Raw genomic sequence first — 230,686 nt, 5'->3', positions numbered from 1 at the left:
GGGCGACCGGTGTCCGGCCACAACACCGGCTCCCGGACCAGCTCCACCGCTCCGGCCGACCAGTCCACGTGCGAGGACGGAGCGTCGACATGCAGGGTGCGCGGCACGACACCATGCCGCATCGCCATGATCGACTTGATCATCCCCGCGACACCGGCCGCAGCCTGCGTATGGCCCAGGTTCGACTTCACCGACCCCAGCAACAGCGGCCGTTCACGATCCTGACCGTACGTCGCCAGCAGCGCCTGCGCCTCGATCGGATCACCGAGCGTCGTACCCGTACCGTGCCCCTCGACCACGTCGACGTCCTGCGCGTTGAGTCCCGCCGAGGCCAGGGCCTGCCGGATCACGCGCTGCTGCGACGGCCCGTTCGGCGCGGTCAAACCATTGGAGGCACCGTCCTGATTCACCGCACTACCGCGCACGACCGCCAGAATCCGATGCCCGTTCCGCACCGCATCCGACCGCCGCTCCAGCAACAGCACACCCACACCCTCGGCCCAGCCGACCCCGTCAGCCGCATCCGAGAACGGCTTACAGCGCCCATCCGGCGAAAGCCCACCCTGCCGGGAGAACTCCACGAACGTCGTCGGCGTCGACATCACCGTCACACCGCCGGCCAGCGCCAGCGAGCACTCACCACCACGCAACGCCTGCGCAGCCAGATGCACCGCCACCAACGACGACGAACACGCCGTATCAACGGACACCGCCGGCCCCTCGAAGCCCAGCGCATAGGCCACCCGCCCGGACGCGATACTCGGCGCGCTGCCGTTGCCCCGGAAGGCCTCGTGCTCCTCCCCCGGCAGCAGCTCCCGGTAGTCGTTGTACATGACGCCCGCGAACACGCCGGTCCGGCTGCCGCGCAGTGACGTGGCGTCGATGCCGGCCCGCTCGATCGCCTCCCACGCGGACTCCAACAACAGCCGCTGCTGCGCGTCCGTCGCCAACGCCTCCCGCGGACTCATCCCGAAGAACTCCGCGTCGAAGTCCCCGGCGTCGTACAGGAATCCGCCCTGACGGGTCGAGGAGGTGCCCGGGTTCTCGTGGTCGGGGTGGTAGAGCCGGTCCAGGTCCCAGCCGCGGTCGGACGGGAAGTCCCCCACCGCGTCCACACCCTCACTCACCAGCCGCCACAGGTCCTCCGGGGACGAGACTCCACCCGGGAACCGGCACGCCATCCCGACGACCACCACCGGATCGTCGGCGAGGATCGTCGGGGATGGCGTTGTCTGTGTCCTGGTCCCCGTGGTGGTGTCCGGGAAGAGGTCCGACAGCAGGTGTTCGGCCAGTGCCCTTGGTGTGGGGTGGTCGAAGATCAGGGTGGCGGGCAGGCGCAGGCCGGTCGCCGTGGTGAGGGCGTTGCGCAGTTCGACGGCGGTCAGTGAGTCGAAGCCCAGGTCCCGGAAGGCCCGGCCGGGTTCGACGCGTCGGGCGTCCTGGTGGCCGAGGACGGTGGCCACCTGCTCGCGGACGACGTCGAGCACCGCGGTCCTGCGGTCGCCGGGGTCCTGCGGGGCCAGCCGTTCCGCGAGGCCGACCGGGGTGACGGAGGCCGTCCGCGGCGACGTGCGGCGGGCCGTGGAACGTACCAGCCCGCTCAGGAGTGCGGGGACGTCGTCGCGGGCGCGCAGGGCGGCGCGGTCGATGCGCAGGGGCAGGACGGTGGCGTGGCCCGTACTCGGGGCGGCGTCCAGGAGCGCCAGGCCCTCCTCGGGGGTGAGGAAGGGGAAGCCGGAGCGGGCGAGGCGTGCGCGGTCGACGTCGGTGAGGTCGCCGGTCATGGTGCTGCCCGCGACGTCCCAGGGGCCCCAGGCGAGGGAGAGCGCGGGCAGGCCGAGGGTGTGGCGGTGGGCGGCGAGGGCGTCGAGGAAGGCGTTGGCCGCCGCGTAGTTGCCCTGGCCGGCGCCGCCGAGGGTGCCGGCGGCGGAGGAGAACAGGACGAACGTGCCGGCGTCGGGGGCGAGTTCGTGCAGGTGCCAGGCGGCGTCGGCCTTCGGGCGCAGGACGGACTCGACGCGCTCGGGGGTGAGGGCGCCGATGACGCCGTCGTCGACGGTGCCCGCGGCGTGCACGACGGCCGTGAGGTGCTCGCCGTCGAGCAGTGCGGCGAGCGCGTCGCGGTCACCCGTGTCGCAGGCGACGACGCGGACTCGGGCGCCGAGGTCGGTCAGGTCGGCGGTGAGCCGGTCTGCGCCGGGGGCGTCGGGGCCCCGGCGGGAGACGAGCAGGAGGTCGCGGGCGCCGTGCCGGGTGACGAGGTGGCGGGCCACCACGGCGCCGAGGCCGCCGGTCGCGCCGGTGACGAGGACGGTGCCGGAGACGTCCCAGGCGGGCGGCTGCTGGGCGGCGCGCAGGGCCCGGACGAGCCGGGCGGCCCGCAGGCCCGCCGCGTCGGCGCGCACTTCGGGTTCGGGCGTGGTCAGGGCGCGGTGCAGCAGGTCGCCGTCGGCGGGGCCGTCGAGGTGGAGGACGGTGATGCGGCCGGGATTCTCGGTCTGGGCCGTGCGCAGCAGGCCGCGAGCGGCGGCGGCCGGGAGGTCGCCGGTGGCGGGGGTGGCCACGACCAGGCGGGAGTCGGTGCTGCGGGCGTCCGCCAGCCATGCCTGGACCAGGCACAGGGCGCGCACGGCGGCGGAGGCCGGGCCCTGCGCGGGGCCGGAGGCGATGCGAGTGAGGACGACGGAGGGGACGGTGTCGAGTGCGGCGAGGTCGGGGGCGATGGTGACCCTGGCCGCCGTGGTGCGCAGGGCGTCGGCGAGGTCGTCGGTGTCGGGGCCGATGACGGCGACGGTGAGGTCGTGGGCGGCGCTCTCCCCGAGGAGTTGCCAGTCGACGGTGAACAGGGCGTCGGGTGCGGCGCTCGTCGTCGCGGGGGCGGGGCGGGCGACCAGCGCGTCCACCGTCAGGACCGGGTGGCCGGCGGGGTCGGCGGCCGTCACGGTGACCGTGTCGTCGGCGATGCGGGCGATGCGGGTACGCAGGGCCTTGGCGCCGGTGGCGTGCAGGCGTACGCCCTCCCAGGAGAAGGGCAGGCCGCCCTCGCTGAGGGTGCCGAGGTCGCCGTGGGTGGCGGCGTGCTGGGCGGCGTCGGCGAGGGCCGGGTGGAGGAGGAAGGCGGTGGCGTCGGGGTGTGCCGGGGCGGGCAGCTCGGCCTCGGTGAACAGTTCGGTGCCGCGTCGCCAGGCGGCTCGCAGGCCGCGGAAGACGGGCCCGAAGTCGAAGCCGAGCGCGGACAGGTCGTCGTAGCAGTCGGTGAGGTCGATCGGGTGGGCGCCGGGCGGGGGCCATGCCGTCTCGGGTGGCGCGGCGGCGGGCGTGTGCGGGGCGGTGTCGAGGCGTCCCGTGGCGTGGACGGTCCAGGGGGTGCCGGGGTCCGCGGTGTCGGGGCGGGAGTGGACGCCGACGGTGCGGCGGCCGTCGGCCCCCAAAGGCCCGACGCGGACCTGGAGTTGGACGGCCTCGCGTTCGGCGATCTCCAGGGGGGCGGTGAGGGTGAGGTCGTGGACGCGGTCGCAGCCGACCTCGTCGCCGGCCCGCAGGGCGAGTTCCAGGAAGGCCGTTCCGGGCAGCAGCACCCTGCCGTGGACGACGTGGTCGGTGAGCCACGGCTGCCGGGCGGGGGTCAGCCGGCCGGTGAGGACGGCTCCCTCGCCGTCGGCCAGGTCGACGGTGGCGGCGAGCAGGGGGTGGCCGGACGGGGTGAGGCCGAGGCCGGCGGCGTCGCGGGCGCGGCCGGTTCCGGTGGGCCAGTAGGGCTGCCGTTCGAAGGGGGTGGTGGGCAGGTCGACGCGGCGGGCCCCGGTGTCCCGGTAGAGGGCGGCCCAGTCGACGGTCGCGGCGGCGCTGGCGGTGTGCAGCCTGGCGAGGCCGGTGATCAGGGCGAGTTCCTCGCCGCGGCCGGCGCGCAGGACCGGTGCGGCGACGGTCTCGGGGTCGGAGAGCGTCTCGTCGACGAGCGGGCTGAGCACACCGTCGGGGCCCAGTTCCAGGTGGGCGCGTACGCCCTGGCCGGCGAGGGCGCGTACGGCGTCGGCGAACCGTACGGTGGCGACGGCGTGCCGCATCCAGTGCTCGGGGTCGCGCAGTTCGCGGGCGGTGGCGGTGCGGCCGGTGACGGTCGAGACGACCGGCAGCCGCGGCTCGTCGAAGGTGAGCCGGGCGACGACGGCACGGAAGTCGTCGAGGACGGGCGTCATCAGCGGTGAGTGGAAGGCGTGCGAGACGGCGAGCCGGTGGGTGCGGTGCCCGGCGTCGCGGAGCCGCTCGGCGGCGGCGAGTACGGCCTGCTCGGCGCCGGACAGGACGACGGAGGCCGGGCCGTTGACAGCGGCGAGGGCGACGTCGGCGCCGAGCAGCGGGAGCACGGCGTCCTCGGAGGCCGCGACGGCGACCATCGCGCCGCCCTCGGGCAGCGCCTGCATGAGGCGGCCCCGGGCGGTGACGAGGGTGCAGGCGTCCTCGGCGGAGAGCACGCCCGCGACATGGGCGGCGGTGATCTCGCCGACGGAGTGCCCGGCGACGAATCCGGGCCGCACGCCCAGTGATGCGGTGAGCCGGTACAGGGCGGTCTCGACGGCGAAGAGGGCGGGCTGGGCGTGTTCGGTGCGGTTGAGGGTGGCCTCGTCGTCGCCCCACATGACGTCCCGGAGCGCGGGGGCGAGGTGGCCGAGGACCTCGTCGAGCGCCTCGGCGAAGACGGGGAAGCGGTCGTACAGCTCGCGGCCCATGCCGAGACGTTGGCTGCCCTGCCCGGTGAACAGGACCGCGAGGCCGCCCTCGGCTGCGGTGCCACGGGCCAGTTCGCGCGGGCCGTCCTGGTGCGGCAGCAGTACGGAGCGGTGTTCCAGGTGTCCGCGGCCGGTGGCGAGGGAGTGGCCGACGTCCAGCGGGGGCAGGCCGCGGGCGGCGGCCGTGACGCGGGCGAGCTGGGTGTCGAGGGCGGTGGCGGTGCGGGCGGACACCGGCCAGGGCGTCAGGGCCGGGGCGCGGGGGGCGTCCGGTTCGTCGGTGTGCGGGGCCTGTTCGAGGATGACGTGGGCGTTGGTGCCGCTGATGCCGAAGGAGGAGACACCGGCGCGGCGCACACCGGTCCGCGGCCAGGGCGTGTTGGCGGTGAGCAGCCGGACCGCGCCGGCCGTCCAGTCGACGTCGGGTGTGGGGTCCTCGGCGCGCAGGCTGCGCGGGAGCAGGCCGGCGCGCAGGGCCATGACGGTCTTGATGACGCCGGCGACTCCGGCGGCGCCCTGGGTGTGGCCGATGTTGGACTTCACCGAGCCCAGCAGCAGCGGCCGTTCACGGTTCTGCCCGTAGGCGGCGAGGAGGGCCTGCGCCTCGATGGGGTCGCCCAGGGTGGTGCCCGTGCCGTGCGCCTCGACGGCGTCGATCTGGTCGGGGGTGAGGCCGGCGTTGTCGAGGGCGGCGCGGATGACGCGCTGCTGCGCGGGTCCGTTGGGGGCGCTGATGCCGTTGGAGGCGCCGTCCTGGTTGAGGGCGGTGCCGCGGATCACGGCGAGGACGGGGTGGCCGCCCCGCTGGGCGTCGCTGAGGCGTTCCAGTACGAGGACGCCGGCGCCCTCGCTCCAGCCGACGCCGTCGGCGGCGGCGGAGAACGGCTTGCAGCGGCCGTCGGCGGCGAGGCCGCCCTGCGCGGTGAAGGAGACGAAGGTGCCCGGGGTGCACATCACGGTGGCGCCGCCGGCGAGGGCGAGGGTGGACTCGCCGGTGCGCAGCGACTGCACGGCCCAGTGCAGGGCGACCAGGGAGGAGGAGCAGCCGGTGTCGACGGTGACGGCGGGCCCCTCCAGGCCGAGGACGTAGGAGAGGCGCCCGGAGATCACACCGGCGGCGTGGCCGGTGGTGGCGTAGACGTCCATGTTCTCGCGGGCTTCGGCGACGACCTTGCCGTAGTCCTGGATGGTGGTGCCGGCGAAGACTCCGGTGCGGCTGCCGCGCAGTGCGGTGGGGGCGATACCGGCGCGTTCGAGGGCCTCCCAGGCGGTCTCCAGGAGGAGCCGCTGCTGGGGGTCCATGGCGAGGGCCTCGCGGGGCGAGATCCCGAAGAACGCGGGGTCGAACTCGGTCATCGCGTCGAGGAAGCCGCCTTCTTGGGCGCGGCTGCGGCCGGCGCCGTCGCCGGTGAGGCGGGCGAGGTCCCAGCCCCGGTCGGCGGGGAAGGGGCCGATGGCGTCCCGTCCGTCGACGACCAGCTGCCACAGGTCCTCCGGGGAGGCGACGCCGCCGGGGTAGCGGCAGCCCATGCCGACGACGGCGATCGGTTCCACGGACGCCGAGATCAGCTGCTGGTTGTGCCGCCGCAGCCGCTCGTTCTCCTTCAGGGAGGTCCGCAGCGCCTCGACGTAGGGGTTGGGTGTGTTCAAGGCGGGCTCTCTCAGGTTTCGGGCGGGGCGTCAGTCCGAGGTGCTCTCGGCCGCGAGCCGCAGCAGGCTCTCGCCGTCGAGGGCGTCCAGGTCGCTTCCGCCCGCGGGGGCGGCGGTGATCTCCGGGTCGCCGTCGGCGAGTTGCAGGATCAGGTCCAGCAGGCCGGCCTTGCGCAGCCGGGCGGGCGGGACCGCGGCGAGCGCGGCGCGGACGGCGGCGTCCGGGTCGGCGTCGGTGGCGGCGGGCGCGTCGGGGAAGAGTTCGGTGCGCAGGTGGGCGGCGACGGCCGTGGCGTTGGGGTGGTCGAAGACGAGGGAGGCGGGCAGGGCGAGGCCGGTGACCGCCTTGAGCCGGTTGCGCAGGTCGACGGCGCTGACGGAGTCGAAGCCGAGGTCGCGCAGGGCGCGCTCGGCGGGTACGGCGTCGGCGCCGGTGTGGCCGAGGGTGGCGGCGGCCTCGGTGCGGACGATGTTCAGCAGCAGGCGGCCGCGTTCGACGTCGGGGAGGTCGGCGAGCCGGTCGCGCAGGGTAGGGCCGCCGCCGGGCTCGGGGTCGTCGGTGGCGGGCGGCTCGGCGGAGCGCGCGAGTGCGGCAAGCAGCGGGCTGGGCCGGGCGGCGGTGAAGACGGGCAGGAAGACGGCCCAGTCCGTGTCCGTGACCGTCATGCCGGTGAGGTCCTCGTCGAGGGCGCGTTGCAGGGCGGCGAGCGCGGTGTCGGGGTCCATGGGGTGGACGCCGCGGCGGGCGAGTTCGGCGGCGAGGCCGGGTTCGGTGGCCATGCCGGTCTCGCCCCAGGCGCCCCAGGCGAGGGAGGTGGCGGGCAGGCCGGTGGCGCGGCGGTGGGCGGCGAGCGCGTCGAGGTGGGCGTTGGCGGCGGCGTAGGCGGGCTGTCCTGCGCTGCCCCAGGAGGCGGCGCCCGAGGAGAACAGCACGAAGGCGTCCAGGTCGCGGTCCGCGGTGAGTTCGTGCAGGTGGCGGGCGCCGAGCAGCTTGGCGCCGAGCAGCCCCTGGAGGGTGTCCGGGGTGAGGGCGGTGGTCTCGCTGTCGCCGTCGGAGACGCCGGCCGCGTGGATGACGGTGGTGAGCGGCCGGTCGGCGGGCAGGGCGTCGAGGTGGGCGGCGAGCGCCGCGCGGTCGGCGGTGTCGCAGGCGGCGACGGTGACGCGGGCGCCGCGCTCGGTGAGCTGTTTGGCGAGGGTGTCGGCGCCGGGGGCGTCGGGTCCGCGCCGGCTGAGCAGGAGGACGTGGGCGGCGCCCCGGGAGACGGCCCAGTGGGCGAGGCGGCTGCCGAGGGCGCCGGTGCCGCCGGTGATCAGGGCGGTGCCGCCGGTGCGCCACGGGCGCGCCGCGGCCGGCTCCCCGGCGGGGACGAGACGGCGGGCGTGGGCGCCGGAGGGGCGCAGGGCCAGCTGGTCCTCGCTCGCGTCGGCGGTGAGCAGCCCGGCGAGCAGTGCGGCGGTGCGGGTGTCGACGGTGTCCGGCAGGTCGGCCAGACCGCCCCACAGGGCGGGCTGTTCGAGGGCGGCGACCCGGCCGAGTCCCCAAAGGGCGCCCTGGACCGGGTGGCGGACGAGGTCGCCCGGCAGGGCGGCGACGGCCTCGCGGGTCAGGCACCACAGCCGGGTGCCGGCGGGCCGGTCGGCGAGGGCCTGGAGCAGGGCGACGGTCGCGGTGAGACCGGCGGGTACGGCCGGGTGGCGGGCGTCGGCGGGCTCCTCGGCGAGACCGAGCAGGGAGACGACGACGGGCGGCTCGCCGGACAGGGCCGCGGCGAACGCGGCACGGTCGGCGGTGGCGGGGTCGACGTCGAGGCGGGTGGTGCGGGGGCCGAGGGCGTCGAGGACGGCGGTCACCCAGGGGTCGGCGGTGTGCGTGGCCGGGACGACGACGAGGCGGTCGGCCGGCGCCGCCGGGGCGGTCGCGGGCAGTGGCTGCCAGGCATCGCGGTAGCTCCAGGACGCGGCGAGGGTGCGGCGCCGGGCGCGCTGCCGCCAGTCGGCGAGGGCGGGCAGGACGGCTGCCAGTTCGGGCTCGCCGGCTCCGGTCTCGGCGGCGAGCCGGGCGGTGTCGGCGTCGTCGACCAGGTCCCAGAAGGCGCTGTCCTCGCCCGCGCCGGCCGGCACGGGGGCGGCTGCGGGGGTGGGCCAGTACCGGCGGCGCTGGAAGGGGTATGTGGGCAGTTCGACCGGCGGTGCGGTGCGGGCGGTGGCGGGGTAGCAGGGCCGCCAGTCGACGGGCAGGCCCGCCGCCCAGCCGGCCGCCGCCGACAGCAGGAACGTACGGGCGTCGCCCCCCTGACGGCGCACGGAGCCCAGGACGACCGTGTCCTCGGCGCCGGCCGCCTCGCAGGTCTCGCCGATCGCGCCGGCCAGCACCGGGTGCGGGCTGCTCTCGACGAACACCCGGTGCCCGGCCGCCAGCAGCGCGCGGGTGGCCGCCTCCATGCGCACGGTCTGCCGCAGGTTGCGGTACCAGTAGCCGGCGTCCAGGGCGGTGGTGTCGAGCCGGCCGCCGGTGACGGTGGAGTAGAACGGGACGCGGGCCGGGCGCGGACTCAACGGGCCCAGGGCGGTGAGGAGTTGGTTCTTGACCGCCTCGGTCTGGGGGCCGTGCCCGGCGATGTCGGACTTGACGTCCTTGGTGCGCAGGTTCATGCCCGCGCACAGCTCGCGCAGTTCGTCCAGGGCGCCGTTCTCGCCGGAGACGACGACCGTGGACGGGCCGTTGAGCACGGCCACGCCGACCCGTCCGGGCCACGCCTGAAGCAGGGGTTCGACCTGGTCGACGGGGGCGAACACCGTCATCAGCCCGCCCAGTCCGCCGAGTTCGAGCATGGTCCGCCCACGCAGCGCCACCAGCCGGGCCGCCTCCTCCAGGGTGAACGCGCCCGCCACGTGGGCGGCGGCGATCTCACCCTGGGAGTGGCCGACGACGGCGCCGGGTTCGACGCCGAGGGAGCGCCACAGGGCGGCCAGCGCGACCATCGTGGAGAACAGGGCGGGCTGCACGACGTCGGCCCTGTGCAGCACCTCCGGGTCGTCGCCCACGCCGCGCAGCAGGTCCACGGGCGACCAGTCGACGTAAGGCGCGAGGGCGTCGGCGCAGTCGTCGACGGTGGCGCGGAACACCCGTGAGGTGTCGTACAGTTCGCGGCCCATGCCCCACCACTGGGAGCCCTGTCCGGGGAACACGAACACCGGTCCGGTGGCGGTGTCGGCGCCGGTGCCGCGTACGACGGCCGGGTCGGGGGTGCCGGTGGCCAGCGCGTCGAGCGAGTCGAGGAGCCGGTCGCGGTCGTCGCCGAGGACGACCGCGCGGTGCGGGTGCGCGGCCCGGGTGACGGCGAGCGACCAGCCGGCCGCCGCGGGGTCCGGCTCCGGGCGGGTGCGCAGGAACGCGGCGACGCGGGCGGCCTGTTCGGCCAGTGCCGGAGCGGTGCGGGCGGACAGCGGCAGCGGCACGTCCGCGGTGGCGACCGGCGGTTCGACGTCCGGGGCCGGCTTCGCGGCGGGCTGCGGGGGCGCCTGTTCCAGTACGACGTGGGCGTTGGTGCCGCTGATGCCGAACGCGGACACGGCGGCCCGGCGGATGCGCCCGGTGTCGGGCCAGTCCTGCGCGGACCGCAGCAGCCGTACGGCGCCCGTGGTCCAGTCGACGCGGGTGGAGGGCGTGTCGGCGTGCAGGGTGCGCGGGAGGGTGCCGTGTTCGAGGGCCAGGACCGTCTTGATGACGCCGACCGCTCCGGCGGCGGCCTGCGTGTGGCCGATGTTGGACTTCACCGACCCCAGCAGCAGGGGGAGGGTGCGGTTCTGGCCGTAGGTGGCGAGGAGGGCGTCGGCCTCGATGGGGTCGCCGAGCCGGGTGCCGGTGCCGTGCGCCTCGACGGCGTCCACGTCGGCGGTGGTGAGCCCGGCGTCGGCCAGGGCCTCGCGGATGACGCGCTGCTGGGCGGGCCCGTTGGGGGCGGTGAGCCCGTTGGAGGCGCCGTCCTGGTTGACGGCCGACCCGCGGATCACGGCCCGGATCGGGTGGCCCAGGCGGCGGGCGTCGCTGAGGCGTTCGACGACGAGCAGGGCGACGCCCTCGGAGTAGCCGGTGCCGTCGGCGTCCTCGGAGAAGGCCTTGGAGCGGCCGTCGCGGGCGATGGCGCCGAGGCGCTGGATCCGGGCGAAGCTCGCCGAGTCGGTCATCACGGTGACCCCGCCGGCGAGGGCGAGCGCGCACTCCCCGGCGCGGACCGCGCGCACCGCCTGGTGCAGGGCGACCAGCGAGGAGGAGCAGGCGGTGTCGACGGTGACCGCCGGGCCGTTCAGGCCCAGGGTGTAGGAGACGCGGCCGGACATCGCGCTGGCGGCGAGGCCGGTGGCGGCGTGGCTCTCGGTGCGCTCGGCGGCGCCGCTGACGACGTGGGCGTAGTCCTGCCCGTTGCTGCCGACGAAGACGCCGGTGCGGGTGCCGCGCAGGGTGTGCGGGTCGATGCCGGCGCGCTCGACGGCCTCCCAGGCGGTCTCCAGGAGCAGCCGCTGCTGGGGGTCCATGGTGACCGCCTCGCGCGGGGAGATCCCGAAGAAGGCCGCGTCGAAGTCGTGGGCGTCGTACAGGAATCCGCCTTCGAGGCGGCCGCCGTCCGCGAACTCGGTCAGGTCCCAGCCGCGGTCGGCGGGGAACGGCCCGATGGCGTCCCGTTCCTCGGCGAGCAGTTCCCACAGGAGTTGCGGGGAGTCGGCGCCGCCGGGCAGCCGGCACGCCATGCCGACGATCACGACCGGGTCGTCGGCGTCGCCCCCGGCCTCGGCGTGCGCGAGGGGCGCGGTGTCCTTGCCGGTGCCGGTGAGGGCGGTCAGCAGGTGCTCGGCGAGGCCGCGTGGCGTGGGGTGGTCGAAGACGACTCCGGCGGTCAGCGGCAGACCGGTCGCGGCGACGAGCCGGTTGCGCAGTTCGACGGCGGTGAGCGAGTCGAACCCGGAGGCCCTGAAGGCCCGGTCGGGCGGTACGTCGGCGGCGCGGCGATGTCCGAGGGCGGCGGCCGCGGCGGTGCGCACGGCGTCCAGGACGAGCGGGGCGTGCTCGGCGGGCGGGGCCGTGCGCAGCCGGTCGGCCAGCGGCGTCGCCGGCCCGGTCGCGGGCGCCGGTACGGCGGGGTGGTCGTCGAGGACCGGGGTGCGGCGCGGCCCGGCGCGCAGGGCGGTCGCCAGTGGTGCGAGGTCGGCCACCAGGAGGGCCGGGTGGGGCTCGGCGGTGGCCTCCAGCAGGGCGGTGAGGGCGAGTTCGGGGTCGAGGCCGCCGAGGCCGGAGCGCCGGCCGTGCGCGTCGTCGAGTCCGGCGGCCATGCCGGCGCCGCGCCAGGCCGCCCAGGCGATCGACACGGCGGGCAGCCCTTCGGCCCGGCGGCGGGCGGCGAGCGCGTCGAGCACGGTGTTGGCCGCGGCGTAGTTGGCCTGGCCCGGGTTGCCGAGGGTGCCGGACACGGAGGAGAACAGCACGAACGCCGAGAGGTCGTGGTCCCGGGTCAGTGCGTCGAGGTGGAGCGCCCCGGTGGTCTTGGCGCGGTACACCTCCGCGAACCGGTCGGGGGTGAGACGGTCCAGGACGCCGTCGTCGAGGACGCCGGCGGTGTGCACGACGGCGGTCAGCGGCCGGTCGGCGGGGAGCGCTGCGAGCAGGGCGGCGAGCGCGTCGCGGTCGGCGACGTCGCAGGCGGCGACGTCCGCCTCGCAGCCGGCCTCGGCCAGTTCGCCGCGCAGTCCGTCCGCGCCCGGCGCGTCGGGTCCGCGGCGGGAGACCAGCAGCAGGCGTTCGGCGCCCTCGCGGGCCAGCCGGCGGGCGACCTGCGCGCCGAGGCCGCCGGTGCCGCCCGTGACCAGGGTGGTGCCGGCGGGACGCCAGCCTTCGGGCACTCCCCCGGCCGCCTCGGTTTCGCGTCGAGGCGCGGGCACGAGTCGGCGTACGAGGGCTCCGGTGGGGCGTACGGCCACCTCGTCCTCGCCCGCGGGGGCCGTGAGGGCGGCCAGCGCGGTGGCGACGGTGTGCGGGGCGGGGTCGTCGGCGGGCAGGTCGAGCAGACCGCCCCAGCGGTCGGGGATCTCGCGGGCGGCGACCCGGCCGAGCCCCAGGACGGCCGCCCGGGCGAGCCCTTGGGCCCGGTCGCCCGCTACGGCGGCCACCGCGTCGCGGGTCACGCACCACACCGGTGCCGTCAGCCCCGCGTCGCCGGTCGCCTGAACAACCGTCAGCGCGTCCAGGAGCCCGGCGGGAACGTCCGCCGCGTCGGTGTCCCCGAGCGCGGTCAGGCACAGCACGCCCGCCAGGTCGCCGTCGCCCGCCGCGTCCCGCATCAGTGCGGCGAGCGTGGCGCGGTCGGTGCCCGCGGGACACCGGACCGGCACGGCGGCCGTGCCGAGGGCGTCGGTCAGCGCGCGGGCCCAGGGGTCGTCGTGGTCCGGCAGCACCAGCAGCCGGCGGCCCGTCACCGCGCCCTCCGGCGGGAAGGCGTACGGCTGCCAGTGCTCGCGGTGGCGCAGGGCGTCCAGGGCGGCCCGGCTGCGGTGCCGGGAGCGCCAGGACAGCAGCGCGGGCACGACGGAGCGGACGGCGTCCTCGGGGACGCCGAGGCGGCCGGCGAGCGCGGCCGGTTCGGTGCGGCCGAGTGCCGCCCACACATCGGTGCCGTCGGTGTCGCGGCCTGCGTGGCGCAGGGGGAAACGGCCGCGGCGGAACGGGTAGGTGGGCAGGTCGACCCGCTCGGCGCCGGTCCCGGCGAACAGGGCCGCCCAGTCGACCGGGACTCCGTGGACGTACAGCCGCGACAGGGCGGTGACGGCGGAGTGCTCCTCGTCCGGGCCGCCGTGCAGGAAGGGGGTGACGACCGAGCCCGGCGGCAGGGTCTCCTGGGCGAGGGCGGCGAGGACGCCGCCGGGGCCCAGCTCCAGCCAGGCGCCGACACCGAGGTCCGCGAGGGCGCGTACACCGTCGGAGAACCGGACTGCCTCCCGGACGTGCCGGACCCAGTAGTCCGGCGTGTCCGGGGCGACGAGGTCTCCGGTGAGGTTCGACACGAGCGGGATGCGCGGCTCGTGGAAGCGCAGATCCGAGATCGCCGCGCGGAAGTCGTCGAGCATCGGGTCCATCAGCGGCGAGTGGAAGGCGTGCGAGACCCGCAGGCGCGCGGTGCGGTGCCCGGCTCCGGCCAGGCGGTCCGCGACGGCCAGCACCGCCTCCTCGGCGCCGGAGAGCACCACGGAGCGCGGGCCGTTGACCGCGCCGAGGACGACACCGTCCGTGAGCAGCGGGCGGACGTCGTCCGCACCGGCGGCCACGGCGACCATCGCGCCGCCGGACGGCAGGTCCTGCATCAGGCGGGCCCGGGCGGACACCAGCTCGCAGGCGTCGCCCAGGGACAGCACGCCGGCGACGTGGGCGGCGACGATCTCGCCGACCGAGTGCCCCATGACGTACTCGGGCCGTACGCCCATGGAGACGACGAGCCGGTACAGGGCGACCTCGATCGCGAACAGCGCGGGCTGGGCGAACTCCGTGCGGTGTAGGGTCGACGGGTCCTCGCCCCACATCGCCGGCCGCACGCGCGGGTCCAGCCCGTCGAGGACCTCGTCGAGAGCGGCGGCGAACACCGGGAAACGCGCGGCGAGTTCGCGTCCCATGCCCAGGCGCTGGCTGCCCTGTCCGGAGAACAGCACCGCGACGGACGGCTCGTCGCCGGCGACCCCCTCGGCGAGCGGTGGCGCGCCGTCGGCGGAGCCGAGCAGCACCGCCCGGTGTTCGAACGCGGACCGGCCGGTGGCCAGCGAATGGCCCACGTCGAGCGGATCGTGGCCCGCGGCCCGCGCGCGGACGCGGGCCACCTGGTCCGCGAGGGCCGGGGCGCTGCGGGCGGACACCGGCCAGGGCACCGCCCCGACCGGCGACAGGCTCTCCTCGGCCCCGGGCGACGGCTCGGGGGCCTCCTCCAGGACGACGTGGGCGTTGGTGCCGCTGATGCCGAACGCGGACACCGCGGCCCGCCGGGGTCTTCCGGTGCGCGGCCAGTCGACGGGCTCCCGGAGCAGTTCGACGCGGCCGGCCGTCCACTCGACGGCAGCGGTGGGCTCGTCCGCGTGCAGGGTGCGCGGCAGTCTGCCGTGCCGCATCGCCAGCACCGTCTTGATGACGCCGGCGACGCCCGCGGCGGCCTGGGTGTGCCCGATGTTGGACTTCAACGAGCCGAGCAGCAGCGGCCGTTCGCGGTCCTGGCCGTAGGTCGCGAGCAGCGCGGACGCCTCCACGGGGTCGCCGAGCCGGGTGCCGGTGCCGTGCGCCTCGACGGCGTCCACGTCGGCCGGGGTGAGTCCGGCGGTGGCCAGCGCCTGCCGGATGACCTGCTGCTGAGCGCGGCCGCTGGGGGCGGTGAGGCCGTTGGAGGCGCCGTCGGAGTTGACGGCCGTGCCCTGTACGAGGGCCAGGACGGGGTGCCCGTGGCGGCGGGCGTCGGACAGCCGCTCCACGACGAGGACGGCGACGCCCTCGGACCAGCCGGTGCCGTCGGCGTCCGCGGCGAACGCCTTGCAGCGGCCGTCGGGGGCGAGGCCGCCCTGCCGGCCGAACTCGGTGAAGAGCGCCGGGTCGGACATCACCGTGACTCCGCCGACGACGGCCAGTTCGGCCTCGCCGCCGCGCAGCGCCCGGACGGCGGTGTGCAGGGCGACGAGTGAGGAGGAGCAGGCGGTGTCGACGGTGAGGGCCGGGCCTTCGAGGCCGAGGACGTAGGCGAGACGGCCGGAGAGCACGCTGGAGGCGGTGCCGGTCATGCCGTGGCCCGCGCCGTCGCCCGGTCCGGGGCGTCCGGAGTCCCACTGGTAGGTGCCCGCGTACACGCCCGTGCGGCTGCCGCGCAGGGAACGCGGGTCGATGCCGGCGTGCTCCAGGGCCTCCCAGGCGACTTCGAGGAACAGCCGCTGCTGCGGGTCCATCGCTTCGGCCTCGCGGGGTGAGATGCCGAAGAACTCCGCGTCGAAGGCGTCGGCGCCGGTGAGGAAGCCGCCGCCGCGCGCGCCGCTCTCGGCGAGCAGCGCGCTCAGGTCCCAGCCGCGGTCCGGGGGGAATCCGGTGACGGCGTCCCCTCCGCTGTCCACCAGCCGCCACAGGTCGTCGGGCGAGGTGACGTCCCCGGGCAGGCGGCAGCCCATGCCGACGACGGCGACGGGCTCGTCGGCGACGGCTGCGGGCGCGCGGTCCGTCTCCAGTTCCTCGATGCGCCGGTGGGCACGGCGCAGCTCCGCCGTGACGCGTCGGAGGTAGTCGACGACGGTGTCCTGCTGCTCTTCCTGCACGGGATGTCCCATCGCGTCGGCGGGCGTTCGTGGCCTGCGGTGAGGGGGTGGGCGCCGGTCAGCGGACCGGGAACTCCTTGTCGATCGGGAACTCCTGGTCGATGAGGTCCAGGAGCCGGTCGACGGGCGCGGCGGCGATGTCGGCGGCGTCCGTCGTGCGGCCGGTGCCGTGGGTCTCACGGGTGTCGTTCACGCGGCGTTCCCGTCCGGGGCCGAGGTCGGCCAGCAGGGCCCGGAGACGGTGTACCGCCCGGCGCCTGGCGGGGTGGTCCGCGGGCAGTCCGCGCAGCGCCTGTTCGAAGCCGGCGGGCCAGTCGGGCAGAGTGCCGGGCGTCTCGTCGAGGTGCTCGGCGAGCCGGGCGGCGAGCGCGGCCGGGGTGGGCTGGTCGTAGAACAGCGTGGTGGGCAGGTCCAGGCCGGTGGCGCGGCCGAGCCGGACCCGCAGCTCGGTCTCGGCGTAGGAGTCGAGGCCCAGGGAGCGCAGGGCGAGGCGGGGTTCGACGCGGCCGGGGTCGGCGTGCCCGAGTGCGGCGGCGGCCTCGGTGCGCACCAGGGTGAGCAGGGCGCGCACGCGGCGGGGCCCGGTGAGGGCCCGCAGGGCGGCCGGTTCGGCGGCGGGCCGGGAGCCGGCCGGGGCGGGAGCGGGCGAGGCCGTGCCGGCCGGGGAGGGCCAGTGGCGTTCGCGCTGGAAGGGGTAGGTGGGCAGGTCGGTGCGGTGGGCGCCGGTGCCGGTGAACAGGGCCGCCCAGTGCACGTCGCTGCCGGTGACGTGGAGCCGGGCGAGCGCGGTGAGCAGGGCCGACTCGGGGTCGGTGCCGGTGCGCTGGGCGGCGACGGTCACCACGCCGGTCCAGGCGAGCAGTTCGACGGTGCTCGCGGTGAGCGTGGCGTCGGTGCCCACCTCGAGGAAGGTGTGGACGCCCGCGTCCCGCAGGGCGGTGACGGCGTCGGCGAACCGTACGGTGTCGCTCACGTGGCCGATCCAGTGGGCGGGCGAGGCCAGGTCGGCGCCGGTGGCCGGCTTGCCGGTGAGGGTGGACACGAGCGGGACGCGCAGGGTGCGCGCCTCCAGACCGGCCAGGTCGCGTCGGTAGTCGTCGAGGGCGGCGGCCACGAGCGGGGAGTGCAGTCCGTGCGGGCCGGGCAGCACGGTGGTGGCGTGTCCCCGGGCGGCCAGGGTGTCGGCGATCCGGGCGACTTCGGCCGCCGCGCCGGAGAGCACGATCCGGTCCTGGCCGTCCACGGCGGCGACGGCGACGTGCGTGGTGAGCAGCGGTGCCACCTCGGCCTCGGTGGCGCGTACGGCGACGGTGGCGGCGGGCGCGAGCCGCTCGGCCAGCCGGACCCGGGCGGTGACGACACGACAGGCCTCGGTGAGGGACAGCGCGCCCGCGGCATGGGCGGCGGCCACCTCGCCGACGCCGTGCCCGGCGACGTGGTCGGGGGTCCGGCCGAGGGACTCCAGAAGCCGGTACAGGGCGATCTCGTGGGCGAACAGCAGGGGTTCGGCAGTGCCGGGGGTGTCGTGCTCGGCCCAGTCGGCCGGGAGGCCGGGCAGCAGCTGGTCGAAGGTGTCGCGTACGGCCACGAAGGCGCGCGCGAACACCGGGAACCGTTCGGCGAGCGCCCGGGTCCGGGCGGCGTGCGGCCCGCCGGATCCGGCGAACAGGACGGCCGACCGGCCGGGTTCGGCGACGCAGCGCGCGGCGGTGGGCGTGCCGTCGGCGGAGGCCAGCAGGACGGTGCGGTGCGGCAGCGTGGCGGCCCGGCCGGTGGCCAGCGAGAGGCCGATGTCGGCCCGGGCCCGGTCGTCGGCGGGGTCGAGGCGGCGCAGCCGGGCGACGGCCGCGTCCAGGGCGTTCGCGGACCGGGCGGAGACCACCCAGGGCACGATGTGCGGGACGCTGCCGGGCTCCGGGGCCGGATCGGGTGCGGGCGGTGCCTGTTCGAGCACGAGGTGGGCGTTGCTGCCGCCGATGCCGAAGGAGGAGACGGCCGCGCGGCGGGGCCGTCCGGTGGCGGGCCAGTCGGTGGTCTCGCGCAGCAGCCGCGCCGAGCCGGCCTCCCAGTCGACGGCCGGGGTGGGCTCGGACAGGTGCGGGGTGGCGGGCAGGACGCCGTGCCGCAGCGCGAGGACGGTCTTGATGACGCCGGCGATTCCGGCGGCGGCCTGCGCGTGCCCGACGTTGGCCTTCACGGAGCCGATGAGCAGCGGGTGTTCGCGCTCGCGGCCGTAGGTCGCAAGGAGTGCCTCGGCCTCGACGGGGTCGCCGACGCGGGTTCCGGTGCCGTGCGCCTCCACGGCGTCGATGTCGCCGGGTCCGAGCCCGGCGTCCTGGAGGGCCAGGGCGATCAGCTCGCGCTGGGCGGTGCCGCTCGGCGCGGTCAGCCGGTCGGTGGCGCCGTCGGCGTTGACGGCGGTGCCGCGGATCACGGCGAGCACGGGGCGCCCGCCGCGCCGGGCGTCCGAGAGGCGTTCCAGTACGACGACTCCGGCGCCCTCGGCCCAGGCGGTGCCGTCGGCGTCGGCGGAGAACGGCTTGCAGCGGCCGTCGGGGGCGAGGCCGCCCTGCCGGGCGTACCCGACGAGGCTGCGCGGGGTGGCGAGGACGTTGGCCCCGCCGGCCAGGGCGAGCGTGCACTCCCCGGCGCGCAGGGCGCGGACCGCGCAGTGCAGGGCGGTCAGCGAGGAGGAGGACGCGGTGTCGAGGGTCAGCGCGGGACCGCGCAGTCCGAGGACGTGGGCGAGCCGGCCGGAGGCGACGCCGGGTGCGGTGCCGGTGACGGCGCCCGCGGTGGCGTCCTCGGCGGAGCGCGCGGTGACCAGGGCGTAGTCCTCGCCGCTGACGCCGACGTAGACGCCGGTGCGGGTGCCGTGCAGCGACAGCGGGTCGATGCCGGCCCGTTCCACGGCCTCCCAGGCGGTCTCCAGGAGCAGCCGCTGCTGCGGGTCGGTCGCGACGGCCTCGCGGGGCGAGAGCCCGAAGAAGCCGGCGTCGAAGTCGGCGACGCCGTCGAGGAATCCGCCGCGCCGGGGCACGGCGGCACGGTCCGGCCCGTCGAGGGCGTCCGGGTCCCAGCCCCGGTCGGCGGGCAGCGGGCCGATGGCGTCGCGACCGGCGAGGAGCAGGTCCCACAGCTCCCCGGGGTCGGTGATCCCGCCGGGCAGCCGGCAGGCCATGGCGACGATCGCGACCGGCTCGGCGGCGACCGGGTGGTCGTGCAGGTCGAGGAACTCCAGTCCGGACAGGATGGTCATGCCGCACCGCCTCCGATGGTTCATGCACTCGACGAGACTGTTGTGGAAGGTAGGCCGGGGCGGTCTCGGTTTTCCTTAGACCTGCCCCGGCGGCCCCGCCGGGGCAGGTCCGGGTCAGTGCCCCTCGGACTCCAGGGTCCGCAGCCACTCCTCCATGAGCCGGGCGGTCTCGTGGGACCGGTCGGCGATCAGGCTCTGGTGGGTGGCGTCGATCATGCGGGTGGTGTGGGCGGGCACGGGCGGGGCCTCGTCGCCGCGGTGGACGGCGGGCATGGAGGCCGTGCAGCGGATCAGCAGGCTCGGCACTCCGGTCTTGTAGCGCTCCGCGCCGCCGGTGGTCATCCGCAGGAACCACTGGGCCATCGCCGACAGCCGGGCGCTGTCGAGCTTCACGGCGGGCTTGTCCATGTCGGCGAGGTAGTTCTCGTGGAAGAGGTCCCAGTCGACGCCCTCCCCGGCCTTGTACTCCAGGCTGAGCGTGTCGAGCAGGATCAGGCCCTCGGGCCGGATGCCCCAGGTCTCCTCCAGGACGCCCGCCGCGCGGTAGGCGAAGGTGCCGCCCATGGAGTAGCCGACGAGGACGAACGGCTCGCCCTCGCTGGCCAGCAGGGCGCTCTCGGCGATGAGCCGTACCGCGGCCTCGCTGTCGGCGGGCAGTGCCTCGCCCTCGGCGAAGCCGAGCAGGGGCAGCGCGCTGACGTGCCGACTGCCGCGGAACGGGGCCGCCATACGGGCGTACTGGTGCACGCCGCCGGTGGCGCCGGGCGCGCTGACGCAGATCAGCCGGGGCAGCGCGGCTCCCTCGGCGAGGGTGACGGGCTGCGGCAGTTCCGGTACCTCGGCTGTGAGTTCGACCTGCGGGCGGGTCGCGGCGACCGCCATCAGCAGCCGCATGGCCTGAAGGGTCTTGCCGTTCCTGACGGTGTCGAAGAACAGGTTGACGACCGAGTCGGGGGCGCTCTCGCGGGCGTTCGCGGTGAGCGTCGCGGGGCCGGCCGCCGCGCGGTTGCCGAGCGCGGCGACCTGGCCCTGGAGCCATTGGGCGAGCCGGGCGGGGGTGCGGTGGTCGAAGACGGCGGACGTCGGCACCCGCAGTCCGAGGGCCTCGCCGAGCTGGTTGCGCAGTTCCAGGGCGATGAGCGAGTCGAAGCCGAGGGTGAGGAACTCGCGGTCCGGGTCCAGGGGCCCGTCCTCGCGCCGGCCGAGGAGCACGGCGGAGGTCTCCACGATGAGGTCGGTCAGCGCCTTGTGCTGCCCCGCGGAGTCGAGTCGGGCGAGCCGGTCGCGGAGTGTGGCGAAGGACCGGGTCGCGGTGGCGGCGGTGCGCCGGCCGCCCCGCAGCAGGCCGCGCAGCAGGGGCGGTACGTCGCCTCCGGTGTGGGTCCGGTCGATCCGCAGCGGCACGAGGTGGGCGTCGTCGCGGGTGAGCGCCGCGTCGAACAGGGCCAGCCCGAGTTCGAGGCCGAGCGGCGGCGTCCCGGACCGTTCCATGCGCTGCAGGTCGGTCTCGGTCAGCCCCGCGGTCATGCCGGTGCGCCGGGCCCAGAATCCCCAGGACAGGGAGGTGGCGGGCAGGCCCTGGGCGCGGCGGTGGACGGCGAGGGCGTCGAGGTAGGCGTTGGCGGCGGAGTAGCCGGCCTGCGCCTGGCTGCCGAGGACGCCGGAGACCGAGGAGTACAGGACGAACGCGTCGAGGTCCAGGTCGCGGGTGGCCCGGTGCAGATGCCAGGCGCCGTCGGCCTTGGGCCGCAGGACGGCGGAGGCCCGCTCCGGGGTGAGCGAGGGCAGCACACCGTCGTCGAGGGCGCCGGCGGTGTGCACGACGGCGGTCAGCGGATGCTCGGCGGGCACCGCGGCGAGCAGCGCGTCCACGGCGCCCGCGTCGGCCACGTCGCAGGCCGTGACGGTCACCGAGGCGCCGGCGGCGGTGAGTTCGGCGCGCAGGGTGTCGGCGCCGGGCGCGGCCTCGCCGCCCCGGGAAGCCAGCAGCAGCCGGCGTACACTGTGCCGGGTGACCAGGTGCCGGGCGAGTTCGCCGCCGAGGCCGCCGGTGCCGCCGGTGATGAGGACGGTGCCGTCCGGGTTCCAGTCGGCGACACCGCCGGTGCGGCCGGCCGGCTCGGTCCGGGCGAGCCTGGGCACGCGCGGCCGGCCCGCGCGGAGCGCCCACTGCTCCTCCTCGGCCACGAGCACGGTGGGCAGGGCCGTGGCGGAGGTCTCCGCCTCGTCGAGGTCGACCAGGACGAAGCGGCCCGGGTTCTCCGACTGGGCGGAGCGGACCAGGCCCCACACGGCGGCGGCGGCCGGGTCGGGCAGGTCACCGCCGTCGGGCGCGACGGCGCCGCGGGTGACGAGCAGCAGCCGCGAGCGGTCGAGCCGTTCGTCGGCGAGCCACTCCTGGAGCAGCGTCAGAGTCCGCGAGACGGTGTCGTGCACGGCGTCGGGTCCTTCGCCACCGGTGACGCAGACGAGGAAGCCGTGCGGGACGGGCCCGTTGTCGCCGTCCTCGCCGATGGCGGCGGCGAAGGTCTCGGCGTAGGCGACCACGCTCTCACCGGCGAGGGCCAGGGCCTGGCCGAGTCCGTGGGCGTCGTCACCGACGACGGCCCAGCGGGCGCCCGCGGGTGCGGTCAGGCCGGCCGGCGCCGGTTCCCAGGCGAGGTGCAGCAGCGCCTCGCGCGGGTCGTCGGCTGGGGTGGTGGCGCTCTGGTCGGTGCCGGCGCGCAGGGTGAGGGTGCCGACGGTGACGACGGGGTCGCCCTCGACGTCCGTGGCGGTGATGGTGAGGGTGTCGGGTCCGGTGCGGACGATGCGGGCGCGCAGCACGGTGGCGCCGGACGCGTGCAGGCTGACGTCCTGCCAGCTGAACGGCAGCGTCCGCTCGTGGTTCTCCGCGCCGGCGTGGACACCGGCGTGCAGGACGGCGTCCAGGAGCGCCGGGTGCAGCCCGAACCCCTGGGTGCCGCCGGCCGGTTCGGGCAGGACGACCTCGGCGTAGGCGTCGTCGTCGAGCCGCCACACGCCGCGCAGTCCCTGGAAGGCGGGCCCGTAGTCGAGCCCGGCGCGGGCGTAGCGGCGGTAGATGTCGCTCACGTCGATCTCGGTGGCGCCGGCCGGCGGCCACTCGGTGGTGCCGAGCGGGTCCGGGGTGACGGGATCGCCGGAGAGGACGCCCGTGGCGTGCAGTTGCCAGGGCGCGTCGCCGCGGGCCGGCCGGGAGTGGAACCGTATGCCGCGCCGGCCCTCCTCGTCCGCCGCGCCGACCCGGACCTGCACCTGTACGGAGCCGCGTTCGGGCAGGACCAGCGGGGCGGCGACGGTGAGTTCGTCGACCCGGCCGCAGTCGGCGGCGTCGGCCGCGCGGACGGCGAGTTCGAGGAACCCGGTGCCGGGGAAGAACACGGCGCCGGACACCCGGTGCTGGCCGAGCCAGGGCTGCGCGGACAGGGACAGGGTGCCGGTGAGGACCAGGTCCCCGGAGTCGGCGACGGTGACGGCGGCGCCGAGCAGCGGGTGCCCGGTCGCGTCGAGTCCGGCGCCCGACACGTCGGTGGTCGTCGCCCCGGCCGTGGGCCAGTACCGCTGCCGCTGGAAGGCGTACGTGGGCAGGTCGACCGCCTTGGCCCGGTCGAGTCCTGCGACCGCCGTCCAGTCCACGGGGACGCCGCGTACGAAGGCCTCGGCTAGGGAGACGAGCAGCCGGTCCGTGCCGTCCTCGCCGCGCCGCAGCGTTCCGACGGCGACGGCGCGGGCACCGGCCGACTCCGCGCAGGACTGGACGGCGCCGGTGAGCACGGGATGCGGTGAGCACTCCACGAACCGCGTGCAGCCCTGGTCGAGCAGCGCCCGCACGGCGTCGGAGAACCGCACCGTCCGGCGCAGACTGCGGTACCAGTACTCGCCGTCGGTCGCGGCGGTGTCCAGGCGCTGACCGGTGACGGTGGACAGCAGCGGGATCCGCGGGGCGCGGGGGGTGAGGGGCGCGAGGTCGGTGAGCAGGTCGGCGTGCAGGTCCGTCACATGGGCGGAGTGCGAGGCGTAGTCGACGGCGATGCGCTTGACGCGGACCCCTTCGGCGGTGAGCCGGCCGAAGAACTCGTCGAGGGACTCGGCGTCGCCGCTGACGACGACGGCGTCGGGCGCGTTGACCGCGGCGAGGGACAGCCGGCCGTCCCAGGCGGCGATGAGGGGTTCGACGTCGGCGGCGGGCAGCGGGACCGCGATCATGCCGCCGCGTCCGGCGAGCCGGCGCGCGATGGCCCGGCTGCGCAGGGCCACGACGCGGGCCCCGTCGGTCAGGGACAGGGCCCCGGCGACGACTGCCGCGGCGATCTCGCCCTGGGAGTGTCCGACGACCGCGTCCGGCACGACACCGTGCGCCTCCCAGACGGCGGCGAGCGCGACCATGACCGCCCAGGTGGCCGGCTGGACGACGTCCACGCGCTCGAGTGCGGGGGCGCCCTCGGTGCCGCGCAGGACGTCGACGAGGGACCAGTCGGTGAACTCGGCGAGGGCGGCGGCGCATTCGGCGATCCGCGCGGCGAACACCGGGGACTCCTCCAGCAGCCGGGCTCCCATGCCGGCCCACTGGGCGCCCTGCCCGGGGAAGACGAGCACGGTACGGCCCTCGCTCTCGGCGGTGCCCCGCACCACACCGGCGGCCGGCGCGTCGCCCTCGGCGAGCGCGTCGAGTCCGGCGAGAAGGGCGTCACGTCCGGCGCCGACGACGACGGCGCGGTGCTCGAAGACGGCCCGGGTGGTGGCGAGGGAGTACGCGGTGTCGGCGAGGTCGGCCGGGTCTGCGGAACCCGGGGTGAGATCGGCGACGAGCGCGGCGGCCTGCCCGCGCAACGCGGCGGGAGTGCGGGCGGACAGGACGAAGGGCAGCGGCCGCTCGCCCGGCGCGGCAGGAGCTTCTTCTCCCGTCGTCGACGCGCCGGAACCGGCCTGTTCGAGGACGACGTGCGCGTTGGTGCCGCTGATGCCGAACGAGGAGACGCCCACCCGGCGGGGCCGACCCGTGGCGGGCCAGGGGACGGCCCGGTCCAGCAGGGACACGGGGCCGCTCGACCAGTCGACGTGCGAGGACGGCGTCTCGACGTGCAGGGTGGGCGGCAGGGTGCCGTGCCGCAGCGCCATGACGGTCTTGATGACGCCGGCGACTCCGGCGGCGGCCTGGGTGTGGCCGATGTTGGACTTCACCGACCCGAGCAACAGCGGCCGTTCGCGTTCGGGGGTGCCGAAGACCGCCATCAGGGCCTCGGCCTCGATGGGGTCGCCGAGCGTGGTGCCGGTGCCGTGGGCCTCGACGGCGTCGATGTCCGCCGGGGTGAGTCCGGCGGTGGCCAGGGCCTGCCGGATGACACGCTGCTGTGAGGGGCCGTTGGGGGCACTGAGCCCGTTGGAGGCACCGTCCTGGTTGACGGCGGAGCCGCGCACCACGGCGAGGACGCGGTGGCCGTGGCGTTCGGCGTCGGACAGCCGCTCGACGACGAGGACGCCGGCCCCTTCGGACCAGCCGGTGCCGTCGGCGGCGTCGGAGAACGCCTTGCAGCGGCCGTCGCCGGACAGACCGCCCATGGCGGTGAAGCCGGAGAAGCTGGAGGAGCTGGTCATCACGGTGACACCGCCGGCCAGGGCGAGTTCGCACTCGCCGCCGCGCAGCGCCTGCGCCGCCAGATGCAGCGACACCAGCGACGAGGAACACGCCGTGTCGATCGTGGCGGCCGGGCCCTCCAGGCCGAACACGTAGGCGATACGGCCGGACATGACGCTGGCCGCGAGGCCGGTGCCGAGGTGGGTCTCCATGTTCTCGGCGGACCGTGCGACGAGTTCGGCGTAGTCCTGGCCGTTGGTGCCGACGAACACGCCGGTGCGGCTGCCCCGCAGTGTGTGCGGGTCGATGCCGGCGCGTTCGAAGGCCTCCCAGGTGGTCTCCAGCAGGACGCGCTGCTGCGGGTCCATCGCGAGGGCCTCGCGCGGGCTGATGCCGAAGAACTCGGGGTCGAAGTCGGCGACGTCGCGCAGGAATCCGCCCTCGGCGGTGGCGCTGTGCCCGCGCCCCGAGCCGGCCAGGACGTCGAGGTCCCAGCCCCGGTCGGCCGGGAACGGTCCGATGGCGTCCCGGCCGCCGGCGACCAGGTCCCACAGGTCCTCCGGGGAGCGCACGTCACCGGGGAAGCGGCAGGCCATGCCGACGATCGCGAGGGGTTCGTCGGCGGCTGCCCGGGCCACGGGCAGGGGCGCGGACGCGGCCGGCTCGCCGAGCAGTGTGTCTAGGAGGTGCTCGGCGAGGGTCCGGGGCCTCGGGTGGTCGAAGAGCAGGCCGGCCGGGAGCGGCAGGCCGGTGACGCGGGCCAGCCGGGTGCGCAGTTCCATCGAGGTCAGCGAGTCGAAGCCGAGGTCCTGGAACGGTTTGTCCGGCCGGATCGCGGCGGGGTCGGGGTGGGCGAGGACGGCGGCGGCCTGGGTGCGCACCAGGTCGAGCAGCAGCGGCAGCCGCTCCCCGGGGGCCGTCGCGTGCACCCGGTCCCGGAGCGCACGGCGGGCCTCCGCTCCCGCCGAACGGGAGGTGCGGGCGGTGCGCAGGGCCTCCTGACCGGCGGGGAGCGCGGCCAGCGCGGGCGAGGGGCGGAGGCTGAACAGCGCCTGGAGGAACGGCGGGTGCTGGAGGTCGGCGACCACGGTGACGGGGTGTGGTTCGGCGACGAGTTCGGCGAGCGCGGTGAGCGCCGCGGCGGGGTCGAGCAGTGTCGCCCCGGAGGTTCGTTCCGTGTCCTGGAGTCCGGCGGCCATGCCACCGCCGCCCCAGGCACCCCAGGCGACGGAGGTGGCGGGCAGTCCCTCGGCCCGCCGTCGCTGCGCGAGCGCGTCGAGCACGGTGTTCGCGGCGGCATAGTTGCCCTGCCCCGGGTTGCCGACCGCACCGGCCACCGACGAGAACAGCACGAACGCCGACAGGTCGAACTCTCGCGTCAACTCGTCCAGCAGCAGGGCCGGTTGGACCTTCGACCGGAAGACGTCGGTGAACCTGTCGGGAGTCAGCCCGTCCAGTACGGCGTCGTCGAGCACACCGGCGGCGTGCACCACGGCGGTCAGCGGCACGTCCGCCGGGACCGCCTCCACAACCGCAGAGAGCTCGCCATGGTCGGCCGTGTCGCACGCGGCGATCGTGACCCGCGCACCGAGCCCGGTCAGCTCGGCCTCCAACTCCTCAGCCCCGGGCGCCTGTCGGCCCCGACGGCTGAGCAGCAGCAGATGCTCAGCCCCCTGCCGCGCAGCCCACCGGGCCACATGACCACCCAACGCACCCGTACCACCGGTGATCAACACCGTTCCGGACGGCTCCCACACCGGCGCCCGCTCCACACCCGGCACCGGCACGAAACGTCGGCCGAAGGCACCGGCGCCCCGCACGGCGACCTCGTCCTCCTCGCCGGCGCCGCTCAACAGCCCGGTGAACCGGCGCAGCGCGGCCTCGTCCGGCTCCCCGGGGAGGTCGATCAGACCGCCCCAGCGGTCGGGGTACTCCAGCGCGGCGACCCGCCCCAGACCCCACAGCGCGGCCTGTGCGGGATCGACGGGGCCGTCTCCGGGCCCGGTGCTGACGGCGCGGCTGGTCACGGCCCACACGGGCGCGGCGAGTCCGGCGTCGTCGAGGGCCTGGAGGAGCAGGGCCGTCGCGGGCGCCCCGGCAGGAACCTCGCCGGACAGCGTGGTGGTGTCGGCGGCCAGCAGCGAGACGACCCGGGTGACCTGCGGCGCGGAGGCATCTTCGGGGACGAACTGCCGCAGTCGCGCCGTGAGTTCGGCGCGGTCGGCGGCGTCCAGGACAAGCGTGGCGGTGTCGGCGCCGAGCGCGTCGACGACGGCGAGGGCCCAGGGTGCGACAGCCCCCTCCGCGGGCAGGATCGCGAGCCGGATGCCGTCCCGGCGGCCGGTTGCCGTGGCGGTCAGCGGCTGCCAGGTCTCACGGTGCCGCCAGGAGTCGACGGTCGTACGCACCAGGCTGCGGCTACGCCACGAGGACAGCGCGGGGACGATCGCGTCGAGCGCGTCCGGCGTCACGTCGAGCCGCCCGGCCAGAGCCTGGACGTCCGCACGCTCCACGGCGGCCCAGAACTCCGCGTCCACGCCCGAGCCCTGCGGTGCCGGCTCGGCGGCCTCGGGCCAGTAACGAGCCCGCTGGAAGGGGTAGGTGGGCAGGTCGACGCGGCGGGCGCCGGTGTCCGCGAACAGCGCGGGCCAGTCCACCGGGACACTGGAGACGTACAGCCTGGCCAGCGCCGTCACGGCCGCCGTCTCCTCGTCCCGGTCGCGCCGCAGCAGCGGCACGGCGTCCTCGACCAGAGGCGTCAGGACGGCGTCCGGACCGACCTCCAGGAAGTGCCGCACACCCGCGCCGGCCAGGACATCCAGACCGTCGGCGAACCGCACGGTCTCCCGGACGTGCCGCACCCAGTGATCGACGGAACGTCCGTCACCACCGGGCAGATTGGACACGAACCGCACGCTGGGCTCCCCGAAGACAACCCCGGCGAGGGCAGCGCGGAAGTCGTCCAGCATCGGGTCCATCAACGGCGAGTGAAAGGCGTGACTCACCGAGAGCCGCGACTGCCGCCGCTCCCCCAACCCCGCCAGCACCCGCCCCACACCGTCCTCGGTACCCGAAAGCACCACAGCACGCGGCCCGTTGACCGCCGCCAACGCCACATCGGCACCGAGCAGCCCACGCACCTCGTCCTCGGCCGCCTCCACAGCGACCATCGCCCCACCCTCGGGCAACGCCTCCATCAACCGCGCCCGCGCCGACACCAGCACACACGCATCCGCCAAGGACAACACCCCAGCCACATGCGCCGCCGCGATCTCACCCACCGAGTGACCGGCCACGTACTTGGGCCTGACGCCGAGCGACTCGACGAGCCGGTACAGGGCGACCTCGACGGCGAACAGCGCCCGCTGGGCGACACCCGTGCGCTCCAACGCGTCCGCATCGTCGCCCCACATCACCTCCCGCACGCCGTCACCGAGTTCGTCGAGTACGGCGTTCAGGGCGTCGGCGAACACCGGGAAGCGGTCGTACAACTCCCGTCCCATGCCGAGCCGTTGGGCACCCTGACCGGAGAACAGCACGGCGAGGGGGCCGGGGTCGGCGACCGATCGTGCGGCCTCGGTGAGTCCGTCCGCGGTGGCGAGCAGGACGGCCCGGTGAGGGAAGGCGTCGCGGCCGACGGCCAGGGAGTGGCCGACGTCCACGGCCTCGCGGCCCTCGGCGTGGGCGCGGATCCGGTCGAGCTGGGCGTCCAGCGCGCTCTCGCCGGTGGCGGTGACGGGCCACGGCACCGCGCGCGGGGTGACGGTCACCGGCTCCGGCTCCGCGGGCTGCGGCTCCGGGGCCTGTTCGAGGACGACGTGGGCGTTGGTGCCGCTGATGCCGAAGGAGGACACTCCGACGCGGCGCGGGCGACCGGTGCCGGGCCATTCGGTGTTGGCGGTGGCGAGTTCGACGGCGCCCGTGGTCCAGTCGACGTGCGACGAGGGCACGTCGGCGTGCAGGGTGCGGGGCACGATGCCGTGGCGTAGGGCCATGACGGTCTTGATGAGTCCGGCGGCGCCGGCCGCGGCCTGGGTGTGCCCGATGTTGGACTTCACCGAGCCCAGCAGCAGCGGCCGTTGACGATCCTGACCGTAGGTCGCGAGCAGGGCCTGCGCCTCGATGGGATCACCCAGCCGCGTCCCCGTGCCGTGCGCCTCCACCACGTCCACGTCGGCGGCCGACAGCCCGGCCGACGCCAGCGCCTGCCGGATCACCCGCTGCTGCGAAGGCCCGTTCGGCGCCGTCAAACCATTCGACGCACCGTCCTGATTGACCGCGGAGCCCTTCACGACGGCGAGGACCGGATGCCCGTGCCGCACGGCGTCAGACAGCCTTTCGAGTACGACCACGCCGACACCCTCGGACCAGCCGGTGCCGTCGGCGTCGTCGGAGAACGCCTTGCAGCGGCCGTCCTCGGCGAGGCCGCCGTGGTGGCGGAAGCCCGCGAAGGCGGCGGACGTGGTCATCACGGTGACACCGCCGGCCAGCGCCAGGGAGCACTCGCCGCTGCGCAGCGCCTGCGCCGCCAGATGCAGCGAGACCAGGGAGGACGAGCAGGCCGTGTCGACGGTGACCGCCGGGCCTTCGAGGCCGAAGACGTAAGCGAGGCGCCCGGAGATCACGCTGGCCGCGAGCATGACACCGCGGCCCTCCATGTCCTTGGCGCGGGCGAGGAGGTGGTGGTAGTCGACGGCGTTGCTGCCGACGAACACGCCGGTGCGGCTGCCCCGCAACGAGCCCGGGGCGATGCCGGCCCGTTCGAACGCCTCCCAGCCGGTCTCCAGCAGCAGCCGCTGCTGCGGGTCCATGGCGACGGCCTCGCGCGGGCTGATCCCGAAGAACTCGGGGTCGAAGTCGGCGGCGTCGTGCAGGAAGCCGCCCTCGCCCTGGATCTCCCAGCCACGGTCGGTCGGGAAGGCGGAGATCGCGTCGGTACCGGAGGCGACCAGGTCCCACAGCTGCTCGGGGGTCTGGACCCCGCCCGGGAAACGGCAGGCCATGCCGACCACGACGACCGGGTCCTCGGCGGTGTCGGCGGGCTCGGCGGCGGGCAGCGGGCCGTCCGACTCGTCCTGGCTGCCGAGGAGTTCGGCGACGAGGTGCTCGGCGAGGGTGCGGGGCCGGGTGAAGTCGAAGAGCAGGCTGGCGGGGAGGGCGAGGCCGGTGGCGCGGGCGAGCTGGTTGCGCAGCTCCATCGACGTCAGGGAGTCGAAGCCGATGTCGTGGAAGGCGCGTTCGGCGTCCACGGACTCCGCCGCGGCGTGGCCGAGGACGCCGGCGGCGTGCGTGCGGACCAGTTCGAAGAGGAGCGGGACACGCTCGTCCTCGGGGGCGGCGTACATCTTGCGGCGCAGGACGGAGGCGGCGGAGCGGGTGTCGTCGCGGAGCCTGCGGGCCTCGGCGCGGGCCTCCTCGGCGGCGGGCAGGGCACTGAGGGCGGCGCAGGGCCGGATGCTGAACAGCATCCGCAGGGTGTCCCGCTGCTGGAGGTCGGCGACGACGGTCACGGGTGCGGTGCCGGCCGCGAGTTCGGCGAGCACGCCGAGGGCGAGCCCGGGTTCCAGGGCGGTGGTGCCGGTCTCGCGCAGTGCCTCGGTCATCCCGGCGGCCATGCCGCCGCCGTCCCAGGCACCCCAGGCGACCGAGGTGGCGGGCAGCCCCTCGGCCCGCCGCCGCTGCGCGAGCGCGTCGAGCACGGTGTTCGCGGCGGCATAGTTGCCCTGCCCCGGGTTGCCGACCGCACCGGCCACCGACGAGAACAGCACGAACGCCGACAGGTCGTGCTCCCGGGTCAGTTCGTCCAGCAGCAGCGCGGGATTGACCTTGGCGCGGAACACGGCGCCGAAGCGCTGCGGGGTGAGCCCGTTGAGCACGGCGTCGTCCAGGACGCCGGCGGCGTGCACCACGGCGGTGAGCGGCGCATCGGCCGGGATCGCCTCCAGAGCCGCCGAGAGCTCGGCGCGGACGGCCGTGTCGCACGCGGCGATCGTCACCCGCGCACCGAGCCCGGTCAGCTCGGCCTCCAACTCCTCAGCCCCCGGCGCCTGCCGGCCCCGACGGCTGAGCAGCAGCAGATGCTCAGCCCCCTGCCGCGCAGCCCACCGGGCCACATGACCACCCAACGCACCCGTACCACCGGTGATCAACACCGTGCCGGACGGCTCCCACACCGGCGCCTGCTCGATGCCCGGCGCCGCGACAAGTCGACGGCCGAAGACGCCCGTGCTCCGCACGGCGACCTCGTCCTCCTCGCCGGCGCCGCTCAACAGCCCGGCGAACCGGCGCAGCGCGGCCTCGTCCGGCTCCCCGGGCAGGTCGATCAGACCGCCCCAGCGGTCGGGGTACTCCAGCGCCGCGACCCGCCCCAGACCCCACAGCGCGGCCTGCAGGGGCCGTACCGTCTCCTGGGGCGAGACGGCGACCGCACCGCGGGTGGCGGCCCAGATCCGGGTGCGGATCCCGGCGTCGTCCATCGCCTGCAGCAGTACGGCGGTGTCGACGAGGCCGACCGGGACGCTGGTCCAGCGGGTGGCGTCGGTGCCGGCGAGCAGGGAGAGGACGCCCGTGAAGCGGGTGCCGTCGGCGGTGAGCCGGGACAGTTCCCCGGCGAGTTCGCCTCGCGCGGGCCGCTTGCCCAGTCTGATGGACACGGTGTCGGGGCCGAGCGCGGCGGACACGGCGTCCAGCCAGGCGCCGTCGGTGTCGGGCCCGTCGAGGGGCAGGACGACCAGCCAGGTGCCGGACGGTCCGGCCGGAGGCGTGGTCCGCAACGGCTGCCAGGTCTCGCGGAAGCGCAGCGCGTCGGACAGCGAGCGGGCGCGGCGCTTGCTGCGCCAGGCGGACAGCGCGGGGACGACGCCGCCGAGCGCCTCGGCGCCGATGTCCAGGCGTGCGGCGAGCGCCGCCAGGTCCTCGCGTTCGACGGCGGACCAGAAGTCGGCGTCCACGCCGTCGCCGTGACCGTTCCCGGACGGGAGCACCGCGTCGGCGGGTTCGGGCCAGTAGCGCTCGTGCTGGAAGGGGTAGGTGGGCAGGTCGACGCGGCGGGCGCCGGTGCCCGCGAACAGCGCGGGCCAGTCCACCGGGACGCCGTCGGCGTACAGCCTGGCCAGCGCCGTCACGGCCGCCGTCTCCTCGTCCCGGTCCCGCCGCAGCAGCGGCACGGCGTCCTCGACCAAAGGCGTCAGGACGGCATCCGGACCGACCTCCAGGAAGTGCCGCACACCCTCGCCGGCCAGGACATCCAGACCGTCGGCGAACCGCACGGTCTCCCGGACGTGCCGCACCCAGTGATCGACGGAACGTCCGTCACCACCGGGCAGATTGGACACGAACCGCACGCTGGGCTCCCCGAAGACAACCCCGGCGAGGGCAGCGCGGAAGTCGTCCAGCATCGGGTCCATCAACGGCGAGTGGAACGCATGGCTCACCGAGAGCCGCGACTGCCGCCGCTCCCCCAACCCCGCCAGCACCCGCCCCACACCGTCCTCGGTACCCGAAAGCACCACAGCACGCGGCCCGTTCACCGCAGCCAACGACACATCGGCACCGAGCAGCCCGCGCACCTCGTCCTCGGCCGCCTCCACAGCGACCATCGCCCCACCCTCGGGCAGCCCCTCCATCAACCGCGCCCGCGCCGACACCAGCACACACGCATCCGCCAACGACAACACCCCAGCCACATGAGCGGCCGCGATCTCACCCACCGAGTGACCGGCCACGTAGTCGGGGGTCACTCCGAGCGACTCGACAAGGCGGTACAGGGCGACCTCGACGGCGAACAGGGCTGGCTGGGCAACGCCCGTGCGCTCCAACGCGGCCTGGTCGTCGCCCCACATCACCTCCCGCACGGCGGACGGCAGTTCGGCCAGCACCTCGTCCAGGGCCTGCGCGAACACCGGGAAGCGGTCATACAACTCCCGTCCCATGCCGAGCCGTTGGGCACCCTGACCGGAGAACAGCACGGCGAGCGGCCCCTTCCGGGCCTCGCCCCGGGCCACTTCGAGGGGCTGTCCTCCCGTCGCGAGCAGCACCGCGCGGTGCTCGAAGGCCGAGCGTGCGGTGGCCAGCGAGTGGCCGACGTCCAGGGCCGGACGGCCGTCCGCGTGTGCGCGGATCCGGTGGAGCTGGTCGTCGAGCGCGGCCTCGGTGCGAGCGGACACGGGCCAGGGCACGACCGCGGGGGTGACCGTGGCCGGCTCCGGGTCGGCGGTGGTGGCCGGGGTGTGCTGCTCGACGATGACGTGGGCGTTGGTGCCGCTGATGCCGAAGGACGAGATGCCGACGCGGCGCGGGTGGCCGGTGTCGGGCCATTCGGTCGCGGCGGTGAGGAGTTCGACGGCGCCCTCGGTCCAGTCGACGTGGCTGGAGGGGCGGCCGACGTGCAGGGTGGGCGGCAGGACGCCGTGCCCGAGGGACATGACGGCCTTGATGAGTCCCGCGGCGCCGGCCGCGGCCTGGGTGTGCCCGATGTTGGACTTCACCGAGCCCAGCAGCAGCGGCCGTTGACGATCCTGACCGTAGGTCGCGAGCAGGGCCTGCGCCTCGATGGGATCGCCGAGCCGCGTCCCGGTGCCGTGCGCCTCGACCGCGTCCACTTCGCCGGCCGACAGCCCGGCCGACGCCAGCGCCTGCCGGATCACCCGCTGCTGCGAAGGCCCGTTCGGCGCCGTCAAACCGTTCGACGCACCGTCCTGATTGACCGCGGAGCCCTTCACGACGGCGAGGATGCGGCGGCCGTTGCGCAGCGCGTCCGAGAGCTTCTCCAGTACGACGACGCCGATGCCCTCCGACCAGGTGGTGCCGTCGGCGTCGTCGGAGAAGGCCTTGCAGCGGCCGTCGGCCGCGAGGCCGCCTTGCACGTCGAAGCCCGCGAACGCGGCCGGCGTCGTCATCACGGTGACACCGCCGGCCAGCGCCAGGGAGCACTCGCCGCCGCGCAGCGCCTGCGCCGCCAGGTGCAGCGACACCAGCGACGAGGAACACGCCGTGTCGACGGTGACCGCCGGGCCGACCAGCCCGAGGACGTAGGCGACGCGGCCGGATATCACGCTGGCGGCGAGGCCGGTGCCGGCGTGTCCTGAGAGGTCCTCCTTCGCGGTGTGCACGAGGCGGACGTAGTCCTGGCCGTTGGTGCCGACGAAGACGCCCGTCTGGCTGCCGCGCAGCGCGACCGGGTCGATGCCGGACCGTTCGAACGCCTCCCACGACGTCTCGAGCAGCAGCCGCTGCTGCGGGTCCATCGCGAGCGCCTCACGCGGGCTGATGCCGAAGAAGCCCGCGTCGAAGCCGTCGGCGTCGTCGAGGAAGCCGCCGCGGCCCTGGAGGTCCCAGCCGCGGTCGGCGGGGAACGCGGAGATGGCGTCGGTGCCGGAGGCGACCAGGTCCCACAGCTGCTCGGGGGTGCGGACGCCGCCGGGGAAACGGCAGGCCATGCCGACCACCGCGACGGGCTCGTGGCGTCCCGACTCGGCCTCGTCGAGACGCCGCCGGGTCTCGTGCAGGTCAGCGGTGACGTACCTGAGGTACTCGACGAGTTTTGCTTCGTCCGGCATGGTCAATGCCCTTTCCTCGGTGAGACCGGTGGGGAGATACGACCGGTTCAGCGGTCGGTGGGTCGTCCGATCTCGCTGTCGATGAAGGCGATGAGGTCCTCGGGGCTCGCGGCGCCGATGCGCTCGCGCACGTCGTCGTTCGCGCCCTGCCGTTCGCCGCCGTCGTCGGTGATCCGGGCGAGCAGGGCCCGCAGCCGGGCGGCGGTGCCGGTCCGGGCTGCCGGGTCCAGGCCGTCCCCGGCGAGCGCGCCGGCCAGGGCTGCGTCCAGGCGGTCGAGTTCGGTGTGCAGGGCGCCGGCCGCCGGTGCGCGGCCCCGGCCGAGCCGCTCGGCGAGATGGTCGGCGACGGCCTGCGGGGTCGGGTGGTCGAAGACGAGGGTGGCGGGCATGCGCAGCCCGGTGACGGCGGCGAGCCGGTTGCGCAGCTCCACGGAGGTCAGGGAGTCGAAGCCGAGCCGGGAGAACTCCTCCCCGGCACCGATCCGTTCGGGGGTGTCGTGGCCGAGCACGCTCGCGGCCTCGGCGCGCACCAGGTCGGTGAGGTGCCGGGTGCGTTCCTGCGGGCGCAGTCCGTCGAGGCGGGCGGTGAGTTCGGCGGCGCGGTTGCGGCCGGCGGCGGTACGGCGCCCGCCGATCAGTCCCCGCAGGACGGGCGGCACGGGTCCGGGGAAGGGCAGCGCGGCGCCGGCGCGGGCGGCGGTGCGCATCAGGACCGGGCGTGCGTCGTCGCGGGCGGTGGCGGCGTCGAACAGGGCGAGGCCCAGTTCGGGTTCGAGGGGCGGGGTGCCGGAGCGGTTCATGCGCCGGATGTGGTCCTCGCCGAGCCCGCCGGTCATGCCGGAGGCGTGCGCCCAGGGGCCCCAGGCCAGCGAGTGGCCGGGGCGTCCGGTGGCCGCGCGGTGCTGGGCGAGGGCGTCGAGGAAGGCGTTGGCGGCGGCGTAGTTGGCCTGGCCGGGGCTGCCGACGACACCGGCGGTGGAGGAGTACGTGACGAACGCGTCGAGGTCGAGGTCGAGGGTGGCCCGGTGCAGATGCCAGGCCGCGTCGGCCTTGGGCCGCAGCACGGCGTCGAAGCGGTCCGGGCTCTGGGCGTCCAGGACACCGTCGTCGAGGAGACCGGCGGTGTGGACGACGGCGGTGAGGGGGTGCTCGGCGGGCACGCCGGCGACGAGCGCGGCCACGTCGTCCGGGTCGCCGACGTCGGCGGCCGCCAGGGTGACCCGGGCGCCCAGCCCCTCGAGTTCGGCGCGCAGCTCCGCCGCTCCCGGGGCGTCGGGGCCGCGGCGGCCGGCGAGCAGCAGGTGCCGTATGCCGTGGGTGGTGACCAGGTGCCGGGCGAGGATGCGGGCCAGGCCGCCGGTGCCGCCGGTGATCAGGACGGTGCCGTCGGCGCGCCAGCGCGCCGGGCCGGCCTCGGGTGTGGTGGACGCGTCGGGCACGCGGGCGAGCCGCGCCACGCGCACCCGTCCGTCGCGCACCATGAACTGCTCCTCGTCCGTGTCCGGCAGGGCGGGCAGCACGGCCGTGGAGGTCGTGCCGCCGTCGACGTCGACGAGAAGGAACCGGCCGGGGTGCTCCATCTGCGCGGACCGCACCAGGCCCCAGACCGCCGCGGCGGCCGGGTCGGTGACCTCCGCGCCGTGCGGTGCGACCGCGCCCCGGGTGACGAACACCATGCGGGTGCGGGCGAACCGGTCCTCGGCGAGGAACTCCTGCATCAGCGTCAGCGCGCGGTGCGTCAGCTCGTGGACCGCTCCGACGGTGTCGTCGAGGCGGCCCGTGAGCGGGACGGCGATCGTCCGCACCTGCGCGTCGTCACCTTCTCGCAGTTCGGCTAGGGACTTCACTGGTACTCCGGGCGCGTCCGGGCCGACGGCGGGGTCGGTGTCGCCGAGGACGTTCCAGTGGGCGTCGGCGGCGGCGGCCGGGACGGGGCGCTCCTCCCAGTCCAGGTGGAACAGGGAGGTGCGCAGGTCGGGTCCGGCGGCGGGGGCGTCGGCCCGGCGCTCCGCGGGGCGCAGGGCGACGGTTCGGGCGGTGAGCACGGGTGCGCCGGAGGGGTCGGCGGCGACGAGGTCGCGGGTGTCGCCGCTGCCGGTCAGGCGGATCCGCAGCTCGGTGGCCGACACGGCGTGCAGGGACACCTGGCCCCAGCGGACGGGGAGCAGCCGCTCGGGTTCCGTCTGCTCGGTCCCGGTGACGAGGTGCGCGGCGTGAGTTGCGGCGTCGAGGAGTACGGGGTGCAGTCCGAACCCGGCGTGTTCGCCGGTCTCCTTGGGCAGGGCGACCTCGGCGTACAGGTGGTCGCCGTGCCGCCATGCTGCGCGCAGGGCGCGGGCGGCGGGGCCGTGCTCGACACCGGCGGCGGCGAGCCGGTCGTACAGGTCGTCCACGGCGAGTTCGGTGGCCTCGGGCGGGGGCCACTGGCCCGCGGCGAACCGGGTGAGGTCGGGTGTCGGGGCGGGTGCCCCGGGGGCGAGCCGGCCGCGGGCGTGCTCGGTCCAGGGGGCGTCCGGTTCGTGCGCGGGCCGGGCGTGGCACCACAGGGGCCGGCCGCCGTCGTCGTCGGCGGGGGCGCCGATGCGGAGCTGGAGCTGGAGGGCGCCCTGCGCGGGCACGGTCACCGGCTCGGTGAGGGTGAGGTCGGTGATGTGCGGGGCGTCGACACGGTCGCCCGCGCGGACGGCGGCCTCCACGAGGGCGGCGCCGGGCAGCCGGACCGCGCCGTCCACGGCACTGCCGTCGAGCCACGGGTGCAGGGTGCGCGAGAGGGTGCCGGTGAGCACCAGCTCCCCCGCCCCGGCGACCGGGAGTGCGGCACCGAGCAGGGGGTGATCGGTGGCAGCGAGCCCCAGTCCCGTGGCATCCGCCGAGCGCAGGGACGCGGTGGGCCACAGCCGGCGCCGCTGGAAGGGATAGGTCGGCAGGCCGGGCAGGCGGCGGGCGCCCGTGCCGGTGTACAGGGCGGTCCAGTCGACGGTGACGCCCTCGACGTGCAGGGCGGCGAGCGCGCTCACCGCCGACGCCTCCTCGGGGCGGTCGCGGCGCAGCAGCGGGACGGCGACGGCGGCCTCGGGGGCGAGGTCGGCGACGAGGGAGGTGAGGCCGCCGTCCGGGCCGATCTCGAGGAACGCGTCGGCGCCCTGGGCCGCGAGGGTGCCGACGGCGTCGGCGAAGCGGACCGTCTCGCGCAGGTGCCGTACCCAGTACTCGGGCGAGGCGAGGTCGTCGCCGGCCGACGCCCCGGTGACCGCGGAGACGAACGGGACGGCGGGCCGGTGGTGGGTCAGGGTGGCGGCGACGGACCGGAACTCGGCGAGTATCGGGTCCATCAGCGGGGAGTGGAAGGCGTGGGACACCTCCAGCGGGCGGGTGCGGCGGTCGCCGAGCCGGGCGAGGACGGCCTCGACGGCGGACTCGGTACCGGACAGCACCAGCGCCGAGGGGCCGTTGACGGCACCGACGGACACCTGGCCGGTGAGGAGGGGCCGTACCTCGTCCTCGGTCGCGGCGACGGCCACCATGACGCCACCGGACGGCAGTTCGCCCATCAGGCGGGCGCGGGCGGTGACCAGGGCGCAGGCGTCGTCCAGGGTCAGGATGCCCGCGACATGGGCGGCGGCGATCTCGCCGACCGAGTGCCCGGTGACGTACCGCGGTGTGACGCCCAGGGAGGTGACGAGGCGGTACTGGGCGACCTGGAGGGCGAACAGGGCGGGCTGCGCGTTCTCGGTGCGGCGCAGCTCCTCGGGGTCGTCGCCCCAGACGATGTCCCGCAGGCCGGGCGGGAGATGGGTGAGCGTCTCGTCGAAGGCGTCGGCGAAGACCGGGAAGCGGTCGTACAACTGGCGGCCCATGCCCGGCCGTTGGGTGCCCTGCCCGGAGAACACCAGGGCCGGGGTGCGCTCGGCTGCGGTGCCCTTGACGGTCTCGCCGTCGGGAAGGAGCAGCGCGCGGTGGGTGAAGTGCGTACGGGCGGCGAGGGAGCGGCCGACGTCGCGCGGGTCGTGGTCGCGCGCCCAGTCGGTGAGCGCGGCGAGGTGGGCGTCCAGCGCCTCTTCGGTACGGGCGGACACCGGCCAGGGGGTGACGGCGGGGGTCAGCGCGGCGGGCTCCGGCCGCGTCTCGGGTGCGCCCTCCAGGATCACGTGCGCGTTGGTGCCGCTGATCCCGAACGCGGAGACGGCGATGCGCGGCGGCCGGCCCGTCTCGGGCCACTCGGTGGTGTCCTGGAGCAGGGACAGCGCACCGGAGGACCAGTCGATACGGCTGGAGGGCGTGTCGGCGTGCACGGTGCGCGGCAGCCTGCCGTGCCGCAGCGCGAGCACGGATTTGATGACGCCGGCGACTCCGGCGGCGGCCTGGGTGTGGCCGATGTTGGTCTTCACCGACCCGAGCAGCAGCGGCCGTTCGCGGCCCTGGCCGTAGGTGGCGAGCAGCGCCTGGGCCTCGATCGGGTCGCCGAGCCGGGTCCCGGTGCCGTGCGCCTCGACGGCGTCCACGTCGGCCGGGGTGAGCCGGGCACCGGCGAGGGCCTGGCGGATGACGCGCTGCTGGGAGGGGCCGTTGGGGGCGCTGAGCCCGTTGGAGGCGCCGTCCTGGTTGACCGCCGATCCCCGCAGCACGGCGAGGACCTCGTGCCCCTTGCGCACGGCGTCCGACAGGCGCTCCACGACCAGCATGCCGATGCCCTCGGACCACACGGTGCCGTCGGCGTCGTCGGAGAACGCCTTGCACTGTCCGTCCTCGGCGAGGCCGCCCTGGATGCTGAAGCCGACGAAGCTGACCGAGGTGGTCATCAGGGTGACGCCGCCGGCCAGGGCGAGTTCGCACTCGCCGCCGCGCAGTGCCTGGGCGGCGAGGTGCAGGGAGACGAGGGAGGAGGAGCAGGCCGTGTCCACGGTCATGGCCGGGCCCTCCAGGCCGAACACGTACGCCAGCCGGCCGGAGATCACGCTGGCGGCGAGCCCGGTGCCGAGGTGGCCGCCGATGTCCTCGCGGGCGCGGGTGGCGAGATGGACGTAGTCCTGGCCGTTGGTGCCGACGAAGACGCCGGTGCGGGTGCCGCGCAGGGCGTCGGGGTCGAGTCCGGCGCGTTCGAACGCCTCCCACGAGGTCTCGAGCAGGAGCCGCTGCTGCGGGTCCATCGCGAGTGCCTCGCGGGGGCTGATGCCGAAGAAGGCGGGGTCGAAGTCGGCGGCGTCGTAGAGGAATCCACCGCGGGTGGTGGCGCTGCTGCCGGGGCCGGTGCCGTGCAGGGTGTCGAGGTCCCAGCCGCGGTCGTCCGGGAACGGGCCGGTGCCGTCGCGGCCGGCGAGCATCAGCTCCCAGAACTCCTCGGGGGTGCTGACGCCGCCGGGAAAGCGGCAGGCCATGCCGACGATCGCCAGCGGCTCGTCCTGGGCCGGGCGCACGGCCGGCTCGGCGGGCCGGCCGGCGGCGCCGTCGTCGTCGAGCAGTTCGGCCAGCAGGTGGGCGGCGAGCCGGCGCGGGCTCGGGTAGTCGTAGACCAGGGTGGCGGGCAGCTGGAGTCCGGTGCCGGCGGACAGGCGCCTGCCGAGTTCCACGGCGGTGAGCGAGTCCATGCCCAGCCGGCCGAACTCGTGGTCGGGGTCGATCTCGTCGCGGTCGCGGTGGCCGAGCACGACGGCCGTCTCGGCGCGCACCAGCCCCAGGAGGTGCCGTTTGCGCTCCTCCGGGCCGAGGGCGGCGAGCCCGTCGAGGGCGGCGGGAGTGGCGGGTTCGGTGCTGGTTTCGGGTGCGGTGAGGGGGCCGCCGTCGGGCCAGTACCGTTGCCGCTGGAAGGGGTAGGTGGGCAGTTGGACACGGCGGGCCCCGGTGCCGGCGCCGAGGGCGCGCCAGTCGACGGGGACGCCGGCGGTGTGCAGGGTGGCGAGCGCGCCGATCACGGTCTCCACCTCGCCCCGGTCGCGGCGCAACATCGGGGCGGCGACGGTGTCGCGCGGGCCGCCGGAGAGGATGAGGCCGCTGAGCACGCCTGCCGGGCCGGCCTCCAGGAAGGCCCCGGCGCCGGCGGTGCGCAGGGCGTCCACCGCGTCGGCGAACCGCACGGTCTCCCGGGCGTGCCGCACCCAGTACTCGGCCGAGCACAGCTCCTGCGGTGCGGCGACGCGGCCGGTGAGTGCCGACGCCACGGTGATGCGGGGCGTGCGGAACTCCAGTGCGGCGAGGGCCCGTCGGAAGTCGTCCAGCATCGGCTCCATGAGCGGGGAGTGGAAGGCGTGGCTCACGGCGAGGCGGGTGTGCCGTCGCTCGCCGAGGGCCGCCACGACGGCGGTGACCTCGTCCTCGGTGCCGGAGACGACGACGGCGGCGGGGCCGTTGACGGCTGCCAGGGACACGCCGTCGGTGAGCAGCGGCCGTATCTCGTCCTCGGTCGCCTCGACCGCGACCATGACACCGCCGGCCGGCAGCCCGGCCATCAGCCGTCCTCGGGCGGCCACCAGCGCGCAGGCCTCGGCGAGGGACAGGACTCCCGCCACATGGGCGGCGGCCACCTCGCCGACCGAGTGCCCGGTGACGTGGGCCGTGGTGACGCCCCACGACTCCAGCAGCCGGAACAGCGCGACCTCCACGGCGAACACGGCGCACTGCGCGAGGTCGGTGCGGTTCAGCAGCGCCTCGTCCGTGCCCCACATCGCGTCCCGTACGGCCGTGTCGAAGTGGCCGAGGACGTCGTCGAGAGCGGCTGCGAACTCGGGGAAACGCGCGTGCAGTTCGCGGCCCATGCCGAGGCGCTGGCTGCCCTGGCCGGGGAAGACGACCGCGAGGGGGCGGTCGGCGGCCAGGCCGCGGGCGAGTTCGGTGGTGCCGTCGGGGTGCAGGACGGCCCGGTGTTCGAGCGCGGCGCGACCGGCCAGGGTCCAGGCCACGTCACGGGCGTCGAGCCCTTCGGCGGCCGACCGGATCCGCTCGATCTGCGCGTCGAGGGCGGCCTCGGTGCGGGCGGAGACGACCCACGGCAGCGGCGCGTCGGCCGGGGCGCGGTCCGGCTGCGCCGCGGCGGGCGGCTGTTCGAGCAGGACGTGTGCGTTGGTGCCGCTGATGCCGAACGAGGACACCCCGGCCCGGCGGGGCCGTCCGGTGTCCGGCCAGGGGAGGTTCTCGGTGAGCAGCCGTACGGCCCCGCTCGACCAGTCGACGTGCCGGGACGGCGGGTCGGCGTGCAGGGTGCGCGGCAGGACGCCGTGCCGCATCGCCATCACGGTCTTGATGAGTCCGGCGGCGCCGGCGGCGGCCTGGGTGTGACCGAGGTTGGACTTCACGGAGCCGAGCAGCAGCGGCCGTTCACGGTCCTGGCCGTAGGTGGCGAGCAGGGCATGGGCCTCGATCGGGTCGCCCAGTGAGGTGCCGGTGCCGTGCGCCTCGACGGCGTCCACGTCGGCCGGGGTGAGCCGGGCACCGGCGAGGGCCTGGCGGATGACCTGCTGCTGGGCGGGGCCGTTGGGCGCGGTGAGTCCGTTGGAGGCGCCGTCCTGGTTGACCGCCGAACCCCGCACCACGGCGAGGACCTCGTGCCCGTTGCGCACGGCGTCCGACAGCCGCTCGACGACGAGGACGGCGACGCCCTCGGACCAGCCGGTCCCGTCGGCGCCGTCACCGAAGGCCTTGCAGCGGCCGTCCGTGGCGAGCCCGCCCATCCGGGAGAACCCGGCGAACCCCACCGGCGTGGACATCACGGTCACCGCTCCGACGAGGGCGAGCCCGCACTCGCCGCCGCGCAGCGCCTGCCCGGCGAGGTGCAGGGCGACGAGGGAGGAGGAGCAGGCGGTGTCGACGGTCAGGGCCGGGCCCTGAAGGCCGAAGACGTAGGCCAGCCTGCCGGACGCGACGCTCGTGTTGAGGCCGGTGGTGGCGTGGGCCTCGACGTCCACGGAGGACTGCATGACGAGGGTGCCGTAGTCCTGGCCGCTGAGGCCGACGAAGACTCCGGTGCGGCTGCCGCGCAGGCTGTGCGGGTCGAGGTCGGCCCGTTCCAGGGCCTCCCAGGCGGTCTCCAGGAGCAGCCTTTGCTGCGGGTCGGTCGCGACGGCCTCGCGCGGGGAGATCTCGAAGAACGCGGCGTCGAACCGGCTCGCGCCGCGCAGGAATCCGCCGGCCACACCGTCGGCCGAGGCGACGCCGGTGTGCTTCTCCCAGCCCCGGTCGTCGGGCATGCCGGAGATGGCGTCGCCGCCGCCCGCCACGAACTCCCACAGCTCCTCCGGGGAGCTGATGCCGCCGGGGTAGCGGCAGGCCATGCCGACGATGGCCAGGGGCTCGTCCGCGGCGGCGGTGCTCGGCGCCGGGGCGGCACCGACGACACCTTCCTCGACGAGTTCGCCGAGCAGGTGGCCGGCCAGGCGGCGCGGGGTGGGGTAGTCGAAGACGAGCGTGGCGGGCAGTTGGAGGCCGGTGGCGCCGGCCAGCCGGTTGCGCAGTTCGATCGCGGTGAGCGAGTCCACGCCGAGCCTGCGGAACTCGTGGTCGGCGTCGACGGCCTCGCTGGTGCCGTGGCCGAGCACGCCGGCGGCCTCGGCGCGGACCAGTTCGACGAGGTGGCGGCGCCGCTCGTCGGCGGGCAGCGCGGTGAGCCGGTCGACGAGCGCGCCGCGCGTGACGGTCGCGCCGCCCGCGGTGCGCCGTCCGGGCCGGACCAGGCCGCGCAGCAGCGCGGGCACGGGGAGGCCCGGGGGCAGGGGTGCCCCGCCGACGGGCAGCGGCGCGAGGGCGGCCGCGTCGGTGGCGAGCGCTGCGTCGAAGAGGGCCAGTCCCTGTTCGGCGGTGAGCGGCGGCAGCCCGAGGGCGGAGATGCGCCGCTGGTCGCGGTCGGCCAGCGCAGCGGTCATGCCGCCGCCGTCCTGCGCCCAGCCGGGCCAGCGCAGCGCCAGCGCGGGCAGCCCGTGGGCCCTGCGGTGCTCGGCGAGCGCGTCGAGGAAGGCGTTGGCCGCGGCGTAGTTGGCCTGGCCGGGGCTGCCCATCAGGCCGGCGGTGGAGGAGTAGAGCACGAACGCGGACAGGTCCAGGTCGCGGGTCTGCTCGTGCAGGTGCCAGGCCGCGTCGGCCTTGGGGCGCAGCACGGTGTCGAGCCGGTCCGGGGTGAGGGTGTCCAGTACGCCGTCGTCGAGGACGCCGGCCGTGTGGACGACGGCCGTCAGCGGGTGCGCGGCGGGCACGGTGTCCAGCAGGGCGCGTACGGCGCCCGGCTCGGTGAGGTCGCAGGCCACGACCGTCACCTCGGCTCCGTGCTCCGTGAGTTCCGCGCACAGTTCGCGGGCGCCGGGCGCGTCGGGTCCGCGGCGGCCGGCGAGCAGCAGACGCCGTGTGCCGTGGTGGGTGACGAGGTGGCGGGCGAGGAGGCTGCCGAGGCCGCCGGTGCCACCGGTGATCAGGACCGTGCCGTCCGGATCCGGGGCGGGCGGCAGGGTGAGCGCGAGTTTGCCGGTGTGCCGGGCGAGGCTCATGAAGCGGAACGCCTCGGCCGCCCGCCGCACGTCCCAGGTCCGCACCGGCAGGGGGCGCAGGGCGCCGTCGGCGAACAGTGCGGTGAGTGCCGTGAGCATCCGCCGGATGCCGTCGGGCTCGACCCAGCCCAGGTCGAACGGCTCGTAGCGAATGCCGTCGGGGAGGGAGCCGGCCTCGCGGAGGTCGGTCTTGCCCATCTCCAGGAACCGGCCGCCCGGTCCGAGCAGCCGCAGCGAGGCGTCGACGAATTCGCCGGACAGCGCGTTGAGGACGACGTCGAGGCCCCCCTGCCCCGCTGTCGCCGCGAACCGGTCGGCGAAGCCGGTGTCGCGCGAGGAGGCGATGTGGTCGTCCGCCACGCCGAGTTCGCGCAGCACGGGCCACTTCGGCTCACTGGCGGTGGCGAACACCTCCGCGCCGAGATGCCGGGCGAGCTGGATCGCCGCCATGCCGACGCCACCGGCGCCCGCGTGCACGAGCACCTTCTCGCCGGGGCGCAGTGCGGCGAGGTCGACGAGGGCGCGGTAGGCGGTGAGGAACACCAGCGGCACCGAACCGGCCGTCTCCCAGGACCAGTCGGCGGGGACGGCCGTCAACTGCCGTTCGTCGACGACGACGTCGGGTGCGAAGCCTCCGGCGACCATGCCCATGACCCGGTCGCCCGGCCGCCACAGCCCGGCCTCGGGACCCGTCTCCACGACCACGCCGGCCGCCTCGGAACCCAGGAGGCCGGCCTCGCCGGGGTACATGCCGAGCGCGCTGAGCACGTCCCGGAAGTTGATGCCCGCCGCCCGGACGGCGACCCGCACCTGACGACCCGTCAACTGAGCGTGTTCGCGGGGCGCTAGCGCGAGCCCGTCCAGGCTTCCCCGCTCGGTCACGTCCAGCCGCCAGGACCCGCTGGCGGGCGGGACGAGCGCGGCACCGCTCCCGCGCGCGAGCCGTGCGACCCGCAGCTCCCCGGCGCGCAGGACGGCCTGCGGTTCGTCGGCGTCGAACAGGGCGGGCAGGGCGGGCAGCAGCGCGGCGGACTCCTCGTCTGTGTCCACCAGCAGCAGCCGGCCCGGGTTCTCGGCCTGCGCGGACCGGACGAGCCCCCACACGGCGGCGGCGCCCAGGTCCGTCACGTCCTCGGCGTCGGTCGCGGGGACGGCGCCCCGCGTCACCAGCAGCAGGCGCGAGCGGCGGAACCGGTCGTCGGCGAGGAACTCCCGCAGCAGGTCGAGGACTTGACCGGTGGCGGCGCGGGCCGCCTCGACGCCCTCGCCGGGCCCGGTGACGGACACGACGAGATGGCGCGGCGCCCGCTCGTCCGGCAGGGCCGCCGGCGCCGGGACCTGTACGGCGCCGTCCAGGTGGGCGGCGAGCCCGAACGGGTCCTCGCCGACGAGGGCCCAGCCGCCCGGCGCCGGGTCGGACACCTCGCGGGCCTCCCAGTCCAGACGGAACAGCGATCCGGCCGGGTCGGGCAGGGCCGGGGCGGAGGAGTCCGGGGCGGCACGCAGGGTGAGGCCGGCGACCGAGACGACGGGCGCTCCGAGGGCGTCGGCGGCGTCGACCACGACGGTGTCCGCTCCGGTGCGCCGCAGCCGGGCCCGCAGCAGTCCGGCGCCCGAGGCGTGCAGGGTCACATCACGCCACTCGAACGGCAGGAGGCGTTCGGCGTCGTGGTCCAGGGCCGCCGCGTGCAGGACGGAGTCCAGCAGGCCGGGGTGGACTCCGTAGGCGTCCGTGTCGCGGACCGAGGCGTTCAGGGCGATCTCAGCGAACAGTTCCTCGCCGCGCCGCCACAGGGCGCGCAGCCCGCGGAAGGCGGGGCCGTACACCAGGCCGGCGGCGGCGTAGCGGTCGTAGCGCTCCGTGATGTCGACGGGCTGTGCGTCGCGCGGCGGCCACTCGACGGCGTCGAAGGGGGCGGGCTCGGCGGCGTCGGGGGCGAGCGATCCGGTGGCGTGCGGCGTCCAAGGGGCATCGGGCCGGTCGGCGGGGCGGGCGTGGAAGGTCAGCTCGCGGCGGCCGGTCCCGTCGGGTCCGCCGACCTTCAGCTGCACCTGTACGGCGCCCTCCTCGGGCAGCACGAGCGGCACCGCGAGGGTCAGTTCGGCGACCCGGGAGCAGCCGACGTGGTCCCCGGCGCGGACGGCCAGCTCCAGGAAGCCGGTGCCCGGGAAGAAGATCATGCCGCCGACGCGGTGGTCGGCCAGCCAGGGCTGTACGGCGGTGGAGAGCACGCCGGTGAGCAGGAGGTCGTCGGAGCCGGCGACGACCATCGCGGCGCCGAGCAGCGGGTGTCCGACCGCTTCGAGTCCCGCGCCGGACACTTCCAGGGCCCGGGCGCCGCCGGCCGGCCAGTACCGCTCGCGCTGGAACGCGTACGTCGGCAGGTCCACGCGGCGGGCGCCGGTACCGGCGAAGAACGCGGCCCAGTCGACGCTCACGCCGTGCACGTGCAGCGCCGCGAGGCCGGTGACGAGCGCGCTCTCCTCGCCCCGGTCCCGGCGCAACAGGGGCTGCACGACGGCCCGTTCGGGCAGGCAGGCGCGGGCGGCGGCGGACAGGACGGCGTCCGGGCCGACCTCCAGGAAGGCCGTCGCCCCGGCTTCGGCGAGGGCGCCGACGCCGTCGGCGAAGCGCACGGTCTCGCGGACGTGCCGCACCCAGTACTCCGCCGAGCACAGCTCGGCCGGCTCGGCGATCCGGCCGGTCAGCCCCGACACCACGGCGAGCTGCGGGGCGTTCCAGGTCAGCCCCGCGGCGACCCGGCGGAAGTCGTCGAGGACCGGGTCCATCAGCGGCGAGTGGAAGGCGTGGCTCACCGCGAGCCGGGTCCGCCGCCGCTCCCCCAGCGCCGCCAGCACCCGCTCCACCTCCTCCTCGGAGCCCGAGAGCACCAGGGAACGCGGCCCGTTGACCGCGGCCACCGCCACGCCGGCCGTCAGCAGCGGCCGTACCTCGTCCTCGCCCGCCTCGACGGCGACCATCACGCCGCCCTCCGGGAGGGCCGCCATCAGCCGGCCCCGCGCCTCCACCAGCGCGCACGCGTCCGCGAGGGACAGCACGCCCGCGGCGTGCGCGGCGGCGATCTCCCCGACCGAGTGCCCGGCGACGAACTCGGCGCGCACGCCCCAGGACTCCAGCAGCCGGTACAGCGCGACCTCTACGGCGAACAGCGCGGCCTGCGTGTGGTCCGTGCGGTCGAGCAGCGCGGAGTCCGTGCCCCACATCGCCGCCCGCGGTCCGGACTCGAAGCAGGCCAGCACCTCGTCCAGGGCGGCGGCGAACACCGGGAACCGGTCGTGCAGTTCACGGCCCATCCCGAGCCGCTGGCTGCCCTGGCCGGAGAACAGCAGGGCGAGCTTGGGCCGGCCCGTGAGGCGTCCGTGGAGCGTGCCGGGGCCGGTGGGGCCGGCGGTGAAGGGGGCGCTGTCGTCCGCGTCGGCGACCACGGCCGTGCGGTGGTCGAGGGCGGCGCGGGTGACGGCCAGGGAGTAGGCGACGTCGAGGGGACGCGGGCCGGCGTCGGCCAGATGGTCGCGCAGCCGCTGCGCCTGGTCGCGCAGGGCGGCCGGGGTGGCGGCGGACAGCAGCCAGGGCAGCGCGCCCGGCGTGCGTTCGGGTGCCGTCGGCGCGGGTGCGGCGGCGGGCGGGGCCTGTTCGAGGATGACGTGGGTGTTGGTGCCGGTCACGCCGAAGGAGGAGACGCCGGCGCGGCGCGGCCGGCCGGTGTCGGGCCAGGGCCGGTCGGTGGCGAGGACCTCGACCGCGCCGGACGTCCAGTCGACGAGGCGGGTGGGGGTGTCGGCGTGCAGGGTGCGCGGGGCGACGCCGTGCCGGATCGCCATGACGGTCTTGATGACGCCGGCGACACCGGAGGCGGCCTGGGCGTGGCCGAAGTTGGACTTCACCGAGCCGAGCAGCAGGGGCCGTTCGCGGTCCTGGCCGTAGGTGGCGAGCAGGCTCTGGGCCTCGATGGGGTCGCCGAGCGGGGTGCCGGTGCCATGTGCCTCGACGACGTCGATGTCGGCGGGGGTGAGGCGGGCGGCGGCGAGCGCGGCGCGGATGACCCGCTGCTGGGAGGGGCCGTTCGGGGCGGTGAAGCCGTTGGAGGCGCCGTCCTGGTTGACGGCGGAGCCCCGCACGACCGCGAGGACCTCGTGCCCGAGGCGTTCGGCGTCGGAGAGCCGCTCCAGCAGCAGCACTCCGGCGCCCTCGGCCCAGCCGGTGCCGTCGGCGCCGTCGCCGAAGGCCTTGCAGCGGCCGTCGCGGGCCAGTCCGCCCTGCCGGCTGAACTCGACGAGCGGTCCCGGCGTCGCCATCACGTTGACGCCGCCGGCCAGGGCCAGGCCGCTCTCGCCGGCGCGCAGCGACTGGCAGGCCAGGTGCAGGGCGACCAGGGACGAGGAGCAGGCCGTGTCGACGGTGAGCGCGGGCCCCTCCAGGCCGAGGGTGTAGGAGAGCCGCCCCGACAGGGCGCCCGCCCCGATGCCGCTGCCGATCTCGCCGTCGGCATCGGCCAGGGAGCGCAGCACGAGATGGGCGTAGTCCTGGCCGTTGGTGCCCATGAACACGCCGGTGCGGCTGTCGCGCAACAGCGTGGCGTCGAGACCGCCGCGTTCGATCGCCTCCCAGGTGATCTCCAGCAGCAGCCGCTGCTGGGGGTCCATGCGCTGTGCCTCGCGCGGGGAGATGCCGAAGAAGGCGGCGTCGAAGTCGGCGACGCCGTCGAGGAAGCCGCCACGGGTGCTGAGTTCGTGGCCGTGCTCGTCGACGCCGGCGGTGCGCAGCGCGGTGAGGTCCCAGCCGCGGTCGGCGGGCAGCGCGGCCACGGCGTCGGTGCCGTCGGCGACGAGCCGCCACAGGTCCTCGGCGCTGCGCACGCCGCCGGGGTAGCGGCAGCCGATGCCGATGACGGCGACGGGTTCCGCGGCGGCGGCGACCAGCTGCCGGTTCTTCCTGCGCAGGCGGTCGACGTCCTTCATGGCGGCCCGCAGGGCGTGGACGACCTGCTCGCTGGGCGTCGTGGTCATGGCTGGCTCCGTCACTCGGCGGACTCGTCGGTCGGGTCGTACGAGTCGTGGGGTTCGGTGGGGTCGTCGGGGCCGGCTCCGTGGCCCTGGAGTGCGGCGCGAACGAGGTCGTCGAGCGCCATGGCGTCGATGTCGGCGTCGGGTTCGGGGGCCGCCGGGGGCGCGGTGGGCCCGTGGTCGGCGGCCAGGGCGAGGAGTTCGTCGAGCAGTCCGGTCTCGCGCAGCCGGTCCAGGGGCAGTCGGGCGAGCGCCGCGCGGATGCCGGCGTCCTCGTCGGTCGCGTCGGACGCGGTGGGTGCCAGGCGTTCCGTCAGGTGCTGGGCGAGCGCCAGCGGGGTGGGGTGGTCGAAGACGAGGGTGGCGGCGAGGGGGAGGCCGGTGGCGGCGGTGAGCTGGTTGCGCAGCTCGACCGCGCCGAGGGAGTCGACGCCGAGGTCGCGGAAGAGGCGTTCGGCGCCGACGGCGGCCGGGTCGCGGTGGCCGAGGACGGCAGCGGCCCGCGCCAGCACCAGGTCCAGGACGGCCTCGGTGCGGCGGGCGGGGGGCAGCTCGGCGAGCCGCTCCCGCAGGGCGTCGGCCGGTTCGGCGGCCGGCTCGGCGGCGCCTTGCGGGCGGTCGTGGCCGGGCAGCCCGCGCAGGAGGGCGCGGGGGCGTCCGGCGGCGGGTCCGGCGAACGCGTCCGTGGCCAGTTGGGCGACCAGGGCGGTCGGGTGGGGTTCGGTGACGAGCCGGCACAGCATCTCGGCGGCGAGCTCCGGGTCCATGGGCTCGATGCCGACCCGCCGCATGGCCTCCTCGGCGGCGGCGCCCCCGGCCATGCCGCCGCCTCCCCACACACCCCAGGCGATGGCCGTGGCGGGCAGGCCCTCGGCGCGGCGCCGTTCGGCGAGCGCGTCCAGGACGGCGTTGGCGGCGGCGTAGTTGGCCTGGCCGGGGTTGCCGACGAGGGCGGTCGCCGAGGAGAACAGGGCGAACACCTCGAGGTCGCTGTCCCGGGTGAGTTCGTCGAGGAGCAGCGCGGAGGCCGCCTTCGCGCCAAGGACGGTGGCGAACCGCTCGGGGGTGAGCCGGTCCAGGACGCCGTCGTCGACGACGCCGGCGGTGTGCACGACGGCGGTCAGCGGGAGGTCGTCCGGGACGGCGGCGAGCAGTGCGGCGAGCTGCTCGCGGTCGGCGACGTCGCACGCGGCGAGCGTGACGCGGGCGCCGAGGCCGGTCAGTTCGTCGCGCAGCGCGGCGGCCCCCGGCGCGTCGGGGCCCCGGCGTCCGGCGAGTACGAGGTGCGGGGCGCCGGCCTTGGCGAGGCGCCGTGCGACATGGGCGGCCAGGGCGCCGGTGCCGCCGGTGATCAGGGTGGTGCCGGAGGGCTGCCAGGCGGCGTCCGGGTCCCGGCCGTCGCCGGGTGCCGGGACGATACGGCCGGCGAAGACGGTGCCGGCGCGGACGGCGACCTGGTCCTCGCCGTCCTGCCCGGTGAGCACGGCGGCGAGGGCGCCGAGTTCGCGGGCGTCGGGCACGCCGGCCGGCAGGTCGACGAGGCCGCCCCAGCGGTCCGGGTACTCCAGCGCGGCGACCCGGCCCAGGCCCCAGACGGCGGCCTGCTCGGGTGCGGGCGCCGCGTCCGCAGCGCCGACCGACACCGCGCCGCGGGTGACGCACCACAGAGGCGCGGTCAGACCCGCGTCGCCTAGCGCCTGCACTAGGGCGGCGGTGCCGGCGGGTGACCCGTCGTCCTCCAGGGCCAACAGGGACAGCACGCCGGTGTATCCGCTGCCGTGGGTCCGTACGAGGGCGGCGAGTTCGGCGCGGTCCGTTGTCTCGGCGCGCAGCCGGACGACCGGTGTGCCGAGCCCGTCCAGCACCGCGTCCGTCCAGGCGTCGTGGGCGCGTGACGCGGGCAGTACGGCGAGCCAGGTGCCGGTGGCGCGGCGGGCCGTCAGGCCGGACAGCGGCTGCCACACCAGGCGGTGCCGCCAGCCGTCCATGCGGTTCTCGGTGTCGCGGCCGCGCCGCCAGTCGAGCAGCGCGGGCAGCACCTTGGCCAGGGCGTCGTCGTCGACGTCGAGCCGGGCGCCGAGGCCGGCGAAGTCCTCCTTCTCGACGGCCGTCCAGAAGTCGCCGTCCTCGCCCCGCGCGGTACGCCGTGCGGGGTGCTCGGGCCAGAACCGCTCGTGCTGGAAGGGGTACGTCGGCAGGTCGGTCCGCCGCGCCCCGGTCCCGGCGAAGTAGGCGTCCCAGTCCACGTCGAGTCCGGCGAGCCGCAGCCGGGCCACGGCACTCGCCAGCGACCGCGCCTCGGTGTGGTCACGGCGCAGCAGCGGCACGGCGAGCGCGGCCGCGGCCTCCCCCGCACCGGCCATGCCGAGCAGCACACCACCCGGTCCGACCTCCACCAGCACCGACACCTGACGCTCGCGCAGAGCTCGTACGCCGTCGGCGAACCGGACCGCTTCGCGCACGTGCCGTACCCAGTACTCGGCCGAACCGAAGTCGTCGCCGGCCCCGGCGAGGCGGCCGGTCAGGTTGGAGACGACCGGGATGGCGGGTGCCGTGACGGTGAGACCTGTGAGCTCGGCGCGGAAGGCGTCCAGCATCGGTTCCATGTGCGGGGAGTGGAAGGCGTGACTGACGCGCAGCCGGCCGGTGCGGCGCCCGAGGTCCGCGAAGTGCCCGGCGATGCGCAGGACTTCGTCCTCGTCGCCGGAGACGACCAGCGCGTCGGGGCCGTTGACGGCCGCCACCGACACCCGGTCGGTGAGCAGCGGCCGGACCTCGTCCTCGGTGGCCTGCACCGCGCTCATGGCGCCGCCCTCGGGCAGCCGGTCCATCAGGCGGGCGCGGGCGGCGACGAGCCGGCAGGCGTCGGCGAGCGGGAGGACGCCCGCGGCGTGGGCGGCGGCGATCTCCCCGACGGAGTGGCCGACGACGTAGTCCGGGGTGATCCCCCAGTACTCCAGCAGCCGGAACAGCGCGACCTCGACGGCGAACAGCGCGGGCTGTGCCGTGCCGGTGCGGTCGAGGGCCGCCTCGTCGTCGCCCCACATCACCTCCCGCACCGCCGGGTCGAAGTGGCCGAGCACCTCGTCGAGCGCGGCACGGAACGCCGGGTGGATGTCGTACAACTCCCGGCCGGTGCCCAGGCGCTGGCTGCCCTGGCCGGGGAAGAGGAAGGCCACCCGGCCGGAGCGGGGCGCGTCCGCGCGCAGCACGCCGGGAGCCTCGGCCGCGCCGGACGGGTCGGCGAGTGCGGCGAGGCCCGTCGTGAGGTCGTCGTGGCCGGTGACGGTGAGGGCGGCCCGGTGCTCGAACAGGGCGCGTCCGGTGGCCAGCGCGTACGCCAGGTCGGCGACGGCGGGAGGCGGTGCGGCGGTGACCCGGTCGAGGAGACGGCGGGCCTGGTCGCGCAGGGCGCCCGGGGTGCGGGCGGAGAGCACCACGGGCAGCGGGTGGCGTGCCTCCGTCGCGGGCGGCGTGGCGGGCACCGGGGGTGCCTGTTCCAGGACGACGTGGGCGTTGGTGCCGCTCGCGCCGAAGGAGGACACGCCCGCGCGGCGCGGGCGGCCGGTGTCCGGCCAGTCGGTGGCGTCGCTCAGCAGTCGTACGGCGCCGGAGGCCCAGTCGATGTGCGGGGACGGGGTGTCGGCGTGCAGGGTGCGCGGCAGCAGACCGGTGTGCATCGCCTGCACCATCTTGATCACGCCCGCGACGCCGGAGGCGGCCTGGGTGTGCCCGATGTTGGACTTCACCGAGCCGAGCAGCAGCGGCCGTTCGCGGCCTTGGCCGTAGGTGGCGAGCAGTGCCTGGGCCTCGATCGGGTCGCCGAGCGAGGTGCCGGTGCCGTGCGCCTCGACGGCGTCCACGCCGGCCGGGGTGAGCCCGGCGGCCGCAAGGGCGCGGCGGATGACCCGCTGCTGGGCGGGGCCGTTGGGGGCGGTGAGGCCGTTGGAGGCGCCGTCCTGGTTGATGGCGGTGCCGCGCACGACGGCGAGCACGGGGTGCCCGAGCCGTTCGGCGTCCGAGAGCCGTTCCACGACGAGCATGCCGACGCCCTCCGCCCAGCCGGTGCCGTCCGCGTCGGCGGAGAACGCCTTGCAGCGGCCGTCGGCGGACAGTGCGCCCTGTGCGGTGAACTCGACGAAGCCGACCGGTGTCGACATGACCGTCACACCGCCCGCGAGGGCGACGTCGCACTCCCCCGCCTGCAGCGCCTGCACGGCCAGGTGCAGGGCCACGAGCGAGGAGGAGCAGGCGGTGTCGACGGAGACGGTGGGCCCCTGCAGCCCCAGGGTGTAGGCGACGCGGCCGGAGAGCAGGCTGCCGGACTGCGCGGTCTCCCAGCGCCCGAGGTCGTCCGGGAGCCGGTAGTCGCCGCTGGTGCCGCCGACGAACACGCCCGCGTCGCTGCCGCGCAGTCCGGTCGGGTCGATGCCCGCCCGTTCCAGTGCCTCCCAGGCCGCTTCCAGGACGAGCCGCTGCTGCGGGTCCATGACGAGGGCCTCGTTGGGCGAGATGCCGAAGAAGCCCGGGTCGAAGTCGGCCGCGTCGGCGAGGAATCCGCCGCGCCGGGTGACGCTGCCGCCGGGTCCGCCGGAGAGCAGCCGGTCGAAGTCCCAGCCGCGGTCGAGGGGCATGTCGCCGGTGGCGTCGACTCCCGCGACGACCAGCTCCCACAGGTCCTCGGGGGACCGTACGCCACCGGGGTAGCGGCAGCTCATGCCGACGATGACGATCGGGTCGTCGGTCGCGGCGACGGGTGCGGGCGCCTCGTGGTGCTCCGACCGCCCGGTGCCGCCGAGGAGTTCGCCGAGCAGGTGGCGGGCGAGTTCGTCCGGGGTCGGGTGGTCGAACACGGCGGTGGCGGGCACCGACAGGCCGGTGGCGCGGGCCAGTTGGTCCCGCAGGTCGACGGCGGCCAGCGAGTCGAAGCCGAGGTCGCGGAAGGGCCGGTCGGGTTCGACGGCGTCGACGGCGGCCGTGCCCCGGCCATGGCCGAGGACGAGGGCGCTCTTCTCCCGGACGAGGGCGAGGAGGGTGTCGGCACGCTCGGTCGCGGGCACGGCGAGCAGGTCGGCGCGCAGGCGGGCGGCCGGGGTGTCGCCGGGCTCGGCGTCGGCCGCGGCGGCCAGCGCGTCGCGGGCCTCGGGCAGCGCGGCGAACAGCGCGGTGGGGGCGCCGCTCGCGGTGTGCGCGGGGGCGAACGTCGTCCAGTCGACGCCGGCCGCGGTGACGGCGGGCAGGCCGAGGCCGACGGCCCGGTCGAGGGCGGCGAGCGCGGTGTCCGGGTCGAGGGCCGGGATGCCCGTGAGCCTCAAGTGCCCGGCGAGGGACGGTTCGACGGTCCCGGCCCAGGCGTTCCAGGCGATCGCCACGGTGGCACGGCCCTGCTCCCGTCCCCGCTCGGCAAGGGCCTCCAGAGCGGCACCGACGGCGGCCTCCGCACTCCGGCCACGGACACCCCACGTGGCGGCGACCGACCCGAACAGCACGAAGGCGTCCAGGTCGCGGCCGGCGAGGAGGTCGTCGAGGGCGAGTACGCCGGCGAGTGCGTGGTCGAGGGCCTCGGCCGTCAGCCCGGTGGCACCCGGACCGTCGGCGGTGATCGCCTGAGGTTCCTCGGCATGGACCACTGCCGTCAGCCCCGTCGCGTCCGGGCCGTCGAGCAGCGCCGCCAGGGCCGTGCGGTCGGTGGTGTCGCAGGTGTGGACCGTGACGGGGGCCGGGGTGCCGGTGGTGTCGGCGAGGACGCGGGCGGCGTTGTCCTCGGCGGGGGCGCGGCCGACGAGCAGGACGCGGTCGGCGCCGGTGAGGGCGGCCCGGCGGGCCACCGCCCTGCCCATGGGGCCGGTGCCGACGACGAGCACGGTGCCGCGCGGCGTCCAGCCGGCACCGCCGGTGCCGGGGCGGGCGCGGACGATGCGCCGGGCCCGCACCCCGTCGGCGCGCAGGGCCAGTTCGCGTTCGGCGGACGCCGAACCGGCGTGGGCGAGGAGGGCGCCGAGCCGCTCGTCGGGGGCGGTGTCCAGGTCGAGCAGTCCGCCCCACCGGCCGGCGCTGTCCAGGGCGGCGACGCGTCCGGCGCCCCAGGCCGCCGCGGAGGACAGGTCCGCGGCGGGGTCGGCCGGGCCGGTCCTGACGCCCTGGTGGGTGACGCACCACAGCGGTTCGGCGATGCCCGCCCTCTCCAGCCGGAGCAGCAGTCCGTCCGGGCCGTGCGTGCGCACCGCGCCGGGCAGAGCCAGCACGCCGACCGCCTCGGCGGCGCCGTCGGTCAACGCGTCCGCGTCGACCTGCCGCAGCCGGTCGGCGCCGAGGGCCGTGACGGCGGCGTCGGCCCAGGCCTCGTCGCCGGCCCCCGTCAGGAGCAGCCAGCTCCCGCCGCCGGACGCCTCGGGCACCGGAACCGGCACCCACTCGGCCCGGTAGAGGAGTTCGTCGGCGGCCGCACGGGCCCGGCGCCCACGCCGCCACGTCGCCAGCGCGGCCGTCGCCTCGGAGCCGAGGTCGGTGCCCAGGGCGGCGGCGAGGGCCGCGGGGTCGGACGCCTCGACGGCCTGCCAGAACTCGGCCTCCACGGGATCGGTCTGGGCCACGGGCGCGGTCTCCGGCCAGTAGCGGCGGTGCTGGAAGGCGTAGGTGGGCAGATCGACGAGCCGGGCGCCGGTCCCGGTGAAGAAGCGGGCCCAGTCCACCGGGACGCCGTCGGCGTGCAGCCGGGCGAGGGCGGTCAGCGCGGCGGTCGCCTCGTCGCCGTCCCTGCGCAGCAGCGGCACGACGGGGATGTCGTCGCCGAGCTGGGACCGTACGGCTCCCGAGAGCACGGCGTCGGGTCCGGCCTCGACGATCGCACCGACGCCGGCCTCGCGCAGCGCGGCGACGCAGTCGGCGAACCGGACGGTCTCCCTGACGTGCCGCACCCAGTAGTCGGGCGTGCCCAGTTCACCGTCCGCGGCGGGGCGTCCGGTGAGGTCGGCGAGGACGGTGAGCGTCGGCGCGTGGAACTCGATGCCGTCGAGGACGGCGCGGAACGCGTCGAGCATCGGTTCCATGAGCGGCGAGTGGAAGGCGTGGCTGACCCGCAGGCGGGTGACCCGCGCGGCGTCGAGCCGGTCGAGGACGGCGTCCAGGGCGCCCCGCTCACCGGACAGCACGACCGCGTCGGGCGCGTTGACGGCGGCGACAGAGACGGCGGTGTCCACGAGCAGCGGCCGTACGTCCTCCTCGCCCGCCCGTACGGCGGCCATGGCGCCGCCGGGCGGCAGGGCGTCCATGAGCCGGGCGCGGGCGGCGACCAGGGCGCAGGCGTCGTCGAGGGTGAGGACGCCGGCGACGTGGGCGGCCGTGATCTCGCCGACGGAGTGGCCGACGACGTACTCGGGTGTGATGCCCCAGGACTCCAGGAGCCGGAACAGCGCGACCTCGACGGCGAACAGGGCGGGCTGTGCCGTGCCGGTGCGGTCGAGGCCGGCCGGGTCGTCGCCCCACATGAGTGGGCGCAGCGGGCGGCCGAGCTCCAGGTCGAGCCGGGCCAGGACGGCGTCGAGGGCGTCGGCGAACACCGGGAAGCGGGCGTGGAGTTCGCGGCCCATGCCGAGGCATTGGCCACCCTGTCCGGAGAAGACGACGGCGAGCGGGCCGCGGGTGGCGCGGGCCCGGCCCCGGGCGGCCTCGGTCACCCCGTCGGGTCCGGCGAGCAGCACGGCCCGGTGCGGGAGTGCGGCGCGCGCGGTGGCGAGGGTGAGGGCCACGTCGGCGGGGGCCGCCGCCGGATCGGCGGTGCGCAGCCGGTCGAGCTGGGCGTCGAGGGCGGCGGCGGTGCGGGCGGAGACGGTCCACGGCCAGGTGGAGTCGGTCCCGGTGCCGGCCGCTCGCGTCGTGGGCGGTTCCTCGGGGGCCTGCTCCACGATGACGTGCGCGTTGGTGCCGCTCATGCCGAACGCGGAGACTCCGGCCCGGCGCGGTGCCCGGCCCGTGGGCCAGGGCGTGGCCTCGGTGACCAGGGCGAGTCCGCCCGGCGTCCAGCCGATGTGCGGCGAGGGGTCCTCGGCGTGCAGGGTGCGCGGCAGGACGCCGTGGCGCATGGCGAGGAGCACCTTGATGACGCCGGCGACACCGGCGGCGGCCTGGGTGTGGCCGAGGTTGGACTTCACCGTGCCGAGCAGCAGGGGCTGTTCGCGGTCCCGTCCGTAGGCGGCGAGCAGCGCCTCGGCCTCGATCGGGTCGCCCAGGGTCGTGCCGGTGCCGTGCGCCTCGACGGCCTGGACGTCGGCCGCGCGGAGCCCGGCGTCGGCGAGGGCGTGGCGGATGACGCGCTGCTGGGAGGGCCCGTTGGGGGCGGTGAGGCCGTTGGAGGCGCCGTCCTGGTTGACGGCGGAGCCGCGGATCAGACCGAGTACGCGGTGGCCGCCCCGGCGGGCGTCGGAGAGCCGTTCGAGGACGAGGACTCCGACGCCCTCGGACCAGGAGGTGCCGTCGGCGGCGGCGGAGAACGCCTTGCAGCGGCCGTCGGAGGCCAGTCCGCCCTGGGCGCTGAACTCCACGAAGGCGTCCGGCGCCGACATCACGGACACGCCGCCCGCCAGGGCGAGAGAGCAGTCCCCGTCGCGCAGCGCCCGCACGGCCCAGTGCAGGGCGACGAGCGAGGCGGAGCAGGCGGTGTCGACGGTGACGGCCGGGCCCTCCAGGCCGAGGGCGTAGGACAGCCGGCCGGAGAGCACGCTGGCGGTGTTGCCGGTGGCGGCGTAGCCCTGGACGTCGGTGGTGCCGCGCCGCAGGACGGTGGCGTAGTCCTGGCCATTGGTGCCGACGAACACGCCGGTGGGGGTGGCGCGCAGTCCGGTCGGGTCGATGCCGGCGCGTTCCAGGGCCTCCCAGGAGGTCTCGAGGAGCAGGCGCTGCTGGGGGTCCATGGCGAGGGCCTCGCGCGGGGAGATGCCGAAGAAGTCGGCGTCGAAGTCGGCGACCGCGTCGAGGAATCCGCCCTCGCGGGTGGCGGAGGCACCGTCGGCGAGCGCGGCGAGGTCCCAGCCGCGGTCGTCGGGGAACGGGCCGATGGCGTCGCGTCCGTCGGCGAGCAGCCGCCACAGGTCGTCGGGGCCGGTGACGCCGCCGGGGTAGCGGCAGCCGATGCCGACGACGGCGATCGGGTCGTCGGCGACGGCGCGGGCGTGCGGCAGCACGGCCTCGGGCGTGGACTCGCCGCTGTCGCCGAGGAGTTCGCCGAGGAGGAAGTCGGCGAGGTGCTGCGGTGTCGGGTGGTCGTAGACGAGGGAGGCGGGCAGGGTCAGGCCGGTGGCGGCGGCGATGCCGTTGCGCAGTTCGAGGGTGGTCAGGGAGTCGAAGCCGAGGTCGCGGAAGGTCCAGTCGGCCTCGACGGTCCGCCGGTCGGCGTGGCCGAGGACGGCGGCGATCCGGGTGCGCAGCACGTCCAGCAGGGTGCGGCCGCGTTCGGCGGGCGGCAGCGCGGCCAGCCGGGACCGCAGATCGTCCTCGCCCGGCGCACCCGGTCCCTCGTCGGCGGCGACGGGCCCGGCGAGTTCGGTGAGCAGGGCGGCCGAGGCGGGTTGCAGGGCGGCGAGGCGCGACCAGTCGACGTCGGCGACGGTGACCGTCGTCTCGTCGTGGGCGACCGCGTCCAGCAGGGCGTCGACGCCGAGCCCGGGGTCGAGCGGGGTGAGTCCGGCGCGCCGCAGCCGGCGGTCGACGTCCTCCCCGGCGGCCATGCCCGCTCCGGCCCACGGCCCCCAGGCGATTGAGGTGGCGGGCAGGCCGTCGGCGCGGCGGCGGGCAGCTATGGCGTCGAGGCGGGCGTTGGCGGCCGCGTAGTTGGCCTGTCCGGCGGCGCCGAGGACACCGGCGGTCGAGGAGTACAGCACGAACGCGGCGAGCGGCAGCCCGCGGGTGAGCGCGTCGAGGTTCTGCGCGGCGGTGACCTTGGCGCGCAGTACGGCCGTGAAGTCGTCCGGTGTGAGGGCGTCGAGGACGCGGTCCTCGACGACGCCGGCCGTGTGCAGGACGGCGGTCAGGGGCGCGTCGGCGGGCAGGGCGGCGAGGACGGCGGCCAGCTGCTCGCGGTCGGCGGCGTCGCAGGCGGCCAGGGTGACGCGGGCGCCGAGGGCGGTGAGTTCGTCGCGCAGCTCGGTGGCGCCGGGGGCGTCGGGGCCGCGGCGGCCGAGCAGCAGCAGGTGTCCCGCGCCCTCGCGGGCGAGGCGGCGGGCGGCGTGGGCGCCGAGGGCTCCGGTGCCGCCGGTGATGAGGACGGTGCCGTGCGCGTCGGCGAGGCCGTGGGCGGGTGTCGCCGCGGTCTCGCGCCGCGGGGCCCGGACGAGCCGGCGGACGTACACACCGCTGTCCCGTACGGCGGTCTCGGCGTCCCGGCCGGCGAGGACGGCCCGCAACCGGCGCCCGGCGGCGGCGTCGAGCCGGTCGGGCAGGTCCACGAGTCCGCCGAGGCGTCCGGGGTGTTCGAGGGCGACGACCCGGCCCAGCCCCCACACGCCGGCCTGCGCCGGGTCGCGCACGGGCTCGCCCGCCCCGAGCACGGAGATGGCTCCGCGGGTCACGCACCACAGGGGCGCGTCGACCTCGGCGTCGCCGAGTGCCTGGCAGGCGATGGTGGTGAGCGCGGGGCCGTCCTCGCCCGCGAGGGCGAGCAGGGACAGGACGCCGGTGAACGGCCCGTCGAGGTCCCGGAGCCGGGCCGCGGTCCGCTCCCGGTCGGCCGCGACCGTGACGCGCACGACGGGGGTGTCGAGGGCGGTGAGAACGTCCTCGCTCCCGGTGGTGTCCGTGTTTTCGGGCAGCAGCGCCAGCCATGTTCCGGTGAGGTCGGCGGGGGCTGGCTGGGCGGGCCGCCAGACGACGTGATGGCGTACGGAGTCGAGCCGGGCCCGGTCGTGGCGGCGCCGGCGCCAGGCGGCGAGGGCGGGCGTGAGCGAACCGGCCGTCTCCGCGTCGAGGCCGAGCTGTGCGGCGAGGGCGGTGGTGTCCTCGTGTTCGACGGCGGACCAGAACGCGGCGTCGGCCGGGTCGGCTGCGGCCGCCGGTGCGGCGGTGCCGGGTTCGGGCCAGTAGCGCTGCCGCTGGAAGGCGTAGGTGGGCAGGTCGAGCGGGTGGTCGGGGACTCCGGCGGCGGTGAGGAAGGCCGCCCAGTCGACGGGGACGCCGTGCACGTGGGCGGCCGCGACGGCGGTGGTGAGCTGTGCCGCCTCGGCCCGGTCGCGGCGCGCCAGCGGTACGACGGCCGCGGCCTCGCCGAGGGAGGGGTCGTCGTCGACGACGGCTCGGGTCATGCCGCTGAGGACGGCGTCCGGGCCGATCTCCAGGAACGTCCGCACTCCGCGGCCGGTGAGGGTCGTCACGGCGTCGGCGAACCGCACGGTGTCACGCAGGTGCCGCACCCAGTGGTCGGGGGCGGCGAGTTCGTCGTCGGTGATGACGTCGCCGGTGCGGGTGGAGACCAGCGGGAGCGCGGCGGGGGCCGGCCGGATGCCGGCGGCGGCCTCGGCGAACTCGTCCAGTACGGCGTCCATGCGCGGCGAGTGGAAGGCGTGACTGACGCGCAGGCGCCGGGTGCGGTGGCCGCGTGCGGCGAGCGTGGCGGCGACGGCCTCGACGGCCTCCTCCTCGCCGGACAGGACCAGTGAGGCGGGGCCGTTGACCGCCGCGACGGCCACCCGCTCGTCGAGCAGCGGGGCGACCTCGTCCTCGGTCGCCGTCACGGACACCATCGCGCCGCCCTCGGGCAGCCCCGCCATGAGCCGGGCGCGGGCGGCCACCAGGGCGCAGGCGTCGGCCAGGTCGAGCGCTCCGGCCACGTGGGCGGCGGCGATCTCGCCGACGGAGTGGCCGGTGACGTAGTCGGGGGCGATGCCCCAGGACTCGACGAGGCGGAACAGGGCGACCTCGAAGGCGAACAGGGCGGGCTGGGTGTATCCGGTGTGGTCGAGCAGCGCGGCCTCGGGGGTGCCCTCGGGCGCGAACATCACGTCCCTCAGCGGTACGTCGCGCCCGGCGTCGAGGTGGGCGAGGACGGCGTCGAGGGCGTCGGCGAACACCGGGTGGCGGTCGTAGAGTTCACGTCCCATGCCGGGGCGCTGGCCGCCCTGTCCGGTGAAGAGGAAGGCGACCCGCCCACGTCCGGCACCGGCCCGGACCAGGGCCGGGTCGGGCTGTCCGTCGCGCAGGGCGCGCAGCCCGCGCAGCAGTTCGTCCCGGTCGTGCGCGACCACGGCGGCCCGGCGTTCGAAGGCCGACCGGTGCAGGGCGAGACCGGCGGCGAGGCGGTCGACCGGGAGAGCGGTCCGCTCCTCGGCGTGGGCGAGGAGGCGTGCGGCCTGGGCGCGCAGGGCGTCGTCGGTGCGGGCGGAGACGAGCACCGGCAGCGGGCCGTCGGGGTCCGCGCCCTGGGGGGCGCCGGCCTGTTCCGGGGCCTGTTCGAGGACGGTGTGCACATTGGTGCCGCTGATCCCGAACGAGGACACGGCGGCCCGTCGCGGCCGTCCCGTCTCCGGCCAGTCGGTGGCCCGCGTCAGCAGGCGCACCTCTCCCGCCGACCAGTCGACGTGCGAGGAGGGCGTGTCGGCGTGCAGGGTGGGCGGCAGGACGCCGTGCCGCAGCGCGGTGACCATCTTGATGACACCGGCGATCCCGGACGCGGCCTGGCTGTGCCCGATGTTGGACTTCACCGAGCCGAGCAGCAGCGGGCGTTCGCGGCCTTGGCCGTAGGTGGCGAGGAGGGCCTGTGCCTCGATCGGGTCGCCGAGGGCGGTGCCGGTGCCGTGGCCCTCCACGGCGTCCACGTCTCCGGGCTCCAGGCGGGCGCCGGCGAGTGCGGCGCGGATGACGCGCTGTTGGGCGGGCCCGTTGGGAGCGGTCAGGCCGTTGGAGGCGCCGTCCTGGTTGACGGCGGAGCCGCGGACGACGGCGAGGACGGGGTGCCCGTTGCGTACGGCGTCGGAGAGCCGTTCGACGAGGACCATGCCGACGCCCTCGGCGAGCGCCATGCCGTCGGCCCCGTCGCCGTAGGCCTTGCAGCGGCCGTCGGGGGCGAGGGCGCGCTGGCTGCTGAAGCCGATGAAGGTGTTCGGGGTGGCCATGAGGCTGACGCCGCCCGCGAGCGCGAGGTCGCTCTCGCCGCCCCGGAGCGACTGGCAGGCCAGGTGCAGCGCGGTCAGGGAGGAGGAGCAGGCGGTGTCGAGGGTGACGGCCGGGCCCTCCAGGCCGAGGAGGTAGGAGACGCGGCCGGACAGGACGCTGGTGAGGGAGCCGGTCACGGCGTGCCCGTCGGCGCTGTCGCCGTGGGCGGCCGGGTAGTCGTGGTAGCTGGCGCCGATGAACGCGCCGGTCCGGCTGCCACGGATCCGCTCGGGCACGATCCCGGCCCGTTCGAAGGCCTCCCAGGACGTCTCCAGCAGCAGGCGCTGCTGCGGGTCCATGGTGAGGGCCTCGCGGGGCGAGATGCCGAAGAACAGCGGGTCGAAGTCGGCGGCGGCGTGCAGGAATCCGCCCTGGACGGCGTAGGTGCGGCCGGGGGTGTCCGGGTCGGGGTCGTAGAGGTCCTCGACGGGCCAGCCGCGGTCGGCGGGGAAGCCGCTGATGGCGTCGGTGCCGGACATGACGAGGTCCCACAGCGCCTCGGGCGAGTCGACGCCGCCGGGGTAGCGGCAGCTCATGCCGACGATGGCGATCGGTTCGTCGGCGGCGACGGGCGCGGCGGGGCCGGCCGTGCCGGTGTCCGTGCCGGGGGCGAGGAGGGTGCGCAGGTGCGCGGCGAGCGCGGCGGGCGTCGGGTGGTCGAAGACGAGGGTGGCGGGCAGGGTGAGTCCAGTGGCGGAGGCGATCCGGTTGCGCAGGTCGACCGCGGTGATCGAGTCGAAGCCGGCATCACGGAAGGCGCGCCGCTCGGACAGGTCGTCGGTCCCGGCGAGGCCGAGCACGGCGGCGGCCTGCCCGCGCACGGTGTCCAGCAGCAGCCGGTCCCGCTCGGCGGCCGGCAGCGCGGCCAGCCGGGCGGCGAACTCCCCGTCGGCGGAGACCTGTTGCCGCTCCCCGGTCCCGACGGCCCGCCGGGTCTCGGGTACCTCGTCGAACAGCCGGGTCTCGCGGACGGACGTGAAGACGGGGTAGTAGCGGTCCCAGTCGACGTTGGCGACGGCGAGGACGGCCTCGTCGTCGTCGAGGGCGCGGCGCATCCCGGCGAGCGCGAGGTCGGCGTTCATGAACACCAGGCCGGTGCGGCGGACCTGGTCCGGGGCTACGCGGCCGACGCCGAGTTCGTTGGCCCAGATGCCCCAGTGGACGGAGGTCGCCTTCAGGCCCCGGGCCCGGCGCTCGGCGGCGATCGCGCCGAGGTGGGCGTTGCCCGCGACGTACGCGGCGTGCTGCCCGCTGCCCCACAGTCCGGCGACGGAGGAGAACAGCACGAACGCGTCGAGGTCGGTGTCGGCGAGCAGCGCGTCGAGGTTGCGGGCGCCGTCGACCTTGGCGTGCAGGACGCGGGAGAGGGCGGCGAGGTCGGTGTCGGCGAGGGTGTGCAGCTCGATGACGGCGGCGGCGTGGATCACCGTGCGCAGGGTGTGCCCGTCGGCGCGCAGCCGCTCCAGGAGCGCGGCGAGGGCGGCGCGGTCGGTGATGTCGCAGGCGGCGACCGTGACGTCGGTGCCGGATTCTGACAGCTCGGCTACGAGTTCGGGGGCGCCTGGTGCGGCTTCGCCGCGGCGGCTGACCAGGACGATGTGGTCTGCGCCTTGGGCGGATAGCCAGCGGGCTATGTGGGGGCCCAGGGTGCCGGTGCCTCCGGTGATGAGGGTGGTGCCGCGGGGGGTCCAGCCGCGGGTGGGGGTGCCGCTTTGGGTGGTCTGGCGGCTGCTGCTCCGTTGTGGCTGGTCGCGCAGTTCCCCGCGCCCCTTTGGGGCGTTCCCGGACCGGTCTCGGATGACGCGGCGGGCGAAGATGCCTGAGGTGCGCAGGGCCAGTTGGTCCTCGGCGGTGTGTGGGCCCCCCGCCAGGACGGCCGCGAGGCGGCGGGCTGCTCGCTCGTCCAGGGCTTCGGGCAGGTCCAGGGTGCCGCCCCAGAAGCGGGGGTGTTCCAGGGCCGTGGTCCAGGCGATGCCTGTTGACTGTGCCTGGACGGGGTGGGTGACTCGGTCGGCGCGGCCGGTGGCGGTGGCGCCTCGGGTCAGGAGCCACAGGGGGGCGCTCGCGTCGAGGTCGGCGAGGGCCTGGACGAGGACGACGTTGAGGGCGGTGCCCAGGGCGGCGCCGGGGTGGCCGGGGCAGTCCTGTTCGGCCGCTGCGAGCAGGGAGACGATGCCGGCGACCGGGGGCGCGTCGCCGTGGGCCGTCAGACCGGCGTCCCGAAGGACCGCCGCCGCCACCTCGCGGTCGAGGTGGGTGTCGTCGAGCACGAGCCGCACGGGTTCGGCACCGTGCGCGGCGAGCGCCGCCGAGACCTCCGTGCCGTCGTCGCCGTCGGCGGTGACCACGAGCCAGCGCCCGGCGGCCGTACCGCCCGGCACCGGCATCGGCACCCAACGCACCTTGTACCGCCAGTCGTCCAGGGTGGACTGCTCGCCGCGCCGCTTGCGCCAGGCGGTGAGGCCGGGCAGTACGGCGGCCAGCGCGTCCTCGGCGACCTCGAGGTCGCGGGCGAGCCCCGGCAGGTCGGAGTCCGCCACGGCGTTCCAGAAGGCCGCGTCCTCCGTGCCGGCCGCACCCGTGTCCGTGCCGGGCGTCACCGGTGGCACCCAGAGCCGCTGGTGCTGGAAGCGGTAGGTCGGCAGATCCACCCGGCGCCGGGTGCCCCCGCCGTACGCGGCGGTCCAGTCGACGTGCACCCCGCGCACGAACGCCTCGGCGAGCGAGGCCAGTACGCGTCGCGCGTCGTCCTCGCCGCGCCGCAGCGTGCCGCCGATGTACGCCGCGACGCCCGCCTCGTCGACGGAGCCCTGGATGCCGAGGGTGAGCACCGGGTGGGCGCTGATCTCGATGAACGCCCGGTGCTGGGAGGCCAGGAGGTGTTCGACGGCGGGCCCGAAGCGGACCGTCTGCCGCAGGTTGCGGTACCAGTAGGCGGCGTCCGTGCCGCCGTCCGACGCCGGGTCGCCGAGCCACTCCCCGGTGACCGTGGACAGCATCGGGATCCGCGGTGCGCGCGGCCGGACCGGGGCGAGCACGTCGAGGAGTTCGTCGTGCAGGTCGGTCACGTGGTCGGAGTGCGAGGCGTAGTCCACGGGGATCTTGCGTGCCCGCACGCCGTCGGAGGTGAGCTGGTCGTGGAGGGCGTCGAGCGCCTCGGGGTCACCGCAGACCACGACCGCGCCGGGCCCGTTGACGGCGGCGACGGTCAGCCGGTCCGCCCACGGCTCCAGCCGGGCGCCGGCCTCGGCGACGGGCAGCGGCACCGACATCATGCCGCCGCGTCCGGCGAGGGTGCGGCCGATGGCCTGGCTGCGCAGTGCCACGACCCGGGCGCCGTCCTCCAGGGACAGCGCCCCCGCGACGACGGCCGCGGCGATCTCGCCCTGCGAGTGCCCGATCACCGCGTCGGGACGGACACCGTGGACCTCCCACACGGCGGCAAGCGACACCATCACGGCCCAGGTGGCGGGCTGGACGACGTCCACCCGGTCGAGTCCGGGCGCGCCGGGCTCCTGACGCAGTACGGCGGTCAGCGACCAGTCGACGAACGGGTCGAGGGCGCGGGCGCAGGCGGCGACGCGCTCGGCGAACACGGGCGACAGGTCCAGCAGGCGCGCGCCCATGCCGTCCCACTGGGTGCCCTGGCCGGGGAAGACGAACACGGTACGGCCGTCCACGTCGGCCTCGCCGTGCACGACCGGCGCGGTGGGCTCCTGGGCGGCGAACGCGCCCAGCGCGGCGGCGAGTTCGGCCGCGTCGGCGCCCAGGGCGACCGCGCGGTGGTCGTGCAGCGAGCGGGTGGTGAGGAGGGCGTGGCCGGTGTCGGCCGGGTCGTCGGCGGGCCGGGCCAGGGCGTGCCCGGCGAGAGCGGTGGCCTGGTCGCGCAGGGCGGCTCGGCCGCGGGCGGACAGCACCCAGGGGAGGGCGCCGGACACGGGAGGCGCGGTGGGCAAGGAGGGTTCGGCGGCCGTCGGCTGTGCGGCCGGTGCCTCCTCCAGGACCGCGTGCGCGTTGGTGCCGCTGATGCCGAAGGAGGACACGGCGCACCGTCGCGGACGCCCGTTCGCGGGCCACTGCCGCTCCTCGTCGAGCAGCCGCAGCACTCCCGAGGACCAGTCGATGTGCCGCGAGGGCGTCTCGACGTGCAGAGTGGGCGGCAGCACGCCGTGCCGCAGCGCCAGCACCATCTTCATGACACCGGCGACACCGGCGGCGGACTGGGCGTGCCCGATGTTGGACTTCACCGAGCCGAGCCACACCGGCCGCTCCGGGTCCCGGCCCCTGCCGTACGTCGCGACCAGCGCCTGCGCCTCGATCGGGTCGCCGAGCGCGGTGCCGGTGCCGTGCGCCTCGACGGCGTCGATGTCGTCCGGGGTGACGTGCGCGTTGGCGAGGGCCTGCCGGATGACCCGCTGCTGCGAAGGCCCGTTGGGGGCGGTCAGACCGTTGGAGGCGCCGTCCTGGTTGACGGCGGAGCCACGGATCACGGCGAGGACGGGGTGCCCGTTGCCCACGGCGTCGGAGAGCCGCTCCACGAGCAGCAGTCCGACGCCCTCCCCGAGGGTCATCCCGTCGGCCTCGTCGCCGAACGCCTTGCAGCGTCCGTCGGCGGCGAGCGCCCGCTGCCTGCTGAACGCCACGAACGAGTCCGGCGTCGTCATGACCGTCGCACCGCCGGCCAGCGCGAGCGTGCTCTCGCCGCCCCGCAGCGACTGGCAGGCCAGGTGCAGGGCGACCAGGGAGGACGAGCAGGCGGTGTCGACGGTGACGGCGGGCCCTTCGAGCCCGAGGACGTACGACAGCCGTCCCGACAGCACACTCGGGCTGCTCCCGGTCACCATGTGCCCCTCGGAGCCCTCCCCGGCACCGCGCCCGTAGTCCTGGTAGCTGGAGCCGATGAACGCCCCGGTGCGGCTGGAACGCAGGGTGCCCGGGTCGATCCCGGCACGCTCGACCGCTTCCCACGCGGTCTCCAGCAGCAGCCGCTGCTGCGGGTCCATGACCAGCGCCTCGCGCGGCGAGATCCCGAAGAAGGAGGGGTCGAACTCGCCCGCCCCGTCCAGGAATCCGCCCTGTGTGGAGTACGTCGTCCCGCTGCGGTCGGCGTCCGGGTCGTACAGCCCCGAGACGTCCCATCCACGGTCGGCGGGGAACTCCCCGATCGCGTCCGTACCGGAGGAGATCAGCTCCCAGAAGGCCTCCGGGGAGTCGACGCCACCGGGGAAGCGGCAGCTCATGCCGATGATCGCGATCGGCTCGTCGGACACGTCGGCGGCGGTGGCGACGACCTCGGCCGAGCCGCCCTCGGCGAGGACTTCGCCCAGCAGATGCCGGGCCAGCGCGAGCGGCGTCGGATGGTCGTAAACCATGGTCGCCGACAGTGCCGTCCCGGCGGCCACGGTGAGCCGCTTGCGCAGCTCGACGGCCATGAGGGAGTCGAACCCGTGCTCCTGGAAGGCCCGTTCCGGCTTGACGGCGTCCGGCCCGGGATGCCCGAGCACGGCCGCCGCATGGGTACGGACCACATCGAGAACGAACGGCAGCCGGTCGTCCTCACGGGCCGCCAGCAGCCGCGTACGCAACTCGGCGGCGGCACCGGCGCGTTCCTGCCGCGCCTGGTGCGCGGCGGCCGCGATCTGCCGGGCCCCGGGCAGGGTGGTGAGGGACGCGGTGTGCCGCAGCGCGAACATGCCGTCCAGCAGCCGGTCGTCGGCGAGATCGGCGACGACGGTGTCGGGGCGGAACGTGCGGCCCCCGACGGACCGTCCGACACCGCCGGGCCGGTCCTCCGATCCCTCGACGGGCCGGCCCTCCGCCACGAGCTCGGCCATCGCCGTGAGGGCGAGGTCCGGTCGCAGGGCGGTCCCGGAGGCGTGCCGGCCGAGCCGTCCCCCGGCGGCCATGCCGGCCCCGCTCCACGCACCCCAGGCGAGGGAGGTGGCGGGCAGCCCGGCGGCGACTCGGCGGCGGGCCAGCGCGTCCAACGCGGCGTTCGCGGCGGCGTAGTTGGCCTGCCCCGGGTTGCCGACGGCACCGGCCAGGGACGAGAACAGCACGAAGGCGTCCAGTTCCCGATCGCGGGTCAGCTCGTCGAGGACCTCGGCGGCGGTCACCTTGGCCCAGAACACCGAGTCGAACCGCTCCGGCGTCAGGCTGTGCAGCACCCCGTCGTCCAGCACACCGGCCGTGTGCACGACGGCGGTGAGCGGCGCCTCGTCCGGGATCGCGGCCAGCACTTCGGCGACCCCCGCCCGATCGGAGATGTCGCAGGCAACGACGGTGACACCGACCCCGAGCCGAGTCAGCTCCTCCTCCAGAACCTCCGCACCGGGAGCCTCCGGCCCCCGCCGGCTCACCAGCACCAGCCGCTCGGCGCCGTTCCCGGCGAGCCAGCGCGCGACATGAGCACCGAGCGCACCGGTGCCGCCGGTGACCAGGACGGTCCCGGAAGGCCGCCAGCCGACAGGGTGCTCCTCAATCGACGGCGAAGGGGCAGGCGCGGCGACGAGCCGCCGCCCGTACGTCCCCGACTCCCGTACGGCGACCTGGTCCTCGCCGTCGGTGCGCGCCAGCACGCTCAGGAACCGGCTCAGCGACTGCTCGCCCAGCGCTGCCGGCAAATCAACGAGCCCACCCCACCGCTCGGGATGCTCCAGCGCGATGACACGACCGAGGCCCCACACGGCGGCGGCAGCCGGTTCCGGCAGTCCGGTCACGGCGTCGTCCGCGGCCGGCACGCTCACCGCACCGCACGTCACCGCCCACACCCGGGCGTCGAGCCCGGCTTCCTCCAGGCCCTGCACGAGGGTGGCCGTACCGGTCACGGACACCGGGACTCCGGAGTCCCGTACATCGCGGGTCGCGGCGAGCAGCGACACCACTCCCGCGACAACGACACCGTCGCCGAGCCCGGCCACGGCCTCCCGCACCCGCCGCGCGATGTCGTCCCGGTCGTCGTCCGAGGCGACCTCGACGAGCAGGCTCTCCGCCCCGAACGCCGCCACGACGGACCGCACCCAGGCGCCCTCGCCCTGCCCCTCCGGTACGACGGCCAGCCACGGCCCACCGTGACGCACTCCGACCGCCACGGCGTCCCCGAGCACCTGCCACGTCTCCCGGAACCGCAGCGCGTCCATGGCCGACCGCATCCGCCGACGGCCACGCCAGGCGGACAGCGCGGGCACCACGTCGTTCAACGCCTCGGCATCGACATGGAGTTGCGTCGCGAGACCGTCCACGTCCGCGTCATCCACGGCCGCCCAGAACTCCGCCTCGGCCGGATCGGCGGGGCCGCTGCCGACGGTGGCGGACAGCGCGGCGACGGCTCCGGACTCGGGCCAGTAGTTCTGGCGTTGGAAGGGGTAGGTGGGGGCGTCGGTGAGGCGGGCGCCGATACCGGTGAAGAGGGAGGACCAGTCGACGGTGACGCCGTGGGTGTGGAGGTGGGCGAGCGCGGTCAGGGCCGCGGTCTCTTCGGGGCGGTTCTTGCGCAGCGCCGGGACGATCAGGGCGCTCTCGGGGGCGGTTTGCTCGATCAGGGCGGACAGCACGCCGTCCGGGCCGATCTCCAGGAAGCGGTTGACGCCCTGGTCGGTGAGGGTGCGGATGCCGTCGGCGAAGCGGACGGTGTCGCGAACGTGGCGGACCCAGTAGTCGGCCGTGTCCGGGGCGAGCAGGGTGCCGGTGAGGTTCGAAACGAACGGAATACGCGGCTCGCGGAAAATCAGCTCCGCGATCGACGCACGGAACTCGTCCAGCATTGGGTCCATCAGCGGCGAGTGGAACGCGTGCGAGACCTTCAGGCGGGTCGTACGACGGCCCTTGGGCAGGGCGTCGGCGACCGCGAGAACGGCCTCCTCCACACCGGAAAGCACTACGCCACTGGGGCCGTTGACAGCTGCGATGCTGACCCCGGCGGTGAGATGCGACGTGACCTCATCCTCGGTCGCCTCGACCGCGAGCATCAGCCCGCCCTCGGGCAGCGCCTGCATCAACCGCGCCCGCGCCGACACCAGAGCACACGCGTCCGCCAGCGACAGAACGCCGGCGACATGAGCGGCGGCGATCTCACCGACGGAGTGCCCGGCCACGTACTTCGGGCTGACGCCGAGGGACGTCACCAACCGGTACAGCGCCACCTCGACCGCGAACAACGCCGGCTGGGCGAACTCCGTACGGTTCAGAGCCTCCTCGTCCTCACCCCAGATCACGTCCCGCAGAGCAGGGTCCAGCTCGGTCAGGACCTCATCCAACGCCTGTGCGAACACCGGAAAGCGGACATACAACTCCCGTCCCATCCCGATTCGTTGAGCACCCTGACCGGAGAAGACGAACGCCAGCTGACCCTCCGCCGCCACTCCTCTGGCCGCCTCGGTGACACCCTCTTCGGAGGCCAGCAGCACGGCCCGGTGTGCGAACCGCGCGCGACCACCCGCCAGCGTGTAAGCCACGTCCACCGACGGCTCGGCCGCCCGCAGCTGCTCGACCTGCGCGTCCAGCGCCTGCTCCGACCGAGCCGACACCACCAACGGCAGCACGGGCGGACACTGAGCAGTGCCAGACTCCGGTGCCTCCGCAGGCAGTTCGAGAATCACGTGGGCGTTGGTGCCGCTGAGGCCGAAGGAGGAGACACCGACACGACGCGGCTGCCCGGTCTGCGGCCACTCCACCGGCTCCCGCACCAGCTCCACCGCACCGGCCGACCAGTCCACGTGGGACGAGGGGGCATCCACGTGCAGGGTCGGTGCGACAGTGCCGTGCCGCATCGCCAGGATCGACTTGATCAGACCGGCGGCGCCTGCGGCGGCCTGGGTGTGCCCGAGGTTGGACTTCACCGAACCCAGCAGCAGGGGTCGTTCGCGATCCTGACCGTACGTCGCCAGCAGGGCCTGCGCCTCGATCGGATCACCGAGCGTCGTGCCGGTGCCGTGCGCCTCGACCACGTCGACGTCCTGGGCCGTGAGTCCCGCCGAGGCCAGCGCCTGCCGGATGACGCGCTGCTGCGAAGGCCCGTTCGGCGCGGTCAGCCCGTTCGAGGCACCGTCCTGATTGACCGCACTACCGCGCACGACCGCCAGAATCCGGTGCCCGTTCCGCACCGCATCCGACTGCCGCTCCAGCAACAGCACGCCCACACCCTCGGCCCAGCCGACCCCATCAGCCGCATCCGAGAACGCCTTGCACCGACCGTCCGGCGAAAGTCCGCCCTGCCGGGAGAACTCCACGAAGGTCGTGGGCGTCGACATCACCGTCACACCACCGGCCAACGCCAGCGAACACTCCCCCGACCGCAACGCCTGCGCAGCCAGATGCACCGCCACCAACGACGACGAACACGCCGTATCGATCGAGACGGACGGCCCTTCCAGGCCAAGGGTGTACGCGACGCGGCCGGAGACGACGCTCGGGGAGCTGGCGTTCCCCCGGAAGCCCTCGAATTCGGGGCCGGTCAGCAAGTTGGCGTAGTCGTTGTACATGACGCCCGCGAACACACCGGTCTGGCTGCCCCGCAGCGACGTCGGATCGATACCGCCCCGCTCGATCGCCTCCCACGCCGACTCCAACAACAGCCGCTGCTGCGCGTCCGTCGCCAACGCCTCGCGCGGACTCATCCCGAAGAACTCGGGATCGAAGCCGCCGACGCCGTTCAGGAAGCCGCCCTCGCGGGCGGACGAGGTGCCGCTGTGCTCAGGGTCCGGGTGGTAGAGCCGCTCCAGGTCCCAGCCCCGGTCCTCCGGGAAGCCGGACACCGCGTCGACGCCGTCGGACACCAGTCGCCACAGATCCTCCGGCGACGACACACCACCCGGGAACCGGCAGGCCATGCCCACGACCACCACCGGGTCGTCGACCGTCGCCACCGCCGATGTCACCGGGGCCGCCGCCGCACGTGATCCGAGCACCTCGTCCAGTAGGAAGCCGGCGAGAGCGCTCACGGTCGGGTAGTCGAACACCAGGGTCGCGGGCAACCGCAGTCCGGTCACCGTCTGCAGTCCGTTGCGCAGCTCGACGGCGAGAAGCGAGTCGAAGCCCAGGTCGCGGAAGGACCGCGTGTCGTCGAGGCCGGTCGGGGTCTCGTGGCCCAGCACCAGCGCCACCTGCCCGCGCACGAGGTCCAGCAGCACCTCACGCCGCTCCACCTCGTCCAGACCGGTGAGCCGCTGGAGCAGACCACCCGCCGCGACCACCCGACGCCGCGACCGCACCAACCCGCGCAGCACGGCGGGTACGTCACCGCGGTCGCGGATCGCGCGCAGGTCGAGCGGTACGGGAAGGACGACGGCCTCGTCGCAGGCCATGGCGGCGTCGAAGAGTGCCAGACCCTGCTCGCGGGTCACGGCGGGGAAGCCCGTGCGGGCGAGGCGTTCGCGGTCGGCGGCGGCGAGTCCGCCCGTCATACCGGTTCCGTCGAGGTCCCACGGGCCCCATACGAGAGAGGTGGCGGGCAGGCCGAGTGTGCGTCGGTGCTCGGCGAGGGCGTCCAGGAAAGCATTGGCCGCTGCGTAGTTGGCCTGCCCGGTGCCGCCGAAGGTACCGGCGGCCGAGGAGACGAGGACGAAGTTCCGGACGTCCGGCAGGAGTTCGTGCAGATGCCACGCGGCGTCGGCCTTCGGGGCGAGTACGCCGTGCAGACGCTCCGAGGTCAGCGCCCCCATGAGTCCGTCGTCGAGGACACCCGCGGCATGCACCACACCACCGAACGACCGCCCCGCCAGCACACCAGCCAGCGCCGCACGATCGGCTACGTCACACGCCAAAGCTTCGACATGGGCGCCCAACTCACCGAGCTGGGCTACGAGTTCTGCGGCACCCGGCGCGTCCGCGCCCCGCCGCGACAGCAGCACCAGCTCCCGGACCCCGTACGTCCGCACCAGATGCCGGGCCAGGACGGCACCAAGTCCGCCGGTGCCACCCGTCACGAGGACCGGACCGGCGTCCGCCCAAGGACCGGCCAAGTCGACGGAAGCGGCGCCAGCCCGCACGACCCTCGGCGCCTCCAACACGCCTTCATGTACGGCTGTTTCGGGCTCGTCGAGGGCGACTGCCCGGCGCAGAAGCTCGGGGGCGATCTGATCCTCGGCGGGCCAGGACACCAGTCCGACGCGTCCGGGGTGTTCGTTCTGCACCGTGCGCAGCAGGCCTCGTACGGCGCCGAGGGTCGGTTCGGGCAGACCTGTGGTGGTCACGAAGAGGCGGGCGTCGGAGTGCCGCTCCTGATCGAGCCAGTCCTGAACGAGCCCTAGAACACGGGCCGTTGTCTCGTGCACGGCAGTCACGATGTCGGCGTGCGCGGTTTCGGTGTCGGCTGAGACGAGGGCGAGGACGGCACCGGAGAACGAATCGGCGACGGAGGCGAGATCGTCGTACGCGGTGGCGTCGGCCAGCGCCTCGGCGAGCCCGACGGCTTCCGCACCGCCCACGACGGCGAGAGGGCCGCCGTAGGGCTCGGTCACGGTGACCTGGGTCCATGTGATCCGGTACAGGTCGCCGCTCGACCGGCCGGCCGAGAGACGCTCGTCGGCCGGCCTGACGACCAGCCGGTTCACCGACACCACCGGATGGCCGTCCTCGTCGGCCACGGTCACGGCGATGCTGCCGTTGCCCGTGCCGGGGCGCACGAGCCTGGCCCGCACCGTGGAGGCGCCGGTCGCGTGCAGGGAGACGCCTTCCCAGGCGAACGGAAGCAGGCTGCCGCCCGCCTCCTCGGACTCCCCTCCCACGAACGCGGCGGCGTGGAGCACGGCGTCCAGGAGAGCAGGGTGCAGCCCGAACCCGCCGGTCGGAACGTGCTCCGGCAACGCGGCCTCGACGAACACCTCGTCACCACGGCGCCATACGGCACGCAGGCCCTGGAACACCGGCCCGTACGCGAAACCGTCCTCCGCCCGCGTCTCGTAGAAGCCTTCGAGGTCCACGGGGCGCGCTTCGGCGGGCGGCCACACCGACACGTCCAGCGCCTGCGGGGCCGCACCCTCCTGCGCGGCAAGCGTGCCGGAGGCGTGCTGGGTCCAGGGCAGGTCCTCGTCGGCCGTGTCGGGGCGGGAGTGAACGCCGACGGAGCGGCGGCCGTCCTCGTCCGGAGCGCCGACGGCGATCTGAATCCGTACGGCCTCGCGCGGGCCGAGGATCAGGGGCACATCGAGGGACAGTTCCTCGACGCCACCGCATCCGACCTCGTCACCCGCGCGCAGCGCCAGGTCCAGGAAAGCGGTCGCCGGCAGCAGGACGGTGCCGTGCACTTCGTGGTCGGCGAGCCAGGTCTGCGTCCCCGCCGAGAGACGTCCGGCGAGAACCACCCCGTCGGACTCCACCAACGGTACGACCGCGCCGAGCAGGGGGTGCCCGGCGGGTCGCAGCCCCAACGCCACGGCGTCCTGGAGGGACGGGGTGACGGCCGGCCAGTAGTTCTGGCGTTGGAAGGGGTAGGTGGGGGCGTCGGTGAGGCGGGCGCCGGTACCGGTGAAGAGGACAGACCAGTCGACGGTGACGCCGTGGGTGTGGAGGCGGGCGAGCGCGGTCAGGGCCGCGGTCTCTTCGGGGCGGTTCTTGCGCAGAAGCGGAGCGACGACGGCGTCTTCGGGCGCTGTCTGCTCGATCAGGGCGGACAGCGCGCCGTCCGGGCCGATCTCCAGGAAGCGGGTGACACCGTGGTCGGTGAGGGTGCGAATGCTGTCGGCGAAGCGGACGGTGTCGCGGACGTGGCGGACCCAGTAGTCCGCCGTGTCGGGGGCAGCGAGCTCCCCGGTGAGGTTGGAGACGAGCGGGATACGCGGCTCGCGGAAAGTCAGCTCCGCGATCGACGCACGGAACTCGTCCAGCATCGGGTCCATCAGCGGCGAGTGGAACGCGTGCGAGACCTTCAGGCGGGTCGTACGACGGCCTTTGGGCAGGGCGTCGGCGACCACGAGAACGGCCTCCTCCACACCGGAAAGCACGATGCCAGTCGGGCCGTTGACCGCCGCGATGCTGACCCCGGCGGTGAGATACGGTGTGACCTCATCCTCGGCCGCCTCGACCGCGAGCATCAGCCCGCCCTCGGGCAGCGCCTGCATCAACCGCGCCCGCGCCGACACCAGAGCGCACGCATCCGCCAGCGACAGAACGCCGGCGACATGCGCGGCGGCGATCTCACCGACGGAGTGCCCGGCCACGAAGTCCGGCCGCACGTCCAGGAACTCGGCCAGACGGAACAGCGCCACCTCGACGGCGAAGAGGGACGGCTGAGCGAACTCCGTACGGCTGAGAGCCTCCTCGTCCTCGCCCCAGATCACCTCACGCAGAGCAGGGTCGAGCCCGGCCAGGACCTCATCCAACGCCTGCGCGAACACCGGGAAACGGGCATACAACTCCCGCCCCATCCCGATTCGTTGAGCACCCTGACCGGAGAAGACGAACGCCAGCTGACCCTCAGCCGCCACTCCCTTGGCCGCCTCGGTGAGGCCCTCCGCGGAGGCCAGCAGCACGGCCCGGTGCGCGAACCGCGCGCGACCACCCGCCAGCGTGTAAGCAACGTCCACCGACGGCTCAACCGCCCGCAACTGCTCGACCTGCGCATCCAGCGCCTGCTCCGACCGAGCCGACACCACCAACGGCAGCACGGGCGGACGGTGAGCAGTGCCAGACTTCGGCGCTTCCGCAGGCAGTTCGAGAATCACGTGGGCGTTGGTGCCGCTGAGGCCGAAGGAGGAGACGGCGGCTCGGCGCGGGTGGTCAGTGTCCGGCCAGGACATGGGCTCACGGACCAGCTCCACCGCTCCGGCCGACCAGTCCACGTGCGAGGACGGAGCATCCACGTGCAAGGTGCGCGGAACGGTGCCGTGCCGCATCGCCAGCACGCTCTTGATCACGCCCGCCACGCCGGCGGCAGCCTGGGTGTGGCCCAGGTTGGACTTCACCGAGCCCAGCAGCAGGGGGCGTTCCCGATCCTGACCGTAGGTGGCGAGCAGCGCCTGCGCCTCGATCGGATCACCGAGCGTCGTACCCGTACCATGCGCCTCGACTACATCGACGTCCCCGGCACGGAGCCCGGAAGCCGCCAGGGCCTGCCGGATCACCCGCTGCTGCGACGGCCCGTTCGGCGCGGTCAACCCATTGGAGGCACCGTCCTGATTCACCGCACTGCCACGCACGACCGCCAGAATCCGGTGCCCGTTCCGCACCGCATCCGACTGCCGCTCCAGCAGCAGCACGCCCACACCCTCGGCCCAGCCGACCCCGTCAGCCGCATCCGAGAACGCCTTACAGCGCCCATCCGGCGAAAGCCCACCCTGCCGGGAGAACTCCACGAACGTCGTCGGCGTCGACATCACCGTCACACCACCGGCCAACGCCAGCGAACACTCCCCCGACCGCAACGCCTGCGCAGCCAGATGCACCGCCACCAACGACGACGAACACGCCGTATCGACGGACACCGTCGGACCCTCCAGGCCCAACGCATAGGCAACACGCCCCGACGCGATACTCGGGGAACTACCGCTCCCCCGGAAGCCCTCGAACTCATCGCCGGAGAGCAGGACGCCGTAGTCGTTGTACATGACGCCGGCGAACACACCGGTCTGGCTGCCCCGCAGCGACGTCGGATCGACACCGCCCCGCTCGATCGCCTCCCACGCCGACTCCAGCAGCAACCGCTGCTGCGCGTCCGTCGCCAACGCCTCCCGCGGACTCATCCCGAAGAACTCGGGATCGAAACCGCCGACGTCGGCGAGGAAGCCGCCGGCGCGAGTGGACGACGTACCGGTGTGCTCAGGGTCCGGGTGGTAGAGCCGCTCCAGATCCCAGCCACGGTCGGCCGGGAACTCGCCCACCGCGTCCACACCGTCACTCACCAGCCGCCACAGATCCTCCGGCGACGACACACCACCCGGGTACCGGCAGGCCATGCCCACGATCACCACGGGGTCGTCGGCCACGGCCGCCACCGATGCCACCGGCATCTCCGCGCGCGACCCGACCACCTCGGCCAGCAAGTGCTCCGCGAGGACGGCGATCGTCGGATAGTCGAAGACCAGCGTCGCCGGCAGCCGCAGCCCGGTGACCGACTGCAATCCGTTACGCAATTCGACAGCCAGCAAGGAGTCGAAGCCCAGATCCCGGAACGACCGCGAATCGTCGACACTAGACGCACTCTCGTGCCCCAGCACCAGCGCCACCTGCCCCCGCACGAGGTCCAGCAGCACCTCACGCCGCTCCACCTCGTCCAGACCGGTGAGCCGCTGGAGCAGACCACCCGCCGCGACCATCCGACGCCGTGACCGCACCAACTCACGAAAGACGGGTGGTACTTCACCTGGACCACCACGCACCGCGCGCAGATCGAGCGGAACGGGCAGGATCACCGGCTCACCCGTCCGCAGGGCCGCGTCGAACAACGCCAGGCCCTGATCGACCGTGATCGCGGGGATGCCGGTACGGGCCATCCGCTGCGGGTCGGCCGTCATGCCTCCGGAGTCCTGGTCCCAGGGGCCCCAGGCGAGAGACACCGCGGGCAGACCCATCTCCCGGCGCAGGGTCACGAGGGCGTCGAGGAACGCGTTGGCCGAGGCATAGGCCGCCTGGCCGACGCTGCCGAGTACTCCGGCGACGGACGAGAAGACGACGAAGGGCGTTTCGTCGGGGAGCAGTTCGTGCAGATGCCAGGCGGCGTCGGCCTTCGGCCGCAGCACCGACTCGACACGCTCGGCCGTCAGCGTCCCCACAAGCCCGTCGTCAAGGACACCCGCCGCATGCACCACACCACCGAACGACCGCCCCGCCAGCACACCCGCCAACGCCGCACGATCACCCACATCACACGCCAACGCCTCCACATCGGCACCCAACCCACCCAGCTCAGCCACGAGTTCAGCCGCACCCGGCGCATCCGCACCCCGCCGCGACAGCAGCACCAACTCCCGCACCCCATGCACCCGCACCAGATGCCGCGCCAGCACCGCACCCAGCCCACCCGTGCCACCGGTCACCAGCACCGGACCGGACCACTCCACCCCCACACCCAGCTCACCCGACCGACCGGCACGCACCAGCCGGGGGGCCACGACGACGCCACCGTGTACAGCGACATCCACCTCGTCAGCAGCCAACGCGCGCAGCGCAGCGGCGAGTTGATCGGGCCCGGCGTCCATCCCATCCAGCGCCGCGAACCGGCCCGGGTACTCGGCCGCCACCGACCGTACGAACCCGCGCACGGCGGCGGAGACCACGGCCGAGCACTGGGTCAGCACAACCAGCCGCGCACCACGGAACCGCTCCTCGGCGACCCACGCCTGCACCAGGGTCAACACACGTGCCACGACCGCACGCGTCTGACCTGCCAGGTCGTCCGCCACCGCGTCGTCCGCAGCCCCGACCGCCGCCACGACCAGCCCCGGAACCGGCCCTTCGGCGTCGGCGGCCAGCTCGTCCAGATCCGCATAGCTCCGTACGTCGGCCACGGCATCGCGCACCACGCCGCCAAGCGCCTCGTCAGCGCCGATCAGTGCTACGGCCGGAAGGTCGGCCGACGGCTCCGGCACCTCGGTCCAGTCGACCCGGAAGAGCGCCCCGTCCGTCGCCGCGCTCGCCCCGCCGAGCTGTTCGCTCGTGACGGGCCGAACGACCAGCGCCGCCACATGGGCCACCGGACGGCCGTCCGCGTCGGCGAGATCGACGGCGACGGCATCCCGGTCCTCCCTCCGGACCAGCCGGGCCCGCACCTCGGTCGCCCCGGACGCCAGCAGCGAGACGCCCTCCCACGAGAAGGGCAGCGCGGGGTCGCCCGTTCCGCCGGCCGCGACGGCGTGCAGCGTGGCGTCGAGCAGCGCCGGGTGCAGGCCGAACCCGCCGGCGTCGGTACCGGACGGCAGCGCGACCTCGGCGAACATCTCTGCGCCTCGCCGCCAAACGCCGCGCAGCCCCTGGAAGAGCGGCCCGTAGGCGAGCCCGGCATCGGCCAGGTCGTCGTACAGCTCACCCGTCTCCACGGGTTCTGCGCCGGCCGGCGGCCACTGCGCGGCATCGGACCACTCACTGCGCAACGGCTCGTCGGAGAGGACACCGGCGGCGTGCCGCGTCCACGGAGCGTCTCCGTCCGCGTCGTCGGGACGCGCGTACACCGTCACCGCACGGCGACCGCCGTCACCGGTCTCGGACACCCGCACCTGAATCCGCACGCCGCCCGTGTCCGGGATCACGAGTGGCGTGGAGAGGGTCAGGTCGTCGAGCGTGCTGGAGCCGACCTCGTCGCCGGCCCGCACCGCCAGCTCGACGAAGGCCGTGCCCGGGACGACCACACGTCCGAAGACGACATGCTCGGCCAGCCACGGGTGCGTGGCCATCGAGAGCCGCCCGGACAGCACGACATCGTCGGAGTCCGCGAGCGAGACCGCGGCCCTGAGCAGGGGATGGTCGGCGGCGGCGAGACCTGCGGCCCGCACATCCCCCGAACCCGTGACGAATCCGCCGGCCGGCCAGTAGTTCTGGTGCTGGAAGGGATAGGTCGGGACCTCGACGAGCCGGGCGCCCGTTCCGCTGAAGAGAGCCGACCAGTCCACCGACACACCGTGCGTGAAGAGCTGCGCGAGGGCCGCGAGCGCCGCGCTCTCCTCGGTCCGGTCCTTGCGCAGCACCGGCACGACGAGCGTCTCGTCCGCGACGGACTGCCGCACCAGCGCGGACAGCACACCGTCCGGGCCGATCTCCAGGAAACGGTTGACGCCCTGCTCGGTGAGGGCGCGGATGCCGTCGGCGAAGCGGACGGTCTCGCGGACGTGACGGACCCAGTAATCCGCCGTGTCCGGAGCCACCAGAGTCCCGGTGATGTTGGAGACGAGCGGGATACGCGGCTCGCGGAAAGTCAGCTCCGCGATCGACGCACGGAACTCGTCCAGCATCGGCTCCATGAGCGGCGAGTGGAACGCATGCGAGACCCGCAGCCGCGTCGTACGACGGTCCGGCAGGGCTGCGGCGACGGCGAGGACGGCCTCCTCGGCCCCCGAGAGCACCACGGAGCACGGCCCGTTGACCGCCGCGATGGACACACCGGCAGTGAGGTGCGGGGTGACCTCATCCTCGGTCGCCTCCACGGCGAGCATCAGCCCACCCTCGGGCAGCGCCTGCATCAGCCGCGCCCGGGCCGACACCAGAGCGCACGCGTCCGCCAGTGACAGCACACCCGCGACATGCGCGGCCGCGATCTCACCGACGGAGTGCCCGGCCACGTACTTCGGGCTGACGCCGAGGGACGTCACCAACCGGTACAGCGCCACCTCGACCGCGAACAACGCCGGCTGGGTGAACTCCGTACGGTTCAGGGCCTCCTCGTCCTCACCCCAGATCACGTCCCGCAGAGCAGGGTCCAGCCCGGCCAGGACCTCATCCAACGCCTGAGCGAACACCGGGAAACGGGCATACAACTCCCGCCCCATTCCCAGTCGTTGAGCGCCCTGACCGGAGAACGCGAACGCCAGCGACCCCTCAGCCGCCACTCCCCTGGCCGCCTCGGTCACACCCTCCGAGGACGCCAGCAACACCGTCCGGTGTGCGAACCGCGCCCGACCACCCGCCAGCGTGTAAGCAACGTCCACCGACGGCTCAGCCGCCCGCAACTGCTCGACCTGCGCGTCCAGCGCCTGCTCCGACCGGGCCGACACCACCAACGGCAGCACGCCGAACTCGCCCATGCCCGGGACCGGTTCGGTGTCCGGCCCCGCCTCAAGAATGACGTGCGCATTGGTGCCACTGAGGCCGAAGGACGACACACCGACCCGGCGCGGGCGACCGGTGTCCGGCCACTCCACCGGCTCCCGGACCAGCTCCACCGCACCGGCCGACCAGTCCACGTGCGAGGACGGAGCGCCGACATGCAGGGTGCGCGGCACGACACCATGCCGCATCGCCATGATCGACTTGATCATCCCCGCGACACCGGCCGCAGCCTGCGTATGGCCCAGGTTCGACTTCACCGAACCCAGCAGCAGCGGCCGTTCACGATCCTGACCGTACGTCGCCAGCAGCGCCTGCGCCTCGATCGGGTCGCCTAGCGTCGTACCCGTACCGTGCGCCTCCACCGCATCCACATCAGCGGCCGACAACCCCGCCGAGGCCAGGGCCTGCCGGATCACGCGCTGCTGCGACGGCCCGTTCGGCGCCGTCAGACCATTCGACGCACCGTCCTGGTTCACCGCACTGCCACGCACCACGGCCAGAATCCGGTGCCCGTTCCGCACCGCATCCGACTGCCGCTCCAGCAGCAGCACACCCACACCCTCGGCCCAGCCGACCCCATCGGCCGCATCCGAGAACGCCTTGCACCGGCCATCCGGCGAAAGCCCACCCTGCCGGGAAAACTCCACGAACGTCGTGGGCGTAGACATCACCGTCACACCACCGGCCAACGCCAGCGAACACTCCCCCGACCGCAACGCCTGCGCAGCCAGATGCACCGCCACCAACGACGACGAACACGCCGTATCGACGGACACCGCCGGCCCCTCGAAGCCGAAGGTGTACGCGACTCGACCGGAGGCGATGCTCATCGCGCTGCCGTTGCCGCGCAGGCCCTCGAACTCGCGGCCGTCGAGGAGGAGTCCGTAGTCGTTGTACATGACGCCCGCGAAGACACCGGTCTGGCTGCCCCGCAGCGACGTGGCGTCGATGCCGGCCCGCTCGATCGCCTCCCACGCCGACTCCAGCAGCAACCGCTGCTGCGCGTCCGTCGCCAATGCCTCCCGCGGACTCATCCCGAAGAACTCCGCGTCAAAGCCACCGGCCTCCCGGAGGAATCCGCCGGCGCGGGTGGACGACGTACCGGTGTGCTCAGGGTCCGGGTGATAGAGCCGCTCCAGGTCCCAGCCCCGGTCCTCCGGGAAGCCGGAGACGGCGTCCCCGCCGTCGGACACAAGCCGCCACAGATCCTCCGGCGACGACACACCACCCGGGAACCGGCAGGCCATCCCGACGACCACCACCGGATCGTCGTCGGCCACAGCACCCGGCGACACGACCGGGGCCGCCACCTGCGCCCCCAGCACCTCACCCAGCAGGAAGTCCGCGAGGACGGCGACCGTCGGATAGTCGAAGACCAGCGTCGCCGGCAGCCGCAGCCCGGTGACCGACTGCAGTCCGTTGCGCAGCTCGACAGCCAGCAGCGAGTCGAAGCCCAGATCCCGGAACGACCGTGACGCATCCACGCCCAGGGCTCCCTCGTGCCCCAGGACCAGCGTCACCTGCCCCCGCACCAGATCGAGCAGCACCTCGCGCCGCTCCACCTCGTCGAGCGGCGCGAGCCGGCGGAGCAGGTCGGGTGTGCCGGTGCCGCTGCTCGCCGTGCGGCGGCGCGGTCGTACGAGTCCGCGCAGGAGTGCGGGAAGCTCGGTGCGGGCGCGTGCGGCTCGCAGGTCCAGCGGGACGGGCAGCACTGTCTCCACGCCGCATGCGAGGGCCGCGTCGAAGAGGCCCAGTCCCTCGTCGGCGGAGACCGTGCGGATGAGCGAGGACTCGCCTTGCTCCTCCGCCGGCTGTACGGCCGTCATGCCCGCGCCGTCGAGCCGCCACGGCCCCCACGCCAGGGAGACCGCGTGCCTCCCCTGGGCGCGGCGGTGGGCGGCGAGTGCGTCGAGGTAGGCGTTGGCGGCGGCGTAGGCGGTCTGGCCCACGGGGCCGAAGGTTCCGGCGGCGGACGAGACAAGGACGAAGGTCCGGACGTCGGGGAGCAGTTCGTGCAGGTGCCAGGCGGCGTCGGCCTTCGGGCGCAGGACGGACTCGACGCGCTCGGCGGTCAGCGTCCCCACAAGCCCGTCGTCGAGGACACCCGCCGCATGGACAACACCACCGAACGACCGTCCCGCCAGCACACCCGCCAACGCCGTACGATCACCCACATCACACGCCAACGCCTCCACATCGGCGCCCAACCCACCCAGCTCAGCCACGAGTTCAGCCGCACCCGGCGCATCCGCACCCCGCCGCGACAGCAGCACCAACTCCCGCACCCCGTGCACCCGCACCAGATGCCGCGCCAGCACCGCACCAAGCCCACCCGTGCCACCGGTCACCAGGACCGGACCGGACCACTCCACCCCCACGCCTGCCTCACCCGACCGACCGGCGCGCACCAGCCGAGGTACGGCCACGCGGCCGTCCACGAGGGCGGTCTCGCGTTCGCCGGAGCCGAGGGCCCGGCGGAGCAGGGTTCCGTCCACGGGTTCGTCACCAAGGACCAACAGGCTGATGTCGCCTGGGTGTTCGGACTCGGCTGCGCGCAGGAGGCCGCGGACGGCGGCGGTGGCGGGGCGGTCGTCGCGGAGGGCGACGACCAGGCGGGTGGTTCGCAGGCGCTCGTCGTGCTGCCAGTCGCGGACCAGGGCGAAGGCGCGGGTGGTGAGGGTGTGGAGTTCGGTGACCGGGTCCGTGTAGGCGGGGTCGGCCGTGAGGGGGGCGAGGACGACGTCGGGCAGGGGTGTCGTGTCCGCGAGTGTGGTGAGGTCGGTGTGGACGGGGACGGGTGCGCCGTCGAGTGCGTCGCCGATCTCCTGGGCGAGCGGGGCGGCGGCCGGGTCGGTGAGGAGGGCGAGCGGACCGTCGTACGGGGCGGTGTCGGTGACCGGGGTCCAGTCGACGCGGTACAGCGTGTCGGTGGCCGGACCGGCCGCGCCGAGGGGGCGGGTGGTGAGGGCGTCCACGGTCAGGACGGGGGCGCCCGTGGGGTCCACGACGTCGATCGCGACGGTGTCCTCGCCCTGGGGGGCGATACGGGCGCGGACCTTGGTGGCGCCGGTGGCGTGGAGAGCGACGCCCTCCCAGGCGAAAGGCACGCCGAGGCGGCCGTCGCCGGTGTGGGCTACGGCGTGGAGGAGGGCGTCCAGCAGGACGGGGTGGAGGGCGAAGCCGGCGGTGCGGCTGCCGGCGGGGAGTTCGGCCTCGACGTAGAGGTCGCCGTCGCGGCGCCACAGGGCGCGCAGGCCGCGGAAGGCGGGGCCGTAGGCGAAACCGTGGTCGGCGAGGGTGTCGTAGGCGCCGTCGAGAGGGACGGGTTCGGCGTCGGCCGGGGGCCAGTGGGCGGTGTCGAGGGTCGGGGGTGCGTCGGTTTCCGTGCCGGGGCTGAGGCGGCCGGTGGCGTGGGCGGTCCAGGGGTGGTCGTCGGAGCCGTCGGGGCGGGCGTAGATGGTGACGGGGCGGTGGCCGGAGGCGTCGGGGCCGCCGACGAAGGTCTGGATCTGGACGGCGCCGTGCTCGGGCAGTTCTAGCGGGGCGGGCAGGGCGAGTTCGGCGACGCGGTCGCAGCCGAACTCGTCTCCTGCGCGCAGGGCGAGTTCGACGAAGGCGGCGCCCGGGAGGAGGACGCGGCCGTCGATGCGGTGGTCGGCCAGCCAGCGGTGGGTGGCGAAGGACAGACGGCCGGAGAGCAGGGCGCCGTCGGAGTCGGCGAGGGACACCGCGGCTCCGAGCAGCCCGTGTTCGGCGGGCGCGAGGCCGACGGTACGGAGGTCCCCGGCGCCGCCGACGCCCGCGGCCGGCCAGTGCCGGCGGCGCTGGAAGGCGTAGGTGGGGAGGTCGACGGGGTGGGCGGGGGTGTCGGCGAAGTAGCGCTGCCAGTCGACGGGGGCGCCGGTGGTGTGCAGGGCGGCGAGCGCCGTGGTGAGGGCGAGGGCCTCGGGGGTGTCCTTGCGCAGGGTGGGGAGGGCGACGGCGTCCTCGGGTGCGGACTCGGTGACCGGGCCGGTGAGGACGGCGTCGGGTCCGACTTCGAGGAAGGTGCGGACGCCGTGGTCGGTGAGGGTGCGGATGCCGTCGGCGAAGCGGACGGTCTCGCGGACGTGGCGGACCCAGTGGTCGGCCGTGTCGGGGGCGAGGAGGGTGCCGGTGAGGGTGGAGACGAGGGGGATGCGCGGCGGATGGAGGGTGATGCCGGACAGGGCCTCGGCGAAGTCGGCCAGCATCGGGTCCATCAGCGGGGAGTGGAACGCGTGCGAGACCCGCAGGGGTGTGGTGCGGTGGCCCTCGGCCGCGAGGCGTACGGCGATGTCGGTCACGGCGTCGGCGGGGCCGGAGAGGACCACGGAGCCGGGACCGTTCACGGCGGCGACGGCGACGTCGGCGGTGAGGTACGGGCGGACCTGCTCCTCCGAGGCGCGTACCGCGGTCATGGCGCCGCCCTCGGGGAGGTCGGCCATCAGTGTGGCGCGGGCGGTGACCAGGGTGCAGGCGTCGGCGAGGGACAGCACGCCGGCGACGTGGGCGGCGGCGATCTCGCCGACGGAGTGCCCGGCCACGAAGTCGGGCCGTGCGCCCCAGGATTCGAGAAGGCGGAAGAGGGCCACCTCGAGGGCGAAGAGGGCGGGCTGGGCGGTGCCGGTGTGGTTCAGGGCGGATGCGTCGGCGCCCCACATGGCGTCGCGCACGCCGGTCGGCAGCAGGGCGAGGGTCTCGTCGAGGGCGGTGCGGAAGACCGGGTGCCGCTCGTACAGCTCGCGGCCGGCGCCGAGGCGTTGGGCGCCCTGGCCGGAGAAGAGGAACGCGGTGGGGGCGTCGCTCGCGGTGTGCCGCAGCAGGCCGGGGGCGGGGGTGCCGTCGGCGAGGGCGGTGAGGGCGGCCGTGAGGGTGGCCGGGTCGGCGGCGATCAGGGCCGCGCGGTGCTCGAAGGCGGTGCGGGTGGTGGCCAGCGCGCGGGCGAGGGCGTCGAGGCGGGGTGCTTCGGCGGAGCGGTCCAGGGCGGTGCGCAGGCGGGCCGCCTGGGCGGCGAGAGCCTGCGGGGTGCGGCCGGACAGGACGAGCGGTACGGGGGTGTGGGGTGCGGGGGCCGGGTCGGGGGTGTCGTCGGCGGGGGCCTGTTCGATGACGGCGTGGGCGTTGGTGCCGCTGATGCCGAAGGAGGAGACGGCGGCCCGGCGGGGCTGTCCGGTGTCGGGCCAGGGGGTGTTGTCGGTGACGAGGCGTACGGTGCCGTCCGACCAGTCGACGTGGGTGTTGGGCTCGTCGACGTGCAAGGTGCGGGGCACCATGCCGTACCGGATGGCCTGCACCATCTTGATGACGCCGGCGACGCCCGCGGCGGCCTGGGTGTGGCTGAGGTTGGACTTCACCGAGCCGAGCAGCAGGGGGTGTTCGGCGGTGCGGGCGCGGCCGTAGGTGGTGAGGAGGGCCTGGGCCTCGACGGGGTCGCCGAGGGTGGTGGCGGTGCCGTGGGCCTCGACGGCGTCGATCTGGTCGGCGGACAGGCGGGCGTTGATGAGGGCCTGTTCGATGACGCGTTGCTGGGAGGGGCCGTTGGGCGCGGTGAGGCCGTTGCTGGCGCCGTCCTGGTTGACGGCGGAGCCGCGGACCACGGCGAGCACGCGGTGGCCGTTGCGGCGGGCGTCGGAGAGACGTTCCAGCAGCAGTACGCCGACGCCCTCGGACCAGCCGGTGCCGTCGGCGGAGTCGGCGAAGGAGCGGCACAGTCCGTCGGCGGAGAGTCCGCCCTGGCGGCCGAACTCCAGGTGGGTGGAGGGGGTCGACATGACGGTGACGCCGCCCGCGAGGGCGAGGGCGGCCTCGCCGGTGCGCAGGGCGTGTGCGGCGAGGTGCAGGGCGACGAGGGAGGAGGAGCAGGCGGTGTCGACGGTGAGGGCCGGGCCGGTCAGGCCGAGGGTGTAGGCGATGCGGCCGGACAGGACGCTGCCGGCGTTGCCGGTCAGGTGCAGGCCGCGCGCGCCGTCCTCGGCCCCGGCCCGGTACTCCTGGGCCATGGCGCCCATGAACACGGCCGTGTCGCTGCCGCGCAGGGCCGTCGGGTCCAGGCGCGCGTTCTCGATGGCCTCCCAGGTGGATTCGAGCACGATCCGCTGCTGGGGGTCCATGGCGACCGCTTCGCGCGCGGAGATGCCGAAGAAGTCGGCGTCGAAGTCGGTGGCCTCGTGCAGGAATCCGCCCCCGGAGGCGGCGGCCGAGACCGCGTCGAGGTCCCAGCCGCGGTCGTCGGGGAAGGGTCCGATGCCGTGTCCGCCGTCGACGAGGAGTTCCCACAGGCTGTCGGGGTCGGTCACGCCGCCCGGGTAGCGGCAGGCCATCCCGATGATGGCGATGGGTTCGTGGGCGGCGGCCTCGAGTTCCTGGACGCGCTGCCGGCTGTTTCGCAGGTCGGCGGTGGCCCGCTTCAGGTAGTCCCTGAGCTTGTGTTCGTTGTTCATCTCAAGTCACCTCGACAGCGGTTACCGATGCGGGATGTCGTCGGCCGGGGCCGGGCCGGTGCGGTCACGGACCGGGCGTCTGCCCGGCTCCGGGGCGCGGGCACGCAAGTGCACGCAGAGGGCGGCCGCCCCGGGGGATGGGCGGCCGCCCCGTCAAAGTGGCCTGGGCCGGGACCGGGGTCGGGACGCGGGGGGGGGGGCGTCGGCTCAGGTCAGACAGCGTTTTCTGCGGGTTCTCTGGGACGCGGCACGGCGAAAGTCTCGGTCCAGGAGGACGGGAAAAACCCTAGTAACGCCGCTGTGACGGACCGCTGTTTGCCCACACGGGAAGCCCGCCCGCCAGCGCCGCCCGGTGGTGAGACGTGGTTCACACCCAGGGTGCTGTCACATGGCTCGGCTCTCTCCGGTCAGTCGTGTGTACGCCATCCCGACGGCTAGGAGATCACCGTGGAACCGCGCCTCGACTACTTCGGCAACCCGCTCGCGGGAAAGGTGCTGCGGCACCTCAACTCGGCGAGCAAGCTGCTCTCGGACTCGACCCTGCCGGCCGCGGTCCAGGAGCTGGTGAAGATCCGCGCGAGCCAGATCAACGGCTGCGGCTTCTGCACGGACATGCACACCAAGGACGCCGCCCACGCCGGTGAGTCCGTCCAGCGCCTGCACCTGGTCGCGGCCTGGCGGGAGGCCAAGGTCTTCACGGACGCCGAGCGCGCCGCCCTGGAGTTGGCGGAGCAGGGCACCCGTATCGCCGACGCGGCCGGTGGTGTCACCGACGAGGCCTGGGCGAACGCGGCCAAGCACTTCGACGAGGACCAGCTCGTGGCGCTGATCTCCCTGCTCGCCGTCATCAACGCCTACAACCGCGTCAACGTCATCAACCAGCAGCCCGCCGGCGACTACCAGCCCGGCCAGTTCGGCTGACGGTCAGGCACCCCGGACGAGAGGAGCAGTGCGGCATGTCGTATCCACAGCGGGTCTATGACGGCGAGGGCGGCGAGGTCAGCGGGAACTTCCGGCCGGCGGACACGCCGCCGGACCTGGGCACGGCCGGCGAGGACGCCGTTCACTACCTGGCGGCCACGACCACCACGCGAGGCGAGTTCGGCCTGTACCGGGTGGAGATGAGTGCGCGGGCGGGTGGTCCGAAGACTCATTTCCACCGGACGATCTCGGAGTCGTTCTTCATCCTCGGCGGCACCGTTCGCCTGTTCGACGGCGACCAGTGGGTCGACGCGCGACAGGGCGACTTCCTGCACGTCCCGCAGGGCGGGCTGCACGCCTTCCGCAACGACTCAGACGCCCCCGCCGAGATGCTGCTCCTGTTCACTCCGGGGGCGCCGCGCGAGGCGTACTTCGAAGGACTGGCGGAGCTGGCCGACGCCACGGACGAGGAGCGGGCGCGGTTCTTCGACGAGCACGACTCGTACTTCGTCGACTAGGCGGACCGAACGCCCGTGTCGTGCGGGAGGGGTCAGCCGCCGTTCTCCGGCAGGTGTGCGGCGGCGGTGTCGTCGTCGAGTCCGGCGACCAGGCCGCGCAGGAGGGGACCGTACTCCGGGTGGGCGAGGGCGGACGCCATCTGGGCGACCAGGTAGTCGGCCGGGTTGCCGGTGTCGTACCAGCGGCCCTTGATGACCTGCCCGTACACGGCGCGGGTGGCGGCGTAGGCGTTGATGGCGTCGGTCAGGTAGACCTCGCCGGTGCGGTGCTCGTACCAGCGGCGGGTCTGTTCGCGCAGTTCGTCGATGATGCCGGGGGTGATGACGTAGCCGCCGATGGCCGCGTACGACGAGGGCGCGGCGGCCGGTTCGGGCTTCTCGACCAGACCGGTGATGCGCAGCTGGCCGTCGCCGAGGTCCTCCTTGACGATCGGGACGCCGTAGCGCTGCGACTCGGTGGGGTCCATCGGCATCAGGGCCAGCACCGGGCAGCCGGTCTGCTCGTAGGCCCGGATCAGCTGCTGGGCGCGGGGGACCTCGGCCACGAAGACGTCGTCGGGCCACAGCACGAGCACCGGCTCGTCGCCGAAGGAGCGGGCGGCGTTCAGCACCGGGGTGCCGTTGCCGTACGGGCCGTACTGGTCGAGGTAGGTGATGTGCCCCTGGCGGGCCAGCTCGGCGACCTCCTCGACGGCGTCGGCGTAGGCCGTCTTGCCGTCGGCGCGGAGCTGCTCGACGAGGGCGGGGTTGGGGCGGAAGTGCTCCTGGATGAGGCTCTTGCCGCCGGAGACCACGATGGTGATGTCGGTGATGCCGGAGTCCACCAGCTCGCGCACGGTGTGCTCGATGACCGGCTTGTCGCCGACCGGGAGCATCTCCTTCGGCGTCGCCTTCGTCAGGGGCAGCAGACGGGAGCCGAGTCCGGCGGCGGGGATCACGGCCCTGCGAATCGTCGGGGACATCGCATCTCTCTCGGTCGTTCGGGCGCTCCGCACCTGCGGGCGGCACGGCCGACGCTACCAACGCCTGACGTGGCCCTGCCCACCGGCCGCCGGCCCGCCGACGCTCCGCGCGCACCCGACTGTCACAGACGAGCGGCCTGCCCTGTCTTTCTCTATATGCTCCCTTTTTTGTCAGATGTCGCCGTTGAGTCTCCCGGACCGGAGCCACGGGACGCCTACGAGGTCAGTGCCGAGTTCTACGACATCCTTCAGGCGGACCGTGACAGGGCCCGGGTACGCCGCTTCTACGGCCGCAGCGTGCGCGGCGCCCGCCGGGGTGTGCTGGACGTCGGCGCCGGCACCGGGCGGGTCACGCTCATGAGCCTCGCCGAGTCGCGGGTTCCGGTGCACGCCGTCGAGCCCGCGCGTTCCATGCGCTCCCTGCTGATGACGCGCCTGGCGGCGCTGCCGGCGGACCAGAGGGCGCGCGTCACCGTCCATCCCGACGGACTGGACGAGGCCGGGCTGCGCGCGGTGGCCGACGTGGCGATATGCCACAACACGATCGGCTGCCTCCCCCCGGTCTCGCGCGCGGCCCTGTGGCCGGCCGTGGCCCGCGCGGTCGTGCCCGGCGGGATGCTCCTCGTGCACCTCCCGCCCGACCGCCTCCCCGCCGAGGAGGCCACGCACGTCCTTCCGGCGCAGAAGGTCGGCCAGCACGTGTACGGAGGGCGCATGGTGATGTCGGCCGACGCGGACCGGATCCGCACGCGCTTCGACTACTGGGTGCGGGGTGCGCGGGGTGTGCTGCGCGAGTACACCGAGACGTTCTGGATGTGGCCGGCCTCGCGCGCGGAGGTGACCGGGGAGCTTGCGGGGTCCGGGTTCGTCCCGCTGCCCGAGGGGGACGAACCCGCGGTGCTGACCGTGCGGCTCGGTCGCCCAGACGGCACCGGGCGCGAGCGGGCCCGGGCGGGCGTGCACCGGGCGGGCGTGGGCCGGTGACCGCTTGTAGCCTGGTCGCCCAGGTCTGGAGGACATCCATGCGCGCCGAGGACGGTTCCGACTCCCTCGACCGGGCGACCCAGCAGTTCATGGCGGCACGCCCGCAGCTGTTCGGTATCGCCTACCGCGTCCTCGGCAGTGCCGTGGAGGCCGAGGACATCGTCCAGGAGGCGTGGCTGCGCTGGCAGAAGACCGACCGCGCCGAGATCAGGGAGCCCGCGGCGTTCCTGGCGACCGTCACCGCCCGCCTGGCGATCAACCTCGCCCAGTCCGCGCGGATGCGGCGTGAGTCGTACACCGGCCCGTGGCTCCCGGAACCGGTCGACACCCGCGCGGATCCGCAGCTGGGTGCGGAGCGGGCCGAGGCGCTCGATCTGGCGGTGCTCCTCCTGCTGGAGAAGCTCAACCCCGTGGAGCGGGCCGCCTACGTGCTGCGGGAGGCCTTCGACTACCCGTACCGGCGGATCGCGGAGATCCTGGAGACGAACGAGGCCCGCACACGCCAGTTGGTGTCCCGTGCCCGCAAGCACCTGGCGGCGGAACGCAAGGAGCCGGTCGGCTCCTCCGACCACCGGCGTCTGCTGGAGGTCTTCCTCGACGCGGCGCGCACCGGAAGCCTGTCGGTGCTGGAGAACGTCCTCGCGGAGGACGTGGTCAGCTACTCCGACGGCGGTGGCATCCGCGGCGCGTCCAGGATCCCGGTCGTCGGACGTCCGCGCGTCGCCAAGTACCTCGCCGCCTTCGCCCCGCGGTTCTGGCCGCCGACCGAGGTGCGCTGGGTCGAGGCGAACGGCAGGCCGGCCGTCCTCGTGTCGTCCGACGGAGAGCCGGTGGCGCTGCTCTGCGTCGATGTCTCCGTTCGCGGTATCGAACGCGTCATGTGGGTCATGAACCCGGCCAAGCTGGCACCGTACGTGGCGTCGCTGGCCGGCTGAGGCCGGGCGCCCCGGCGCTGCCGGTGTCACAAGACCGTGGCGGCCGCCACACCGGCGGCTGTGTCACAGAACGGCCCCCGACCCGGTCGTAATGGGTGAAACCCCCTGATCGGAGAAGACCCGTGGCTATCACCGAACAACGTCTGTCCACCATGGTGCTGGTGATCGGCACCGGCGGTGCCGGTCTGCGCGCGGCGATCGAGCTGGCCGAGGCCGGTGTCGACGTCCTCGCGGTCGGCAAGCGCCCCAAGGAGGACGCCCATACGGCACTCGCCGCCGGAGGGATCAACGCGGCGCTGGCCACCATGGACCCCGGGGACAGCTGGCAGCAGCACGCGGCGGACACGATCAAGGAGAGCTATCTGCTCGCCGACCCCCGCACCGTCGAGATGGTCACTCAGGGCGCTCCGCGCGGCATCGAGGACCTGGAGCGCTACGGCATGGCGTTCGCCCGCGAGGAGGACGGCCGTATCTCCCAGCGGTTCTTCGGTGCGCACAAGTTCCGGCGGACCGCCTTCGCCGGCGACTACACCGGCCTGGAGATCCAGCGCACCCTCGTCAGGAGGGCCGAGCAGCTCGACATCCCGGTGCTCGACGGCGTGTACATCACCCGGCTGCTGGTGCACGACGGCGCCGTGTTCGGTGCCTACGGCTTCGACCTCGCGTCGGGCAGGCGCTACCTGATCCACGCGGACGCGGTGATCCTCGCCGCGGGCGGCCACACCCGGATCTGGCGGCGCACCTCCTCGCGCCGCGACGAGAACACCGGCGACTCCTTCCGGCTGGCGGTGGAGGCGGGCGCCCGGCTGCGCGACGCCGAGCTGGTCCAGTTCCACCCCTCCGGGATCATCGAGCCGGAGAACGCGGCCGGCACCCTGGTCAGCGAGGCCGCCCGCGGCGAGGGCGGCATCCTGCGCAACGCCCTCGGGGAGCGGTTCATGGCCCGCTACGACCCCGACCGCATGGAGCTGTCCACCCGCGACCGGGTGGCCCTGGCCTCCTACACGGAGATCAAGGAGGGGCGGGGCACCCCCAAGGGCGGCGTCTGGCTGGACGTCTCCCATCTGCCCCGGCAGACGATCATGACGCGGCTCCCCCGCGTCTACCAGACGATGCTCGACCTGCAGATGCTCGACATCACCCGCGAACCGATCGAGATCGCGCCCACCGCGCACTACTCGATGGGCGGCGTGTGGGTGCGTCCCGAGGACCACAGCACCGATGTGGCGGGCCTGTACGCCATCGGGGAGGCGTCGAGCGGCCTGCACGGCGCCAACCGCCTCGGCGGGAACAGCCTCATCGAGCTGCTGGTCTTCGGCCGGATCACCGGACAGGCGGCCGCCGCCTACTCGCGGTCCCTGACCGCGCAGCGCCGCTCGGCGGCGGCGATCGCCGAGGCCCGCGCGGAGATCGACGATCTGCTCGCGGCGGACGGGCCGGAGAACGTACGCGCCCTGCAACGCGCCATCCGCAACACCATGACGGAGCACGCGGGCGTCGTACGCGACGAGGAGGGCCTGCGTGCGGGCCTCGCGGAGCTCGCCGTGATCGAGAAGCGGATGGCGGACGTCGGGGTGCACCCGGACATCGCCGGCTACCAGGACCTCGCGCACGCCTTCGATCTCAAGTCCGCCGCCCTGGCGGCGCGGGCCACCCTCGAATCGGCGCTGGAGCGCCGCGAGACCCGCGGCTGCCACAACCGCAGCGACCACCCGGACCAGGACCCCGCCCTGCGCGTGAATCTCGTGTGGTCCCCGGCGACCGGTGTCACCCGCGAGAGCATCCCGGAGGTCCCGGAGGAGATTTCCTCGCTCATGCAGGAAGTCTCGGCCGAGGGAAAGCTGGTCGAATGATCCGGCAGCGCCCCGCGAAATGATCCGGGACGACTCGGCGGAAAAACTCTAGACCGATATCTGCCGCATCTGCCGCGCGACTGTCACAAGCGGAACCGCTGCCCGGTCTCTTCTCATGTAGAGCGAATCATGCAGAGCGAATTCAATCCCGAGAGGAATCCGTCATGAAGGTCGTAGTCATCGGTGGTACCGGACTCATCGGCTCGAAGCTGGTCGGCAAGCTCGAGGAGCAAGGGCACGAGGCGGTCGCGGCGGCGCCCAACACCGGCGTGAACACCCTGACGGGTGAGGGTCTCGCCGATGTCCTCAAGGGCGCGGCGGTCGTGGTCGACGTGTCCAACTCCCCTTCGTGGGAGGACGAGGCCGTCATGACCTTCTTCCGGACCTCCACGACCAACCTCCTCGGCGCGGAGGCCGAGGCCGGTGTGACGCACCACGTCGCACTGTCCGTCGTCGGCACCGACCGCCTCCAGGAGAGCGGGTACTTCCGGGCCAAGCAGGCGCAGGAGGAGCTGATCAAGGCGTCCGGCATGCCCTACTCCATCGTGCACGCCACCCAGTTCTTCGAGTTCATCAAGGGGATCGCGGACATCTCCACCGACGGGAACACCGTGCGGCTGCCCGCCGCCAAGTTCCAACCGATGTACTCCGACGACGTGGCCGCGGCCGTCGGCCGCACCGCCGTGGGCACGCCCGTCAACGGCATCGTGGAGATCGCCGGGCCGGACGTGTTCCAACTCGACGAGCTCATCCGCCAGACCCTCGCCGACGCGAACGACCCCCGTACGGTCGTCACGGACCCGCACGCCCCGTACTCCGGCGCCGAATTGCAGGAGACGACGCTGCTGCCCGGCCCGGACGCGCAGCTCGCGCAGACCAAGCTGTCCGACTGGCTCGCGCTGCAGAAGTAGCGACAGAGGTGGGGCAAAACCGTGAGGTGGCCTCCGCCGGCAGGCAGGGGGCCACCTCGCTCACGCGTTTCTCTCCGCGTCCGTCGAAAGGGCGTTTTCCAAGGGCGCGAGGTCCCCGTATCGGGCAGCCGCGAGGAAGGCCTGAACGAGCCGCCGATGCGCGACGGCGTCCACGGGCCGCCGGGGACGGTTCGCGGCGAGCCGCTCATGGGCCCGTACGACGTGCTGCCTGGTACTCGCCACACCGATGCCCAGGACCTCGGAGATCCGGCCGTACGGATAGCCGAATCCCTCCCGCAGGACGTACGCGGCACGCTGCCTCGGTGTCAGCGTCTCCATCAGCACCAGGACCGCCCGCTCGGCGGCGTCGTGCCGCTCCGCCACCGCTTCCGGGGTGGCGTCCGGGTCCGCCAGGTCCGGGAGCCAGGGACTGGCACAGGATTCCCGGCGCTTCCAGGCGGACTGGACGAGGTTCAGGGCCAGCCGGACGGTGGTCGTCCTGAGCAGCGCCGACGGGTTGCGCACGACCGTCCGGTCCACCCGCTGCCAGCGCAGCCAGGCCTCCTGGAGCACGTCCTCCGCCTCGCTCGTGTCCCCCACGATCCGGTGAGCGATCTTGAGCAGACCTGGCCTGGCCTGCACGAACACCATCGTCGCCTCGTCGGGTACGGCCATCGCCGGGGCGGCCGCCGGGCCTGCCCCCTTCCGGCCCGGCCCGGCTTCGACCAGATGCGTGTCCACGTCCGGCTCCTCCGCTCGGTGGGTCGGCCGGATGGAAAAGGGCCTGCCTCCAACATCCCGCCGCGCGCGACGGACCGCACCTCGCGGCGCGTCGGGCCCGTCACAGGAGCCGGGCCTGCGCGGTCTCACAAGCGGGCACGTCACGAAAGCCGCGGACGAGGGAGGTCGGGTCGTGGTCGGTACGGATGACGCGGTGTCGCTGGTGGAACTGCTGGATGAGCGGCGGCATCTGCTGGATGTGGCGATGTGCGTGCTGAGCAGTGGTCGTGAGGCCGAGCAGGTGATCGACGAGGCGTACCGGCAGTGGTTCGGACTGCCGCAGGCCCAGCGGGCGCGGATCGTGGATCCCCGGTCGTGGCTGGCACGGGCGGTCGGAGGCATCTGTCTGTCCCGGCCCTCGCCGGGCGGCGAACGGGCCCGCGTGCCGCAGAGCGAGCCGCGGTACGCGGAGCCGGCGGACCGGGCGCGGCGCAGTCTGCGGGCGCGTGAGGGGCAGCCCACGTCGGTGGCGGAGCATGACGCGGTGGTTGGGGCGGTGCGTGCGGCCTGCGTGAGCGGGGACGTGGAGGTGCTCACGTCGTTGCTCGCCGGGGACGCGACGGCGGTGTTCGACGGCGGCGGAAAGGTACGGGCGCTGGTCGGGCCGGTGCACGGAGGTGCGCCGGTGGCCCGCAGTCTGCTGACGTTGCTGGCGCGGCATCCGCGGACCACGCTGGAGACACATCCGGTCAATGGGCGGACGGGCCTTGTGGTGCGCTACGAGCGTCTGGTCGCCGCGGTCGTCGTCCTCGATGTCGCGGGCCCTCAGGTCGTGCAGGTCTGGGTCACCCTCAATCCCGACAAGCTCCGCACCTGGAACCACGCCGCCGGGCTTCTCTGATCGACCTGTCACGGAACAGGGGGCTGTCCGGTCAAGGGAGCGGAGGCGTCGGGCAGAGCCATGTGGTTCGGCGTCGCCCTCGGGCAGCACCACTCGGAGGAACGGAGTCCGCAGGATCATGCATCTTGAGACGTCCCCCACGGAGGACACCCTGGACCACGCCGTTTCGGTCTTCGTGGAGCTCCGCCCGCGGCTCTTCGGCATCGCCTATCGGGTGCTGGGCAGCGCGGCCGAGGCCGAGGACGTGGTGCAGGAGGTCTGGCTGCGGTGGCAGAGGACCGACCGCTCCGTGGTGATCAGTCCCATGGCCTTTCTGTCGAGCGCCACGACGCGGCTGGCGATCAACGTCGCTCAGTCCGCCCGGGTCCGCCGCGAGACCTATGTCGGCCCCTGGCTGCCGGAGCCCGTCGACACGAGCGACGACCCCCAGCTGGGCGCGGAACGGGCGGAGGCCCTGGAACTCGCCCTGCTCCTCGTACTGGAGAAGCTGAACCCCACGGAGCGGGCCGCCTATGTCCTCAGGGAGGCGTTCGACTACGCCTACTCCGAGATCGCGGACATGCTGGGGCTCAGCGTCGTCAACGTACGCAAGATCGTGAGTCGGGCCCGTCGGCGTCTGGAGGCGGATCGGCGGGAGCCGGTGGACGAGGCGGACCATCGCCGGCTCCTCGACGCTTTCGTCTCGGCGGCGCGGGACGGAGACGTCGCCTCCCTGGAGGCCGTCCTCACCCCGGATGTCGTGAGCCTGGCCGACGGCAACGGCATCCGGGGCGTCGCCCGCGTGCCCGTGCTGGGCCGTGCGCGGGTGGCGCACCTGGTGACCGGTACGCCGCGGTTCTGGGACGGGGTGGAGGTGCGCCGCGTGGAAGCCAACGGGCGCGCCGGCGTGCTGCTCTGCCGCGAGGCAGTGCCGTCCGCGTTCCTGACCTCGGCGGCCTCGCGCGAGGGCATTCACCAGCTCCTGTGGGTGTTCGACCCGAGCAAGATCGCCGCGTTCCTCGCCTCGGGCTCCCGCCGCTCCGGCTGACCGCCGACCTGGCTCAGCTCCAGGCGGTCACCGGGACGAACGAGCTGTCCTGCCGGAACAGCTCCGTGCCGTCGGCGCGCTCCACCCGCAGTTGGTAGTCGTAGTGCCGCAGGTACCGCCCGGGGTAGTTGTACGACTCGAACCGCAGCGAGCCGCTCGATGAGCCCGTCCGGGCGATGAACGTGGCGTCCTGGGCGAACGTCGTCGTGCCGTCGTTGGTGTCGAACCGGCCGCGGTAGTCGTAGTGGCGCAGGTACCTGCCGGAGGAGTCGCGGAAGGAGTAGCCGTTCGCGTCGGCGAGTCCCGCGACGACGGTGAACCGCGAGGCCTGCTTCTCGGCGGTGGTGCTGGAAGCGCTGACCACCGGGAGGTTGAGCAGGGCGGACTGTGTCTGCCAGTAGCGGGTGGGGTAGTTGGCCGACTGGAAGGAGCGGGTGACGTTCCTCGCGAGGGCCGGGCCGCCGGAGACCGTCTCCTTGACGACGGTGAAGTGGCGGGCCGTTCCCGAGACGGCGGGCAGGGCGGCGGGGGCGGACCAGGTGGCGAAGGTGTCGCGGCTGTCGCTGTAGTAGTAGGTGCCGTCGCCGTAGCCGTCGAAGAACAGGCGCCAGGTGCCGCTGTCGAGCTGGACGAGCGCGGGGCCCTCGCGGTAGCTGCCCCAGCCCGCCCAGTCGCCGGTGCGGGAGATCGTGTAGGGGCCGGTCAGCGCGGCGGCCGTCGCGTACTCGATGTACTTCGTCGTCTCGTTCTTCGTGAAGGCGTGGTAGGTCGAGCCGGTCCTGACGATGAACGTGTCGATGTGGTTCTCGCCGATGCCGGACAGCGCGACGGGTGAACTCCAGGTAGTCAGCGCGGAGTTCGTTGCTCTCAGCAGATACGGGGTGAAGATCCACTCGTCGTCGGCGGTCGAGCAGGACACGACGACGTTCACGCTGCCGTCGCTGTCAACGAACCACTCCGGCGCCCAGGCGCGGGAGAGATTCGCGATCGGGACCGTGTAGTCGTACAGGAACGCCCAGTTGACCCGGTCGGTGCTGCGCGCGAAGCCGATGGTGGTGCTGGTGTCCTGCCAGGTGTGGGTCGTGTAGGTGAGGTAGTAGGAGCCGTTGGTGTGCTTGAGGATGCTCGCGTCGCGGATGCGGTTGCTGGGCGGCGTGTAGGCGGAGGCCTTCAGCAGGCGGAAGTCGGTGGCGTCGTCCGCCTGATAGACGTTCACGGTCCCGTCGTCGCTGTTGAGGAACGGCACGATGGTGTACCGGGTGGCCGAGCCGCTGGGCGGTGCGGCCGCGAGGGCCGTGCCGAGCAGTCCGGGGGTCTCGCCCAGGACCAGCGCCGAGGCGGGCAGCGCGGCCATCGCGCGCAGCAGGCTCCGGCGGGAGGGGGTGCGGGGGCGTCTGCTCACGGGCGGCTCTCCCTACGGCTCAAGGGACATTCCGAACCGATGCGTTCGCGATTTCGAACATAGTTCGGAAATTCGATCAGAAGGTAGGGGTGGGGTCCGGGCGCGTCAATGGTTCGCGCAGGAGCAAACGGCACCTGGGAGAAACCTGTGGTGAACCTGCGAGCCGCACCGGCGAAAACGTTCCGCCCCCGACCCGACTGACGTTACCGTTCGGTAGACAACGTCGTTCCGGAGGTGCCCCGTATGACACCCGACCGTGCCGTAGGCCTCGCCGAGTCCGCCCGTGCGCTGGCCGACGGGGAGGTGACGTCGCAGGCACTCGTCACGCAGGCACTGGCGCGCATCGAGGCGACGCAGGGGTCCCTGAACGCCTTCCGCGTGGTGCGCGCCGAGGCCGCCCTCGCCGAGGCCGAGGCCGCCGACAAGCAGCTCGCCGCCGGAGTGCGCCTGCCGCTCCTGGGCGTTCCGGTCGCGGTGAAGGACGACATGAACGTGGCGGGCGAGCCCACCGCGTTCGGGTGCGGCGGGGAGTTCCCGCCCGTCGCCGAGGACGGCGAGGCGGTACGGCGGCTGCGCGCGGCCGGTGCCGTGATCGTCGGCAAGACCAACACCTGTGAGCTGGGCCAGTGGCCGTTCACGGAGGGGCCCGCGTTCGGCGCGACCCGCAACCCCTGGCACGCGGACCACACGCCGGGCGGTTCCTCCGGCGGTTCGGCGGCCGCCGTGGCCGCCGGTCTGGTGCCCGCAGCGCTCGGCTCGGACGGTGCCGGCTCGGTGCGGATCCCCGCCTCCTGGACCCACCTCATCGGCATCAAGCCGCAGCGCGGCCGCATCTCCACCTGGCCGCGCGGCGAGTCCTTCAAGGGCATCACCGTCAACGGCACCCTCGCCCGTACGGTCGCCGACGCCGCCCTCCTGCTGGACGCGGCCGCCGGCAACCACGAGCTCGACCCGCACCGGCCACCCGCGATCGAGGCCACCGAGGCCGTCGGCCGCGACCCCGGCCGGCTGCGCATCGCGCTCTCCCTCAAGCCGCCGTTCACCGCCCTGCCCGCCCGGCTCCAGCCGGAGGTGCGGGCCAGGATCGTCGAACTCGCCGAGAAACTCAGCGGGTTGGGGCACCACGTCGAGGAGGCCGATCCGCCGTACGGGCAGATCGGGCTGACCTTCGTCCCCCGTGCCACGGCCGGTATCGCCGAGTGGGCCGACGAGGTGCCATCCCCCGCGCTGCTCGACCCGCGCACCCGCAGCGCCGCCCGGCTGGGCCGGCTCCTCGGCGGGGCCCCGCTGCGGGCGGCCCGGCGCGCGGAGGCGGTCCTGCACCGTCGTATCGGCAGGTTCTACGAGTCGTACGACGTCGTCCTCGCGCCCACGACGGCCGCTCCCCCGCCCCGCATCGGCGCGCTGCTCAGCCTCGGCGGTTTCGCCACCGACCGGGCGATGATCGCCGCCTGCCCCTACGCCTGGCCGTGGAACGTGCTGGGCTGGCCCGGCGTCAACGTCCCCGCCGGATTCGTGGGCGGGCTGCCGGTCGGCGGCCAGTTGCTCGGGCCGGCCAACAGCGAGCCGCTGCTGATCTCGCTGGCCGCGCAGTTGGAGGCGGAGCTGCGCTGGCACGAGCTGTGGCCGCCGCAGCAGGGCGAGTCCGTGCCCGCACCGGTCGCCTGAGCCGGTCCAGCCCCTACCCTGTGACCATGGACGACGCGTCGATGGTCGGGCTCATGGGGCGGGTCACGGGGACGGTCGGGCCGGGACTGGTCGGCGAGGTGATCGTGCGCGTGCGCGGCGGGGCCGAGCACTTCCTCGCCCATCCACGGTCTACGTCCGGGCGGCGTACGACAGTGAGCACGCTCCGTCGCAGTTGAGAGCCCTGTGCGCCTAGTTGCGGCAAGATCCGCCAAGCGCTGTAGAAACAGTTGCAGGGATCCGCTTCAGCAAGCCCGGAACCTCTGGGGCAGCCGCAGTCACAGGCGTGCCGGGGAGCTACCAGCAACGCGAGACCTTCCCACACGTGCCCGAGGGGTCAACCGCGCCCGGCCGGTTACCGACAGGGCGCTGCGGCCGCACTCAAGCAGCGTCGAACCGGCCTTTACCGGCTCACGAGTCCTACCGGCCGCCCCGCACCAGAGCAAACGCCAGGATGGAGCAACTGACCGTTCTCACGGCGGCGGAGAACGTCTCGGCTGCGCCCCAGGGCACTACCGCCCCGCAAGGCCAACGAGCGGTGACGCGGGGCCGGTTGGGTGCGCCCTCAGTGAGGGCCGCTGATGCCCGCCCTGCCGGCTCTGCCCCCGAGGCGCGTGTCCAGGTGTGCGGCCACCGCCTACTCCCGGCAGGCCCTTGAATCTTGGACAGGCGCGGCACATGGGCCGAGAGTTATCGTGAGTGAAAGCAGATAATCCCGACGCCGAGAGCGGATACGCGCTGCCAGACGCCCGCCGTGACTGCCTCGCGCCCTCCCCACCACCGCGATGGTCGTGGGTTCATGGACGGCTGAGGGAGAAGCGCGGACGGAACCGAGCGTGACACCGCGGCTACCGTTGAGGTTTTCCTGAGAGCGTCTACCCAGGGTACGCGGATCGAGCTTCGCGGAACGGGCCGAACAGGCCGGCGGACGGCCAAGCTCCGGTTCGACGGGCAGTCCATCGCGAACAACCGCGTCCCGCAGGGCCTGCGCCCAGGATCCCGGTAGCGGCGGAGCGGCAGGACGAACTAATCGGAGACGGAGCCATCGGAGCGCAGTCATGGCAGCACCAGTCCTGAAAGACCACCAGATCCCGTGGATATCGACCATCCCTGCGAACAAGGACAAGCCCGCCACGCTGTTCGTGCGCGAGCGCAACGGCACCAAGCCGAACAAGCCGCGCCAGCCCGTCCTGATGCTGCATGGACGAAGTGTGCCGGCGCTGGCGGGCTTCGACCTACGGTACGGCAAATACAGCTGGGCGGAATTCCTGGCCGAGGCGGGTTACGACGTGTTCGTCATGGACCTCCAGGGGTCCGGCCGGTCCACGCGCCCCGAAATGTACGACCCGCGCAACGTGAACCCTGCTCAGAGGCCCCTTCTGGAAGTCCATCCAGGAGGCGTCTCGGATCCTGTGCAGTACCCCTACCAGTTGGACAACTCCCGGAGCAACTGGGAGGAGGTCCACAAGGTCGTCACCTACATCCAGGACCTCACGGGCGCGTCCAAAGTCGACCTCATCGGCTGGTCGGCCGCCGCACAGCAGCTCGGCCCGTATGCCATCCAGCACAAGGAGAACGTCAAGAGCCTGCTCCTGCTCGCCCCGATCTTCCCTCCCAACGGCAGGCAGAGCAAGGCTGGGACGCGCTGGGACCCTCCGGTGCCGCTGCCGCAGAGCGAACCAGCGTCCGTGTTCGGCTTTCCCATGACCCTCACCACCAAGGCGGGTTTCACCGCGGCGTGGGACAGGGACGTGAAGTGCCACAAGCAGCGGGAGGAGGGGATGGTCGATGTGGTGTGGAACGCGATTATGGAGAATGACACCGTCGGCGCCACGTGGGGTCCCGACGTGGCGGGAAAGCCCTCGGGCGTCATGCGGGTGAAGAACCAGTACTGGTGGGGCTGGAACTCCACCACTGTGCCACTGGACGGCATCCTCGGCGCCGACGTCCCGGTGCTCATCATCTACGGAGACCTCGACTCCTCGGTCAACACGCCAGCCAACCTCGGGCTGCTGCATTTCTCGGTGCCGGCGCTCTACGACGCCATCCCCGGCGCGCACAAGCTGATGTTCCGCATCGCCTGCGCAGGCCACCAAATCCCCTGGGAGCGCCCGTCCAAGGATGTGCACAGGATGTCCCGGCAGTGGCTCAAGGACGCCACCGTGGAGGACCTTGCGAAAGGCAGCTACTTCCTGGACGAGGATGGGGTCCTCACACCGATGGACTGACAGCCCCGCACCCTTCCGGGTGGGGCCGGACCGGGGCTGCCGGGAAGCTCCCCGGGGCCCGCTACCGGTCGGACCGTAGGGGATACGGCGACTCTTCGATACCCGGACCAGTTCGTGCCGTACGCCACCCGACCACGTATGCCGGCACACCACCAGCGATTGACGGGACGGCAGCACCCGCTCAGCTACGGGTACGTGTTCCGGACCCGAAAGGCGGGTCGAGGAAAGGTCAGATCAACACACGGCAAGTCTGGCGAGACGCGCCGCATCGCAGGGAGCGAAGGTGAATCGCATGCCTTTTGAGGTCACGCCGAACGTGCACGCGCAGCGGGATGGAAGTGGCCGGCTTCGCCATCTGGAGCATGTACAGGAGCCATACAGTGCGAGCACTGCCGTCGTGCTCGGTCCCGGTGTAGCGGCGAACGAGTATCTGCGTGAGGTGGCACCTTTGTACGAGGTCCCCTCTGAGTGGATCGCCGGCCTGGGCACGAATGACGGACAGGTTGGTGGGCCTGGTGAGGTGAGGCTGAGACTGGCGCATGAGTCGTCCGTCATGGAGACGTCGGTCGTCTCCTATCAGCAGTCGTACGAGGGGCTGCCCATCTGGGAGGCGGGCCTTTCGATCACCGCTCACGACTCACCGGCCAGGATCACCAGCTCCACGAGCTCACTTCACTACGACATCAAGATCGGCAGGCCGCAGCCCCCGGCAGGCACTCCAGAGGGGTCCGGCAAGGATTTGGGCGTGGACGAGCTGCTGGCGGCCCTGGGAATCAGTCAACAACCGAGTGGTCCCGACGGCGTGGGGAGCGACCGGAACATCAGGATCAACGGTCAGCGGGAACTCGTCTTCCAGTACGACCCGGCGCAACGCATCCACCCTGAAGTGTCCGAGGAAGCCCGTCGCGGACCACTGCAGGAAGCGCCGCCCACGCTGCCCCTGCCGCCTGTGCCGGAGCAGATCCGGGCAGATGAGCACTACGTTGTCACGGAGTACCTCTTCACGTATCCGATGCCGGAACTCGGTGAGGTGCATTGGCGGGCGTTCGTGGAGCCATCAACCCGGTCGGTGCTCTACCTGCGGGCGTTCGTGTCCTGTGCGACGGCCAACGTGTACACCACGGACCCCATCACCAGGACCGGTAACGCGGCCCTCACTGCGACCGCCAACCCAGGCACCATCACAACCACCAACCCCGGTGAACTCAATTACTGGCGTATCCCTGTCACCCTGCCCCAGCTACCGCCGGCGAGCCCGCAGGGCCTTGTCGGATCGCGTGTTTCGGTCGTCGACTTCCAGACGCCCACCGCGGCGCCGCCGACCTCACCGGCACCCGGCTCGTTCGACTATTCCGTGCCCAGCGACGATTTCGCTGCGGCCTGCGCCTACAACAACATCGAGTCGCTCTTCCAGTTGATGGAGGGAATGGGCTTCAACCTGGCCACCTATCTCGACGGCACGACGTTTCCCGTAGAGATCGACCATCGCAGCGAGACCGAAGTCAATGCACACGCGTTCGGCAACGCCGCGGGCACCGGCATGGGGCGTTACACGTGCGGCCTGGTGCAATCCGGGTCGACGGTGAGCATGTCTTGTGACGCCAGAGTCATGGTCCACGAGTTCGTCCACGGGCTGCTCTATGACACGGTCCACTCGGCGAACCTCGGCTTTGTCCACAATGGTGGCGACTCGCTGGCTGCGCTTCTGCACGCCCCCGACTCGCTGGCGCCGGACCGCTTCCTCACCTTCCCATGGGTACCGCTGGTCTCTCGTCGCCAAGACCGGCAGGTGAGTGAGGGCTGGGCCTGGGGCGGAAGCAACGATGACAGGGGCTACCAGAGCGAGGAGATCCTGTCGACAACTATGTTCCGCATCTATCGGTCGACAGGCGGCGACTCGTGGTATCCAGACGTACGCCGGTTCGCCGCCCGCTACCTGGCATACCTGCAGCTTCGGGCCATCGGCTCGCTTGCGACCAGCCCCATCACACCCACACCCGATGCCGGGGTCTTCGCCACCGCACTGATGAACGCCGACCATGGCACCGCCATGTTCGAGGGCCACCCGGGCGGCGCGTTCCACAAAGTCGTTCGGTGGAGTTTCGAGAAGCAAGGTTTCTATCAGCCGCCCTCGGCACCTCCCCCGGTGACGGCTCCCGGTGCGCCCCCGGCGGTCGACGTCTACATTGACGACGGACGAGCCGGCGAGTACGCACCGTACCTTGAGAACTTCTGGGAGACGACCGACATCTGGAACCGTCTCACGGCCGATGGCGGTACAACCCACCAAACACCGATCCTCAACGTTCCCAACTATGTCTACTGCCGGGTCAAGAACCGGGGGACGCAGCAGGCGCAGAATGTGGTCGTCAAGGGCTATCACTCCCGCCCCACCGCCGGGTTGGTATGGCCGAGTGACTGGCAATCCATGACGACCGCATCCGTTTCGGTCCCCGGGGGCCTGGCCTCCGGTGGCAGTGCTGTGGTCGGGCCCTTCACATGGACCCCTGCCGTGGAAGGGCACGAATGCCTGCTCATGACCGTCTCGGCCGATGGCGACCTCCCCAACACCGAGACCGTGAACGGCCCGATTCCACCTGCACGTCTGGTGCCGTTCGACAACAACGTCGCACAGCGAAATGTCGCACCCGTCCCCGGCGGCGGTGGAGTCGACGGCCTCGTCGGGGCCTTCGCAGGACGGCGATTCTGGGTCAACAACCCTTACGATCGGACAGTTTCGGTAAAGCTGGAAGCGACTCTGCCGGAGCCCCTGGCACGCCGGAACTGGCGCATGAAGTTCGCCAACCCCGGCGGCCATGCGTTCGAGCTCGGCCCACTGGCAAGCCGGGAAGTCCGACCACGCCTGATCCCGGGCGGCGGCTTCCGCCCGAACGAAGTTGCAGGCACGACCATCAGCATCCGCAGCCTCGTCGACGGCATGGTATCGGGCGGCATGAGCTACGCCATCGATGCGGAGCTCGATGAGCCGCCCCGAGAACAGCCCGGCAGCTCAACCGAGCGGAATCGATCTCCCGAGGCAGCCGCTCGACTGCTTGAGTGCCTCGACCTGCCGGGCAATGACATCCAAGGAGTACGCATCCGGCGGGTCACCGTCGACATCGACCTGGGCCCGGAGCAATGAGCAGGCAGCGACATACGGGGCCCTCGCCAGACTTGACGAGGCCCCCGAGCCCCCAATTCCCTGCCGAGCGGGCCGGTCCAGAGGGTGTCGACGGACGAGAAGTGAACCTGGACGGGTAATCGGCGACCCTTCACGCCCGACTCACGGGGGCAGCCCCTAGGGTGTGCCCCCGTGAGCACGTACACCGACGAGAACGTCCCGGGCCGCTTCGGCCCCACCGCCACCACCGAGGCCGACCCGCGCGCGGTCGGCAGGGTGCGCACCGAGTACTCCCCCGCGCACGACGGCGACCCCGACCCCGGCGAGATCGTCTGGACCTGGGTCCCCTTCGAGGAGAACGACGGGCGGGGCAAGGACCGCCCGGTGCTGGTCGTCGCCCGGGAGGCCGGCGGCACCTTCCTGGCCGTGCAGCTCTCCAGCAAGCGGCACGACGGGGACCGCGAGTGGGTCGCCATCGGCAGCGGCCCGTGGGACCGGTCGGGGCGCGACTCGTGGGTGGATGTGGACCGCATCCTGCGGCTGCACGAGCAGGGCATGCGCCGCGAGGCGTGCGCGCTGGACCGCGGCCGGTTCAACCTGGTCAGGCACCGGCTGCACGAGCGCTACGGCTGGACCTGACGCTCGGGGAACGCCCGTACGAACGCGGCCCGCGCCGGGCTGCCCGGAGTGCGGTCGAGGATGCCGAACGCCACGTGCTCGAAGGCCCCGGCGAACCGGCCGCCGGGCCCGAGCAGCCCCCGGAAGGCGCCCGCGACCTGCGCCGGGTCGTTCTGGAACACCCCGCAGCCCCAGGCGCCCAGCACCAGCCGCCGGTACCCGTGCGCGGCGGCCGTCTCCAGCACCCGCTCGGCGCGGATGGCGAGCGCGGCGGGCAGCTCGGGCGTGCGGTCGGGGGCCGTACGCCGGACGACGCCCGCGTTCGGGGCGGCGGCGGTCAGGAATCCGGCGGTGTACGGCTCGTCGAGCAGGTCACCTCGGTCGTTCCGGAAGACGGGCACGCCGGGTGAGTGGATGACCCGGTCCGTGTAGAACGGGTCGCGGTGGGCGCGGTGGTGGTCGTAGAACTCACGGGCCCTGATCAGGCAGGTGTACAGCGCGGAGGCGCGGCACAGGGCCTCTTCCTGGGCCTGGGCGCCGTTGAGGTAGCCGCCGCCCGGGTTCCGGGCCGAGGCGAAGTTCAGTACGGCCGTCCCGCCGCCGAGCCGGCGGGCGGCCTCCAGGCTGCTCTCCCCCGTGACCTCGAAGAAGGTCCGCGCCCCGGACATGGGCGGCACCGGTACGGCCTCGGGCCCGTGCATCCGGGTGCCCTCCCGTGCCGCCTCGATCGCGCCGGCGAGGGACACCTCTCGGCCGTCGGGCGCGCGGTACGCCCCCGCGGCCACGATCTCCTCCGTCTGCTGCGCGATACCGCGCAGGCGTGCGCTCATGGCGCCACCCCCGTGTGCGCCATGAACGCCCGCCCCCTCGCGGTCCGCGCCATGATCGTGCGCCCGCTCCGGACGCCCGCGATCTCCCCCGCCGTGCTCACGCAGGCATCGTGAGCGATGCTGGTCATGCGGTGCAACAGAATTCCGGGCCCCACAGCCCACCGAGAACGACCGGGAAAGCCCCTGCTAACACTCGGGGAGCGGATATTACCGACCCGGAACGTGCCGGTACGCACCCTTGTGCGAACCACGGCGAGGGTCTTGGGTGGGACGAGTGTGCCGAGCCGGTCCACAAGATCCGGGCCGGTGGCACCCTGGACTCTCAGGAGGATCCCGACATGTCCGATTCGGTGAGTGGCTGTCCGGAGCAACCACGCTCCGCAGTCACCGAGGCAGAGGTGGAGGCCCTGGTCCGGGGCATCTGCTTCAAGACCGGACCGCCCCGCACCCTCGGGGTCGAAGTGGAATGGCTCGTCCATGAGCTGCGCGACCCGCGGCTCCCCGTGACACCCGAACGACTCGAAGCGGCCTACGCCGCACTGCGGACCGAGCACCTGAGGTCGGCGCTCACCGTCGAACCCGGCGGCCAGCTGGAGCTGAGTTCACCTCCCGCCACCTCGCTGATGGAGTGCATCGGTACCGTTTCCGCCGACCTCGACGTCGCCCGCGCGGTCCTGCGCGAGCACGATCTCGAACTCGTCGGCCTGGGCAACGATCCCTGGCACCCGCCCCGCCGTTTCCTGCGTCAGCCGCGTTACGACGCGATGGAGGCGTACCTCGACCGCGCGGGCCCGGCCGGCCGCGCCATGATGTGCACCTCGGCGTCCGTGCAGGTGTGCCTGGACGCCGGATACGAGGAACCCGGCCCGCTCGGGCACGGACGGCGCTGGTGGCTCGCCCACCATCTCGGCGCCGTCCTCGTGGCCGCCTTCGCCAACTCCCCGCTGGCCGGGCGCGAGCCCACCGGCTGGCTGTCCACCCGGCAGCTGCTGTGGATGGAGATAGGCGCGGGCCGCGCGGGCGCTCCGCCGCTGGACGGCGATCCACGGGCCGCGTGGGCGCGGCACGTGGTGGACGCGCCGGTGATGTGCGTGCGGCGGCGGGACGACGGTCCGTGGCACGTCCCGGACGGGCTGTCGTTCCGGGAGTGGACCAGATCGGGCGCACCCAGGCCGCCCACCCAGGAGGACCTGGACTACCACCTCACGACGCTGTTCCCGCCGGTCAGGCCGCGTGGCCATCTGGAACTGCGCATGATCGACGCCCAGCCCGGCGAGGACGGCTGGATCGTGCCGCTCGCCGTGGCGACCGCGCTCTTCGACGACCCGGAGGCGGCCGAGACCGCGTACCGCGCCGTGAAGCCGCTGGCCGAGCGTGCGGGGTCGCTGCCCGCGCCGCACAATCCGCTGTGGGTCGACGCGGCCCGCTCGGGCCTCGCCGACCCCGAGCTGCGGGAGGTGGCGGACATCTGTTTCGCGGCGGCGCTGGAGGCGCTGCCCCGGCTGGGCGCCACGACCGAGGTCACGGACGCCGTGGCGGCGTACCGGGACCGCTTCGTCGTGCGGGGCCGCTGCCCCGCCGACGACCTGCTGGACGAGCTCTACGGCACGGACCGCACCCTGCATGGGAAGGACATCCGCACATGACCGACCCCGCTTTCGACGCCGACACTCTCCGCGAGCGGGCGCTGACCACCCTGACCACCGCCCGTGCCCGGACGACTCTTCTGACCAGCTGTGTCGAGGACCCCGACCTGACCGCCCAGCACTCGCCGCTGATGTCCCCGCTGGTGTGGGACCTCGCGCACATCAGCAACCAGGAGGAGCAGTGGCTGCTGCGGACGGTCGGCGGACGGGAGGCGATGCGGCCCGAGATCGACGGCATCTACGACGCCTTCGAGCACCCGCGTGCCGCACGGCCCTCGCTGCCGCTGCTGCCGCCGACCGAGGCCCGGCACTACGCGTCGGAGGTGCGCGGCCGGGCGCTGGACATCCTGGAGGGCACCGCGTTCCACGGGACGCGGCTGACCGAGGCGGGCTTCGCCTTCGGGATGATCGCGCAGCACGAGCAGCAGCACGACGAGACCATGCTGATCACCCATCAGCTCCGCAAGGGCCCGCAGGCCCTGACCGCCCCGGACCCGGACCCGGCGCCGCTGTTCACGGGGCCGTCCGAAGTCCTGGTCCCAGGCGGCCCGTTCACCATGGGCACCTCGACGGAGCCGTGGGCGCTGGACAACGAACGCCCGGCGCACCGGCGCGAGGTGCCGGCGTTCTACCTGGACACCACGCCGGTGACGAACGCCGCGTACCAGGCGTTCATCGCGGACGGCGGCTATGACACCGAGCGCTGGTGGACGCCGGAGGGCTGGGCGCACATCCGGAAGCACTCCATCCACGCGCCGCTGTTCTGGCACCGGGACGGCAAGCAGTGGCTGCGGCGGCGCTTCGGCGTCACCGAGGTCGTCCCGCCGGACGAGCCGGTGCTGCACGTGTGCTGGTACGAGGCCGACGCCTACGCCCGCTGGGCCGGGCGCCGGCTGCCCACCGAGGCCGAGTGGGAGAAGGCCGCCCGGCACGACCCGGCCGGGGACCGCTCGATGCGCTACCCGTGGGGCGACGCCGATCCCGCGCCGGAGCACGCCAACCTCGGTCAGCGGCATCTGCGCCCGGCGCCCGCCGGCAGCTATCCGGAGGGCGAGTCGCCGCTCGGCATACGCCAGTTGATCGGCGACGTGTGGGAGTGGACGGCGAGCGACCTGGCGCCGTACCCGGGCTTCCAGGCGTTCCCGTACAAGGAGTACTCGGAGGTTTTCTTCGGGCCGGAGTACAAGGTGCTGCGCGGCGGTTCGTTCGCCGTGGACGCGGTGGCCTGCCGGGGCACCTTCCGCAACTGGGACTACCCGATACGGCGGCAGATCTTCTCCGGTTTCCGCACGGCCCGCTCCGCCGGAGCGGCCTGATGTGCCGTCACCTGGCCTACCTGGGCCCCGAGGAGCCGCTCGGCCGGCTCCTCGTGGCGCCCGGGCACGGGCTCTACCGCCAGTCGTGGGCGCCTCGCCACCAGCGGCACGGGACCGTCAACGCCGACGGTTTCGGGGTGGGTTGGTACGCCGAGGGGGACCCTGTGCCGGCACGCTACCGCCGGGCCGGGCCCATCTGGGCCGATCCGTCCTTCGCCGATCTCGCGCGGGTCGTACGCAGCGGCGCGCTGCTCGCCGCCGTGCGGGACGCGACGGTGCCGGGCGCCGACCAGGAGGCCGCCGCGGCGCCGTTCGCGACCGGCCCCTGGCTGTTCAGCCACAACGGCGCCGTGAAGGGCTGGCCGGGCTCGCTCGCGCCGCTCGTCCCGACCGTGCCCGCGGTGGATGTGCTCTCGCTGGAGGCCCGCAACGACTCGGCGTTCGTCTGGGCGCTGGTCCTCGCGCGGCTGCGCGGCGGCGACGAGCTGGGGCAGGCGCTGGCCGACACGGTCCTGGAGGTCGCCGAGGCGGCCCCCGGCTCCCGGCTCAACCTGCTGCTCACCAACGGCGAGACCATCGCCGCGACAGCCTGGGGCGACACCCTCTGGTATCTGGCCCGGCCGGGCGGCGGGACCGTCGTGGCCTCCGAGCCCTACGACGACGATCCGCACTGGCAGGAGGTCCCCGACCACACCCTGCTGGCGGCGAGCCGCACCGACGTTCTGCTCACCCCGCTCAAGGAACCCAGCGCCCCCCTGGCCCCCGCACCACGCAAGGAGCCCAGCACGTGAGTCCGTTCCTCATGACCCGCACCCTGCCCGAGGACGCCACCGACGCCGCACTGCGCGCCGACGTCCTCAAGGGCCTGACGAGCACGCCCAAGACGCTGCCGCCGAAGTGGTTCTACGACGCGCAGGGCAGCGAGCTCTTCGAGAAGATCACCGAGCTGCCCGAGTATTACCCGACGCGCGCCGAGCGCGAGATCCTCGTCGACCGGGCCGGCGAGATCGCCGCCGCCACCGGCGCCCGCACCCTCGTGGAACTCGGCTCCGGCTCCTCGGACAAGACGCGGCATCTGCTCGACGCGCTGACCGGGCTGCACACCTACGTCCCGGTCGACGTCAGCGAGAGCGCGCTCAGCCAGGCCGGGCAGGCGCTCGTCGAGGAGCGGCCCGGGCTGAACGTGCATGCCCTGATCGCCGACTTCACGGCGGGGCTCGACCTGCCGGAAACGCCCGGACCCCGGCTGGTGGCGTTCCTCGGCGGCACGATCGGCAATCTGCTGCCCGCGGAGCGGGCCGCGTTCCTGGCCTCGGTGCGGGCCCTGCTGTCCCCCGGGGACGCGCTGCTGCTCGGCACCGACCTGGTCAAGGACGAGGAGGTCCTGGTGGCCGCCTACGACGACGCGGCCGGGGTGACGGCGGCGTTCAACAAGAACGTGCTGGCGGTGATCGACCGGGAGCTGGACGCCGATTTCGACCCGGCCGCCTTCGACCATGTCGCCGTGTGGAACGCGGACGACGAGTGGATCGAGATGCGCCTGCGCGCCCGTACGGCGCAGACGGTGAAGGTGCCCGCGCTGGACCTCGCCGTCGAGTTCGCGGCGGGCGAGGAGATGCGCACCGAGGTGTCGGCGAAGTTCCGGAGGGAGGGTGTACGCGCGGAACTGTCGGCGGCCGGGCTGGAGCTGGCGCACTGGTGGACGGACGGTCAGGGCCGCTTCGCGCTGTCACTGAGCGTGGCGCGCTGACCGACGGCTCGCGCGATGCCCCGCCTTGGGGCACGGTGGAGTGACGCGTGTGAGAGGAGCACCCACATGTCGAACCACACCTACCGTGTGACGGACATCGTCGGCACCTCGCCCGAAGGCGTGGACCAGGCGATCCGCAACGGCATCACGCGGGCCTCGCAAACCCTGCGCAACCTGGACTGGTTCGAGGTGGTCGAGGTGCGTGGCCAGCTCGACGGCGGTGAGATCGCGCACTGGCAGGTGACCATGAAGGTCGGCTTCCGCCTGGAGGAATCCGAGTAGCGAGGGCCCCTGCCGTCAGGTCCGCCCCTCCCGCTCCTGCGCCACCTCGAGCGCGGCGGAAGGGGCGGTCCAGCGTGCCCGTACGACGGTGAAGCCGGCGCGTTCGGCGTCCTCGCACACCAACTCGTCGTCGTCCACCAGCATCCGGATCTCGTGGGTGCGGGCGAGGCGGCGCAGGATCTCCAGCTTGGTGCGCCGGGCGGGCCTGCGGTCGTCGTTGCGCCGCATGTACACGCGCCCTTCGGGGAGTCCGTGCGCGGCGAGCCACTCGAGGGTGTCCCGCCGACAGCGCTCGGGACGCCCGGTGAGATAGCGGACCTCGCACTCCTCGGCGCTCTGAAGCGCCAGCGCGACGCCCTGCGGAATCGGCGGGTCCTGCGGGGCTGCGGCGAAGAAGGCTGCCCAGTCGCGCGGGCTGCGCTCCAGGAAACGCTGCCGGTGCGCCGTGTCGGCGAGGGTGTTGTCCAGGTCGAACACGGCGAGCGGACGGTCATTGCTGTCGGTCACGCCCCACACCCTAATCCGGGGCCCTGATTTGAGACACTCCGGCCCGGAGAAGTGGTCCGTACTAATTCCCGAACAGCCGCCATCCGCGCGCTTCACATGATCGCCGAAAAAACAAGAGGGGCGCTAATGCGCCATCGCGGGGCGGTAATTCGAGTCGGCGGTTGATTGCTCAAAGAGAGCGCTGTCATACTCCGGCTTCCGGCTTTCACCGCCCGCCACCCGTCCCCCACCAGGCCCGCACTCACCAGTGCGTTCGGCATGCCGCAGCGAAGAAGGTGCGCCTGTGCCCGAGTTTTCACCATGGCACGACAATTCCCTCACATACAGTTCGCCGGTTAATGATCCCGTACCGCCCAAACGCATATCCGAAGATCCGGAATTTCACTCACTACGCCGTGCCCAGCGCGGGTTCGGCATGCGCGCGACGCTCCTGTCGGCCGGCGGATTCCTGCTGTACGTACTGCTGTCGCACTTGGTCCCCGGGCTGATGAACCGGCGCCTGACCGGCGACCTCACCCTCGGCCTGGCGCTGGGCCTCGGCCAGTTCGTCGTGATGGGCGTGACGGCCTGGTGCTACGTACGGCACATGCGCACCCGGGTCGACCCGCTCTCGCGCGGTCTGGCCTCGCGGCTGCGGCAGCAGGAGCCGCGAGCACCCCACGCCGCCGCGCCGAACGGCGAGGCCGGGGGGTACCGCACGTGGTGACCCTGTCCGAAGGCATCGTCGACCGGTTCAGCCTGCAACTGACGTTCGTGCTGTTCCTGTCGGTGGTCGTGGTCACGCTGTTCATGGCGCTGCTGACCGCCCCTCAGCGCGACGAGATCAGCGAGTTCTACCTCGGCAACCGCACCATGTCCCCGCTGCGCAACGGCCTCGCGATGTGCGGCGACTACCTGTCGGCCGCGACCCTGCTCGGCAGCACCGGGCTGGTCGCCCTCACCGGCTACGACGGCCTGCTGTACCTGGGCGGCACCGTCGTCGCCTGGATGATGGTGCTGCTGCTGATCGCCGAACCCCTGCGCCGGGCGGGCAAGTTCACCCTCGGCGACACCCTGGCGCTGCGTCTGACCCGGTTGCAGCGGCCGGCGCGGCTCGCCCTCGCCGTGTGCACGCTCGCCATCACGACCCTCTACCTGGTCGCCCAACTCGTGGGCAGCATCGCCCTGCTGACCCAGTTCACCGGCGAGCCCAGCGCCGCGACCCGCACCCTGTGCGTGATCGTGATCGGCACCGTCGTCATCGTGTACGCGGCCATCGGCGGCGCGCCGGGCGCCACGGTCATCCAGATCATCAAGGCCGTGATGCTGGTGGCGGGCGTGACGATCACCGCGGTCATGGTGCTGCACCGCTACGACTGGAACCCGGGCACCCTGCTGTCCGCGGCCGCCGACCACAGCGGCACCGGCAGCCGCTTCCTCGAACCCGGGCTGCGCTACGGCGCCAGCACCGCCAGCAAGCTCGACTTCTTCAGTCTGGAGCTGGCGATCGTCCTCGGCCTCGCCGCACTCCCCCACGTGCTGATGCGGCTGCTCGCCCCGCGCAAGGTCGACGTGCTGCGCCGCTCGGTGGTGTGGGCGGTGGGTCTGGTCGGCCTGGTCTGCCTGGCGGCCGGCATCCTCGGCCTTGGGGCCACCGCCGTCGTCGGCCGTCAGACCATCGCGGAGACCGACCACAAGGGCGACGCGGCCGTGCTGCTCCTCGCCAACGCCCTGGGCGGCGGCATCCTCACGGCGCTGCTGTCCTGCCTCGCCTTCGTCACGCTGCTCGCCGTCGCGGCCGGCCTCACCCTCGCCGCCGCCTCGTCACTCGCCCACGACCTGTACGGCGAGGTGATCCGCAAGGGGCGGGCGAGCGAGACCGAGGAGCTGGTGGTCGCACGGCTGTCCGCGGTCGTCATCGGCGTCCTGGCGATGCTGCTCGCGCTGGTCTCCTGGGGTGCCAACACGGCGACGCTCGCCTTCCTCGCCTTCGCGATCGCGGCGTCGGCGATTCTGCCGACGATCGTCTACACCCTGTTCTGGCGCCGCTTCACGGGCGAGGGGGCTCTGCTGAGCCTCTGGGGCGGTCTGGTCTGCTCGGTCCTGCTGGTGCTGTTCTCGCCCGTGGTCTCCTCCGCGCCGGGCTCGTTCTACCCGGACGCCGACTTCGCCTGGTTCCCGCTGCAGAACCCGGGCATCGTCTCGATCCCGGCGGGCTTCCTCCTCGGCTGGCTCGGCACGGTACTGAGCGACCGCCGGGGGCCCGAGGACGACGCGGCCTACGAGGAGTTCGAGGTCCGGATGCTGGTGGGCGCAAAAGAGTAGCCAACCCTCGCCGCACACCTCCCATTGTTAATGGGATCCATTTTCATATAGCCTCCTCGGTGTTCACCCACCGAGGAGGTCCCCCATGGCTGTCCCCAAGCGGAAGATGTCCCGCAGCAACACCCGCCACCGCCGCGCCCAGTGGAAGGCGACCACGCCACAACTGGTGCCCATCACCATCGACGGCGTCAGCCACCTCGTGCCGCAGCACCTGATCAAGGCGTACGAGCGAGGAATCCTGCGGGCTCCCACGCGTTGAACCCTGTATGAGCTCCGCGATCGCCTCGACCCGCTTCTCCGTACTCGACCGCTCCCGCACCCGCGAGGGGCACCCCGTCGGCGAGGCGCTGCGTGACACCGTGCGGCTGGCACAGGAGGCCGAGGCGCTCGGCTATCACCGGTTCTGGGTCTCGGAGCACCACGGCGTACCCGGCGTGGCGGGGTCCGCGCCCACCGTGCTGGCCGCCGCCGTGGCCTCCGCGACGCACACGATCCGCGTCGGAACCGGCGGCGTGATGCTGCCCAACCACCAACCCCTGATCGTGGCCGAGCAGTTCGGGGTGCTGGAGTCACTGTTCCCGGGGCGTATGGACATGGGGCTCGGGCGATCCGTCGGTTTCACGGACGGGGTGCGCCGGGCGCTGGGGCGGGACAAGGGGGACGCCGAGGACTTCGCGGCGCAGATCCAGGAGCTGCTCGGCTGGTTCCGCGGCACCTCGCCGACCGGGGTGCGGGCGCGGCCCGCCGAGGGACTGGCCGTGCCGCCGTTCGTGCTGGCCATGGGCGAGGGCGCGGACATCGCGGCCCGCGCGGGCCTGCCGATGGTCATCGGCGACCTCAGGAACCGGGAGCGGATGCGGCGCGGGATCGATCACTACCGCGCGCACTTCGAGCCCTCCCCCTGGGCCGACGAGCCGTACGTCGTGATCTCCGGCACGATCGCGGTGGCCGCCACGCCCGAGGCGGCCCGGCGGCTGCTGGTGCCGGAGGCCTGGGCGATGGCCCACTCGCGCACCCACGGCACCTTCCCGCCGCTGGCCCCCGCCGACCGGGTCGAGGGCCTGACCATGACCGCCAAGGAGCGCGACTTCTACGAGGGCGGCCTCGCCGGGCACATCGCGGGCACCGAGGAGCAGGTCGCGCACGAGCTGGAGACCGTGCTCAAGGAGACGGGGGCGCAGGAGGTGCTGGTGACGACCAGTACGTACGACCGCGAGGCCCTGCTGGACTCCTATCGCGGGCTCGCCCGGATCATCGAGGCGTGATCCGGGCGAGCTGCCGTACGGCGGGTCAGTCCGGGTCGCGCGGGTCGAACGACTTCGTGTCGACCGTCAGCGGCTGCCGGAAGGCACCGGCCACCGAATCCCAGCGCGTGAACTTGAAGTTGGTGCCCTCCCGGTCCCCGTCGGCGGGCGCGGCCTCGCCGTCGTGGGTGACGAGCAGGCCCTTGGGGAAGGACCGGCCCAGCGGGACGTTGACCACGGCGGCACCGTCGGAGTGCTGCACCCCGTCGGTGGCGGCGCTGTCGGTGACGGCGAAGGAGCCGAGGTAGGCGTTGCGGCCCTGGCGCTCGTACACGGCGAAGGTGTTGTCGCCCTGGCTGGAGGCGAGCAGGTAGCCCTTGCCGTCGGCGGCGTGGTAGATCGTCGCGCCCTCGGCGTCCGCGCTCAGGTGCTCACCGCCGAAGCCGGGGTCGTGGGAGGTGTCGTTGACGCACTCCTCCTCCTCGGCGTCATACGTCCACGGAGTCCCGTACTCGCGCACCCGGTCGATCAGCCTGGGCCGGCCGAACTCCTCGTCGTCCAGGTCGATCCGCCATAGCCCGACGTCCTCCTGGGCGGCGTACAGGACGTGCCTCTCCTGGTCGACGGTCATGCCCTCGACCTGCGCGTGGTCGCCGGGGTCGGCGCACGGCGTCCAGCTCTTGCCGTTCGGCAGGGTGAAGGAGCCCGGCAGGTCGAGCGTGTCCTCGGTCTTGTAACCGATCCGGCCGCCGCGGTCCTCCAGTCGCAGCATCCGTACGCGGGTCTCCGAGCGGCGCGAGACCACGACGTAGGCGTTGTCGTCGTCGGTGAAGGCGGCCAGGCCGTAGGCGGTGCGCTGGTCGTCGACCTCGGTCTCGCTCGCGGAGAACACCGGCGCGGCGTTCGCGGCCGTCACGTCCTTCAGCGGGGGCCGGCCGGCGGCCACGGCGGCGGGGTCGATCGCGTAGGCCCGGATCCGGTCCCGGCCGCGGTCGCTGACCAGGGCCAGGTCGGTCATCCTGCCGCCCAGTTCGAAGCCGTGGACGACGTCGACGTTGTTGAAGCGGCCCCGTGCGGCGTCCTCGCCGGGCGCCGCGGGAGCGGCGATGTGCTGCAGACGCCTGCCGTCGAGGTCGTAGACGTCGAGGCCTGCCTCCTTGAGGGTCCCGATCACCAGACTGCGGCCCGGGTCACGGGGGTTGATCCAGACGGCCGGGTCGTCGGCGTCGGCGTTGCCGCCCGCCTCGTCGTCGTACACGGCGGGCGTCTCCACGCGTGCGGAGACGGAGACCGGCTGCGGGGCGGACGCGCCCGTGACCATCAGCAGCGCGGCGGTGAGAGTGCTCAGAGCGGAAGCGCTCACGAATACTCCTCAGTAGGAAAAGTGACGGGCGAGACGCTATGGGTGACCGGTGTGGGTGAGCCGACGGCACCGTGAACATCAGGTGGTGCGCCCGGGCCTCGCGTCTGGTTCGCATAGAATCGCGGGGTTTGCCCCCCGACCTCGTCCCGTCCCGTCCCGTCCCCCGGAGCCGTCGCCCCATGCAGTCCCCGCACGATCCGTACGTCCGTGTCCGCGGCGCCCGTGAGCACAACCTCAAGGGCGTGGACGTCGACGTCCCGCGCGATGTGCTGACCGTGTTCACGGGGGTGTCCGGCTCCGGGAAGTCCTCGCTGGCCTTCGGCACGATCTACGCCGAGGCCCAGCGCCGCTACTTCGAGTCCGTCGCCCCGTACGCGCGCAGGCTCATCCACCAGGTCGGCGCGCCCAAGGTCGGTGAGATCACCGGGCTCCCGCCCGCCGTCTCCCTCCAGCAGCGCCGCTCGGCGCCGACCTCCCGCTCCTCCGTCGGCACGGTCACCAACCTCTCCAACTCCCTGCGGATGCTGTACTCCCGTGCCGGCCACTACCCGCCGGGCGCCGAGCGGCTCGACTCGGACTCGTTCTCGCCGAACACGGCGGCGGGTGCGTGCCCGCAGTGTCACGGGCTCGGCCAAGTGCACCGTACGACCGAGGAGTTGCTGGTCCCCGACCCCGCGCTGTCGATCCGGGAGGGCGCCATCGCCGCCTGGCCGGGCGCCTGGCAGGGCAAGAACCTGCGCGACATCCTCGACGCGCTCGGCCACGACGTGGACCGGCCCTGGCGCGACCTGCCCGCCGAGCAGCGGGAGTGGATCCTGTTCACCGACGAGCAGCCGGTCGTCACCGTCCACCCGGTCCGCGACGCCGACCGGATCCAACGGCCGTACCAGGGCACGTACATGAGCGCCCGACGGTATGTGATGAAGACCTTCTCCGACTCCAAGAGCCAGACCCTGCGGGCGAAGGCGGAGCGGTTCCTGGCCGCCGCGCCGTGCCCGGCGTGCGGGGGCAGCAGGCTGCGGCCCGAGGCGCTGGCGGTGACCTTCGCCGGCCGGACGATCGCCGAGCTGGCCGCGCTGCCGCTGGTCGAGCTGGGGGGCACGCTGGAGGGCGAGGTCCGCTCGGAGACGGCCCGGGTGCTCACCGAGGACCTCACGTCCCGTATCGCCCCGGTCGTCGAGCTCGGCCTCGGCTACCTCAGCCTCGACCGTGCCACCCCCACCCTCTCGGCGGGCGAGCTCCAGCGCCTGCGCCTGGCGACCCAGCTCAGGTCCGGGCTGTTCGGTGTCGTGTACGTCCTCGACGAGCCGTCCGCCGGGCTGCACCCGGCGGACACGGAGGCGCTGCTGCGGGTGCTGGCGCGGCTGAAGGCGGCCGGGAACACGGTGTTCGTGGTCGAGCACCACCTCGACGTCATGCGCGGCGCCGACTGGCTGGTCGACGTGGGACCGCGCGCCGGTGAGCACGGCGGACGGGTGCTGCACAGCGGGCCGGTGGCGGAGCTGGCGGCGGTCGCGGACTCGGCGACGGCCCGCTTCCTGTTCGACGACTCCCCCGCCGCCGCACGCCAAGTGCGCACCCCGCACGGCCGGTTGGCGGTGGGGCCGGTCACCCGGCACAACCTGCGCGGGGTCACCGCCGAGTTCCCGCTCGGCGTGTTCACGGCCGTCACCGGGGTCTCGGGGTCGGGCAAGTCCACGCTGATCGGCGAGATCACCGAGGAACTCGCGGGCGTGGGGCGCCTGTTGTCGGTCGACCAGAAGCCGATCGGCCGGACCCCGCGCTCCAATCTGGCCACCTACACCGGCCTCTTCGACGTCGTGCGCAAGGAGTTCGCGGCGACGGACGAGGCGCGGGCGCGCGGCTACGGCGTCGGCCGGTTCTCCTTCAACGTCGCGGGAGGGCGCTGCGAGACCTGTCAGGGCGAGGGGTTCGTCAGCGTCGAGCTGCTGTTCCTGCCGAGCACGTACGCGCCGTGCCCGGACTGCGGCGGGGCGCGCTACCGCCCCGAGACGCTCCAGGTGACGTACCGGGGGCGGAACATCGCGCAGGTGCTGGACCTCACGGTCGAGGCGGCGGCGGAGTTCTTCGCGGACACGCCGGCCGTGGCCCGCAGCCTGGGCACCCTGCTCGACGTGGGACTCGGCTATCTGCGGCTGGGGCAGCCGGCCACCGAGCTGTCCGGCGGTGAGGCGCAGCGCATCAAGCTGGCGAGCGAGCTGCAGCGCGGCCGGCGCGGCCACACGCTCTACCTCCTCGACGAGCCGACGACCGGACTCCACCCGGCCGACGTCGAGGTGCTGATGCGCCAGTTGCACGGGCTGGTCGACGCCGGGCACACCGTCGTCGTGGTCGAGCACGACATGTCCGTCGTCGCGGGCGCGGACTGGGTGATCGACCTGGGCCCCGGGGGCGGGGACGCGGGCGGACGCATCGTGGCGGCGGGTCCGCCCGCTCGGGTGGCAGCGGCGCGGGGCAGCGCGACCGCGCCCTATCTCGCCCGGGTCATGCCGTGAGGGGCTCGCGGGACGGGGCCGGAGCCGGCGGCTGTCCGGCGGCGGGCGCGGAGAGAGGTACGACGCGCCGGACCTGACGCTCCCCCAGCAGCGCGGCCGCTTGCGCCGCCCGGGCCAGGGTGCGGCGGTCGGCGCCGCCGTCCGGCGTGATCGGCTCCATGACCTCCGCCACGGCGACGATCCGGCGCGCCCTGGCCACCCGCCACACCGAGGACAGCAGCGCGTCCTGGCCGACGAACGCGGCGGCCGTGGTGGGCGCGCCCTCGGCCACCCGGTACCGCAGGCGCACCGGCTGCACGGGCACGCCCGCGTCTAGGGCGGCCTGGAAGGCGGCCCGGCGGAAGTGGCCCTGGCCGCGGCCGCACCAGGTGCTGCCCTCGGGGAACACGGCCACCGCCTCACCGGCCCGCAGCGCCTCGGCGATCCGGGCCACCGTGTCCGGCAGGGCGCGGATGCGGTCCCGGTCGATGAACAGGGCGCCGCTGCGCGCGGTCAGCCATCCGGCCACCGGCCAGTCCCTGATCTCCGACTTGGCCAGCATCCGGGCCGGACGCACGGCGGCCAGCATCGGGATGTCCAGCCAGGAGACGTGGTTGGCGACGAGCAGCAGCCCGCCGTCCGCCGTGGCGCCGCCTTCGACGCGCACCTGGACACCGGCGGACCGCACGACCCAGCGGCACCAGCGCCGGACCAGCCCGGCGGGTATCCGCCCGCCGAGCGGCATCAGCACCAGTCCGACGATCAGCAGGGACAGGACCGCCGCGATCCGCAGGACGGCCAGGGGCATCGCTCTGGTCGACTCCGACGGGTCGATGCAGGTACGGGGGCTGCAGGGGGCGCTGGGCCGCCACAGCGTCCCCGCGTCGGGGGCGTGGCTCGTGGTGCCGGCGGCCGGTGCGCCGGTCGTGGGAGCGGTCGCCGTGGGGACACCGACGGCACCGAGGGAGTGGGTGCTCATGTCCGCCCCGTCCGTCACGCCGGGACTAGGGAGAGGAAGTGCCGCAGATAGCGCGAGTTGACCCGGCGCATCGACAGCAGCACGTACAGGTCGGCGACCCCGAACTCCGGGTCGTGCGCGGGCTCACCGCACACGAAGGCGCCGAGGCGGAGGTAGCCGCGCAGCAGGGCGGGCAGCTCCATGCGGGTGGCGGGGACGGGGGCGGTCGGCTGCCAGGGGTGCAGCGGCCGTACCCAGTACTCCTCCGGGGCCAGGTGCTTGGCCTGGACACGGTCCCAGGTGGCGGCGGCGAGCGTGCCGCCGTCGGCCAGCGGGATCGAGCAGCAGCCGGCCAGCCACTCGTGGCCGCGGTCGACCATGTAGCGGGCGATGCCGGCCCAGATGAGGCTGATCACGGCGCCGTCGCGGTGGTCGGGGTGCACGCAGGAGCGGCCGACCTCGACGAGGTTGGGGCGCAGGGAGTCGATGTTGGCGAGGTCGAACTCGCCCTCCGAGTACAGGCGGCCCGCGACCGCGGCGCGCTCCGGGGGCAGCAGTCGGTAGGTGCCGACGACCTGCCCGGAGACCTCCTCGCGGACGAGCAGGTGGTCGCAGTACGCGTCGAAGGCATCGATGTCGTGGCCCGGCTGCGGGGTGGACAGCAGGGCCCCCATCTCGCCGGCGAAGACGTCGTGCCGCAGCCGCTGGGCGGCGCGCACGTCCTCCTCGTTGCGGGCGAGTCCCACGGTGTAACGGGTGGGTGCCGTGGGCTGCGGGGGACGTTCGACGGACAGTACGCCGGTCATGGCTTACTCCTGGTCACGGGCCGGGGACGGCGAGCGGAGCTCGGTGGGAGCGATGCGATGTGCCGCCCCTGTTCTTCCTATGCCGGTTGGCCTACGCGTGACCTGTGCCAGGAGAGGGGATGTGCGGATGTTGAACGGCGCGAACCGGTACCGGTCGTCCACATTCCGGTGCCCGAGCGGTCAGCCGCGCGGTCCGGTGCTGTTCACCTGGCGGGTCGGAAAAGGCGAGACGGGGCCGGGGAGCACCACTCCCGGCCCCGCCCGTCCGCACCTTTCGGCGAACGTCTGTCGGGTGACCCGTCCTATCGTTTCACCTTGCGCGTGGCCCGCAGCCACTCCTTGTTCATTCCGGTGATGGACATGAGCGGGATTCCCTTGGGGCACGCGGTGGCGCACTCGCCGGCGAGCGTGCACCCGCCGAAGCCCTCCTCGTCCATCTGCGCCACCATGTCCAGCACGCGCGTCTCGCGCTCGGGCGTCCCCTGCGGCAGCACGTTCAGATGGTTGATCTTGGCGGAAGTGAACAGCATCGCCGCGCCGTTGGGGCACGCGGCGACACACGCCCCGCACCCGATGCACTCGGCGTGCTCGAAGGCGAAGTCGGCGTCCGGCTTCGGCACGGGCGTCGCGTGCGCCTCCGGAGCGGCGCCCGTCGGCGCCGTGATGTAGCCGCCGGCCTGGATGATCCGGTCGAACGCCGAACGGTCGACGACCAGATCCTTGATCACCGGGAACGCCGACGCCCGCCACGGCTCGACGTCGATGGTGTCGCCGTCCTTGAACGACCGCATGTGCAGCTGGCAGGTGGTCGTCCGCTCGGGTCCGTGCGCGTCGCCGTTGATCACGAGCGAACACGCGCCGCAGATGCCCTCACGGCAGTCGTGGTCGAAGGCGACGGGGTCCTCGCCCTTGAGGATGAGCTCCTCGTTGAGGGTGTCGAGCATCTCCAGGAAGGACATGTCGGAGGAGATGCCGTCCACCTCGTACGTGGACATCGCGCCTTCGGTGTCGGCGTTCTTCTGCCGCCAGACGCGCAGGGTGAGCCTCATGCGTAGCTCCGCTGGGTGGGGTGGACGTACTCGAAGACCAGGTCTTCCTTGTGCAGCACGGGAGCGGCGCCCGTGTCGGTGAACTCCCAGGCCGCCGCGTAGGAGAACTCGTCGTCCTTGCGGGCGGCCTCGCCGTCCGGCGTCTGGGACTCCTCGCGGAAGTGGCCGCCGCAGGACTCGTCGCGGTGCAGCGCGTCCAGGCACATGAGCTCGGCGAGCTCCAGGTAGTCGACGACGCGGTTGGCCTTCTCCAGCGACTGGTTGAACTCCTCGCCGGTGCCCGGGACCTTGATCCGCCGCCAGAACTCCTCCCGGATCTGCGGGATCCGCTCCAGCGCCTTGCGCAGCCCGGCGTCGGTGCGGGCCATCCCGCAGAACTCCCACATCAGCTCGCCGAGCTCGCGGTGGAAGGAGTCCGGGGTACGGTCGCCGTCCACGGCCAGCAGCAGGTTGAGCCGGTCCTGGGTCTCGGCGAGGACCTCCTGGACGACGGGGTGCTCGTCGGTGACGGCCTCGTGGTGCGGGTTGCGGGCGAGGTAGTCGTTGATGGTGGCGGGGAGGACGAAGTAGCCGTCGGCCAGGCCCTGCATCAGCGCCGAGGCGCCCAGGCGGTTCGCTCCGTGGTCGGAGAAGTTGGCCTCGCCGATCGCGAACAGGCCGGGGACGGTGGTCTGGAGGTCGTAGTCGACCCACAGGCCGCCCATCGTGTAGTGCACGGCGGGGTAGATCCGCATCGGCACCTCGTACGGATCCTCGTCGGTGATCCGCTGGTACATGTCGAAGAGGTTGCCGTACTTGGCCTCGACGGCCTTGCGGCCCATGCGCTTGATGGCATCCGCGAAGTCGAGATAGACGCCCTGCCCGCCGGGGCCGACCCCCCTGCCCTCGTCGCAGACGTTCTTCGCGGCGCGGGAGGCGATGTCGCGGGGCACCAGGTTGCCGAAGGACGGGTAGATGCGCTCCAGGTAGTAGTCGCGCTCGTCCTCGGGGATCTTGTGGGCGGGGCGGTCGTCGCCCTTGTCCTTCGGCACCCAGATCCTGCCGTCGTTGCGCAGCGACTCGCTCATCAGGGTCAGCTTGGACTGGTGGTCGCCGGTGCGCGGGATGCACGTCGGGTGGATCTGGGTGAAGCAGGGGTTGGCGAACCAGGCGCCGCGCCGGTGGGCCCGCCAGACGGCGGTGGCGTTGGAGTTCATGGCGTTCGTCGACAGGTAGAAGACGTTGCCGTAGCCGCCGCTGGCGAGGACGACGGCGTCCGCGAAGTAGGTGTCGATCTTCCCGGTGATCAGGTCCCGGGCGACGATGCCGCGCGCCCGTCCGTCGACGACGATCAGGTCGAGCATCTCGGTGCGCGGGTGCATCTCCACGTTGCCGGCGGCGATCTGCCGGCTGAGGGCCTGGTAGGCGCCGAGGAGCAGCTGCTGGCCCGTCTGGCCGCGGGCGTAGAAGGTCCGCGACACCTGCACGCCGCCGAAGGAGCGCGTGTCCAGCAGACCGCCGTACTCGCGGGCGAACGGCACGCCCTGCGCCACGCACTGGTCGATGATCTCCACCGAGATCTGCGCGAGCCGGTGCACGTTCGACTCGCGCGCCCGGAAGTCGCCGCCCTTGACGGTGTCGTAGAAGAGGCGGTGGATGGAGTCGCCGTCGTTGCGGTAGTTCTTCGCGGCGTTGATCCCGCCCTGCGCGGCGATGGAGTGGGCGCGGCGCGGGGAGTCCTGGTAGCAGAACTGGACGACGTGGTAGCCCTGTTCGGCGAGGGTGGCGCCCGCGGAACCGCCGGCCAGGCCGGTCCCGACCACGATCACCGTGTGCTTGCGCCGGTTGGCGGGGTTGACGAGTTTGGCCTCGAAGCGGCGCGTGTCCCAGCGTTGGTCGACCGGGCCGGAGGGGGCCTTGGTGTCGACGGCGGGGGCGCCGGTCGTGTAGTCGGTGTACGGGTTCATGGTCAGCTCACCACTCCGGTCATGACGCCCACGGGCACGGCGATGAACCCGACCGTGAGCAGCAGCGCGAGAACGTTGGCCGTGGTCTTCAGGGCGCGGTCGCGGGTGCGGCTGCCGGCGCCGAGGGTCTGCGCGGCGCTCCAGAAGCCGTGCCGGATGTGCAGGCCGAGCGCGAGCATCGCGACGAGGTAGATGACGTTGCCGTACCAGGTGGAGAAGGTGTCCACGACGTTCTGGTACGGGTGGCCCTCCTGGAAGCCGCCCGAGTGCACGGTGCCCGTCGTCAGGTCGAGGATGTGCCAGACGATGAACAGGCCGAGGATCACGCCGCCCCAGCGCATGGTGCGCGTGGCGTAGGAGGCCCGCGGCTTCTTGTGCACGTATTTGCTGGGGCGCGCCTTGATGTCGCGGCGGCTGAGCTGGTACGCCGAGGTGGCGTGCGCGACGACGGCGACGACCAGCACGATCCGGACGAGCCAGAGCGTCCACTCGTAGTGCATGAACGGCTCGCCGACGGTGCGCAGCCAGTGCGCGTAGTGGTTGAACTCGCCCGCCCCGAAGAAGATCTTCAGGTTTCCGATCATGTGGACGACCAGGTACAGCAGCATGATCAGCCCGCTGACCGCCATCACGGTCTTCTTGCCGACGGTGGAGTCCCACACCGTGCGTGCCATGGACGGCCGTCGGTCCGTCCGCGTTGCCAGAGCCATGGAACACGACGCTAGGGCCGAACGGCCCCATCGGTCCAAGACATGGTCCGGCTCGTTTCCATAGCTGATGCCTATGATGGGGGGATGCAGTTCCAGCAGCTCCAGTACTTCGTGGCGGTCGCCGAGGCCCGGCACTTCACCCGGGCCGCCGACCTGGTGCATGTCGCGCAGCCCTCGCTGTCCCAGCAGATCAAGGCGCTGGAGCGGGAGTTGGGCGCGGACCTGTTCCTGCGGGCGCGCGGCAACATCTCCCTGACCGACGCCGGTGAGGCCCTGCTGCCGCTGGCCCGGCGCATCCTGGCCGACGCGGACACCGCGCGGCACGAGGTGCAGGAACTGATGCAGCTGCGGCGCGGCCGGGTCCGCCTCGGCGCGACCCCGAGCCTGTGCACGGGCCTGCTGCCGGACGTGCTGCGCGCCTTCCACGACCGCTATCCCGGCATCCAGCTGCTGATCGAGGAGGGCGGCTCGCACGATCTCGTACGGCTGCTCGCGCGCGGCGCCCTCGACCTGGCGCTCGTCGTGCTCCCGCTGCCCAGCCCGTCCCCGGCGCTGACCACGGTGGAGCTGCTGCGCGAGGACCTGGTGGTGGTCTCCTCCCCCGAGGCCGCCCGCCCCGGCGGCGGGCGGCGCACCGTGCGGATCGCCGATCTGGAGGGCGAGCGCCTGGTGATGTTCCGGCACGGCTACGACCTGCGCGAACTGACGGTCGCCGCGTGCCGCGCGGAGGGCTTCGAGCCGGACTTCGCGGTGGAGGGCGGGGAGATGGACGCGGTGCTGGGGTTCGTGCGGGCGGGGCTGGGGCTGGCCGTGGTCCCGCGCATGGTGGCCGCGCGCTCGGGCCGGGGACTGCGGGTCACCCCGCTGGCCCGGCCCGGACTGCACCGGACGATCGCGTTGGCCCACCGCAGCGACGTGGCCCCGCCCCGGGCCGCCCGGGAACTGCAGCGGATGCTGCTGGAGCGGTGAGCGTCAGACGCGGGGGGTCAGCAGGTCCGGCATGCCGATGCGCTCGTAGAACTCGGTGCGGACCCGGTCCGCGAGGTCGCTGACCCGCTCCGAGCCGTCGTCGGCCGGGTCGATGGTGGTGCGGAAGGGCCGCCGGCCCTTCGGTGCTTCGATGACGCGGACGATGGTGCGGGCGACCTCCCGGACGTCGGCGTCGGCGGGTGCCAGGGCGGCCAGGGCCTTGCCGACGTCGTCCATCAGTCCCGCGTAGAAGGTGTCGTACGCCTGTGCGGTGGCCGTGTCCTCGGGGTGCATCGCGTGGGCGAAGTGGTTGGTGCCCGAGGTGTAGGAGCCGGGGACCACGATCGCCGTGTCGATGCCGAAGCGGCTCAGCTCGACCGCGTAGCTCTTGGCCAGGTGGTCCATGGCGGCCTTCGCGCCGAAGTACGGGCCGAGGTAGGGCGGGGTGCCGCCGAAGGTGCTGGAGGACCCCACCCACAGCAGCAGACCGTCGCGGCGGTCCCGCATCTGCGGGAGCACGGCCCGGTTGACGCGCTGCGTCGACAGCACGTTGGTGTCGTAGATCTCGGCGAGCTGCTCCGGTGTGAAGGACTCCGCCGGACCGAGCACCATGTGCCCGGCGTTGTGCACGACGACGTCGATCCGGCCGGCCGCCGCGACGGCGGCGTCCACGGACTCCTGGTGGGACACGTCGAGTTCGACGGTGCGCAGGTCGACACCGTGCTCCTCGGCGTAGGCCCGGGCGTCGGCGACGGCCGGGGCGTTGCGGCCGGTGGTCTGCCGGATGCCGGCGTGGACGGTGTGTCCGGCGTCGGCCAGGGCGCGGGCGGTCAGGGCGCCGAAGCCGCTGGAGGCACCCGTGACGAGAACGGCGTAGGGCATGGGAGAACTCCTTGGGAAAGGTCGGGGGCGGCCCGGATCACGCGAAGGTGATCACGCTGCGGCCGTGGGCGGTGCCTTCGGCCATGGCGTCCAGAGCGACCGGCGCCTGCTCCAGGGAGATCGGCGTGACCTCGGGCAGGATGCCGTGGGCCGCGGAGAAGGCGAGGGTGTCGCGCAGGTCGTGCGGGGAGCCGGAGGGCGAGGCGACCACGTGCAGCCGGTTGAGGATCATGGGCGGGGTGGGCAGGGTGAGCGGATCGGGGCCGTAGCCGAGGAGCAGCAGGGTGCCGTCGGGAGCGAGACCGCCCAGGGCGGCGGCCGCCGCGGCGGTGGACGGGGCGGCGTTGACCACCAGGTCCGCGCCGCCGTCCCAGGCCTTGAGGGCGTCGGCGGGGTCGGACTCGCCGGTGGCGACGAACAGTTCGGCGCCCAGCGTCTTGGCCTGGTCCTCGCCGCGCCGGGAGCGGCCCAGCACGGCCACGCGGGCGCCCATGGCGACGGCGTAGCGCACGGCCAGGGAGCCGACACCGCCGAGACCGACGACGGCGACCCGGGAACCGGCCTTCGCGCCGCCCTGTCGCAGGCCGTTGAAGGCGGTGAGACCGGCACACATCAGCGGCGCCGCGGCGACCGGGTCGAGACCGTCCGGCAGCGGGGTGACGAAGTCGGCCTTGAACAGGGCGTACTCGGCGTAGCCGCCGTCGGCCACGACGCCGGTGATCCGCTTGCGGGGACACAGGATCTGGTCGCCGCGCACGCAGTAGTCGCAGTGCCCGCAGGAGTCGTACAGGAACTGCGCGCCCACCACCGTCCCGACCTCCGGGAAGGTCACCCCCTCGCCGACGGCGGTCACCACGCCGGTGATCTCGTGGCCGGGGACGACCGGGTAGCGGGCGAAGGGGTAGTGGCCGCGCAGCAGGTTCAGGTCGGAGAAGCAGACTCCGCAGGCGGTGACCTTGATCAGGACCTCGCCGGCGGCGGGCTGGGGCATGTCGAGGTTGTCCAGGGCGAGCGGAAGGTTCGCGCCGGTGGCGACGGCAGCACGCATCGCGGGCTCCAAGGGGCTCGGGGGGAGGTGGTCCAGTGATTTCCTGGCACTTCCGAGTCTGTGAGCCCTTGGTGATCGCGTCCAATGCCGGTTGCGGCCCGATTGATGCCGAGACGGCATGGGCGCAGGTCTAGGCGGTGCCTCGGGCGCGGGCGGCGTTGTGAACCGTCTCGACGAAGCTCGTCACGAGGTGCGAGGCGCGGGCGCCGTTCCAGGCCACGGACACCTGTCCCGGGGGTGCGTCGGCCACCGGGACGTAGGCGATGTCGGACCGGTGGAACGCGGTCGCGACGGAGTTCGGCACGAAGGCGATGCCCCGGCCGCCCCGGACGTAACCCAGCAGTTCCTCCATGTCGTGGAAGGCGGGACCGTGGCCGGGGCGGGTGCCGTCGGGGCGCGGATCGGCGTTCCAGACGGCCGACCAGGCCGGCGCCGCCTCGGCGTACTCCAGGACGGGGTCGTCGGCCAGGGCGGCGAGGGGGACCTCGGTGTCACGTGCCCGCGGATGACCGACGGGCAGGACGGCGGAGATGTGCTCGGGGTACAGCGGCAGCAGGTCCACCCCTTCGGCCTCCAGCGGCGGCCGTACGAACCCGACGTCGACGCTGCCGTCCAGCAGGGCCCGCGCCTGGCTCCACCAGCGCAGCCGGACCAGTTCGACGGACACGTGGGGGAACCGCGCGGAGAACGCGTTCAGCGCGAGGCCGACGTCCGTGCCGAGCATGAACCCGACGACCAGGGCGTCGTCCCCGGAGCTGATGCGGCGGGCCCGCTCCTGGGCGGCCTCCGAGGCGGCGAGCAGTGCCTTGGCGTCGCGCAGGAACTGTTCGCCCGCCGGGGTGAGCGCGACCTCGCGCGTGCTGCGGGTGAACAGCTCGACCCGCAGCTCGTGCTCCAGCTGCCGCACCTGCCGGGACAGCGCCGGCTGGGTGACGTGCAGGGCGAGGGCCGCCTGCCCGAAGTGCCGGCGCTCGGCCACGGCGACGAAGTAGCGCAGCTTGCGCAGATCCAGGTCGACCGGCCGCTCGGGCATGACCGCTCCCGCCTTTCCGCCGACCGGCCCTGGCGTACCGTGCCGCCGTCGGCGCGGTTCACGCTATACGACCGGCCGTACGGGACCGGGAAGTAGATCCCCGCCGTCCCGTACGGCCCCCGCGGTCAGCCCGTCGCGTCCACCAGGGCCAGCTCGTGCAGCCGCTCCGGCGGGCCCGGGCGGGCGTAGTACCAGCCCTGAGCCGTGTCGCAGCCCAGTATGCGCAGTTGCTCGGCCTGGGCGCCGGTCTCCACGCCCTCCACCGTCACCGAGAGGTCCAGACCGTGGGCCAGGGAGACGATCCCCTCGACGATCTTGAGGTCGACGGGGTCGGCCGGGAACTGCTGCATGCTCTGGGTGAAGGAGCGGTCCAGCTTCAGGATGCTCACCGGAAGCCGGCGCAGGTTGGCGAGGTTGGAGTAGCCGGTGCCGAAGTCGTCCAGGGCGATGTCGACGCCCATCTCGGCGAGCCGGCGCAGCGGCTTGAGCAGGTCGTCGTCGGCGCCGATGAGGGCCGACTCGGTGACCTCCAGGCACAGCGCGTCGGGTGCCACGCCCGCCCGCTCCAGGATCTCCACGGTGTCCTGCACCAGCCCGGGGTGGGTGAGCTGACAGGGCGAGAGGTTGACGTTGATGCGGAAGGGCCCGGCGTCGTCGTGGCGTTCCCGCCACGAGCGGGCCTGCCGCACCGACTGCTCCAGCACCCAGCGCCCCAGCGGCACGATCAGCCCGGTGTGCTCGGCGAGCGGAATGAACCGGTCCGGGCCGAGCACGCCGTGCTGCGGATGCAGCCAGCGCACCAGGGCCTCGGCACCGCGCACACTGCCGTCTCCGAGGTGGACCAGCGGCTGGTACTCGATGAAGAACTCGCCCCGGTCCAGGGCCGTCGGCAGCGCCGTGGTCAGCCCGTGCCGGGTGATGGCGCGGGCGTCGGCCTCCTCGTCGGCCAGCTCGAAGCGGTTGCCGCCCGCCGACTTGGCCCGGTACATCGTGATGTCGGCGCTGCGCAGCACCTCGGCCGGGCTGCGCTCGCCCGCCGGGCCCTCGACGATGCCGATACTGCCGCGCACGGTCAGCTCGCGGCCGTCGACACTGATCGGGGCGACCAGCACGTTCATGATCCGGGCGGCGAGCTCGTCGACCTCGCGCTCGGTGTCGGGGCCGGTGGTCAGCGCGACGAACTCGTCGCCGCCGAGCCGGGCGACCATCTCGCCGGGCGCGGTGGCGCAGGACTGGAGGCGGTCGGCGACCTCGACGAGCAGCCGGTCGCCGGCCGCGTGGCCGAGGCTGTCGTTGACGGTCTTGAAGCCGTCCAGGTCGAGGTAGCACAGCCCGAACCGCTGGCCTTCCCCGGCGCCCAGCGCCTTCTCCAGGCGCTCGAAGAAGAAGGTGCGGTTGGGCAGTCCGGTCAGCGCGTCGTGCGTGGCCTCGTAGCGCAGCCGCAGATTGAGCAGCCGCCGCTCGGTGGTGTCCTCCATCAGGGCCAGCTGGTACTGCGGGACGCCGTCGGGGTCGCGCAGCAGGGAGACCGTGAGGTTGGTCCACAGGACGGTTCCGTCGGGACGGTAGAAGGCCTTTTCGACGTGGTAGTGCTCTCGCTCGCCGCGGACGAGTTCGTCGTAGAGCTTCCAGGTCTGCGGCGCGTCCTCGGGGTGGGTCCACTCCTTGACGTTGCGGCTGCGGATCGCCTGTTCGGAGACGCCGAACATACGCAGCAGGGCTCCGTTGACCTGCAGTATGTGGCCCTCCAGGTCGGCGATGCCGATTCCTATGGCCGCGCCTTCGAAGACCGCGCGGAACCGGGCCTCGGTGGCGTGCAGCGCCTGGGCGACCACGCCCTGCGCCTTGAGGGCGGCGGCGGAGATGGCCTCCTGCTCGGCGAGCGTGCGCTCGCGCAGCGCCTGGGCGAACCCCGCGGCCATGGCGTGCTGGAGCCGCGACGAGCGGGCCCGCAGGTCCTCCTGGTCGCCGTCGGCGCCGCAGTAGAGCACCAGGTAGGCGTCCACGCAGTCCAGCGTGCGGCTGAGCGCCTCGGGGTCGGTGCAGTGCGCGACGACGAGCCCGGCGCCGACCGCCCTGCCCTCCTCCGCGTCGAACGTCCTCGCCCTGAGTGCCTCGCTCAACCGCCGGGCGAGCGGCAGCAGTTGCTCCTCGAACTCCGGCCGGGTCGACGACGTCGAGGTCACCGGGAAGACCGCCCGGCTCCAGATCGTCGCGAACCGGCGCAGTCTGTCCTCCGGCCCGTCCGGCCCCGCGCTCACGCCGTACGTCCCACGCCGGCGAACCCGGAGAAGGCCCACGGATCGTCGTCCTCCGGTGCGGTGTCGGGCCGCCAGTGCGGCATCGGCACCAGTCCGGGTTCCACCATGTCGTACCCCTCGAAGAACCGCGCGATGGCCTCGCGCGAGCGCATGATCAGCGGGTTGCGAATGTCCTTGTACACGTCGACCGTGCCCTTGGCCCGCTCCTCGGGCAGCGGGATTCCCTCGTACGAGGCATGCGTGAGCAGCAGCATGCTGCCGGGCGCGAGCGCGTCGCGCAGCTGGGCCACCGCCTCGTAGGGTTCGTCCTCGTCCTCCACGAAGTGCAGTATGGCAACGAGCAGCAGTGCCACTGGCCGGTTCAGGTCGATCAGGCTCTCGACCACGGAACTGCTCAGGATCTCCTGCGGCTTGCGCAGGTCCGCGGCGACGACGTCCGCGTTGTCGTTGCCGGCGAGGACCGCCTGGCTGTGCGCGACGGCGACCGGGTCGTGGTCGACGTACACCACGCGCGCGCCGGGGCTGGCGGACTGGGCCACCTCGTGGACGTTGCCGAACGTCGGGATGCCGGAGCCGATGTCCAGGAACTGGGTGATTCCCTCGTCCGCCGCGAAGCGCACCGCGCGACGCATGAACGCCCGGTTGGCCTGCATGATCTTGGGAAGTCCCGGCATGAAGTCCATGGCCTTGCGGGCCGCTTCCCGGTCGACCTCGAAGTTGTGCGAACCGCCCAGATAGTAGTCGTAGATCCGAGAGACACTCGGCACCGAGATGTCGATGCTCCGTGGGGCCCAGGCGGGACGCTCCATCTATCTCTCCAGGCGTAGGCGATCCGGTGTTCGAGCTGAGGCTACTGATCGCCCGCCAAAGGAGCGAGCGGAAACGGAAATTGACCATCCGTTCCCGGTCACTGCCAGTGGCACGTGCCGAATTGACGCCCCTCGCACCCTCTACGAAAAGTATCCGAAGGATTCCACAGAGTGCCGAACCATGGCGAAAGAGGCTGCGCGCGAGGGGTGAACGCGGGCAAACCCGGTCCGCCCCCTGCGCATGACGCTCAGGGGGCGGACCGGTGAATCGCTGTTGACCTCTACTGCTCCGGCGCGCCGACCGGCTTGCCGTCGGGGCGGATGGCGAACCAGGTGCCGCCGACACCCTGGCCGTTGGTGTCGCCGGGCTTCTTGTCACCGGCGAACGTGTAGATCGGCACGCAGTCGATGGTCTGCTGCCTGATGCCGTCGGGCCGGTCGAAGACCACGTAGCCCTGGCCTCGCGGACCGGAGCCCTTCAGGTCGATGCCCTCGGTGTCCTCGGCGTCGACCGGCGCGATGACCGGCCACTTCTCCAGGCACTCGCCGGTGCACGCCGTCTTCATCGGCCAGGGCGAGTCCTTCATGAAGCGGTAGACCGTGTGGCCGTTCTTGTCGATGACGATCTCACCGAGCTTGGAGTCCTGACGCGTGGACAGGCCGGGCAGGTCGGCCGCGTCGGCCCCGCCCTGCGCCTTCTTGCCGGTGGGGGCGAGGGCGTACCAAGTGCCGCCCACTCCCTGGCCGTTGACGTCACCGGCCTTGGTGTCCTTGGCGTAGCGGTACGCCGGCCAGCCGTCGATCGTCAGCTGCTTGCTGCCGTCGGTCCGGGTGACCGAGCCGAGCTTGTTCTTGTCGATGCCCACACCGGCCGTCGCGTCGTCCGCGGGGACCGGCGGCCACTTGGTCGCGCAGTCGCCGTCGCAGTTGGACTTCGGCGGCTCGGCCACGTCCTTGTCGAAGCGGTAGAGGGTCATGCCGGCGCTGTCGGTGAGCACCTCGCCGAGTTCGGCGTTGGTGGACACGGCGAGTTCACCGGCCGAGGCGGCCTGGGTGGCCGCGCTCTCCTGGCCGGCCGCACCCGCGTCGTAACCCGAACCGAGGCCGGTACCGCTCCCGTAGTCACCGGCAGCGGCTGTGGCGCCCACGTTCTGGCTGCTCGCCGGCGGGGCGGTTTCCGAGCCGCATGCCGTCGTCAGCGCCGCCACCGCCACGGCGCTCACCACGAGCGAGGCGCTCCGCCACGAGGTCTTCATCGTCAACTCCCCATAATCACAAGGGTGTTGCAGCGCCCTGCTGCGCCGCCGCACGACAATGGGTACGCACGGGAGCCACCTTCGTGTTCAAAGGCGGCACAAATTTCTTTCCGGAACCTGTGACGCCACCTGTGTCACACCCGCCTCCCGCCGCACGCGCGTACGCCCCGGCGGTTACGCCCGCACACCCTGATCAAACCTTTCGAGGGCCATCCGTCGCCCGTTCGGGGCATTCCACCCGTTCCCCGGCACGCGCGGGCCCGTCGTGGCCTCAAGATCTTGGGCGTGCATGCACTCGAACCGACCCAATCCACCCTGACCGCAAGGGTGTTGACGGTGGCCGCGTTGACGTGGCTGCTGGTGTCGGCACCTTCCGGTACGGCGATGGCCACGGCCTGCGCGTACGCCGACACCGGTCCGGACGGCGCGCGGGCGGTCGCGGTCGCCGGGAGCTTCACCTGGCCGACTCCCCCACAGTGCCCGACGCCGACCCCGACCCCGACGCCTACGCCGACCCCGACGCCCACGCCCACGCCCACTCCGAAGCCGCCGCCGAAGACGACGCCCGCGCCGGAGCCCACCCCGACGCCCCCGCCACCGAAGCCCACGCCCACACCGAAACCGGAGCCCCCGCCTCCGCCGCCACCGGTGCGGCCCGCTCCCCCACCCGCGCCGCCGGCTCCCACGCCAACGCCCACCCCTGCCCCGACGCCCCCACCGAAGCCGTCGGCCAAGCCCACCCCGAGTCCGTCCGCCACCACCGTGCGCTACCCGCCGTACCGGCCCACCCCGCACCGGCGGACCACGCACGGCGCCCAGTCACCCCTCACCTTCGTCCTGCTCATCGCGGTGCCCGCCATCGCCGCCGTCGCGGCGCTGCGTCCACGCTGACCCTGGAGGCCTCTCTTGCCGGAATGGCTTGTTCTCACCCTCGCGATGCTGGCCGCCTGTGCCGTGGTGGTCGTCATCACCCTCGTACGGCACCGCACGGCTCCCGAGGACGAGGATCCCAGCGAGACCCCGGACGTCATCGAGTACATGACGATGTGGATCGGCGTGGTGTACGCCATCGTGCTCGGCCTGGCCATCGCGGGTGTGTGGGAGGCCCGCAGCGCCGCCCAGGACCACGTCCAGGCGGAGGCCGTGGCGCTGCACGAGGTCTCGGAGCGCGTCCGGGTCTATCCGGCCGACGTCCGCGACCGCATTCGGGACGATGTCAACGCCTATGTCGGACACGTCGTCACCACCGAGTGGAAGTCAATGATGGATCACGGCACGGTCACCGACCGCGGCACCGAGATGCTCCAGCGCATCCGTGAGGATGTCACCGACTACGAGCCCAGGAACGACTTCGAGGCACAGGCGTACCAGCCGCTCCTCGACCAGGTGACCGCGGCCGACCAGGCCCGCAACGCCCGCGCCAACTCGACCGGGGACACCATGCCGGGGGTGGTGTGGTTCGGGCTGCTCGCCGGTGGCGTCGTCACCATCGGAATGGTGTTCGCCCTGCAGATCCGGCGTACGGCCCGTGAGTTGATCCTCGCCGGGCTGTTCTCCGCGCTGATCGCCTTTCTGCTCTTCCTCATCTGGGACTTCGATGATCCGTACAGCCGCGGTGTGACGGCGTCGATGGAGCCGTTCCTCGCGCTGTTCCCGCAGTCCAAGGGCTGACCGGCCCGCCCTTCGGAAGGACGGCGGAGTCCGGGGCGTCCGCGCTCGTCGCGAAGCCGCCGCGCCGCCGTCCCCCGAGCGGCCCACACGCTTGACCCATTCGCACGACACCGATCGCGCGGGTGTGCGCCCCTTCCTAGCGTGCTGTCAACCGAGGTGCATGTCCGGCGCAGGCGGAAAAGGTCCGCGGCCGCTCCTCGGGGACCGGAGGACACACCATGCGCTCGATACGTGTCGCCGCCGCCGCACTGCTGGGCATGAGCACCCTCGCCATGACCGCCCCCGCCGCCCTGGCGCAGGACGACGACTCCGGTTTCTGGGCCAGTGTCCGGCCCACCACCGTCGAGCCCGGCGAGCCGGTCAGGTTGCGTGCGACGGGCTGCGAGCAGAGCGTGACCGTCTCGTCGGGGGTTTTCGACACCGTCACCATTCCCCGGGGGCGGACGACCGCCTTGGCCCGGGTCGACCGTGACGTCAGGCCCGGTGCCGTGTACGAGGTGGCCTTCTACTGCGGCACCTTCTGGCAGAGCGTGGACCTCACCATCGCCGGTGGCCGGCCCGAGCGGCCCGGCCCCCCGCAGCGCGGGGTGCGGGCGGGCCAGGGCGGCGCCTTCGCCGGGCTGAACCTGAAGGAGATCGGGCTGGGTGCCGCGCTCATCACGGCCGTGCTCGGGACGACGTACCGCATCTCCCGGCGCGATACCGGCGACGACGGCGCCTGACCCACTGCACGACCGCCACGCGTCATGCCTTCGCCCCGGCCCGCTGACGGGGATCCGGGGCGAGGGCATGGGCACGTGCGACCTGTCTCCTCCTCGACGGCGTCCTCGACGGGCGCCGGGTCAGATCCGCCGCTCCGCCCGCCGCCGCATCCAGAACACACCGCCGCCGACGAGCGCCACCGCGATGAGCCCGCCTCCGATGGCCATGTCGGTCGGGGTCGCCCCGGAGGAGCTGCTGCCGCCCAGGCCGCCGCGGACGCCGCCGATGACGGTGAAGGCGTTGGGGTGGGTCAGGGGCCGGCCGGCGCCGACGCAGTTGACCGTGATGCTGTGCGCACCCGGCCGCGCGTTCCGGTCGATCGTCGCGGTGCCCTTGGCCGTGCTGCCGCCGACCGGGGACAGTGTCGTGGGCCGGAAGGCGTCCGAGGTCGCGGTGCCGCCACGCGGGCAGCCGTCGACGGTGATGGTCAGCTGTCCGCCGCGGGCGACGACGCTGGGCAGGGCGACGATGTTGCTCGGTCCGACGGGCATGCCGTCGCGCGCCGCGGCCACCGGGGCGGCCAGGCCGAGTGCGACGACCGCCGTGGCGGTGGCCGCCAGGGTTCGAGTGGTTCGCATGTGATCCTCCGCGGAGGACGCCCCGGGAACCGTCCCCGGTAAAGATCGGCGAGAAAGCGCCTCCGATAAAACCCTCAGTTGCCCTGCCCTGGGCCGCATTTCGGCGATGGTCCGTCCTGGTGAGAGGACCCGCCGAAGGACCCCCCGCAATCGGAATTGCCGCAGGTCACGCACCGTCAGAATTTTCCGGCCGGCGGCAACTCGGATGGCGCACCGAAGGAGTTCGAGCCACCCGTTCGTCGCTGCCCCGTCGCCGGTTTCGCGCACGGCACTTAGCGTTTTCGTATGCGCGAATGACGTGGCGACGGCCGCGTCGAGAGGGGAAGTCGAATGTCCGGTTTCGAGCTGGCCGAAGAGGAGGAGCGGCGGAAGCAGCGTGCTCCCTGGGGAGTGATAGCGCTAGTCCTGCTGACCGGTCTCGCGCTCGTGCGCAACGGCTCCGGTGAGTTCAACGAGGGGCCGCCGCAGCCCGCCTCGGCGGCCGCCGCGGACCACGGCCTGCCCGCCGGCCTTCTCTCGCAGGCTGCCCAGCCGCTGGGCTTCGCCCTGCCGGACCGAGTCCGGATCCCCGCGATCCAGGTCGACGCGCCGACGATCCCGGTCGGCCTGGACATGGACGGCTGGGTCGGCGCGCCACCCCCGGAGGACCCCAATCTGGCGGGCTGGTTCACCGGATCCGTCTCCCCCGGCGAAAAGGGCACCGCGGTGGTCGTCGGCCATGTCGACAACCTCCAGGGGCCCGCCGTGTTCTACGGACTCGGCTCGCTCGCGAAGGGAAATCGCGTCGAGATCACCCGCAAGGACGGAAAGACGGCCGTATTCGAGGTCTACGGCGTCGAGGTGTTCGAGAAGAACAACTTCCCCGGCGACCGGGTCTACGCGTCCAAGGGCACCGCCGAATTGCGGGTCATCACCTGCGGCGGCGGTTTCTCCGAGCAGACCGGTTATGACGGGAACGTCGTCGCTTTCGCCAGCCTGGTCGAGGTCCGCTGAGCGTCCCCGGCCGGGCGGCGAAAGCCCTCGGGCTTCATCGCGTCACGCGTAATGCCGTTCCGGGACGGTGACGTGGTACCCGGAGTCCAGCAGTCGCGGCAGATAGGCGCGCAACGCGCTGACGCTCTGGGAGCGGTCGCCCCCGGCGTCGTGCGAGAGCACCACGACGCCGGGGGCGGCGCCGCTCTCCACCCGGTCGACGATGGTGCCGGCGCCGGGGGTGGTCCAGTCGAGGGTGTCGACGGTCCAGGCCAGCGGTTCCATGCCCAGTTCGGCGCCGAGCCGGAAGGCGGTGCGGTTCCAGGCGCCGTAGGGCGCGCGGAACCAGGCGGGGCGCTCGCCGTAGCACTCCTCGATGATGTCGCTGGTGCGCTCCATCTCCTTGCGGATGCGGGCGCGGCTGAGCCGGGTGAGCAGCGGGTGGGACCAGGTGTGGTTGCCGACGACATGGCCCTCGTCGGCCATCCGGGCCAGCAGGTCCCTGTTGTCGGCGACCATCTCGCCGCACACGAAGAACATCGCGCGGACGTCGTACTCGCGCAGGGTGTCCAGGATGTGCGGGGTGTAGCGGGCGTCGGGCCCGTCGTCGAAGGTCAGCACCATGGTGCGGCCGCGTCCGGACACCCGCAGCAGGGGTGCGTGCCGCGCCGGCGTGCGGCGGGGCGCCGCTTGGGGCGGGCCGTAGCCCGTCAGGGGCTGCAGGCGGTACGCGGAGGGCTTGAGCAGGCTGCGCGCCTGCGGTCCGCCGACGGGGGCGGCGGCGCGCCGGACCGGCTCGTCGCCCGCGAACGTCGTGAACAGGCCGGCCGTGCCGGCGGCTCCGACGGCGGCGGCGCCGGCGAGCAGCGCGCGGCGCCGGGTGAGCAGACGCGGGGGCAACTGATCCTTCGTCATGACTCATGGGTCGCCCGGTGGGCGGCCGACGCACCAGTGGGACACCAGTACGGCGCAGCGATTGCACCCGCGCGGCCCAGCCGGCGTAGTCCGTCTGCCTCAGCGGCGGCGCACCAGGGGGAACGGCAGGGTCTCCCGGATCGTCAGGCCGGTGAGGAACATGACGAGTCGGTCGACGCCGATGCCGAGGCCGCCGGTGGGGGGCATGGCGTACTCGAGGGCGTCGAGGAAGTCCTCGTCGAGTTCCATCGCCTCGGGGTCGCCGCCGGCGGCGAGCAGGGACTGTGCGGTGAGGCGCCGGCGCTGTTCGACGGGGTCGGTCAGCTCGGAGTAGGCGGTGCCCAGTTCAGTGCCGAAGGCGACGAGGTCCCAGCGTTCGGCGAGCCGGGGGTCGGTGCGGTGCCGGCGGGTGAGCGGGGAGACGTCGGTGGGGAAGTCCTTGTAGAAGGTGGGCAGCCGCGTCTTCTCCTCGACGAGCCGCTCGTACATCTCCAGGACGACGTCGCCGTGTCCGTCGTCGGCGGTGTACGGCACGCCGACGCGGTCGCAGTGGCGGTGCAGCCGGAGCAGCTCGGTGCCGGGGTCGATCTCCTCGCCGAGGACCTCGGAGATGGCGCCGTACACCGTCTTGACCTGCCACTGCCCGGAGATGTCGTACTCCTTGCCGTCCTGGTGGGCGACCGGTGAGCCGAAGGCGGCGGTCGCGCAGCCCTGGATGAGTTCGCGCACGAGGTGGAGCATCACGTCGTAGTCGGCGTACGCCTGGTAGGCCTCCAGGATCGTGAACTCGGGGTTGTGCTTGTAGTCGACGCCCTCGTTGCGGAAGGTGCGGCCCATCTCGAAGACCTTCTCCACCCCGCCGACGCACAGCCGCTTGAGGTACAGCTCGGGGGCGATGCGCAGGTAGAGGTCGAGGTCGTAGGCGTTGATGTGGGTGGTGAAGGGCCGGGCGTTGGCGCCGCCGTGGATCTGTTGCAGGACCGGTGTCTCGACCTCGAGGTAGCCGCGTTGCAGCAGGCCTTGGCGCAGGGCCTGGACGGCGGTGGAGCGGGCGCGGACCGTGTCGCGGGCGGCGGGGCTGGAGACCAGGTCGAGGTAGCGCAAGCGGACCTTGGCCTCGGGGTCGGCGAGGCCGCGGCGTTTGTCGGGCAGGGGGCGCAGGCACTTGCCGATGAGCTGCCAGGAGGTGACGAAGACGGTCGGTTCGCCCTTGTCGCTGGTGCCGGCGAGGCCGGTGGCGCTGATGAGGTCGCCGATGTCGGTGTCGGCGGTGAAGCGGTCGAGGGCGGCGCCGGAGTCCTTGCGGGTGAGGGCGAGTTGATGGTCGCCCGACCAATCGCGCAGTACGGCGAAGACGAGGCCGCCGAAGTCGCGGACCAGCATGATCCGGCCGGCGACGGTGACCTCCTCGCCGGCGCGGACGTCGGCGAGGGCGTGGGTGCGGGCCGGGATGCCCACGGGATAGGGGTCGACGCCGTCGGCGCGCAGCCGGTCGAGGGTGTGGTGCCGGATGCGGACCTGCTCGGGCAGGCCCGCATCCGGCCCGTCCGCCCCGGCCTCGTCCCCTCCTTCGAGGCCGAGCGCCGCCAGCGAGGGCAGGCCCTCGGTGGTGGCGGGGCGCGGTCCGTTCCTCGGGTGCCCCTTTCTGCGCAGCTTGTGCAGGGAGGGTACGGAGACGAATCCCTCGGCGATGGCGGACGCCGTGCCGATGCGGGCGAGTGAGGCGGCCTCGCCGTAGCAGATGAAGCGCGGGAACCACTGGGGCTGGTACTTGGCGTTGGAGCGGTACAGCGCCTCCAGTTGCCACCACCTGGAGAAGAACAGCAGCATGCGCCGCCACAGCCGCAGCACGGGTCCGGCGCCGATGCGGGCGCCCTCCTCGAAGACCGAGCGGAACACGGCGAAGTTCAGGGAGATCCGGCGGATGCCGAGCTTCGGTGCGGCGGCGCACAGTTCGGCGACCATGAACTCCATGACGCCGTTGGGGGCGCGGGCGCGGTCACGGCGCATCAGGTCCAGGGAGACGCCTTCCCTGCCCCAGGGGACGAAGGAGAGCAGGGCGAGCAGCTCGCCGTCCTCGCCGAGCGCCTCGACGAGGAGACAGTCGCCGTCGGCCGGGTCGCCGAGGCGGTCCAGGGCCATGGAGAAGCCTCGTTCGGTCTCGGTGTCCCGCCAGGCGTCGGCCTTGCGGATCACCTCCTGCATCTCCGTCTCACCGAGCGTGGAGTGACGGCGGATCCGGCAGTGGGCGCCGGTGCGGCGGACGCGGTGGACGGCCTGTCTGGTCACCCGCATGTCGCGGCCGTCGAGGTCGAAGTCCTGGGGCCGCAGGATCGCCTCGTCGCCGAGTTGCAGGGCGCCGAGTCCGGCGCGCGCGTAGGCGGTCGCCCCGTCCTCGGAGGCGCCCATCGCGGCGGGCACCCAGGCGTAGCGGCGGGCGAGTTCCAGCCAGGTGGCGATGGCGTGCGGCCAGGCCTCCCGGTCGCCGACGGGGTCCCCGCTGGCGAGGCAGACGCCGGCCTCCACGCGGTACGTGACGGCGGCCTTGCCGCTGGGTGAGAAGACGACGGCCTTGTCGCGCCGGGTGGCGAAGTAGCCCAGGGAGTCCTGGTCGCCGTAGCTCTTGAGGAGGGCGCGGATGCGGGCCTCCTCGTCGTCGTGCAGGGCGGCCTCCATGCGCTGCGAGCGGAACAGGGTGGCCGCGGCGTTCAGCAGGGCGAGCGCGCCGAACAGGCCGAGCACGAAGTACAGGGGGCGCGGCGGCCGTCCGTCGTAGGTGGCGCCGGAGACGAGGCCGCCGCAGACCCGGTCGGCGGCCCAGGCCAGCCGCTGGCTCTGCGGGAGGGTGCCGGGGAACAGTTCGACCAGCCCCCAGCCGGCCAGGATGCCGGTGACGAGCCCGACGACGAGGACGCCGAGTGCCCTTCGTACGGCGGCTCGGCGGGAGGCGGCGTAGAACTCCTCGCGGGCGACGATCAGCAGGGCCAGGGCGAGGCCGCAGACGACGAGGGACGGGACGGAGTCGGAGTAGTCGCCGAGGACCGTGCCGAGGATGTCCGTCAGGACGAGCAGGCCGAGATAGACGACGACCAGCCACCAGGCGATCTTCTTGCGGGCGGCCGTCGCGGCGGCGAGCAGGAAGAGGAAGACCGCGTAGGCCAGGTTGGCGCTGACGGGGACGATGATCTGGTCGAGGACGCGCACGACGGGCCGCAGCGCGACACGCAGCGGCGGGATGAAGGCCAGCAGGACACAGAGCAGTCCGAGGGCGCCGAAGAAGGTCGCGAACCCCTCCGGCACCCTGCTGAGCAGCCTTTTCCCGGGCGGTCGTGTCGGGCCCGTGGCGCGCTTGTCGTGGGCCGCTTCCACGGTGGCACTCATGTTCCGACTTTAGGAAGCCGCGGGCCTCTTCGCCCGTCGAGCGTCCCGGCGGGCGGTGGGACCCGCGGCTTCCGATAGCCTCCTGCCGTGACGGAACAGCACGCGCACAGGTTCGAGCGGGGCACGGACGGACCCAAGGTCATCGTGGTCGGGGTGGACGGCTCCGACTCCTCGATGCGCGCCGCCGCCTACGCGGGTGGTCTCGCCCGGCGGCAGAACGCCCTGCTCGCCGTCGTGTACGTGCAGCCGGTGATGACGGCGGGCGCGGCGCTGGGGGCGCCGGTCGCGGACACGACCAGCGAGATCGCCGAGGATCTGATCGCCCAGATCCGGGACGCGACCGAGCGGCTGAAGGGGATATTCGACGTCCGCTGGGAGTTCCACACCTTCCAGGGAGACCCCTACAACGGTCTGGTGAAGGCCGCGGACGATCTGAAGGCGGACGCGGTGGTGGTGGGCGCCTCGGAGCAGGCCGGGCACCGGATCGTGGGTTCCGTCGCGATCCGGCTGGTCAAGGCCGGGCGATGGCCGGTGACGGTGGTGCCGTAGAGCCCGCTGTGACCCGTCCCCCGCGACCGCCTCAGGGCAGGCGGGGCGCCGTCACAGGGAGTGCAGGAAGTCGAGCAGGATCCGGTTGAACTCCTGCGGCTTCTCCAGGTTCGGGTAGTGGCCGACGCCGTCGACGATCTCGGCGCGGCCGTGGCGGACGGTGGTGGTGAGCCGCTCGGCCGCGGTGAGCATGTCGTCGGGTTCCAGGCCGCCGTTGACCGTGAGCAGCGGCACGGTGATCTCCGCCGCGCGGGCGAAGGTGTCGGTCACGGACACCGACCAGTCCTTCTCGCCGGGCGTGTGCTTGGCGAGAGTGCCACGCGCCAGGTCCGTGACCAGGCGCAGGATCTCCGGATCGACGTCCTCGAGGGTCCGGCTCGGGCCGGGTACGACACGCGCGAAGGCCGCGAGCCATCTCTCCACGTCCCCGGCGGCCAGGGCGCTCCCCATCTCGGCCCAGAGTTCGCGGGTCCAGTCATCGGTGTACTGGAACTCCCCGGTCGCGGCGCCGCAGGTCACGACCGCGCGGACGAGCTCGGGGTACTCCAGCACCGTGTTGGTGGCGATGAGCCCGCCCATGGAGAGACCGACGAGGACCGCGGGGCCCGCGTCGAGGTGGCGCAGCAGGCCGGCCAGGTCGTCGGCCCAGCGGAAGGGCATGCTCGCGTTGGCGGAGGAGCCGTGTCCGCGCACGTCCGGGGCGATCACGCGGTGACCGGCGGCGAGGGCGGGTATCTGGGCGTGCCAGACGCGGTGGTCGACGTATCCGGAGTGGAGGAGGACCACGAGGTCCCCGGAGCCGGTGTCGACGTAGGCGAGGTCGCCGTCGGTCGAGGGGAAGAAGCGCAGGTCCGAAGCTTTCGTCACTGTCGTCATGACAACCAAGGTGTCATGTTCGAAGCGGTTTGGCAACCGAGGTGTCATGATGGCCGCGTGAACGACTCCGACAAGCCGCTCTCCCCCGACGAGCTGGGCCACCGGGTCAGCGAGGTGTTCGATCTGATCGGCGCGCTCTACCGGCGCGGCCTGCGCAAGCTCGAACAGGGCGAAGAGGTCGAGGGGGTGTCCGTCGGCGTGCGCTCCGTACTCGCGCTGCTGCACAGATACGGGCCCATGACGGTGCCTCAGATGGGCCGGGTCATGACGCTGACCCGGCAGTTCGTACAGCGCATGGTCAACGACGCGGCGGCCAGGGGCTGGGTCGAGGCCACCCCCAATCCCGCGCACCAGCGGTCCTCCCTGATCCGGATCACGGACGAGGGCGAGGCCGTCATCACCGGCATCCTCGAGCGCGAGCACGCCCTGAACCGGCAGGTCGGCGGCGATCTGACCGACGCCGAGCTGAGGGCGTGCGCGCGCGTGCTCAAGGAGATGCTGAAGACCTTCGACCACGAGGGCACGGACTGACCCGGGCGGACCCGGGCGGACCGCCTCGGGCAGGGACCCGGCCTACTCCCCCATGACGAGCCCGTCCTCGCCCGCCCCCCGGCTCAGCACGACCTCCCGGATCCGGTCCCGCACGCCGCGCAGTTCGGCGCCCTGGGCGATGGACCGGTTGAGGTTGAGGACGCGGCCCGCGTCGATGTCGAACAGCTGCGGCACGAACTCGGCCTTCGACACCTCCCAGCGCCCGCCCGCCCGCTTCGGCGGGGTGAAGGTGAAGCGGGCGAGGGTGGACTGGTTGCCGCGCGGGTCCTGCACGCCCTGCTGGTTGTACATCGCGGCGGCGACCTGGTCGCCCATGCCGTAGACCACCCAGGTGCCGTTGACCTTCTCGTAGGCCTGCGGGACGTTGGCGTGGGTACCGAGGATCAGGTCGATGTCGGGGCGCTCGCCCGAGCGGGCGGCGGTGAGCTCACGGGCCAGCGTCAACTGCTCCTCGTCGGGCTTGTCCTGCCATTCGGTGCCCCAGTGCATCGACACGACGACCACGTCGGCGCCGGCCTTCCGGGCGGCCCGGGCGTCCGCCACGATCTTGTCCCGGTCGATCAGATTGACCGCCCAGGGCTGCCCCGGCGGGAGCGGGAAGTCGTTCACGCCATAGGTGTACGCGAGGTGCGCCACCTTGGCCGCGCCCGCGCGCAGCACCGTCACGCTGCGCGCCTCGCCCTCGGTGCGGGCCGTGCCGGCGTGCCGCACCTTCGCCCGGTCGAGGGCGTTCAGGGTGCGCAGGATGCCGGAGGCGCCGTCGTCGAGACTGTGGTTGGAGGCGGTGGAGCAGCCGTCGTAACCGGTCGCGGCCAGACCCTGGGCGACCTCCGGCGGCGACTTGAACAAGGGGGAGCCGGTGTACTCGCCGTTCTCGCCGTAGACGGTCTCCATGTGACACAGCGCCAGATCGGCGCGGGAGACCACGGGTTTCACACCGGCGAACATCGGGCGGAAGTCGTAGCCCCGGCCGCCCGCGTCGAATCGAGCGCGATCGATGACCGCGGTATGGGGGACGACGTCGCCGGACGCGACGAGGGTGAAGCCGCGGGAGCCGGCGGAGGGGCCCAGGCGCCCCGAGGCGTCCCGGTTGTGGGCCTGGCAGGCGGCTCCTGCGGCGAGGACGGCCGTGACAGCGATGGCCACGAGCCGACTGCGTGCGATCATCAGCTCACCCCTAGTGGTCGTATATACGCACCAAAATAGGTACGAAATAGAGCACACTGTCAAACAATCCGGCCACTTCGATTAGGCCGTCCGGCGCGACCCGCCAGGCGGAAGGGACCGTTCACCGAACCGTTCGCCGACGCGATCGACCGTCCGCCGCAGATCCGTGCGTGCGCTCTGTCCCCGGACCGCACCCTGCGATGCCATACGGCCATGACGGCCGGAACCACCCTCACGAACGGGACGACCGCCGAGCACGAGCTCGCCGCACTGCAGCGCGAGCACGGCCGGCCCCTCTTCGCGCTCCTGCTCCGGCTCTGCGACGGCGACCGGCAGCGCGCCGAGGACCTCGTGCAGGAGACGCTGGTGCGCGCCTGGCAGCATCCCGAGGCCCTGCGCGCCGACGACTTCGACTCGGTGCGGCCCTGGCTGATGACCGTCGGGCGGCGGCTCGCCATCGACGCGCGGCGGGCCCGGCAGGCCCGGCCGGCGGAGGTCGGGGACGCGATCCTGGAGAACGCGCGCGTGATCTCCGACCACGCCGAGCGGGCCGCCGAGATGCTCGACGTCCGCGAGGCTGTGAAGACACTCACTCCGGAGCACCGTGAAGTCCTGGTGCTCGTGTACTTCCAAGGGGCGAGTGTGGCGGAGGCCGCGGAAACCCTTGGAATTCCGCCCGGTACGGTGAAGTCCCGCGCGTACTACGCGCTGCGGGCCCTGCGTCGGGTGCTTCCCGGATACGCGGCCGACCTGCGGTGAAACCGAAGGGCGAGTCAAACCTCCGTAAAGCGCCTTGCTGAACACCCCGGTTGAGTAATCGGCTGTCCTCATCCGTGTTCCGGATTGGGCAAGGGCCCACGGCCCCGGGGTAGGGCGACGCACTCACCGGAGGAAGGCAGGAAGGGATGCTGCACAGAGGTCAGGAGAGCACGGACGGCACCGGTGGCGGTGAACTCACCGTCCCCATGGCGTGGTTGTACGCCGAGTACATCGCCGACGAGCTGCTGCGCACCGGCGATCTGATGCCGCCGACGTCCTTCGAGTTCCGCGCCGGGCGTGACGCCCTGGCGCTGACCATCTTCCTGTCCGACACCGACGGCGAGCTCTCCGGCATCCGGGTCGTGACCCAGCTGGAGACCTGGCTCTCGTTGACGGCCTACGACCAGCCGTGGCAGGACTGGGTGCGCGAGCGGATGGCGGTGCTCGCGGCCGAGGCCGCCGACTCCGGGGGGCCCGCGCCCGACCTGGAGCTGGCGGAGGCGGCCTGGCGCTGGCTCCAGGAGACCGAGCTGCTCGCGCCCGATCTGAACGCGGTGCCGGGCGGCGGGGCGCCGGTCGGGGAGGACGAGGGACCGAAGGTGTGGACGCCGGCGTGGCAGCTCGGACTGCCGCTCGGGCACCTCGCCATCCATCTTTTTTAAGTTCTTTTCTCCTCGGACCAATCCTCCGCGCCGACCGCTCCGAATCCCTTGGTTGCGATTCTGTGTCGGCCTTGAGTGATTCGACTGCCTGGTGCGTACCAGTGGGCGCAAGGAGTAACACACCCCACACCCAACGGCACGAGGATTCGGCATGAGGTCCCTGGAGAGGCATCGCGACGTCGCCGCGTACGCGCTCGGCGTGCTGAACGAGGCGGAGGCTTTCCGCTTCGAGGACCACCTCATGGAGTGCGCGCGCTGCGCGGCACACGTGACCGAGTTCGGGCCCATCACCCGCCAGTTGATGCTGTACCGGCGGGCCACGCCCCAGTTCGTGCACCCCATGGCTCAGCCCGGCCCGCAGATGCTGAACCGGCTGCTGGAGGAGGTGGCGGTCCGCCGGCGCGCCACGCGCCGGCGCACGCTCTTCGCGGTGGCCGCCTCGGTGGCGATCGCGCTCGCCGCACCCGGCGTCGCGATGATGGCGGGCGGCGACGGCAAGTCCGTCCAGATCGTCGAGGCCACCGATGAACGCTCCGGGGTGTGGGCCCAGGTCACCACGGAGAACGAGGCGTACGGCAGCCAGGTGGAGCTGAAGGTGAAGGACGGCGCGGGGCCGCGCCCCTGCCATCTGATCGCCATCGGCCGGGACGGCTCGGAGGAGACCGTGACCAGCTGGTCGGCGGCTCACCACGACGCCCGGGAGAACAGCATGACGGGCGCCTCGGCGATGCACGCCGAGGAGATCGCGCACTACGAGGTGCGCACGGCCGACGGGGAGCGCCTGGTGACGCTCAACCCCCGTTAGCGCACCCCCGCTCCCCTTGCTTGAGCAGCCTCGACTTACTTGAGCAGCCTCGACATCCTGCGGTCCGCAAGCGGCTTCCCGCCCGTCTGGCAGGTCGGGCAGTACTGGAGCGAGGAGTCGCTGAAGGAGACCTCGCGGATGGTGTCGCCGCAGACCGGGCAGGGCTCGCCGGTGCGGCCGTGCACGCGCAGGCCGCTCTTCTTCTCGGCCTTGAGGCGGCCCGCCGCGATCCCGCGTGAGCGCTCGACCGCCTCGGTGAGGGTCGTCCGCAGGGCCTCGTACAGCGTGGCGGTCTCCCCGGGTGTCAGGGACGCCGCCAGCTTGAACGGGGACATCTTCGCCGCGTGCAGGATCTCGTCGCTGTAGGCGTTGCCGACGCCGGCGATCAGGCTCTGGTCGCGCAGGGCGCCCTTGATCTGCCGGCGCTCGCCCTTCAGCAGGGCGGCGAAGCGCGGCTCGTCGAAGTCGTCGGCGAGCGGGTCCGGGCCGAGGCGGGCGATCCCCGGGACCTCCTGGGGGTCGTGGACGACGTACACCGCGAGGCGCTTTTGCGTACCGGCCTCCGTGAGGTCGAAGCCCGCGCCGGTCTCCAGGGCCACGCGCAGCGCGAGCGGGCCCTTGCCGGGGCGGGGCATGCCGCTCGGGAGCTCGTCCTTCCAATGCAGCCAGCCCGCTCGGGCGAGGTGGGTCACCAGGTGGGGGCCCTCGGCCGTGACGAGGTCGAGGAACTTGCCGTGGCGGTGGACCGCGCTGACCTCGTGGCCCTCGACCGCGGTGACCGGCGGGTTGTACGTCTTGAGGACGCTGATCGCGACGGGCAGCACCCGCACGATCTCCTGGCCGACCAGGTGCTCGGTCAGGAAGTCCTTGAGCGCTTCGACCTCGGGGAGTTCCGGCATACGTCCAGGGTGCCATCCGGCACCGACAGCCTCAGCTCCGCTCCGGCACCACGAACTCGCACCACACCGCCTTGCCGCCGCCGCGCGCCTCCACGCCCCACACGTCCGTGAGCAGGTCGACCAGGAGCAGTCCACGGCCGGAGACACCCGACTCCCCCGCCTCCCGGCGGCGCGGCAGGGCGCTGGAGGAGTCCTCGACCTCGACGCGCAGCCGGCGGTCGGAGCCGGCGAGGACCCGCAGGGTCACGACCGCGGCCCCCTCGGTGTGCATGAGGGCGTTGGTGATCAGCTCGTCGGCGGCCAGTTCGATCTCGTCGGCCCGCTCGGCCGCGCCCCACGCACGCACCGCGGCCCGGATCATGTGCCGGGCCGCGGTGAGCGCCTCGGGGTCACCGGGCGCGACGTGCTGCTGGAGGCGGCCGCCGGCCTGCGGGGCGTCCAGGACGCGGCGGCGCAGCAGGAGCAGCGCCACGTCGTCGTCGCCGCCGCGTTCCTCGGCCACGTCGATGAGGCTGTCCGCGAGGGCGCGTACGTCCTCCGGGCCGGTGGCGATGAGGGCGGTGAGGGTCTGCATGCCGTCGTCCAGGTCGGCGCCGGGCTGTTCGATCAGGCCGTCGGTGCACAGCAGCAGGGTGTGGTCGGAGTCCAGTTCGATCGTGCCGACCGGGTATTCGAGCTGCCCGAACTCCGCGGACAGACCGAGCGGCAGCCCGCCCTCGACGGAGACGCGCCGACAGGCGCCGCCGGGCTCCCGGATCAGCGGGTCGATATGACCGGCCCGCACCACCTGCACCACCCCGGTGGACAGGTCGGCCTCGGCGTACAGGCAGGTCGCGAAGCGGTCGGTGTCCAGCTCGTGCAGGAACACCGAGGCGCGGGCCATCACGGTGGCGGGGGTGTGCCCCTCGGCGGCGTAGGCGCGCAGGACGATGCGCAGCTGGCCCATGACGGCGGCGGCGTGCGTGTCATGGCCCTGGACGTCGCCGATGACGGCGCCGACCCGTCCGCCCGGCAGCGGGATGAGGTCGTACCAGTCGCCGCCGATGTCCCGGCCGAGGGAGCCCGCGGAGCCGGCGGCACGGTAGCGGACGGCGACGTCGGCGCCGGGGACGCTCGGGATGGTGCGGGGCAGCATGGCCTGCTGCAGGCCGGTGGCCAGGTCCTTCTCCTGCTCGTAGAGCATGGCTCGCTGCAGGCTCTGCGCGATGCTGCTCCCGAGGGCGACGAGCACGTTGCGCTCTTCGGGGGAGAAGCCGAGCCGGTCGCTGTAGAGGAGTCCGATGGCACCGATGGGCCTGGCCTGGGCGATCAGCGGCATGTAGGCGGCGGACGTGATGTGCAGGTCGGTGATGTGCGGCCAGAGGACCGGGTAGCTCTCCGCGAACTCCTCCGGCGACTCGATGAAGCGCGGGCTGAGGGTCCGTACGACCTCGCTCATCGGGTACTGCTCGTCGATCCGGGTGATCAGGGTGCCGGGTACGAAGCTGCCGGCGGGTCCCTCGGCGACCAGCCGGATGCGGCCGGCCTCGACCAGGCCCATCACCAGGCTCTTGGCACCGAGATGGGTCAGGCCGTGGGTGTCCTTGAGGACGTCGATGACGTCCTGGATGGTGCGGGCGTGGGCGAGCGCGGCCGTGGTGAGCTGGACGACGTTGGTCTGCTCCCGGCGGGCCTCGTCGTCGGCCGCCTCCTCGCGCCGGTCCTTGCTCTCGGCGAGTTCGTCGGTGGCGTCGCGGACGATGCCGACGATGCGGCGGGGGCGGCCGGTCTCGTCGCGCCGGATGTAGCCCTGGGTGTGGGTCCAGCGCAGGGTGCCGTCGCGGCAGCGGATCCGGAAGTAGGCGCCGTAGTTCTCGCTGCCGTCCTTCATGGCCTGCGAGACCAGGCCGTCCAGCCGGTAGCCCTCCGGGGGCGGCACTCGTACGGCCAGGGTCGCGGGGTTGCCGTCGTACTCGTCGGGGCGAAGGTCGAAGACGTCGTGGGCCTGGGCGTCCATGTGGAACACGCCGCTGTCCAGGTCCCAGTCGAAGGTACCCATGCGGTTGAGCGCCAGGATCGGGTCCGGGTGGGCGGGCCAGTCGTCCGGGAGTGACAGGGCGCTCGCTCCCCGATCAACCATGGGGCCACCTTGCCAGTATTTGCCGGATTCTTCGACTGGGACGACAGAACTGAATCGCCCGCTCGCCGTGGACGACCGGCAGGGGGCCGGGCCGCTCGGGTTACACAACCGGGGAAGTGGTATACGGAGAGTCACCGAGCTGAGGGGGCGACAATGAGGAGAGGAGGGGTTCGGCCGTGGACTGGTTCGTCGCACCGGACTACTGGACGAGCCGGCTGGTCTTCCAGCGGGCTCTGGCCGGCGTGTACCTCGTCGCCTTCCTGACGGCGGCCCTTCAGTTCCGGGCGCTGACGGGCGAGCGCGGCATGCTGCCCGTGCCGGCCTTCGTGGCGCGGGTGCGCTTCAGGGCCGCCCCGAGCGTGTTCCAACTCCACTACTCGGACCGCTTCTTCGCCGCCTGCGCGTGGGCGGGCTGCGCGGTGTCGGCGGCGCTGCTGGCCGGGCTCGACTCGATGCTGCCGCTGTGGGGTGCCATGCTGCTGTGGCTGGTCCCCTGGGCGCTGTACCTGTCGATCGTCAACGTCGGCCAGACCTGGTACTCGTTCGGCTGGGAGTCGCTGTTGCTGGAGGTCGGCTTCCTCGCCGTCTTCCTCGGCAACGACGAGGTGGCGCCGCCGGTCGTGGTGCTGTTCCTGCTGCGCTGGATCCTGTTCCGCGTCGAGTTCGGCGCCGGTCTGATCAAGATGCGCGGCGACGAGTGCTGGCGCAAGCTCACCTGCCTGGACCACCACCACGAGACCCAGCCGATGCCGGGCCCGCTGAGCTGGTTCTTCCACCATCTGCCGAAGCCCGTGCACCGCGTCGAGGTGGCGGCCAACCACGTCACCCAACTCGTCGTGCCCGTCCTGCTCTTCACCCCGCAGCCGATCGCGACGGCCGCCGCCGCGCTGATGATCGTCACCCAGCTGTGGCTGGTCCTGTCCGGCAACTTCTCCTGGCTGAACTGGATCACCATCGTGCTGGCCCTGTCGGCGGTCCGGTTCCCGGGCAATCCGCCGGCCGTCGCGGACGCGCCGCTCTGGTACGAGGTCGTGGTCCTGGCGGTCGCCGTGCTGCTGCTGACCCTGAGCTACCACCCGGTCGCCAACATGATCTCCCGCCGCCAGATCATGAACCGCTCGTTCGACCCGCTGCACCTCGTCAACACCTACGGCGCGTTCGGCAGCGTCAGCAGGACCCGCTACGAGGTGGTGATCGAGGGCACCTCCGACGACGTCCCGCGCGAGGACTCCGACTGGCGGGAGTACGAGTTCAGGGGCAAACCGGGCGACCCCCGCCGCTGGCCCCGGCAGTTCGCGCCCTACCACCTGCGGCTGGACTGGCTGATGTGGTTCGCCGCGCTGTCCCCCGCCTACGCAGGATCGTGGTTCGGCGGCCTGGTCGAGCGGCTCCTGGAGAACGACCGCGACACCCTGCGGCTGCTGCGCCACTCGCCGTTCCCGCCCGACGAGCCGCCCCGCCACATCCGCGCCCGCCTCTTCCGCTACCGCTACACGACCTGGCGCGAGCTGCGGGAGACGGGCGCGTGCTGGGAACGGACGTATGTGCGGGAGTATCTGCCGCCCACGCGGCTGGCGGGGATGAGTCAGAGGTCGTGAGGTTCGAAGGCTCGCGAGAAAGGGACTTGCCATGACCAGTCAGCAGGATCGCGTCAGGGTCGTCACACCCGATGGCCGAAGGCCCGGGCCGCCCACTCCGGGGATGGACCGGCAGGAGGCGTTCGCCACCGAGGGGACCTGGTCGGGATTCGTCCGCACCGAGGCGGGCATGGTCTCCGGCTGGCACCACCACGGCGACTGGGAATCGGTGATCTACGTCCTCACCGGCGCGCTGAGGATGGAGTTCGGCCCGGACGGCGCGAACACGGTGGAGGCCGGCCCCGGTGACTTCATCCACGTCCCCAAGGGCGCCGTTCACCGCGAGAGCAACCCTTCGGCCGAGCCCGCCGACATCGTCGTCGTGCGTGCGGGCGCCGGAGGGGAGTCGACCTTCAACGTCGACGGGCCGGAACGGAGCTGAGGACGAGCGGGCCGTCTCGCGCCGGGCCGCCGTCAAAGACCGTAGACACGAGCGGCGGTGCCCTCGAAGATCTCTGTGCGTTCGGCGTCGGAGAGCGCGGAGGTCAACTCGGCGGCGGCGTCCAGCACTTCGCCGTACGTCGCCGCCAGCGTGCAAACCGGCCAGTCCGAGCCGAACATCGACCGGTCCGCTCCGAAGGCGTCCAGGACCGTGTCGGCGTACGGACGCAGGTCGTCGGGGGTCCAGGACGCGAGGTCGGCCTCGGTGACCATGCCGGAGAGCTTGCAGGCGGTGTTGGGGAGCGCGGCGAGGGCGCGGAGGTCCGTCGCCCAGGGTTCGCGGGTGCCGGCGGCGATCGGCGGTTTGCCCAGGTGATCGAGGACGAAGGTGAGTCCGGGGAGAATGGCGGCGGCCTTGGCGCAGGCGGGCAGCTGGTGGGGCCGTACGACCAGGTCGTAGACCAGCCCCGCCTCGGCGACGGCGGTCAGTCCCCGCCGTACGTCCGCGCGCAGCAGCCACTGCGGGTCGGGCTCGCCCTGCACCTGGTGGCGGATGCCCTTGAGGTACGGCCCGCCGGGCAGCTCACGCAGCCGGGCCAGTTCCTCGGCGACGTCCGGACGGGTGAGGTCGGTCCAGCCGACGACTCCCGCAATCAGCTCGTGCTCGGCGGCGAGGGCCAGGAACTCCGGGGTCTCCTCGGCGACGGTGACCGTCTGGACGAGGACGGTACGGCCGACGCCGGCCGGCCCCGCCTCGTCGGCCAGGTCGCCGACGGAGAAGTTCCTTCTCAGCGGCTGGAGTTCGGGTCCCGTGATCCAGTCCTGGTCCCGCACGGAGAGGTCCCAGACGTGGTGGTGGGCGTCGACGACGGTCACGGCAGCTCCCACACGACGGGCAGGCGGGCGTCCGCGCCCGCGGCCGAGTAGTCGTGCACCACGTCGAGCAGCTCGGCCATGCGGGCCTGCCAGGCCAGGTTGACCGGCAGCTTCTCCAGCTCGGCGAGGAGGCGGCCGTAGTCCTCGCAGTCCAGGAGGTGGAAGAGGTCGGTGCCGCTGCGCCAGATCGTCCAGGCCGTGACCCCGGCGGCCCGGATCGCGTGCGTGAGCTCGGCCGGCACCTCACGGTGGGCGGCCTCGTACTCGGCGACGCGGTCCGCGCGGACCTGGGTGTGCAGGGCGACCCTCATGCCGGCTCCTCGGTGTCCAGGAGTCCGGTGTCCCGCAGCTCCTGCCAGAAAGCGGCGGGCACCGGGGTGGCGAACTGATCAGCGCAGTCGTGGACCTCGGCGGCCGAGCGGGCGCCGACCAGGACGCTCGCCACCGCCGGATGGGCCACGCAGAAGGCCAGTGCGGCGGCGCGCAGGCTGATGCCGTGGCGCCGGGCTGTCTCCTTCATGCGCAGGGCCTTGTCCAGCAGTTCCGCGGGCGCCTGGGCGTAGTTGTACGTCGCCCCCGGTTTCGGGTCCGCGAGCAGACCCGAGTTGAAGGCGCCGCCGATCACCACGGAGACACCCCGCTCCACGGCCGCCGGCAGTAGTTCGGTGAGCGCGCTCTGGTCGAGCAGCGTGTAGCGGCCCGCGCACAGGATCACGTCGACGTCCGTGTCGCGGACGAAGCGGGTGAGCATCTCCGCCTGGTTCATGCCGACGCCGATCGCGCCGACCACGCCCTCGGAGCGGAGCTTCTCCAGGGCCGGATAGCCCTCCCGGAAGGCCTGTTCGGCGTGGTCGTCGGGGTCGTGCAGGTAGACGATGTCGACGCGGTCGAGGCCGAGCCGTTCCAGGCTCGCCTCCAGGGTGCGTCGGACGCCGTCCGCGGTGAAGTCCCACACGCGGCGCCGGGTGGCGGGGACGGCGAAGCCGTTCGCCAGGTCGTCGCCGCCGCCGGTCCGCGGCTCCAGGCGGCGGCCCACCTTGGTCGAGACCGTGTACTCCTCGCGCGGGTGCTCGCGCAGGGCCACGCCGAGGCGGCGTTCGGACAGTCCGAGGCCGTAGTGCGGCGCGGTGTCGTAGTAGCGGATGCCGCGCTGCCAGGCGGCGGACACCGCCGCCTGGGCCTGCTCGTCGGTGACCTCGGTGTAGAGGTTGCCGATGACGGCGGCTCCGAAGCCGAGTCCCCGGGGGATGCTCACTGCTCCACCGGCCGCAGTCGCAGGCCCTGCATGCCGCCGTCGACGGCGAGGGCGGTGCCGGTCGTGGCGCCGGAGAGCGGGCTCGCGAGGTAGGCGACGGCGCCCGCGACCTCGGCGGCCGAGACGAGCCGGCCGGTGGGCTGGCGGGCCTCCAGGGCGGCGCGTTCGGCGGCCGGGTCGGCGGCGGAGCCGAGCAGTCGCCCCACCCAGGGGGTGTCGACCGTGCCGGGGTTGACGCAGTTGACGCGGATGCCCTCGCGGACGTGGTCGGCTGCCATGGCGAGGGTGAGCGCGTACACGGCGCCCTTGGTCGCGCTGTACAGCGCCCGTTGCGGGAGCCCGGCGGTGGCGACGATGGAGCAGATGTTGACGACGGCCGCGTGCTCGGACCGCCGCAGGTGGGGCAGGGCGGCGCGGGAGACCCGGACCATGCCGACGACATTGACGTCCATGACCCGGTGCCACTCGGTGTCGTCGTTGTCCTCGACGGTGCCGAGGGCGCCGATGCCCGCGTTGTTGACCAGCACGTCCAGTCCGCCGAGGTGCTCCACGGCGTCCGCCACGGCCCCGCGCACGGACGCGTCGTCGCTCACGTCGGCGCGGTGGGCGAGCAGGGGCTTGTCGACGGACGACGGGTCCAGGTCGAGCACGGCGACCTGGGCGCCGCGCGCGGCGAGGAGTTCGGCCGTGGCCCGGCCGATGCCGGAGGCACCTCCCGTCACCAGCGCCTTGAGACCGTCGAAGTCACTCATGCCGCCTGTCCCTTCTTCTGCGTCCGGAGGTCGGCGGCCCAGAACTCACCGCCGGGGAACGTGTACCGCGCGATCGACTCGGGTCGCATGGCGGCCGAGAAGCCCGGCGCGGCGGGTGCCGTGTAGTGACCTTCCCTGATCACCACCGGATCGAGGAAGTGGTCGTGCAGATGGTCGACGTACTCGATGACCCGGTCCTCGGTGGTGCCGGTGACCGCCACGTAGTCGAACATCGACAGGTGCTGCACCAGTTCGCACAGCCCGACACCGCCCGCGTGCGGGCACACGGGCACCCCGAACTTGGCGGCGAGCAGCAGGATGGCGAGGTTCTCGTTGACGCCGCCGACGCGGGCCGCGTCGATCTGGACGACGTCGAGGGCGCCGGCCTGCAGGAGCTGCTTGAAGACGACCCTGTTCTGCACGTGCTCGCCGGTGGCCACCTTCACCGGGGCGACGGCCTCGCGGATCGCCGCGTGGCCGAGGACCTCGTCGGGGCTGGTGGGCTCCTCGATCCAATAAGGGTCGAACTCGGCGAGTGCCTTGGTCCAGCGGATCGCCTCGGCCACGTCCCAGCGCTGGTTGGCGTCGATCGCCATGCGGATGTCCGGTCCGACCACCGAGCGGGCGACGCGGCAGCGCCGTACGTCGTCCTCCAGGTCGGCGCCGACCTTCAGCTTGATCTGCCGGAAGCCGTCGGCGACGGCCTGGGCGGCGAGCCGGGTGAGCTTGTCGTCGTCGTAGCCGAGCCAGCCGGCCGAGGTGGTGTAGGCGGGGTAGCCGCGCTCCAGCAGCCGGGCGACGCGCTCCTGTGCGCCCTCGCGGCCCCGGCGCAGCATCGCCAGCGCCTCCTCGGGGGTGAGCTCGTCGGTGAGATACCGGAAGTCGATCTGCCGGACGATCCACTCCGGGTCGGCGTCGGCCAGCAGCCGCCAGAGCGGTTTGCCGGCGCGCTTGGCGGCGAGGTCCCACACGGCGTTCATGACCGCGCCGATCGCCATGTGCATCACGCCCTTCTCGGGGCCGAGCCAGCGCAGCTGGCTGTCGCCGATCAGGTCGCGGTTGAGGGTCCCCGGGTCGGCGCACAGCTCCTCGACGGACCGGCCCACGACATGGCCGCGCAGCGCCTCGATCGCGGCGACCTGGATCTCGTTGCCCCGCCCGATGGTGAAGGTGAACCCGTGGCCCTCGTGCCCGTCGACGCCTTCTTGACTGTCCGTGCGCAGTACGACGTACGCGGCCGAGTAGTCGGGGTCCGGGTTCATCGCATCGGAGCCGTCGAGCTCGCGCGAGGTGGGGAAGCGGATGTCGTAGGTGTCGACCGCGGTGACGCGGGTGGGGGTGCCGTGGGCCTGGGACACTGAAGTCCTTTCCGTCGAGGGGCGGTTGGCAGCCGTGGTCAGTCCTGGGCCCGGCCCGTGGTGACACGGGCGATCATGAGGGCGACCAGGATGATTCCGCCGTAGATGGCCTGGATCCAGAACGACGGGACCTGGGCGAGGGTGAGCAGGTTCTGCACCACGCCCAGCAGGAGTACGCCGGTCAGGGCGCCGAACATGGTGCCCTTGCCGCCGTCCAGGCTGATGCCGCCGATCACCGCGGCCGCGAACACGGTGAAGATCATGTTGTTGCCCTGGTTGGCGCTGATCGCGCCGACGTAACCCGTCTGGATGATCCCGCCGACGGCCGCGAGGGTGCCCGCGACGACGAACACGCCGAGCATCACCCGCTCGACCCGGATGCCGGCCGCGCGGGCCGCGTCCGCGTTGCCGCCGATGGCGTACAGGGCGCGGCCGACGCGGTGGTACTTCAGCACGAGCCCGGCGATCGCGAAGGCCGCCGCCGCGAGCCAGACCGACATCGGGATGTTGAGGAAGGTCGTGGTGGCCAGGGAGTAGAAGCTGTCGGGCATCCCGAACAGCGTCTTGCCCTTGGTCGCGCCGACCAGCAGTCCACGGAGCACGATCAGCATCGCGAGCGTCACGATGAACGCGTTGAGCTTGAACCTCACGACGAGGATGCCGTTGAAGGCGCCCACGGCGGCGCCCACCAGGAGGACCGCCAGCAGGGAGAGGGCGGCGGGGAGTTCGGTGCCCCAGCCGGACTGGGCGGCGGGCAGCACGAGGAGCGCCCCGACGGCTGGCGCGATGCCGACGACCGACTCCAGGGACAGGTCGAACTTGCCGGTGATGAGGACCAGCGACTCGGCCAGCACGACCATCGCGAGGGCGGCGGAGGCGCCGAGGATCGAGATCAGGTTCCGTTCGGTGAGGAACGAGTCGTTGACCAGCGCGCCGAGCACCAGCAGCAGCAACAGGGCCGGGACCAGGGCGAGTTCGCGGGCCCGGCGGAGCAGGACCGTCCTGGCGGCACGGGCGTCCGGCACCTTCACCGGCAGGGCCGGAGGGGCCTTGGTGTCAGCCATGGTTGTCCACTCCTTCGATGGAGGCGATCAGCTCGTGGTCGCGCCAGCCCGCCGGGTGCTCGGCGACGACGCGGCCGTGGAACAGGACGAGGACCCGGTCGCAGCGGCGCAGGTCGTCGAGTTCGTCGGAGACGACGAGCACGGCGATGCCGTCCTCGCGGGCGCTGTCCACTCGGGACAGCAGGGATTCCTTGGACTTCACGTCGACGCCCGCGGTGGGGTTGATCAGGACGAGCAGCCGGGGGTCGGAGGCCAGCGCGCGGGCCATGACGACCTTCTGCGCGTTGCCGCCGGACAGGTCGGAGACCGGCTGCCCGGGGCCCTCGGTGTGGATGTCGAGGCGTTCGATGAGGGCGGTGGCGAGGCCGCGCTTGCGTTCGGTGCCGACGAAGCCGAAGCGGCCGAGCCGGTCGAGGACGCTCATGGTGGCGTTGTCGCCGATGGTCATGCCGGCGACCAGGCCCTGGTCGTGCCGGTCGCGGGGCACACAGGCGACGCCGGCCTTGAGGGCGGCCCGCACATCGCCGAACGGCAGCCGGTTCCCGTCCAGTTCGGCGGTGCCGCCGGTCGGGCTGTGCAGCCCCGCGAAGGACTCGGCGAGCTCCACCTTGCCGCTGCCGCTGATGCCGGCGAGCCCGACGACCTCGCCGCGGCGCACGGTGAGGTCGATGTCCCGGTACGCCGGTGAGGTGAGCCCGCGGGCGTCCAGCAGGACGGGGGCCTCGTGGTCGACGTCCCCGGGGTCCACGGCCTGTTCGGCGATGGCCTCCAGGGACTCCCCCGCCATGGCCTCCACCAGCGCCCGGCGCGGGAGTTCGGCGACCGGGGCCGTGGTGATCCAGCGCGCGTCGCGCAGGACCGTCACGGTCTGGCAGACCTCGTACACCTCCTGCAGGTGGTGCGAGATGAACAGGAAGGTGACGCCGGAATCCTGGAGCGCCCGCATGCGGGTGAACAGCCTCTCGATCTCGCGGTTGTCGAGCTGCGCGGTCGGCTCGTCGAGGATGATGAACCGGGCGCCGAAGCTCAACGCCCGGGCGATCTCCACCATTTGGCGGTCCTCGACCTTGAGGTCGGCGGTGCGGGCCTCCGGGTCGACGTGCACGTCCCAGGTGGCGAGGAGTTCGGCGGCCTCGGCGCGCAGGCTGCGCCAGCTGATGAATCCGCGCCGGAGGGGCTGCCGGTTGATGAACAGGTTCTCGGCGACCGTCAGCTCGGGTACGACGGTGGGCTTCTGGTAGACGCAGGCCACCTTGCGGCGCCAGGCGTCGCGGTCGGCCGGCGGGGGCGCGGGCTCGCCGTCGAAGCGGACCTCGCCCTCGTCGGCGGCCTGGAGCCCGGTGAGGATCTGGACCAGGGTCGACTTGCCGGCGCCGTTGCGGCCGACGAGGGCGTGCGACTCGCCGGGCAGGACGGTCAGCCGGCCGTCGGCGAGCGCGGTGGTGGGGCCGTAGCGCTTGACGATGTCCCGCGCCTGCACGAGTGGAGTCGTCATTTGACCGTGTTGCCCCAGAGCTTGGGGTCGTCGACGTTGTCCTTGGTGACCAGCGGAGCGGGGAGCTGGTCCTCCAGGATGCCGCTGGGCAGCTTGACGATGGTCGAGTCGTGGTCCGTGGGGCCGGGCTCGAACTTCTTCCCCTCCATCGCCGCCTTGATGTAGTACATGCCGTACTTGGCGTACAGATCGGCGGGCTGGGAGACGGTCGCGTCGATCTCGCCCTTGCGGATGGCGTCGTACTCCTGCGGGATGCCGTCGTTGGAGACGATCGCGATGTGCCCGGCCTGCCCGGCCTTCTTCAGCATTCCCTTGGACTTCAGGGTCTGCAGGGTGGGGGCGAGGTAGACGCCGCCCGCCTGCAGGTAGATGCCCTTGATGTCGGGGTTGGCGTTGAGGAGGGTGTCCAGCTTGGAGGCCGCGGTGTCCGACTCCCACTTGGCCGGTATCTCCAGGACCTTCAGCTTGGGGTACTTCTTCTTCACGCAGGCGCGGAAGGCCTCGGAGCGGTCGCGGCCGTTCACGGAGGCGAGGTCGCCCATGATCTGCACGACCTTGCCGCCGGAGATTTTCCCGCCGAGGTATTCGCAGGCCTTCTCGCCGTACGCGACGTTGTTGGCGCGCACCACCATCGCGACCCTGCCCTTGTCGGGCGCCACGTCGACGGCGACGACCGGTACGCCCTTGCGCTCGGCCTGGTCGAGGCCGGCCTCGATGGCGGCGCTGTCGAGCGGGGCGACGACGAGGCCCTTGACGCCCTGGTTGAGCTGGTTGTTGATGTCGGTGATCTGCTGCGAGGGGTCACTGTTCGAGTTGACCGTCTTGAGCGTGTCTACGCCTTCGGAGTCGGCCATCTTCGGCACGTAGTCGTTGTACGACTGCCAGAACGGCGAGGTCAGCAGGGGCAGGATCACCCCGACCTCGCCGCTTCCGCCGCCTTCGGCACTCGAGGCGCCGGTGTCCTTGGTGCTGCCGCACGCGGCGAGCACGAGCGAGGCGCCGGCGACCGCGCACACCGCCCTGACCATCCGTGACCTGTTCTGCTTCCGCGCTGTCGTGCCGGGCATCTGGCGGCTCCTCGTTGAGCGTGATCGAGCACATGGTTCGAGCAGATGCCCGCATATTTATCAGACCACTTCGGCGATGCAACACCCTCAGTCCCCTAATTTTCGCGGCTTTCAGCCATAGTGGTCCGACCACCCTGGAGATTAGACTGCGGCTCACCCGGCGACAGGAGGATGGCGTGGACGAGACAGCCCCGCAGAAGGGCACCGTGACGCAGCGCGCCATCGAGCAGATCAAGGCGATGATCGCGGAGGGACGGCTGGAGCCCGGCCAGCGGCTGCCAACCGAGCGCGATCTGGCCGCGCGGCTCGGGATCTCCCGCAGCTCGATGCGCGAGGCGATCCGCGCGCTGACGGTGCTCGGGGTGCTGGAGGCCCGGCACGGCTCGGGCATCTACGTCACCCAGCTGGAGGCGGGCGACCTGCTGGAGACGTTCGGCGTGGTCGCCGACCTGTCCCGGGGCCCGCGCCTGGTGGAGCTGCTGGAGGTGCGCCGCATCCTGGAGTCGACGGCGACCGCGCTGGCGGCCGCGCGGATCACGCCCGACCAGCTCGCGGAGGTCGAGAAGCATCTGACGGCGATGAACGCCACGGAGGACCCCGAGGAGATCCTCGCCCACGACCTGGCCTTCCACCGGGAGATCGCGGCGGCGGCCGGCAACGACACCATGGCGGCGATCCTGGAGGGCCTGTCCTCCCGGACGTTCCGCGCCCGTGTCTGGCGCGGCTACCAGGAGGAGGGTGCGTTCACCCGCACCCGGCGCGAGCACGCCGCGATCCACCGCGCCCTGGTCGCCCGCGACCCGGAGGCGGCCCGCGCGGCGGCGGCCGCGCATGTGGGCGAGGTGGAGGAGTGGCTGCGGGCGCAGCTCGGCGGGTGACCCTCCCCCACCGGCGCGGGGTCCTGCGGCCGCATGTCGAACACCCGTTCCGTTCCTACGGCCGCACGTCGAAAACCGGCGCCGTTCCTACGGCCGTACGCCGAACACGGGCGCCGGTTCCTACGGCCGCACGTCGAATCCGTGGGCCTCGCCGAGCCGGTCCAGTGACACCTGCCCGGGGATCCCGTTGGCATCCGCGCCGGTGTAGCCGCACCGCTCCTGCCAGCCGGAGTAGGCCTTGACGGTCGCCCCGCCGAAGTGGCCGTCCGCGTACTTCACGTCGAGGAGGCCCTCCGCGACGAGCGCCTTCTCCACGGTCCGCACACCGGCGTACGACACCGGTGTGCCGGCCTTGGCCGGGTCGTGCAGGGCCGCGGCGATCACCTTCGACAGGTCGACGACCGGACGCGGACCCGGCACGGTGGGCGCACCGCCGGGGCGCGGCGCCCCCTTCTCCACCCATGCGTACAGGTGCGCCCCGGGGCACTTCGTGGCGAAGCCGTCCCTGTGGCCTTTGATCTCGTTGCCGGCGCCGTGGCGGCGCAGCAGTTCGATGCCGTCACGGATCGCGTGGAGCATCGCGTCCGTCGGCTTGGTGAGGCCCTCGGAGCCGACCAGGCCGCAGATCGCGTAGTGGGCGCGGTTGAGCTCCTGGTTGCCGTTCGCCCCGGTGCGCTTGCCGAGGCCGCGGCCCTCCAGGAGATGACCGTGCGGGCAGGCGCCGTAGTTGTAGGCGATGTCGGAGTAGTTCTCCTTCGGGTTGGCCAGATGGTCCTCGCGGATCGCCTTCCACTTGGCGAGGCAGAGGTCGTGGTCGTCGAGGAGTTTCACGCTGACCGGCGCGCCCTCGTAGTGGACCTTCACGCCCTCGGCCGAGGGCTGGGCGGGTGCGGCGGATGCGGGCCAGCCCAGTTGGGCGCGCGTGACGAGCTTCAAGAGTGCCTCCAGGGCGCGATGGGGACGCCAATGCCCTTGAGTCTGAGGGCGCTTGGCGCCCCGTTCCACAGGAGCGCGCCACCATCCCCCGTCCGGGCTACGCGGCCCGCCGCAGCCGCAGCGTCACCAGTTCGAACGGCCGCAGCCGCAGCGCGATCCGCGAGCCGTCGTACGACGGAGTCCGCGGCAGCGGGCGTTCCAGCAGGTCCGTCGCCGCGACGGCCACGACCTCGAAGTCCGCCGTCAGCGTGGCCCGTGCCCGGCCGCCGTGGGCCTCGTGGAGGCGCACCACCACGTCCCCGCTGCCGTCGTCGGCCAGCTTGACGGCCGTGATCACGACCGCGTCCCGGTCCACCGTCACCAGGGGGGCCACCTCCCCGGCACCGGTGGTCCGCCGCTCCGGCAGATTGATCCGCCAGCCCTCGCGCACCGCGTCCCCGACACCGGCGCCCGGCACCAGCGCGTGCCGGAAGCGGTGGACGCCCTGGTCGGTCTCGGGGTCCGGGAAGCGCGGGGCGCGCAGCAGGGAGACGCGGAGCGTGGTGGTCGTACCGAGGTCGCCGTCGGTGCGAACCGTGCGGGTCACGTCGTGGCCGTACGTCGAGTCGTTGACGACGGCGACGCCCCAGCCCGGTTCCTCCAGGTGGACGAAGCGGTGGTTGCAGGCCTCGAACTTGGCCGCCTCCCAGCTGGTGTTGGTGTGCGTGGGGCGGTGGAAGTGCCCGAACTGGGTCTCCGAGGCGTACCGTTCCGCGTGCACGTCGAGCGGGAAGGCCAGCTTCAGGAACTTCTCCGTCTCGTGCCAGTCGACCTCGGTGTCGAGCAGCAGCCGCCGCTCCCCCGGCGCGAGGGACAGCAGTTGGGTGACGCGGGAGTCGCCGAAGGACCGTACGATCCGCACGCCGTCGCCCTCGGGCACGATCTCGTCCAGGTCGGTCAGGTCGGTGACCGTGTTCCGGTAGAACTCGTCGACGTCCCAGGCGTCCCACATGTTCGGGAAGTCGGGGTGGAGCTGGAGGAGCCCGGCGGCGGCCCCCGGCGCGACCGTCTCGCGGTCGGCCTCGATGTCGTACGCCGACACGACCAGACCCCGAGCGTCGATCTCGATCCGCAGCAGCCCGTTGTCGAGGACGAACCCGCCGCCCGGGCGCGGTGTGAGTGCCGTCCGCCCCTCGGTCACCGGGACGCGTGCCCCGCCCGCCGGTACGCCGGCCCGCGTGTGCGGGGCCGCGTTGAAGACGAGCTCGGCCTCGCCCGCACCCGCCAGCGCCCGCTGCGCCGAGGTGATGATCGCGTCCAGCTCGCCCGCGAGGCGCTCGTACGTGGCGCGGGCCTCGCGGTGCACCCAGGCGATGGACGAGCCGGGCAGGATGTCGTGGAACTGGTGCAGCAGCACCGTCTTCCAGATCCGGTCCAACTCCTCGTACGGATAGGGGAACCCGGTCCGTACGGCGGCCGTGGCGGCCCACAGCTCGGCCTCGCGCAGGAGGTGTTCGCTGCGGCGGTTGCCCTGCTTGGTCTTCGCCTGGCTGGTGAGGGTGGCCCGGTGGAGTTCGAGGTAGAGCTCGCCGACCCAGACGGGCGCGTCGGGGTATTCGGCCTCGGCCTTGCGGAAGAAGGCGTCCGGGGTCTCCCAGACGACCGTGGCCGAGCCTTCCAGGTCGCGCAGCCGGGCGGACTTGGCGATCATCTCGCGGGTGGTGCCGCCGCCTCCGTCGCCCCAGCCGGTCGGGGCGAGGGAGTGCCGGGCGACACCCTTGTCCTTGAAGTTGCGGGCCGCGTGGGCGATCTCGCTGCCCTTCATGGAGCAGTTGTAGGTGTCGACGGGCGGGAAGTGCGTGAAGATCCGGGTGCCGTCGATGCCCTCCCACCGGAAGGTGTGGTGCGGGAACTTGTTGGTCTGGCTCCAGGAGATCTTCTGCGTCAGCAGCCACTTGGAGCCGGCCGCCTTGATGATCTGCGGAAGTCCGGCGGCGAAGCCGAAGGTGTCGGGGAGCCATGCCTCGTCGTTCTCGATGCCGAACTCGTCGAGGAAGAACCGCTTTCCGTGCACGAACTGCCGGGCCATCGCCTCGGAGCCGGGCATGTTGGTGTCCGACTCCACCCACATCCCGCCCGCCGGCACGAACCGCCCGTCGGCGACGGCCTTCTTCACCCGCGCCCACACCTCGGGCCGGTGCTCCTTCACCCACGCCCACTGCTGGGCCTGGGACATGGCGAAGACGAAGTCGGGCTCGTCCTCGACGAGGGCGGTCATGTTGGACGTAGTACGGGCCACCTTGCGCACGGTCTCGCGCAGCGGCCACAGCCATGCCGAGTCGATGTGCGCGTGCCCGACGGCGCTGATGCGGTGGGCGGACGGCACGGCGGGGGTGGCGAGCACACCGGTGAGCCGCTCCCGGGCCCGCGCGGCCGTGCCGTTCACGTCCTGGAGGTCGATCGAGTCGAGCGCCCGCTCCACCGCCCGCAGGATGTCCCAGCGCCGCGCCGACTCCACGGGCAGCTCGGCCATCAGCTCGCCGAGCACCTCCAGGTCGATGACGAGCTGCCAGACGTTCTCGTCGAGGACGGCGAGGTCCATGCGGGTGAGCGTGTACTGGGGTTCGCTGCCGGCGGTCTCCTTGTCGCCCAGCCGCGTGGGCAGGAAGGGGTGGTAGTCGAGGATGACGGGGTTGGAGGCGGCCTCGATGTGCAGCCGCACCTCCTCGCCGCCCGCCACCGGGGCGCCGATCCGCACCCACTGGTTACGCGGGTTGAGGCCCTTCACGGGGGTGCCGTCGGGCCGGTACACCAGGCCCTCGCACTGGAAGCCGGGCATGTTCTCGTCGAACCCGAGGTCGAGCAGGGCCTCGACGGTCCTGCCGGCCCACGCCTCGGGCACGGTCCCGGTGACCCGGAACCAGCTGGTGCCCCACGGAGCACCCCAGCGGGCGCCCACCTCGATCGGCTCGGGTTCGGCCGCGAGCCCCTCGGCGACGGGCACCGGCTCGCCGGGCGCGTGCCACACCGCCACGTCCAGCGGCACGGACTCGGGGTACACGGCGGGGCGGACGCGCTCGTCGAGGACGCGCTTGAGGCGGGCTTCGACCAGGTTGCGGTCGTCATGCATGCGGGATGCTCCGTAGGTCGTCCGGGCGGGTGGTTACCAGCGGTGGGTGACGGTCGCGGGGGCCGACGTGGTGTAGAGCTCCCCTACGGCACGCAGTTCGAACCGTGCCTCCTGCTCGCCCTGTTCGGGCTTCAGGCCGCCGAGGAAGTACGCGCTCTGGCAGGTGCCCCCGAGGAAGCGCCGGGTGCCGTCGGGCAGGAGGCGGTGCAGGGTGTGGTGGCGTACGGCGCCGGGCGTCGGGGTCCAGGCGAGACGCAGGTCGCCGCCCGAGGCCGCGGTGATCCGGAAGCCGACGGGCGCCGCCGGTGTCTGCGGGGCGTTGCGGACGGCGAGGCCGCCGAGCCGCCACCGCACCGGACCGCCGTCGGCCGAGCTGAGCCGGACCCCGATCGCGCGCACGGTGCCGGTCAGGCCGGTGAGCCCTACGGTCGCGGTCTGCCAGCCGCTGCCGGAGGTCACGGGGTAGTAGGTGTACGGCGGTGTGGCCCCGGGCGTGGCGGGCTCGGCGATGGCGACGGCCAACTCGACCTTCACGGCGCCCGCGTCGGCCCGATGGGTCAGCTCGACCACTGTGTCGGCGCTGATCGGCAGCCGGGTCGCGTACACGTCCAGTACCGCCGGCCGGTCCAGTGCCCCGTCGACGAGCACACTGCTCCCGCCGTGCCACGCGGCCGCGAAGTCGAAGGTCACCGCGGGTCGCTGACCGTCGGTGTGCACGACCCAGCGTCTGGACGGCAGCCGGTCCTGCAGGCCCAGGTGGTTCCACGGCGCGTCCGACGTCACCACCCCGTCCTCGTACCAGCGCAGCCCGTGCCCGGTGTTGAACACGCTCGCGAACGGCATCGAGGTGACCGTCGAGCGGTCGGCGACGGACACGGCCGGTGCCCGCCAGCTGTCGGTGCCGTCCGGGCGGGACGGATCCAGTGAGCGGCCGGTCCAGAACCGGTCGTCGGCGGCGTGGAAGTCGCCGGGGGTCCGGCCCTCGGCCGGCAGGTGGTTGCGCGTCCACTCGGGCCGGTAGAAGCCGACCGACACGACGTGCGCCTTGTCGCGCGGGACGATCGCGTCCCAGTTCACGGACGAGTTCCAGCCGTTCGACTCCACGTCGACGCCGGCCCACAACTCGTAGCGGCTGCGGCCGAGTTGTCCCGCGCGATCGCCCGACGACGCCAGCTTCGCGGCCGTCCAGCGGAAGTCGACGAACATGTCATCGGCGGCCTGGAAGAAGGCCTCGTTCTGGGAGTTGAGCGCCCCCTGCCAGCTGACCGTGCCGTTGACGGTCATCGAGTCGTACCAGGTGACGCGCTGCCCCTTGGCCTTGGCGAGCGTCTTCAGCTCGCGCAGGAAACCGAGCATGTCCGCGCCCAGTGCGGAGTTCCCGCCGCTCGTCTCGGCGTTGACGAACCATCCGTCGAACCCGTACGCCGCCGCTACCGCGACCAGCTGAGCGGCCAGCGGATACCTCCCGGCCGCGTCCTTCTGCACCAGGTCACGGGTCCACCGCAACTGCCCGCCGTAGGCGACCGGCGGCAGGAAGATGTTGCCGAGGACCGGCACGCCGTGGCGGTGGGCGGCGTCCACGATCGGCGCGTTCGGGGCGAGAATCAGGCCCTCTCCGGAGGAGCCGCCCCAGAACACCAGCTCGTCGATGTACGCCCAGTGCGTGAGGGCGTAGTAGTCGGCGGTGGCCGAGCCCTGCGACGGGTTGCTCGCGGTGGGTCCGAAGGACACCAGGGACTGGATACGGGCCTGGCCGGCGCGGGCGGTGGCGTTGGCCGGGGCCGGGGTGAAGCGCGGGGCGAGCGGGACGCTCGACGCGTTGAACGCGAGGTCCGCGTCGTCGGCCGGGCGCCAGGACTTCAGGCTGCGCCAGGTGATGCCGGTGCCCGGGGTGCCGGAGGGCAGCGAGTCCGGGTACCAGTAGGAGGCGTACGGCTGGAGGGCGGCGGCCTTGGCACCGGGCGCTGCCCCGGCCGGGCTCGAGGGGAGCATCGCGGCCGTGGCGGCGGCGATGAGGACGGTGCGTCTGGTGGGGTTCACGAGCGGGTGCCTCCTGGTGGGGTGGGGAGTACCTGATCGGGAGCGACGACCTCGGTGATGCCGCGCGCCGCGAGGTGTTCCCGGTCGGCGGCGCGCACGTCGAGGACGGTGGTGGGGCGGGCGCCGTCGGCGACCAGCCGGAAATAGGCGTCGAAGACCGGGCCGCCGGGGGCGCAGAGCGAGCGGGTGGCCGGATCGGCGGGGACGATCAGTGCCGTCGTACGTCGTGCGGGAGTCGGCGGCGTCCCCCGCGCCGCCCGCTCCAGCACCCGGGCCGTGTCCTTCGGCTTGCGGTCGTTGGTCAGCAGGCCGAGGCCGTATTCGAGTTCGGGGAAGTCGGCCAGCTCACGGGACACGTCGTGGGAGCACCACCAGGTGATGCCCCACAGGTCGGGGCAGTCGAGGGCGTGCGTGACGGTGGCCTCGGTGAAGGCGGCGGCGTGTTCGGGCGGGATCAGGGGCGCGGGCGCGCCGACCTCCTGGAGCCAGACGGGGCGGTGCGGGTCGTCGGCCCAGGCCTTGCTCAGCTCGACGAGGTAGGCGGCGTGGTGCTCGGCCGGGACTGCGGTACGGCCGTGGCGCTGGGCGGTGCCGTTGAAGACCCAGGAGTGGACGGCCGTGACGCCGCCGTGCCGGGCCGCCTGGGCCGGTGTGAACGGCTGGTCGTCCTGGTACCAGGTGGCGTCGTACTCGGCGTGCAGGTGCAGCCGCCCGGGGGCGCCCTCCTCGCAGGCGGCGAGCATGCGCGTGAGCCAGCGGTCGATCTCGGCCTCGGTCGCCCGGTCGGGGTCCGGGTGCGGGCCCGCCGAGAACTGGTTGACCTCGTTGCCCAGCGTCATCCCGAGGAAGTTCGGCCGGTCGGCGAGGGCGGCGGCCAGGGTGCGCAGGTAGGCGGCCTGGCCGTCGAGGACATCCGGGTCGGTGAAGAGGTTGCGGCGGTGCCAGGTGCGGGTCCAGGCGGGGAGGTAGTCGAAGCTGCTCAAGTGGCCTTGCAGGCCGTCCACGTTGACGTCGAGGCCGCGTTCGGCCGCGGCGTCGACGAGTCGTACCAGCTGCTCGACGGCACGGGGGCGGATCAGGGTGCGGTTGGGCTGGAAGTACGGCCACAGCGGGAAGACCCTGATGTGGTCGAGGCCGATCGCCGCGATGGAGTCCAGGTCGGCGCGTACGGAGTCGAGGTCGAAGTCGAGCCAGTGGTGGAACCACCCTTCGCTCGGGGTGTAGTTGACGCCGAAGCGCACGGCAGAAGGCATGCGTGTCCTTGTGACGGAGGTGCGAGGCAGGTCGGGGTTCAGCCCTTGACGGCGCCCTCGCCGACGCCGCGGAAGAAGTACCGCTGGAGACAGGCGAACAGGGCGATCAGCGGCGCGACGGCGATGATCGTGCCGGCGGCGACCAGTCGTTCGTCGTTGGCGAAGGTGCCGTGCAGATAGTTGAGGCCGATGGTCAGCGTGAACTTGGACGGGTCGCTCAGCACGATCAGCGGCCACAGGAAGTCGTCCCAGGCGCCCATGAAGGCGAAGATCGCGACGACCGCGAGGGTGCCCTTCACCGACGGCAGCGCGATGCGCAGGAACCGCTGCCAGACGTTGGCGCCGTCGACGTAGGCCGCCTCCTCGATCTCGTACGGCAGGTTGAGGAAGGCGTTGCGCATCAGCAGGACGTTCAGGGCGCTGATGCAGCCGGGCAGGACGACGCCGATGAGGGTGTTGTTGAGGCCGAGCTCCCGCATCGTCGTGAACTGGGCGATGATGATGCCCTCGACGGGCACGAGCATCGCCAGGATGAAGACGAGGGTGGCGACGCGGCGGCCCCGGTAGCGCAGCCGGGCGAGGGCATATCCGGCGAGGGCCGCGCCGACGCAGTTGGTGACGACGTTGGCGGCGGCGACCTTCAGCGAGTTCAGGGCGTAGTCCCAGACGGGGATGGTGTCGGCGACCCGCTCGTAGTTGTGCAGGGTGGGGTCGCCGGGCAGGAACTTCGGCGGGGAGCTGAAGATGTCCTCGGTGGGGCCTTTGAGCGAGGTCGACAGCTGCCACAGGAACGGGCCGACGGTGAGGGCCAGTACGGCCAGCAGGAGTAGGTAGCGCAGGGCGAGTTCCCAGACGCGGACGCGGCGGCCGTGTTCGTCGGTGACGCGGCGCTCGCGCGGGGCGGCCGGCTTCGCGGGGGTGGGCCGTACCTTCTCCATGACGCTCATGACTCCTCCCTCCGGTCGGCGCGCAGCACGAGCAGCATGAGGGCGACGGTGATGACGAAGACGACGACGGAGATGGCGGAGGCGTAGCCGACGCGGCCGGTCAGACCGGTGCCGGTGCGCTGGACGAGCATCACGAGGGTGGTGTCCTCGCCCGCCGGGCCGCCGCTCGGGCCCGCCATCAGGTACACCTCGGAGAACACCTTGAAGGCGGCGACCGAGGAGAGCGCGCCGACCAGGACCATGGTGGAGCGGACGGCGGGCACGGTGACCGTGAGGAAGCGGCGGACCGGTCCGGCGCCGTCCACGGCCGCCGCCTCGTGCAGTTCACGGGGCACGTTGGCGAGCGCGGCCAGATAAATGATCATGTAGTAGCCGAGGCCCTTCCAGACCGTCACGGCCATGGCGCTCAGCAGGAGCAGCCACTGGTCGCTGAGGAAGCCGACCCGGCCGACCCCGATCGTCTCCAGGAGCGAGTTCACCAGTCCCCGCTCGTCGAGCAGCCAGACCCAGATCAGCCCGACCACGACGATCGAGGCGACGACCGGGGTGTAGAAGGCGGACCGGAAGAAGGTGATGCCGGGGATGTTCTTCTGCACGAGCAGCGCGAGCAGCAGGGGCAGGACGACGAGGGCCGGGACGACGCCGAGGACGTAGAGCGTGCTGTTGCGCAGGCCGATCCAGAACATGTCGTCGTTCAGCAGCTCGCGGAAGTTGGCCAGGCCCACGAACTTGCCCGGTATCAGCGTGCGGCGGTCGGTGAAGGCGTTGACCAGGGTGGAGACGAACGGGTACAGGATGAAGGCGCCGGTGATCAGCAGGCCCGGGGCGGCGAACAGCCAGGGGCTGGTGGGCAGCTGGCGCCGCACCCGGGAGACGGTGGAGAGGGCCATCGCGGTCTAACCCTGCTGCTGGAGCAGCGTGTTGCACGCCTTGACAGCGTTGTCGAGAGCTTCCTCGGGGCTCTCCTTGCCCTGCAAGGCCTTGGCGACCTCGTTGCGCAGCTCGGTCTTCATCTGCTCGCTGAACAGCACCGGCGTGTAGTTGACCGCGTTCTTCAGCGACTTGGCGGCGGCGATCCGCACCCGTGTCTCGTCGGTGCCGTCCTCCTTGGTGAAGTACGGGTCGTCGAGCGAGCCGGCGGTGCTGGGGAAGATGGCGACCTGCTTGGCGAACGACATCTGGTGCTCGGCGTCGGTGACGTAGTGCGCGAAGGCGACCGCTGCGGGCGTGCGCTTGGTCTGCGCGTTGACCATCACGCCCATCACGTACATGTTGACGTGGCCGGTGCTGGTGATCTGGTCGGTGATGCCGATGTTCTTGTACAGGTTCGGCGCCTGCTTCTTGAAGTTGCCGAGGTCGAGCGCGCTGCCGGGGTTCATGGCGACGGCGCCGGTGAGGAACTTCTTGCCGGACGACTCGGGGGTGGCGGTCAGCGCCTGCGGGTCGAGGGCCTTGGCGTCGTACAGCTCCTTGTACTTGGTGAGGAGCTCCACGCCCTTCGCGTCGTTGAAGGAGAAGGCGGTGCCCTCCTTGTTCATGAGCTCGACGCCGTAGCGGCCGAAGTCCTCGATGGTGGGGACGTTGGCGAGGGTGGCGACCTTGCCGTCGGTCTCCTCGGCCATCTTCAGGGCGGCGTCGAAGACCTCGTCGTACGTCTTCGGCGGCTGCTCGGGGTCGAGGCCGGCCTCCTTGAAGAGGGTCTTGTTGTAGAAGAGCGGGCCGGTGTTGAGGTACCAGGGGAAGGCGTACGTGCCCGGGACGCCCGGCACCTGGTGGCTGGCCCAGGCACCGTCCAGGTACTCCTTCTTGTACTGGCCGGCCGCCTTGTCGAGGTCGAGCGCGAGACCCGCCTTGGCGAGCGGGGCGACGAGGTCGGGCGAGACGTTGACGACGTCGGGGAGCGTGCCGCCGGCGGCGTCGGCGCTGATCTTGTCGGCGTAGCCCTCGGCGGGCTGGTCGATCCATTTGACGTCCGTGCCGGGGTACTTCTTCTCGAAGTCGGCGATCACGCCCTCGAAGTAGTCCTTGAAGTTGGCCCGGAGGTTCCAGGTCTGGAAGGTGATGTCGCCCTCGACCTTGCCGGAGGCGTCGGCGGCGGCGTTGTCGTCGCCTCCGGAGCCGCAGGCACTGAGCGGCAGGGCGAGGCAGACGGCGAATGCGACAGCGAGGGCTCTACGGGATGCGGGCACCGTGAACCGGCCTCCTTTGCGGGCGGGTTGGTGGACGAGGCAGACCCTGCACGCCGTTCCACGGGCCCGTCAATGGCTCTCGCGCTGCTAATTTCATTAGTGACTAATGCGCATTAGGTCTGCGCAGCTGAACCGCATTAGGGTCACCGGACTGAACCGCATTAGTGCATACTGCTCGGGAATGTGTCGCCGGAATGGGGAAGCACCATGTCAGGCAAGCGGTCACCGGCCCGTCGGCCGACGATGAAGGACATCGCGCGGCACGCGGGGGTCTCGCAGAGCGCGGTCTCCTTCGCGCTGAACGGCCGGCCCGGCGTGTCCGAGGACACCCGTGACCGGGTGCGGCAGGTCGCCGAGGAGTTGGGCTGGCGGCCCAGTACGGCGGCACGCGCGCTGTCCGGGGAGGGCGCGGCGACGGTCGGCTTCGTGCTGGCCCGCCCGGCCGACACCCTCGGCGTGGACTCCTTCTTCCTGCAACTCGTCTCGGGCATCCAGGAGGTCCTGGCGGAGCGCCATCTCGGCCTGCTGTTCCAGGTGGTGGAGGACGTCGCCGACGAGTGCGCGGTGTACCGGCGCTGGTGGGCCGAGCACCGGGTGGACGGCGTCCTGGTCGTCGACCCGCGCACCGACGATCCCCGCCCCGACCTCCTCGACGAACTCGGCCTGCCCGCGGTGGTGATCGGCGGCGCGCCCGACGAACGCCACCCGGGCCTCTCGACCGTCTGGGCCGACGACGCGGGCGCGATGGCCTCGGTGGTGGACGGCCTGTACGCGCTCGGCCACCGGCGGATCGTGCACATCGCGGGTCTGCCGGGGCTCGCCCACACCGAGCGCCGTGTCCGCACCCTGCGTGCCGAGGCCGGGCGCCGTGGCCTGTCCGAGGTGCGGTCGGTGACCACGGACTACTCCGACGCCGAGGGCGCGGCGGTCACCCGCCGGGTCCTTGAGGGCACCGCTCCCCCGACCGCGCTGATCTACGACAACGACGTGATGGCCGTCGCCGGCGCCGCCGCGGCGAGCGAACTCGGCTTCTCCGTACCGGCGGACGTCTCGGTGGTCTCCTGGGAGGACTCGGCGCTGTGCCGCATGGTCAAGCCGTGGCTGTCGGCCCTGTCCCGGGACAGCGTGGAGTTCGGCCGCACGGCGGCACGCGAGCTGACCGCGCTGCTCGACGGTGGGTCGGCACGGGCCGTGCGGGTGCCCGTGCCGACGTTGGTCGAGCGGGGAAGTACGGGGGTGGCGCGGGACGTGTGACGGTCCGCCGTCGACGTCCGGCGGGGTCGCCCGGACTCAGAGGCGCAGCCCCTGAAGCCCCTCGTAGGCCGCCGTCACGATCTCCATGCCCCGGGTGTCCTCGGCGGGCTCGCGCATCTGGTTGGTCACGTAGGCCACCACCATCCGGCTGTCGGGTTCCAGCATCATCAGGGATCCGCCCCAGCCGCCCCAGCCGTACGCGGTGCCGAACAGGCCGTAGCCCAGGCCCCAGCGCATGGGCATGCCCAGGACCCGGTCGTCACCGTCGAACTGTTCCTCCCAGGCGCGTTCACAGCCGGCCCGGGACAGCAGCCGTACACCGCCCACCTCTCCCCCGCACGCCAGGACCGACTGCACCTGGGCGACCGAGCGGGCGTTGCCGTATCCGCTCGCGGCCGGGATCTGCGCGCGGCGCCAGGCCGGGCTGTTGCCGTCGCGCACCCGCACGCCGTTGCCCGCCTCGGAGCCCGTCGGGTTGCCCGGGGCGCTCGCCGAGTAGTCCTCGTCCTGACCCGTCGGCGCAATCGCGGGGGCGACCCGGTGGTCGTGTTCGGCCGGCAGGCCGATGTGGAAGTCGGCGCCCAGCGGGCCCGTCACCTGCGCGGCGAGGAAGTCCCCCACGCTGCGGCCGGTGACCCGGCGCACGACCTCGCCGACCAGGAATCCCTGGGTGAGGGAGTGGTATCCGGCGGCGGTGCCCGGCTCCCAGCGGGTGGACCGCGCGGCGAGCCGGGACGTGGCGGCCGGCCAGTCGTAGAGCTCGTCGACCGGCCCGTCCCAGTCGGGCAGGCCGGCCGTGTGCGAGAGCAGGTGGCGTACGAGCACCTTCTCCTTGCCCGCCGCCGCGAACTCGGGCCAGTAGTGGGCGACGGGTGCGTCCGGGTCGAGTGCGCCGCGGTCGATGAGGACCAGGGCGCACAGTGCCGTCATGGTCTTGGTCACGGACCACACGTTGACGATCGTGTCGCGCTCCCACGGGACGGTGCGATCCGCGTCGGCGAAGCCGCCCCAGACGTCCACGACCGGCTCGCCGTCCACGAAGACCGCGACGGAGCCGCCCGCGTCCCCCGCGTCCAGCATGTCGGCCAGCGCGTTCGGCACGGCGATGAACAGACGGTCGTAGGTGCCCTGGATATCGGCCATGGGCCCCATCCAGCCCGTACGGCACCGTCCCGGTCAACCGAATTAGACCCGCGAGCGGTACAGCCCGAACTCCGCGAGCCGGGCCGCCGCGCACGAGCCGGTCACCCGGACGCCGGCTACACGCCGTTCGCTCTCGCCGTCGGTCACGAGGCGGGTGGAGCGCTCCTAGGTGTCGCCGCCGGACGCCGGGAGCCACGCGAATGTCCAAGCCCGGCAGCCCTCTCGACGCCGGGGCCGCCACCCGGCAGAGTTCTCCTACATACTCGTAAGTAACCCTGAGGAGCGCCCGTGACCAGCTGGGTCGACCGGACCGCCGCCGAGATCGCCGCCGCCGTACGGGAGAAGCGCGCCACGCCCCGGGAGGTGGTGGCCGAGCACCTGGCGCGGATCGAGCGGCTCGACGGGCGGGTCGGCGCGTTCCGGGTGGTGCGGGCGCAGGCGGCGCTCGCCGAGGCCGACGAGGTGGGCGCGCGTGCCGACCTCGCCGAACTGCCCCTGGCCGGCGTGCCGGTGGCCGTCAAGGACAATCTCGCGGTGCGCGGCGAGTCAAAGCTCATCGGCTCCGCGGCGACGCCGGACGCCCCGGCCGCCGACGATCATGTGACCGTGGCCCGGCTGCGGGCCGCCGGCGCGGTGGTCGTGGGGCTGACGAACGTGCCGGAGCTGTGTGTGTTCGGCACCACCGAGGGCGTGCACGGCACGGCCCGCAACCCCTGGGACACCTCGCGTACGGCGGGCGGTTCGTCCGGCGGCAGCGCGGCCGCGGTCGCCGCGGGCATGACGCCGATCGCCCTCGGCAACGACGGCATGGGCTCGCTGCGCATACCGGCGGCCAACTGCGGCGTGCTCACGATCAAGCCCGGCACCGGCGTGGTCCCCGCCGGGGTGAGCGACGGCGACTGGTTCGGCATGTCGGAGAACGGCCCGCTGGCCACGACGGCCGAGGACGTGCGGCTGATGCTGTCGGTCCTGTCCGGCACCGAGGTCGTACGCCCCGACTCCGCCGGCACGTACCGGATCGCCGTGTCTCTGCGCAGCCCGATCGCGGGCGTCGCCGTCAGCAAGCCGTACGCCACCGCCGCCCGTGAGGCCGCGGGGCTGCTGATCAGGGCCGGTCACCAGGTGCGGCGCGCCGACCCGCCGTACCCGATGTCGCTGGGCGTGACGTCACTGACCCACTGGACCGCGGGGACGGCCGTGGACGCCCAGGACCTGGACCCGCGTCGGCTCACCCGCCGGACCCGGGTCCACGCGGCCGTCGGCAGGCGCTTCGTCGAGCGGGCGCGGGCCGGTGAGAGCCGGGGGCAGCTGCGCCGCCGCCTGGAGCCGTTCTTCGCCGAGTACGACGTGCTGCTCACCCCGGCCCTCGCCCGCCGCTCCCCCCGGTCCGAGCCCTGGCACGAGCGGGGCTGGCTGCGCAACGTCCTGGCGAACACCAACTACTCGCCGATGACGCCACCGTGGAACCTCACCGGCTGGCCCGCGATGGCCGTCCCGTTCGGCACCCTGCCGTCCGGCGCCCCCACCGCCGTACAGCTGGTCGGGCGCCCCGGATCGGAGGCGGACCTGCTGGCCCTGGCGGAGCGGATCGAGACGCTGCGCCCCTGGCGGCGGACCGCGCCGCTGGACTAGCCCTGCCCGTCCCTTTCGTACGCCCAGCTGGGAAGACGTCCGGATCTTTGTGGCTTCTGCCGATACGGCGGTCCTCCGACATTTGGAGAGACTGCCAAGCGGTGGCCCCGGCCCGCCTCGCCCACGGGGGCCGCGCCACGGACATGGCGAAGCGCGAAGGAGGACACCACGATGAGCGTGCAGTTGTACGACGAGATCGGCGAGGCGTTCGAGGGCTTCAAGGCACTGCCGCTGACGCGGTACGGGGAGGTGCCCAGCTTCCTGGGCCTGGTCGGTGACGTGCGCGGCAAGTCGGTGCTCGACCTGGCCTCGGGCACCGGTTTCTACAGCAGGGAGTTCAAGCGGCGCGGTGCCACGGAGGTGCTGGGCATCGACATCTCCGGTGAAATGGTCGCCGCGGCGCAGAGGTTCGAGCAGGGCGACCCGCTGGGAGTGCGCTACGAAGTGGGCGATGTGACCGAACTGCGGCCTCTTGGGCGGCAGTTCGACATCGCCCTCGGGGTCCAGCTGCTCAACTACTCCGAGGGCATCGCCGCCATGGAGCGGATGTGCAGCAACGTGCACCGCAGCCTGGTGCCCGGCGGCGAGTTCTTCGTGCTCGCGCAGAATCCCGACTACCGTCCGGGCGAGCCGCCCCTGGACAGGTACGGCTTCCGCTGCGAGCCGACGGGCGAGGACGCCGAGACGGGCCCGCGCTTCCGGATCACGGCCCTGCTCGACCCGGAGCCGATCTCGTTCGTCGCCGCCTGCCCGCGCCGCGAGGTCTACGAGCGGAGCCTGCGGGCGGCGGGCTTCGGCGAACCGACCTGGGTCCCGCTGGAGGTGTCCGAGGCCGGCGTGCGCGAGTTCGGCGCGGACTTCTGGGCGGACCTCCTCGCCAACCCCCCGCTGCAGATGCTGCGCTGCCGCGCCTGACGCACTAAGCCGGCGAGGCGAAGGGCCCGTCCGCGGTGAAGGCCAGCCGTGCGAACCGTTCACCGATGCGGCGGTGGGTGGCGGCGTCCGGGTGGAGGTCGTCGGGCAGCGGGAGTTCGGCGGAGTCGGCCTCGCCGTACAGGTCGCGGCCGTCGAGGTAGTGCAGGTTCGGGTCGTCGGCCGCCCGCTGCCGCACGATGCGGGACAGCTCGTCCCGGATGACGCCCAGGGTCAGCTTCCCGCCGGCGCGTTCCGCCGGGTCGCCCATCGCCACGAACCGCAGTTGGCCTCGGCCGAGGCCGCTGAAGTCGGGGGCGCAGGGCCCAGGGGTGTCCTCGTGGATCGGGCACAGGATCGGCGACACGACCAGCAGCGGGGTCGTCGGGTGCCCCTCGCGAATGGTGTCGAGGAAACCGTGCACCGCGGGACCGAAGGCGCGCAGCCGCATCAGGTCCATGTTGACCAGGTTGATGCCGATCTTGACGCTGATGAGGTCGGCGGGGGTGTCGCGCAGGGCGCGTGCGGTGAACGGGTCGAGCAGGGCGCTGCCGGCCAGGCCCAGGTTGATCAGCTCGACGCCGCCGAGGGTGGCGGCGAGGACGGGCCAGATGCCGGTGGGGCTGGCGGCGTCCGAGCCGTGGCTGATCGAACTGCCGTGGTGCAGCCACACCTTGCGGCCCGGTTCGCGCGCGGGCTCGACGGGGGCGTCGGTGCGCAGGGCGATCAGTTCGGTCGTCTCGTTGTGCGGCAGCCAGATCTCGACGTCCTTGTCGCCGTCGGGCAGTCCGGTGAAGCGAACGGTGCCGGGCCGGCCGGCCCGGTGCTCGGCGGTCCCGGCCCTCATGTCGACGACCACGACATGGCCGTCGGTCACACTGCCCTGTCCCGCGCGGCGGCCGTCGACCAGCAGGTCGTACAGGCCGTCCGGGCGGGGCGGGGCACCCACGTAGCTGCGCTTGGTGGGCAGCGTGTCCAATTCGACGGCGGTGGCGCGGGTGCGGAAGGCCAGCCGTACGCCGGAGGGCTGGGACTCGGCCATGGCCAGCTGCCCGTCGGTGTTCTGGGCGCGTGCCCGCGCGGGCAGCCGGTGCGGCAGCACGCCGTGCTCGGTGTGCTCGACGTCGAGGGCTCCGCGCAGGAGGTCAGCGGTGACGGGCGTGGTGACCCAGTCGTGCTCGGTGTCCATGTCTCTCAGCCTGTCGATCAAGGGGTGGGCCGGGTGGGCCAGTTGCGCAGCAGGGCGTCGAGGGCGTCCAGGATCCGGGTCCAGCTCTCCTCGGAGTCGGGCGCGCTATGACTGAAGCCGCCCGCCGACTCCAGGCTGGCGTAGCCGTGGAAGACGCTGCCGAGCAGCCGTACGGCGTGGGTGGCGTCGGGCTCCGCGAGGTCGTAGCCGCGCAGGATCGCGCGGGTCATCTGCGCGTGCCGGCCGCCCGCACTGGCGGCCGCCGTCTCGGGGTCGAGCCGCATCCGCGCGGCGGCGGCGCGGCCGGGGTGCTCGCGCTCGTAGTCGCGGTAGACGTTCGCGAAGGCGACCAGGGCGTCCTTGCCGGCCCGCCCGGCAATGGCGTCGGCGGCCCGGTCGGCCAGCTCCTCCAGCGCGAACAGGGCGATCCGGGTCGTGAGGTCCTGGGAGCTCTTCACATGGGAGTACAGGCTCGCGACCTTGACGTCGAAGCGCCGGGCGAGCTCCGACACGGTCACCTGCTCGAAACCGACCTCGTCGGCCAGCTCCGCGCCGGCCCGGACCAGACGCTCCGCACTCAGTCCTGCGCGCACCACAGCGGTCCTCCCCTCTGCCAGAAGCGATTATGCAGTCGCCTAAAGCATTTAGGCAAATACCGACAGCGGGAGACCCCGGGAGACCCTTCTCCTAAAGCGCTCGGTACATGATGTGCAGCCCGACCCGCCCGTGCCGGGGATGGTCGAAGGCGTCCGGGACCGTGCCGATGACCTGAAAGTCGAGGGAGGTCCACAGCGCGACGGCGGGGTTCGTCTCGACGACGGCGTTGAACACCATGCCCCGGTAGCCGTCGGCCTTGGCCGCAACCAGGACGTGTTCGGCGAGGGCACGGCCGATGCCGCGGCCACCACGGGCGGGGTCGACCATGAAGCCCGCGTTGGATATGCGCGCGGCGGGGCCGCCGTAGTTGGGGGTGACGTACGCGGAGGCGACGACGGCTCCGGCCTCGTCCTCGACGACGTAGACGCGTTTGGCGGGGCTCATCCACAAGGCCCGCGCGGCGTCCTCAGAGGTGTCCGGGTCCCATGCGTAGGTCTCGCCGGCGGCGACGATCCGGTGCCAGAAAGGCCAAATCCGCGGCCAGTCGTCGGCCGCGGCTTCTCTGATCAGCATGGGCGTGAGTGTCGCACGCCCATGCGGTCGGCGATCGCGAAGTCTTCTGCCCGTCAGTCGACGCTGGGCAGGATGTGGGGCTCGGCGAGGTCGTCCTCGTACCCCGCCAGGCGGATGGGGGCGGACCTGGCCCACACATCGAGACTGCCGATCTCCTTGGACCGGCCGCCCGCGCGCTCCGTGCGTTCCTTGGGGCGCTGTTCGCGATTCGTCTTCTCAGGTGTCACCGCGCACTCCTTCTGTGTCGGATCACCCTCGGGGCGGGGCCGGTCCAGTCTGCGGTCCGGCACCTGACGCCCGCTCGGGTCTTACTCAAAGTCGGCTCGGACGCGGTGGCGCCGGTAACTGGTGTGCGAGCAGGCCGTTGTGCACCGGCTTGTCCCGGGACGGACCATGGGTGTGGGTTGGGACCCTGTAGAACTGTCCGTCCGCTACAGATTAACCAAATGAGCGGGCGCCCGCTCGATGGGGCTGCAAACAACCTGTAACTATCCGGAGTCGACCAGTTTTCATCTGCGTGCTATCTCCCGTTTCCCTACGTAATATGCCGTTTACAAGTCACCCGTTCGGTTCAACAGCGCTCTCCTGCCCGGCTCGAGTCCACAGGACGCAGCGCAGTTCAAGTCCCGTTGGCCGATTCGCAAGGCGGCCATGATCTGCTGACGTACGGCAACGGCTTGTCCGGCGGGAGGACTGGCGCATGGAGCTGCGCAGTGTCGAAGAGCTGATGGATCTGCTGTACGCCTGCCGGGGCACCCGGGACGCCCCGGGCCTCGGGAACACCCGAGTCGATCTCCACCAACACGCCCTGCAGACGGCCGCACTACTGCGCCGGGTCCGCCCCGCCGACAAGGAACTCCAGGTCGCGGGGCTCGTTCATGCCATCGGCCCGCTGCTGCGCCCGGGCGACGTGAGCCGCCACTCCGACTGCGCGGCGGACGCCGTACGCCCCCTGCTCGGCGAGCGGGTCTCCCGCCTGGTCCGCGATCACTGCCGGGCCCGCGACGCGGCCGACGACGACCTGCTGCGCCTGCACCAGGCGGACGAGGAGGGCCGCAGCGCGGAGTTCGACGCCGGGGTCCTCGAGGACTGGCGCGCGGTACTGGAGATGGTCGCTGCCAGGCACTCACCGCTCGGGGCTGTCAACTGACGACCCGTCATGAGACCGTACGGCGATGACGCCGTCGTACGGTCTGCGGGGCAGGGTCGCCATCGTCACCGGCGCCACGCGCGGCATCGGGCACGCCGTCGCCCGGGAACTGGCCGCCGCCGGGGCGCTGGTCTGCGTGACGGCGCGGGACGCCGACGAGGTGCGGCGGACGGCCGCCGAGCTGGGCGGGGTGGGGCTGGCCGGCACCGTGGCCGGCACCGATCATGCGCGGGCGGTGGTGGACCTCGCCCTGCGCGAGTTCGGCCGGCTCGACGTGATCGTGAACAACGCGGCGACGAACCAGCCGTACGGCCCCCTGATGGACGCCGATCCCCTGGCGTGGCGCACGGCCTTCACCGTGAACGTCGAGGCGCCGCTGCGGCTCGTGCAGTGCGCCTGGCACGCCTGGATGCGCGAGCGCGGCGGCACGGTGGTCAACGTCTGCACGGAGGGCGCCGGGCACGTGGGCCCGGATGTCGGGGCCTACGGCACCAGCAAGGCCGCCCTCCTGCACCTGACCCAGCAGCTCGCGGGCGAGCTCGGCCCGAAGGTGCGGGTCAACTCCGTCTCCCCCGGACTCGTACGGACCGAGATGGCACGGTTCGTGTGGGAGCCGGGAGAGAAGGAGATCGCGCCCGGCCTGCCGCTCGGCCGCATCGGAGAGCCCGAGGACGTCGCACGGGCGGTCCTGTGGCTGGCGTCGGACGCCGCGGAGTGGATCACCGGAGCCGACCTGCTGGTGGACGGCGGCACCCGTGTACGAGCCGCACGCCGGCCCGCCTCAGGAGCGCGACCAGCCTCCGACGACCCGCAGCCGCCCAGCGGCGACTACCACTTACCGGGCGCGTAATCCTTCAGGAAGACCCCGTAGACGTCCTCCCCGGCCTCGCCCCGCACGACCGGGTCGTACACCCGAGCGGCCCCGTCCACCAGGTCCAGCGGCGCGTGGAACCCGGCCTCGGCCAGCCGCAGCTTGTCGTAGTGGGGACGTTCGTCCGTGATCCAGCCGGTGTCGACCGAGGTCATGAGGATGCCGTCGCTCTGGAACATCTCCTGCGCGCTGGTCCGCGTGACCATGTTCATCGCGGCCTTCGCGGCGTTCGTGTTCGGGTGCCCGGCACCCTTGTAGCCACGGCCGAAGACGCCTTCCATCGCCGAGACGTTCACGACGTACGCGCGTCCGCTCGCCGCCTGCTTCGCGGCCTGCGCCATCGCCTGGCGAAGGGCGCTGATCAGGATGAAGGGCGAGGTGTAGTTGCAGAGCTGGGTCTCCAGCAGCTCGACCGGGGAGATCTGGTCGATGGTCTGCACCCAGGTGTTGGTGTCGACGACGTCGGGGACGAGGCCCCCCGCGTCGATGGCGGTGCCGTCGAGGTGCCGGGCGACGCTGGCGTTGCCCGCGACCAGCGCGAGGTCGGCGACCTTCTGGGCGTCGAGGCCGCTGGTGCCGAGCGGCAGCGCGGCGAGGCCGTCGACCGCGCCGGAGTTGAAGGCGCCGATGACATGGTGGGCGGGGAGCTCCCCGGCGGGAAGCGGGGCGCTCTCGCCCTCGACCAGCGCGGCGTAGGCGGACGGCAGCCGCCGTACGGTCTGGGTCGCGTTGTTGATCAGGATGTCGAGCGGGCCCGCCTCGGCGACCTGCTCGGCGAGCGCGACGGCCTGGGCCGGGTCGCGCAGGTCGATGCCGACGACCTCGAGGCGGTGCATCCAGTCCCCGGAGTCGTCCATGGCCTTGAAGCGGCGGATGGCGTCCTTCGGGAAGCGCGTGGTGATCGTCGTGTGCGCGCCGTCGCGCAGCAGCCGCAGCGCGATGTACATGCCGATCTTGGCGCGGCCGCCGGTGAGCAGGGCGCGCTTGCCGGTGAGGTCGGCGCGGGCGTCGCGCTTGGCCCGGTTCAGGGCGGCGCAGTCGGGACAGAGCTGGTGGTAGAAGTAGTCCACTTCCACGTACCGGGTCTTGCAGGTGTAGCAGGAGCGCGGGCGCTGGAGTATCCCCGCGATCCGTCCCTCCTCCGTCGCCGACGACGGCAGCAGACCCTCGGTCTCGTCGTCGATGCGCTGCGCGGAGCCGGTCGCCGTGGCCTCCGTGACCGCCTTGTCGTGGGCGGTCTTCGCGGCCCGGCGCTCCTGGCGGCGGCGCTGCTTCACGGTGCGGTAGACACCGGCGGTGGCCCGGCGCACGGCGATGGCGTCGGGGTGATCGACCTCCAGCTTGTCGAGCTCCTCCAGCACGCTGAGGCATACGGCGAGCCGCTCGGGGTCGATGCCGGGGCCGTACACGACCTCGTCGCCGGGCTCGTACACGACCTCGGCCGTGGTCGCCGCCGAGCCGTCCTGTGTCACCGTCATCGCCGCTGCCGTTCCCTGATCACCCGCGGCGCTCCGGTCGCGCTCGCTTTCGAACGCGGAATTCTACGGAGCGCCGGGCCTCACCTCCAAAAACCGGCGAAGCGGGCCGGGCGGCGGGCTCAGGGACCGCAGGCGACGATCAGCTCCGCGACCTCCTCCGACAGGGCCCTGGCCAGCACATCGAGGTCCGGTACGGCCTCGGCGTCGGCGACGAGTCCGTAGTGGACGCGTCCGCGGTACGTCGAGATCGCCACCGCCAGCGACTGGCCGCGGGCCAGCGGGGCGAAGGGGTAGACCTCGGTGACGGGGTGGCCGCCGAGCTTCAGGGCGATGCCCGGCAGCGGGACGCTGGTGACGAGGATGTCGAACCAGAGCCGGGCGGCCCCGCCGACCAGCGGTCCGCCGAGGCGGTGGCCGAGCGCCGGGACGTGGTCGGCGAGCAGGGCGACGGCGCCCGCGCCCCGGTTGGGGCCGGCGTCCTTGTTGCGGTCCATCGCGGCGCGGACCGTCCCGAGGCGGCGCAGCGGGTCGGGGTCGTCCACCGGAAGCCGTATCAAGTAGCCGGAAAGCCGGTTGCCCTGTGGGTGCGCGGTGCGCGGGCGGCGCTTGGAGACGGGGATCAGGGCGCGCGGCGCGATGCCCTCGCTGCCGTCGCCGCGCTCGTCGAGCCAGCGGCGCAGGGCGCCGGCGACGACCGCGATGAGCACGTCGTTGACGGTGCCGCCGACGGCCTTGCGGATCACGTGCACGTCGTCGATGTCGACGACCACTCCGGCGGTACGGCGGGTGCCGCTCGGCTGGGCGGTCAGCGCGGACGACGAGCGCATCCCGAGGGTCGACACGGCGACGGAGGCGCCGATGTCGAGGGCCCGGCCGACGTCGGACAGGGCGCCGCGCACCAGCCCCGGCAGCCGCCGCACATCGGGCAGCCGGCTGCGCGCGGGCTCCTCGGGGCGCGGCCTGCGGGCGGGCAGGTCCATGGGGTCCAGGACGGCGGCGGCGAGCGTCAGGGCACGCAGTCCGTCGGCGAGGGCATGGTGGAACTTGAAGAGCACGGCGAACGACTGCCCGTCCTCGCCCGGCAGCACATGCGCCTCCCACGGCGGCCTTCCGCGCTCCAGCGGACGCTCCATCAGCCGGCCGGCCTCCTCGTGGAAGTCGGCGGTGGGGGCGTGCAGCCGGACGTGGTCGAGCGGATCGAAGTCCGGAGCGGGCTCGCGGGTGGCGCCACCGAACGAGAACGGCTGGAGCAGACCCCGCGGCTGCCACGCGTCCCGGATCCGCATCCGCAGCCCCGGCACGGCCGCGGCGCGCGCGGCGAGCAGATCGGCCGCGTGGGCGCCGGCGGTGGGCGAATGCGTGGCGAAGACACCGAGCGCGCCCAGGTGCATGGGGTGTTCGGCGGACTCGATGTTCCAGAACGCCAGGTCGAGAGGTGCGAGCAGGTCAGAAGTCAATGGCTTGCCTCGCGTCGGCGACGGGTGGACCAGAAGTCAATCGCCCGCGGGCGATTACAGTCAAGTACGATCAAGCTACGCACAGTTAACAGCAGATTAAGTCCCGCCCCCAGCGAAAGGGGCGGGACTCATGGTGCATATGAGGTCACTCCACCACGGGTAGCGGCACCGGGCATCCCGAGCGTGTCACCCGGGAGGCGTCACGGAGGGGCGGCCGCGCGCCACGGACGGGCGACCCCACCCCCGTGCGCGGGTGCATGACAACGACCCCGGCGCCCTCACACGGCACCGGGGTCGCCCATCGGGTCCTCACGACACCCGCTGCCCCTTGCCCAGCGCGATCACTCCGCCCTTGGAAACGGTGTACAGCTCGGCGTCCCGTTCCGGATTGACCCCGATCGTCGCGCCCGGGGGCACGTCGACGTTCTTGTCGAGCACGGCCCCGCGCACCACCGCGCCCCGGCCGATGTGCACGTTGTCGTGCAGCACCGACCCCTGCACCACCGCCCCCGGGTCGACCACCACGCCCGGCGACAGCACGGACCGCGTGACCTGGCCGCGGATCAGGCAGCCGGCGCTGATGATGGACTCGCTCGCGATGCCGCCCGCGTTGAAGCGGGCCGGGGAGAGCTGGCCCGAGTGGGTGTAGATGGGCCAGCTGCGGTTGTAGAGGTTGAAGGCGGGGCGCTCGGCGATCAGGTCCATGTGGGCGTCGTAGTACGCGTCCAGCGTTCCCACGTCCCGCCAGTAGCCCTGGTCACGAGTGGTCTCACCGGGGACGTGGTTGGCGCTGAAGTCGTACAGCTGGGCCTCGCCCCGGTCGGTGAGCTGGGGCAGGATCGAACCGCCCATGTCGTGCACGGAGTTCCCGTCCTCGGCGTCCCGCTGGAGCGCCTCCACGAGGGCCTTGGTGCTGAAGATGTAGTTGCCCATCGAGGCGAACACACACTCGGGGTCGTCCGCCAGACCGGGCGGGTCGGCCGGCTTCTCCAGGAACCGCTCCACCGTCTGGCCGTCGGAGCCGGGGCTGATCACGCCGAAGGACGACGACTCGACGCGCGGCACGCGTATGCCGGCCACCGTGACACCCGCGCCGCCCTCGATGTGCTGGGCGAGCATCTGGCGCGGGTCCATGCGGTACACGTGGTCGGCGCCGAACACCGCGACGTACTCGGGCCGTTCGTCGTAGATCAGGTTCAGGGACTGCAGGATCGCGTCCGCGCTGCCGAGGAACCAGCGCGGGCCCAGCCGCTGCTGGGCCGGGACCGGGGTGATGTAGTTGCCGAGCAGGCTGGACATCCGCCAGGTCGTGGTGATGTGCCGGTCCAGGGAGTGCGACTTGTACTGCGTGAGCACGCAGATGCGCAGGATGTCGGCGTTGACGAGGTTGGAGAGGACGAAGTCCACGAGGCGATACGTTCCGCCGAAGGTGACCGCTGGTTTCGCGCGGTCCGCGGTCAGGGGCATCAGGCGTTTGCCTTCTCCGCCCGCCAGGACGATTCCGAGCACCGAAGGTCCGCCACGACGCATGGCCGCTCCCCTCACCGTGGTTGATCCCAGCCTGCCCCTGACCAGCGCGCGCTAAGCCTGTTTGAGGATCTCCCTGTACAGCCGCACGGTCCGCCGTGCCACCGCGTCCCAGCCGAACTCCCCCACCGCGCGCTCCCGTCCGGCCTCCCCCATCCGGCCCGCGCTCTCCGGGTCGCCGATCACCGAGTCCAGCGCCCGCGCGAGGCCCGCCTCGAAGTCGTCGTCCAGCGGGACGAGCAGGCCCGTCTTGCCGTCCTCGACGACCTCGGGAATGCCGCCTACCCGCGAGGCCACCACGGGAGTGCCGCAGGCCATCGCCTCCAGGTTGACGATGCCGAGGGGTTCGTACACCGAGGGGCAGACGAACACGGCGGCGTGCGTGAGGAGTTGGATCACCTCGGGACGCGGCAGCATCTGCGGGATCCAGTGCACGCCCGCACGGACCCGGCTCAGCTCCTGGTAGAGGTCGCGGAACTCCCGGTCGATCTCGGGGGTGTCGGGGGCGCCCGCGCACAGCACGACCTGCGCGGCGGGGTCGATGTGCCGTACCGCGCGCAGCAGATGGGGCACGCCCTTCTGGCGGGTGATGCGACCGACGAACAGCACGTACGGGCGGTCGGGGTCGAGTCCGAACCGGCGGAGCACGTCGGTGCCGTGGTCGGGGCGGTAGAGGGTGGTGTCGATGCCGTTGTGCACGACGTGGACGCGCTCCGGGTCCAGCGCCGGATAGCAGCCGAGGATGTCCTCGCGCATGGCCCCGGAGACGGCGATCACCCCGTCGGCGGCCTCGATCGCGGTGCGCTCGGCCCAGCTGGAAAGGGCGTATCCGCCGCCGAGTTGCTCGGCCTTCCAGGGGCGCAGCGGCTCCAGCGAGTGGGCCGTCATCACGTGCGGGATGCCGTACAGGAGCTTGCCGAGGTGGCCGGCGAGGTTGGCGTACCAGGTGTGGGAGTGGACGAGTTCGCGGCCCTGGAGGCCGGCGGCCATCGCGAGGTCCACGGAGAAGGTGCGCAGCGCGTCGTTGGACGTGTCGAGCACGGACCAGGGGCGGTGCCGCACCACGCCCACCGCGCGGCCCTCGCCCCAGCAGTGCACCTCGAGGTCGACGAGATCCCGCAACTCCCGGGCGAGAAACTCGACATGGACACCGGCGCCGCCGTACACGTCCGGCGGGTACTCCCGGGTCAGCAGTCCCACTCGCACCCGGAACCCCCTGTTCTCAGCGGCTGGTTGCCCTTTCATGGTCACCCAGATGGGGCGCGTGGGGAAGAGCGCGGGGCTCGTGTGAAGCAACAGTCACCGCACACCCCGCCGCCCGGCACCCGGTAGTAGAGGCAGCAGCTACGGCGCCGGAAGGCGGTCGCGGTGAAGGTGCCGGTACCCGCGAGCAGCGGGTGGGTGAAGAGCTCGGCGGTCAGGGTGCGGGCGGCTTCGGCGGTGTCGGTACGGCCGTTGGCGCGCGCCCACCGGCCGAGCTCCCGGGCGGCGCCCGCGAGCGCGGAGGCGGCGTTGCCCCACAGCAGGCCCTCGGCGACGCGGTGGCGGGAGCGCAGGGCGGCGGTCAGGGGTTCGAGGTGGCCGTGCAGGACGGCGTCGGCGACGGCGGCCGGGTCCGCGGGCAGCGGGCGCACCCGGGCGAGCCACAGGTTGTCGGGGGCGCTGCCGTCGGGGTCCCAGCGCAGCAGGCCGGGGTCGAGGTCCGGGATCCGGCCGTACAGGGCGGCGCAGCCGAGGGTCACCGACCACAGTCGGGCGGCGAGGCCCTGCTGGGCCACCGAGGCGGCGATCCGCAACTCGGGGGCGCGCAGGGCGTTCGCGACCTTGCGGACCCGGAAGGCGAGGGGATCTCCCTGGGCCGCGGGCGCAGGTGGGCCGTACGCGGCCGCGAGGGTCGGCAGTGGCCGAGGAGCTTCCCCCACCGTGCGTAGTACGAAGAAGCCGCCGAGCGGCCGGAGCGCGGCGAGATCGGGGTCGAGGTCCACGAAGAGCAGTAGTACCAGGGCCTCTCGGGGTTTCCACCTGGGGGGCTCCGCCCGGGGTCACCCGCCTTGGGGATGACTTGACCGTCGCAGTACTCCATCGGCAGTACGACACAGTGCGTGCTCTGGTACGACGACGGGAAGAGCTTTTGAAGGCATCGTGTTGACTATGAAAGCCGACCGTTCGCCGCGCCGGGGTCGCCATCCCCGCCTCACGCAGAGGAGCAGCTCATGAGCGCCCTCGCGTTGTCCGTGCTTCTGTCGCTCGTCTCCGCGGTGGCCTACGCGGGCGGGGCGATCGTACAGGAGCGTGTCGCGGTGTCGTCCCCGGGCCAGCAGTTCGCGCCGATGCGCCGGGCCGGCTGGTGGGCGGCGGTCGCGCTGAACGGCCTCGGCGGTCTGCTGCACGTGGTGGCGCTGGCTTTCGGTCCGCTGAGCCTGGTCCAGCCGCTGGGTGCCCTGACGATCGTGTTCGCGCTGCCGATGGCGGCGCTGTTCGTGGGCCGCAAGGCCGGTTCGACGGCCTGGCGGGGCGCCATCATGGCGACCGTCGGTCTCGCCGGGCTGCTGTCCCTGGTCGGTACTTCCGAGTCGCAGTCCCTCGCTGCCGCCGAGCAGGTGGGCGTGGCCCTCGTGACCGGCGGCGTCGTCGCGACGCTGATGGTCGCGGGCCGGGCCGCCCACCGGCATCCGGCGGTGCGCAGCATGCTGCTCGCGACGGCGTCCGGCATAGCCTTCGGCATGTCCTCGGTGTTCACGAAGATCGTCGCCGTGGATTGGAACGGCGGGGTGTCGGCGGCCGACCTGCCGTCGCTGGCCACGATCGGCGTCTTCGCCACGGCCGGTCTGCTGCTGTCCCAGGCCGCGTACCGGGGCGCCGGGCTCGCCGCGCCGCTGGCCACGCTGACGGTCGTGAACCCGGTGGTGGCGGCCGCGGTGGGCATCACGATGTTCGGCGAAACCTTCCGCTACGGCACGACCGGCACCGTGCTCGCCCTCGGCTGCGGCGTGGTGGCGGCGGGCGGCCTGATCCTGCTGACGACGGAGCGGATCGCGCGTACGGACGCCGAGCCGGTGGTTCCCGCGCCGGCCCCCGCCGGACGCGACCTGGACTCGGTGCCCGCGGCGGAACTGCTCGGCGCCCTGCCGGAGCAGGCCGCGGCGGCACCGCGCGAGGAGCTCCGCGTACCCGACGGGATCGACGGGATCGACGGGATCGACGGGATCGACGGGATCCTCATACCGGCCCAGGTCGCTCAGGGGGCGTACGAGGAAGCGGAGCCGCCGCGTGCGGAGGACGGAGCCTCGAACCTCTACGGCCCCTTCTACGGCGGCCCGTACGTGCCGATGCCGGTGCTCGACCGGCATCGGACGCGCGTCAAATCCTGACCCCGCCGGCCCGGAGGTAGGCCACCGGGTCGATGTCGGAACCGAAGCCGGGCCCCGTCCGCACCTCGAAGTGCAGATGCGGGCCCGTGCTATTGCCCGTGGACCCGGAGCGGCCGAGGCGCTGGCCGGCGCCCACCGACTGACCGTCCTTCACGGAGATCGCCGAGAGATGGGCGTACTGGGTGTAGCGGCCGTCGGCGTGCCGGACCACCACCTGGTAGCCGAAGGAGCCCTCCCACCCGGCGCTGACGACCTGACCTGCTCCGACGGCCTTCACGGAGGTGCCGGTCGGCACGGCGAAGTCGACGCCGGTGTGGTAGCCCTTCGACCAGGAGGCGCCCGCCTTGCGGTACGGCGTCCCGGTCGAGGCGCTCACCGGGGCGACCATCGAGCGACTGCTCGTCGCCTGCTCGTGCCGCTCCGAAGAGGTCTTCTCGGGGGTCGACTTCGGGGTGGCCTTGGGCGTCGACCTCGGAGTGGACCTGGGGCTCGACGCCGGCTCGGCCGTCGTCGTGGCCTTGCCGCGCACGGCGAGCCGCTGTCCCGGCAGGATCAGGTCGGGGTCCGCCCCGATGGCCTTGCGGTTCGCGGCGTACAGGCCCCGCCAACCGCCCTTGACCTCCTGTGACTCGGCGATCTCGGAGAGTGTGTCGCCGTGCACCACGGTGTACATCTCGGCCTTGCCCGCCCGCGACTGGGGCGTGGTCTGCGGCTGGACGTCCTGGACGGAGGTCTGCGAGGTCTTCTTCGAGGTCTTCTTCGGGGTGCCGGCCGGCTGGATGTCGGGGGTGTCCCCGCCGCGGGTCAGGCCGGCCCGCACCGAGCACACCGGCCAGGCGCGGGGCCCCTGCCCGTCGAGCACCTTCTCCGCGACGGCGATCTGCTGGTCCTTGGTGGCCAGGTCGGCGCGCCCGGCGTACCGGGTGCCTCCGTAGGCCTCCCAGGTGGACTGGGCGAACTGCAGTCCGCCGTAGAAGCCGTTGCCGGTGTTGACGTGCCACCTGCCGGTCGACTCGCACGCGGCGACCTTGTTCCAGGTGTCCAGGTCGGCCGCGTGCGCGACGCCGGTGCCGATGAGGGGGAGCGCCATCCCGGCGCCGCCCGCGGTGACGGTGAGTGAGGCGCGGTTGATCCTGTTCGGCTGGTACCGGCGGTGCCGGCCGCGTACGGCCATGAAGGAGCCCCCCATTGACATGCGTCAGGAGGGGCAAAAGTAAGCGCTGCGAACAGGCCATGACAAGACGGAAAATCAGCCGCTCGTTCACGCCAAGTGGCGCGCAAGGGGCGCATGTTGTGCGACACCCGCAACGAGTGAGTGCGCCGGGGCGTTCCCTGCGTATGTGCCTGCGACATCGCGCCACCCGGATGTGCGCTCGGAGTACGGGCACGTCAGGATGGACGATGGGGCAATACTGGCGGGCAGGACCGGCACCGCTGATATATCGAGGTCACTAGGAGCCAACGCATGAGCACTTCGGCGCAGATCGGCGTCACGGGTCTCGCGGTCATGGGCCGCAACCTGGCCCGGAACTTCGCCCGCAACGGCTATACCGTCGCGGTGCACAACCGGACGCCGGCGCGTACGCGGGCGCTGGTGGACGAGTTCGGGAGCGAGGGCGAGTTCATCGCGGCCGAGACCGCCAAGGAGTTCGTGGCGGCGCTGGAGCGTCCGCGGCGGCTGGTGATCATGGTGAAGGCCGGTGAGCCGACCGACGCGGTGATCCAGGAGTTCGCGCCGCTGCTGGAGCCCGGCGACATGATCATCGACGGTGGCAACGCGCACTTCGCCGACACCCGGCGCCGTGAGCGGGACCTGCGGGAGCAGGGCATCCACTTCGTCGGCATGGGCGTCTCGGGCGGTGAGGAGGGCGCGCTGCACGGGCCGAGCATCATGCCCGGCGGCCCGAAGGAGTCGTACGACTCGCTGGGCCCGATGCTGGAGAAGATCTCCGCCAAGGCGAAGGACGGTGCGCCCTGTGTGACGCACGTCGGTCCGGACGGCGCAGGGCACTTCGTGAAGATGGTGCACAACGGCATCGAGTACGCCGACATGCAGCTCATCGGCGAGGCGTACCAGCTGCTGCGGGACGTCGCCGGCTACGAGCCCGCGCAGATCGCGGAGATCTTCCGGACCTGGAACCAGGGCCGGCTGGACTCCTACCTGATCGAGATCACCGCCGAGGTGCTGTCCCACGTGGACGAGGCGAGCGGCAAGCCGTTCGTGGACGTGGTGGTCGACCAGGCCGAGCAGAAGGGCACGGGACGCTGGACCGTGCAGATCGCGCTCGACCTGGGCGTGCCGGTCTCCGGGATCGCGGAGGCGGTCTTCGCCCGTTCCCTGTCCGGGCACGCGGCGCTGCGCGAGGCCTCGCGCGGGCTGGCCGGCCCGAAGGCGACGCCGCTCGGCGAGGCCGAGGCCGCGGCCTTCGCCGACCGGGTGGAGCAGGCGCTGTACGCGTCGAAGATCGTGTCCTACACGCAGGGCTTCCACGAGATCGACGCCGCCCGCGCCGAGTACGACTGGGACATCGACCTGGGCGCGGTCTCGGCGATCTGGCGCGGCGGCTGCATCATCCGCGCGGCCTTCCTGGACCGCATCCGGGCCGCCTACGACGCCCGCGCCGACCTGCCGAGCCTGCTGTCGGACGAGACGTTCGCGCAGGAGATCGCCGAGGCGCAGGACGACTGGCGTGAGGTCCTGATCGCCGCGACCCGGCAGGGCGTGCCCACGCCGGGCTTCGCCGCGGCCCTCGCGTACTACGACGCCCTGCGCGCCGAGCGGTTGCCGGCGGCGCTCACGCAGGGGCAGCGGGACTTCTTCGGTGCGCACACCTACCGGCGCACGGACCGGGACGGCTCGTTCCACACGCTGTGGGGCGGGGACCGGTCGGAGGTGTCCGCCTAGCTCCTGACCCCGTCCCGCCCCGTGCCCGGGTTCTCGACACCGGCACGGGGCGGACCCCTGTCCGGGTGTCCCGGACTGCTCCGACCGGCGCCCACGAGTGGTGGCCGGATGTGCGCCCGCCCAGGCTGACGTACGCCGTGCCCGCCGTCGCGGGCGGCGCCCCGCGGCGTCGTCGATGTCCGCGCGGCCGGGACGTCGGAGAAACGGGATCGCATGGCGGCACAGGGCATCGGTGCGGGCGGCGTGCCGTCCGTTCGAGGGGGAGGCGGGGACGGGAACGCGAGCGGCGGGCCCGTGCGAAGACGGACGCGGTACGGCCGCGCACGGCGACGCGGCCGGGACGCCGCGCACCGGGGTGGCGCTGGTCGCGGCGGGGGCTGCCTTCCTGGCCGTGCTCGCCCCGACGCCGAGCGGTGCCGTGGCGGCGCCCTCGGCAGAGCCGCGGCCGGTGGCTCCCGCGCGGTTCGTGCCCGGTCCCTGCCCGGCGACGCCCGAGCCGATTCCGGGTCGCTGCGGGTTCCTCGAAGTCCCCGAGAACAGGGCCCGGCGCGGCGGGCCGACGGTCCGGCTGACCGTCGCGATCATCCGGGCCGAGTCGGCGAGACCGGCCGCCGAGCCGGTGGTGTTCATGACGGGCGGTCCCGGCGGCGGCGCGATCGGCGACATCCCCTTCCTGATCGACTCGGGCCTCAACCGCAACCGCGACCTGATCGTCATGGCCCAGCGCGGGACGCTCCACGCGCGCCCTGACCTCGCCTGCCCGGAGATCGACCGCTTCTACGCGGACGCCGTGGGGCTGCGCTACGACGCCCCGTCGACCGGGCGGCTCCTGGTGCGCGACCAAGGAGTGCCGACCGCCTCACCCGGGTCACGGCCCGCGGAGTCGAGCTGAGCGCCTGCAACACCACCGAGAACGCCGCCGACTTCGCCGACCTGCGCAGGGCGCTGCGCATCCACCGGTGGAACGTCTACGGGTACTCGTACGGCACCGACCTGGCCCTCACCTACCTGCGCCGGCATCCCCAGGGGATCCGCTCGGTCGCGATCGACTCGGTCGTGCCCCGCAGATCGTCAGCCTGCCGTGGACGTGGGACAGCGCCCGTGAGGGGATCGACACGATCTTCGCGGCATGCGCGGCGCAGCCGCGCTGCCGGAGCCCCTATCCGAACCTCCCGCGCCTGCTGACGCAGCAGGTCCGGCGGCTGGAGGCGCATCCCCTGCGACTGACGGCGCGGCCGCCGGCGGGCGGGCAGCCGGTGAAGGTCGTCCTCGACGGGGGCGCGCTGGTCAATCTGCTGGTCGCCAACGCCGTCCCGGCGGTCGACGTCCCGGCGGTCGACGTCCCGGCGGTCGACGAACTCGCGCGCGGGCGTCCCCCTACGGCGTCTTCTGCCGCGAGTGGACGCCCTTCGAGAGCGAGGACGACGTGATCCGGGCGGGCCGGCGCGCGTTCCCGGGGTTCCCCCGCTCGGTCCTGGCCAACGCCCCGCAGCTCCCGTTCCTGCACGCGGACTGCCGCGCCTGGAACGTCCCGCCGGCGTCCCCCGCGACCAGGAAGGTGACGCGCAGCAGCGTTCCGACGCTTCTCATGTCCGCCGGGTTCGACGCCCAGACCGGAAAGAGCAACGGCGCCTACGCCGCCCGCACGCTGAGCCACTCCACCGTCGTCACGGTCCCCTACGTCGCCCATGTCGCCTTCGCCGAGTCGCCGTGCGCGCGGGCGATCACCCTCTCGTTCTTCAACTCCCCGATGGCGCCGAACAGGTCCTGCCTGGCGGGCCTGAAACCGCCTCGGTTCGAGATCGCGCCGTAGGAGCGGGTCACCTCCGGGCCGCCGTGCGGCACGGCGCCCGGTTCGCGGGGCTCAGGTGAGCGGCGGCCCGGGTTCGGGGTTCGGCACCGGCTCCGGTCCCGGCGGGATCGGCGACGGGGAGGGGTCCGGCGGCGTCGGCGAGGGCGGCCCGGGGGGCGCGGGCGGAGGCGGGGTCGGTCCGGGGGCCGGCGGAGGGGGCCCCGGGGTGGGTGGCGGCGGTTCCGGAGCGGGAGGCGGCTCCGGAGCCGGCGGCGGGTCCGGGGGCGGCACGGGGTGCGGCTCCGGGCCCGGCGGCGGTCCCGGATGGACCGGGTCGGGATGGACCGGGTCCGGATGCGGGTTCGTCATGGCGTCCTCCAGCAGTCCGTGATGTCCGCTCTGGACTACTCCCCCGCGTACCCGACGGGCGCGCCACCAGTCACTCACCCGGCGTCAACGCGGGCGTCCGAGTGGGCCCGTCACAGGTGGCACCGACCCGATCGGCGCACGTGCGGGCCCCGGTCAGAAGCGCTCGGGATGCGCCCGCAGCCAGTCCTTCGCCGCCTCCTGCAGCGCCGGGTCGGCGGCGGGCGCCTCGTCGGGGTGGCGTTCGGCCCACTTCACGACGTACGGGCACAGGGGCGCCACGACGATTCCCTCGCGGGCGGCGATGCCGTACAGCTCCCGTGCCAGGGAGCCGGCGATGCCCTTCCCCTCATGAGCGGGTTCCACGATGGTGTGCACCGGGACGAGGGCGCGCGCCGGGGACTCGAGGACGAAGTACTCGATGCGACCGGTGACTTCGTCGCCCTGGAGGGCCTCCAGGCGGCCCGCCGCCCGGTCGTCACGGATCTCGATGTCGCTCATGGCACGCTCCCTGGTCCGTCTTCCGTCTGGGGCCGAGTACGGCTGTCAGGCCACCGGCACCGCCTGCGGGCTGCGCTCCTGGTCGGAGCCCGGCACCGGCTCGGACGGGTCGGCGCCGAGCGCGACGATGCGGTTGGCACCGTCCACGTGCACGACCCGCGGCTCGAACTCCCGCGCCTCGGCGTCGGTCATCTGAGCGTAGCTGATGATGATCACGAGGTCGCCGGGGTGGACGAGATGGGCGGCGGCACCGTTGATCCCGACGACCCCCGAGCCACGCTCGCCCTCGATGACGTAGGTCTCCAGGCGGGCGCCGTTGGTGATGTCGACGATGTGCACGAGCTCGCCGGGCAGCAGGTCGGCGGCGTCGAGCAGGTCCGCGTCGATGGTCACCGATCCCACGTAGTGCAGGTCGGCCTGGGTGACGGTGGCGCGGTGGATCTTGGACTTGAACATTGAACGAAGCACGGAGAAACTCCCGATCTGTCTGGCTCCCTGCCCGCTTATTGCAGGTCAAGGGCTGTCTTCGGAGACTACAGCGATTCGCTTGCGTGGTCAGCTGTCCCCAGGTGTTCCAGGGCTCACACCGACCCATGGCCGATTTTCGTGACACGTCGTCAGGCGGGCCGCGCCGGCTGCGGCCCACCGCATCGGGGCCACCCACAGGGCGGCTCAGCCGCTGCCGCGGGTCGCGGGCGGGAGGGGCCCGGAACGATCAGCCATCGGCGGCGCCCGGGCGCGGCTGTCGATAGGGCCGCACCGCGCGGCGCGCTATGGCGAAACGGTGCGTCTCCGACGGGCCGTCGTAGATGCGGAACGGCCGCACCTCCCTGAAGAGGCGGGCCAGCGGGGCGTCGGCGGCCGAGATGCCGAGCACTCCGCAGATCTGCACCGCCCGGTCGACCACCCGGTTCACCGCCTCCGCCACGAAGGTCTTGGACACCGAGGTGAGCTGCGAGGCGGCGGCGGAGCCGGTGTCCAGCTCCCAGGCGGTACGCAGGATCAATGCGCGGCTCGCCTCGATGTCGATCTCGGAGTCGGCCAGCATCTGCTGGACCATGCCGAGGTCTCCCAGCGCCGAGCCGAACGCCATCCGGCTGCCGGCCCGCTCCAGCGCGACGTCCTGAGCGCGGCGGGCGGCTCCCAGCCAGCGCATGCAGTGGGTCATCCGGGCGGGACCGAGCCGGACCTGAGCGCCTTCGAAGCCGCGGTCCACCGCACCGAGCACCTGCCCCTCCCCCACCACGCACTCCTCGAAGACGATCTCGCTGTGCCCGGCGAAGAGCGACTCGTCCAGGGGCTCGATGGTCCGGACGATGCTCATGCCGGGGGTTCCGGCGTCGACCAGGAACATGGTGGCGCCGCCCGGGTCGCCGGGGCCGCCTGAGGTCCGGGCCATGACGATGGCGAAGTCGGCTCCCTGGGCTCCGGTGATGAACCACTTGCGCCCGTCGATGCGCCAGCCGCCGGGCACCCGGGTCGCGGTGGTCCGCAGGGAGCGGGGATCGGCACCCGCGCCCGGAGCCGGTTCGGTCATGGCGAAGCAGGACCGCGTCCCGCCCGCGGCGAGCGGACGCAGATACCTCTGCTTCTGCTCTTCGGTGGCCACCTTCTCCAGCAGGTGCATGTTGCCCTCGTCCGGGGCCGCGCAGTTCAGCGCCAGCGGTCCGAGCAGCGAGTAGCCCGCCGCCTCGAACACCACCGCCTGCCCTCGCAGGTCGAGCCCGTGTCCGCCCCATCGCGTCGGTACGTGCGGCGCGAACACACCCGCGTCACGGGCGGCCTTCTGCAGGGTTTCCCGCAGTGACCGTGTGCTCGTCCGCCCGCAGGACGAGTACGGCCTGCTGGACCTCGCCGCCCACCTCGGCGAGCCCGAGGAGAACACCCTGGTGCACGCCTGCGGTCCCGAACCCCTGCTGCGGGCGGTGCAGGAGCAGTGCGCGGGGTGGCCGCCCGGCACCCTGGGCGTCGAGCGGTTCGCCCCGACGCGGACGGCCGAACCCGGCCCGACCGGGACCTTCGAGCTGGAGCTCGCCCGTTCCGGGCTCACCCTCACCGTGCCCCCGGACCGTTCGGTGCTCGAAACCGTGGAGACGGCCGGCGTCACGGTCGACTTCTCCTGCCGGGAAGGCACGTGCGGTACCTGCGAGACCGACGTACTCGACGGCAGGCCCGACCACCGCGATTCGCTGCTGACCGAGGACGAGCGGGCCGTCGGCGACACCATGCTCATCTGCGTCTCCCGCTCGTGCGGACCCCGCCTGGTCCTCGACCTGTGACGGCGATCACTTCCAGTAATTTACTAGGACGTCCTAGTATCTCTTCGTCCGGCACCACCCCGCCCTGCCCGGGAAGGCCCTCATGAGCGATCTGCATCGACCCGTGCACCCCGTCCGCCTGGTCACCGCTTCAGCTCTGTTCGACGGGCACGACGCCTCGATCAACATCATGCGGCGCATCTTCCAGTCCCAGGGCGCCGAGGTGATCCACCTCGGACACAACCGGTCGGTGCGGGAGGTCGTCGACGCGGCGCTGGAGGAGGACGCGCACGGCGTGGCGGTCTCCTCCTACCAGGGCGGGCACGTCGAGTACTTCGAGTACCTGGTCGAGTCACTGCGCTCACGGGGAGCGGAGCACATCCGTGTGGTGGGCGGCGGAGGCGGCGTCATCGTGCCCGACGAGATCGCCAGGCTGCGCGGGAGCGGGGTGACCATCTTCTCCCCGGAGGACGGGCAGCGGATGGGCCTCGCCGGGATGGTCAACTCGGTGGTGCGGGACTGCGACTTCGACCTCTGGGACGGCGGGCCGACCGATGCGGCCGCCGTGCTCGCCGGTGACCGGTTCGCGATCGCCCGCGCCATCACCGGCGCCGAACTCGGCAAGCTGCCGACGGGCTTCCTGGAGCGCCTGCGCGCCGCCTCGGCCGCCCGGGTCGTACCGGTGCTCGGCATCACCGGCACCGGCGGCTCGGGCAAGTCCTCGCTGACCGACGAACTCGTGCGCCGGTTCCGTGTCGACCAGCAGGACAAGCTGCGGATCGCGGTGATCGCCGTCGACCCGACGCGCCGCCGTGGCGGCGGCGCCCTGCTCGGTGACCGGATCCGGATGAACTCCCTGGACGGGGACCGGGTGTTCTTCCGGAGTCTGGCCACCCGCGGCAGCCGCGAGCTGCCAGAGCACCTGTCCGACGTGATCGACGTCGTGAAGGCCGCCGGGTTCGACCTGGTGATCGTCGAGACGCCGGGCATCGGCCAGGGCGACGCGGCGATCGTGCCGTTCGTCGACACCTCGCTGTATGTGATGACGCCGGAGTTCGGCGCCGCCTCGCAGCTGGAGAAGATCGACATGCTCGACTTCGCCGACGTCGTGGCGATCAACAAGTTCGAGCGGCGCGGCGCCAAGGACGCGCTGCGCGACGTCGGCCGCCAACTGGTCCGCAACCGCGAGGCGTTCGGCATGCGGCCCGAGGACATGCCGGTGTACGGCACCTCGGCGGCGACCTTCAACGACGACGGTGTCACCGCGCTCTATCAGCACCTGCGAACCGTCCTGGCCGAGAAGGGGCTGCCGCTGTCCGAGGGCGCGCTGGTACCGGTCGACGTGCGCCACTCCTCAGGCATCCGCCAGGTGGTTCCCGCGGACCGGGTGCGCTACCTCGCCGAGATCACCGACACCGTCCGTACGTACCACGCGGAGACCGGGCGGCTCGCCGAGGCGGCCCGGCGGGTGCAGCGCCTGGAGGCGGTCAAGGGCGAGCTCGTCGAGGCGGGCTCCGACGCCGGGAACGTTCAGGCGCTGCTCGAGGACGCCCGCAAGCGGCTCCCGCTAGACGTCAGGGAGCAGATCGACAACTGGCCCGCTGTCATCGCCTCCTACTCCGGCGACGAGCAGGTCGTGAAGATCCGAGACCGGGAGATCCGCACCAAGCTGACCCGCGAATCCCTGTCCGGTAACAGGATCCCCCGGGTCGCCCTGCCCCGCTTCACCGACCACGGCGAACTGGTGAGGTTCTGGCGCGGGGAAAACCTGCCCGGCCACTTCCCCTTCACCGCCGGGGTGTTCCCCTTCAAGCGCGACGGCGAGGACCCGGCGCGGATGTTCGCCGGCGAGGGCGGTCCGTTCCGCACCAACCGGCGCTTCAAACTGCTCTCCGAGGGCCAGCCCGCCACCCGGCTGTCCACCGCCTTCGACTCCGTCACTCTGTACGGCCGTGACCCCGACGAACGCCCCGACATCTACGGCAAGGTGGGCACCTCCGGCGTCTCGGTGGCCACCTTGGAGGACATGAAGGCGCTCTACGACGGCTTCGACCTCGTCGCGCCGACGACCTCGGTCTCCATGACCATCAACGGACCCGCGCCGACCATCCTGGCGTTCTTCCTCCACACCGCGATCGACCAGCAGACCGAGAAGTTCCGCGTCGCAGAGGGCCGCGAACCCTCGCCCGAGGAGGCGGCGGAGCTGCGCGCCCACGCGCTGGCGCAGGTGCGCGGCACAGTTCAGGCCGACATCCTCAAGGAGGACCAGGGTCAGAACACCTGTCTGTTCTCCACCGAGTTCAGCCTGCGGATGATGGCGGACATCCAGGAGTGGTTCATCGCCCACCAGGTCCGCAACTTCTACTCGGTGTCCATATCCGGCTACCACATCGCCGAGGCCGGCGCGAACCCCATCAGCCAGCTCGCCTTCACCCTCGCCAACGGCTTCACCTATGTCGAGGCCTACCTCGCCCGGGGCATGCACATCGACGACTTCGCCCCCAACCTGTCGTTCTTCTTCTCCAACGGCATGGACCCCGAGTACTCGGTGCTCGGCCGGGTCGCCCGCCGGATCTGGGCGGTGGCGATGAAGGAGAAGTACGGCGCGAACGACCGCTCCCAGAAGCTGAAGTACCACGTCCAGACCTCGGGCCGGTCCCTGCACGCCCAGGAGATGGACTTCAACGACATCCGCACCACGCTGCAGGCGCTCATCGCGATCTACGACAACTGCAACAGCCTGCACACCAACGCCTACGACGAGGCCGTGACCACCCCCACCGAGGAGTCCGTGCGGCGGGCCCTGGCCATCCAGCTGATCATCAACCGTGAGTGGGGCCTGGCGATGAACGAGAACCCCCTCCAGGGCTCGTTCGTCATCGACGAGCTCACCGACCTGGTGGAGGAGGCCGTCCTCACCGAGTTCGAGCGGATCAGCGAACGCGGTGGCGTGCTCGGTGCCATGGAGACCGGCTACCAGCGCGGCCGCATCCAGGACGAGTCAATGCTCTACGAGCAGCGCAAGCACGACGGCACCCTGCCCCTCATCGGGGTCAACACCTTCCGCGACCCGCACGCCGACACCGCCGAACCCCCGGTCCTCGAACTCGCCCGCGCCACCGAGGACGAGAAGCAGTCCCAGCTGGAGCGGGTCCGGGACTTCCAGGCCCGCCACCAGGAGCGCGCCCACGCCGCCCTGGCCGCCCTCAAGGAGGCGGCGGTCAGCGAGGGCAACGTCTTCGCCGTCCTCATGGACGCCGCCCGCGTCTGCTCACTTCAGCAGATCACCGATGCCTTCTTCGAGGTCGGCGGCCAGTACCGCCGCAATGTCTGACCACGACCACTGACCGGACAGGACTTCACATGGACTCCGTCACCCGTCTCGGCGTCGTCGGCTGTGGGCTCATGGGCTCCGGCATCGCCGAAGTAGCCGCCCGCCGCGGCATCGACGTCCGGGTGGCCGAGGCCACGCCGGACGCGCTCTAGGCAGGCCGCCGCCGACTCACCGCCTCCCTGGACCGAGGCGTACGGCGCGGCAAGCTCAGCGAGGAGCAGCGAGAGCAGGCCCTCGTCAGGCTTTCCTTCACCCATGACCTCAGCGACATGGCCGACCGTCAGTTCGTCATCGAGGCAGTCGCCGAGAACCGCGACATCAAGGCCCCCTGACCGCTCCGGCTTCGTCGTCAACGCCCTCCTGGTGCCCTACCTTCTCAGCGCGGTACGGATGGTGGAGTCGGGCTCCGCGCAGCCGGAGGACATCGATCGGGGCATGGAACTCGGATGCGCCCACCCCATGGGGCCCTTGCGCCTGCTCGACCTCATCGGCCTCGATACCGCTCAGGCCGTGGCGGAGTCGATGTACGAGGAGTTCAAGGAGCCGCTGTACGCGCCCCCCGCCCTCCTGCGCCGCATGGTCGCCGCAGGCCACCTAGGCCGCAAGAGCGGCCGCGATTACCACACGTACGACGCCTGAACAAGGCAGTCCGTCGTTCGACGCTGCGGGGTCGCCGCATTCAATGCGTACTCCCGCCGACGCCGTGGGCGCAGAGGGATCCAAATGGGGCGTCGGCGGGCTGCCTTCGGCGGTGTTGCGAACTCCCCCACAGCGCCCGCCCGGAGCCCCGGTCACTCCACCGCGGTCGGCCTGCGCCACGCCTGCGTCGCCTCGGCGGCGTTCCTCAGCGGTCGCAGCCGGTAGGTGTAGGAGTAGTCGCGGTCGGCGAACAGTTTGTACTGGTCGTGGGTGTGGGCGCCCCAGCTGTTGTCGCCGCCCAGGCCCATCTGGCGGTGGTTCACCCGCAGGACGACCTCGTCGCGCGGCGTGAGCTGGTAGTCGTGGCGGACGCCGGACGACAGGTCCTCCGGGGTGAAGTGCGAGGCGTTGACCTCCAGCAGGGGCTCGCCGGTGACGAGGAGGCCGGTGCCGTGGGCGTCGGTCAGGGCGATCCAGCGGACGTCGGTCTTGTTGCCGTTCTCCTGCGGGCGGATGTACGGGGTCCACTGACCGGAGACGGTGCCGGAGTACACGCCCACGTCGGTGCCGTCGTTGCGGTCGACGTAGTTCTCCTCGGGCCCGCGGCCGTAGTAGCGCAGCCGGTCGAGCCGGCCGGGCAGGCTCAGCAGCGTGCCGACCTCAGGGATGTACGGCAGGGACGCGGCGCCCGGGTGCAAGGTGAAGTCGACCTTGATCTCGCCGTTGCCGAACACGGTGTAGGTGGTGGTGTACGTCGACTCGGTCGTCGTCGGCAGGGTGCCGGCGACCTTGATCTCCACGGCCTTGTCGCCGAGGGGCCGCACCTTCACGTCCGCCACCTTGCGGTGCGTGCCCGCGTCGCGCCAGGTCTGGTTGCGGGTGTGCTGGCCGTTGCCGCGGTCGTTCTCGGTCGGAGCGCGCCAGAAGTTCGGCACCGGGCCGGAGTTGACGAGCGGCGCACCGTGCGCCACGTACGACGTGAGGACGCCACTGGGCCTGTCGACGGTGACGGAGAAGCTCCTGCCCTTGACCGTCACGGCCTTCGCGTCGTCCTGGTACGTCAGCGGCGGCACGCTCGCCAGTGGGATCGGTGTCACGGCCGGTACGTCGGCCTCGAGGGGAAGCTGCTGCTTCGCCACCTCGAAGCCTGCCTTCGCCCACGGGGTGGACTCCTTGGTGGTGAAGGACAGTTCGAGGAGGTACTCGGTGCCGGGGGCCGGGTCGTCCGGCAGCGGCACCGGGACCGTGATGTCCTTGCTGCCGAGGGGCGGCACGTCCAGCTGGGCGCGGCTCAGCTTTCCGCGCCGCACGGTCTCGCCGTCCGCCAGCAGTGCCCAGCAGCCGTCGAACTCACGGAGGTTGGTGAACAGGTACTCGTTGCTGAGGGTGATCGACGCGTCGGGGGTCAGGGCTCCGCCTGACGCCGATGCGGCGTTGACCGCCTGGTAGATCCGCTTGATCTCGGCCGCCTTGCCGGTGTGGCGGCGGTCGGCGGTGACGATGCCGTCGGCGTTGGAGGTGCCGTCGTTGGGGTTGTCGCCCCAGTCGCCGCCGTAGGGGAAGAAGGTCTTCTGGCGGGGCTGCTCCTTGGCGACCTCGACGGTGGCCGCGTCGAACCAGAAACGGACGCCCTCGTCAGCGGGGCGGCGGCCGGCGGAGCCGAGTTCGGCGGCGCTGAGCGCGCGGGCGTACACCCGGGCCCGGCGGATCGTGCCGCTGAACTCCCGGGTGGGGTTGTCGACATCGGTGGCGAGGGCGAGGGGCGCGGTGTTGGTGGCGGGCCTGCGCGTGGTGGTCCGGGTGGACTTCACCTCGCCGTCGACGTGGAGGGTCAGCGTGCCCGTGTCGGCGTCGAAGACTCCGGCGATGTGGTGCTCGCGGCCGGTCCAGTCGGCCGGGAGCGCCCAGTTGACGGTGATCCACTGGCCGCCGCCGTAGAGGAAGAACTCCAGCCTGTCGTCCGACTGCTTCAGGGCGTACGAGGTGTCGCCCTTGGCGATGATCGGCTGGTGGTAGCCGGTGTAGTGGGGGGTGACCCAGGCCTCCAGGGTGAACGAGCCGGTGAGGTCGAGGCGCTCGTCGCGCGGGAAGACCGTGGCGCCGGAGACGCCCTTGTCACGGTCGAAGGTGCCGCTCGCGGTGAGGACCTCGCCCCGCAGGCGGCCCGGCCCGGCTTCGGTGAGGAAGGTGCGGGCCGGCACCGGCCAGCTCAGCGACTGGTCGACGAAGTCCCAGATCCAGCCGCCCTGGAGGACGTCGTAGCGGCGGACGATGTCCCAGTACTCCTTGAAGTTGCCGTTCGAGTTCCCCATCGCGTGCGCGTACTCGATCATGACGTACGGCCGGGTGTCGGCGGTGTCCTTCGCCCGCTGCTCGACGCGGGAGGGGCTGTCGTACATCTCCGAGCGGATGTCGCTGATGGCCGGCCGGTCGTCGCCTTCGTACTGGATGACGCGGGTCGGGTCGTAGGACTTGATCCAGTCGTGCATGGCGACGAAGGTGCTGCCGCCGCCCGCCTCGTTGCCCAGCGACCAGATGACGACCGAGGCGTGGTTCTTGTCGCGGTGGACCATGCTCTGGGCGCGGGCCACGCACGCCTTGGTCCAGTCGGCGTGGTTGCCCGGGTACTCGCCGCGGATGCCGTGGGTCTCCAGGTTGGTCTCGTCGACGAGGTAGATGCCGTACTCGTCCGCGAGTTCGTACCACAGCGGGTTGTTGGGGTAGTGCGAGGTGCGGACGGAGTTCATGTTCATCCGCTTGATGATCTCGATGTCCTTGACCATGTGCGCACGGGTGAGCGCCATGCCGCTGTCGGGGTGCATCTCGTGCCGGTTGGTGCCGCGGAAGGAGACGGGCTTGCCGTTGATCCGCATCAGGCCGTCCTTGAGCGCGAACTCGCGCAGGCCGACGCGGTGCGAGAGGGTCTCGATCACCTTTCCGGCCGGGTCGCGCAGCCGCAGCACGGCGGTGTAGAGGTTCGGGTGCTCCGCGGACCAGAGCCGTGGCGAGGGCACTGCCCTGCTCGCCCGGACGGTCACGTCCTCACCGGCCGGCGTGGCGGCGAGGTCGACGGACTGCCGCAGCGGTCTGGGCCAGACGGCGTGGCCGCGGGCGTCGTACAGCTGTGTCTCGACCGAGTAGCCGTCCTCGCCCGGACCGTCGTACGCGCGCACGCTCGCCGTGACGGCCAGCTCGGCCGCCGTGCAGTCGTCGCTGAGCGGGGTGTCCAGCTTGAAGTCGCGCAGATGGACGGCGGGCGTGGAGTAGAGGTAGACCGAGCGGAAGATGCCGCTCAGCCGGATCATGTCCTGGTCCTCCAGCCAGTCCCCGTCGGAGAAGCGGTACACCTCCACGGCGATCTGGTTGGTGCCGGGCTTGAGGTGGGGGGTGATGTCGTACTCGGCGGGCGTGAACGAGTCCTCGGCGTATCCCACCAACTCCCCGTTGATCCATACGTAGTGCGCGGACTTGACGCCCTCGAAGTGCAGGAAGGTCCGCCGGCCCGCCCAGGCCCGCGGCACGGTGAAGGTGCGCCGGTACTGGCCCACGGGGTTGAAGCGGGTGGGCGCGGCCGGGGGCCGTGCCTCCTCGCCGAGGCCGTTCGGCCCCCACCAGGGGTAGGTGATGTTGACGAAGATCGGGCGGTCGTAGCCGTGCATCTGCCAGACGGAGGGGACGGGGACGGTGTCCCAGTCGCTGTCGTCGACGTCGGTGCGGTGGAAGTCGGCGTCGCGGTCGTCGGGCCGGTCGGCGTAGGCGAACTTCCACTTTCCGTCGAGGCTCAGGCGGTACGGCGAGCGGGTGCGGTCGGCGGCGAGCGCCTGGCTGACGTCCGCGTACGGCATGAGCGTGGTGTGCGGCGGCTGGGTGCCGATCCGGAAGACGTCGATGTGGCCGTTCCACTCCGGGGTGCCGTCCTGCGCGTCGGCCGCGTGCACCGTGGCGGACGACCCCGAGACGGCGAGCACGCCGAGCAGGGCGGCTCCCCCCTCCAGCAGACGGCGGCGGCTGACCGGCGTGCCCGGCATGCGCGACGGGCCGGTGGGGGACGCGGGAGAGAGCGGCATCGACGGTGGCCTTCCTCGGGACGACAGTGCGGCGCTGCGTGGCTTGAGGGAGCGTCAGATCATGTGCGGTGCTGTTCGGAAACCCAACGCACACTAGGTTGTGAACACCGGGGAAGCAATGATGCTGTCGTTGTTTGTGCGTTCATGGTGGGTACGGTCGTCGACCTTGGCCGGATCCAGTTGCTTGAACTGGATCCGGTGCAGCTCGGCGTAGCGGCCCCCGGCCGCCAGCAGCTTCTCGTGCGTGCCGCGTTCGACGATCCGGCCGTCCTCGACCACCAGGATCAGGTCGGCCGTCCGCACGGTCGACAGCCGGTGGGCGATCACGACCGCGGTCCTGCCCTCCAGCGCCTCGGTGAGCGCCTCTTGGACCGCGGCTTCGGAGGTGTTGTCGAGGTGGGCGGTGGCCTCGTCGAGGATGACGACGCGCTGGCGGGCCAGCAGCAGCCGGGCGATGGTCATCCGCTGGCGTTCGCCGCCGGAGAGCCGGTAGCCGCGCTCGCCCACGACCGTGTCGAGGCCGTCGGGCAGGGACCGGACGAGTGCGTCGAGGCGGGAGCGGCGCAGCGCGTCCCAGAGTTCGTCGTCGTCGGCCGCGGGCCGGGCGAGCAGCAGGTTCTCGCGGACGGTGTCGTGGAAGAGGTGGCCGTCCTGGGTGACCATGCCCAGGGTGGCGCGCAGGGACGCGGCGCTCAGGTCGCGGACATCGACACCGCCCACGCGTACGGCGCCCTCGTCGACGTCGTACAGCCGCGGGAGCAGTTGCGCGACGGTGGACTTGCCGGCGCCGGACGAGCCGACCAGGGCGACGGTCTGCCCGGGTTCGGCGCGGAAGGAGATGCCGTGCAGCACCTCGGCGCCGCCGCGGGTGTCGAGGGACGCGACCTCCTCCAGGGAGGCGAGGGAGACCTTGTCGGCGGACGGGTAGCCGAAGCGGACGTTCTCGAACTCCACCGGCACCGGGCCGTCGGGGACCTGCCGCGCGTCCGGCTTCTCCTCGATGAGCGGGGTGAGGTCGAGCACCTCGAAGACGCGCTCGAAGCTGACCAGGGCGCTCATGACCTCGACGCGGGCGCCGGCCAGCGCGGTGAGCGGCGCGTACATACGGGTCAGGAGCAGCGCGAGGGAGACGACGGCGCCCGGCTCCAGGGTGCCGCGCAGGGCGAAGAAGCCGCCGAGTCCGTAGACCAGCGCGAGGGCGAGGGCGGACACCAGGGTGAGGGCGGTGATGAACACCGACTGGGCGGTGGCCGTCCGCACGCCGATCTCCGCGACCCGGCGGGCCCGCGCCGCGAACTCGCGCGACTCCTGCTCCGGGCGGCCGAACAGCTTGATCAGCGTGGCGCCGGGGGCCGAGAAGCGTTCGGTCATGCGGGTGCCCATGGCGGCGTTGAGGGTGGCCGCCTCGCGTTGCATCCGGGCCATGCGGTGGCCCATGCGCCGGGCCGGGATCACGAACACCGGGAGCAGGACGAGGGCGAGGAGGGTGATCTGCCAGGACAGGGTGAGCATGACGGCGAGCGTGAGCAGCAGGGTGACGAGGTTGCTGACCACACCGGACAGCGTGTTGCTGAAGGCGCGCTGGGCGCCGATCACGTCGTTGTTGAGACGGGAGACGAGCGCTCCCGTACGGGTGTGTGTGAAGAACGCGACCGGCATGCGCTGCACATGATCGAACACAGCCGTGCGCAGATCGAGGATGAGGCCCTCGCCGAGCCTCGCCGAAAGCCGCCGCGCGAGGATCCCGAGCGCGGCCTCGGCCACCGCGATGAGGGCGATCAGCAGGGCCAGGCGGACGACGGTCCCCTCGTCGCCGTCCGTCACGATCGCGTCGACGACGCGTCCGGCGAGTACGGGTGTCGCGACGGCGAGCAGGGCGGTCAGCACCCCGAGCACGACGAAGAGCGCGATCCTGCGTTGGTGCGGGCGGGCGAACGCGGCGATGCGGCGCAGCGTGACGCGGGCGAACGGGCGGCGCTCGCGTTCGGCGTTCATCACGCTGTGCAGCTGGGTCCAGGCTGTGGTCTCCATGCTCATGGGAGGCAACGTAGAACCTCAACCAACATTGAGGTCAATATCGTCGGCTTCGCGAAGATCGGTGTCCGTCCGCAGCCGGTCCGTAAGACGCCGTCTCCGCTTCCGCAACCCGCCGTTGTCGCGACACGGAAAACCTCTCCGAGTGTGACCGCCGTACAACTCCACGCGGGGCGCCTGCTCCGGCGCCTACCGATCCGCCAGATCCTGGTCCTGCTTCCGCTCGCCCTCGTCGTCCTGGTCGCGGTGCGGCACCGGACCGTGCTCGCCGAGGGCATCGGCCACATGGCGACGGCCAAGTGGCCCTGGCTGCTCGCCGCCGCCGGTGCCACGTGCCTCACCTGGGTGGCGGCGGCGGTGACCCGGCAGGGGGCCGTGGTCGACCGGCTGCCCAGGCTGCGGCTGCTCGTGACGCAGTTCGCGGCGGGCTCGGCCAACCACCTGCTGCCCACGGGACTCGGCGCCAGCGCGGTCAACCTCCGTTTCATGACGGTCTGCGGGCTGCCGCTCGCCCGCTCCTCCGCCGCGCTGGCGCTGTATCTGCTCGCGGAGAGCGTGGCCCGCGTCGGGCTGCTGGCCGCGCTGCTCATCGCCTTCCCGCACGCCCTGCGACTCGGCCCGCTGCTGCCGGAGGGGGCAGGGGGTCCGCTGCTGCTGATCATCGGCGCCGCGGTCGTCGTGGTCGTGGCCGTCTTCGCCCTCGTACGACGGCTGCGTACCGCCGTGATGTCCTTCCTGCGCACGGCGCTCGGTGAGGCGCGCTCGGTGCACACGCGCCCCTCCCGGGCGCTGGCGCTGTGGGGCGGCTCGCTGGCCTTTCCCGCGCTTCAGGCGGCCGGTCTTGTGCTGGTCGGGCTCGCCCTGGGGCTGGACGTTCCGCCGGCCCACATGGCGCTCGCGTATCTGGCGGCGACCTGTGCCGTCGCCGTGATACCGACGCCCGGCGGGCTCGGTTCGGTGGAGGCGGCGCTGGTGGTGGCGCTGGTCGCGGCGGGCGGTTCCGTGGCGGTGGCCACGGCGGTGGTGCTGGCGTACCGGATCATCACGGTGTGGATGCCGCTGCTGCCGGGGGCGTTGACGCTGGGCGCGCTGGTGCGCCTCAAGGTCATCTGACCGGCCGGTTCCGGTGGAAGGACATGTGACCACTCAGTAACGTACGGGGTCCGACCCACGGAAGGGACCCTCGCCATGCCGGTCCGCGTCGAACGCCAGGGACACGTCACGACGGTCGTTCTCTCCCGGCCGGAGGTCCGCAACGCGGTCGACGGTCCGACGGCGGCCGAGCTCGTGGCGGCCTTCCGGGAGTTCGAGGCGGACGACGACGCACGGGTGGCGGTGCTGTGGGGTGAGGGCGGCACGTTCTGCGCGGGTGCCGACCTGAAGGCGCTCGGCACCGAGCGGGGCAACCGGGTCGCCGAGGAGGGCGACGGGCCGATGGGGCCGACGCGGCTGCGGCTGTCCAAGCCGGTGATCGCCGCCGTGGCCGGTCATGCCGTGGCCGGGGGCCTGGAGCTGGCGCTGTGGTGCGATCTGCGGGTGGCCGAGGAGGACGCCGTCTTCGGCGTGTTCTGCCGCCGCTGGGGCGTGCCGCTGATCGACGGGGGCACGGTACGGCTGCCCCGGCTGATCGGCACGAGCCGCGCGCTGGACATGATCCTGACCGGCCGCCCGGTGCCGGCCCGCGAGGCGCACGACATGGGGTTGGCCAACCGTGTCGTGCCCCACGGACGGGCGCGCGCCGAGGCCGAGGAGCTGGCCGCGGTGATCGCCGGGTTCCCGCAGGCCTGCCTGCGGGCCGACCGTACGTCCGTTCTCGAACAGGACGGGCTGGACGAGGACGCCGCGATGCGGGGTGAACTGCGTCACGGCATGGGCGTGTTGGCGCAGAGCCTGGAGGGCGCGGCGCGCTTCGCCTCGGGCGCGGGACGGCACGGCTCGTTCACGGACGTGTGACGAGGTCCTGCCACCGGGGGCGCGCGTGTCCGCGAGCGCCCCTCGTGCGGCGCTCGCGCACCAAGCGAGCCCCACGACAGGGCCGTTCGCCCCTCGGAGGCGGCGGGCGTCCGGGAGAGAATGCCCGAAAGTAACCGATGAGGCCGTCCGGCAGTCGATCCCGGCACGAACACGTGTACCCGATACGGCAGGATGAGCCCTCGCGCCGGTCTCGGGGGATGGGGTGACCGGCGCGACGGCACATCGCGGAGATCGAGCAGGTGACAACGTGACGAGACTTCACATCCGGCCGTCGGCGAAGGGATTCGCCGCCGCTCTTCACCCCGGAGGTGACCGGTGAACCGAGCGCTCACCGTGGACGACCTGGTCATCGCCGGGATCGCGCTGGCCGCGGGGCTGCTCGCGGCGTTCCTGCTGCGGACGCTGCTGCGCTGGCTCGGCAAGCACGCCGACCGCACCCGCTGGAGCGGCGACGACCTGATCGTGGACGTGCTGCGCACCGTGGTGCCGTGGGCGGCCTTCCTCGGCGGCGCGGCCTCCGCGGGCGCGGCGCTGCCGCTGACGAGGACGGTCCAGCACAACGTCAACCAGACCCTGACCGTGCTGCTCATCTTCGTCGTGACGCTGGCGGCGGCCCGCGGTATCGCCGGGGTGATGCGGTCGGTCACCCAGTCCCGACCCGGCGTCGCCGGTTCGGCCACGATCTTCGTGAACATCACCCGGATACTGGTCCTGGCCATCGGTTTCCTGGTGGTGCTCCAGACGCTGGGCATCTCCATAGCGCCTCTGCTCACCGCCCTGGGCGTCGGCGGACTCGCGGTCGCGCTCGCGCTTCAGGACACGCTCGCCAACCTCTTCGCGGGCATCCACATCCTCGCCTCCAAGACCGTCCAGCCAGGTGACTACATCCGGCTGAGCAGCGGCGAGGAGGGCTACGTCGAGGACATCAACTGGCGCCAGACGACCGTGCGGGCGCTCTCCAACAACCTGATCGTCATCCCCAACGGGGAGCTCGCGAAGACGAACATGACCAACTTCATGCGTCCCGAGCAGGAGTTGACGATCCTCCTCCAGGTCGGTGTCGCCTACGACAGCGACCTCGACCACGTCGAGCGGGTGACCAACGAGGTCATCGCCCAGGTGATGACCGAGGTCGAGGGCGCCCTGCCGGACCACGAGCCGATCATCCGGTTCCACACCTTCGGCGACTCCCGGATCGGCTTCACCGTCATCCTGGGCGTGGGCGAGTTCAGCGACCAGTACCGGATCAAGCATGAGTTCATCAAGCGCCTGCACCGGCGCTACCGCACGGAGGGCATCAGCATCCCCGCGCCCACCCGGACGGTGGCGATCCAGCAGGGGACGGTGTCGATACCGTTGCAGCGCGTCCCCGGTGAGGCGGACGAGGTGGCTCCCGTCCGCCTCGACTGACCTGCCCGGACGTCCCTACAGGGTGGCCGAGTTGTCGTGGGAGCGGCTGCGCTTACGGCTGTGCGGAGCGGAGAGCGCCGGGTTCACCGGCGTGACCGTCCAGTCCGGGTGCCCCGGCATCCGCGGGGTCTTCGTGCCGTACAGCCAGTCCTGGAGGAATCCGGACAGATCCTGGCCGGAGACCTCCGAGGCGACGGCGATGTAGTCGGCCGTCGACGCCGAGGAGTTGCGGTACCGGTCGAGGAAGGCGCGCTCCAGCGCGTTGAAGGCGCTCTCGCCGACGAGGTTGCGCAGCGCGTACAGGACCAGCACGCCGCCCAGGTAGCGCTGGCTGTCGAACAGGTTGGCCGCGTTGGGCGCGGCGACCGGCCCGGAGTCGCGCCGCCACTGGTCGCCCTGCGCGTAGGTGTGCTTCATCCGGGCTTCCAGGGTGGTCAGGCCCAGGGAGTCCGGCCAGCCGCGCTCGTAGCGGTAGAGCAGCCCGTAGAAGTCGGCGTGACCCTCGTTGATCCAGAGGTCGGCCCAGGAGGCGGGGCTGACGCTGTTGCCGAAGTAGGAGTGGACCAGCTCGTGCATCATGTGCGAGCCGATCTTCGGCTCCGGCTGGAGCAGGTAGTTCGGCTTGTAGATGGTCAGGGTCTGGGTTTCCAGGCCGGTGAAGTCGAAGGCGTTCGGGGCGTCGGAGTTGCAGGGCAGCAGGCCGTACGTCTCGAAGGGGTAGGCCCCGAGCCGCGCCTCCAGCCACTCGACCAGGTTCGGCGTCAGCGCGAGCGCCGGCTCCAGGGCCTCGGCGCGCGCGACCGGGACGACGTCGCGCAGCGGGAGGCCGTGCGGGCCCTGCCGGTCCTTGATCACGTAGTCGCCGACCGTGATCTGCACCAGCTCGGTGGCCATGGGCTCGCGGGAGCGGTACGTGTAGGCGGTACGGCCGCCGGAGAGGCTCTCGGTGCGCACGAGCAGGCCGGTGGCCACGCCGCGCAGGCCGCCGGGGACGGTTATGCGGAACGTGAAGTCGGCCTTGTCGGAGGGGTGGTCGTTGCACGGGAAGACGGTGTGGGCCAGGTTCGGCTGGCCGCAGACCGCGAAGCCGTCCAGCGTGTCGACCCAGCCGGTGAGCGGCTGCGGGATACGGCGGGGGTCCGCGGAGTACTCGACGCACACGGTCACCCAGGACTTGTTCGGCAGTGTCCGGGCGGGCGTGACGCGCAGCTTCTCGTCGACCTGCTCGAACGTCGCGCTGCGGCCGCCCACCCGGACGGAGCGGATGTCGAGGCCGAGGGAGTCGAGGGAGAAGCGGGACAGGGCCTGGGTGGTGCGGATCTTCAGGGTCGCGGTGGCGTCCACCAGCCGCGTCGTGGGGTCGTAGGAGAAGTCGAGGTGGTAGGCCGAGACGCGGTAGCCGTCGTTGCCGAGGGCCGGGTAGACGGTGTCGCCGAGGGTCTCGGGGCCCGGGGTGCCGGGCTTCTTGGTGGCCGACGTCCCCGTGCGCGTCGGTGCCGCGTGGGCGGAGGGGGCGACGGCCAGCGCCGCCGCCGTGCCGATCAGGGCGGCCGCGGGGGCCGTCACTCTGCTGCGATATCTCATGGTCCGCTTTCGCTGGGGCGGCCGGGTGGTCAGGACCGGCCTCCGGATCGGTGTTGATCTCCCTACATGACTGTTCGATCAGCTGATCCGGTTGCACGGAGGCCTTGCATCCGTTTGCGCGGATTCACGATCTCGGCAGACATACCGCACCGGTGTGCGGACCCCTGTCGAGGACGGGTCGCTCACGAGATATCTTGATGTCGAGCAATGTTGCAGACGTGGAGCGGAGCACCCGGTGACTGACTCGACCATCATCTATACGCACACTGACGAGGCCCCGGCCCTGGCGACGTATTCCTTCCTGCCGGTGGTCCAGGCGTACGCCTCGCAGGCGGGTGTCGCCGTGGAGACGCGGGACATCTCGCTGGCCGGCCGCATCATCGCGGTGTTCCCGGAGTACCTGACCGAGGACCAGCGCATCCCGGACGCCCTGCACGAGCTGGGCGAGCTGGCCAAGACGCCGGCGGCCAACATCATCAAGCTGCCGAACATCTCGGCGTCGATCCCGCAGCTCAAGGCCGCTGTGGCCGAGCTCCAGGGCCAGGGCTACGCGCTGCCGAACTACCCGGACGACCCGAAGACCGACGAGGAGCGGGAGATCCAGGCCCGCTACGACAAGGTCAAGGGCTCCGCCGTGAACCCGGTCCTGCGTGAGGGCAACTCCGACCGCCGCGCCCCGGCCTCGGTCAAGAACTACGCCAAGACCCACCCGCACCGCATGGGCGCCTGGTCCCCCGAGTCCAAGACCAACGTGGCGACCATGGGGCAGAACGACTTCCGCTCCACCGAGAAGTCCGTCGTGATCTCCGAGGCCGGCGCGCTGAAGATCGAGCACGTCGCCGCGGACGGCACGGCCACGGTGCTGCGCGAGTCGGTACCGGTCCTCGCCGGTGAGGTCGTGGACGCGTCCGTGATGCACGTGGCCCAGCTGCGCGAGTTCCTCACCGCACAGATCGCCGAGGCCAAGGCCCAGGGCGTGCTGTTCTCGGTACACCTCAAGGCGACGATGATGAAGGTCTCCGACCCGATCATCTTCGGTCACGTGGTGCGCGCGTTCTTCCCGAAGACCTTCGAGCGGTACGGCGCCGCGCTCGCCGCCGCCGGCCTGTCCCCGAACGACGGTCTCGGTGGCATCTACAAGGGCCTGGAGGCCCTGCCCGAGGGCGCCGAGATCAAGGCGTCGTTCGACGCGGAGCTCGCCGAGGGCCCGGCCCTGGCGATGGTCGACTCCGACAAGGGCATCACCAACCTGCACGTGCCGTCCGACGTGATCGTCGACGCCTCGATGCCGGCCATGATCCGCACCTCCGGCCACATGTGGGGCCCGGACGGCCAGGAGGCCGACACCCTCGCCGTGCTGCCGGACTCGTCGTACGCCGGTGTCTACCAGGTCGTCGTCGACGACTGCCGGGCCAACGGCGCCTACGACCCGTCGACCATGGGCTCGGTCCCGAACGTCGGCCTGATGGCGCAGAAGGCCGAGGAGTACGGCTCCCACGACAAGACCTTCGAGATCAAGGCCGCCGGCACGGTCCGCCTGGTCGACCAGGCCGGCAACGTGCTCATCGAGCAGCCGGTCGCCGAGGGCGACATCTTCCGCGCCTGCCAGACCAAGGACGCGCCGATCAAGGACTGGGTGAAGCTGGCCGTCACCCGCGCCCGCGCCACCGGCGACCCGGCCGTCTTCTGGCTGGACGAGACCCGCGCCCACGACGCCAACCTGATCGCCAAGGTCAACGCCTACCTGCCGGAGCACGACACCGAGGGTCTGGACATCCGTATCCTCGCCCCGGTCGACGCCACCAAGCTGTCGGTGGAGCGCATCCGCCGCGGCGAGAACACCATCTCGGTCACGGGCAACGTCCTGCGCGACTACCTCACCGACCTCTTCCCGATCCTGGAGCTGGGCACCAGCGCCAAGATGCTGTCGGTCGTCCCGCTGATGGCGGGCGGTGGCCTGTTCGAGACGGGCGCCGGCGGTTCCGCGCCGAAGCACGTCCAGCAGCTCGTCAAGGAGAACTACCTGCGCTGGGACTCCCTCGGTGAGTTCTTCGCGCTGGTGCCGTCCCTGGAGCAGTACGCGACGGCCACCGGCAACACCCGCGCCAAGGTCCTCGCAGACACCCTCGACCGCGCCACGGCGACCTTCCTCAACGAGGACAAGTCCCCGACCCGTCGCGTCGGCGGCATCGACAACCGCGGCAGCCACTTCTACCTGTCCCTGTACTGGGCGCAGGAGCTGGCCAAGCAGACCGACGACGCGGAGCTGGCGAAGGCCTTCGCCCCGCTCGCCGAGACGCTCACGGCGAACGAGCAGAAGATCGTCGAGGAGCTGAACGCCGTCCAGGGCAAGCCGGCCGAGATCGGCGGCTACTACCAGCCCGACCCGGCCAAGGCCGCCGCGGTCATGCGCCCGTCGGCCACCTGGAACGAGGCGCTCGCGTCCCTGAGCTGACGCGCCCCAGCCCGGCGACTCCGCCCCGGTCGGCTTCGGCCCGGCCGGGGCGGAGTCATGTCCGCGGTCGTTCGAAGAGCATCGCCCGGCAGGCTCTGCGATTTTCTGACGCAATTGCGTGAGCGATATGCATGATCTCAACTATCCTCAGGTACAAGGTATTTGACGACCGGGCGCACTTGCTCGGAGCAACAGATGCGAGGGGTGAGGCAATGGCCACGGCCGGCGGACCCACGCTACGACGGCGTCAGCTCGGCGCCGAGCTCCGCCGTCTGCGGGAACACGCGGGCAAGCGGATCGAGGACGTCGCGGCGCACCTCGAGTGCTCCATGTCCAAGATCAGCAGGGTGGAGACCGGTCAGGCCCCGATCAAGGCCCGGGACGTCCGCGATCTGCTCCAGTGGTACGGCGTGACCGACCCGGAACTGACCGAAGCCGTCATGCTGGTCCACAAGGGCGCACAGCAACAGGGCTGGTGGGCGCACTACAACGAGGTGCTGCCCTCCGGCATGGCCACCTACGCCGGTCTGGAAGCGGACGCCAGTGCCCTGCGCAGTTACGAACCCACCTTCGTGCACGGCCTGTTGCAGACGGAGGACTACGCCCGTGCGGTGATCGCCGCCGTGCGGCCCAACGAGCCCTACGAGGTGGACCAGTTGGTGCGCTTCCGCAAGGAGCGCCAGGCCCTGCTGACCCGCACGCCCGAGCCGCTGGAGCTGTGGGTGGTGGTCGAGGAGAGCGCACTGCGACGCCCCGTCGGCGGCGTCGAGGTCATGGTGGCCCAGCTGGAGTACCTCGCCCGGTCGGCAGAGCTGCCGAACGTCACCATCCAGGTCATGCCGACCGCGAAGGGCGCCCACGCGGCCCTGGCCGGGACCTTCTCACTGCTGGAGTTCGGGCCGCGCGAGCCCACCGTCGTCTACGTCAACTCCATAGCCGGAAACGTGTACTTGGAGAAGGAACGAGACGTGCGCACCTTCATCCAGACCTTCGACCTCGTGCGGGCCGCCGCTCCCGACCCGCAGGAGACATCCACCACGCTGGAGCGGATCGCAAGGGAGATGCAGGACTCATGAGCGCGCACGACGGGCGGATACTGCCGCAGGTCGACCTGAACGGGGCCGACTGGCGCAGGAGCAGCCATAGTTCGGGCAACGGAGCGTGTGTCGAGGTCGCCGCCGTGGCCGACCTCGTCGCGGTGCGGGACTCCAAGAACGCTCAGGGTCCGGCCCTCGTGTTCACACCGCGCGAGTGGCGGGCCTTCCTCCGTGGAGGACTCCGGCACACCTGAGCGACCCAGGGAACCGTCGGCGGGCCGGGACGGAGAGTCACCGGAACAGTTGCCGCACGTACGAACGGAGTACGACGCGCGACCGGCCCCTAGGCGCGTCGGGCTGCCCGTGAACGAGGTCACTTCTCTCCCGCCCGTCGCGTCCGGCGCCTTCTACACCATGGAGACCTTCTGGGCGGCCGCCGGCGTCGCCGGGACCGTGCTGGTGGGCCTACTGGCGATGTGGACCGCGTTCCGGTCGTCCCATCCCAAACGACGGCTCAACTACACCGTGCGTCACTGGCCGTTGGTGCAGCAGTGCGCGGACGGGAGCCTGGAGACCACACGGCACGGCACGTTACTCACCGACCCGCACACCGTCGAGGTGGTGCTGAACAACCCCGGGCGGTGGGACATCCCCAGTGAGGCGTTCGACCGGGGCGATCCGTTCCTGCTGGACCTGGACGTGCCCTATTTGGTGGTGATGGAGATACACGCCGAGCCCAGCTCCGCGGTGGCCCCCGACGCCGAGGTGCGCGGCTCGCGTCTGTGCATCGGACCGGGCCTCATCGGCCGCGGCACGACGATCACCTACGTCCTGCTGGTGGACACGGCTCCGGTCTACGCTTTCCGTCACTCCCTCGTCGACGTGAAGGTCCGGCAGGTCTCCGTGCCACCGCCACGCCGCACCATCCGCCCGCCCCTGATGAGAACGCCATGAGGTCCATGTCCGGTTTCTTCGAACTACGGCCCGGCGCCGACGACTCCCCCGTGATCCTGCATGTGCCGCACTCGTCGCGGGAGATTCCTCCCGAGGTGCGCGCGGGGATCCTGCTGGACGACCCCGCGCTGGAGCGGGAGCTGGACCACATCGTCGACGCGCACACCGCGCGGCTCGCGCGGGAGGCGGCGCGGGCCTCGGAGGTCACCCCGTGGCGGTTCGTGAACCGGCTGTCCCGGCTGGTGGTCGACCCGGAGCGGTTCCCGGACGAGCGGGAGGAGATGCTCGCCGTCGGGATGGGCGCGGTGTACACGCGCACCACGCACCGGGAGGCCTTGCGGGCCGACGACTTCGACGCCGGGCCGCTGATCTCGCGCTACTTCGAGCCGTACGCACGGGCGATGACCGACGCCGTCGCGGGACGGCTCGCCGCCACGGGACGGGCGGTGATCATCGACGTGCACTCCTACCCCACCGCGCCGCTCCCCTACGAACTCCACGGCGAGGGCCCGCGGCCGCCGGTGTGCCTGGGCACGGACCCCTTCCACACGCCGCCCGGGCTGCTCGCCGCGGCGCGGGAGGCGTTCGCCGGCTGCGGGGAGACGGGACTGGACAGCCCGTTCGGCGGCACGTACGTGCCGCTGGAGTTCTACGGCAGGGATCCTCGCGTCAGTGCCCTGATGATCGAGATCCGCCGGGACACGTACATGGCGGAGCCGGGCGGTCCGGCCGGTCCCGGACTCACCCGGCTCGCGAAGGCGCTGGCGGCGCTGGTGGCCGCCGCACACTGACCCCGCGGCTCAGGCCCGCAGCCACTCCGTGACCACGACCTCGCCGCCGGTCCGCAGCCGCAGGGCGAACGGGCCGGAGGGCGGGGCGTCGCTGGTGAAGCGGCCCATGTCGTCGGCGACGACCGGCGTCACCGACTGCGGGCCGCCGAGCACCTCGATCCGCGCCTGCCGCGGGGGCAGCACCTGTCCCATCAGGCCCTGCGCGGTCACTTCCACGTCGACGGTCACCTCCCCGGCGCGGAACGTCAGCATCCGCGGCACGTCCGTCGCCCCTCTGACCGGAATGGCGTCCTCCACCGAGTCGAAGGTGAGCTCGGCGATCCGGACGTCGAGGTCGTGCAGCGCGAAGGCCTCGACGGCGAGTTGGCGCAGCTGGGCCGGTACGGGGTCCAGGATGGCCGCGGCCTGACGGAGTTCCTCCTCCAGGAGGTCGATGTCGAAACCGTCGTCGCCCGGGGAGCCTTCGTCCGTCACGTCGTCGTCGATGTCGTCGTTCCCGTGGTCGTTCACAGCGCCCCCCGCGCGTCGAGTCGGGCCCGCAGCCGGCGCAGACAGCGCTGGCGCAGCGGCCCGATGCTGCCCACGGCGATGCCCAGTGCGGCGGACACCTCCTGGTAGCTGGGCGGCGGCGACGCCATCAGCACGCGCAGCAACTGGCGGCAGCGCTCGCCGAGTTCCTCGAACTCCTGCCACATCCAGCGGATGCGCTCCGACTCCGCGGCCGCCTCCTCCGAGTCCAGCACCGACTGTTCGGGCGTACGGTCCTCACTGACCCGGTCGAGCAGCTGCGGATCGCTCGTCACGGTCAGCCGCCTTAAGCTCTTGAGCACCTTCAGACATTCGTGCCGCGCGGTGCTCGCGAGCCAGGAACCGGCCTTCTCGGGTTCCCGGATCCGCCCGAGGTGCTGGGCGAAGCGGAACCAGACGGTCTGATACACCTCATGGGCGTCGGCGTCCGCCAGCCGGTGCGCGCGCACGACGGACCACACCAGCGGGCTCAGCCCTTCCACGAGCGCCTTCCAGGCCGCCGCGTCGCCGTCGACGGCGGACCGGACCAGCGCACCGACATCTGCTCGGTCCACAGCCCCACCCCTCGTGTACGGCAAGTAATCGTACGCCGCGGAGGGGATGGTTCCGACCCTCATGACCGAGGAGCGGAGGGGGTGACGGGCACAGGACGCCAGGTAGAGGGGCGAAGCGCCGGTACGTGCGCCCCCCGCACCTCCGCGTAGCCGGAGTTCGCGGCGAGCATCTTGTACCGGGCCACCCGCGGGTCGTTCTCCGCCTGCGCGGTCATGTGGGCGGCGATCATGCCGGCGACGAGGGGGGTGGCGAACGAGGTGCCGCTCCAGTGCGCGAACCCCTCGAACATCACCTGGTCGGGCTTGGCGCCGCCGCCCTGCTCGCTCAACACGCCGGTGTGGCGCGGGGAGACGCAGGTGCAGGAGTAGCCGAAGCCGTACCGGCAGGTGTCGTAGGTGGAGTGCTGGTAGACGTACGGCATGGGCGCGTCGAAGCCGGTGAGGACGCTGGTGAGGCGCTCGCCGGGCGCGTACACCTTCACCCAGGGGCCGTGGTTGCTGAAGCAGGCGCCGAACTCGCCGTCGCCGCGCAGCGCGCCGACCGACACCACGACGTCCTGGTAGTCGGGCAGATCGGCGTAGGCGGCGGGCCAGAAGGGGGTGGCGCTGCCGTTGTTGCCGGCCGCCGCGACGAGCAGGGTGCGCTGTTCGCGCAGCTCCCGCATGAAGGCCTCGATGCCGAGCAGTCCGTCGGTGCGGCCGTTGGAGGTGCCTGCGGACAGGCTGAGGATGTCGGGCCAGCCGCCCGCGTCGACGGCCTCGAAGAGCTTCTCGCCGAACTCGGACTCCAGGATGGCGCCCGCGTCGTTCAGGGAGTTGCGCACGGTGATGCCCGTGTTGGGCGCGACGGCGGCGACGAGCCCGGCGATGAACGTGCCGTGGCCGACGTACTGCTGGAGGACGCCGTCGTCGTCGCACTCCTTGATCTGGGCGTCGCCGTCGGTGTGGGCCAGCAGCGGGGAGGACCGGAAGTCGCGCATGAGCCCGGTGTCGACGACCAGGACACCGATCGCGCTGTCCGCGTCGTAAGTGCCCTCGACCGGCCCGGGGTTGAGTCCGTCGGCCTGCGCGACGGGCGCGGGCTCGTCGCCGGGACAGGAGTTGACCGCGATCGACACCAGGTGGTTGCGGCTGACCAGCCGCCGCCCGGCCCGCCCCTCCGACTCCCGCAGGGCGCGCAGGGCGTGGGCGACGGGGCGGTCACCGGCGCGGTCGCCCTCGCCGGGGTCGCCGACCTGGATGCGGGTGATGCCCGAGCGGTTGGTCTGCGGGCTCGCGCGGCGCACGTGGTCCTGCACGAGGTCGGGTTCGGCGGTGAAGTGCGCGCGTACGGTGTCCTCGACGACGCGGGCGTCCTCGCCGTCGCGGACGAGCACATAGCCCTTCTCGTAGATGAACTCGGCGGAGTCGTCCGGTCCCATCGCGAGGGGGACGTCGGGCATGGAGCGTTGGATCTGCTCGAACTGCTCGTGGAATCGCTGTGGTGCCATGGCGTGTCCTCCCACTGAGGCGACGGTCGTCAGTCAGAGCCGTCTCGTCGCTGATTGATACAGCACCAAACCCGTGTGGCACGGTTCCGGGGCAACTACCATCCGTGGAGTGACAGCGGGAAGCGAATCGGTTCTCGAACTGCTGCCGATGGTGTTCGCCGCCCCGAACGACGCGCTGGCGCGGGCGGAGGGGCTGCTCGACGCGGATCCGTCGCCGTTGCACGCCTCCGTGGCCCACCAGGTGATCGGCATCTGGCAGCGGGACTGGGGCGACATGCGCATCGCCCTGCACCATCTGCGGCGCGCCCGGGATCTCGCGGCACGCGCGGATTCCGCCGACCGGGAGGCGGACGCCCTGGCGGCGCTCGGGGTCGCGTTGGTGCACGCGGGGCGCACTCAGCAGGGGCTGGCCGCGCTGGAGCGCGGCATCGAACGGGGCAGCGGACATACCCGCGCGCGGGTGCTGTTCCGCCGGGCCTACGCCCGCTGGGTACTGGGGCATCACCGGGAGGCGCTGGAGGACGTACGGCGGGCGATTCCCGTGCTGCGGCAGGTCGAGGACGTCATCTGGACGGCACGGGCGCTGACCCTGCGCGCGACCGTCCATCTGGCGCTGGGCGCGGTGGACCGGGCGGACGCCGACTTCACCGCCGCGGAGGCGCTGTGGGACACCACGGGCCAGGAGCACGACAAGGCCGACGCGGTGGAGAGCCGGGGGCTCGCGGCGTTCCGGTCGGGCGACATCCCCGCGGCGCTGCGGCTGCTGGACGCGGCCGAGGAGCGCTACGCCAAGCTCGGCACGCCGACCTTCATGCTCGCCATCCGGCGCTGCGAGGTGCTGATGGCCGCCGGGCTGGCCCCGGAGGCGCTGGCCGAGGCCGACGCGGCGATCGGCGTGCTCGACGGCATCGGCGGGCAGTCCACCCGCAAGGCCGAACTGCTGCTGGCCGCCGCGCGTGCCGCCCGGCTGGCGGGCGACGCGCACACCGCGATCGCCCGCGCCGACATGGCGGTACGGCTGTTTGCCGGGCAGCGCCGCGGCTGGTGGGAGGCGCATGCGCGGCTGGTGCTGATCGAGGCGCGGGTGGCCGCCGGGCGCAGTTCGGGTCGGCTGGTGGCCGACACGGCGGCGGTCGCCGAACGGCTGGCCTCCTTCGGCGCGCCGGCCGCGCCGGAGGCCTCGCTGCTCGCGGGCCGCATCGCGCTCGATCTGGGCTGGCGGGCGGACGCCGAGCGGCATCTGGCGGTCGCCGCCCGCGGCAGGCACAGCGGTCCGCCGCTGGCGCGGATGACGGGCTGGGCGGCGCAGGCGCTGCGGGCGCGGGCCGCCGGGTCGGGGCGGGGCGTACTGGAGGCGTGCCGGCGGGGTCTGGACGTGCTCGACGCGCACCGCATGACGCTGGGCGCCTCGGAGCTCCGGGCCCGTGCCACCGCGCAGGGCGCCGAACTCGCCGCGCTGGCCCAGCAGGCCAGCCTCGACTCAGGCAGCCCGCGCCGACTGCTGGTGTGGAGCGAGCGCTGGCGGGCCACCGCGCTGTCGACACCGCCGACCCGGCCGCCGGCCGATCCCGAGCTGCAGAGCGACCTGACCGCGTTCCGGGAGATCGCGGCACGCGCGGAGGCCGCCCGCATGGAGGCCCGGCCGGTTCCCGCGCTGGAGCGCGAACAGCGGCGCCTGGAGCGGGAGATACGGTCCCGGACCCTGCACCTGCGCGGCGACACGCCCGGCGACGGCGACCGCTTCGACCCGGGCCGTCTGCTGGAACGGCTCGGCGACGACGTACGACTGGTCGAACTCGCCGTGCTGGACGGGCGGGTGCAGGTGCTGCTGTGCGGGCAGGGGCGGGTGCGGCGGTTCGAGGCCGGGCTGCTGGCCGAGGCGGAGACCGAGGCGGAGCATGTGCAGGCCGGGCTGCGGCGGCTGGCGCACCCGGGCGCCGAGGGGCGGCTGCCGGTGGTGGAGGCCGCGGGGCGGCGCCTGGAGGAGTTGCTGCTGGGTCCGGCGGCCGCACAGTTGGGTGAGGGCCCTGTCGTGGTCGTGCCGCCGGCCAGGCTGCACCGGGTGCCGTGGGCGCTGCTGCCTTCGCTGCGGGAGCGGGTGCTCAGCGTGTCGCCGTCCGCGAGCGGGTGGCTGCGCGCGCGGGAGACCGAGCCGCCGCCGGGCGGGCGCCATGTGCTGGTGCGCGGGCCCGGGCTCGCCACCGGTGGCGCGGAGGTGCCCCATCTGGCCGGGCGGTACGGGGGTGCGGTCGTCCTGGAGCACGCCGACGCGCGCGTGCCCCGGGTGCTGGCCGAGCTCGACGGGGCCGCGCTGGCGCATATCGCCGCCCACGGCACGTTCCGCGCGGACAGCCCGCTCTTCTCGTCGCTGCGGATGGCCGACGGGCCGCTGATCGTGCACGACTTCGAGCGCCTGGACCGCAGTCCGTACCGGATCATCCTGTCCTGCTGCGACACCGCCCGCTTCGCCTCCGTCGGCGCCGACGAGCTGCTCGGCCTGGTCACCGCGCTGCTGCCGCTGGGCACGGCCGGGGTGGTCGCGTGCACGGCACCCGTCAACGACGCCGCGGTGGTTCCGCTGATGCTCGCCCTCCACAAGGGCCTCGGCGAGGGCCTCTCGCTCGCCGAAGCCCTGCGCGACGCCCGCGCGGCACTGCCGGCCGACGCGCTGCACCGGGCTACCGGGTGGGCGTTCTCGGCCTTCGGCGCGGCGTGACGCTCCCCCGGGCGCTCCTCACGCCGGCTGTTCCTCCAGCCGGGGCAGGGCCCTGCGGTCGCCGGCGCCCAGGCGGGCGTAGGCGCTGTAGAGGTGGTTGCCGACCGTGCGGACGGACAGGGTGAGTTTCTCGGCGATCTGGCGGTTGCTCAAGCCCGTCGCCGCGAGGGTGACGATCTGGCGCTGGCGGGCGGTCAGTTCGCCGAGGACCAGGCCGGCCAGGGCCGGGGTGCGGGCGCCCTGGCAGCGGCGGGCCAGGGCGACGGCACGCGTGCGTGAGGTGCGGGCGGCGCGCGGGTCGCGGTGGGCGCGTACGGCCTGGGCGTGGGCCTCCGCCGCGAACAGCAGGAAGCCACGCTCCTGGAGCCGCGCGGCCACCTGGTCGAGCGCGGGACCGTCGGACCGGGCGAGCGCGTCGGCGTGCTCGGCGAAGACGCCGGTCAGGTGGCCCGCGGCGCGCTCGGGGGCGCCGCGGCGGACGGCGTCGTAGGGGTCGTCGCCGATCGCCCCGGCCGCTCCGCCGTCGTCGCGGGCCGCGGTAGGCCGGGTGACCGCCCCACCCCCGTGGGGGCGGCCACCCAGGATTCGGTGCGCGGCCGTCGTGTCGCCCGACTGCGCCACGGCGAGGGCGAGTTCGGCCCGGCAGGACGGATCGTGATCGCCGTCCCGCAGTCCCTCCCGCGCCCACGCCGCCGCCTCCCGCAGCTCGCCGCGCAGCCGCGCGAACCGTGCGCGTACGGCCGCGTATCCGGCCGGGACCGGCGCGCCCTCGGCGACCAGCCACTCCCCCACCGGCGCCGGCGTCGCCCGTACGTCCGCGCGCTCGATACGGCGGCTCAGCGCGGCCCGCTCGGCGTCCAGGGCGGGGCGGCACTGCTCGGGCGTACGGGACAGGCGCCTCGCCCGCAGCCCGCCGGCCGCGGCCCGCAGCACCGGGCCGTGCAGGGGGTGGGCGAGGCGGACGGCGCCCTGGTCGTCGACGTGCACCAGAGCGTCGGCCTCGAGGTGTTCCACGGCGCGAAGGCCGAGTCGGTCCGCTTCCAGGTCCAGCGGCAACGGCTCGGCGAAGGCGAGGCGTTCGAGGATCGCGCGCTCCTCGGTGCGGGCGCGGTCGAGGACGTGCGCGGTGCGCTCGCGCACGGTCGCGGTGACCGGCACCGGGCCGCGCCACTCCCGCTCGTCCGCCTCCGGGACCCGGCTCAGCAGGCCGCGCTCGCGGATCGCGCCCACCAGGTCGCGCATCAGCCGCAGGTCCCCCTGGCACAGGTGGTGCAGCCGGTTCACGGTGAGCTGCTCCAGGCCCGCGCCGCCCGCCTCTGCGGCCAGCAGCCGGGCCGTCTCCTCGCGGGGCAGCGGTTCCAGGGTGAGGCGGGGCAGGAGGTCGCCGGTCCACAGGCGGGTGATCGCGCCGGGGGCCGGGGCGCCGTCGGTGGTGACGACCAGGAGGCGGGTGCGGCCGTGCACGGCCAGCTGGTGGACGAGGGCGGCCGAGGCGTCGTCGAGCAGATGGGCGTCGTCGACCAGCAGCAGCCGTACACCCGACAGGTGCTGGAACGCGCCGTGCAGGGAGGCCGTCTCGGGGACGAGGTGGGCGAACGCGGCGAAGCGGAGCGTGCGGGTCTCGGGCGTCCCCGCCACCCGGGCGAAGTCGGTGCCGCGGACGGCCTCGGCGACGAGCCGGGTCCTGCCGCTGCCGGCCGGGCCCGTGATCACGATGCCCTGCCGGCCGGCGGCCAAGGCGCCGCGGACCAGTTCGAGTTCGTCCTCCCGGCCGGTGAACGGCCAGGGCAGCTCCAGGGTCTTCGTGTCACGTTCGAAATTCGTCACGGCAATGAGAGCACGATGACTCACGCCTGATACACCGGTACTTGAGTAGCCCCTGACTCAGGCGCCCGGGGCGACCCGACGGCAGTCTGTTCGACATGACCGCTCGCTACTGCTCCCTCGCGCGGCAGCCGGCGCCCGCCTTCGCACCGGGGCTGGCCGCCGAGCGGCTCGACGCGCTGGTCAGCGGGCATCGGATGTGGGTCAACGGCACGGTGCTGCACTACTTCTTCTTCGACCGGGACTCCGACGGATCCGTGATCCCCGACCCGGAGACCGGCGAGCGGCGGCGCGTTACGTGGGTCGGCGGCAAGGAGCAGCAGGACGTCGTGCGCGAGTGCTTCCAGGAGTGGCAGGGCCTCGGCATCGGGGTGTCGTTCACGGAGGTGCGCGACCGGTCGGAGGCCGAGCTGCGCATCGGGTTCCAGGTCGGCGACGGCTCCTGGTCGACGGTGGGCAAGGACGCGCTGCGGGTCGGTCTCAATGACCGCACCATGAACTTCGGCTGGGATCTGACGGTGCCCGGTGAGCGCGGGACGGCGCTGCACGAGATCGGGCACGCGCTCGGCATGCTGCACGAGCACCAGAGCCCGTTCGCCGGGATCCACTGGGACGACGAGGCGGTGTACGCCGATCTGGCGGGCCCGCCGAACTTCTGGAGCCGGGACAGGACGTTCTTCAACATCCTGCGCAAGCTCGACGCCAACGAGGTCAACGGCTCGGTCTGGGACCCGCACTCGATCATGGAGTATCCCTTCTCGGCCGGGCTGATCCTGGAGCCTGAGCAGTTCCGGGCGGGACTGAACCCGCCGGGTGTGCTGTCCGAGGCCGACCAGGAGTTCGTCCGCCGCTGGTATCCGCCCGCCCAGGCGCAGGGGCCGCGGGAGCTGGTGCCGTTCCGTTCGGTGCCGCTGCGGCTCGGTCCCGCCGAGCAGGCCGACTTCGTCGTCGAGCCGCCCGAGACGCGTGAGTACACGGTGGGCACGTTCGGCGAGAGCGACACACTCGTCGTGGTCTTCGAGGAGCGGGACGGCGAACCCCGCTACCTCACCGCCGAGGACGACGGCGGCACCGCCCGCAACGCCACGATCAGGGCCCGGCTGGTGAAGGGCCGCCGCTACTTCGTCCGGGTGCGCCTCCACGCCGACTGGGGATCGGGGGAGACAGCGGTCATGTGCTGGTGACGGCACGGGTCCGCTGACGCGCACGGGCGCCAAAGTCCACTGTCCGGCGCCGGGGGATGTGGCCGGGGAACGCCACCTTCGGGGGAGGGTGACGTTTCCCGGCCACGCCGGCGCTCACAGATCCCGGGTGAAGACGACCATCGGCCGGCCAGGACCGTCGTGGTCCGGCACGACACGCGCGTCGAAGCCGAGGCTGCGATGGAAGGCCTGGGATCCCTCGTTGCCGACCGACGTGATCGCCCGGAGCCGGACGGCTCCCTGGCGGCGGGCGACCATGGTGAACTCCCGGTAGAGACGCCGCCCCAGACCGGTGCCGCGGCTGTCGTCCCTGGTGGCGATCAGATGGACGTATCCGGTGTGGTCCGGGGTGACGAAGCCGAACAGATAGCCGCGGATGCCGTCCTCGGCGCGGGCGATCAGACACGTCGAGCCGAACTCCTGCACCAGCACCGGCTGATGGAGCGCCCGCAGATCCCGCTCGCCCCAGTAGCGGGCGTGGTCCTGCAGCACCTGGTGAAGATCCGCGACGGTGGCGGGGACGACTTCGACGGCCATGACCCGATCATGGCACGGCAGTTCTAGGGCCTGCGTCGCCACTCCTCGGCGAGGAGTTCGTACGACCGCACCCGGTCGGCGTGGTCATGGGTGATGGTGGTGATCAGCAACTCGTCGGCGCCCGTGGCCTCCTGGAGCTGTGCGAGTCGGTCGGCGACATGGCTCGGTGAACCCACGAACTGGGTGTCGAGGCGGTCCTGGACCAGTTCTCGGTCCGTGTCGGGCCAGGCGTGGGCGCGGGCCTCCTCCGGTGTGGGGTACTCGATGGCGCCCTCGGCGGTGCGGATGCTGCGGACCCACGGGGCGTAGCCGGTGGCCAGTTCACGGGCGGTCTCGTCGTCCTCGGCGACGACCACGTCGGCAGAGACGCTGACGTACGGCTTGTCGAGGGATGCGGAGGGCCGGAAGAAGGACCGGTAGCCGTCCACCGCTTCCAGCACCGTGTCGGGACTGACGTGGTAGTTCGCCGCGAAGCGCAGACCCCGGGCGCCCGCCGTCTCGGCGCTCTGGCCGCCGCTGCTGCCCAGGATCCACACCTCGACGTCGGCGCCCTCGCCGGGCACGACATGCGCCTCGACGCCCTCCGGGGAGCGGTAGGTGCCGGCCAGCAGGGCGAGGACGTCGTCGATCTGCTCGCCGTAGTCCTGTGGCTCGGCGTTCGGCAGCAGGAGCAGTTTGCGGTGCAGGGCGACGCGGGGTGAGCCGAGCAGGCGCTCGAAGGAGAAGCGGGGTGGGATGAGCAGCCCGTTGGGGGCGCGGCCGTCGACGACCGGGGTCGCCGTGGCGAACGTGGCCTTCTCCCCCGGTGGGCGGCCGCCCGAGCGGCCCAGGCCCAGGTCGAGGCGGCCTGGGTACAGGGCGTCGATCAGGCCGAACTCCTCGACCGTGGACAGCGCGGTCCGGTGACCGAGTTGTACGGCCCCGGAGCCGAGGCGGATGGTCGAGGTGGCCGCGGCCGTCAGGGCCAGGACGACCGCGGGGGAGGTACCCGCCACGCCGGGGTTGAGATGGTGTTCGGCGAACCAGTAGCGGGTGTAGCCGAGGCGTTCGGTCTGCCGGGCGAGATCGATGGAGTTCCGCAGGGCGTCCGCGGCCGTCGAGCCGGAGGAGATCGGTACCAGGTCCAGGACGCCGAGGGGGATGTCAGACATGGTCTCGCTCCCGCGCGGTCGGTGCTGCCGGAAGCACTGGGGCCCATGCGAAGGGCGGGTCCGGGATGTCCTTGCGCAGCACGGGTGCCACCGCCGACTGGAACAGCTCCAGCGAGTCGCGGTGCTGCGTGTCGGTGAGGCCGCCGGCGTCCGCGGTCAGGTGGAGGGCCGTGTGCCCGAACTGCTCGTGGTAGCGGTGCACCTTGTCGACGACCTGCTGCGGACTGCCGATCAGGGCGGAGCTGCGCTCGACGAAGTCCTCCAGGGTCTCGAACACGACGGGCAGTCCCGCCTGCCGGTAGAAGGCCAGGTTGGCCTCGAAGACAGGCCCGTACGCGGCCAGCGCCTGCTGGGAGGTCGGGGCCACGTGGATGCCCGCCGAGCCGGCCCCGATCGCGATGTCGGCCGGATCGTGGCCGTAGTGCTCCCAGCGCTCGCGGTAGTGGCGGATCAACTCGGCGTACGGCTCGATGGGATGGGTGACGTTGGCGGAGAACAGCGGGTCGCCGTAGCGGGCGGCCAGGTCGACCGACTCCTTGCTGGTGGCGCTGCCGTGCCAGACCCGGACGGGCTGCTGGTAGGGGCGCGGCCATACCTCGGCGTCCGTCAGCGGCGGGCGGAAGCGGGTCGCCGCGGTCACCTTGTCCTGCCGCCAGATCCGCCGGAAGACCTCGTAGCTCTCGGCGTTGCGATCCCACTGGTCCTCGGGCGTGACCTGGAACAGCTCGCGCTGGGCGGCGCCGTTGCCCTTGCCGATGATCAGGTCGAGGCGGCCTCCCGAGAGGTGGTCGAGGGTGGCGTAGTCCTCGTAGGCACGCACCGGGTCGAGCAGGCTGAGCGTCGTCACGGCCGTGAAGAGCCGTATCCGCCTCGTCAGAGCGGCGACATGGCTGAGGACGACCGTCGGGGACGAGGAGATGAACGGCCGCTCGTGCCGCTCTCCCACGCCGAACCCGTCGAAGCCCAGTTCCTCGGCGAACCGGGCGTTGTCGAGGACCTCCCGGAACCGGTCGTGCGTCGGCTTGAGGACCCCGGTGACAGGATCCGGGCGGTGCACGATCAGGGTGATGGCGAGAAACTTCACGACGCCGCCCGCTCGTCGCGGACCCTCGCGTCGTCGGGGTGGGCGAGGCCGAGGTGGTCGCGCAAGGTCGTGCCCTCGTACTCCGTGCGGAACACGCCCTGTTCCTGGAGCAGCGGGACCACCCGGTCGGCGAACTCGTCGAGGCCGGTCGGGGTGATGTGCGGGACGAGGATGAAGCCGTCGCTCGCGTCCGCCTGCACGAAGTCGTTGATGGTCCTGGCGACCGTGGCCGGGGAGCCGACGAAGTTCTGCCGGTTGCCGGTGTTGATGACGAGGTCGCGGATGGACCACTTGTTGGCCTCGGCCAGCTCGCGCCACTCGCGTGCGGTGGCCAGCGGGTCCCGGTACATGCGGACCTGGGCGCGGCCCTTGGAGATGTGCTGGTCGCTGACGTCCGGGTCGATGTCGGGGAGGGGGCCTTCCGGGTCGTACGCCGAGAGGTCCCGGTTCCAGACGAACTCCAGGTGCTTGAGCGCGGTGGCCCCGCTGACCTGCTGACGGCGCACCTCGCGGGCGAGTTCGCCGGCCTCGGCGTCGGTGTCGGCGAGAGCGAAGGTGGCGGCGGGGAGGATGAGCAACTGGCCGGGGCCGCGGCCGTACTCGGCCAGCCGGGACTTCACGTCCGTGTAGAAGGTCCGGCCGCCCTCCAGGGTGCCGTACCGGCTGAAGATGGCGTCCGCCTCCGCGGCGGCGAATTCGCGGCCCTCTTCGGAGTCGCCGGCCTGGAAGACGACGGGGCGCCCCTGGGGTGAGCGCGGGACGTTGAACCGGCCGTGGATGTCGAAGTGCTGTCCCGAGTGGACGAACGCGCCCGCCTTGGCGTCCCGCAGGAAGGTGCCGGTCTCCTGGTCGGCGAGGATCTCGTCGCCGTGCCAGGAGTCGAAGAGTTCGTTCGCGGTGGCGAGGAACTCCCTGGCGCGGGAGTAGCGCTCCTCCTGCGGCAGGAAGCCGCCGCGCCGGAAGTTCTCGCCGGTGAAGGCGTCCCAGGAGGTGACGACGTTCCAGGCGGAGCGGCCGCCGGAGAGGTGGTCGAGGGCGGCGAACTGGCGGGCGACCTCGTAGGGCTCGTTGAAGGTGGAGTTGATGGTGCCGGTCAGCCCCAGGTGCTCGGTGACGGCGGCGAGCGCGGCGAGGACGGTGAACGTGTCGGGGCGGCCCACGACGTCCAGGTCGTAGATCTGCCCGCCCTGTTCGCGGAGCCTGAGTCCCTCGGCGAGGAACAGGAAGTCGAACTTGGCCCGTTCGGCGGTCCGCGCGAAGTGGGCGAAGGAGCTGAACTCGATGTGGCTGCCGGCCCGCGGGTCGGACCACACGGTGGTGTTGTTGACGCCGGGGAAGTGGGCGGCCAGATGGATCTGCTTCAGCGGCTTGGTCATGTCGGTGCGGTCCTTCCGGCTCAGGCGGTCGCGGCGGCGTAGCGGTTGGCGGGGCGGTCAAGGCCCAGCAGGCCGCGCAGGGTGTCGGCCTCGTAGGCGCGGCGGAAGACGCCGCGACGCTGGAGTTCGGGGACCAGTCCCCGGGTGATCGCCGGGAGGTCGTGGCCGAGTACGGCGGGTCGCAGCCGGAAGCCGGAAAGGCCGGCGCCCTGCAACTCCTGCAGCAGGTCTGCGAGTTGCGCTGGACTGCCGGTGAAGACCAGGGCGTCACTCGTGTACGGCTGTCCCGCGAGCGCGTCGAGCCGTTCCCGGCGCGCGGTCGCGGCGGCCGGGTCTTCGTCGAGGAAGACCACGAGGTCGCCGAAGACGTGCAGGGGTTCGGCCGCCCTCCCCGCCGCGCTCTGCTCGGCGCGGATCTGGGCGACGACGGCGCGGGCCTCGTCGGCGTCGTACGGGGTGACGTATCCGACGTCGGCGGCGCGGGCCACCAGCCGGTAGGGGACGGTGTCGTGGGCGAGGGCGGTGACGAGCGGCTGGCCCTGCGGCGGGCGGGGTGTGATGGAGGGGCCCTTCACGCTGAAGTGGGCGCCCTCGAAGTCGATGTAGTGCAGCTTGTCGCGGTCGATGAAGCGCCCGGTGGCGGTGTCCCGGATCTCGGCGTCGTCCTCCCAGCTGTCCCAGAGGCGGCGCACGACCTCCACGTAGTCGGCGGCCTCGTCGAAGAGGTCGGTCACCACCTCGCGGGCGTCCGGGCTGTCGTAGGCCTCGATGCGCGCGATGGTGCGGCGGCCGAAGTGCGCGGCCTCGTTCGGGCGGGCGGTGATCTGTACGCGCAGGCCGGCGCGGCCGGAACTGACGTAGTCGAGGGTGGCGACGGCCTTGGAGATGTGGAACGGCTCCGTATGCGTGGACACCACCGTCGGCACCAGACCTATGTGGCGGGTCAACGGGGCCACGCGGGAGGCGATGAGGACGGCGTCGAGCCGGCCGCGGACCTGGTCGGTGCGCTCGTCCGGATCCAGGAAGTGGGAGGACTGCGGGCCGAGGCCGTCCTCGATGGTCACGAAGTCGAGCAGACCGCGCTCGGCCTCGGTGACCAGGTCGGCCCAGTAGGCGGCGGTGAACAGGTCCTGGGGGCGGGCCACCGGCTCGCGCCAGGAGGCGGGATGCCAGCCGGTGCCGTCCAGGGCGACGGCGAGATGCAGGGACGAAGAGGGTGCTGAGGACACGGGTCGGTGCCTTCCTGGAAGTCCGTACGAGAACGCCGGCCCTCGCTCGGGCGGGGCACGGCGGGTGAGGGAACGTCAGGAGCAACAGAGCGCGGCGGACACGCGCTGGAGGTCGATGTGGGGCCGGGAGTGGAGGTGGACGGCGTGGAACAGGTGTGTCACTTCCGCCGCCTCCGTCCGTCGCCTCGTGTGCTTCGGCGCGCCTCGCACATCTCGTCGTGAGTCACAACACCCCGGCCCGGGAGGCTGTTCCCGGTGTCCGCACCAGACGGATGGACGAGCGGCGGCGGAGGGTGAAGCCGATCGACTCGTACAGCCGGATCGCCGGGGCGTTGCCGGCGGCGGCGTGCAGGAAGGGGGTCTCGCCGCGCTCGCGGATGCCGGCCGCGACCGCGCGCACCAGGCGGGTCGCGAGCCCCTGGCCGCGGTGGCCGGGGTCGGTGCAGACGGCGCTGATCTCGGTCCAGCCGGGCAGGCGGAGCCGTTCGCCGGCCAGGGCGACCAGCCGGCCTCGCTGCCGGATGCCGAGGTAGGTGCCCATGTGGATGGTGCGTGCGAGGAACGGTCCCGGTCTCGTGCGGGCGACGAGGTCGAGGATCTCGGGTACGTCGGCCGGTCCCAGGCGGACCGCTTCCGGGGCGTGTTCGGCGCGCAGTGCGGTGTCGACGAGTTGCACTCCCTCGCCGCCGCCG

The 230,686-nt window shown here is 72.9% G+C and carries 130 protein-coding genes and 2 pseudogenes (2 of these 132 running past the window's edge); 59 read left to right on the top strand and 73 right to left on the bottom strand.

All coding sequences use genetic code 11. The features are described 5' to 3' along the window. The 6 genes from ACIRD7_RS06435 to ACIRD7_RS06410 all read right to left on the bottom strand — a co-directional run. Positions 1–6,380, bottom strand: partial view of an SDR family NAD(P)-dependent oxidoreductase gene (locus ACIRD7_RS06435; protein ID WP_403450485.1) — the 5' end (the start) only. 14,104 nt of this gene lie to the left of the window's left edge; only the first 6,380 of its 20,484 coding nucleotides appear in the window; the start codon lies at positions 6,378–6,380; its stop codon lies off the left edge, out of view. Positions 6,381–6,410: 30 nt separating this feature from the next. Continuing rightward, positions 6,411–15,716, bottom strand: a complete 9,306-nt coding sequence (locus tag ACIRD7_RS06430) for a type I polyketide synthase (RefSeq protein ID WP_403450482.1) — start codon at positions 15,714–15,716, stop codon at positions 6,411–6,413. A 46-nt stretch (positions 15,717–15,762) separates the two neighbouring features. Continuing rightward, the gene (locus tag ACIRD7_RS06425; protein WP_403450479.1) at positions 15,763–18,963 is read right to left on the bottom strand and encodes a type I polyketide synthase; all 3,201 of its coding nucleotides are present in this window, start codon (positions 18,961–18,963) and stop codon (positions 15,763–15,765) included. Between the two features lie 114 nt (positions 18,964–19,077). Beyond that, positions 19,078–34,122 carry a type I polyketide synthase gene (locus ACIRD7_RS06420; protein WP_403450476.1) on the bottom strand — a complete coding sequence of 5,015 codons (15,045 nt, stop codon included), beginning with the start codon at positions 34,120–34,122 and terminating at the stop codon, positions 19,078–19,080. Positions 34,123–34,163: 41 nt separating this feature from the next. After that, positions 34,164–48,608, bottom strand: a complete 14,445-nt coding sequence (locus ACIRD7_RS06415) for an SDR family NAD(P)-dependent oxidoreductase (RefSeq protein WP_403450473.1) — start codon at positions 48,606–48,608, stop codon at positions 34,164–34,166. 11 nt (positions 48,609–48,619) lie between these two features. Continuing rightward, positions 48,620–86,893, bottom strand: coding sequence for a type I polyketide synthase (locus tag ACIRD7_RS06410; RefSeq protein WP_403450470.1), 38,274 nt, complete (start codon positions 86,891–86,893; stop codon positions 48,620–48,622). A gap of 447 nt (positions 86,894–87,340) precedes the next feature. Here ACIRD7_RS06410 and ACIRD7_RS06405 point away from each other — a divergent pair, with 447 nt between their 5' ends. Together ACIRD7_RS06405 and ACIRD7_RS06400 are read left to right on the top strand one after the other, a co-directional pair. Further along, on the top strand, positions 87,341–87,814 hold the full coding sequence (locus tag ACIRD7_RS06405; RefSeq protein ID WP_403450468.1) for a carboxymuconolactone decarboxylase family protein: 474 nt from the start codon (positions 87,341–87,343) through the stop codon (positions 87,812–87,814). A gap of 35 nt (positions 87,815–87,849) precedes the next feature. Beyond that, a complete protein-coding gene (locus ACIRD7_RS06400; RefSeq protein WP_403450465.1) occupies positions 87,850–88,332 on the top strand; it encodes a cupin domain-containing protein in 483 nt (160 codons plus the stop codon). 32 nt (positions 88,333–88,364) lie between these two features. On the opposite strand, the gene ACIRD7_RS06395 is transcribed toward ACIRD7_RS06400, so the two are convergent. Further along, positions 88,365–89,294, bottom strand: coding sequence for a UTP--glucose-1-phosphate uridylyltransferase (locus ACIRD7_RS06395; RefSeq protein ID WP_403450462.1), 930 nt, complete (start codon positions 89,292–89,294; stop codon positions 88,365–88,367). 168 nt (positions 89,295–89,462) lie between these two features. Between ACIRD7_RS06395 and ACIRD7_RS06390 the strand changes: the two genes are divergently transcribed. The 4 genes from ACIRD7_RS06390 (at position 89,463) to ACIRD7_RS06375 (ending at position 93,977) form a co-directional block, all read left to right on the top strand. Next, positions 89,463–90,278: a class I SAM-dependent methyltransferase gene (locus tag ACIRD7_RS06390; RefSeq protein WP_403450459.1), complete on the top strand. Its 816-nt coding sequence runs from the start codon at positions 89,463–89,465 to the stop codon at positions 90,276–90,278. 38 nt (positions 90,279–90,316) lie between these two features. After that, positions 90,317–91,213 carry an RNA polymerase sigma-70 factor gene (locus ACIRD7_RS06385; RefSeq protein WP_403450456.1) on the top strand — a complete coding sequence of 299 codons (897 nt, stop codon included), beginning with the start codon at positions 90,317–90,319 and terminating at the stop codon, positions 91,211–91,213. 152 nt (positions 91,214–91,365) lie between these two features. After that, entirely contained in the window at positions 91,366–93,066 is a 1,701-nt protein-coding gene (locus ACIRD7_RS06380; RefSeq protein WP_403451698.1) for an L-aspartate oxidase, read from the top strand. Between the two features lie 164 nt (positions 93,067–93,230). Then, positions 93,231–93,977 (top strand): SDR family oxidoreductase, encoded by a 747-nt coding sequence (locus ACIRD7_RS06375; RefSeq protein WP_403450453.1) that lies wholly within the window; start codon positions 93,231–93,233, stop codon positions 93,975–93,977. Positions 93,978–94,037: 60 nt separating this feature from the next. Here the strand turns inward: ACIRD7_RS06375 and ACIRD7_RS06370 are convergent, their stop codons facing one another. After that, on the bottom strand, positions 94,038–94,718 hold the full coding sequence (locus ACIRD7_RS06370) for a sigma-70 family RNA polymerase sigma factor (RefSeq protein ID WP_403450450.1): 681 nt from the start codon (positions 94,716–94,718) through the stop codon (positions 94,038–94,040). A 172-nt stretch (positions 94,719–94,890) separates the two neighbouring features. On the opposite strand from ACIRD7_RS06370, the gene ACIRD7_RS06365 reads away from it, so the two are divergent. Continuing rightward, positions 94,891–95,598, top strand: coding sequence for an RNA polymerase subunit sigma (locus tag ACIRD7_RS06365; protein ID WP_403450447.1), 708 nt, complete (start codon positions 94,891–94,893; stop codon positions 95,596–95,598). Between the two features lie 118 nt (positions 95,599–95,716). Then, the gene (locus ACIRD7_RS06360; protein WP_403450444.1) at positions 95,717–96,625 is read left to right on the top strand and encodes a sigma-70 family RNA polymerase sigma factor; all 909 of its coding nucleotides are present in this window, start codon (positions 95,717–95,719) and stop codon (positions 96,623–96,625) included. 13 nt (positions 96,626–96,638) lie between these two features. Here the strand turns inward: ACIRD7_RS06360 and ACIRD7_RS06355 are convergent, their stop codons facing one another. After that, complete coding sequence (locus ACIRD7_RS06355; RefSeq protein ID WP_403450441.1) at positions 96,639–98,027, bottom strand: glycoside hydrolase family 43 protein; 1,389 nt, start codon at positions 98,025–98,027, stop codon at positions 96,639–96,641. Positions 98,028–98,270: 243 nt separating this feature from the next. Between ACIRD7_RS06355 and ACIRD7_RS06350 the strand changes: the two genes are divergently transcribed. The 5 genes from ACIRD7_RS06350 to ACIRD7_RS06330 all read left to right on the top strand — a co-directional run bounded on the left by ACIRD7_RS06350 (position 98,271) and on the right by ACIRD7_RS06330 (position 105,701). After that, entirely contained in the window at positions 98,271–99,695 is a 1,425-nt protein-coding gene (locus tag ACIRD7_RS06350; RefSeq protein WP_403450439.1) for an amidase, read from the top strand. Between the two features lie 26 nt (positions 99,696–99,721). Beyond that, entirely contained in the window at positions 99,722–99,892 is a 171-nt protein-coding gene (locus ACIRD7_RS06345; protein ID WP_403450436.1) for a hypothetical protein, read from the top strand. Positions 99,893–100,771: 879 nt separating this feature from the next. Further along, positions 100,772–101,941 (top strand): alpha/beta fold hydrolase, encoded by a 1,170-nt coding sequence (locus ACIRD7_RS06340; RefSeq protein WP_403450433.1) that lies wholly within the window; start codon positions 100,772–100,774, stop codon positions 101,939–101,941. 292 nt (positions 101,942–102,233) lie between these two features. Continuing rightward, positions 102,234–105,083, top strand: coding sequence for a hypothetical protein (locus ACIRD7_RS06335; RefSeq protein WP_403450430.1), 2,850 nt, complete (start codon positions 102,234–102,236; stop codon positions 105,081–105,083). A gap of 171 nt (positions 105,084–105,254) precedes the next feature. Continuing rightward, positions 105,255–105,701 (top strand): type II toxin-antitoxin system PemK/MazF family toxin, encoded by a 447-nt coding sequence (locus ACIRD7_RS06330; protein ID WP_403450427.1) that lies wholly within the window; start codon positions 105,255–105,257, stop codon positions 105,699–105,701. Here the strand turns inward: ACIRD7_RS06330 and ACIRD7_RS06325 are convergent. Further along, entirely contained in the window at positions 105,686–106,510 is an 825-nt protein-coding gene (locus ACIRD7_RS06325) for a TIGR02452 family protein (protein ID WP_403450425.1), read from the bottom strand. The genes ACIRD7_RS06330 and ACIRD7_RS06325 overlap by 16 nt on opposite strands. A 338-nt stretch (positions 106,511–106,848) precedes the next feature. Here ACIRD7_RS06325 and egtA point away from each other — a divergent pair, with 338 nt between their 5' ends. From egtA to ACIRD7_RS06300, 5 genes are all read left to right on the top strand, one after another. Then, positions 106,849–108,156, top strand: a complete 1,308-nt coding sequence (gene egtA, locus ACIRD7_RS06320) for an ergothioneine biosynthesis glutamate--cysteine ligase EgtA (protein WP_403450422.1) — start codon at positions 106,849–106,851, stop codon at positions 108,154–108,156. Then, positions 108,153–109,472, top strand: a complete 1,320-nt coding sequence (egtB, locus tag ACIRD7_RS06315; RefSeq protein WP_403450420.1) for an ergothioneine biosynthesis protein EgtB — start codon at positions 108,153–108,155, stop codon at positions 109,470–109,472. The genes egtA and egtB overlap by 4 nt, the downstream gene beginning before the upstream one ends. Then, positions 109,472–110,263, top strand: a complete 792-nt coding sequence (gene egtC, locus ACIRD7_RS06310) for an ergothioneine biosynthesis protein EgtC (RefSeq protein WP_403450417.1) — start codon at positions 109,472–109,474, stop codon at positions 110,261–110,263. Before egtB ends, egtC begins: the two co-directional genes overlap by 1 nt. Further along, positions 110,260–111,222 carry an L-histidine N(alpha)-methyltransferase gene (gene egtD, locus ACIRD7_RS06305; RefSeq protein WP_403450414.1) on the top strand — a complete coding sequence of 321 codons (963 nt, stop codon included), beginning with the start codon at positions 110,260–110,262 and terminating at the stop codon, positions 111,220–111,222. The genes egtC and egtD overlap by 4 nt, the downstream gene beginning before the upstream one ends. Before the next feature lie 66 nt (positions 111,223–111,288). Then, complete coding sequence (locus tag ACIRD7_RS06300; protein ID WP_403450411.1) at positions 111,289–111,504, top strand: dodecin; 216 nt, start codon at positions 111,289–111,291, stop codon at positions 111,502–111,504. A 15-nt stretch (positions 111,505–111,519) separates the two neighbouring features. Here ACIRD7_RS06300 and ACIRD7_RS06295 read toward each other — a convergent pair whose 3' ends face one another. After that, positions 111,520–112,011: a hypothetical protein gene (locus ACIRD7_RS06295; protein ID WP_403450408.1), complete on the bottom strand. Its 492-nt coding sequence runs from the start codon at positions 112,009–112,011 to the stop codon at positions 111,520–111,522. A 247-nt stretch (positions 112,012–112,258) separates the two neighbouring features. Between ACIRD7_RS06295 and ACIRD7_RS06290 the strand changes: the two genes are divergently transcribed. The 4 genes from ACIRD7_RS06290 to ACIRD7_RS06275 all read left to right on the top strand — a co-directional run bounded on the left by ACIRD7_RS06290 (position 112,259) and on the right by ACIRD7_RS06275 (position 115,580). After that, positions 112,259–112,717, top strand: a complete 459-nt coding sequence (locus tag ACIRD7_RS06290; RefSeq protein ID WP_403450406.1) for a DUF485 domain-containing protein — start codon at positions 112,259–112,261, stop codon at positions 112,715–112,717. Continuing rightward, entirely contained in the window at positions 112,711–114,315 is a 1,605-nt protein-coding gene (locus ACIRD7_RS06285; protein ID WP_403450404.1) for a cation acetate symporter, read from the top strand. The genes ACIRD7_RS06290 and ACIRD7_RS06285 overlap by 7 nt, the downstream gene beginning before the upstream one ends. Before the next feature lie 85 nt (positions 114,316–114,400). Continuing rightward, a complete protein-coding gene (rpmF, locus tag ACIRD7_RS06280; protein WP_403450402.1) occupies positions 114,401–114,574 on the top strand; it encodes a 50S ribosomal protein L32 in 174 nt (57 codons plus the stop codon). Between the two features lie 7 nt (positions 114,575–114,581). Beyond that, positions 114,582–115,580, top strand: coding sequence for an LLM class flavin-dependent oxidoreductase (locus ACIRD7_RS06275; RefSeq protein WP_403450400.1), 999 nt, complete (start codon positions 114,582–114,584; stop codon positions 115,578–115,580). Between the two features lie 25 nt (positions 115,581–115,605). Here ACIRD7_RS06275 and ACIRD7_RS06270 read toward each other — a convergent pair whose 3' ends face one another. After that, the gene (locus ACIRD7_RS06270; RefSeq protein ID WP_403450397.1) at positions 115,606–116,922 is read right to left on the bottom strand and encodes a phytase; all 1,317 of its coding nucleotides are present in this window, start codon (positions 116,920–116,922) and stop codon (positions 115,606–115,608) included. A 179-nt stretch (positions 116,923–117,101) separates the two neighbouring features. Between ACIRD7_RS06270 and ACIRD7_RS06265 the strand changes: the two genes are divergently transcribed. After that, positions 117,102–119,438 (top strand): ATP-binding cassette domain-containing protein, encoded by a 2,337-nt coding sequence (locus ACIRD7_RS06265; protein WP_403450394.1) that lies wholly within the window; start codon positions 117,102–117,104, stop codon positions 119,436–119,438. On the opposite strand, the gene ACIRD7_RS06260 is transcribed toward ACIRD7_RS06265, so the two are convergent. From ACIRD7_RS06260 to ACIRD7_RS06240, 5 genes are all read right to left on the bottom strand, one after another. Further along, positions 119,428–120,396, bottom strand: a complete 969-nt coding sequence (locus ACIRD7_RS06260; RefSeq protein ID WP_403450391.1) for a lysophospholipid acyltransferase family protein — start codon at positions 120,394–120,396, stop codon at positions 119,428–119,430. The two genes, ACIRD7_RS06265 and ACIRD7_RS06260, sit on opposite strands and share 11 nt — an antisense overlap. Positions 120,397–120,410: 14 nt before the next feature. Beyond that, the gene (locus ACIRD7_RS06255) at positions 120,411–121,181 is read right to left on the bottom strand and encodes a GNAT family N-acetyltransferase (RefSeq protein WP_403450389.1); all 771 of its coding nucleotides are present in this window, start codon (positions 121,179–121,181) and stop codon (positions 120,411–120,413) included. Between the two features lie 302 nt (positions 121,182–121,483). Beyond that, complete coding sequence (locus ACIRD7_RS06250; protein ID WP_403450386.1) at positions 121,484–122,230, bottom strand: succinate dehydrogenase/fumarate reductase iron-sulfur subunit; 747 nt, start codon at positions 122,228–122,230, stop codon at positions 121,484–121,486. Beyond that, positions 122,227–124,176, bottom strand: a complete 1,950-nt coding sequence (locus ACIRD7_RS06245) for a fumarate reductase/succinate dehydrogenase flavoprotein subunit (RefSeq protein ID WP_403450384.1) — start codon at positions 124,174–124,176, stop codon at positions 122,227–122,229. Before ACIRD7_RS06245 ends, ACIRD7_RS06250 begins: the two co-directional genes overlap by 4 nt. Before the next feature lie 2 nt (positions 124,177–124,178). After that, positions 124,179–124,850: a succinate dehydrogenase gene (locus tag ACIRD7_RS06240; RefSeq protein ID WP_403451697.1), complete on the bottom strand. Its 672-nt coding sequence runs from the start codon at positions 124,848–124,850 to the stop codon at positions 124,179–124,181. A 120-nt stretch (positions 124,851–124,970) separates the two neighbouring features. Between ACIRD7_RS06240 and ACIRD7_RS06235 the strand changes: the two genes are divergently transcribed. Beyond that, the gene (locus tag ACIRD7_RS06235) at positions 124,971–125,855 is read left to right on the top strand and encodes a LysR family transcriptional regulator (RefSeq protein ID WP_403450383.1); all 885 of its coding nucleotides are present in this window, start codon (positions 124,971–124,973) and stop codon (positions 125,853–125,855) included. 3 nt (positions 125,856–125,858) lie between these two features. Here ACIRD7_RS06235 and ACIRD7_RS06230 read toward each other — a convergent pair whose 3' ends face one another. The 6 genes from ACIRD7_RS06230 to ACIRD7_RS06205 all read right to left on the bottom strand — a co-directional run bounded on the left by ACIRD7_RS06230 (position 125,859) and on the right by ACIRD7_RS06205 (position 133,144). Beyond that, positions 125,859–126,737: an SDR family oxidoreductase gene (locus ACIRD7_RS06230; protein ID WP_403450380.1), complete on the bottom strand. Its 879-nt coding sequence runs from the start codon at positions 126,735–126,737 to the stop codon at positions 125,859–125,861. A 37-nt stretch (positions 126,738–126,774) separates the two neighbouring features. Then, positions 126,775–127,785, bottom strand: a complete 1,011-nt coding sequence (locus ACIRD7_RS06225) for an alcohol dehydrogenase catalytic domain-containing protein (RefSeq protein WP_403450378.1) — start codon at positions 127,783–127,785, stop codon at positions 126,775–126,777. Between the two features lie 130 nt (positions 127,786–127,915). Next, positions 127,916–128,818: a LysR family transcriptional regulator gene (locus ACIRD7_RS06220; RefSeq protein WP_403450376.1), complete on the bottom strand. Its 903-nt coding sequence runs from the start codon at positions 128,816–128,818 to the stop codon at positions 127,916–127,918. A 125-nt stretch (positions 128,819–128,943) separates the two neighbouring features. Then, positions 128,944–131,079, bottom strand: coding sequence for a putative bifunctional diguanylate cyclase/phosphodiesterase (locus ACIRD7_RS06215; protein WP_403450373.1), 2,136 nt, complete (start codon positions 131,077–131,079; stop codon positions 128,944–128,946). Continuing rightward, positions 131,076–131,888: an SAM-dependent methyltransferase gene (locus tag ACIRD7_RS06210; protein ID WP_403450370.1), complete on the bottom strand. Its 813-nt coding sequence runs from the start codon at positions 131,886–131,888 to the stop codon at positions 131,076–131,078. The genes ACIRD7_RS06215 and ACIRD7_RS06210 overlap by 4 nt, the downstream gene beginning before the upstream one ends. A gap of 281 nt (positions 131,889–132,169) precedes the next feature. Further along, on the bottom strand, positions 132,170–133,144 hold the full coding sequence (locus ACIRD7_RS06205) for an SCO0930 family lipoprotein (RefSeq protein WP_403450367.1): 975 nt from the start codon (positions 133,142–133,144) through the stop codon (positions 132,170–132,172). A gap of 336 nt (positions 133,145–133,480) precedes the next feature. Here ACIRD7_RS06205 and ACIRD7_RS06200 point away from each other — a divergent pair, with 336 nt between their 5' ends. From ACIRD7_RS06200 to ACIRD7_RS06190, 3 genes are all read left to right on the top strand, one after another. Next, the gene (locus tag ACIRD7_RS06200) at positions 133,481–134,035 is read left to right on the top strand and encodes a hypothetical protein (RefSeq protein ID WP_403450364.1); all 555 of its coding nucleotides are present in this window, start codon (positions 133,481–133,483) and stop codon (positions 134,033–134,035) included. Positions 134,036–134,050: 15 nt separating this feature from the next. After that, positions 134,051–134,815 carry a DUF4239 domain-containing protein gene (locus ACIRD7_RS06195; protein WP_403450361.1) on the top strand — a complete coding sequence of 255 codons (765 nt, stop codon included), beginning with the start codon at positions 134,051–134,053 and terminating at the stop codon, positions 134,813–134,815. 218 nt (positions 134,816–135,033) lie between these two features. Then, on the top strand, positions 135,034–135,537 hold the full coding sequence (locus ACIRD7_RS06190) for a hypothetical protein (protein ID WP_403450358.1): 504 nt from the start codon (positions 135,034–135,036) through the stop codon (positions 135,535–135,537). Between the two features lie 120 nt (positions 135,538–135,657). Here ACIRD7_RS06190 and ACIRD7_RS06185 read toward each other — a convergent pair whose 3' ends face one another. Further along, positions 135,658–136,155, bottom strand: a complete 498-nt coding sequence (locus ACIRD7_RS06185) for a hypothetical protein (RefSeq protein ID WP_403450356.1) — start codon at positions 136,153–136,155, stop codon at positions 135,658–135,660. A 330-nt stretch (positions 136,156–136,485) separates the two neighbouring features. On the opposite strand from ACIRD7_RS06185, the gene ACIRD7_RS06180 reads away from it, so the two are divergent. Then, positions 136,486–137,148: a class F sortase gene (locus ACIRD7_RS06180; RefSeq protein ID WP_403450353.1), complete on the top strand. Its 663-nt coding sequence runs from the start codon at positions 136,486–136,488 to the stop codon at positions 137,146–137,148. Positions 137,149–137,190: 42 nt separating this feature from the next. Here ACIRD7_RS06180 and ACIRD7_RS06175 read toward each other — a convergent pair whose 3' ends face one another. Next, positions 137,191–138,042, bottom strand: a complete 852-nt coding sequence (locus ACIRD7_RS06175; RefSeq protein WP_403450350.1) for a polysaccharide deacetylase family protein — start codon at positions 138,040–138,042, stop codon at positions 137,191–137,193. A 99-nt stretch (positions 138,043–138,141) separates the two neighbouring features. Further along, entirely contained in the window at positions 138,142–141,423 is a 3,282-nt protein-coding gene (lysX, locus tag ACIRD7_RS06170; protein ID WP_403450347.1) for a bifunctional lysylphosphatidylglycerol synthetase/lysine--tRNA ligase LysX, read from the bottom strand. Between the two features lie 87 nt (positions 141,424–141,510). On the opposite strand from lysX, the gene ACIRD7_RS06165 reads away from it, so the two are divergent. Continuing rightward, a complete protein-coding gene (locus ACIRD7_RS06165) occupies positions 141,511–141,972 on the top strand; it encodes a universal stress protein (protein WP_403450344.1) in 462 nt (153 codons plus the stop codon). A 51-nt stretch (positions 141,973–142,023) separates the two neighbouring features. On the opposite strand, the gene ACIRD7_RS06160 is transcribed toward ACIRD7_RS06165, so the two are convergent. Beyond that, positions 142,024–142,839, bottom strand: a complete 816-nt coding sequence (locus ACIRD7_RS06160) for an alpha/beta fold hydrolase (protein ID WP_403451695.1) — start codon at positions 142,837–142,839, stop codon at positions 142,024–142,026. Positions 142,840–142,905: 66 nt separating this feature from the next. Here ACIRD7_RS06160 and ACIRD7_RS06155 point away from each other — a divergent pair, with 66 nt between their 5' ends. After that, on the top strand, positions 142,906–143,379 hold the full coding sequence (locus tag ACIRD7_RS06155; protein ID WP_403450341.1) for a MarR family winged helix-turn-helix transcriptional regulator: 474 nt from the start codon (positions 142,906–142,908) through the stop codon (positions 143,377–143,379). Positions 143,380–143,421: 42 nt separating this feature from the next. Here the strand turns inward: ACIRD7_RS06155 and ACIRD7_RS06150 are convergent, their stop codons facing one another. Next, a complete protein-coding gene (locus tag ACIRD7_RS06150; RefSeq protein ID WP_403450338.1) occupies positions 143,422–144,567 on the bottom strand; it encodes a CapA family protein in 1,146 nt (381 codons plus the stop codon). A gap of 213 nt (positions 144,568–144,780) precedes the next feature. Here ACIRD7_RS06150 and ACIRD7_RS06145 point away from each other — a divergent pair, with 213 nt between their 5' ends. The 3 genes from ACIRD7_RS06145 to ACIRD7_RS06135 all read left to right on the top strand — a co-directional run bounded on the left by ACIRD7_RS06145 (position 144,781) and on the right by ACIRD7_RS06135 (position 146,793). Beyond that, entirely contained in the window at positions 144,781–145,326 is a 546-nt protein-coding gene (locus tag ACIRD7_RS06145) for a sigma-70 family RNA polymerase sigma factor (RefSeq protein WP_190073275.1), read from the top strand. Positions 145,327–145,472: 146 nt separating this feature from the next. Next, complete coding sequence (locus tag ACIRD7_RS06140) at positions 145,473–145,988, top strand: hypothetical protein (protein WP_403450335.1); 516 nt, start codon at positions 145,473–145,475, stop codon at positions 145,986–145,988. 151 nt (positions 145,989–146,139) lie between these two features. Next, a complete protein-coding gene (locus tag ACIRD7_RS06135; protein ID WP_403450332.1) occupies positions 146,140–146,793 on the top strand; it encodes a zf-HC2 domain-containing protein in 654 nt (217 codons plus the stop codon). 35 nt (positions 146,794–146,828) lie between these two features. On the opposite strand, the gene ACIRD7_RS06130 is transcribed toward ACIRD7_RS06135, so the two are convergent. Both ACIRD7_RS06130 and ACIRD7_RS06125 read right to left on the bottom strand, forming a co-directional pair. Further along, positions 146,829–147,692 (bottom strand): Fpg/Nei family DNA glycosylase, encoded by an 864-nt coding sequence (locus ACIRD7_RS06130; RefSeq protein WP_403450329.1) that lies wholly within the window; start codon positions 147,690–147,692, stop codon positions 146,829–146,831. 31 nt (positions 147,693–147,723) lie between these two features. Beyond that, complete coding sequence (locus ACIRD7_RS06125; RefSeq protein ID WP_403450327.1) at positions 147,724–149,811, bottom strand: SpoIIE family protein phosphatase; 2,088 nt, start codon at positions 149,809–149,811, stop codon at positions 147,724–147,726. A gap of 176 nt (positions 149,812–149,987) precedes the next feature. Between ACIRD7_RS06125 and ACIRD7_RS06120 the strand changes: the two genes are divergently transcribed. Further along, positions 149,988–151,409, top strand: coding sequence for a lipase maturation factor family protein (locus ACIRD7_RS06120; RefSeq protein WP_403450324.1), 1,422 nt, complete (start codon positions 149,988–149,990; stop codon positions 151,407–151,409). Positions 151,410–151,512: 103 nt separating this feature from the next. Then, entirely contained in the window at positions 151,513–151,830 is a 318-nt protein-coding gene (locus ACIRD7_RS06115; RefSeq protein ID WP_403450321.1) for a cupin domain-containing protein, read from the top strand. A 32-nt stretch (positions 151,831–151,862) separates the two neighbouring features. Here the strand turns inward: ACIRD7_RS06115 and ACIRD7_RS06110 are convergent, their stop codons facing one another. Genes ACIRD7_RS06110 through ACIRD7_RS06075 form a run of 8 tightly spaced genes read right to left on the bottom strand, consistent with a single transcriptional unit; the run spans position 151,863 to position 159,696 of the window. Then, a complete protein-coding gene (locus ACIRD7_RS06110; RefSeq protein WP_403450318.1) occupies positions 151,863–152,705 on the bottom strand; it encodes an amidohydrolase family protein in 843 nt (280 codons plus the stop codon). Next, complete coding sequence (locus ACIRD7_RS06105; RefSeq protein WP_403450315.1) at positions 152,702–153,016, bottom strand: L-rhamnose mutarotase; 315 nt, start codon at positions 153,014–153,016, stop codon at positions 152,702–152,704. Before ACIRD7_RS06105 ends, ACIRD7_RS06110 begins: the two co-directional genes overlap by 4 nt. Next, positions 153,013–153,960, bottom strand: coding sequence for an aldo/keto reductase (locus ACIRD7_RS06100; RefSeq protein WP_403450313.1), 948 nt, complete (start codon positions 153,958–153,960; stop codon positions 153,013–153,015). Before ACIRD7_RS06100 ends, ACIRD7_RS06105 begins: the two co-directional genes overlap by 4 nt. Beyond that, positions 153,957–154,712, bottom strand: a complete 756-nt coding sequence (locus tag ACIRD7_RS06095; protein WP_403450310.1) for an SDR family NAD(P)-dependent oxidoreductase — start codon at positions 154,710–154,712, stop codon at positions 153,957–153,959. Before ACIRD7_RS06095 ends, ACIRD7_RS06100 begins: the two co-directional genes overlap by 4 nt. Continuing rightward, positions 154,709–156,070: an L-fuconate dehydratase gene (locus tag ACIRD7_RS06090; RefSeq protein WP_403450307.1), complete on the bottom strand. Its 1,362-nt coding sequence runs from the start codon at positions 156,068–156,070 to the stop codon at positions 154,709–154,711. The genes ACIRD7_RS06095 and ACIRD7_RS06090 overlap by 4 nt, the downstream gene beginning before the upstream one ends. Positions 156,071–156,108: 38 nt before the next feature. After that, positions 156,109–157,134, bottom strand: coding sequence for an ABC transporter permease (locus ACIRD7_RS06085; RefSeq protein WP_403450304.1), 1,026 nt, complete (start codon positions 157,132–157,134; stop codon positions 156,109–156,111). Beyond that, positions 157,127–158,629, bottom strand: a complete 1,503-nt coding sequence (locus tag ACIRD7_RS06080) for a sugar ABC transporter ATP-binding protein (protein WP_403450301.1) — start codon at positions 158,627–158,629, stop codon at positions 157,127–157,129. Before ACIRD7_RS06080 ends, ACIRD7_RS06085 begins: the two co-directional genes overlap by 8 nt. After that, entirely contained in the window at positions 158,626–159,696 is a 1,071-nt protein-coding gene (locus ACIRD7_RS06075) for a sugar ABC transporter substrate-binding protein (protein ID WP_403450298.1), read from the bottom strand. The genes ACIRD7_RS06080 and ACIRD7_RS06075 overlap by 4 nt, the downstream gene beginning before the upstream one ends. A gap of 176 nt (positions 159,697–159,872) precedes the next feature. Between ACIRD7_RS06075 and ACIRD7_RS06070 the strand changes: the two genes are divergently transcribed. After that, entirely contained in the window at positions 159,873–160,574 is a 702-nt protein-coding gene (locus ACIRD7_RS06070; RefSeq protein ID WP_403450296.1) for a FadR/GntR family transcriptional regulator, read from the top strand. 120 nt (positions 160,575–160,694) lie between these two features. Here the strand turns inward: ACIRD7_RS06070 and ACIRD7_RS06065 are convergent, their stop codons facing one another. From ACIRD7_RS06065 to ACIRD7_RS06035, 7 genes are all read right to left on the bottom strand, one after another. Continuing rightward, the gene (locus ACIRD7_RS06065; RefSeq protein WP_403450293.1) at positions 160,695–161,510 is read right to left on the bottom strand and encodes an N-acetylmuramoyl-L-alanine amidase; all 816 of its coding nucleotides are present in this window, start codon (positions 161,508–161,510) and stop codon (positions 160,695–160,697) included. Between the two features lie 97 nt (positions 161,511–161,607). Next, the gene (locus ACIRD7_RS06060) at positions 161,608–164,619 is read right to left on the bottom strand and encodes an alpha-mannosidase (RefSeq protein WP_403450290.1); all 3,012 of its coding nucleotides are present in this window, start codon (positions 164,617–164,619) and stop codon (positions 161,608–161,610) included. A 33-nt stretch (positions 164,620–164,652) separates the two neighbouring features. Then, positions 164,653–166,659 (bottom strand): endo-beta-N-acetylglucosaminidase, encoded by a 2,007-nt coding sequence (locus ACIRD7_RS06055; RefSeq protein WP_403450287.1) that lies wholly within the window; start codon positions 166,657–166,659, stop codon positions 164,653–164,655. After that, the gene (locus ACIRD7_RS06050; protein WP_403450285.1) at positions 166,656–167,912 is read right to left on the bottom strand and encodes a glycosyl hydrolase; all 1,257 of its coding nucleotides are present in this window, start codon (positions 167,910–167,912) and stop codon (positions 166,656–166,658) included. Before ACIRD7_RS06050 ends, ACIRD7_RS06055 begins: the two co-directional genes overlap by 4 nt. Before the next feature lie 38 nt (positions 167,913–167,950). Next, complete coding sequence (locus ACIRD7_RS06045) at positions 167,951–168,859, bottom strand: carbohydrate ABC transporter permease (RefSeq protein ID WP_403450282.1); 909 nt, start codon at positions 168,857–168,859, stop codon at positions 167,951–167,953. Further along, on the bottom strand, positions 168,856–169,749 hold the full coding sequence (locus ACIRD7_RS06040) for a carbohydrate ABC transporter permease (RefSeq protein WP_403450279.1): 894 nt from the start codon (positions 169,747–169,749) through the stop codon (positions 168,856–168,858). Before ACIRD7_RS06040 ends, ACIRD7_RS06045 begins: the two co-directional genes overlap by 4 nt. A gap of 6 nt (positions 169,750–169,755) precedes the next feature. Beyond that, positions 169,756–171,048, bottom strand: a complete 1,293-nt coding sequence (locus tag ACIRD7_RS06035) for an ABC transporter substrate-binding protein (protein ID WP_403450277.1) — start codon at positions 171,046–171,048, stop codon at positions 169,756–169,758. Positions 171,049–171,255: 207 nt separating this feature from the next. Here ACIRD7_RS06035 and ACIRD7_RS06030 point away from each other — a divergent pair, with 207 nt between their 5' ends. Further along, positions 171,256–172,302 (top strand): LacI family DNA-binding transcriptional regulator, encoded by a 1,047-nt coding sequence (locus tag ACIRD7_RS06030; protein WP_403450274.1) that lies wholly within the window; start codon positions 171,256–171,258, stop codon positions 172,300–172,302. A 36-nt stretch (positions 172,303–172,338) separates the two neighbouring features. On the opposite strand, the gene ACIRD7_RS06025 is transcribed toward ACIRD7_RS06030, so the two are convergent. Continuing rightward, complete coding sequence (locus tag ACIRD7_RS06025) at positions 172,339–173,445, bottom strand: serine hydrolase domain-containing protein (protein ID WP_403450272.1); 1,107 nt, start codon at positions 173,443–173,445, stop codon at positions 172,339–172,341. 288 nt (positions 173,446–173,733) lie between these two features. Between ACIRD7_RS06025 and ACIRD7_RS06020 the strand changes: the two genes are divergently transcribed. Continuing rightward, a complete protein-coding gene (locus ACIRD7_RS06020; RefSeq protein ID WP_403450269.1) occupies positions 173,734–175,077 on the top strand; it encodes an amidase in 1,344 nt (447 codons plus the stop codon). Between the two features lie 171 nt (positions 175,078–175,248). Beyond that, a complete protein-coding gene (locus ACIRD7_RS06015; protein ID WP_403450266.1) occupies positions 175,249–175,992 on the top strand; it encodes a class I SAM-dependent methyltransferase in 744 nt (247 codons plus the stop codon). A gap of 4 nt (positions 175,993–175,996) precedes the next feature. Here ACIRD7_RS06015 and ACIRD7_RS06010 read toward each other — a convergent pair whose 3' ends face one another. The 4 genes from ACIRD7_RS06010 to ACIRD7_RS05995 all read right to left on the bottom strand — a co-directional run bounded on the left by ACIRD7_RS06010 (position 175,997) and on the right by ACIRD7_RS05995 (position 178,575). Beyond that, positions 175,997–177,178 carry a GDSL-type esterase/lipase family protein gene (locus ACIRD7_RS06010; RefSeq protein WP_403450263.1) on the bottom strand — a complete coding sequence of 394 codons (1,182 nt, stop codon included), beginning with the start codon at positions 177,176–177,178 and terminating at the stop codon, positions 175,997–175,999. A 17-nt stretch (positions 177,179–177,195) separates the two neighbouring features. After that, positions 177,196–177,774 (bottom strand): TetR/AcrR family transcriptional regulator, encoded by a 579-nt coding sequence (locus ACIRD7_RS06005; protein ID WP_403450261.1) that lies wholly within the window; start codon positions 177,772–177,774, stop codon positions 177,196–177,198. 91 nt (positions 177,775–177,865) lie between these two features. Then, positions 177,866–178,348, bottom strand: a complete 483-nt coding sequence (locus ACIRD7_RS06000; protein ID WP_403450259.1) for a GNAT family N-acetyltransferase — start codon at positions 178,346–178,348, stop codon at positions 177,866–177,868. A 53-nt stretch (positions 178,349–178,401) separates the two neighbouring features. Continuing rightward, a complete protein-coding gene (locus ACIRD7_RS05995) occupies positions 178,402–178,575 on the bottom strand; it encodes a hypothetical protein (protein ID WP_274246761.1) in 174 nt (57 codons plus the stop codon). Positions 178,576–179,048: 473 nt separating this feature from the next. Between ACIRD7_RS05995 and ACIRD7_RS05990 the strand changes: the two genes are divergently transcribed. Together ACIRD7_RS05990 and ACIRD7_RS05985 are read left to right on the top strand one after the other, a co-directional pair. Beyond that, a complete protein-coding gene (locus ACIRD7_RS05990) occupies positions 179,049–179,498 on the top strand; it encodes a hypothetical protein (protein WP_403450256.1) in 450 nt (149 codons plus the stop codon). A gap of 25 nt (positions 179,499–179,523) precedes the next feature. Continuing rightward, entirely contained in the window at positions 179,524–180,348 is an 825-nt protein-coding gene (locus ACIRD7_RS05985; protein ID WP_403450253.1) for an SDR family oxidoreductase, read from the top strand. Here ACIRD7_RS05985 and ACIRD7_RS05980 read toward each other — a convergent pair. The 5 genes from ACIRD7_RS05980 to ACIRD7_RS05960 form a co-directional block, all read right to left on the bottom strand. Beyond that, complete coding sequence (locus ACIRD7_RS05980) at positions 180,327–181,847, bottom strand: SDR family NAD(P)-dependent oxidoreductase (protein ID WP_403450250.1); 1,521 nt, start codon at positions 181,845–181,847, stop codon at positions 180,327–180,329. The genes ACIRD7_RS05985 and ACIRD7_RS05980 overlap by 22 nt on opposite strands. Before the next feature lie 119 nt (positions 181,848–181,966). Continuing rightward, positions 181,967–183,304 (bottom strand): wax ester/triacylglycerol synthase family O-acyltransferase, encoded by a 1,338-nt coding sequence (locus ACIRD7_RS05975; RefSeq protein WP_403450248.1) that lies wholly within the window; start codon positions 183,302–183,304, stop codon positions 181,967–181,969. 309 nt (positions 183,305–183,613) lie between these two features. Further along, positions 183,614–184,834, bottom strand: a complete 1,221-nt coding sequence (gene glgC / locus ACIRD7_RS05970; protein ID WP_403450245.1) for a glucose-1-phosphate adenylyltransferase — start codon at positions 184,832–184,834, stop codon at positions 183,614–183,616. 51 nt (positions 184,835–184,885) lie between these two features. Next, complete coding sequence (gene glgA, locus ACIRD7_RS05965) at positions 184,886–186,037, bottom strand: glycogen synthase (RefSeq protein ID WP_403450242.1); 1,152 nt, start codon at positions 186,035–186,037, stop codon at positions 184,886–184,888. Between the two features lie 41 nt (positions 186,038–186,078). After that, complete coding sequence (locus ACIRD7_RS05960; protein ID WP_403451694.1) at positions 186,079–186,834, bottom strand: (2Fe-2S)-binding protein; 756 nt, start codon at positions 186,832–186,834, stop codon at positions 186,079–186,081. Positions 186,835–187,044: 210 nt separating this feature from the next. On the opposite strand from ACIRD7_RS05960, the gene ACIRD7_RS05955 reads away from it, so the two are divergent. Further along, positions 187,045–188,202, top strand: a complete 1,158-nt coding sequence (locus tag ACIRD7_RS05955) for a DMT family transporter (protein ID WP_403450239.1) — start codon at positions 187,045–187,047, stop codon at positions 188,200–188,202. On the opposite strand, the gene ACIRD7_RS05950 is transcribed toward ACIRD7_RS05955, so the two are convergent. Further along, positions 188,192–189,376, bottom strand: a complete 1,185-nt coding sequence (locus ACIRD7_RS05950) for a transglycosylase family protein (RefSeq protein WP_403450237.1) — start codon at positions 189,374–189,376, stop codon at positions 188,192–188,194. The two genes, ACIRD7_RS05955 and ACIRD7_RS05950, sit on opposite strands and share 11 nt — an antisense overlap. Before the next feature lie 291 nt (positions 189,377–189,667). On the opposite strand from ACIRD7_RS05950, the gene gndA reads away from it, so the two are divergent. From gndA to ACIRD7_RS05930, 4 genes are all read left to right on the top strand, one after another. Then, positions 189,668–191,107: an NADP-dependent phosphogluconate dehydrogenase gene (gene gndA, locus ACIRD7_RS05945; protein WP_403450235.1), complete on the top strand. Its 1,440-nt coding sequence runs from the start codon at positions 189,668–189,670 to the stop codon at positions 191,105–191,107. 232 nt (positions 191,108–191,339) lie between these two features. After that, positions 191,340–191,999 (top strand): hypothetical protein, encoded by a 660-nt coding sequence (locus tag ACIRD7_RS05940; RefSeq protein WP_403450232.1) that lies wholly within the window; start codon positions 191,340–191,342, stop codon positions 191,997–191,999. Continuing rightward, positions 191,996–192,292 carry an alpha/beta fold hydrolase gene (locus ACIRD7_RS05935; RefSeq protein WP_403451693.1) on the top strand — a complete coding sequence of 99 codons (297 nt, stop codon included), beginning with the start codon at positions 191,996–191,998 and terminating at the stop codon, positions 192,290–192,292. Before ACIRD7_RS05940 ends, ACIRD7_RS05935 begins: the two co-directional genes overlap by 4 nt. A gap of 241 nt (positions 192,293–192,533) precedes the next feature. Continuing rightward, the gene (locus tag ACIRD7_RS05930) at positions 192,534–192,920 is read left to right on the top strand and encodes an alpha/beta hydrolase (RefSeq protein WP_403450230.1); all 387 of its coding nucleotides are present in this window, start codon (positions 192,534–192,536) and stop codon (positions 192,918–192,920) included. 501 nt (positions 192,921–193,421) lie between these two features. On the opposite strand, the gene ACIRD7_RS05925 is transcribed toward ACIRD7_RS05930, so the two are convergent. The 3 genes and pseudogenes from ACIRD7_RS05925 to ACIRD7_RS05915 all read right to left on the bottom strand — a co-directional run. Beyond that, positions 193,422–193,766 carry a GNAT family N-acetyltransferase gene (locus tag ACIRD7_RS05925; RefSeq protein ID WP_403450228.1) on the bottom strand — a complete coding sequence of 115 codons (345 nt, stop codon included), beginning with the start codon at positions 193,764–193,766 and terminating at the stop codon, positions 193,422–193,424. A gap of 45 nt (positions 193,767–193,811) precedes the next feature. Further along, positions 193,812–194,234, bottom strand: a complete 423-nt coding sequence (gene panD / locus ACIRD7_RS05920; protein ID WP_403450226.1) for an aspartate 1-decarboxylase — start codon at positions 194,232–194,234, stop codon at positions 193,812–193,814. A gap of 247 nt (positions 194,235–194,481) precedes the next feature. Beyond that, positions 194,482–195,573: pseudogene (locus ACIRD7_RS05915) on the bottom strand (acyl-CoA dehydrogenase family protein); the annotation flags it as partial. A 4-nt stretch (positions 195,574–195,577) separates the two neighbouring features. Between ACIRD7_RS05915 and ACIRD7_RS05910 the strand changes: the two are divergent. The 3 genes and pseudogenes from ACIRD7_RS05910 (at position 195,578) to ACIRD7_RS05900 (ending at position 199,997) form a co-directional block, all read left to right on the top strand. Beyond that, on the top strand, positions 195,578–196,045 hold the full coding sequence (locus ACIRD7_RS05910) for a flavin reductase family protein (RefSeq protein ID WP_403450223.1): 468 nt from the start codon (positions 195,578–195,580) through the stop codon (positions 196,043–196,045). 82 nt (positions 196,046–196,127) lie between these two features. Beyond that, positions 196,128–199,358, top strand: coding sequence for a fused isobutyryl-CoA mutase/GTPase IcmF (icmF, locus tag ACIRD7_RS05905; RefSeq protein WP_403450221.1), 3,231 nt, complete (start codon positions 196,128–196,130; stop codon positions 199,356–199,358). Positions 199,359–199,387: 29 nt separating this feature from the next. Continuing rightward, positions 199,388–199,997, top strand: a pseudogene (locus tag ACIRD7_RS05900) (3-hydroxyacyl-CoA dehydrogenase family protein). 152 nt (positions 199,998–200,149) lie between these two features. Here ACIRD7_RS05900 and ACIRD7_RS05895 read toward each other — a convergent pair. Both ACIRD7_RS05895 and ACIRD7_RS05890 read right to left on the bottom strand, forming a co-directional pair. After that, positions 200,150–204,064: a glycoside hydrolase family 2 TIM barrel-domain containing protein gene (locus ACIRD7_RS05895; RefSeq protein WP_403450219.1), complete on the bottom strand. Its 3,915-nt coding sequence runs from the start codon at positions 204,062–204,064 to the stop codon at positions 200,150–200,152. A 93-nt stretch (positions 204,065–204,157) separates the two neighbouring features. After that, positions 204,158–206,095: an ABC transporter ATP-binding protein gene (locus tag ACIRD7_RS05890; protein ID WP_403451692.1), complete on the bottom strand. Its 1,938-nt coding sequence runs from the start codon at positions 206,093–206,095 to the stop codon at positions 204,158–204,160. A gap of 150 nt (positions 206,096–206,245) precedes the next feature. Here ACIRD7_RS05890 and ACIRD7_RS05885 point away from each other — a divergent pair, with 150 nt between their 5' ends. The 3 genes from ACIRD7_RS05885 (at position 206,246) to ACIRD7_RS05875 (ending at position 209,482) form a co-directional block, all read left to right on the top strand. Then, on the top strand, positions 206,246–207,211 hold the full coding sequence (locus ACIRD7_RS05885; RefSeq protein ID WP_403450217.1) for a YbhN family protein: 966 nt from the start codon (positions 206,246–206,248) through the stop codon (positions 207,209–207,211). Positions 207,212–207,286: 75 nt separating this feature from the next. Next, the gene (locus ACIRD7_RS05880) at positions 207,287–208,051 is read left to right on the top strand and encodes a crotonase/enoyl-CoA hydratase family protein (protein WP_403450215.1); all 765 of its coding nucleotides are present in this window, start codon (positions 207,287–207,289) and stop codon (positions 208,049–208,051) included. A 336-nt stretch (positions 208,052–208,387) separates the two neighbouring features. Continuing rightward, positions 208,388–209,482: a mechanosensitive ion channel family protein gene (locus tag ACIRD7_RS05875; protein ID WP_403450214.1), complete on the top strand. Its 1,095-nt coding sequence runs from the start codon at positions 208,388–208,390 to the stop codon at positions 209,480–209,482. A 15-nt stretch (positions 209,483–209,497) separates the two neighbouring features. On the opposite strand, the gene ACIRD7_RS05870 is transcribed toward ACIRD7_RS05875, so the two are convergent. Beyond that, complete coding sequence (locus ACIRD7_RS05870) at positions 209,498–211,066, bottom strand: M1 family metallopeptidase (RefSeq protein WP_403450212.1); 1,569 nt, start codon at positions 211,064–211,066, stop codon at positions 209,498–209,500. Between the two features lie 235 nt (positions 211,067–211,301). On the opposite strand from ACIRD7_RS05870, the gene ACIRD7_RS05865 reads away from it, so the two are divergent. The 5 genes from ACIRD7_RS05865 to ACIRD7_RS05845 all read left to right on the top strand — a co-directional run bounded on the left by ACIRD7_RS05865 (position 211,302) and on the right by ACIRD7_RS05845 (position 216,303). Then, on the top strand, positions 211,302–213,521 hold the full coding sequence (locus ACIRD7_RS05865) for an NADP-dependent isocitrate dehydrogenase (protein ID WP_403450210.1): 2,220 nt from the start codon (positions 211,302–211,304) through the stop codon (positions 213,519–213,521). A 212-nt stretch (positions 213,522–213,733) separates the two neighbouring features. Continuing rightward, complete coding sequence (locus ACIRD7_RS05860) at positions 213,734–214,597, top strand: helix-turn-helix domain-containing protein (protein ID WP_403450208.1); 864 nt, start codon at positions 213,734–213,736, stop codon at positions 214,595–214,597. Beyond that, positions 214,594–214,812, top strand: a complete 219-nt coding sequence (locus ACIRD7_RS05855; protein ID WP_403450206.1) for a DUF397 domain-containing protein — start codon at positions 214,594–214,596, stop codon at positions 214,810–214,812. The genes ACIRD7_RS05860 and ACIRD7_RS05855 overlap by 4 nt, the downstream gene beginning before the upstream one ends. Positions 214,813–214,921: 109 nt before the next feature. Continuing rightward, complete coding sequence (locus ACIRD7_RS05850) at positions 214,922–215,512, top strand: hypothetical protein (protein WP_403450205.1); 591 nt, start codon at positions 214,922–214,924, stop codon at positions 215,510–215,512. Further along, positions 215,509–216,303 (top strand): N-formylglutamate amidohydrolase, encoded by a 795-nt coding sequence (locus tag ACIRD7_RS05845; RefSeq protein ID WP_403450202.1) that lies wholly within the window; start codon positions 215,509–215,511, stop codon positions 216,301–216,303. The genes ACIRD7_RS05850 and ACIRD7_RS05845 overlap by 4 nt, the downstream gene beginning before the upstream one ends. Before the next feature lie 9 nt (positions 216,304–216,312). On the opposite strand, the gene ACIRD7_RS05840 is transcribed toward ACIRD7_RS05845, so the two are convergent. From ACIRD7_RS05840 to ACIRD7_RS05830, 3 genes are read right to left on the bottom strand one after another with little or no spacing between them, the layout of a single operon-like run. Continuing rightward, positions 216,313–216,789 carry a hypothetical protein gene (locus tag ACIRD7_RS05840; protein ID WP_403451690.1) on the bottom strand — a complete coding sequence of 159 codons (477 nt, stop codon included), beginning with the start codon at positions 216,787–216,789 and terminating at the stop codon, positions 216,313–216,315. Between the two features lie 20 nt (positions 216,790–216,809). Continuing rightward, positions 216,810–217,385: an RNA polymerase sigma factor gene (locus ACIRD7_RS05835; RefSeq protein WP_403450199.1), complete on the bottom strand. Its 576-nt coding sequence runs from the start codon at positions 217,383–217,385 to the stop codon at positions 216,810–216,812. 59 nt (positions 217,386–217,444) lie between these two features. After that, a complete protein-coding gene (locus tag ACIRD7_RS05830; RefSeq protein ID WP_403450196.1) occupies positions 217,445–218,875 on the bottom strand; it encodes a S8/S53 family peptidase in 1,431 nt (476 codons plus the stop codon). A 148-nt stretch (positions 218,876–219,023) separates the two neighbouring features. Here ACIRD7_RS05830 and ACIRD7_RS05825 point away from each other — a divergent pair, with 148 nt between their 5' ends. After that, positions 219,024–221,591 (top strand): CHAT domain-containing protein, encoded by a 2,568-nt coding sequence (locus tag ACIRD7_RS05825; protein WP_403451688.1) that lies wholly within the window; start codon positions 219,024–219,026, stop codon positions 221,589–221,591. An 18-nt stretch (positions 221,592–221,609) separates the two neighbouring features. On the opposite strand, the gene ACIRD7_RS05820 is transcribed toward ACIRD7_RS05825, so the two are convergent. Further along, positions 221,610–223,418, bottom strand: a complete 1,809-nt coding sequence (locus ACIRD7_RS05820; protein WP_403450194.1) for a LuxR C-terminal-related transcriptional regulator — start codon at positions 223,416–223,418, stop codon at positions 221,610–221,612. A 95-nt stretch (positions 223,419–223,513) separates the two neighbouring features. Here ACIRD7_RS05820 and ACIRD7_RS05815 point away from each other — a divergent pair, with 95 nt between their 5' ends. Beyond that, on the top strand, positions 223,514–224,599 hold the full coding sequence (locus ACIRD7_RS05815) for a M12 family metallopeptidase (RefSeq protein ID WP_403450191.1): 1,086 nt from the start codon (positions 223,514–223,516) through the stop codon (positions 224,597–224,599). A 114-nt stretch (positions 224,600–224,713) separates the two neighbouring features. Here the strand turns inward: ACIRD7_RS05815 and ACIRD7_RS05810 are convergent, their stop codons facing one another. From ACIRD7_RS05810 to ACIRD7_RS05780, 7 genes are all read right to left on the bottom strand, one after another. Beyond that, positions 224,714–225,154: a GNAT family N-acetyltransferase gene (locus ACIRD7_RS05810; protein WP_403450189.1), complete on the bottom strand. Its 441-nt coding sequence runs from the start codon at positions 225,152–225,154 to the stop codon at positions 224,714–224,716. A 23-nt stretch (positions 225,155–225,177) separates the two neighbouring features. Next, complete coding sequence (locus tag ACIRD7_RS05805; RefSeq protein ID WP_403450187.1) at positions 225,178–226,305, bottom strand: LLM class flavin-dependent oxidoreductase; 1,128 nt, start codon at positions 226,303–226,305, stop codon at positions 225,178–225,180. Then, positions 226,298–227,389: an LLM class flavin-dependent oxidoreductase gene (locus ACIRD7_RS05800; protein WP_403450184.1), complete on the bottom strand. Its 1,092-nt coding sequence runs from the start codon at positions 227,387–227,389 to the stop codon at positions 226,298–226,300. Before ACIRD7_RS05800 ends, ACIRD7_RS05805 begins: the two co-directional genes overlap by 8 nt. Then, entirely contained in the window at positions 227,386–228,765 is a 1,380-nt protein-coding gene (locus ACIRD7_RS05795) for an NtaA/DmoA family FMN-dependent monooxygenase (RefSeq protein ID WP_403450182.1), read from the bottom strand. Before ACIRD7_RS05795 ends, ACIRD7_RS05800 begins: the two co-directional genes overlap by 4 nt. Before the next feature lie 20 nt (positions 228,766–228,785). Continuing rightward, complete coding sequence (locus ACIRD7_RS05790; protein WP_403450179.1) at positions 228,786–229,994, bottom strand: LLM class flavin-dependent oxidoreductase; 1,209 nt, start codon at positions 229,992–229,994, stop codon at positions 228,786–228,788. A 75-nt stretch (positions 229,995–230,069) separates the two neighbouring features. Next, positions 230,070–230,156, bottom strand: coding sequence for a putative leader peptide (locus ACIRD7_RS05785; protein ID WP_403451686.1), 87 nt, complete (start codon positions 230,154–230,156; stop codon positions 230,070–230,072). Positions 230,157–230,217: 61 nt separating this feature from the next. Beyond that, positions 230,218–230,686 carry the 3' portion of a GNAT family N-acetyltransferase gene (locus tag ACIRD7_RS05780; protein WP_403450176.1) on the bottom strand. It continues 311 nt past the right edge of the window, so only the last 469 of its 780 coding nucleotides appear in the window; its start codon lies off the right edge, out of view — the gene reads right to left on this strand; it ends in the stop codon at positions 230,218–230,220.

The organism is Streptomyces sp. NPDC093568 (genome assembly GCF_044764945.1).
In the GTDB taxonomy this organism is placed as follows: Bacteria; Actinomycetota; Actinomycetes; order Streptomycetales; family Streptomycetaceae; genus Streptomyces.
The sequence above is the reverse complement of the archived record's forward strand: the minus strand, read 5'-3'. Positions and strand labels throughout refer to the sequence as shown.

What these genes read in the sequence shown, in the direction of transcription:
- ACIRD7_RS06430 (WP_403450482.1), bottom strand. Translation starts at nt 15,716, where the DNA reads ATGGGACATCCCGTGCAGGAAGAGCAGCAGGACACCGTCGTCGACTAC.
- ACIRD7_RS06425 (WP_403450479.1), bottom strand. Translation starts at nt 18,963, where the DNA reads ATGACCATCCTGTCCGGACTGGAGTTCCTCGACCTGCACGACCACCCG.
- ACIRD7_RS06415 (WP_403450473.1), bottom strand. Translation starts at nt 48,608, where the DNA reads ATGACCACGACGCCCAGCGAGCAGGTCGTCCACGCCCTGCGGGCCGCC.
- ACIRD7_RS06410 (WP_403450470.1), bottom strand. Translation starts at nt 86,893, where the DNA reads ATGAACAACGAACACAAGCTCAGGGACTACCTGAAGCGGGCCACCGCC.
- ACIRD7_RS06400 (WP_403450465.1), top strand. Translation starts at nt 87,850, where the DNA reads ATGTCGTATCCACAGCGGGTCTATGACGGCGAGGGCGGCGAGGTCAGC.
- ACIRD7_RS06395 (WP_403450462.1), bottom strand. Translation starts at nt 89,294, where the DNA reads ATGTCCCCGACGATTCGCAGGGCCGTGATCCCCGCCGCCGGACTCGGC.
- ACIRD7_RS06385 (WP_403450456.1), top strand. Translation starts at nt 90,317, where the DNA reads ATGCGCGCCGAGGACGGTTCCGACTCCCTCGACCGGGCGACCCAGCAG.
- ACIRD7_RS06380 (WP_403451698.1), top strand. Translation starts at nt 91,366, where the DNA reads ATGGTGCTGGTGATCGGCACCGGCGGTGCCGGTCTGCGCGCGGCGATC.
- ACIRD7_RS06375 (WP_403450453.1), top strand. Translation starts at nt 93,231, where the DNA reads ATGAAGGTCGTAGTCATCGGTGGTACCGGACTCATCGGCTCGAAGCTG.
- ACIRD7_RS06360 (WP_403450444.1), top strand. Translation starts at nt 95,717, where the DNA reads ATGCATCTTGAGACGTCCCCCACGGAGGACACCCTGGACCACGCCGTT.
- ACIRD7_RS06350 (WP_403450439.1), top strand. Translation starts at nt 98,271, where the DNA reads ATGACACCCGACCGTGCCGTAGGCCTCGCCGAGTCCGCCCGTGCGCTG.
- ACIRD7_RS06345 (WP_403450436.1), top strand. Translation starts at nt 99,722, where the DNA reads ATGGACGACGCGTCGATGGTCGGGCTCATGGGGCGGGTCACGGGGACG.
- ACIRD7_RS06340 (WP_403450433.1), top strand. Translation starts at nt 100,772, where the DNA reads ATGGCAGCACCAGTCCTGAAAGACCACCAGATCCCGTGGATATCGACC.
- ACIRD7_RS06335 (WP_403450430.1), top strand. Translation starts at nt 102,234, where the DNA reads ATGCCTTTTGAGGTCACGCCGAACGTGCACGCGCAGCGGGATGGAAGT.
- ACIRD7_RS06325 (WP_403450425.1), bottom strand. Translation starts at nt 106,510, where the DNA reads ATGAGCGCACGCCTGCGCGGTATCGCGCAGCAGACGGAGGAGATCGTG.
- egtA (WP_403450422.1), top strand. Translation starts at nt 106,849, where the DNA reads ATGTCCGATTCGGTGAGTGGCTGTCCGGAGCAACCACGCTCCGCAGTC.
- egtB (WP_403450420.1), top strand. Translation starts at nt 108,153, where the DNA reads ATGACCGACCCCGCTTTCGACGCCGACACTCTCCGCGAGCGGGCGCTG.
- egtC (WP_403450417.1), top strand. Translation starts at nt 109,472, where the DNA reads ATGTGCCGTCACCTGGCCTACCTGGGCCCCGAGGAGCCGCTCGGCCGG.
- ACIRD7_RS06300 (WP_403450411.1), top strand. Translation starts at nt 111,289, where the DNA reads ATGTCGAACCACACCTACCGTGTGACGGACATCGTCGGCACCTCGCCC.
- rpmF (WP_403450402.1), top strand. Translation starts at nt 114,401, where the DNA reads ATGGCTGTCCCCAAGCGGAAGATGTCCCGCAGCAACACCCGCCACCGC.
- ACIRD7_RS06275 (WP_403450400.1), top strand. Translation starts at nt 114,582, where the DNA reads ATGAGCTCCGCGATCGCCTCGACCCGCTTCTCCGTACTCGACCGCTCC.
- ACIRD7_RS06265 (WP_403450394.1), top strand. Translation starts at nt 117,102, where the DNA reads ATGCAGTCCCCGCACGATCCGTACGTCCGTGTCCGCGGCGCCCGTGAG.
- ACIRD7_RS06260 (WP_403450391.1), bottom strand. Translation starts at nt 120,396, where the DNA reads ATGAGCACCCACTCCCTCGGTGCCGTCGGTGTCCCCACGGCGACCGCT.
- ACIRD7_RS06255 (WP_403450389.1), bottom strand. Translation starts at nt 121,181, where the DNA reads ATGACCGGCGTACTGTCCGTCGAACGTCCCCCGCAGCCCACGGCACCC.
- ACIRD7_RS06250 (WP_403450386.1), bottom strand. Translation starts at nt 122,230, where the DNA reads ATGAGGCTCACCCTGCGCGTCTGGCGGCAGAAGAACGCCGACACCGAA.
- ACIRD7_RS06245 (WP_403450384.1), bottom strand. Translation starts at nt 124,176, where the DNA reads ATGAACCCGTACACCGACTACACGACCGGCGCCCCCGCCGTCGACACC.
- ACIRD7_RS06240 (WP_403451697.1), bottom strand. Translation starts at nt 124,850, where the DNA reads ATGGCACGCACGGTGTGGGACTCCACCGTCGGCAAGAAGACCGTGATG.
- ACIRD7_RS06235 (WP_403450383.1), top strand. Translation starts at nt 124,971, where the DNA reads ATGCAGTTCCAGCAGCTCCAGTACTTCGTGGCGGTCGCCGAGGCCCGG.
- ACIRD7_RS06230 (WP_403450380.1), bottom strand. Translation starts at nt 126,737, where the DNA reads ATGCCCTACGCCGTTCTCGTCACGGGTGCCTCCAGCGGCTTCGGCGCC.
- ACIRD7_RS06225 (WP_403450378.1), bottom strand. Translation starts at nt 127,785, where the DNA reads ATGCGTGCTGCCGTCGCCACCGGCGCGAACCTTCCGCTCGCCCTGGAC.
- ACIRD7_RS06220 (WP_403450376.1), bottom strand. Translation starts at nt 128,818, where the DNA reads ATGCCCGAGCGGCCGGTCGACCTGGATCTGCGCAAGCTGCGCTACTTC.
- ACIRD7_RS06210 (WP_403450370.1), bottom strand. Translation starts at nt 131,888, where the DNA reads ATGGAGCGTCCCGCCTGGGCCCCACGGAGCATCGACATCTCGGTGCCG.
- ACIRD7_RS06205 (WP_403450367.1), bottom strand. Translation starts at nt 133,144, where the DNA reads ATGAAGACCTCGTGGCGGAGCGCCTCGCTCGTGGTGAGCGCCGTGGCG.
- ACIRD7_RS06190 (WP_403450358.1), top strand. Translation starts at nt 135,034, where the DNA reads ATGCGCTCGATACGTGTCGCCGCCGCCGCACTGCTGGGCATGAGCACC.
- ACIRD7_RS06185 (WP_403450356.1), bottom strand. Translation starts at nt 136,155, where the DNA reads ATGCGAACCACTCGAACCCTGGCGGCCACCGCCACGGCGGTCGTCGCA.
- ACIRD7_RS06180 (WP_403450353.1), top strand. Translation starts at nt 136,486, where the DNA reads ATGTCCGGTTTCGAGCTGGCCGAAGAGGAGGAGCGGCGGAAGCAGCGT.
- ACIRD7_RS06175 (WP_403450350.1), bottom strand. Translation starts at nt 138,042, where the DNA reads ATGACGAAGGATCAGTTGCCCCCGCGTCTGCTCACCCGGCGCCGCGCG.
- lysX (WP_403450347.1), bottom strand. Translation starts at nt 141,423, where the DNA reads ATGAGTGCCACCGTGGAAGCGGCCCACGACAAGCGCGCCACGGGCCCG.
- ACIRD7_RS06150 (WP_403450338.1), bottom strand. Translation starts at nt 144,567, where the DNA reads ATGATCGCACGCAGTCGGCTCGTGGCCATCGCTGTCACGGCCGTCCTC.
- ACIRD7_RS06145 (WP_190073275.1), top strand. Translation starts at nt 144,781, where the DNA reads ATGACGGCCGGAACCACCCTCACGAACGGGACGACCGCCGAGCACGAG.
- ACIRD7_RS06140 (WP_403450335.1), top strand. Translation starts at nt 145,473, where the DNA reads ATGCTGCACAGAGGTCAGGAGAGCACGGACGGCACCGGTGGCGGTGAA.
- ACIRD7_RS06135 (WP_403450332.1), top strand. Translation starts at nt 146,140, where the DNA reads ATGAGGTCCCTGGAGAGGCATCGCGACGTCGCCGCGTACGCGCTCGGC.
- ACIRD7_RS06130 (WP_403450329.1), bottom strand. Translation starts at nt 147,692, where the DNA reads ATGCCGGAACTCCCCGAGGTCGAAGCGCTCAAGGACTTCCTGACCGAG.
- ACIRD7_RS06125 (WP_403450327.1), bottom strand. Translation starts at nt 149,811, where the DNA reads ATGGTTGATCGGGGAGCGAGCGCCCTGTCACTCCCGGACGACTGGCCC.
- ACIRD7_RS06115 (WP_403450321.1), top strand. Translation starts at nt 151,513, where the DNA reads ATGGACCGGCAGGAGGCGTTCGCCACCGAGGGGACCTGGTCGGGATTC.
- ACIRD7_RS06105 (WP_403450315.1), bottom strand. Translation starts at nt 153,016, where the DNA reads ATGAGGGTCGCCCTGCACACCCAGGTCCGCGCGGACCGCGTCGCCGAG.
- ACIRD7_RS06095 (WP_403450310.1), bottom strand. Translation starts at nt 154,712, where the DNA reads ATGAGTGACTTCGACGGTCTCAAGGCGCTGGTGACGGGAGGTGCCTCC.
- ACIRD7_RS06085 (WP_403450304.1), bottom strand. Translation starts at nt 157,134, where the DNA reads ATGGCTGACACCAAGGCCCCTCCGGCCCTGCCGGTGAAGGTGCCGGAC.
- ACIRD7_RS06080 (WP_403450301.1), bottom strand. Translation starts at nt 158,629, where the DNA reads ATGACGACTCCACTCGTGCAGGCGCGGGACATCGTCAAGCGCTACGGC.
- ACIRD7_RS06075 (WP_403450298.1), bottom strand. Translation starts at nt 159,696, where the DNA reads ATGCCCGGCACGACAGCGCGGAAGCAGAACAGGTCACGGATGGTCAGG.
- ACIRD7_RS06060 (WP_403450290.1), bottom strand. Translation starts at nt 164,619, where the DNA reads ATGCATGACGACCGCAACCTGGTCGAAGCCCGCCTCAAGCGCGTCCTC.
- ACIRD7_RS06050 (WP_403450285.1), bottom strand. Translation starts at nt 167,912, where the DNA reads ATGCCTTCTGCCGTGCGCTTCGGCGTCAACTACACCCCGAGCGAAGGG.
- ACIRD7_RS06045 (WP_403450282.1), bottom strand. Translation starts at nt 168,859, where the DNA reads ATGAGCGTCATGGAGAAGGTACGGCCCACCCCCGCGAAGCCGGCCGCC.
- ACIRD7_RS06040 (WP_403450279.1), bottom strand. Translation starts at nt 169,749, where the DNA reads ATGGCCCTCTCCACCGTCTCCCGGGTGCGGCGCCAGCTGCCCACCAGC.
- ACIRD7_RS06030 (WP_403450274.1), top strand. Translation starts at nt 171,256, where the DNA reads ATGTCAGGCAAGCGGTCACCGGCCCGTCGGCCGACGATGAAGGACATC.
- ACIRD7_RS06025 (WP_403450272.1), bottom strand. Translation starts at nt 173,445, where the DNA reads ATGGCCGATATCCAGGGCACCTACGACCGTCTGTTCATCGCCGTGCCG.
- ACIRD7_RS06015 (WP_403450266.1), top strand. Translation starts at nt 175,249, where the DNA reads ATGAGCGTGCAGTTGTACGACGAGATCGGCGAGGCGTTCGAGGGCTTC.
- ACIRD7_RS06010 (WP_403450263.1), bottom strand. Translation starts at nt 177,178, where the DNA reads ATGGACACCGAGCACGACTGGGTCACCACGCCCGTCACCGCTGACCTC.
- ACIRD7_RS06000 (WP_403450259.1), bottom strand. Translation starts at nt 178,348, where the DNA reads ATGCTGATCAGAGAAGCCGCGGCCGACGACTGGCCGCGGATTTGGCCT.
- ACIRD7_RS05990 (WP_403450256.1), top strand. Translation starts at nt 179,049, where the DNA reads ATGGAGCTGCGCAGTGTCGAAGAGCTGATGGATCTGCTGTACGCCTGC.
- ACIRD7_RS05985 (WP_403450253.1), top strand. Translation starts at nt 179,524, where the DNA reads ATGACGCCGTCGTACGGTCTGCGGGGCAGGGTCGCCATCGTCACCGGC.
- ACIRD7_RS05980 (WP_403450250.1), bottom strand. Translation starts at nt 181,847, where the DNA reads ATGACGGTGACACAGGACGGCTCGGCGGCGACCACGGCCGAGGTCGTG.
- glgC (WP_403450245.1), bottom strand. Translation starts at nt 184,834, where the DNA reads ATGCGTCGTGGCGGACCTTCGGTGCTCGGAATCGTCCTGGCGGGCGGA.
- ACIRD7_RS05955 (WP_403450239.1), top strand. Translation starts at nt 187,045, where the DNA reads ATGAGCGCCCTCGCGTTGTCCGTGCTTCTGTCGCTCGTCTCCGCGGTG.
- ACIRD7_RS05950 (WP_403450237.1), bottom strand. Translation starts at nt 189,376, where the DNA reads ATGGCCGTACGCGGCCGGCACCGCCGGTACCAGCCGAACAGGATCAAC.
- gndA (WP_403450235.1), top strand. Translation starts at nt 189,668, where the DNA reads ATGAGCACTTCGGCGCAGATCGGCGTCACGGGTCTCGCGGTCATGGGC.
- ACIRD7_RS05925 (WP_403450228.1), bottom strand. Translation starts at nt 193,766, where the DNA reads ATGAGCGACATCGAGATCCGTGACGACCGGGCGGCGGGCCGCCTGGAG.
- icmF (WP_403450221.1), top strand. Translation starts at nt 196,128, where the DNA reads ATGAGCGATCTGCATCGACCCGTGCACCCCGTCCGCCTGGTCACCGCT.
- ACIRD7_RS05895 (WP_403450219.1), bottom strand. Translation starts at nt 204,064, where the DNA reads ATGCCGCTCTCTCCCGCGTCCCCCACCGGCCCGTCGCGCATGCCGGGC.
- ACIRD7_RS05890 (WP_403451692.1), bottom strand. Translation starts at nt 206,095, where the DNA reads ATGGAGACCACAGCCTGGACCCAGCTGCACAGCGTGATGAACGCCGAA.
- ACIRD7_RS05880 (WP_403450215.1), top strand. Translation starts at nt 207,287, where the DNA reads ATGCCGGTCCGCGTCGAACGCCAGGGACACGTCACGACGGTCGTTCTC.
- ACIRD7_RS05870 (WP_403450212.1), bottom strand. Translation starts at nt 211,066, where the DNA reads ATGAGATATCGCAGCAGAGTGACGGCCCCCGCGGCCGCCCTGATCGGC.
- ACIRD7_RS05860 (WP_403450208.1), top strand. Translation starts at nt 213,734, where the DNA reads ATGGCCACGGCCGGCGGACCCACGCTACGACGGCGTCAGCTCGGCGCC.
- ACIRD7_RS05855 (WP_403450206.1), top strand. Translation starts at nt 214,594, where the DNA reads ATGAGCGCGCACGACGGGCGGATACTGCCGCAGGTCGACCTGAACGGG.
- ACIRD7_RS05845 (WP_403450202.1), top strand. Translation starts at nt 215,509, where the DNA reads ATGAGGTCCATGTCCGGTTTCTTCGAACTACGGCCCGGCGCCGACGAC.
- ACIRD7_RS05830 (WP_403450196.1), bottom strand. Translation starts at nt 218,875, where the DNA reads ATGGCACCACAGCGATTCCACGAGCAGTTCGAGCAGATCCAACGCTCC.
- ACIRD7_RS05825 (WP_403451688.1), top strand. Translation starts at nt 219,024, where the DNA reads ATGGTGTTCGCCGCCCCGAACGACGCGCTGGCGCGGGCGGAGGGGCTG.
- ACIRD7_RS05815 (WP_403450191.1), top strand. Translation starts at nt 223,514, where the DNA reads ATGACCGCTCGCTACTGCTCCCTCGCGCGGCAGCCGGCGCCCGCCTTC.
- ACIRD7_RS05810 (WP_403450189.1), bottom strand. Translation starts at nt 225,154, where the DNA reads ATGGCCGTCGAAGTCGTCCCCGCCACCGTCGCGGATCTTCACCAGGTG.
- ACIRD7_RS05805 (WP_403450187.1), bottom strand. Translation starts at nt 226,305, where the DNA reads ATGTCTGACATCCCCCTCGGCGTCCTGGACCTGGTACCGATCTCCTCC.
- ACIRD7_RS05795 (WP_403450182.1), bottom strand. Translation starts at nt 228,765, where the DNA reads ATGACCAAGCCGCTGAAGCAGATCCATCTGGCCGCCCACTTCCCCGGC.